Origin of the sequence: Nonomuraea sp. 3N208 (genome assembly GCF_052245935.1) — a bacterium.
Lineage (GTDB): Bacteria > Actinomycetota > Actinomycetes > Streptosporangiales > Streptosporangiaceae > Nonomuraea.
The window spans coordinates 1-218,880 of the sequence record NZ_JBQQBR010000019.1 but is presented as its reverse complement, the minus strand read 5'-3'; the positions used below and the strand labels follow the sequence as shown (position 1 = coordinate 218,880).

The 218,880-nt window shown below is 68.8% G+C and carries 213 protein-coding genes, 2 tRNA genes, 1 other RNA gene and 4 pseudogenes; 115 read left to right on the top strand and 105 right to left on the bottom strand.

The window, feature by feature from the left end:
* The first annotated feature begins 339 nt into the window (after positions 1-339).
* Entirely contained in the window at positions 340-1,218 is an 879-nt protein-coding gene (sigJ, locus tag ACTWPT_RS28685; protein WP_443180571.1) for an RNA polymerase sigma factor SigJ, read from the top strand.
* Positions 1,219-1,297: 79 nt separating this feature from the next.
* On the top strand, positions 1,298-1,756 hold the full coding sequence (locus ACTWPT_RS28680; protein WP_443180570.1) for a universal stress protein: 459 nt from the start codon (positions 1,298-1,300) through the stop codon (positions 1,754-1,756).
* A gap of 152 nt (positions 1,757-1,908) precedes the next feature.
* Here the strand turns inward: ACTWPT_RS28680 and soxR are convergent, their stop codons facing one another.
* Positions 1,909-2,427 carry a redox-sensitive transcriptional activator SoxR gene (soxR, locus tag ACTWPT_RS28675; protein WP_443180569.1) on the bottom strand — a complete coding sequence of 173 codons (519 nt, stop codon included), beginning with the start codon at positions 2,425-2,427 and terminating at the stop codon, positions 1,909-1,911.
* A 9-nt stretch (positions 2,428-2,436) separates the two neighbouring features.
* A complete protein-coding gene (locus ACTWPT_RS28670) occupies positions 2,437-2,868 on the bottom strand; it encodes an Lrp/AsnC family transcriptional regulator (RefSeq protein ID WP_443180568.1) in 432 nt (143 codons plus the stop codon).
* A 56-nt stretch (positions 2,869-2,924) separates the two neighbouring features.
* Between ACTWPT_RS28670 and ACTWPT_RS28665 the strand changes: the two genes are divergently transcribed.
* A complete protein-coding gene (locus ACTWPT_RS28665) occupies positions 2,925-3,839 on the top strand; it encodes an SMP-30/gluconolactonase/LRE family protein (protein WP_443180567.1) in 915 nt (304 codons plus the stop codon).
* A gap of 2 nt (positions 3,840-3,841) precedes the next feature.
* On the opposite strand, the gene ACTWPT_RS28660 is transcribed toward ACTWPT_RS28665, so the two are convergent.
* On the bottom strand, positions 3,842-4,573 hold the full coding sequence (locus tag ACTWPT_RS28660) for an ABC transporter permease (protein WP_443180566.1): 732 nt from the start codon (positions 4,571-4,573) through the stop codon (positions 3,842-3,844).
* The gene (locus tag ACTWPT_RS28655) at positions 4,570-5,475 is read right to left on the bottom strand and encodes an ABC transporter ATP-binding protein (RefSeq protein ID WP_443180565.1); all 906 of its coding nucleotides are present in this window, start codon (positions 5,473-5,475) and stop codon (positions 4,570-4,572) included. The genes ACTWPT_RS28660 and ACTWPT_RS28655 overlap by 4 nt, the downstream gene beginning before the upstream one ends.
* A gap of 109 nt (positions 5,476-5,584) precedes the next feature.
* Here ACTWPT_RS28655 and ACTWPT_RS28650 point away from each other — a divergent pair, with 109 nt between their 5' ends.
* The 3 genes from ACTWPT_RS28650 to dnaN all read left to right on the top strand — a co-directional run bounded on the left by ACTWPT_RS28650 (position 5,585) and on the right by dnaN (position 8,836).
* A complete protein-coding gene (locus tag ACTWPT_RS28650; RefSeq protein ID WP_443180564.1) occupies positions 5,585-7,015 on the top strand; it encodes a sensor histidine kinase in 1,431 nt (476 codons plus the stop codon).
* The gene (locus ACTWPT_RS28645; RefSeq protein ID WP_443180563.1) at positions 7,012-7,665 is read left to right on the top strand and encodes a LuxR C-terminal-related transcriptional regulator; all 654 of its coding nucleotides are present in this window, start codon (positions 7,012-7,014) and stop codon (positions 7,663-7,665) included. Before ACTWPT_RS28650 ends, ACTWPT_RS28645 begins: the two co-directional genes overlap by 4 nt.
* Positions 7,666-7,738: 73 nt before the next feature.
* Entirely contained in the window at positions 7,739-8,836 is a 1,098-nt protein-coding gene (gene dnaN / locus ACTWPT_RS28640) for a DNA polymerase III subunit beta (RefSeq protein WP_443180562.1), read from the top strand.
* A 238-nt stretch (positions 8,837-9,074) separates the two neighbouring features.
* Here dnaN and ACTWPT_RS28635 read toward each other — a convergent pair whose 3' ends face one another.
* Positions 9,075-9,545 (bottom strand): MarR family winged helix-turn-helix transcriptional regulator, encoded by a 471-nt coding sequence (locus ACTWPT_RS28635; RefSeq protein WP_443180561.1) that lies wholly within the window; start codon positions 9,543-9,545, stop codon positions 9,075-9,077.
* Positions 9,546-9,607: 62 nt separating this feature from the next.
* On the opposite strand from ACTWPT_RS28635, the gene ACTWPT_RS28630 reads away from it, so the two are divergent.
* Both ACTWPT_RS28630 and ACTWPT_RS28625 read left to right on the top strand, forming a co-directional pair.
* Positions 9,608-9,895, top strand: coding sequence for an antibiotic biosynthesis monooxygenase family protein (locus ACTWPT_RS28630; protein ID WP_443180560.1), 288 nt, complete (start codon positions 9,608-9,610; stop codon positions 9,893-9,895).
* Positions 9,892-10,740 carry an SDR family oxidoreductase gene (locus tag ACTWPT_RS28625; protein WP_443180559.1) on the top strand — a complete coding sequence of 283 codons (849 nt, stop codon included), beginning with the start codon at positions 9,892-9,894 and terminating at the stop codon, positions 10,738-10,740. Before ACTWPT_RS28630 ends, ACTWPT_RS28625 begins: the two co-directional genes overlap by 4 nt.
* On the opposite strand, the gene ACTWPT_RS28620 is transcribed toward ACTWPT_RS28625, so the two are convergent.
* The 5 genes from ACTWPT_RS28620 to upp form a co-directional block, all read right to left on the bottom strand.
* Entirely contained in the window at positions 10,727-11,401 is a 675-nt protein-coding gene (locus ACTWPT_RS28620) for a FadR/GntR family transcriptional regulator (protein ID WP_443180558.1), read from the bottom strand. The genes ACTWPT_RS28625 and ACTWPT_RS28620 overlap by 14 nt on opposite strands.
* 100 nt (positions 11,402-11,501) lie before the next feature.
* A complete protein-coding gene (locus tag ACTWPT_RS28615; RefSeq protein WP_443180557.1) occupies positions 11,502-12,845 on the bottom strand; it encodes a helix-turn-helix domain-containing protein in 1,344 nt (447 codons plus the stop codon).
* 96 nt (positions 12,846-12,941) lie between these two features.
* On the bottom strand, positions 12,942-13,475 hold the full coding sequence (locus ACTWPT_RS28610) for a PH domain-containing protein (protein ID WP_443180556.1): 534 nt from the start codon (positions 13,473-13,475) through the stop codon (positions 12,942-12,944).
* 251 nt (positions 13,476-13,726) lie between these two features.
* Positions 13,727-13,951 (bottom strand): hypothetical protein, encoded by a 225-nt coding sequence (locus tag ACTWPT_RS28605; RefSeq protein WP_443180555.1) that lies wholly within the window; start codon positions 13,949-13,951, stop codon positions 13,727-13,729.
* 138 nt (positions 13,952-14,089) lie between these two features.
* Complete coding sequence (upp, locus tag ACTWPT_RS28600; RefSeq protein ID WP_443180554.1) at positions 14,090-14,728, bottom strand: uracil phosphoribosyltransferase; 639 nt, start codon at positions 14,726-14,728, stop codon at positions 14,090-14,092.
* A 147-nt stretch (positions 14,729-14,875) separates the two neighbouring features.
* On the opposite strand from upp, the gene ACTWPT_RS28595 reads away from it, so the two are divergent.
* From ACTWPT_RS28595 to ACTWPT_RS28580, 4 genes are all read left to right on the top strand, one after another.
* Positions 14,876-15,391 (top strand): tRNA adenosine deaminase-associated protein, encoded by a 516-nt coding sequence (locus tag ACTWPT_RS28595; RefSeq protein ID WP_443180553.1) that lies wholly within the window; start codon positions 14,876-14,878, stop codon positions 15,389-15,391.
* A 17-nt stretch (positions 15,392-15,408) separates the two neighbouring features.
* Complete coding sequence (locus ACTWPT_RS28590; protein ID WP_443180552.1) at positions 15,409-15,885, top strand: tRNA adenosine deaminase-associated protein; 477 nt, start codon at positions 15,409-15,411, stop codon at positions 15,883-15,885.
* Positions 15,886-15,898: 13 nt separating this feature from the next.
* Positions 15,899-16,354 (top strand): tRNA adenosine(34) deaminase TadA, encoded by a 456-nt coding sequence (gene tadA, locus ACTWPT_RS28585; RefSeq protein ID WP_443180551.1) that lies wholly within the window; start codon positions 15,899-15,901, stop codon positions 16,352-16,354.
* 10 nt (positions 16,355-16,364) lie between these two features.
* Positions 16,365-16,451: transfer RNA gene (locus ACTWPT_RS28580), tRNA-Ser, on the top strand.
* A gap of 365 nt (positions 16,452-16,816) precedes the next feature.
* Here the strand turns inward: ACTWPT_RS28580 and ACTWPT_RS28575 are convergent.
* Both ACTWPT_RS28575 and ACTWPT_RS28570 read right to left on the bottom strand, forming a co-directional pair.
* The gene (locus ACTWPT_RS28575; protein WP_443180576.1) at positions 16,817-17,011 is read right to left on the bottom strand and encodes a hypothetical protein; all 195 of its coding nucleotides are present in this window, start codon (positions 17,009-17,011) and stop codon (positions 16,817-16,819) included.
* 629 nt (positions 17,012-17,640) lie between these two features.
* The gene (locus ACTWPT_RS28570; RefSeq protein WP_443180550.1) at positions 17,641-18,210 is read right to left on the bottom strand and encodes a ricin-type beta-trefoil lectin domain protein; all 570 of its coding nucleotides are present in this window, start codon (positions 18,208-18,210) and stop codon (positions 17,641-17,643) included.
* A gap of 274 nt (positions 18,211-18,484) precedes the next feature.
* On the opposite strand from ACTWPT_RS28570, the gene ACTWPT_RS28565 reads away from it, so the two are divergent.
* Complete coding sequence (locus ACTWPT_RS28565) at positions 18,485-18,811, top strand: hypothetical protein (RefSeq protein WP_443180549.1); 327 nt, start codon at positions 18,485-18,487, stop codon at positions 18,809-18,811.
* Positions 18,812-19,238: 427 nt separating this feature from the next.
* Here the strand turns inward: ACTWPT_RS28565 and ACTWPT_RS28560 are convergent, their stop codons facing one another.
* Positions 19,239-19,703, bottom strand: coding sequence for a nuclear transport factor 2 family protein (locus ACTWPT_RS28560; RefSeq protein WP_443180548.1), 465 nt, complete (start codon positions 19,701-19,703; stop codon positions 19,239-19,241).
* A gap of 102 nt (positions 19,704-19,805) precedes the next feature.
* On the bottom strand, positions 19,806-21,320 hold the full coding sequence (locus ACTWPT_RS28555; RefSeq protein WP_443180575.1) for an FAD-dependent monooxygenase: 1,515 nt from the start codon (positions 21,318-21,320) through the stop codon (positions 19,806-19,808).
* Positions 21,321-21,450: 130 nt separating this feature from the next.
* Between ACTWPT_RS28555 and ACTWPT_RS28550 the strand changes: the two genes are divergently transcribed.
* The 3 genes from ACTWPT_RS28550 (at position 21,451) to ACTWPT_RS28540 (ending at position 24,238) form a co-directional block, all read left to right on the top strand.
* Positions 21,451-22,245: a TetR/AcrR family transcriptional regulator gene (locus tag ACTWPT_RS28550; protein WP_443180547.1), complete on the top strand. Its 795-nt coding sequence runs from the start codon at positions 21,451-21,453 to the stop codon at positions 22,243-22,245.
* 345 nt (positions 22,246-22,590) lie between these two features.
* A complete protein-coding gene (locus tag ACTWPT_RS28545; RefSeq protein ID WP_443180546.1) occupies positions 22,591-23,121 on the top strand; it encodes an SDR family oxidoreductase in 531 nt (176 codons plus the stop codon).
* A gap of 79 nt (positions 23,122-23,200) precedes the next feature.
* The gene (locus ACTWPT_RS28540; protein WP_443180545.1) at positions 23,201-24,238 is read left to right on the top strand and encodes an amidohydrolase family protein; all 1,038 of its coding nucleotides are present in this window, start codon (positions 23,201-23,203) and stop codon (positions 24,236-24,238) included.
* A gap of 17 nt (positions 24,239-24,255) precedes the next feature.
* Here the strand turns inward: ACTWPT_RS28540 and ACTWPT_RS28535 are convergent, their stop codons facing one another.
* Positions 24,256-25,170: an alpha/beta fold hydrolase gene (locus ACTWPT_RS28535; protein WP_443180544.1), complete on the bottom strand. Its 915-nt coding sequence runs from the start codon at positions 25,168-25,170 to the stop codon at positions 24,256-24,258.
* A gap of 374 nt (positions 25,171-25,544) precedes the next feature.
* Here ACTWPT_RS28535 and ACTWPT_RS28530 point away from each other — a divergent pair, with 374 nt between their 5' ends.
* The 3 genes from ACTWPT_RS28530 to ACTWPT_RS28520 are packed head-to-tail and all read left to right on the top strand — an operon-like array spanning position 25,545 to position 28,173.
* Positions 25,545-26,366: a lysostaphin resistance A-like protein gene (locus ACTWPT_RS28530; RefSeq protein ID WP_443180543.1), complete on the top strand. Its 822-nt coding sequence runs from the start codon at positions 25,545-25,547 to the stop codon at positions 26,364-26,366.
* Positions 26,363-27,517: a sensor histidine kinase gene (locus ACTWPT_RS28525; RefSeq protein ID WP_443180542.1), complete on the top strand. Its 1,155-nt coding sequence runs from the start codon at positions 26,363-26,365 to the stop codon at positions 27,515-27,517. The genes ACTWPT_RS28530 and ACTWPT_RS28525 overlap by 4 nt, the downstream gene beginning before the upstream one ends.
* Positions 27,514-28,173, top strand: coding sequence for a response regulator (locus ACTWPT_RS28520; protein WP_138709945.1), 660 nt, complete (start codon positions 27,514-27,516; stop codon positions 28,171-28,173). Before ACTWPT_RS28525 ends, ACTWPT_RS28520 begins: the two co-directional genes overlap by 4 nt.
* A 182-nt stretch (positions 28,174-28,355) precedes the next feature.
* Here ACTWPT_RS28520 and ACTWPT_RS28515 read toward each other — a convergent pair whose 3' ends face one another.
* Complete coding sequence (locus ACTWPT_RS28515; RefSeq protein ID WP_443180541.1) at positions 28,356-28,709, bottom strand: hypothetical protein; 354 nt, start codon at positions 28,707-28,709, stop codon at positions 28,356-28,358.
* A gap of 87 nt (positions 28,710-28,796) precedes the next feature.
* On the opposite strand from ACTWPT_RS28515, the gene ACTWPT_RS28510 reads away from it, so the two are divergent.
* A complete protein-coding gene (locus ACTWPT_RS28510; RefSeq protein WP_443180540.1) occupies positions 28,797-29,531 on the top strand; it encodes a TetR/AcrR family transcriptional regulator in 735 nt (244 codons plus the stop codon).
* Between the two features lie 580 nt (positions 29,532-30,111).
* Here the strand turns inward: ACTWPT_RS28510 and ACTWPT_RS28505 are convergent.
* From ACTWPT_RS28505 to ypfJ (ACTWPT_RS28490), 4 genes are all read right to left on the bottom strand, one after another.
* Positions 30,112-30,333 (bottom strand): hypothetical protein, encoded by a 222-nt coding sequence (locus ACTWPT_RS28505; protein ID WP_443180539.1) that lies wholly within the window; start codon positions 30,331-30,333, stop codon positions 30,112-30,114.
* A gap of 107 nt (positions 30,334-30,440) precedes the next feature.
* Positions 30,441-30,737: a type II toxin-antitoxin system VapB family antitoxin gene (locus ACTWPT_RS28500; protein ID WP_127937745.1), complete on the bottom strand. Its 297-nt coding sequence runs from the start codon at positions 30,735-30,737 to the stop codon at positions 30,441-30,443.
* Positions 30,738-30,797: 60 nt separating this feature from the next.
* On the bottom strand, positions 30,798-31,625 hold the full coding sequence (gene ypfJ, locus ACTWPT_RS28495; protein ID WP_443180538.1) for a KPN_02809 family neutral zinc metallopeptidase: 828 nt from the start codon (positions 31,623-31,625) through the stop codon (positions 30,798-30,800).
* 54 nt (positions 31,626-31,679) lie between these two features.
* Positions 31,680-32,630: a KPN_02809 family neutral zinc metallopeptidase gene (ypfJ, locus tag ACTWPT_RS28490; protein ID WP_443180537.1), complete on the bottom strand. Its 951-nt coding sequence runs from the start codon at positions 32,628-32,630 to the stop codon at positions 31,680-31,682.
* Positions 32,631-32,827: 197 nt separating this feature from the next.
* Between ypfJ (ACTWPT_RS28490) and ACTWPT_RS28485 the strand changes: the two genes are divergently transcribed.
* Positions 32,828-33,469 (top strand): LysE family translocator, encoded by a 642-nt coding sequence (locus ACTWPT_RS28485; RefSeq protein ID WP_443180536.1) that lies wholly within the window; start codon positions 32,828-32,830, stop codon positions 33,467-33,469.
* 120 nt (positions 33,470-33,589) lie between these two features.
* Here ACTWPT_RS28485 and ACTWPT_RS28480 read toward each other — a convergent pair whose 3' ends face one another.
* Complete coding sequence (locus tag ACTWPT_RS28480; protein WP_443180535.1) at positions 33,590-35,128, bottom strand: ATP-binding protein; 1,539 nt, start codon at positions 35,126-35,128, stop codon at positions 33,590-33,592.
* Between ACTWPT_RS28480 and ACTWPT_RS28475 the strand changes: the two genes are divergently transcribed.
* A complete protein-coding gene (locus ACTWPT_RS28475; RefSeq protein ID WP_443180574.1) occupies positions 35,105-35,947 on the top strand; it encodes a PHP domain-containing protein in 843 nt (280 codons plus the stop codon). The two genes, ACTWPT_RS28480 and ACTWPT_RS28475, sit on opposite strands and share 24 nt — an antisense overlap.
* 128 nt (positions 35,948-36,075) lie before the next feature.
* On the opposite strand, the gene ACTWPT_RS28470 is transcribed toward ACTWPT_RS28475, so the two are convergent.
* Positions 36,076-37,092 (bottom strand): hypothetical protein, encoded by a 1,017-nt coding sequence (locus ACTWPT_RS28470; protein ID WP_443180534.1) that lies wholly within the window; start codon positions 37,090-37,092, stop codon positions 36,076-36,078.
* Between the two features lie 58 nt (positions 37,093-37,150).
* A tRNA-Ser gene (locus ACTWPT_RS28465) sits at positions 37,151-37,238 on the bottom strand.
* Positions 37,239-37,342: 104 nt separating this feature from the next.
* On the opposite strand from ACTWPT_RS28465, the gene ffs reads away from it, so the two are divergent.
* Positions 37,343-37,438, top strand: an RNA gene (ffs, locus tag ACTWPT_RS28460) — signal recognition particle sRNA small type.
* 31 nt (positions 37,439-37,469) lie between these two features.
* Positions 37,470-39,947: a DNA polymerase III subunit gamma and tau gene (locus ACTWPT_RS28455; RefSeq protein ID WP_443180533.1), complete on the top strand. Its 2,478-nt coding sequence runs from the start codon at positions 37,470-37,472 to the stop codon at positions 39,945-39,947.
* 317 nt (positions 39,948-40,264) lie between these two features.
* On the opposite strand, the gene ACTWPT_RS28450 is transcribed toward ACTWPT_RS28455, so the two are convergent.
* On the bottom strand, positions 40,265-41,764 hold the full coding sequence (locus tag ACTWPT_RS28450) for a GAF domain-containing protein (protein ID WP_443180532.1): 1,500 nt from the start codon (positions 41,762-41,764) through the stop codon (positions 40,265-40,267).
* Between the two features lie 399 nt (positions 41,765-42,163).
* On the opposite strand from ACTWPT_RS28450, the gene ACTWPT_RS28445 reads away from it, so the two are divergent.
* The 5 genes from ACTWPT_RS28445 (at position 42,164) to ACTWPT_RS28425 (ending at position 46,065) form a co-directional block, all read left to right on the top strand.
* Positions 42,164-42,514 (top strand): YbaB/EbfC family nucleoid-associated protein, encoded by a 351-nt coding sequence (locus ACTWPT_RS28445; RefSeq protein ID WP_127937722.1) that lies wholly within the window; start codon positions 42,164-42,166, stop codon positions 42,512-42,514.
* A gap of 2 nt (positions 42,515-42,516) precedes the next feature.
* A complete protein-coding gene (recR, locus tag ACTWPT_RS28440) occupies positions 42,517-43,116 on the top strand; it encodes a recombination mediator RecR (protein WP_443180531.1) in 600 nt (199 codons plus the stop codon).
* A complete protein-coding gene (locus tag ACTWPT_RS28435; protein WP_443180530.1) occupies positions 43,109-43,639 on the top strand; it encodes a DUF5063 domain-containing protein in 531 nt (176 codons plus the stop codon). Before recR ends, ACTWPT_RS28435 begins: the two co-directional genes overlap by 8 nt.
* 87 nt (positions 43,640-43,726) lie before the next feature.
* Positions 43,727-45,010: an aspartate kinase gene (locus ACTWPT_RS28430; protein ID WP_443180529.1), complete on the top strand. Its 1,284-nt coding sequence runs from the start codon at positions 43,727-43,729 to the stop codon at positions 45,008-45,010.
* Entirely contained in the window at positions 45,007-46,065 is a 1,059-nt protein-coding gene (locus tag ACTWPT_RS28425) for an aspartate-semialdehyde dehydrogenase (RefSeq protein ID WP_443180528.1), read from the top strand. Before ACTWPT_RS28430 ends, ACTWPT_RS28425 begins: the two co-directional genes overlap by 4 nt.
* 96 nt (positions 46,066-46,161) lie before the next feature.
* On the opposite strand, the gene ACTWPT_RS28420 is transcribed toward ACTWPT_RS28425, so the two are convergent.
* Positions 46,162-47,142, bottom strand: coding sequence for a hypothetical protein (locus ACTWPT_RS28420; RefSeq protein ID WP_443180527.1), 981 nt, complete (start codon positions 47,140-47,142; stop codon positions 46,162-46,164).
* A gap of 264 nt (positions 47,143-47,406) precedes the next feature.
* On the opposite strand from ACTWPT_RS28420, the gene ACTWPT_RS28415 reads away from it, so the two are divergent.
* Genes ACTWPT_RS28415 through ACTWPT_RS28400 form a run of 4 tightly spaced genes read left to right on the top strand, consistent with a single transcriptional unit; the run spans position 47,407 to position 50,916 of the window.
* A complete protein-coding gene (locus ACTWPT_RS28415; protein ID WP_443180526.1) occupies positions 47,407-48,075 on the top strand; it encodes a TetR family transcriptional regulator in 669 nt (222 codons plus the stop codon).
* Positions 48,076-48,128: 53 nt separating this feature from the next.
* Positions 48,129-49,088: an LLM class F420-dependent oxidoreductase gene (locus tag ACTWPT_RS28410; protein ID WP_443180525.1), complete on the top strand. Its 960-nt coding sequence runs from the start codon at positions 48,129-48,131 to the stop codon at positions 49,086-49,088.
* A gap of 3 nt (positions 49,089-49,091) precedes the next feature.
* On the top strand, positions 49,092-50,519 hold the full coding sequence (locus ACTWPT_RS28405) for an amidase (protein WP_443180524.1): 1,428 nt from the start codon (positions 49,092-49,094) through the stop codon (positions 50,517-50,519).
* 43 nt (positions 50,520-50,562) lie between these two features.
* The gene (locus ACTWPT_RS28400; protein ID WP_443180523.1) at positions 50,563-50,916 is read left to right on the top strand and encodes a YkvA family protein; all 354 of its coding nucleotides are present in this window, start codon (positions 50,563-50,565) and stop codon (positions 50,914-50,916) included.
* Here ACTWPT_RS28400 and ACTWPT_RS28395 read toward each other — a convergent pair.
* The 4 genes from ACTWPT_RS28395 to ACTWPT_RS28380 form a co-directional block, all read right to left on the bottom strand.
* Positions 50,913-52,109, bottom strand: a complete 1,197-nt coding sequence (locus ACTWPT_RS28395; protein ID WP_443180522.1) for an amidohydrolase family protein — start codon at positions 52,107-52,109, stop codon at positions 50,913-50,915. The genes ACTWPT_RS28400 and ACTWPT_RS28395 overlap by 4 nt on opposite strands.
* Before the next feature lie 163 nt (positions 52,110-52,272).
* Positions 52,273-53,016, bottom strand: coding sequence for a tyrosine-protein phosphatase (locus tag ACTWPT_RS28390; RefSeq protein ID WP_443180521.1), 744 nt, complete (start codon positions 53,014-53,016; stop codon positions 52,273-52,275).
* A gap of 10 nt (positions 53,017-53,026) precedes the next feature.
* Entirely contained in the window at positions 53,027-53,830 is an 804-nt protein-coding gene (locus ACTWPT_RS28385; RefSeq protein WP_443180520.1) for an SURF1 family cytochrome oxidase biogenesis protein, read from the bottom strand.
* Positions 53,831-53,881: 51 nt separating this feature from the next.
* Positions 53,882-54,424: a winged helix-turn-helix transcriptional regulator gene (locus ACTWPT_RS28380; protein ID WP_443180519.1), complete on the bottom strand. Its 543-nt coding sequence runs from the start codon at positions 54,422-54,424 to the stop codon at positions 53,882-53,884.
* Here ACTWPT_RS28380 and ACTWPT_RS28375 point away from each other — a divergent pair.
* The 3 genes from ACTWPT_RS28375 (at position 54,381) to ACTWPT_RS28365 (ending at position 56,685) form a co-directional block, all read left to right on the top strand.
* Positions 54,381-54,998, top strand: coding sequence for a GNAT family N-acetyltransferase (locus ACTWPT_RS28375; RefSeq protein ID WP_443180518.1), 618 nt, complete (start codon positions 54,381-54,383; stop codon positions 54,996-54,998). The two genes, ACTWPT_RS28380 and ACTWPT_RS28375, sit on opposite strands and share 44 nt — an antisense overlap.
* Positions 54,995-55,591, top strand: coding sequence for a TetR/AcrR family transcriptional regulator (locus tag ACTWPT_RS28370; protein WP_443180517.1), 597 nt, complete (start codon positions 54,995-54,997; stop codon positions 55,589-55,591). The genes ACTWPT_RS28375 and ACTWPT_RS28370 overlap by 4 nt, the downstream gene beginning before the upstream one ends.
* 140 nt (positions 55,592-55,731) lie before the next feature.
* Positions 55,732-56,685, top strand: a complete 954-nt coding sequence (locus ACTWPT_RS28365) for a 2-hydroxyacid dehydrogenase (RefSeq protein WP_443180516.1) — start codon at positions 55,732-55,734, stop codon at positions 56,683-56,685.
* Between the two features lie 44 nt (positions 56,686-56,729).
* Here ACTWPT_RS28365 and ACTWPT_RS28360 read toward each other — a convergent pair whose 3' ends face one another.
* Positions 56,730-57,032, bottom strand: coding sequence for a hypothetical protein (locus tag ACTWPT_RS28360; RefSeq protein WP_443180515.1), 303 nt, complete (start codon positions 57,030-57,032; stop codon positions 56,730-56,732).
* Between the two features lie 301 nt (positions 57,033-57,333).
* Here ACTWPT_RS28360 and ACTWPT_RS28355 point away from each other — a divergent pair, with 301 nt between their 5' ends.
* On the top strand, positions 57,334-58,737 hold the full coding sequence (locus ACTWPT_RS28355; RefSeq protein ID WP_443180514.1) for a DUF7059 domain-containing protein: 1,404 nt from the start codon (positions 57,334-57,336) through the stop codon (positions 58,735-58,737).
* 278 nt (positions 58,738-59,015) lie between these two features.
* Here ACTWPT_RS28355 and ACTWPT_RS28350 read toward each other — a convergent pair whose 3' ends face one another.
* The 3 genes from ACTWPT_RS28350 to ACTWPT_RS28340 all read right to left on the bottom strand — a co-directional run bounded on the left by ACTWPT_RS28350 (position 59,016) and on the right by ACTWPT_RS28340 (position 64,338).
* The gene (locus ACTWPT_RS28350) at positions 59,016-62,033 is read right to left on the bottom strand and encodes an AfsR/SARP family transcriptional regulator (protein ID WP_443180513.1); all 3,018 of its coding nucleotides are present in this window, start codon (positions 62,031-62,033) and stop codon (positions 59,016-59,018) included.
* A 254-nt stretch (positions 62,034-62,287) separates the two neighbouring features.
* Entirely contained in the window at positions 62,288-62,932 is a 645-nt protein-coding gene (locus ACTWPT_RS28345) for a GNAT family N-acetyltransferase (protein WP_443180512.1), read from the bottom strand.
* Between the two features lie 170 nt (positions 62,933-63,102).
* Complete coding sequence (locus ACTWPT_RS28340; RefSeq protein WP_443180511.1) at positions 63,103-64,338, bottom strand: pyridoxal phosphate-dependent aminotransferase; 1,236 nt, start codon at positions 64,336-64,338, stop codon at positions 63,103-63,105.
* A gap of 79 nt (positions 64,339-64,417) precedes the next feature.
* Between ACTWPT_RS28340 and ACTWPT_RS28335 the strand changes: the two genes are divergently transcribed.
* From ACTWPT_RS28335 to ACTWPT_RS28325, 3 genes are all read left to right on the top strand, one after another.
* Positions 64,418-65,374: a LysR family transcriptional regulator gene (locus tag ACTWPT_RS28335; RefSeq protein WP_443180510.1), complete on the top strand. Its 957-nt coding sequence runs from the start codon at positions 64,418-64,420 to the stop codon at positions 65,372-65,374.
* 87 nt (positions 65,375-65,461) lie between these two features.
* Positions 65,462-66,133: a ribonuclease HII gene (locus ACTWPT_RS28330; RefSeq protein ID WP_443180509.1), complete on the top strand. Its 672-nt coding sequence runs from the start codon at positions 65,462-65,464 to the stop codon at positions 66,131-66,133.
* A 34-nt stretch (positions 66,134-66,167) separates the two neighbouring features.
* Positions 66,168-67,193, top strand: a complete 1,026-nt coding sequence (locus ACTWPT_RS28325) for an LLM class flavin-dependent oxidoreductase (RefSeq protein ID WP_443180508.1) — start codon at positions 66,168-66,170, stop codon at positions 67,191-67,193.
* Here ACTWPT_RS28325 and ACTWPT_RS28320 read toward each other — a convergent pair.
* A complete protein-coding gene (locus ACTWPT_RS28320) occupies positions 67,162-67,548 on the bottom strand; it encodes an SCO5389 family protein (RefSeq protein WP_443180507.1) in 387 nt (128 codons plus the stop codon). The genes ACTWPT_RS28325 and ACTWPT_RS28320 overlap by 32 nt on opposite strands.
* Before the next feature lie 83 nt (positions 67,549-67,631).
* Positions 67,632-68,561 (bottom strand): nucleotide-binding protein, encoded by a 930-nt coding sequence (locus ACTWPT_RS28315; RefSeq protein ID WP_443180506.1) that lies wholly within the window; start codon positions 68,559-68,561, stop codon positions 67,632-67,634.
* 67 nt (positions 68,562-68,628) lie between these two features.
* Here ACTWPT_RS28315 and ACTWPT_RS28310 point away from each other — a divergent pair, with 67 nt between their 5' ends.
* Positions 68,629-69,108 (top strand): tetratricopeptide repeat protein, encoded by a 480-nt coding sequence (locus ACTWPT_RS28310; RefSeq protein ID WP_443180505.1) that lies wholly within the window; start codon positions 68,629-68,631, stop codon positions 69,106-69,108.
* A 73-nt stretch (positions 69,109-69,181) separates the two neighbouring features.
* Here ACTWPT_RS28310 and ACTWPT_RS28305 read toward each other — a convergent pair whose 3' ends face one another.
* Complete coding sequence (locus ACTWPT_RS28305; protein WP_443180504.1) at positions 69,182-70,558, bottom strand: LCP family protein; 1,377 nt, start codon at positions 70,556-70,558, stop codon at positions 69,182-69,184.
* Between the two features lie 180 nt (positions 70,559-70,738).
* On the opposite strand from ACTWPT_RS28305, the gene ACTWPT_RS28300 reads away from it, so the two are divergent.
* On the top strand, positions 70,739-71,419 hold the full coding sequence (locus ACTWPT_RS28300; RefSeq protein ID WP_443180503.1) for an SAM-dependent methyltransferase: 681 nt from the start codon (positions 70,739-70,741) through the stop codon (positions 71,417-71,419).
* Here ACTWPT_RS28300 and ACTWPT_RS28295 read toward each other — a convergent pair.
* The gene (locus ACTWPT_RS28295) at positions 71,309-72,397 is read right to left on the bottom strand and encodes a polyprenyl synthetase family protein (RefSeq protein WP_443180502.1); all 1,089 of its coding nucleotides are present in this window, start codon (positions 72,395-72,397) and stop codon (positions 71,309-71,311) included. The two genes, ACTWPT_RS28300 and ACTWPT_RS28295, sit on opposite strands and share 111 nt — an antisense overlap.
* A gap of 73 nt (positions 72,398-72,470) precedes the next feature.
* Between ACTWPT_RS28295 and ACTWPT_RS28290 the strand changes: the two genes are divergently transcribed.
* Positions 72,471-72,959, top strand: coding sequence for a flavoprotein (locus ACTWPT_RS28290; protein ID WP_443180501.1), 489 nt, complete (start codon positions 72,471-72,473; stop codon positions 72,957-72,959).
* On the opposite strand, the gene ACTWPT_RS28285 is transcribed toward ACTWPT_RS28290, so the two are convergent.
* Entirely contained in the window at positions 72,956-74,395 is a 1,440-nt protein-coding gene (locus ACTWPT_RS28285; protein ID WP_443180500.1) for an ATP-binding protein, read from the bottom strand. The genes ACTWPT_RS28290 and ACTWPT_RS28285 overlap by 4 nt on opposite strands.
* 130 nt (positions 74,396-74,525) lie before the next feature.
* On the opposite strand from ACTWPT_RS28285, the gene ACTWPT_RS28280 reads away from it, so the two are divergent.
* Complete coding sequence (locus ACTWPT_RS28280; protein ID WP_443180499.1) at positions 74,526-75,476, top strand: serine hydrolase domain-containing protein; 951 nt, start codon at positions 74,526-74,528, stop codon at positions 75,474-75,476.
* Here ACTWPT_RS28280 and ACTWPT_RS28275 read toward each other — a convergent pair.
* Positions 75,466-76,419 carry a quinone oxidoreductase family protein gene (locus tag ACTWPT_RS28275; protein WP_443180498.1) on the bottom strand — a complete coding sequence of 318 codons (954 nt, stop codon included), beginning with the start codon at positions 76,417-76,419 and terminating at the stop codon, positions 75,466-75,468. The two genes, ACTWPT_RS28280 and ACTWPT_RS28275, sit on opposite strands and share 11 nt — an antisense overlap.
* Positions 76,420-76,500: 81 nt before the next feature.
* On the opposite strand from ACTWPT_RS28275, the gene ACTWPT_RS28270 reads away from it, so the two are divergent.
* Entirely contained in the window at positions 76,501-77,091 is a 591-nt protein-coding gene (locus ACTWPT_RS28270; protein ID WP_305917483.1) for a TetR/AcrR family transcriptional regulator, read from the top strand.
* On the opposite strand, the gene ACTWPT_RS28265 is transcribed toward ACTWPT_RS28270, so the two are convergent.
* Positions 77,080-77,937 (bottom strand): LysR substrate-binding domain-containing protein, encoded by an 858-nt coding sequence (locus ACTWPT_RS28265; protein WP_443180497.1) that lies wholly within the window; start codon positions 77,935-77,937, stop codon positions 77,080-77,082. The two genes, ACTWPT_RS28270 and ACTWPT_RS28265, sit on opposite strands and share 12 nt — an antisense overlap.
* Before the next feature lie 71 nt (positions 77,938-78,008).
* Between ACTWPT_RS28265 and ACTWPT_RS28260 the strand changes: the two genes are divergently transcribed.
* Positions 78,009-78,887 (top strand): 4-hydroxy-tetrahydrodipicolinate synthase family protein, encoded by an 879-nt coding sequence (locus tag ACTWPT_RS28260; RefSeq protein ID WP_443180496.1) that lies wholly within the window; start codon positions 78,009-78,011, stop codon positions 78,885-78,887.
* Here the strand turns inward: ACTWPT_RS28260 and ACTWPT_RS28255 are convergent.
* Positions 78,849-79,994 carry an FAD-dependent oxidoreductase gene (locus ACTWPT_RS28255; RefSeq protein ID WP_443180495.1) on the bottom strand — a complete coding sequence of 382 codons (1,146 nt, stop codon included), beginning with the start codon at positions 79,992-79,994 and terminating at the stop codon, positions 78,849-78,851. The two genes, ACTWPT_RS28260 and ACTWPT_RS28255, sit on opposite strands and share 39 nt — an antisense overlap.
* 101 nt (positions 79,995-80,095) lie before the next feature.
* Between ACTWPT_RS28255 and ACTWPT_RS28250 the strand changes: the two genes are divergently transcribed.
* Complete coding sequence (locus ACTWPT_RS28250; protein ID WP_443180494.1) at positions 80,096-80,521, top strand: MarR family winged helix-turn-helix transcriptional regulator; 426 nt, start codon at positions 80,096-80,098, stop codon at positions 80,519-80,521.
* Here the strand turns inward: ACTWPT_RS28250 and ACTWPT_RS28245 are convergent.
* The 3 genes from ACTWPT_RS28245 to ACTWPT_RS28235 are packed head-to-tail and all read right to left on the bottom strand — an operon-like array spanning position 80,518 to position 88,060.
* Complete coding sequence (locus ACTWPT_RS28245) at positions 80,518-85,359, bottom strand: DNA repair ATPase (RefSeq protein ID WP_443180493.1); 4,842 nt, start codon at positions 85,357-85,359, stop codon at positions 80,518-80,520. The genes ACTWPT_RS28250 and ACTWPT_RS28245 overlap by 4 nt on opposite strands.
* Positions 85,360-85,415: 56 nt before the next feature.
* The gene (locus ACTWPT_RS28240) at positions 85,416-87,509 is read right to left on the bottom strand and encodes a flotillin family protein (protein ID WP_443180492.1); all 2,094 of its coding nucleotides are present in this window, start codon (positions 87,507-87,509) and stop codon (positions 85,416-85,418) included.
* Entirely contained in the window at positions 87,509-88,060 is a 552-nt protein-coding gene (locus ACTWPT_RS28235; protein WP_443180491.1) for a hypothetical protein, read from the bottom strand. The genes ACTWPT_RS28240 and ACTWPT_RS28235 overlap by 1 nt, the downstream gene beginning before the upstream one ends.
* 145 nt (positions 88,061-88,205) lie before the next feature.
* On the opposite strand from ACTWPT_RS28235, the gene ACTWPT_RS28230 reads away from it, so the two are divergent.
* Positions 88,206-89,117: an NADP-dependent oxidoreductase gene (locus ACTWPT_RS28230; protein WP_443180573.1), complete on the top strand. Its 912-nt coding sequence runs from the start codon at positions 88,206-88,208 to the stop codon at positions 89,115-89,117.
* On the opposite strand, the gene ACTWPT_RS28225 is transcribed toward ACTWPT_RS28230, so the two are convergent.
* The 3 genes from ACTWPT_RS28225 to ACTWPT_RS28215 all read right to left on the bottom strand — a co-directional run bounded on the left by ACTWPT_RS28225 (position 89,107) and on the right by ACTWPT_RS28215 (position 91,376).
* Positions 89,107-90,021 (bottom strand): aminoglycoside phosphotransferase family protein, encoded by a 915-nt coding sequence (locus tag ACTWPT_RS28225; protein ID WP_443180490.1) that lies wholly within the window; start codon positions 90,019-90,021, stop codon positions 89,107-89,109. The two genes, ACTWPT_RS28230 and ACTWPT_RS28225, sit on opposite strands and share 11 nt — an antisense overlap.
* Positions 90,021-90,899 (bottom strand): 1,4-dihydroxy-2-naphthoyl-CoA synthase, encoded by an 879-nt coding sequence (locus ACTWPT_RS28220; protein ID WP_443180489.1) that lies wholly within the window; start codon positions 90,897-90,899, stop codon positions 90,021-90,023. The genes ACTWPT_RS28225 and ACTWPT_RS28220 overlap by 1 nt, the downstream gene beginning before the upstream one ends.
* Positions 90,900-91,043: 144 nt before the next feature.
* The gene (locus tag ACTWPT_RS28215) at positions 91,044-91,376 is read right to left on the bottom strand and encodes an ArsR/SmtB family transcription factor (RefSeq protein WP_020542962.1); all 333 of its coding nucleotides are present in this window, start codon (positions 91,374-91,376) and stop codon (positions 91,044-91,046) included.
* 87 nt (positions 91,377-91,463) lie between these two features.
* Between ACTWPT_RS28215 and ACTWPT_RS28210 the strand changes: the two genes are divergently transcribed.
* Positions 91,464-91,634: a DUF3073 domain-containing protein gene (locus tag ACTWPT_RS28210; protein WP_443180488.1), complete on the top strand. Its 171-nt coding sequence runs from the start codon at positions 91,464-91,466 to the stop codon at positions 91,632-91,634.
* Here ACTWPT_RS28210 and ACTWPT_RS28205 read toward each other — a convergent pair.
* A complete protein-coding gene (locus tag ACTWPT_RS28205; protein WP_443180487.1) occupies positions 91,597-92,883 on the bottom strand; it encodes a cytochrome P450 in 1,287 nt (428 codons plus the stop codon). The genes ACTWPT_RS28210 and ACTWPT_RS28205 overlap by 38 nt on opposite strands.
* A 67-nt stretch (positions 92,884-92,950) precedes the next feature.
* Here ACTWPT_RS28205 and ACTWPT_RS28200 point away from each other — a divergent pair, with 67 nt between their 5' ends.
* The gene (locus tag ACTWPT_RS28200) at positions 92,951-93,547 is read left to right on the top strand and encodes a TetR/AcrR family transcriptional regulator (protein ID WP_443180486.1); all 597 of its coding nucleotides are present in this window, start codon (positions 92,951-92,953) and stop codon (positions 93,545-93,547) included.
* 6 nt (positions 93,548-93,553) lie between these two features.
* Here ACTWPT_RS28200 and ACTWPT_RS28195 read toward each other — a convergent pair whose 3' ends face one another.
* The 8 genes from ACTWPT_RS28195 to ACTWPT_RS28160 form a co-directional block, all read right to left on the bottom strand.
* Positions 93,554-94,444: an alpha/beta fold hydrolase gene (locus tag ACTWPT_RS28195; protein WP_443180485.1), complete on the bottom strand. Its 891-nt coding sequence runs from the start codon at positions 94,442-94,444 to the stop codon at positions 93,554-93,556.
* A 65-nt stretch (positions 94,445-94,509) separates the two neighbouring features.
* Positions 94,510-97,188 carry a LuxR C-terminal-related transcriptional regulator gene (locus ACTWPT_RS28190; protein ID WP_443180484.1) on the bottom strand — a complete coding sequence of 893 codons (2,679 nt, stop codon included), beginning with the start codon at positions 97,186-97,188 and terminating at the stop codon, positions 94,510-94,512.
* 36 nt (positions 97,189-97,224) lie between these two features.
* On the bottom strand, positions 97,225-98,634 hold the full coding sequence (locus tag ACTWPT_RS28185; RefSeq protein WP_443180483.1) for an LCP family protein: 1,410 nt from the start codon (positions 98,632-98,634) through the stop codon (positions 97,225-97,227).
* A 149-nt stretch (positions 98,635-98,783) separates the two neighbouring features.
* Complete coding sequence (locus ACTWPT_RS28180; RefSeq protein WP_443180482.1) at positions 98,784-99,053, bottom strand: DUF6510 family protein; 270 nt, start codon at positions 99,051-99,053, stop codon at positions 98,784-98,786.
* Position 99,054: 1 nt separating this feature from the next.
* Complete coding sequence (locus ACTWPT_RS28175) at positions 99,055-99,783, bottom strand: ferredoxin reductase (protein WP_443180481.1); 729 nt, start codon at positions 99,781-99,783, stop codon at positions 99,055-99,057.
* The gene (locus ACTWPT_RS28170) at positions 99,784-100,383 is read right to left on the bottom strand and encodes a sulfite oxidase-like oxidoreductase (protein ID WP_443180480.1); all 600 of its coding nucleotides are present in this window, start codon (positions 100,381-100,383) and stop codon (positions 99,784-99,786) included.
* Between the two features lie 19 nt (positions 100,384-100,402).
* On the bottom strand, positions 100,403-101,062 hold the full coding sequence (locus ACTWPT_RS28165) for a response regulator (RefSeq protein ID WP_443180479.1): 660 nt from the start codon (positions 101,060-101,062) through the stop codon (positions 100,403-100,405).
* Positions 101,059-102,210 carry a sensor histidine kinase gene (locus ACTWPT_RS28160; protein ID WP_443180478.1) on the bottom strand — a complete coding sequence of 384 codons (1,152 nt, stop codon included), beginning with the start codon at positions 102,208-102,210 and terminating at the stop codon, positions 101,059-101,061. Before ACTWPT_RS28160 ends, ACTWPT_RS28165 begins: the two co-directional genes overlap by 4 nt.
* A gap of 253 nt (positions 102,211-102,463) precedes the next feature.
* Here ACTWPT_RS28160 and ACTWPT_RS28155 point away from each other — a divergent pair, with 253 nt between their 5' ends.
* From ACTWPT_RS28155 to ACTWPT_RS28135, 5 genes are all read left to right on the top strand, one after another.
* Positions 102,464-102,856, top strand: coding sequence for a hypothetical protein (locus tag ACTWPT_RS28155; protein ID WP_443180477.1), 393 nt, complete (start codon positions 102,464-102,466; stop codon positions 102,854-102,856).
* Entirely contained in the window at positions 102,853-104,313 is a 1,461-nt protein-coding gene (locus ACTWPT_RS28150) for a multicopper oxidase family protein (protein ID WP_443180476.1), read from the top strand. Before ACTWPT_RS28155 ends, ACTWPT_RS28150 begins: the two co-directional genes overlap by 4 nt.
* An 11-nt stretch (positions 104,314-104,324) precedes the next feature.
* Positions 104,325-104,696 (top strand): nuclear transport factor 2 family protein, encoded by a 372-nt coding sequence (locus tag ACTWPT_RS28145; protein WP_443180475.1) that lies wholly within the window; start codon positions 104,325-104,327, stop codon positions 104,694-104,696.
* Positions 104,697-104,738: 42 nt separating this feature from the next.
* A complete protein-coding gene (locus ACTWPT_RS28140) occupies positions 104,739-107,048 on the top strand; it encodes a xanthine dehydrogenase family protein molybdopterin-binding subunit (RefSeq protein WP_443180474.1) in 2,310 nt (769 codons plus the stop codon).
* A 162-nt stretch (positions 107,049-107,210) separates the two neighbouring features.
* Positions 107,211-107,678: an ATP-binding protein gene (locus ACTWPT_RS28135; protein WP_443180473.1), complete on the top strand. Its 468-nt coding sequence runs from the start codon at positions 107,211-107,213 to the stop codon at positions 107,676-107,678.
* A 13-nt stretch (positions 107,679-107,691) separates the two neighbouring features.
* On the opposite strand, the gene ACTWPT_RS28130 is transcribed toward ACTWPT_RS28135, so the two are convergent.
* A complete protein-coding gene (locus ACTWPT_RS28130; protein WP_443180472.1) occupies positions 107,692-109,074 on the bottom strand; it encodes an MFS transporter in 1,383 nt (460 codons plus the stop codon).
* Between the two features lie 85 nt (positions 109,075-109,159).
* Here ACTWPT_RS28130 and ACTWPT_RS28125 point away from each other — a divergent pair, with 85 nt between their 5' ends.
* Together ACTWPT_RS28125 and ACTWPT_RS28120 are read left to right on the top strand one after the other, a co-directional pair.
* On the top strand, positions 109,160-110,140 hold the full coding sequence (locus ACTWPT_RS28125) for an Lrp/AsnC family transcriptional regulator (RefSeq protein ID WP_443180471.1): 981 nt from the start codon (positions 109,160-109,162) through the stop codon (positions 110,138-110,140).
* 17 nt (positions 110,141-110,157) lie between these two features.
* Entirely contained in the window at positions 110,158-112,368 is a 2,211-nt protein-coding gene (locus ACTWPT_RS28120; protein WP_443180470.1) for a polysaccharide lyase 8 family protein, read from the top strand.
* Here the strand turns inward: ACTWPT_RS28120 and ACTWPT_RS28115 are convergent.
* Genes ACTWPT_RS28115 through ACTWPT_RS28105 form a run of 3 tightly spaced genes read right to left on the bottom strand, consistent with a single transcriptional unit; the run spans position 112,358 to position 115,231 of the window.
* Positions 112,358-113,128 carry an ATP-binding cassette domain-containing protein gene (locus ACTWPT_RS28115; protein WP_443180469.1) on the bottom strand — a complete coding sequence of 257 codons (771 nt, stop codon included), beginning with the start codon at positions 113,126-113,128 and terminating at the stop codon, positions 112,358-112,360. The two genes, ACTWPT_RS28120 and ACTWPT_RS28115, sit on opposite strands and share 11 nt — an antisense overlap.
* Positions 113,125-114,093, bottom strand: coding sequence for an ABC transporter permease (locus ACTWPT_RS28110; RefSeq protein WP_443180468.1), 969 nt, complete (start codon positions 114,091-114,093; stop codon positions 113,125-113,127). Before ACTWPT_RS28110 ends, ACTWPT_RS28115 begins: the two co-directional genes overlap by 4 nt.
* Complete coding sequence (locus tag ACTWPT_RS28105) at positions 114,086-115,231, bottom strand: sugar ABC transporter substrate-binding protein (RefSeq protein WP_443180467.1); 1,146 nt, start codon at positions 115,229-115,231, stop codon at positions 114,086-114,088. The genes ACTWPT_RS28110 and ACTWPT_RS28105 overlap by 8 nt, the downstream gene beginning before the upstream one ends.
* A gap of 182 nt (positions 115,232-115,413) precedes the next feature.
* Here ACTWPT_RS28105 and ACTWPT_RS28100 point away from each other — a divergent pair, with 182 nt between their 5' ends.
* From ACTWPT_RS28100 to ACTWPT_RS28085, 4 genes are read left to right on the top strand one after another with little or no spacing between them, the layout of a single operon-like run.
* Positions 115,414-115,959, top strand: a complete 546-nt coding sequence (locus tag ACTWPT_RS28100) for a PadR family transcriptional regulator (protein ID WP_443180466.1) — start codon at positions 115,414-115,416, stop codon at positions 115,957-115,959.
* Positions 115,937-116,611, top strand: a complete 675-nt coding sequence (locus tag ACTWPT_RS28095; RefSeq protein WP_443180465.1) for an ABC transporter ATP-binding protein — start codon at positions 115,937-115,939, stop codon at positions 116,609-116,611. Before ACTWPT_RS28100 ends, ACTWPT_RS28095 begins: the two co-directional genes overlap by 23 nt.
* A gap of 17 nt (positions 116,612-116,628) precedes the next feature.
* Positions 116,629-118,167 carry an FtsX-like permease family protein gene (locus ACTWPT_RS28090; RefSeq protein ID WP_443180464.1) on the top strand — a complete coding sequence of 513 codons (1,539 nt, stop codon included), beginning with the start codon at positions 116,629-116,631 and terminating at the stop codon, positions 118,165-118,167.
* Positions 118,167-118,739 carry an FtsX-like permease family protein gene (locus ACTWPT_RS28085; RefSeq protein ID WP_443180463.1) on the top strand — a complete coding sequence of 191 codons (573 nt, stop codon included), beginning with the start codon at positions 118,167-118,169 and terminating at the stop codon, positions 118,737-118,739. The genes ACTWPT_RS28090 and ACTWPT_RS28085 overlap by 1 nt, the downstream gene beginning before the upstream one ends.
* Here ACTWPT_RS28085 and ACTWPT_RS28080 read toward each other — a convergent pair.
* A pseudogene (locus tag ACTWPT_RS28080) lies at positions 118,730-119,167 on the bottom strand (prolyl oligopeptidase family serine peptidase); the annotation flags it as partial. The gene ACTWPT_RS28085 and the pseudogene ACTWPT_RS28080 overlap by 10 nt on opposite strands.
* A gap of 183 nt (positions 119,168-119,350) precedes the next feature.
* On the opposite strand from ACTWPT_RS28080, the gene ACTWPT_RS28075 reads away from it, so the two are divergent.
* Positions 119,351-120,388, top strand: coding sequence for an endo-1,4-beta-xylanase (locus ACTWPT_RS28075; protein WP_443180462.1), 1,038 nt, complete (start codon positions 119,351-119,353; stop codon positions 120,386-120,388).
* Positions 120,389-120,605: 217 nt separating this feature from the next.
* Positions 120,606-121,076, top strand: coding sequence for a VOC family protein (locus ACTWPT_RS28070; protein ID WP_443180461.1), 471 nt, complete (start codon positions 120,606-120,608; stop codon positions 121,074-121,076).
* A gap of 40 nt (positions 121,077-121,116) precedes the next feature.
* On the opposite strand, the gene eno is transcribed toward ACTWPT_RS28070, so the two are convergent.
* Positions 121,117-122,391 (bottom strand): phosphopyruvate hydratase, encoded by a 1,275-nt coding sequence (eno, locus tag ACTWPT_RS28065; RefSeq protein WP_443180460.1) that lies wholly within the window; start codon positions 122,389-122,391, stop codon positions 121,117-121,119.
* Between the two features lie 123 nt (positions 122,392-122,514).
* Here eno and ACTWPT_RS28060 point away from each other — a divergent pair, with 123 nt between their 5' ends.
* Positions 122,515-122,637, top strand: a complete 123-nt coding sequence (locus ACTWPT_RS28060) for a hypothetical protein (RefSeq protein WP_443180459.1) — start codon at positions 122,515-122,517, stop codon at positions 122,635-122,637.
* A gap of 133 nt (positions 122,638-122,770) precedes the next feature.
* Here the strand turns inward: ACTWPT_RS28060 and ACTWPT_RS28055 are convergent, their stop codons facing one another.
* From ACTWPT_RS28055 to ACTWPT_RS28040, 4 genes are all read right to left on the bottom strand, one after another.
* A complete protein-coding gene (locus ACTWPT_RS28055) occupies positions 122,771-123,904 on the bottom strand; it encodes an amidohydrolase family protein (protein ID WP_443180458.1) in 1,134 nt (377 codons plus the stop codon).
* A gap of 54 nt (positions 123,905-123,958) precedes the next feature.
* Complete coding sequence (locus ACTWPT_RS28050; protein WP_443180457.1) at positions 123,959-125,704, bottom strand: hypothetical protein; 1,746 nt, start codon at positions 125,702-125,704, stop codon at positions 123,959-123,961.
* On the bottom strand, positions 125,701-126,912 hold the full coding sequence (locus tag ACTWPT_RS28045; RefSeq protein ID WP_443180456.1) for a glycoside hydrolase family 28 protein: 1,212 nt from the start codon (positions 126,910-126,912) through the stop codon (positions 125,701-125,703). Before ACTWPT_RS28045 ends, ACTWPT_RS28050 begins: the two co-directional genes overlap by 4 nt.
* A 260-nt stretch (positions 126,913-127,172) precedes the next feature.
* Complete coding sequence (locus tag ACTWPT_RS28040; RefSeq protein ID WP_443180455.1) at positions 127,173-127,808, bottom strand: DUF6292 family protein; 636 nt, start codon at positions 127,806-127,808, stop codon at positions 127,173-127,175.
* 225 nt (positions 127,809-128,033) lie between these two features.
* Here ACTWPT_RS28040 and ACTWPT_RS28035 point away from each other — a divergent pair, with 225 nt between their 5' ends.
* Positions 128,034-128,894: a helix-turn-helix domain-containing protein gene (locus ACTWPT_RS28035; RefSeq protein ID WP_443180454.1), complete on the top strand. Its 861-nt coding sequence runs from the start codon at positions 128,034-128,036 to the stop codon at positions 128,892-128,894.
* 26 nt (positions 128,895-128,920) lie between these two features.
* The gene (locus ACTWPT_RS28030) at positions 128,921-129,103 is read left to right on the top strand and encodes a DUF397 domain-containing protein (RefSeq protein ID WP_443180453.1); all 183 of its coding nucleotides are present in this window, start codon (positions 128,921-128,923) and stop codon (positions 129,101-129,103) included.
* Positions 129,104-129,161: 58 nt separating this feature from the next.
* Here ACTWPT_RS28030 and ACTWPT_RS28025 read toward each other — a convergent pair whose 3' ends face one another.
* Positions 129,162-130,460 (bottom strand): hypothetical protein, encoded by a 1,299-nt coding sequence (locus ACTWPT_RS28025; protein WP_443180452.1) that lies wholly within the window; start codon positions 130,458-130,460, stop codon positions 129,162-129,164.
* Positions 130,461-130,712: 252 nt separating this feature from the next.
* On the opposite strand from ACTWPT_RS28025, the gene ACTWPT_RS28020 reads away from it, so the two are divergent.
* From ACTWPT_RS28020 to ACTWPT_RS27985, 8 genes are all read left to right on the top strand, one after another.
* The gene (locus tag ACTWPT_RS28020; protein ID WP_443180451.1) at positions 130,713-131,108 is read left to right on the top strand and encodes an esterase-like activity of phytase family protein; all 396 of its coding nucleotides are present in this window, start codon (positions 130,713-130,715) and stop codon (positions 131,106-131,108) included.
* Positions 131,109-131,323: 215 nt separating this feature from the next.
* Positions 131,324-132,487 carry a DUF418 domain-containing protein gene (locus ACTWPT_RS28015; protein ID WP_443180450.1) on the top strand — a complete coding sequence of 388 codons (1,164 nt, stop codon included), beginning with the start codon at positions 131,324-131,326 and terminating at the stop codon, positions 132,485-132,487.
* Positions 132,488-132,599: 112 nt separating this feature from the next.
* Positions 132,600-132,962 carry a YciI family protein gene (locus ACTWPT_RS28010; RefSeq protein ID WP_443180449.1) on the top strand — a complete coding sequence of 121 codons (363 nt, stop codon included), beginning with the start codon at positions 132,600-132,602 and terminating at the stop codon, positions 132,960-132,962.
* Positions 132,959-134,149 (top strand): RNA polymerase sigma factor, encoded by a 1,191-nt coding sequence (locus ACTWPT_RS28005; RefSeq protein WP_443180448.1) that lies wholly within the window; start codon positions 132,959-132,961, stop codon positions 134,147-134,149. Before ACTWPT_RS28010 ends, ACTWPT_RS28005 begins: the two co-directional genes overlap by 4 nt.
* Before the next feature lie 58 nt (positions 134,150-134,207).
* Positions 134,208-134,945, top strand: coding sequence for a hypothetical protein (locus ACTWPT_RS28000; protein ID WP_443180447.1), 738 nt, complete (start codon positions 134,208-134,210; stop codon positions 134,943-134,945).
* A gap of 588 nt (positions 134,946-135,533) precedes the next feature.
* The gene (locus tag ACTWPT_RS27995) at positions 135,534-136,091 is read left to right on the top strand and encodes a CGNR zinc finger domain-containing protein (protein WP_443180446.1); all 558 of its coding nucleotides are present in this window, start codon (positions 135,534-135,536) and stop codon (positions 136,089-136,091) included.
* A gap of 385 nt (positions 136,092-136,476) precedes the next feature.
* The gene (locus tag ACTWPT_RS27990) at positions 136,477-136,899 is read left to right on the top strand and encodes an organic hydroperoxide resistance protein (protein WP_443180445.1); all 423 of its coding nucleotides are present in this window, start codon (positions 136,477-136,479) and stop codon (positions 136,897-136,899) included.
* Between the two features lies 1 nt (position 136,900).
* Positions 136,901-137,068: a hypothetical protein gene (locus tag ACTWPT_RS27985; protein WP_443180444.1), complete on the top strand. Its 168-nt coding sequence runs from the start codon at positions 136,901-136,903 to the stop codon at positions 137,066-137,068.
* A 252-nt stretch (positions 137,069-137,320) separates the two neighbouring features.
* Here the strand turns inward: ACTWPT_RS27985 and ACTWPT_RS27980 are convergent, their stop codons facing one another.
* Complete coding sequence (locus tag ACTWPT_RS27980) at positions 137,321-138,091, bottom strand: pirin family protein (protein WP_443180443.1); 771 nt, start codon at positions 138,089-138,091, stop codon at positions 137,321-137,323.
* Positions 138,092-138,520: 429 nt separating this feature from the next.
* On the opposite strand from ACTWPT_RS27980, the pseudogene ACTWPT_RS27975 reads away from it, so the two are divergent.
* Positions 138,521-138,961, top strand: a pseudogene (locus ACTWPT_RS27975) (AAA family ATPase); the annotation flags it as partial.
* Between the two features lie 1,434 nt (positions 138,962-140,395).
* On the opposite strand, the gene ACTWPT_RS27970 reads toward ACTWPT_RS27975, so the two are convergent.
* From ACTWPT_RS27970 to ACTWPT_RS27960, 3 genes are all read right to left on the bottom strand, one after another.
* The gene (locus tag ACTWPT_RS27970; RefSeq protein WP_443180442.1) at positions 140,396-141,595 is read right to left on the bottom strand and encodes a GNAT family N-acetyltransferase; all 1,200 of its coding nucleotides are present in this window, start codon (positions 141,593-141,595) and stop codon (positions 140,396-140,398) included.
* A gap of 57 nt (positions 141,596-141,652) precedes the next feature.
* Positions 141,653-143,074 (bottom strand): FAD-dependent oxidoreductase, encoded by a 1,422-nt coding sequence (locus ACTWPT_RS27965; RefSeq protein ID WP_443180441.1) that lies wholly within the window; start codon positions 143,072-143,074, stop codon positions 141,653-141,655.
* A 660-nt stretch (positions 143,075-143,734) separates the two neighbouring features.
* On the bottom strand, positions 143,735-144,187 hold the full coding sequence (locus ACTWPT_RS27960; RefSeq protein WP_443180440.1) for a MarR family winged helix-turn-helix transcriptional regulator: 453 nt from the start codon (positions 144,185-144,187) through the stop codon (positions 143,735-143,737).
* Positions 144,188-144,301: 114 nt separating this feature from the next.
* Between ACTWPT_RS27960 and ACTWPT_RS27955 the strand changes: the two genes are divergently transcribed.
* A complete protein-coding gene (locus ACTWPT_RS27955; RefSeq protein WP_443180439.1) occupies positions 144,302-145,162 on the top strand; it encodes an alpha/beta fold hydrolase in 861 nt (286 codons plus the stop codon).
* Positions 145,163-145,295: 133 nt separating this feature from the next.
* On the opposite strand, the gene ACTWPT_RS27950 is transcribed toward ACTWPT_RS27955, so the two are convergent.
* Positions 145,296-145,910: a TetR/AcrR family transcriptional regulator C-terminal domain-containing protein gene (locus tag ACTWPT_RS27950; RefSeq protein WP_443180438.1), complete on the bottom strand. Its 615-nt coding sequence runs from the start codon at positions 145,908-145,910 to the stop codon at positions 145,296-145,298.
* Between the two features lie 88 nt (positions 145,911-145,998).
* On the opposite strand from ACTWPT_RS27950, the gene ACTWPT_RS27945 reads away from it, so the two are divergent.
* The gene (locus ACTWPT_RS27945) at positions 145,999-146,385 is read left to right on the top strand and encodes a hypothetical protein (protein WP_443180437.1); all 387 of its coding nucleotides are present in this window, start codon (positions 145,999-146,001) and stop codon (positions 146,383-146,385) included.
* Positions 146,386-146,555: 170 nt separating this feature from the next.
* Here ACTWPT_RS27945 and ACTWPT_RS27940 read toward each other — a convergent pair whose 3' ends face one another.
* Both ACTWPT_RS27940 and ACTWPT_RS27935 read right to left on the bottom strand, forming a co-directional pair.
* Complete coding sequence (locus tag ACTWPT_RS27940; protein ID WP_443180436.1) at positions 146,556-146,804, bottom strand: FAD-dependent monooxygenase; 249 nt, start codon at positions 146,802-146,804, stop codon at positions 146,556-146,558.
* A gap of 598 nt (positions 146,805-147,402) precedes the next feature.
* Positions 147,403-148,134 (bottom strand): TetR/AcrR family transcriptional regulator, encoded by a 732-nt coding sequence (locus ACTWPT_RS27935; protein WP_443180435.1) that lies wholly within the window; start codon positions 148,132-148,134, stop codon positions 147,403-147,405.
* 36 nt (positions 148,135-148,170) lie between these two features.
* Between ACTWPT_RS27935 and ACTWPT_RS27930 the strand changes: the two genes are divergently transcribed.
* Positions 148,171-149,508 carry an FAD-dependent monooxygenase gene (locus tag ACTWPT_RS27930; protein ID WP_443180434.1) on the top strand — a complete coding sequence of 446 codons (1,338 nt, stop codon included), beginning with the start codon at positions 148,171-148,173 and terminating at the stop codon, positions 149,506-149,508.
* A 373-nt stretch (positions 149,509-149,881) separates the two neighbouring features.
* Here ACTWPT_RS27930 and ACTWPT_RS27925 read toward each other — a convergent pair whose 3' ends face one another.
* Both ACTWPT_RS27925 and ACTWPT_RS27920 read right to left on the bottom strand, forming a co-directional pair.
* Positions 149,882-150,019 carry a hypothetical protein gene (locus ACTWPT_RS27925; protein WP_443180433.1) on the bottom strand — a complete coding sequence of 46 codons (138 nt, stop codon included), beginning with the start codon at positions 150,017-150,019 and terminating at the stop codon, positions 149,882-149,884.
* Positions 150,010-151,011 (bottom strand): magnesium and cobalt transport protein CorA, encoded by a 1,002-nt coding sequence (locus ACTWPT_RS27920; RefSeq protein WP_443180432.1) that lies wholly within the window; start codon positions 151,009-151,011, stop codon positions 150,010-150,012. The genes ACTWPT_RS27925 and ACTWPT_RS27920 overlap by 10 nt, the downstream gene beginning before the upstream one ends.
* A gap of 95 nt (positions 151,012-151,106) precedes the next feature.
* Here ACTWPT_RS27920 and ACTWPT_RS27915 point away from each other — a divergent pair, with 95 nt between their 5' ends.
* Both ACTWPT_RS27915 and ACTWPT_RS27910 read left to right on the top strand, forming a co-directional pair.
* The gene (locus tag ACTWPT_RS27915; protein ID WP_443180431.1) at positions 151,107-151,538 is read left to right on the top strand and encodes a hypothetical protein; all 432 of its coding nucleotides are present in this window, start codon (positions 151,107-151,109) and stop codon (positions 151,536-151,538) included.
* The gene (locus ACTWPT_RS27910) at positions 151,535-152,152 is read left to right on the top strand and encodes a TetR/AcrR family transcriptional regulator (protein ID WP_443180430.1); all 618 of its coding nucleotides are present in this window, start codon (positions 151,535-151,537) and stop codon (positions 152,150-152,152) included. Before ACTWPT_RS27915 ends, ACTWPT_RS27910 begins: the two co-directional genes overlap by 4 nt.
* Before the next feature lie 165 nt (positions 152,153-152,317).
* Here the strand turns inward: ACTWPT_RS27910 and ACTWPT_RS27905 are convergent, their stop codons facing one another.
* On the bottom strand, positions 152,318-152,593 hold the full coding sequence (locus ACTWPT_RS27905) for a hypothetical protein (RefSeq protein WP_443180429.1): 276 nt from the start codon (positions 152,591-152,593) through the stop codon (positions 152,318-152,320).
* Positions 152,594-152,637: 44 nt separating this feature from the next.
* On the opposite strand from ACTWPT_RS27905, the gene ACTWPT_RS27900 reads away from it, so the two are divergent.
* Positions 152,638-152,937 (top strand): aromatic-ring hydroxylase C-terminal domain-containing protein, encoded by a 300-nt coding sequence (locus ACTWPT_RS27900; RefSeq protein WP_443180428.1) that lies wholly within the window; start codon positions 152,638-152,640, stop codon positions 152,935-152,937.
* 99 nt (positions 152,938-153,036) lie between these two features.
* The gene (locus ACTWPT_RS27895) at positions 153,037-156,174 is read left to right on the top strand and encodes a BTAD domain-containing putative transcriptional regulator (RefSeq protein WP_443180427.1); all 3,138 of its coding nucleotides are present in this window, start codon (positions 153,037-153,039) and stop codon (positions 156,172-156,174) included.
* Here the strand turns inward: ACTWPT_RS27895 and ACTWPT_RS27890 are convergent.
* Both ACTWPT_RS27890 and ACTWPT_RS27885 read right to left on the bottom strand, forming a co-directional pair.
* Positions 156,156-156,920: an ABC transporter permease gene (locus tag ACTWPT_RS27890; RefSeq protein ID WP_443180426.1), complete on the bottom strand. Its 765-nt coding sequence runs from the start codon at positions 156,918-156,920 to the stop codon at positions 156,156-156,158. The two genes, ACTWPT_RS27895 and ACTWPT_RS27890, sit on opposite strands and share 19 nt — an antisense overlap.
* Complete coding sequence (locus ACTWPT_RS27885; protein ID WP_443180425.1) at positions 156,917-157,855, bottom strand: ATP-binding cassette domain-containing protein; 939 nt, start codon at positions 157,853-157,855, stop codon at positions 156,917-156,919. The genes ACTWPT_RS27890 and ACTWPT_RS27885 overlap by 4 nt, the downstream gene beginning before the upstream one ends.
* Before the next feature lie 410 nt (positions 157,856-158,265).
* Here ACTWPT_RS27885 and ACTWPT_RS27880 point away from each other — a divergent pair, with 410 nt between their 5' ends.
* A complete protein-coding gene (locus ACTWPT_RS27880; RefSeq protein WP_443180424.1) occupies positions 158,266-158,604 on the top strand; it encodes a histone-like nucleoid-structuring protein Lsr2 in 339 nt (112 codons plus the stop codon).
* 52 nt (positions 158,605-158,656) lie between these two features.
* Here the strand turns inward: ACTWPT_RS27880 and ACTWPT_RS27875 are convergent, their stop codons facing one another.
* The 6 genes from ACTWPT_RS27875 to ACTWPT_RS27850 all read right to left on the bottom strand — a co-directional run bounded on the left by ACTWPT_RS27875 (position 158,657) and on the right by ACTWPT_RS27850 (position 163,893).
* Positions 158,657-158,860 carry a hypothetical protein gene (locus ACTWPT_RS27875; RefSeq protein WP_443180577.1) on the bottom strand — a complete coding sequence of 68 codons (204 nt, stop codon included), beginning with the start codon at positions 158,858-158,860 and terminating at the stop codon, positions 158,657-158,659.
* On the bottom strand, positions 158,842-159,102 hold the full coding sequence (locus ACTWPT_RS27870; protein WP_443180423.1) for a DUF397 domain-containing protein: 261 nt from the start codon (positions 159,100-159,102) through the stop codon (positions 158,842-158,844). The genes ACTWPT_RS27875 and ACTWPT_RS27870 overlap by 19 nt, the downstream gene beginning before the upstream one ends.
* A gap of 55 nt (positions 159,103-159,157) precedes the next feature.
* A complete protein-coding gene (locus ACTWPT_RS27865; RefSeq protein WP_443180422.1) occupies positions 159,158-159,364 on the bottom strand; it encodes a Scr1 family TA system antitoxin-like transcriptional regulator in 207 nt (68 codons plus the stop codon).
* A 1,189-nt stretch (positions 159,365-160,553) separates the two neighbouring features.
* A complete protein-coding gene (locus ACTWPT_RS27860; RefSeq protein ID WP_443180421.1) occupies positions 160,554-160,928 on the bottom strand; it encodes a hypothetical protein in 375 nt (124 codons plus the stop codon).
* Positions 160,918-162,201 carry an EamA family transporter gene (locus ACTWPT_RS27855; RefSeq protein ID WP_443180420.1) on the bottom strand — a complete coding sequence of 428 codons (1,284 nt, stop codon included), beginning with the start codon at positions 162,199-162,201 and terminating at the stop codon, positions 160,918-160,920. Before ACTWPT_RS27855 ends, ACTWPT_RS27860 begins: the two co-directional genes overlap by 11 nt.
* Before the next feature lie 201 nt (positions 162,202-162,402).
* A complete protein-coding gene (locus ACTWPT_RS27850) occupies positions 162,403-163,893 on the bottom strand; it encodes an aromatic amino acid ammonia-lyase (protein ID WP_443180419.1) in 1,491 nt (496 codons plus the stop codon).
* A gap of 61 nt (positions 163,894-163,954) precedes the next feature.
* Here ACTWPT_RS27850 and ACTWPT_RS27845 point away from each other — a divergent pair, with 61 nt between their 5' ends.
* Both ACTWPT_RS27845 and ACTWPT_RS27840 read left to right on the top strand, forming a co-directional pair.
* Entirely contained in the window at positions 163,955-165,508 is a 1,554-nt protein-coding gene (locus ACTWPT_RS27845) for an NAD(P)-binding domain-containing protein (protein WP_443180418.1), read from the top strand.
* Positions 165,498-166,976 carry a class I adenylate-forming enzyme family protein gene (locus tag ACTWPT_RS27840; RefSeq protein WP_443180417.1) on the top strand — a complete coding sequence of 493 codons (1,479 nt, stop codon included), beginning with the start codon at positions 165,498-165,500 and terminating at the stop codon, positions 166,974-166,976. Before ACTWPT_RS27845 ends, ACTWPT_RS27840 begins: the two co-directional genes overlap by 11 nt.
* 413 nt (positions 166,977-167,389) lie before the next feature.
* Here the strand turns inward: ACTWPT_RS27840 and ACTWPT_RS27835 are convergent, their stop codons facing one another.
* The 3 genes from ACTWPT_RS27835 to ACTWPT_RS27825 all read right to left on the bottom strand — a co-directional run bounded on the left by ACTWPT_RS27835 (position 167,390) and on the right by ACTWPT_RS27825 (position 169,033).
* Entirely contained in the window at positions 167,390-167,959 is a 570-nt protein-coding gene (locus ACTWPT_RS27835) for a ferritin-like domain-containing protein (RefSeq protein ID WP_443180416.1), read from the bottom strand.
* A gap of 16 nt (positions 167,960-167,975) precedes the next feature.
* The gene (locus tag ACTWPT_RS27830) at positions 167,976-168,629 is read right to left on the bottom strand and encodes an MIP/aquaporin family protein (RefSeq protein ID WP_443180415.1); all 654 of its coding nucleotides are present in this window, start codon (positions 168,627-168,629) and stop codon (positions 167,976-167,978) included.
* A 98-nt stretch (positions 168,630-168,727) separates the two neighbouring features.
* Positions 168,728-169,033: a hypothetical protein gene (locus ACTWPT_RS27825; RefSeq protein WP_443180414.1), complete on the bottom strand. Its 306-nt coding sequence runs from the start codon at positions 169,031-169,033 to the stop codon at positions 168,728-168,730.
* Between the two features lie 284 nt (positions 169,034-169,317).
* Here ACTWPT_RS27825 and ACTWPT_RS27820 point away from each other — a divergent pair, with 284 nt between their 5' ends.
* From ACTWPT_RS27820 to ACTWPT_RS27805, 4 genes are read left to right on the top strand one after another with little or no spacing between them, the layout of a single operon-like run.
* Positions 169,318-170,304, top strand: a complete 987-nt coding sequence (locus ACTWPT_RS27820; RefSeq protein ID WP_443180413.1) for an alpha/beta hydrolase — start codon at positions 169,318-169,320, stop codon at positions 170,302-170,304.
* The gene (locus ACTWPT_RS27815) at positions 170,301-171,506 is read left to right on the top strand and encodes an acyltransferase family protein (protein ID WP_443180412.1); all 1,206 of its coding nucleotides are present in this window, start codon (positions 170,301-170,303) and stop codon (positions 171,504-171,506) included. Before ACTWPT_RS27820 ends, ACTWPT_RS27815 begins: the two co-directional genes overlap by 4 nt.
* Positions 171,507-171,516: 10 nt before the next feature.
* A complete protein-coding gene (locus ACTWPT_RS27810; RefSeq protein ID WP_443180411.1) occupies positions 171,517-172,758 on the top strand; it encodes a sensor histidine kinase in 1,242 nt (413 codons plus the stop codon).
* Positions 172,755-173,429 carry a response regulator transcription factor gene (locus tag ACTWPT_RS27805; RefSeq protein ID WP_327587933.1) on the top strand — a complete coding sequence of 225 codons (675 nt, stop codon included), beginning with the start codon at positions 172,755-172,757 and terminating at the stop codon, positions 173,427-173,429. Before ACTWPT_RS27810 ends, ACTWPT_RS27805 begins: the two co-directional genes overlap by 4 nt.
* Positions 173,430-173,862: 433 nt before the next feature.
* Here the strand turns inward: ACTWPT_RS27805 and ACTWPT_RS27800 are convergent, their stop codons facing one another.
* The 4 genes from ACTWPT_RS27800 to ACTWPT_RS27785 all read right to left on the bottom strand — a co-directional run bounded on the left by ACTWPT_RS27800 (position 173,863) and on the right by ACTWPT_RS27785 (position 177,569).
* Positions 173,863-175,725, bottom strand: coding sequence for a RiPP maturation radical SAM C-methyltransferase (locus ACTWPT_RS27800; protein ID WP_443180410.1), 1,863 nt, complete (start codon positions 175,723-175,725; stop codon positions 173,863-173,865).
* A 130-nt stretch (positions 175,726-175,855) separates the two neighbouring features.
* Positions 175,856-175,999, bottom strand: coding sequence for a hypothetical protein (locus ACTWPT_RS27795; RefSeq protein WP_443180409.1), 144 nt, complete (start codon positions 175,997-175,999; stop codon positions 175,856-175,858).
* A complete protein-coding gene (locus ACTWPT_RS27790; protein ID WP_443180408.1) occupies positions 175,996-177,042 on the bottom strand; it encodes a methyltransferase in 1,047 nt (348 codons plus the stop codon). Before ACTWPT_RS27790 ends, ACTWPT_RS27795 begins: the two co-directional genes overlap by 4 nt.
* Positions 177,043-177,053: 11 nt before the next feature.
* Positions 177,054-177,569 (bottom strand): DUF5825 family protein, encoded by a 516-nt coding sequence (locus tag ACTWPT_RS27785; RefSeq protein ID WP_443180407.1) that lies wholly within the window; start codon positions 177,567-177,569, stop codon positions 177,054-177,056.
* 316 nt (positions 177,570-177,885) lie between these two features.
* Between ACTWPT_RS27785 and ACTWPT_RS27780 the strand changes: the two genes are divergently transcribed.
* From ACTWPT_RS27780 to ACTWPT_RS27765, 4 genes are all read left to right on the top strand, one after another.
* Positions 177,886-178,254: a tyrosine-type recombinase/integrase gene (locus ACTWPT_RS27780; protein WP_443180572.1), complete on the top strand. Its 369-nt coding sequence runs from the start codon at positions 177,886-177,888 to the stop codon at positions 178,252-178,254.
* Between the two features lie 30 nt (positions 178,255-178,284).
* A complete protein-coding gene (locus ACTWPT_RS27775; protein WP_443180406.1) occupies positions 178,285-178,842 on the top strand; it encodes a group II intron reverse transcriptase/maturase in 558 nt (185 codons plus the stop codon).
* A 593-nt stretch (positions 178,843-179,435) separates the two neighbouring features.
* Complete coding sequence (locus tag ACTWPT_RS27770; protein WP_443180405.1) at positions 179,436-179,621, top strand: hypothetical protein; 186 nt, start codon at positions 179,436-179,438, stop codon at positions 179,619-179,621.
* 160 nt (positions 179,622-179,781) lie between these two features.
* Positions 179,782-180,048, top strand: coding sequence for a hypothetical protein (locus tag ACTWPT_RS27765; protein WP_443180404.1), 267 nt, complete (start codon positions 179,782-179,784; stop codon positions 180,046-180,048).
* Here ACTWPT_RS27765 and ACTWPT_RS27760 read toward each other — a convergent pair.
* On the bottom strand, positions 180,035-180,898 hold the full coding sequence (locus tag ACTWPT_RS27760) for a hypothetical protein (RefSeq protein WP_443180403.1): 864 nt from the start codon (positions 180,896-180,898) through the stop codon (positions 180,035-180,037). The two genes, ACTWPT_RS27765 and ACTWPT_RS27760, sit on opposite strands and share 14 nt — an antisense overlap.
* A gap of 1,078 nt (positions 180,899-181,976) precedes the next feature.
* Here ACTWPT_RS27760 and ACTWPT_RS27755 point away from each other — a divergent pair.
* The 3 genes and pseudogenes from ACTWPT_RS27755 to ACTWPT_RS27745 form a co-directional block, all read left to right on the top strand.
* Positions 181,977-182,186: a hypothetical protein gene (locus tag ACTWPT_RS27755; protein ID WP_443180402.1), complete on the top strand. Its 210-nt coding sequence runs from the start codon at positions 181,977-181,979 to the stop codon at positions 182,184-182,186.
* Positions 182,187-182,478: 292 nt separating this feature from the next.
* The gene (locus ACTWPT_RS27750) at positions 182,479-183,579 is read left to right on the top strand and encodes a hypothetical protein (protein WP_443180401.1); all 1,101 of its coding nucleotides are present in this window, start codon (positions 182,479-182,481) and stop codon (positions 183,577-183,579) included.
* 25 nt (positions 183,580-183,604) lie between these two features.
* Positions 183,605-183,873, top strand: a pseudogene (locus ACTWPT_RS27745) (transposase); the annotation flags it as partial.
* 5 nt (positions 183,874-183,878) lie between these two features.
* On the opposite strand, the gene ACTWPT_RS27740 reads toward ACTWPT_RS27745, so the two are convergent.
* The 4 genes from ACTWPT_RS27740 to ACTWPT_RS27725 are packed head-to-tail and all read right to left on the bottom strand — an operon-like array spanning position 183,879 to position 187,874.
* A complete protein-coding gene (locus tag ACTWPT_RS27740; protein WP_443180400.1) occupies positions 183,879-184,727 on the bottom strand; it encodes a shikimate dehydrogenase family protein in 849 nt (282 codons plus the stop codon).
* Positions 184,728-184,772: 45 nt separating this feature from the next.
* Entirely contained in the window at positions 184,773-185,546 is a 774-nt protein-coding gene (locus ACTWPT_RS27735; protein WP_443180399.1) for an enoyl-CoA hydratase/isomerase family protein, read from the bottom strand.
* Between the two features lies 1 nt (position 185,547).
* On the bottom strand, positions 185,548-187,119 hold the full coding sequence (locus ACTWPT_RS27730; protein WP_443180398.1) for an acyl CoA:acetate/3-ketoacid CoA transferase: 1,572 nt from the start codon (positions 187,117-187,119) through the stop codon (positions 185,548-185,550).
* Positions 187,116-187,874, bottom strand: coding sequence for an SDR family NAD(P)-dependent oxidoreductase (locus tag ACTWPT_RS27725; protein WP_443180397.1), 759 nt, complete (start codon positions 187,872-187,874; stop codon positions 187,116-187,118). The genes ACTWPT_RS27730 and ACTWPT_RS27725 overlap by 4 nt, the downstream gene beginning before the upstream one ends.
* Before the next feature lie 65 nt (positions 187,875-187,939).
* Here ACTWPT_RS27725 and ACTWPT_RS27720 point away from each other — a divergent pair, with 65 nt between their 5' ends.
* Genes ACTWPT_RS27720 through ACTWPT_RS27710 form a run of 3 tightly spaced genes read left to right on the top strand, consistent with a single transcriptional unit; the run spans position 187,940 to position 191,044 of the window.
* On the top strand, positions 187,940-188,992 hold the full coding sequence (locus ACTWPT_RS27720) for an amidohydrolase family protein (protein WP_443180396.1): 1,053 nt from the start codon (positions 187,940-187,942) through the stop codon (positions 188,990-188,992).
* A gap of 37 nt (positions 188,993-189,029) precedes the next feature.
* Positions 189,030-190,187, top strand: a complete 1,158-nt coding sequence (locus ACTWPT_RS27715; RefSeq protein WP_443180395.1) for a Gfo/Idh/MocA family protein — start codon at positions 189,030-189,032, stop codon at positions 190,185-190,187.
* A 2-nt stretch (positions 190,188-190,189) separates the two neighbouring features.
* Positions 190,190-191,044: a sugar phosphate isomerase/epimerase family protein gene (locus ACTWPT_RS27710; RefSeq protein WP_443180394.1), complete on the top strand. Its 855-nt coding sequence runs from the start codon at positions 190,190-190,192 to the stop codon at positions 191,042-191,044.
* Positions 191,045-191,060: 16 nt separating this feature from the next.
* Here ACTWPT_RS27710 and ACTWPT_RS27705 read toward each other — a convergent pair whose 3' ends face one another.
* On the bottom strand, positions 191,061-192,095 hold the full coding sequence (locus tag ACTWPT_RS27705; RefSeq protein WP_443180393.1) for a LacI family DNA-binding transcriptional regulator: 1,035 nt from the start codon (positions 192,093-192,095) through the stop codon (positions 191,061-191,063).
* 192 nt (positions 192,096-192,287) lie between these two features.
* Positions 192,288-193,316 (bottom strand): LacI family DNA-binding transcriptional regulator, encoded by a 1,029-nt coding sequence (locus ACTWPT_RS27700; protein ID WP_443180392.1) that lies wholly within the window; start codon positions 193,314-193,316, stop codon positions 192,288-192,290.
* A gap of 195 nt (positions 193,317-193,511) precedes the next feature.
* Between ACTWPT_RS27700 and ACTWPT_RS27695 the strand changes: the two genes are divergently transcribed.
* The 5 genes from ACTWPT_RS27695 to ACTWPT_RS27675 are packed head-to-tail and all read left to right on the top strand — an operon-like array spanning position 193,512 to position 197,971.
* Positions 193,512-194,498, top strand: a complete 987-nt coding sequence (locus tag ACTWPT_RS27695; protein WP_443180391.1) for an ABC transporter substrate-binding protein — start codon at positions 193,512-193,514, stop codon at positions 194,496-194,498.
* Positions 194,495-195,352, top strand: a complete 858-nt coding sequence (locus ACTWPT_RS27690; protein WP_443180390.1) for an ABC transporter permease — start codon at positions 194,495-194,497, stop codon at positions 195,350-195,352. The genes ACTWPT_RS27695 and ACTWPT_RS27690 overlap by 4 nt, the downstream gene beginning before the upstream one ends.
* A complete protein-coding gene (locus ACTWPT_RS27685) occupies positions 195,352-196,146 on the top strand; it encodes an ABC transporter ATP-binding protein (protein WP_443180389.1) in 795 nt (264 codons plus the stop codon). The genes ACTWPT_RS27690 and ACTWPT_RS27685 overlap by 1 nt, the downstream gene beginning before the upstream one ends.
* The gene (locus ACTWPT_RS27680) at positions 196,143-196,961 is read left to right on the top strand and encodes an ABC transporter permease (RefSeq protein ID WP_443180388.1); all 819 of its coding nucleotides are present in this window, start codon (positions 196,143-196,145) and stop codon (positions 196,959-196,961) included. The genes ACTWPT_RS27685 and ACTWPT_RS27680 overlap by 4 nt, the downstream gene beginning before the upstream one ends.
* Complete coding sequence (locus ACTWPT_RS27675) at positions 196,958-197,971, top strand: amidohydrolase family protein (protein ID WP_443180387.1); 1,014 nt, start codon at positions 196,958-196,960, stop codon at positions 197,969-197,971. The genes ACTWPT_RS27680 and ACTWPT_RS27675 overlap by 4 nt, the downstream gene beginning before the upstream one ends.
* Before the next feature lie 751 nt (positions 197,972-198,722).
* Here the strand turns inward: ACTWPT_RS27675 and ACTWPT_RS27670 are convergent.
* Positions 198,723-199,205 carry a hypothetical protein gene (locus tag ACTWPT_RS27670; RefSeq protein WP_443180386.1) on the bottom strand — a complete coding sequence of 161 codons (483 nt, stop codon included), beginning with the start codon at positions 199,203-199,205 and terminating at the stop codon, positions 198,723-198,725.
* 93 nt (positions 199,206-199,298) lie between these two features.
* Between ACTWPT_RS27670 and ACTWPT_RS27665 the strand changes: the two genes are divergently transcribed.
* Complete coding sequence (locus tag ACTWPT_RS27665; protein ID WP_443180385.1) at positions 199,299-200,366, top strand: serine hydrolase domain-containing protein; 1,068 nt, start codon at positions 199,299-199,301, stop codon at positions 200,364-200,366.
* Between the two features lie 496 nt (positions 200,367-200,862).
* Here the strand turns inward: ACTWPT_RS27665 and ACTWPT_RS27660 are convergent, their stop codons facing one another.
* The 3 genes from ACTWPT_RS27660 to ACTWPT_RS27650 all read right to left on the bottom strand — a co-directional run bounded on the left by ACTWPT_RS27660 (position 200,863) and on the right by ACTWPT_RS27650 (position 203,014).
* On the bottom strand, positions 200,863-201,030 hold the full coding sequence (locus tag ACTWPT_RS27660; RefSeq protein ID WP_443180384.1) for a hypothetical protein: 168 nt from the start codon (positions 201,028-201,030) through the stop codon (positions 200,863-200,865).
* A gap of 30 nt (positions 201,031-201,060) precedes the next feature.
* Positions 201,061-201,993 carry an AraC family transcriptional regulator gene (locus tag ACTWPT_RS27655; RefSeq protein ID WP_443180383.1) on the bottom strand — a complete coding sequence of 311 codons (933 nt, stop codon included), beginning with the start codon at positions 201,991-201,993 and terminating at the stop codon, positions 201,061-201,063.
* A gap of 319 nt (positions 201,994-202,312) precedes the next feature.
* A complete protein-coding gene (locus ACTWPT_RS27650; protein ID WP_443180382.1) occupies positions 202,313-203,014 on the bottom strand; it encodes an LLM class flavin-dependent oxidoreductase in 702 nt (233 codons plus the stop codon).
* A 92-nt stretch (positions 203,015-203,106) separates the two neighbouring features.
* Between ACTWPT_RS27650 and ACTWPT_RS27645 the strand changes: the two genes are divergently transcribed.
* Positions 203,107-203,586, top strand: coding sequence for a MarR family winged helix-turn-helix transcriptional regulator (locus tag ACTWPT_RS27645; protein WP_443180381.1), 480 nt, complete (start codon positions 203,107-203,109; stop codon positions 203,584-203,586).
* A 386-nt stretch (positions 203,587-203,972) separates the two neighbouring features.
* Here ACTWPT_RS27645 and ACTWPT_RS27640 read toward each other — a convergent pair whose 3' ends face one another.
* Complete coding sequence (locus tag ACTWPT_RS27640) at positions 203,973-204,980, bottom strand: phosphotransferase enzyme family protein (RefSeq protein ID WP_443180380.1); 1,008 nt, start codon at positions 204,978-204,980, stop codon at positions 203,973-203,975.
* 506 nt (positions 204,981-205,486) lie between these two features.
* On the opposite strand from ACTWPT_RS27640, the gene ACTWPT_RS27635 reads away from it, so the two are divergent.
* The 5 genes and pseudogenes from ACTWPT_RS27635 to ACTWPT_RS27615 form a co-directional block, all read left to right on the top strand.
* Positions 205,487-205,633, top strand: coding sequence for a hypothetical protein (locus ACTWPT_RS27635; protein WP_443180379.1), 147 nt, complete (start codon positions 205,487-205,489; stop codon positions 205,631-205,633).
* A gap of 874 nt (positions 205,634-206,507) precedes the next feature.
* Complete coding sequence (locus ACTWPT_RS27630) at positions 206,508-207,653, top strand: epoxide hydrolase family protein (protein ID WP_443180378.1); 1,146 nt, start codon at positions 206,508-206,510, stop codon at positions 207,651-207,653.
* Positions 207,654-208,428: 775 nt separating this feature from the next.
* Positions 208,429-209,727 (top strand): hypothetical protein, encoded by a 1,299-nt coding sequence (locus ACTWPT_RS27625; RefSeq protein WP_443180377.1) that lies wholly within the window; start codon positions 208,429-208,431, stop codon positions 209,725-209,727.
* A 522-nt stretch (positions 209,728-210,249) separates the two neighbouring features.
* Positions 210,250-210,465 carry a hypothetical protein gene (locus tag ACTWPT_RS27620; RefSeq protein WP_443180376.1) on the top strand — a complete coding sequence of 72 codons (216 nt, stop codon included), beginning with the start codon at positions 210,250-210,252 and terminating at the stop codon, positions 210,463-210,465.
* 297 nt (positions 210,466-210,762) lie between these two features.
* A pseudogene (locus ACTWPT_RS27615) lies at positions 210,763-211,023 on the top strand (IS1634 family transposase); the annotation flags it as partial.
* A gap of 57 nt (positions 211,024-211,080) precedes the next feature.
* Here the strand turns inward: ACTWPT_RS27615 and ACTWPT_RS27610 are convergent.
* Positions 211,081-214,434 carry an AfsR/SARP family transcriptional regulator gene (locus tag ACTWPT_RS27610; protein ID WP_443180375.1) on the bottom strand — a complete coding sequence of 1,118 codons (3,354 nt, stop codon included), beginning with the start codon at positions 214,432-214,434 and terminating at the stop codon, positions 211,081-211,083.
* 562 nt (positions 214,435-214,996) lie between these two features.
* Here ACTWPT_RS27610 and ACTWPT_RS27605 point away from each other — a divergent pair.
* The 4 genes from ACTWPT_RS27605 to ACTWPT_RS27590 form a co-directional block, all read left to right on the top strand.
* Entirely contained in the window at positions 214,997-215,293 is a 297-nt protein-coding gene (locus tag ACTWPT_RS27605) for a hypothetical protein (RefSeq protein ID WP_443180374.1), read from the top strand.
* Between the two features lie 69 nt (positions 215,294-215,362).
* Complete coding sequence (locus tag ACTWPT_RS27600; protein ID WP_443180373.1) at positions 215,363-216,325, top strand: AraC family transcriptional regulator; 963 nt, start codon at positions 215,363-215,365, stop codon at positions 216,323-216,325.
* Between the two features lie 46 nt (positions 216,326-216,371).
* Entirely contained in the window at positions 216,372-217,367 is a 996-nt protein-coding gene (locus ACTWPT_RS27595; protein WP_443180372.1) for a thiopeptide-type bacteriocin biosynthesis protein, read from the top strand.
* Positions 217,364-218,880, top strand: a 1,517-nt coding sequence (locus ACTWPT_RS27590; protein ID WP_443180371.1) for a lanthionine synthetase C family protein, incomplete at its 3' end; no start/stop codon positions are given. The genes ACTWPT_RS27595 and ACTWPT_RS27590, both read left to right, overlap by 4 nt.

Sequence of the window (218,880 nt, the reverse complement as noted above, 5' to 3'; positions counted from 1 at the left end):
AACCAGCGGTACGCAGTACGCGGGGCGATCCCCTGTGCGCGTGCCCATTCCGTCAGGTTCATGCACAAGATCATACAGCACTCGTGACACCTAAAAGACACTCATGGACACTTATCCGAGAGCAGTTTCCAACCCCTGACGCGCCCCACGTCGGAGGCTACGAGCGCCGATGACAGCTCGCCCCCGTCACGCACCCTGACTGGGCGAGTGAGTTCTGGCGTGTGGAGATCCACACGATGGCGTTTCGGCGTGCGGGTCTGCCCCGCGGATCCTACAGCGCGTCACGTTTGCCGGGTCCGATACGTCAAGGACGTAGGAGCCCTGACGAAGGATGTGACCGTGGACGCTGACGACTTTCTGGCCGGCCAGTTCGAGGAGCACCGCCCGCATCTCAAGGCGGTGGCGTACCGGATGCTCGGTTCGCTCGCCGAGGCCGAGGACGCTGTGCAGGAGGCGTGGCTGAAGCTCAGCCGTACGGACTCCGGCGCTATCGGCAACCTGGCCGGCTGGCTCACCACGGTCGTCGGCCGGGTGTGCCTGGACATGCTCCGCGCCCGTACGGCGCGGCGCGAGGCGTCCCTTGAGCAGCACTTGCCGGACCCGGTCGTCAGCCGCGAGGACGGCGGCGACCCCGAGCAGCAGGCCTTGATCGCCGACGCCGTCGGGTTGGCGCTGCTGGTGGTGCTGGAGTCGCTCAGCCCGGCCGAGCGGCTGGCGTTCGTGTTGCACGACATGTTCGCGGTGCCGTTCGAGCAGATCGCCGCGATTGTGGACCGCTCGCCGGACGCGGCGAAGAAGCTGGCCAGCCGCGCACGCCAGCGCGTACGCGGCACCGTCCCGCCGCCGGACCCCGACCTGAGCCGCCAGCGGCAGGTCGTCGAGGCCTTCCTGGCCGCCGCGCGCGGTGGCGACTTCCAGGCGCTGCTCGAAATCCTCGACCCCGGCGTCGTGATGCGCGTTGACGCCGATGGCGGGCTGTGGACGATCCGCGGCGCCGAGGCCGTGGCCGGACAGGCTCTCAACTTCCAGCGGTACACGACCGCACGTCGCGTCGAGCCGGTGCTGGTGAACGGCGCCGTGGGGCTCGTCAGCCTGGAGAATGAGCAGCCGAAGGGGGTCCTGGCCTTCACCGTCAGCAACGGCAGGATCGCCGCCCTCGACATCCTGTCCGACCCCGACCGCCTCGACAGGCTCGACCTGGTCTTCGGAACGATGTGACAAACCAGACAAGGTCCTACGGAATTGGCGTGATCACTCCGGTGCTTTAGCGGATGACTGAAGCGAAGGGGAGCACGCCATGACCATCCTTGTCGCCTACGACGGCTCGGCCGACGCGCGGACCGCGATCGAGTTCGCCGCCAAACATCTCTCGGCCGAGCCGACCGTCGTTCTCACGGTGTGGGAGCCGCTGCTCGTGCAGTTGCGCAAGTACCCGCTTGCCGCGGCCGGGATCGACCCGGGCACCGAGGACGAGGCGCAGGTCCAGGCCGAGCAGCATGCGAAGGAAGGCGCCGAGCTGGCGATCGCGTCGGGGCTCGCCGACGTGACCTACAGGGCGGTCGCCGACAACGAGTCGATCTGGAAGACGATCGTGGACGTCGCCGACGAGATCGACGCCTCGCTGATCGTGACGGGCTCGCGTGGCCTGGCAGGGGTCAGGTCGGTGCTGCTGGGCAGCGTCTCGAACCACGTGCTGCACCACGCGCACCGGCCCACCCTCATCGTCCCGCCGGCCAAGGCGCCCCGTCAGCCCTGAAAGGCGGGGGTCAGGGCCGCGAGCTTCTCGCCAGTCCCACAGCCCTGAAAGGCGGGGCGAGGGCCGCGAGCTTCTCGCCAGTCCCACAGCCCTGAAAGGCGGGGCGAGGGCCGCGAGCTTCTCGCCAGTCCCAGCTCCGGCCGTGATGACGATCACGTGGTCGATCCCGAGCGTGGCGATGCCGGCGCCGTCGTGCAGCACACCTGCGGCGGGCACAGCTTGGTGTCGATGCGCCGGGCGCCCGGCCCTTCGTCGCCCAGCCGGTCGTAGGGGTTGGCCACCGGGCACCGGTCGAGCGACAGGCAGCCGCACCCGATGCAGTCCGTCAGGTCGTCCCGCAGCCGCTGCAACTGCAGGATGCGATCGTCCAGCTCGCTGCGCCACGCGGCCGACAGGCTCGCCCAGTCGTCACGCGTGGGCGTGCGCTCGTCCGGCAGCTCGGCCAGCGCGTCCTTGATGGTCTTGAGCGGGATCCCGATGCGCTGTGCCAGCCTGATGAACGCGACTCTGCGCAGGCTGTCGCGGCCGTAACGGCGCTGGTTGCCGGCTGTACGACGGCTCTTGATGAGCCCCTTGGCCTCGTAGAAGTGCAGGGCGGAGACGGCGACGCCGCTGCGCTCGGCCAGCTCCCCGACTGTGAGCTCCTTGGCGTTCCAGGCGACCTTGGTCATACCTGGAGTTTACTTGAGGATTCTTTCGAAGAACGTCTCCAGGACGACGACCGTCTGCGTCCCCGTCACGCCGTCCACCTCGAACACCCGCCGCAGCACGTCCTGCAGCTCCCGCGTGCCCGCCGTACGGACCTTGAGCAGCACCGACGCGGGCCCGGCGATGACGTGCGCCTCCTCGATCTCGCGGATCGCCGCCAGCCGGCTGGCGCTGTCGCCCATCCACGTGCTCCCCTCGACCAGCACGTACGCCGTCACGGCCCGCCCCAGTGCGGCCTGGTCGACCTCGATCGTGGTCCGCCTGATCACGCCCCGCTCGCGCAGCTTGCGCACCCGCTCATGGGCCGCCCCGCTGGACAGGCCCACCGCCCGGCCGAGGACGGCGTACGACTGCGTCGCGTCCTCCTGGAGCAGGCCGATCAGCATCCTGTCGATATCATCCACCACAGGATGATATCTCGTCATTTCTCTCACAAACCGAACGGCGTATGGTGGGAGCCATGACGAAGACGATCCCCACCGAGTTCGAGGTGCTCGACGAGCGGTTCGCCGCGGTCGCCGGAGACGACGTGATCGAGGTGCTCTACACCGGCACCCGCTGGTCGGAGGGCCCGGTGTACTTCCCGGCCGGCCGGTTCCTGGTGTGGAGCGACATCCCCAACGAGCGGATGTTGCGCTGGGACGAGATGACGGGCGCGGTCGGGCCGTTCCGCCGGTCGTCCGGCTACGTCAACGGCAACACGCTCGACCGCGAGGGCCGGCTGATCTCCTGCGAACATGGCAATCGCCGCGTCACCCGCACCGAGCACGACGGCTCGATCACGGTGATCGCGGACCGATGGGAGGGCAAGCGGCTCAACAGCCCCAACGACGTGGTCGTCCGCTCCGACGGCTCCATCTGGTTCACCGACCCGCCGTACGGGATCCTGAGCAACTACGAGGGCTTCGCCGCCGAGCAGGAGATCGACGGCTGCCACGTCTATCGGGTGGACCCGGTGGCGGGCGACGTGCGGGTCGTGGCCGACGACTTCGCCAGGCCCAACGGCCTGGCCTTCTCGCTGGAGGAGAGCCGGCTCTACGTGGCGGACACCAAGGAGCGGCACCTGCGCGTGTTCGACGTGCGGGAGGACGGCACCCTCGCGGGTGGCAAGGTCTTCGCCGAGGGCGGCGACGACGACAAGTTCGACGGCATGCGGCTGGACGACACCGGGCGGATCTGGGCCGCGGCCGGCAAGGCGGTGCTCTGCTACGACCCGGACGGCACGCTGATCGGCCGGCTCAAGCTGCCCGAGTTCACCGCCAACCTGGTGTTCGGCGGGCTCAAGCGCAACCGCATGTTCATCGCCGCCTCCACCTCGCTCTACTCCCTGATGACCAACGTGACCGGCGCGCGCCCGGTCTGGGCCGGGCGCTAGCCTCACTCCCACCGGAAGAAGCGCACGGCCAGGCCCCCGAACACCACCAGCCCGACGGCGATCACCGCTAGATGCAGCGGCTGCGGGGCCTGGCCCGCCCAGGCGGCCTTGAGCGCCTGCGTAACCGGTCCTGCCACGGAGAAGTCGCTGATCCTCCGCAGCATGTCCGGCATGACCTCGTGTGGCATCCACACACCCCCCAAGAGCATCAGCGGCTGCATCACCACCGCCCCGATCCCGGGCGCGGACTTTCCGTTGGGCGCCAGTGCGGCGATCACCAGCCCGATCGCCAGCAGCGCGGCGGTGCCGAGCAGGAACACCAGCACGAACCATCCCCAATGCCGCGGCGCCGCCGCGCCGAACACCAGCCGGGCCGACACGATGAGGATGGCCGTGGCGATGGCTGCCATGGCCAGGTTGATCAGCAGCTGCACGACCAGCAGCCGCGCGGGATGCACGGGTGTCGTCGACATCCGCCTGAGCACGCCCTGCTCCCGGTACGACGTCAGCACCGCCGGCACCACGCTGCAGGCCAGCACGAGCAGCGACAGCAACGTCATCATGGCCGGCAGGGTCGCGTCCACGCCCCGCAGCCCGAACGCGCCGATCTTGGACAGCCCCGGGATACTGAGCCCCAGCAGGACCAGTAGGGCGACCGGCAGGCCGACGGTGAACAACATGGTCGGCCAGTCGCGCAGGTGGAGCTTGGTCTCCACGATGAGGATCTTCCTCATGACAGCTTCCTTCCGGTGAGTGCGAGGAACGCGTCGTCGAGCGTGGCCTGCTCGGTGCGCAGGTTCCCGGGAACGACCTGGTGCTGGGCGAGGGCGAGGGTGACCGCGGGGGCGAGGTCGCCCGAGCCGCTGACCGTGATCTCGCCGCCGCTCCTGCTGATCTCGTGCACCTCGGGCAGGGCCAGCAGCACGGCGTCGTCGACCGGCGCCGAGGGCCGGAACCGCACCTTCCGCTCCCCGCCCACCTGCGCGACCAGCCCGGCGGGCGTGTCGGTGGCGACCGCCCTGCCCTCGTCGATGAGCGCGAGCCGGTCACAGAGCCGCTCGGCCTCCTCCATGAAGTGGGTGACCAGCACGATCGTCACCCCTGAGTTCCGTATCTGCTCGACCAGCTCCCAGGTGTCCCTGCGGGCCTGCGGGTCGAGCCCGGTCGTCAGCTCGTCCAGCACCGCCACGCGCGGCCGGCCGATCAGCGCCAGCGCGACGGACAGCCGCTGGCGCTGTCCGCCGGACAGCTTCTTGAACACGGTGTCGCGCTTGTCGCCGAGCCCGACCCGCTCCATCAGCTCGGTCCAGTCGGCCGGGTCGGGGTAGAAGGAGGCGTAGAGGTCCAGGGCCTCCCACACCTTGATCTTCTCCGGCAGGGCGGCGCTCTGCAGCTGCATGCCGAGCACCCGGCGCAACTCGGCCCGGTCCTGCCGCGGATCCAGCCCGGCCACCCGTACGGTGCCGCCGTCCGGCGCCCGCAGGCCCGCGACGCATTCCACGGTGGTGGTCTTGCCGGCGCCGTTCGGGCCGAGGATGCCGAAGATCTCACCCTCGGCGACCTCGAACGACACATCGTCGACCGCCAGATGGTTCGGATACTGCTTGCGCAGGTTCCTGACCTCGATGATTTTCATGACCTCGACGCTAGGAACACCGGATACATCGCGGAATCCGACTAGCTGCCTGGTAACGGTGTACCTAGGTGCAGTGACCGCAAACCGTCCGCTGTCGCACACTGAAGGCATGCTTCGGAGGTTCGGTCAGGTCACGGTGCTTCTCGCGTTGCTCGTCGTCGAGGTGCCGGTGATCTTTCTGTCGATCGTCATGCTGGTTCTGTCGGTGGCGATGGGCATGGTCTTCCTGTTCCCGCCGCAGGCCCGGATGGTCAGGAGGCTGACCGGGCTCAACAGGCGGCTGCTGGGCGCGTGGACGGACATCACGATCGAGCCCCCTTACCTGCCCAAGCCCCCGCCCCCGGTGCCGCAGGCGGACGGGCTGTACCGCTCGGACCGTACCCTCTACAGATCGCCGCGCATTCCGGCCTGGAACGATCGCTGGAAGTGGCTGATCAGCGATCCGGCCACCTGGCGCGACGATCTCTGGCTGTTGCTGGACCCCCTGGTGAAGGTGGCGCTGTTACCGCTGTTCATCCTGCTTCCCGCGCAGAGCCTGCGCCTTTACGCGCTCTGGAGCGACCTGCTGCTCGGCGCGACCGCCGCGAGCCGCCTGGCAGGCCAGGTGAGCCACCTCAAGCGCACGCGCAACCTGGCGACCGACTCCCAGGCGGCCGAGATGCGCAGGATCGAGCGCGACCTGCACGACGGCACGCAGGCCAGGCTGGTGGCGATCGGCATGACGCTCGGCGCGGTCGAGCAGCTCGTGGAGAAGGATCCCGCGTCCGCCAAGGCGCTGCTCTCCAAGGCCAGGGAGGCGTCCTCCGAGACGCTGACCGAGCTGCGCCGGGTCATCCGCGGCATCCATCCTCCGGTGCTGGCCGAGCGCGGGCTCGGCGACGCCGTACGCGCGCTCGCCATGGACAGCCCGATGCGGGTCACCGTGGACGTGGATATGCCGCACCGGCCCGAGCCGCCCGTGGAGGCGGCGGTGTACTTCGCCGTCAGCGAGCTGCTCTCCAACGCCGCCCGGCACGGCGACGCCCGGTCGGCGACGGTGGACATCAGCTCCAATGGCGGCGACCTGCGCATCACGGTCACCGACGACGGCATGGGCGGCGCCGACCCCGCCAAGGGCAGCGGCCTTGCCGGCATCGAGCGGCGGCTGGCCGCCTTCGACGGGGTACTGGCGCTGAACAGCCCGCCGGGCGGGCCCACCACCGTGATGATGGAGATGCCCAGGGCGCTGCCGCAGCACTGGTCGGGCGATCTGTCCAAGCTCCCCCGCCGGAAGATGATCCTGGTCACCTTCCTGTGGGCGACGGCCTGGTGCCCCACCTTCCCGCAGGGTTTCGTAGCGGCCATCTTCAAGATCATCGACTTCGACGAGAAAACCTGGTTCCTCGCACTGCACCTTCCCGAGGTCTGGCAGTGGCCGGTGATCATCGGCATGATCGCGCTCGGGCTTACCATGCACGCCATGGCCATCCGCATCCCCGCGACCCACAACCGCGAACGCTGGATGGCAGAAGCCACCCCGACCAAACCCTGGTGCACATGAACCGCGTGCTCATCGCCGAAGACCTCTACCTGCTCAGAGACGGGCTCGTCCACCTGTTGCAGGCCCACGGCTTCACGGTCGTGGGCGCCGTGGAGTCCGGCCCCGAGCTGTTGAAGGGCCTGCTCGAACTGCGCCCGGACGTCTCGATCGTGGACGTGCGGCTGCCGCCCACGTTCACCGACGAGGGCCTGCAGGCCGCTCTCGCGGCCAGGAAGTCGGTGCCCGGCCTACCGATCCTCGTGCTGTCCCAGCACGTCGAGCAGCTGTACGCCCGCGAGCTGCTGGCCGACGGCTCGGGCGGGATCGGCTACCTGCTCAAGGACCGGGTCTTCAACGCTGAGCAGTTCATCGACGCGGTACGCAGGGTCGCAAAGGGCGGCACCGCCATGGACCCCGAGGTCATCGCCAAGCTGCTGGCCAGCAACGCCAGGCACGAGCCGCTGGCCGCGCTCACGCCGAGGGAGCGGGAGGTGCTCGAGGCCATGGCGGAAGGGCGCTCCAACGCGGCGATCTCCCAGCGGCTCTATCTGAGCGAGAGCGCCGTCGCCAAGCACACCGCCAACATCTTCGCCAAGCTGGGCCTCGCGCCGTCGGATGACGACAACCGGCGCGTGCTGGCCGTGCTCGCGTACCTCAACAGCCGCGGCTGAACAACCTGGCCCTGTGTTGTCAGTCCTCTCGGCTATTTTCATAGAGGCACGGCGCGACGAAGGGGTGTAACAGGTGAAAATCCGGGTTAACCGCGATGTACTTGCGGAGGCGGTGGCATGGGCAGCCCGAGTCCTGCCCAGCCGCCCTGTGGTGCCCGTCCTGTCCGGGCTCCTGCTGGAGGCAGGCGAGGACCTGAGCCTGTCCGCATTCGACTACGACGTCTCCGCCCGGGCTGTGATCGACGCCGACGTGGCCGAGGAGGGCAGCGTGCTGATCCCCGGCCGACTGCTGGCCGAGATCAGCCGGAGCCTGCCCGCCGAGGATGTGGAGATCGTCACCGAGGGACCTGAGGCGGTGCTGACCTGCGGCAGTGCCGAGTTCGGGCTCGTCACGATGCCGGTCGAGGACTTTCCGACCCTGCCCACGATGCCGCCGGCCATCGGCGCCGTCGGTGGCGGCGTGTTCGCCTCGGCCGTTGGCCAGGTGGCGCCTGCCGCCAGTCGCGACGACACGCTGCCGATGCTCACCGGCATCAGGGTCGACATCGAGGGCGAGTCCGTGGCGATGGCGGCGACCGACCGATACCGCATCGCCGCCCGCGACTTCGCCTGGCGGCCGGCCAGTCCTGAGGCGGCCGTCTCCGCGATGGTGCCGGCGCGAGTGCTGGTCGAGGTGGCCAAGTCGCTGCGCGGTGGCGAGGTGTCGATCGCGATGGGCGACGGGGTGGCGGGGTTCGAGAGCGTGGGGCGCAGCACGACCGTGCGGCTGCTCGACGAGCAGTTCATCGACTACCGTGCCAGGCTGGCCACCGACTGGTCGATCAGGGCCGACGTGCCGGTGACGTCGTTCGTCAGCGCGATCAAGCGGGTGGCGCTGGTGGCCGAGCGCAACACCGCCATCCGGCTGTCGTTCACGCAGGGGCAGGTGCTGATCCAGGCGGGCGGCGGTGACATCGGGCGCGGGACCGAGGTGGTCGAGTGCGAGCTGCGGGGTGAGGACATCGAGATCGCCTTCCAGTCGCAGTTCCTGCTGGACGGGCTGGTGGGGATCGAGAGCGAGCTGGCCCGCATCAACATGGAGTCGCCGACCAGGCCCGCCCTTATCCAGGAGGTCCCCGGCGATGCCACCCCGACCTTCCGCTATCTGGTCATGTCCCTCCGCCAGCAGTAAGACACGGAGGCTTCCCGATGGGGTGACGGCTGAGCCTTCGCCGGCAACAAGGGCTTTCTTTTGTACGGCGGGGCCAAGGGGGCGCCATCCAGCGTGCGGGGCTGATGGCCTCCAGGGAGACGCCCTCTGACCCGCACAGGGTCGGCCGCCGCAACGGCGCACGGGCACCGATGCCTCCCTGTAAGCGCCGACCGGTCGCCTCGGCCGGTGGAGGGCGGGCGCCGGGGCGGCGGGCGGGTCAATCCGGGGCGTCGGTGCGGTCGTTCCCGGTTTGGCGGTCGGCGACCGTCTTGAAGACGCGCTTGAAGTCCGCGTATGCCTGCTCACCCACCGCCCGCGCATGCTCCGCCTCCATCGCGGCGAGAATCTCGTCCGACTTGGCCATGTGATCGCGCCCTATCTCGGTAGGCACGATCAGCTTGGCGCGGCGGTCGGCCGGGTCCGGCCGGCGTTCCACGTATCCCAGCTCCACCAGCTCGTCCACCAGGGTGCCGATCACCTGCTTGTGCTGCCCGGACTGTGCCGCCAGGTCGGTGGCCCTGCTGCCTTCCTCGTCCAGGTACGCCATAACCGCACCGTGCCGCGGGCGGACCCGCGGATGCCCCTGCTCGCTCAGCCGGGTGAACAGCTCCCGCTGCAGGCTGAAAAGGGTCCGGCTGGACAGGATGCCGAGATCGGGCTTCTCCTGCTTGCGCTGGCTCCTGCGCACCTCACACCCTCCAATTAGTCACTAATCTTGACCGTCACTAATTATTACTATATGGTCGTGGCATGACGACAACGGTGGAACTCACCAGGTTCCGAGTCGCACCCGACCGTGCCGACCGGCTCCTGGCGGCGCGCCCGGGGATGATCGCGGACTTCCAGGCCGATCGGGCGGGATTCCTGGACGCCAAGCTGGTCCGCGTGTCCGACGGCGAGTGGCTGGACATCGTGGAGTGGCGTACGCCGGAGGACTTCGCCGCCTCCCGCGCGAAAGGCGCCAACCTGCCTGGCATCCAGGCCTTTTTCGACCTGATCGACGAGCTCGTGTCCATGGAAGAGGGGACAATACGATGACCATTTTGATCACCGGTGCCACCGGCACCGTTTCCAGCGCAGTGCTGCGGTCCTTGGCGGGCACGGAGGACGTGCGGCTTCTGGTGCGCGACGCGGCGAAGGCGACATTGGATGTGCCTGATGTGCAGGTGGCGGTCGGGGATTTGGACGAACCGGCCACGCTCGACCAGGCGTTCAAGGGTGTGGACACGTTGTGGCTGCTGACCGCGATGGGCCCCCAGGCGCCCCATGCCAGCATGAACGCCGTCTGGGCGGCCAGGAAGGCCGGGGTGGGCCACGTCGTACGCATGTCGGCCATCGGCGCCGCCCATGACGCGCCGACCCGCAACGGCCGGCTGCACGCCCTGTCCGACGTCGAGCTCGCGGCCTCAGGCCTCGACTGGACCGTCATCCGCCCGGCCTTCTTCATGCAGAACCTTTTCGGCTCGGTGAACGGCGACACCCTCTACGGCGCGACGGGCGAGGGCAGACTCGGCCTGATCGACGTACGCGACATCGGCGACTTCGCCGCCGCGGTCCTGCGTGATCCAGCGCCGCACAAGGGCAAGACCTACACTCTCACGGGCCCGGCCAGCATCTCACTGGGGGACGCGGCCGCCGCCCTGGGTGAGGTGTATGGCACGCCCATCGCCTACCAGCAGGTCACGCCGGACGACGCACAACGTTCGATGCTCGCGGCGGGCCTGCCGGAGTGGATCGCCGCGGTCACCAAGGAATACCTCACGGCGTACGCGCAGGGCTGGGGCGACTACACGACGCCGACGTTCACGGACGTGATCGGCCGTCCCGGCCGGTCATTCACCGACTTCGCGAAAGATCACGCCGACCGGCTCAGGACTCAGTGAGCGCGATGAGGATGTGCTCCATGCAGGCGTGCCCGGCCCGCTCTGCCGCCGTCGCGTCCCCGGCCGAGATGGCCCGGGCGATCGCATCATGCGGGATGTAGCTCTTGTTCAGCGACGTGCCCGCCGCCGTGATGCTGGCGCGCAGGGCCGCGGAGAAGTCCTCGTACAGGTCGATCAGCACGAGGTTGTGCGTGGCGTGCGCGACCGCCATGTGGAAGGCCAGGTCGGCCTCGACGAAGGAGTCGGGGTCGTCCAGCTCCCACGCCCGGTCCCGCTCGGCCAGCGCCGCCTCGATGCGGACGATGTCCTCATCGGTGCGCCTGGTGGCCGCCAGGCGCGCCGACTCGACCTCGAGCGCGCGGCGTACCTCGAGGATCTCCAACTGCTCGGCCTGCTTCAGCCGCCTCAGCATGGCACCGGAGAGCTCGCTGGTCGCGCGGACGTAAGTGCCGTCCCCCTGACGGCACTCGAGCAGCCCGGCGTGCGTGAGCGCGCGTACGGCCTCGCGAACGGTGTTGCGACCCACTCCGAGCTGCTCGGCCAGCACGGTCTCGGTTGGGATCTTGCCGTTCATCTGCCACGAACCTGAGGTGATCTGCTCTTTGAGCTGGTCGATCACCTGGTCGACGAGCGAAGCTCGCTGCGCCGTACGCAGACTCACAGTCCGCCTCCTCCGGGGTAACCAATCATCCTATGAGTCAATGACTGGTTGACCCTAATTATTCCAGACTCAAAAGCCAAATCTGGAGCTCTCCGGAGGTTCAGCGAGAAACTATGGCGTCGACCGTAACTCCCGCCATGGCGGAGCGAACTCCGGCGGCTTCAAGGGCTTTACGATATGCCGCCGTCTGCTGCGTCACAGACCCGACCCTGCCGTAGAGGTCGCCCAGCTCACGCCAGCAGCGGGCGACCTGCCGGTCGGAGCCGAACACCGGCCGGTCCAGCGCGCTCAGCATCCGATGAGCGATGGCGAGGTCCGCCGCGGCGTCCTGGCCATGGTCGAGCGCCACGGTGGCGAGCACCAGGCGCGCCTCGGCAGGCGTGGTGCCCGCCTGGTCGGACGACGGCTCCAGCGCCGCATTGGCCAGCTCGGTGGCCCGCACGGGGTCGCCGCCCCGCAGTCTGACCCGCGCGTGCACGATCAGGCTCTCGCCGTGTTCGCGGGCGGCGGCCGGGAAGCCGGCGAAGACCTGGGAGGCGCCCGCCACGAGCCGCCCGGCCTCGTCGATCGGCGCGGTGGCCATCCTGGACCAGTGCATGGCGGCCCGGGCGAGCTGCAACGCGAGCCGGGAGGCGCGACCAGCCATGATCGCGTCGTCGGCAAGGCGCACGGCCAGCGCGGAGTCCTCGCCTGCCGCGGCGGCGGCACTCGCGTGCCACAACGCGCGAATCTCTCCGGAACGGTCCATAACCTGCGGAACGCCTGTCGTGTCCAGCACGCGCTTGACGTATTCCAGCTCGCGGGAGTCGCTCTCCTGCTCGCCGCGTGCCTCGATGATCGCGGTGGCCAGGTCGACGGCGATCTCGCCCTCGGTGATGGACAGCCGCTCGGCCTGCTCCAGCGCGTACGTGGCCAGGTCGCGAGCGCGCAGCCGGTCGCCGGCCCGCTGGTAGCAGCGGCTCAGCGAGATGGTGAGCGGGAGGTCGGCCAGCCGCTCGGGGTGAGCCGCAGCCTCCCTGCGCAGGCGCTCGAAGGCCTCCACCGCCTGGCCGAGTCGACCCTGGGCCTCGAGAGCGCGTGCCCGACCGAACCGGGCCTGCGCGGTCAGCATGGCGTTTTCCTCGTCGGCCGCCTTCACGATCTCCGTGAAGCGGTCGGCGGCGACGGCGGCGTCGCCGTGCTGCAGCTCGAGCTCGGCGTGCCGCAGTCCCAGCTCGGTGTCGATGCGCTGCCGAGGCTCGATCCCGTGGAGGAGGAACTCGGTCGTGCATCCGAGCCGCTCGGCCAGCAGCCGAGCCACGACAGGAGTCGGCGTGCGCTTGCCCGACTCAATGAGGGAGACATAACTGTCAGACAGGTCGGGTCCGGCCAGCTGGGCCTGCGACATCCGCCTGTTCAGCCGCAGTCCTCGGACGCGGTCACCGATGGTTCCCTGACTCGGCATCTCATCTCTCAAGGCGGGGAAGGGTCAACAACACGCAATGATTGCATGAAGTAGCCGAATCTGGTATCCCCGCGTGAAGAATTCTCCACGCAGAGATTAATCGTCGCCGTCGTCCTTGCTGGGGAAAAGCATCTGGCAGACCTCGAGGTACAGGGTCTCCGGATACGGAATGTACTCGACCGTTGACAGAGCCTGATCCTGGCCGGCCGATTCCAAGATGAACTCACCGTAACCGAGCATGCGCCCAAGGAGAGTCCTCTGGAAGCTCATGTCGGTGACCTTGGCCAAGGGCATCATCGCGACCTTGCGAGTAATGAGGCCCGTGGTGAGCAACATCCGTTTCGAGGTCACCACAAAGTAGTCGACTGACCACTCCGCGACTTTCCATACAAAACGGATCAGCAGCAGGAGCCACAGCCACCACACGACGACCAGCGCCGTGCCGCCTCCTTGGTTGTCGCCGAAGAACTTGCTGAGGAGGCCGGCGACGACCAAGCCGGCGAACACCTCGGCGACCGGGCGGAGCAGGATGGCAGGGTGGCGCCGCACCATGAGATGTTGTTGTTCGGTGGGGAGAAGGTAGCGACTGACCGACGCCGGGGCGGAGTCCCCGTGGGTCACAAGTCTCATGAGAGATTGTTCACGAATTGGGCCAGCGAGTCGGCCGCGTTGAACACCGTGTCGAACGCCCCCTTCACCGCGTTAGCGGCGTCAGCTGGTCGGGCCAAGAGGTAGTACGCCACAAACGCGATACCACCGTATGTGAGGACTTTTTTGACCTGCACCGTCGCCTCCGTGCCACTTACCCACTCCACCCGCCGTATACATTACCCACCCGGATGCCCGGGTAAAGGTGACTTGGCAGGTTGGTTCTGATCTTGTTAACCACGTTCGCTGGCCACCAGAGCCAGGACGTGAAGGTGCTTGCGCGCGATGCGTTCGACAAGACTGGGATGGGCGTAGCCGGTGACCTCCAGTGCACCGTAGTGCGCCGCCTCCACGCAGCGCGTTACGGTGCTCGTGGAGTGGACGCCGGCGAACTCCTCGCGGAGCACCGCCTCGACGTCCGCGTACGGAGTCGGATCCGCCTCGATGTGCTCGTTCACGAGGACACCTCGGCACCGGGCATGTAGCTCATCGTGCTCCCCCACGCGCATGCGGAAGTTGCCTTCCCGTCTCTTCGTACCCACCTAACCACATTATGTAACGAAGTGACGACAGGGAGTGACGAAATACCAAGAGCCTCAGACGACGCCGTAGAGGCGGTCGCCCGCGTCGCCGAGCCCGGGCACGATGTAGCCGTTCTCGTTGAGCCGCTCGTCGAGGGCGGCGGTCACCACGCGGATCGGCTTGCCGGAGTTGGCGAACACCTTGTCCATGTACGCGAGCCCCTCCGGGGCGACCAGCAGGCAGATGGCGGTGACGTCCACGGCTCCCCGGTCGAACAGGAACTGCACGGCCGCCGCCAGCGTCCCGCCGGTTGCCAGCATGGGGTCGACCACGAAGCACTGCCGTCCCGACAGGTCGTCGGGCAGACGGGTGGCGTACGTCTCCGCCTGCAGCGTGGACTCGTCGCGGATCATGCCGAGGAACCCCACCTCGGCCGTGGGCAACAGCCTCGTCATGCCGTCGAGCATGCCGAGCCCGGCTCGCAGGATCGGCACGACCAGCGGGTAGGGCTTGGCCAGGTGCACGCCCCTGGCGGGCGCGACAGGCGTCTCGACGGTGACGTCGGTGACCCGCACGTCACGGGTGGCCTCGTACGCCAGCAGCGTCACCAGCTCGTCCGCGAGCCTGCGGAAAGTGGGTGAATCGGTGCGGACATCGCGCAGCGTGGTGAGCTTGTGCGCCACGAGAGGATGGTCCACGACGAGGGTCTCCATAGAGGGCCACGCTATCTTGTGAGGCAAGTGACGGCACCTCGCGGTATTGGTTTTGATCACAATTTGGTCGGAGAGGCACACGCCTAGTGGTCGCTTCTGGAACGATTGGGTCCTGGTGATATCTGTCGGGTCAGAGGTCGGGTGGGAATGGCGATGACAGACGAAGACGCGCTCGACTTCGCCATCGTGGTCTATCGCGAGGATGATCGCTGGGATGCCGGGTTGCTGCCTGTCACGCTCACGTCCGATCTGAAGGGACTGATCCACGCACTTCGGCAGCAGCCCAGCGAGAGCGGGACGATCGGCCTGGTCGCCGTGGGGGACGAGTTCTTCGTGGCGCTGCGGGTGCTGGGCGATCGGGTCAGCGTCTTCCTGTCCGACATCGCCGCCTCATGGGACTTCCCGCTGGCGCGTCAGGCGCTCGACTACCTGGACGTTCCTGTGCCGGACGAGGAGGAGCTCGACGAGATCCTCCAGGACGAGGAGACCGTGCTCCCCGCAGGAGATCTGTCGATCTTCGCCGATCTCGGGTTGGACGAGATGGAGCTGGGCATCCTCTCCGGCGACATTGATCTGCTTCCCGAAGATGTGCTGTCCAGCATCGCCGCGCGGCTCGGCTTCTCGGAGCCGTTCGAGCGTGCCATCGAATCGGTCTTCGGCTAACCCCCTGGAGCGTGGACATGGCGTCCAACACCTTCTCTGCGGCCTTCGTCAGGACCTCTGGCGGCTGGAGCGGCGCCGAGGTCGATCTGAGTGACGCTGAGATCGTCGACGACCTCGGCGACGCGGTCATCGAGGCGCTCGGGCTGACCGGCGACGAGCTGGCCCTGCTGTGCGTCGAGGTCGAGGACGAGTGGTTCGCCATCGCCCGCTACCTGGGCGAGGAGGAGCCGCGCGTGTTCCTGTCCGATGCGCACGCCGTAGTCTCCAACAGCCTGGGCGAGCTGTTCGCCGAGTTCGCCGGGGTGGCGCCGGACAAAGAGGGCAACGGCCTCGGCGTACGCCCGGCCGGCGACTTCGAGCTGCTCAGCGACCTGGGCGTGAGCTCAGAAGAGCTGCTGGAGCTCAGCATGGAAGAGGGCATGTTGCCTGCCGACATCCTGTCGGTGATCGCCGAGCGGCTGTCGTTCGCCGACGAGCTCGACCGGCTGCGGTGACCCCGCCGGACCGGTGACCCACGAAGAGGCCATGCGCCTGGCCCTGGAGGAGGCTGTCGCGGCGGCCGCCAGGGAGGAGGTCCCCGTGGGCGCGGTGGTGCTCGGACCGGGCGGCGAGCTCCTGTCCGCGGCGGGCAACGACCGCGAGTCCACCTCCGACCCGACGGCCCACGCCGAGGTCCTCGCGCTCAGGCAGGCGGCCGCGGCGCGCGGCCAGTGGCGGTTGAGCGGCTGCACACTGGTGGTCACGCTGGAGCCGTGCACGATGTGCGCCGGGGCCGCGGTGCAGGCCAGGGTCGATCGGATCGTGTACGGGGCCGTCGACGAGAAGGGCGGAGCCGTGGGCTCGCTCTGGGACGTCGTACGTGATCGCCGGCTCAACCATCGACCCGAGGTCGTCATGGGGGTGCTGGCGGAGCAGTGCTCGGCCATCCTAAAGCAGTTCTTTGCCACTCGGCGGATCCGGTAAGCTCGTTCGCGGTGGTGTCGCCTAGTGGCCGAGGGCGCACGCCTCGAAAGCGTGTGATGGGGCAACTCATCCGTGGGTTCAAATCCCACCACCACCGCCGCTAAGAAGGGCCTCCGACCTAGACAAACAGGTTGGAGGCCCTTCGTCTGCCAAGATCATGGGGCCTTTTGGGGGCATCAGCCCTCAGCCATGATCACGCAGACGGTTTCCCGGTGGCGGCGGTCGCTCACCTTCCGACCCGGAAGGAACGCCAGAGACATGGCATCGATCGAACCGCGCAAGGGCGTCAAGGGGCGCATGAGTCCTTCGGGTTGGCGCACAGGTAGGCGGAGGCGGCGGGGCCGGACTTTCCCCCGTTCGGGATGGTGGGCGCTCCCTGTTGGAGCCCGCGGGAACGGGCAAAGTTCGCAGCCGGCCGGCCCTCGCCCCGACGAGGCGGAGTGGGGACGGCGACCTGTGAGATCAGAGCACCGCCCCGGTGCCCGTACGGTCACGCGGGGCGGTGCGCCCGGCCGGCGGGGTCGGTGGACGGCGGTCGAACCTGGCGAGCACGACGGCCGCAGGACCGGCCACGAACGCCGATGACAGCGTCTCCATGACGATCCCGGCCACCAGCGCCATGGCGAAGTCCCGCAGCGAGTCCCCGCCGAAGACCATCAACGCCACTGATCTCAGCCGTCAAGCTAGGCGCTACCGCACGGACGCGCCCACCCACACGTTTTCGAGCATCCGACGCCAGCGCAGCAACGGGCCCGCATAGCGGCGATCATCCGGAGGCGAACGTCGTGATCACCTTGGAGCAGTCGGACCTCGGGGTGCTGTTCTTCGTGTTGGTCACCAGCGGCGTCGCGTGCTTCCTCATCGGCTTATTCGCCGGCGCCGGGCAAGACGCCAACGGAAACCCACGGGCTACAGGCAGTCTGCACAAGCGGTTGCCGGCGCTGTTGTGGAAGCCCAAGCTCCGCCTGGTCCTGGACCATCATTGGCAGGTCGAGCAGTTGACTACCGAACGCGACGACGCCCGCCAGATCGTCTCGACGCAGCTGGCTGAGATCGGCAAGCTCTCGCTACAGCTCCAACGCCTCGGCTCCGAGCTGGCCATCGCCACGGACAAGAGAGCCGGCCGGGCCGAGCGGATCGCCCAGGACGCGCTGGCCGCCCTGCTCCGCTCGGAGGTCATACCCGCTACGCCACTGCGAGTGTTCAGCTGTTGTCGGCCGTGTGCGAGGACTCCGGCGACCACGCGTCAGCGGCTCGGCCTGGAGAGCGCTCGCAAGCTGCTCGGGTCACACAGTGTTGGCGAACCAGTTCTGGTTGCGCTCAGCCTTGCACTCCACGGCGGCGACCCGGGCGTTCCGCTGGGAATTGACGGCACCGATCTTGAGGCAGTCCTTGGTCTGGAAGTTCTGGATTCGGAACTGGTCGCCGGTGGGCACTTTGCCCTTGACGGCGAGCTTAAACGCCCACTTCTGGGATTTCTTGCCCGCGCACACGGCGATGAAGATGCTGCCGCCACTGCCAGCCTCCAGGCAGCGGCTGCGAGTCTTGTTGATCAGCCTGTCATCACTAAGGACCCACTGCTGCGTTTCGATCTGGTTGCCGAGGACGCTGGTGAACACTGCGCCGTTGCCCTTGGAATTGATGACTCCACCGGTCAGCGCCTGGTTAGTGTTGGTGATCCGGATCGTGCCGGACGGTGCCGCCGCGGTCGCCGTGGCAGTGGACGCCACGGCCGCGCCGGCTGTCGCCGCGGCAGCGGTCGCGGCCAGCGTCAGGGCGGCCGCACCCATCGCGGCGCGGCCCATCATGCGCCGCCACGTGGTGCCCATGGTGTCGATCTGTTTGGTGCTGCTCATCAGGATCCTGCCTCTACTCGAAGGTGACAGGCATGGCGTCCACCATGCCCCGCGCCCGCCGAGCGCCCGAGCGCCCGGTCCCGGCAACGGAAACCAGGGCCCGTACACCGCGGGAACGGTGGCGGCCTCGATTCACGAGGCCAAACCTGTCCCGATCAGATGTCCAAATCGAAGACCAATCCCTGCCCGGTTCCTGCTCATGCGCGGTCCTGTGGCATGGACGCGCGGGGCAATGGAAACCGCTGGTACGCCACGTCGGGCGACCGAAGCCGCTGTGGTTGGAGTCATCGAGCGCGAGTCCGGCTGTCAGCCAGTGGATCGCGGCTGGCCGGAGTACGCGCTGACCGATCTCGACTTCCGGCCGCTGGGCCGGTGCGATGCGGACCTGGCCGTCGCGGATAAGAATCAGGTGCACCCCACGTGGGGGCGGAAGGTCTCGGCGGGTGCGGCCATGGCCGTGCTCTCCGCGGTGACGATGCGCTCGATGCCCCAGCTCGATGCTCTGGGTCAGGTCACGCTATCGCACTGGGCGGGGAGCACAGAGGTGCTCGGCGCAGGCCGCCCGCAGGCCGCCCGCTGGAGGGCTCAGGCGCGGGGCTGATCCAGGAGAACAGCTCCAGACGCCGGCTGATCTTCGCGCTCACCTCGGCCGAGCGCACCCCGCGCACCGCGAGATCGAGGTAGCGCTCGATCCACACCCCGAGATCGTCATCGGCCGGGTCGAGCTCCTGCGGCAGGCCGACGACCTTTCGTGTAGTGATTTTGCGGCGATCCTGCCCCTCGGCCGAAACGGCCGAGCTAGGCGTTTATGGAGGCATGCCGCCAGGTTATTTCCCGGAAGGGCCATTTCCTGAAGAGAAACGGATCAGCGCGCGCGGATGACGCGGTGGCGTGGACATGGGCGTGGTAAGGCCGCTCGCGACCCACCTGCTCAAGTCCCGCAGCCCCCCTGATCATCTCCGTTTTGGGCTCATGACATACGGACACGTCTGCTTCGGCGGCGTGCGCGAAAGGGGCGTGTTGGGCGATCAGGCCTCTCCGGCCTTCTGCGCGAGTGCCGCCTCGCGTTGGAGTGAGATATCCCGTAGAAGCGCAGTGTCCTGGTAGAACGAACGCTTCTTGGTGATCTTGCCGTTCGTCACGTCGACCAGCTCGAGAACGGTCATCCTCCACGGGTTGCCGTGGATGTCGGCGCCACTGTTCGTGGCCACCACCACCACGCGCGTGGGACCGTCGGCAATGAGCTCGTCAATGCTGATGGCTGAGATGTCCAACCCGGTCAGCTCGTGCATCCGATGCCGCGCCGGACCGATGGCGGCTCCCCTGTGGACGCCGCTGTCGGGGTGGCCCCAGTTGAGCTCGATCTCCTGCTCGTCGGTCAGCTCTTTGATGGTCGCAAAGTCCGGGCCGCCGGATACTCGGAGAACGGCTTCGTAGAAGCGGCGGACCACTTCCTTGTTCAGCTCGGGCTGGGTCGGGTTTTCACTCGGCATGGAAATTCCCCTTCTTTTCGAAGGTGCCCCGGAATCGGTGTGGATCGGGGGCGCTTGGGGGCTGGTTGGCCGCCGCGTGCCGGCTGGCTTCGAGGCGTCGTGTCAGGGTGTCGGGTCGCCGAACCAGTGGGTCGCGGCGTGCCGGAACGCCTCGTGATCGGGGTCGTGGCCGTCGGTCCAGGCGACGATGCCGTCGGGCCGGATCAGCAGGGCGCCGAATCCGAGGTCGTTACTCACCGGTCCGGCCGCGTAGCGGATCCGGCCTTTCCAGGGCATCGCCGCGTCGTGCAGGCGCTGGTCGGGGGTGAAGTCGAGTGCGACGCCGTGTCCTTCTCGCAGCAGGTCGCCGAGGCGGGTGCCGTCGGCGAGACGGAAGTCCGGGGCGGTCCGGCCGACGAGTGGCTGGTCGCTGCCCAGGTCGTAGCGATGGGACAGTCCTGAGGTGCTGCGGAACACGTGGGTGGTCCCGTCGCGGGTGTCGAGCAGGTCGTGCACCAGCCCTCGCAGGGCCGGGGCGTTGGGGCCGGGGTTCATGGTCGCGACCTGGGCGCGTGACCAGTCGAGGATCGCCGCCCCGACGGGGTGGCGTTCGGCGGTGTAGGTGTCGAGCAGGCCCTCTGGCGCGGTGCCGTGGATGGTGGCGGCGAGTTTCCAGCCGAGGTTCATGGCGTCGCCGATGCCGAGGTTTAGTCCCTGGCCGCCGAGCGGGGAGTGGATGTGGGCGGCGTCGCCGGCGAGCAGGATGCGGCCGTTCCGGTAGGTCGTGGTCTGCATCGCGCGGTCGGTGAAGCTGGAGGCGAGGTGGACCTCGGTGAGTGTCGCGTCGGTGCCGGAGACCCGGCGCAGGACCGTCTGGAGGTGCTCGCGCGTCAGAGGCTGCGAGCGGTCGAAGGCGCCGCCGTCGAAGTCCATCATGCCCAGGTGTCCCTCGAAGGGCGTCCGCAGGTACATGCCGGTCGGCGTCAGGTTGAAGCCCAGGTCCAGCTTCTGCGGACCGGCGAAGGCGACGCGGGCGGCGTAGCCGGTGAACAGCGGTTCGGTGCCGACGAAGTCAAAGCCCGCCAGTTCGCGCACCGTGCTGCGTCCGCCGTCGCATCCCACGAGCCAGCGCGCCTGATAGTCGCGCCCGCCGGCTCGTGTGACCACGGTGGCACCGTCCTGGGTCACGGCCTCGACCGGAACGCCCCGCAGGATCTGCACGCCGAGACTGGCCGCCCGCTCGGCCAGTACCGTCCCGACCGCGTCGAGGCTGGTCATGATGCCCTCCATCGCCGGGCCGGGCAGCCGGAACGGGAGGGCGGCGACGTCGATGTCGGCCGGGTCGAGCCGCATGCCCGCGAAGTGGCTCACGTCACGAGGAGCCGGCGGCTCGTGCGCGCCGGGGTCCGCGCCGATCTGCTTCCCGTGGGCGCCTGAGGCTTTCAGCAGCTCTTCCAGCATCCCGCGGCGGTAGAACGTCTCGACCGATCCGGCGTTCAGGCCTCGCATCCCCAGCGGGAGCGTCTTCCACGGCGAGGTCTCCTCCTGGTCCCGCTCCAGCACCAGGACCGAGCAGTCCGCCAGCGCGAGCTCACCGGCAAGGAACAGGCCCACCGGGCCCGCACCCACGATCACCACGTCATACAACGTTGAGCCTCCTTCGATCAAGACCGCCCGGCGAGACCTGGGCGGCTTATGGAGCATCGCTCCAATGATGGAACAGTACTCCATATTGGATCGATGCTCCAGAACTGCCAGAATGTCAAGCATGGCCATACGGACACGTCAGTCACAGCGACGCAGGCAGGTGCTCACCCGGGAGCGCATCGTCGAGACCGCTGTCGAGCTGCTGGACGAGGTGGGGAAGGGTGCCTTGACGGTCCGGGCGCTGACCGGCCGCCTGGCCACCGGGTCCGGCGCGATCTACTGGCACATCGGCAACATGGACGAGTTGCTGGAGGCCGCGACCGACGCCGTCGTCGCCACCGCCCTGGCCACGCGACCCGCCCAGCCCACCCAGCCCGCTCAGCCCGCGGAAACCACCGACGCCGGCGGGGCTATAGGCGCGCCCCAGGACGAGATCCGCGCCGTCGCACTAGGCCTGTTCGACGCGGTCACCGAACACCCATGGCTCGCCGCCCAGCTCGCGGTGCAGCTCACCCGCAACCCCTGGGGACCGGTGACATTGCGGATCTTCGAAAGCATCGGCCGGCCAGTCCGCACGCTGGGCGTGCCGCAAGGCGACTGGTTCACCACGACCTCGACGCTGGTCCACTACATCCTCGGCGCCACCACCCAGACCTCCCAGAACACCGGCGACGACAGCGTCCCTGGCTCCGAAGCGGACCGCGCCGAGTTCCTCAACACCGCATCCAGGGCATGGCAAGACCTCGACCCCGACGACTACCCGTTCATCCGGGCCATCGCCGACCAGATGCGCGAGCACGACGACCGCGAACAATTCCTCACCGGCATCGACCTCGTCCTCGCCGGCATCACCACACTCCATTCACCCACCACATCAAGGCTCCCTGCTCCCGACTGCCTCCCCAGCCCCAAGTAGGTCTTCGTTGGGCACGCCACAAGCGTGTTGGGATTAGACGGTTTCCCGACAGGCAGTCCAGTGGCAGCCCGAGATCGGACGGCGAGGGATGAACACCGCGTCGGGTGGTCTGTTTCGGGCGCTGATCGACGACAGTATTTTCGACAGGCAAAACGGGGCTTCGTCCTTCTGGGGAGCACCGGCGCGGATCGTCTACTTACGCTCTTCCACCGCGACCCAGTTCCTGCTGCGGCAGCGGCACATCCTAACCAAGGCAGGGCTGCTGATCCCGGGCCGAGGGGATCACCACGGGGTTCCACTCTGCTGAGGGGTGCTGCGCTGCCGCTGCTCAACGACGGCGCCTCAATGATCCTGAACACCTCCACCGCCGCCGAGCACGGCGCACCGGCCTTCGGCGTCTTCTCAGCCTCCAAGGCTGCCGTCCGGTCTTTTGCGCGGACGTGGGCGAACGAACTCAAGGGCCGGGGCATCCGCGTCAACGCGATCTCGCCCGGGGCGATCGACACCTCCGGGATCATTGAACTCTTTACGTTCTGGTCGGGCAGTGCGGCGCGCAGGGCGCGGGCGGCGCCGGCCGGGCCCTGTTCCTGCACGGCCGGTTCCTGGGTGGTGGCGGCGGTGATCACCGCTTCGCGCAGCGCGGGGAGGGCGGGGTTGCGCTGGGGCTCGGGCAGAGACAGCCAGGTCAGGGCGGCGCCGCGTGCGGTGGCGTGGATGATCTGGGCCGCGAGGTCCTCCTCGACGCGCAGCAGGCCCGCGACGGCCAGGCGGTGGATGCGCTCCATGAGGAGTTCGAGGCTGATCCGGAAAACGGTGGTGGACCTGGCGGGTTCGCCGTACATCAGCGCATACAGCGCGGGCGGTGATGAGCGTTAACAGATTCATGTTAGCATCGTTATTATCAATGATAACGTTCTCATCGTTCCAATGGAAACGTCAGTGCAAGGAGCGTCGCATGTCCGATCGTTTGCGGATCATCGGAGTGGAAGAGACTGTCGTGGTGCCCGCCGTTTACGAGGCGTACCAGCGGGCCGGATCGCCGCAGATCCCCGCCCGCGGCTTCGGCGACAGCCCGATCGCCAAGAACCTGCGCGAGGTCGGTGAGCAGCGGCTGGCCCACATGGACGACCAGGGCATCGACGTCGCCGTGCTGTCCCTGTCGTCGCCGGGTGTGCAGGACCTGCCGGAGGCCGACGCGATCATCGTGGCCCGTGAGGCCAACGACCAGCTCGCGGAGATCGTCGCCTCGCGCCCCGACCGGTTCCAGGCGTTCGCCGCGATCCCCACTCAGTCGCCGGCCGCGGCCGCGGCCGAACTGGAGCGCGCGGTGGTCGAGCTGGGCTTTCCCGGCGCCATGCTGTACGGCCGCACTGGGGACAAACTGGCCGACCATCCGGACAACGACGAGCTGTACGCCACCGCCGAGCGGCTCGGTGTGCCGCTGCACTTCCACCCGCAGACGCCGGCCCAGCCGGTGATCGACGCCTACTACTCCGACCTCGGACCGATCGGCACACCGCTGGCCGGAGCGGCGATCGGCTGGTACTACGACCTGGGCGTGCAGTACCTACGGATGATCTTCTCGGGGGTCTTCGACCGGTTCCCCGACCTGCAGGTGATCGCTGGGCACTGGGGCGAGGTCGTCATGTTCTACCTCGACCACACCGGATTCTTCGCCGAGGCCGGCGGCCTTCAGCGGCCGCTCGCCGGCTACTTCAAGCAGAACTTCTGGGTCGCCGGCAGCGGCACCAACAGCCCCCGCTACCTGCGCTGGACCGCCGAGGTCATGGGCACCGACCGGATGCTGTACTCCACCGACTACCCCTTCACCTACGGCTTCCGTCCCGGCGGCTTCCCCTACGTCGACACCAGCAACGGCGCCGCCCGCTCCTTCCTGGAGGGCGCGCCCTTCACCGACGATCAGAAGGCCGACATCGCCCACCGCAACTGGGAACGCCTCACCGCCCGCGCGGCCGAGCGCCCGGCAGCCTGAAGCATCAAACCGGCGAGTTATCCACCCTGCGCTTGACGTGCGGCCTGCGCGGCGACGCGCTCGATGGCCTGGACGGCGACATCGGGCTGGTCGAGGTAGATGTAGTGGCCGCTGTTCGCGGCCGTGCTCAGCTTGCTACCGCTGGCCAGCGCGAGCCACTTGCGCTGGCCCGCGGTCCACGCCTGCTCCAGGCGCGGCCCGTACTCGGGGACGGCCGCGAGGTACGGCTTGCCGTGCTGGATCACCTCCACTGGGATGTTCCCGGCTGAGGTGACCTTGCTGTCGGTGATGACGAGCTTCTCCGGGTTCTGCCCCTTGAATATCGCGAGGTTCTGCGCGCGCACCTCGGCCGCCGGGCCCTTGGCGGATTCGGGGATCGACTTGGTGATATCGGCCAGCATCGTGGGCGGGGTGGCGTCCATCAGGACCAGCCCCTTGACCCGGTCCTGGTGGTCGGGTGTGTACCTGGCGGCGATGAGCCCGCCCAGGGAGTGCCCGGCCAGGACGACCGGACCGTCATCGGCGACGCGGGCGAGCACGCCGGTCAGGATCTTGCCCGTGCTGGAGAAGTCCTGTGGGCCGTCCGGCTGGTCGCTGGCGCCCGCTCCGAGCCGGTCGTAGGAACACACCCGGTTCTTCTTGCTCAGCGTCTGCTGGAGGGCGGCCAGCTTGTCCAGCCCATCGCCTGCTCCGTGCATCAGGATGATGACCGGCTGGCCTTTCTGCGGGTCGCCGGAACAGGACACGTTCACCGATCGGCCCGCGACATCGATCTTTTCGGTCCCGGAGATCGGGGCGGCATCGGCAGTCCGTGTGGCGGGGGCGAGGGGGTCCCAGTTCTCCATCGCGTCGCCGTCGCAGCCGGCGACCCCCATGCCGAGCGCGGTGCAGCACAGCGCGGCCGCAACGGATGTCTTGATCTTGCGGAGCATGAGGTCCTCCAGTGAGGGAGTCGACGCCGGGATGATGCGCACGGCGGTGTAGCGGGAAACGCAGACGGAGCGCCGTGGCCGCGCCGTAACGCTACGGATCGGGCGGTCCGAGATCGTCCCCGCACGGTGGACATTCGCCGGTAGCTCGTGCGAGGGACAAGTGCGGTCTGCCGGGCAGGGCCGCGATCGCCGCGCTCTAACGTCCGGTGCGGACGTCGCGGCGGCGTCGTACGACGAATCGCATGCGCGTCTGTCCCCCGTGCGAGCTACTCGCGAATGTCCACCGCGCGGGGACGATTCCAGGCCGCCGAATCCCTAATGTTTCCCGGCGTAGCGGCGACCCGCCGCGGAGTCCCCCACGTAAGAGAGTCGTCATGCGGTTGTTGAAACAGCTCGTCCCCGTCGCGGTAGTCGCCTTCGCCGGCGGCATGATCGTGGGCGCGGTGCAGGGAAGCCCGTTCCTCACCCTGCTCCTCGGCGTCGCGACGGCCGTGCTCGCCGTACTCGTGTACGCCCGGATGGTGCGCTGGTCCGAGCGCCGCGCACCGGTCGAGGTGGTCGCGAAGGGCGCCGTCGCCGCCACCGTCCGCGGGATGCTGATCGGTGTCGGGATGTTCGCGGCCGTCATCATGAACATCGCCTTCCTGGGCGGCTACCGGATCGACGGTATGGGCTCGGTACCGGGCGCGGTGGCGATGGTCGGGTTCATGGCCGCCGCCGCGGTGACGGAGGAACTGCTGTTTCGCGGCATCCTGTTCAGGATCGTCGAGGAACGCACCGGGACGTGGATCGCGCTGGTGCTGACCGGCCTGCTGTTCGGCCTGTCGCACCTGTTCAACCCGCACGCCAACCTGTGGGGTGCGATCGCCATTGCGATCGAGGCCGGCGGCATGCTCGCCGCCGCCTACGCCGCCACCCGCACCCTGTGGGTGCCGATCGGTGTGCACTTCGGCTGGAACTTCGCCGCGGCCGGCATCTTCGGCACCGAGGTCTCGGGCAACGGCGCGTCGCAGGGTCTGCTGCACGGTGTGACGTCGGGCCCCGCCCTGCTCACCGGCGGTGAGTTCGGACCGGAGGCGAGTCCGTACGCGGTGGTGTTCGGCCTACTGCTGACGGTCGGGTTCATGTGGCTGGCCCGCCGGCGCGGCAACGTGGTCCCGCTCCGAAGCGGCGCGACCGCTACGCTCGCCCAGTGATCGATCTACCGCGGGTCACGGGCCTGTGGCGGCGGTGCGACGTTGTGGTCCGGGATCTACCGTTCGGGCTGCTGATGGCCGTCGTATCGCTCCTGCCGGCGCTCCACGGCAAGGGGACGCAGGTCGGCGACCTGCCGGCCCGCCCCTTCGACGCGCTGGCCATCGTGGTGATCGCCCTGGAGTGCCTTCCGCTCGCCGTGCGGCGGCGGTGGCCGGCCGTCTGCCTCGTCCTGGTGTCGCTCGGCTTCGCCCTCGACCAGATCCGCGCCTACCACGTGTTCGCGAGCAACGCGATGCCCATTGCGCTCATCAGCGCGGGCGCCCACCTGGAGCGCGGCCGGCGCGTCACCGTGGTCCTCCTTTCCATGGCGTACGTGCCGCTGGCGCTCGCGCTCGGCCGGCTCGGCGCGCCCGAGAGGCCGGAAGGGTACGTGGTGTTCTACCTGGCACTGGCTCTCGCGTGGGGCATCGGCGCCTGGCTGCGCTCCACCCGCGCCGCCGAGGCCGAACGCCGCCACCACGTCGCCGAGGCCACTCGCGCCGCCGAACGCACCCGCATCGCCCGCGAGCTCCACGATGTCGTGACCCACCATGTGACGGCGATGGTCGTGCAGGCCGAGGCGGCACGCTATCTGATCGCCGCCCCCGACCGCCTCGACGCTACGCTGAGCGCCATCACCGATACCGGCCGACGGGCCATCGCCGACCTGCGGCACATGCTCGACCTGCTCAAAGCCGATCACGACACCGACGTCAGCATGCCCTCCGCCGGTGAGCTCCACACGCTCGTGGAGCAGACCCGCCGGGCCGGGCAGCCGGTGAAGCTCACCGAGGAGGGCAGCCCGGCGGACTCGACGGGCAGCGCCGAGTTCGTGACCTATAGGGTCGTGCAGGAATCCCTGACGAACGCCCTCAAATACGCCCACGGCAGCCCCACCGTGGTCCACGTGCGCTACGGCGAGAAGGAGATCAGCGTGGAGGTCAGCACCGACGGCCCCGGCTCCCGGGCCGCCTCTCCCGGCGGGAGCGGACGCGGCCTGGCCGGGCTCCGCGATCGGGTCGTAGCCCTCGGTGGCGAGTTCAGCGCCGACCGGCAGGCGGGCGGCGGCTTCCTCGTCCGAGCCCGCATCCCCGCCGAGAACCCGTCGTGACGACACCGATCCGGGTCCTGATCTCCGACGACCAGGCGCTGATTCGCACCGGCTTCGCCACCATCATCGACGCCCAGCCCGACCTGGAGGTGGTGGGCGAGTGCGGCGACGGCCGCGCCGCGGTCGACCTCGCCCGCCGGCTCGACCCCGACATGGTCGTCATGGACGTGCGCATGCCGGTCCTCGACGGCATCGAGGCGACCCGCCTGCTGGCCGGCGCCGGAGTGGCGGACCCTGTCAAAGTGCTCGTCGTCACCACCTTCAACCTGGACGAGTACGTCTACCAGGCGCTGCGGGCCGGCGCCAGCGGGTTCCTCCTCAAGGACGCCCCACCGGCGCAGCTCCTGCACGGCATCCGCACCGTCGCGGCCGGCGCCGCGCTGCTGGCCCCCGAGGTGACGCGGCAGCTCGTCGGAAGGTACGCCTCCCGGATCCGCCCCGCCCAGGCCACGCCCGGCGAGACCGCACTGACCCCGCGCGAGCTGGAGGTGCTGCGCCTGATCGCCGACGGCCGGTCCAACAGCGAGATCGCCGCCACGCTGGTGATCAGCCAGGAGACCGTCAAGACGTACGTGTCGCGCATCCTGACCAAGCTCGACCTGCGTGACCGGGTGCAGGCGGTGGTCTACGCCTACCGCAGGGGCCTGGTGACCTGAGCTGCACCACCCGGTGAACAACCCCAAAAGGGGCGAACTCACCATCGAGTAGAAGGCGTACAACCAGCTCATACGCGGCGTCCACGGTGTCGCCGAGCGAGCGAGCGAACTCCCTCCTCAAGACCACCTTCAAGGCGCTGCGCCGGGTCAGCCTCGACCCTGGCGGATCGGCGCCATCGTCATCACCCGTCCAGCCGGACGGTGACGGTGACCTGACCCGCTTCGTCACGTCTGGCGACCGCATGCCCGGTGCGGTCGATCCCATCCAGCTGCAGCGATATCGGACCACCCTCGGCCAAGAAGTTGCGCCACCACAGCTTGGCGTCGGGAAACTGAACGCCGATCGTGACGGTGCCGGCCGTGCGCCGGAAGGCGACGGGTGTGCTGAAGGTGCGTCCCGAGCGGCGCCCCACGTAGGTGACGACCGTGAGGCGTCTGCTGATCAGTCGGCCCCATCGAGGAGAGGAGCGCAACGTCAGGACACAGGAGTTGAAACGGCCGATCGCTCGCTTCGGAAGCGGCCCCCGGTATCGCACAGTACCTCCATCACGACGGGCATCTCTTGCCGGCCAACGTAACACCATAAGTGGAGAGCCTCGTCCGGTTGACCTAAAGTGAGAACCATGAGCGCTGAGACATCTCGGATGCCGACCGTCCCCGGCGCGGCCGTAGGGTTGCGCGCCGACGCGCGACAGAACCGCGACCGCATCGTGGAGGTCGCCCGCGAACTGTTCGCAGACCACGGACTCGACGTGCCGATGGCCGCGATCGCCCGGCATTCCCACGTGGGAGTCGCGACGCTCTACCGCCGTTTCCCCACGAAGGAATCGCTGGTCACCGAGGTGTTCGCCGATCAGTTCAAGGCATGCGTGTCGGTCGTCGACGACGCACTGGCCGATCCGGACCCGTGGCGCGGGTTCTGCACGGCCATCGAGAAGGTGTGCACCATGCAGGCCGCCGACCGTGGCTTCAGCACGGCCTTCATGGCAGCGTTCCCCGATGCGGTCGACGTCGAACAGGAACGGTATCGCGCCATACAGGGCTTCGCCGAGCTGACGCGCCGCGCCAAGGCGACCGGGCGGCTGCGCGCCGACTTCGCGCAGGACGACCTCGCCCTACTGCTCATGGCCAACAGCGGCATCATCACCGAATCCACCGAAGCGGCCCTGGCCGCGTCTCGACGACTCGTCGCCTACATGCTCAGCGCCTTCCGCGCCGAACAGGCCGAGCCCCTTCCACCACCCGCCCCACTCGACCTGCGTGACGTCCTGAACACACCGACCTCCAGTCCTCGTCCCGTACCACGGGCCAGCAGGGGACCGACAGGACGTCAAGGAACCAGCGACCGGATTCCCTGAGGCCAGAGCAGGCACGAAACTGCTGAGTGCTCGCTCATCGGCAGAGTCGCGCGGAAAGCGGCACATCCGTACGCCTCGATGCCATCTGCGGCGGGCGGCCTGCTCTCCCAGCACCTGGCGGCGATCATCATCCGTGATCTTCGGTTACGCGGAATGCCTCACTGTCCTCCAGTCGCACGACGCCTTCGTCCTTCATTTGCCGGACACCCTTGCCCCCTTCCTCCCACACGTGAGCGTGGCTGAGTCGATACCAGGGCGCGAGCGGCGCTTCCCTGGGTCCTGGGACGCTGATCCAGGCTCACGCTCCGCCGAGGAAGGTCACGCTGGACCAAACAAGGACTCCCGTCCGAAGCGCTGGAAGAGGTCGCCAAAGCCACGGTTTCCCGGGTTCTCCTCGGAGGTTGGGGGACCAGCGGCGAGATCGACTTGGAGCGCATCCCTGCCGAGGTGCTCGACATGCCGTTCGACCTGGTGCGCCATGACCTGCTCATGGACCTCAAACCCCCGAAGCCCGGGGCCTCCGAGAATTCGGGGCCCTCTCGCGTTGTGCTCAGCTCTCACTCGTCCGTGGTCAGCACACCTAGTTGGCTGTGAGGACGAAGAACACCGCGCCGCAGCCGCCGAGCACCAGCAGCGGCAGGCCGATCGCCAGCAGCAGGATCATGCCGAGGTTGCCGCCCCTCTCTGGCGGCGGCGGTGGAACTGGGGGCTGGTGGCCGTAGCCGGGCTGCGTCGGTGGACCGTAGCCGTTTCCGTATCCATGCGGTGGCTGCTGCCCAGGCGGCTGCTGCGGGTGGGACACGGCATTCTCCAAAACGATGTTGAAAGGTGCTGCTGTGACGCCCGAGTCCTCCCGACGGTTGACATAACAAAAGGGAGCCGCGAATCGCGGCTCCCTTTTTTCCTTTCTCAGTTGGGCAGTTCCAGGACCCTGGCGTGCAGGATCGATCGTTGGTGCAGGGCCGCGCGCAACGCGCGGTGCAGACCGTCCTCCAGATAGAGCTCGCCCTGCCACTGGACCACGTGCGGGAAAAGATCCCCGTAGAAGGTGGAGTCGGCGGCGAGCAGCGAGTGCAGGTCCAGCATGGCCTTCGTGGTGATCAATGAGTCGAGCCGGACCTGCCGTGGAGGAATCTGCGCCCACTCTCGGTTCGTCAGACCGTGTTCGGGATATGGGCGTCCGTCGCCGACAAGCTTGAAGATCACCCCACTGATTTTAGGAGAGAATCCGAATCCTTGCGCTATCCGGCGTCGTCAGGCCACGCGTCAGCCCAGGTCGGCTTGGGCGCACTCAGCGGGCGCGCCGTTTTTGTAGCCGCGCTGGAAGGCGGCGACGCGCTGCTCGGATGAGCCGTGGGTGAACGATTCAGGATCGATTCTGCCTCGGGTGCGCTGCTGGATTCTGTCGTCGCCGACCGCGGCCGCCGCATCGAGGGCTTCGGCGATTTCCGCCTCGGTGAAGGGCTTTTCGTAGAAGCCGGTGGTGACCGCGTTGCGGGCCCAGACTCCGGCGTAGCAGTCGGCCTGGAGCTCGACGGGGACCGAGCTGCCGGACTCGAGCTCGCCGAGGAGGTCCTGCACGTGGTGACCGTACTCGTGGGCGATCACGTACGCCTGGGCGAACGGGCCGCCCTTGGCGCCGAAGTTGCTCTGGAGCTGGTCGAAGAAGCTCAGGTCGAGATAGACGCGCTGGTCGCCGGGGCAGTAGAAGGGGCCAACGGCCGAGCTGGCGGCGCCGCAGCCGGTACGTAAGCTGCCCGAGTACAGCACGGTCTTGGACAGGCGATATTCGGAAATTTCACGCTTCCAGTAGTCCTGGATGCTGTTGACCACTCCGACCACGCGGCACCGTTCTGACTGGTCGGCGTCCTTGCCCGTCTGGCACTGGTCGGCCAGGTTCGACGGGGGCCGACGCTGAGCGGGCTCGGTGCCGCCGCCCACGTTGTTCAGCACGAAGACCAGCACGAGCATGATCAGGCTGACGATGCCGCCGCCTCCTATGACCATGCCGCCAGGAAAGCCGCCGCTGGAGGGCCGGCCGCCGGCGTCCTCCACCTGCGAGGGATCGAGGTCGACCTGGTCTCTGAAGTCCATGGCTGACGTTCCTTCCGGGGGGTGCCCGCATGGACCACTGCCCCGAAGGGCCGTCTAGATGCGCCCGGAGAACGTGTCGCACCGCGTGGGGTCGCCGGTCTCGTACCCGGTGCTGAACCACTTCTCGCGCTGCTGCGAGGTGCCGTGCGTGAAGCCGTCCGGGGTGACGCGGCCCTGGGAACGGCGCTGGATGCTGTCGTCGCCGACCGCCGCGGCCGCGCTGAGCGCCTGGTCGATGTCGGTCTGGGAGAACGGGGCCCGGTAGAAGCCGGTCTTGACCGCGTTGTTCGCCCAGACGCCGGCATAGCAGTCGGCCTGCAGTTCGAGCCGTACGGACGGGCTGTCGGCGCCGGGCCGGTTGTTCCTGCCGACCTTGTTCATGGTGCCAAGGAGGTTCTGCACGTGGTGGCCGTACTCGTGGGCCACCACGTACGCCTGGGCGAACGGGCCGCCCTCGGCGCCGAAGTCGCGTTGGAGCGTGCCGAAGAAGGTCAGGTCGAGGTAGACCCTGCGATCGCCGGGACAGTAGAAGGGCCCGACGGAGGAGTCGGCCGTGCCACAGCCGGTGTTGACCGCCTGCGAGAACAGCACGGTCTTGGCCGGGGCATACGGTTTCTGCCCGCGCTCCTTGAACTCCTGCCGCCAGTAGGCCTGGATGCTGTTGACCGTGCCCACGATGCGGCAGTCCTCAGATTGGTCGGCGTCGGCGCCGGTGCGGCAGCGCTCGGCCAGGTTGCCGCTCGGGGACAGCTGCGGCGGGGCGCTGGGCAGCCGGCCGCCTCCCTGCTGACCGCCCTCGTCGCCGGTGAACGGGGAAGGGACCACCCCGAACAGGAACAGCGCGGCCACCCCCAGGATCAGCAGCAGGCATCCGCCGCCCCGGCCGCCGATCGGCAGCATGCAGCCGCCCGGCATGCCGCCTCCGCCCCCGCCTCGCTGCGGGCCGCCGGCCCGCACGTCCTCGACCTGCGACGGGTCGAGTTGCGCATCGTCATCGAACTGCATGTATCCCCCCGAGGCACTTCCTCCCCCGTAGCGGATCCAATACGCACGGTATGGGACAAAGGGTCTATCGGGGACGGCTCTGTCGCGCTTGGGCACCTCAGCGCCCAATGGCAGGACATCCCTTCCAACCTGGGGCGGGATGTGGGCTGCTGGGGGCAGTGTGAGGCCATTTGGTACGTATCAGCTAATCTGCCGCCATGACGGGTGCCTTGATCGGAATCGCGCTGGTTTCGCTGGGAATGGTCCTTACCCCCGGCCCGAACATGATCTACCTGATCTCCCGCTCGATCGCCCAAGGCCGGAGGGCGGGCCTGATCTCCCTCACCGGCGTCTTCCTGGGCTTCACCGTCTACCTCGCCGCGACCTGCCTGGGCCTGACAGCCGTCTTCGCCTACGTGCCGGCCGCGTACACGGCGCTCAAACTGGCCGGCGCCGCCTACCTCCTCTGGCTGGCCTGGAACGCCGTCAAGCCCGGCGGCGCGTCAGCCTTTCAACCGCGTGAACTCCCCGCGGAGCGCCCGGCCAAGCTCTTCTCGATGGGTCTGCTGACCTGCCTGCTGAACCCCAAGATCGCCATCCTGTACCTGTCGCTGCTCCCGCAGTTCATCGACCCGGCCATGGGCCACGTGCTGCTGCAGAGCCTGGCGCTCGGGTCGGTGCAGATCGTCGTCGCCACCACGGTCAACGGCCTGATCGCGATCTCGGCGGGAAGCCTGGCGGCGTTCCTGGCCGGCCGCCCGCTCTGGCTGCGGATCCAGCGGTACGTCATGGGCACGGTGCTCGGCGGCTTCGCGATCCTCATGGCGACCGACCGCTCCAAGGCCGTGGTGAGCGCCTGAACAGGCTCCCGGCATTGCCAGCAGGATCAGCAGGAACTCGATGACCAGCCCCGCAGTACGCATCAGCCGCGGCGCGAGCCGATCCTGCTCGCCGGCACGGCCAGATGGGTGTCCGGCTGTTCAGTGTGCGCGCCAAGCTGTGAGCAGCTCTTCCGGTCCGTAGGCTGCCTGGAGCCCGGAACAGTTGACGCCGCTGCGGGAGACCGCGACCAGCGGTACGGGATCATCGGTGATCGCCGCCCGGTGCTTGTGCAGTGCGGCCAGATCGTGGCTGTCGAATGCCGACTTCTCCAGCCACTTGACCGATCCGAGGAAGAGCAGTCGCTTGGCCACCGGCTGGCGGTCGGCACCGACCAGGTCGATCTCGATGTCGTTGTTGCGGGTCCAGTAGCCACCGATGACTGGGGCGGCGGGGAGGCCGCGGTCGGGGAGGAGGCGGGCAAGGGATTCGCGGACGAGCGGTTCGATGGCCCGGCCGCGCCAACTCGTCCAGTTCTCTTTGATCCGGCTCAAGGTCAGGTCGCCTCGCATCCGTTCGATTTCCGCCATGTGCGGGTCGAGGAAGGCCAGCCAGAACCGCAGATACGGGTCGGCCACTCGGTAGCGGCGTTCCTTGGAGGGCCGCAGGGAGACCGGCAGTTCGGCGGCGACCACGCGTTTGCCAGCCAGAACGTCGGTTGCCCGAGTGAGGGTGGTATGTGCGATGCCGCCGGCGGCCCGGGCAATGTTGGTGAACGTACGCTCTCCGCTCCCGATTGCCCGCAATACCTCTCGGCTCATCGCCTGGGGCGGGAACTCGGCGGCCAGCGACCGCTCGGCCGATACCAGGAGCGCGGAGATGGAGTTGTCGAGCGAGTCGCGAAGGAACTCCCACAGCGAGGCATCCGGTCGCCACTCGGCGCAGATCAGCGGCAGTCCGCCGGTCACCAGGGCGGCATCGAAGGCCGCAGCCGGCTCCAGGCTGAGCATGTCGCCGATGTCAGCGGGATTCAGCGGCCCAAGGACCATCTCGGTCCCTCGCTGGTGGAAGGGCCGGTCGTAGCTGTTCAGGGCCTCCATCATCGATAGATCGGAACCGACCAGTAGCAGAAGCACCGGCTTGCGGCTGAGCAGGCGATCCCATGCCCGCTGCAGCATGCCCTCGAAGGCGTCGACCCTTCCCATGAGGTACGGGACTTCGTCGATCACGACCACGCTCGGGGTGTCGTCGGGCAAGATCTCAGCCAGCAGCCTGAAGGCTGCGTTCCACTGCCCAGGCGTCTCCTCGGCGAACAGGGACCGCTCCGGCAACGTGGAAGATGCGACGGCGTCGAGCAGCTCCGCCAACTCGTCCGAGGCAGATCCGCCTGCTGCGGTGAAGAAGAGATAGGGGACCTCGGCTCTGCTGAGGAACTCCTCGACAAGGCTCGATTTGCCGACCCGTCGTCGGCCGCGCAGCATGACGCACTGGCCGGGCTTCTGAGAGCCGACCCCCTCACGGATCTTCTCGAACGTCGCGCCCAATACGCGCAGTTCCCGTTCCCGCCCGATGAACCGACGCACTGCGCCACCTCCCGTTTCACCCCCACTCGATACTATCAAAGGCGATAGTATCGAGCGCGAAACTAACGTCCGGGGCAGGGAGGACTCGTGACGATGCCTCCAGACGGTCACGTGCACAGTGAGTGGTCCTGGGACGCACCGAAGGGCTCGATGGAGCGCTCTTGCGCGCAGGCGGTGGCCCATGGGCTGCCGGCGATCGTCTTCTCCGAACACCTCGACCACACGGTCTGGACGGTCGCGCTCGATGCCCTCGACCCAGATCACCATCTGGTGGCCTTGAGCACGCCGGAGGGGCAGCTGACTCCTCCAAAGTTCGACGCGGCCGGGTATTTGGAGGCGATCGAGCGTTGCCGCGAACAGTTTCCGGGTCTGCGGATCCTGAGCGGCCTGGAGATCGGAGAACCTCATTGGCATGCCGAGGCCGCAGCCAAGGTGTTGAGCGTGGGGAGATTCGATCGCGTGCTGGGGTCGCTGCACTGCCTGCCGGACGGGGAAGGGTTCGCCGAGCCGCCAGGCCTGTACGGGCACCGGGCTGCAGCCGAGGTGGTGCGGGAGTATCTCGCCGAAGTCGCCAGGCTCGTCACCCAAAGCGACGTATTCTCCGTCCTGGCCCACATCGACTACCCGGTCCGGTATTGGCCCAAGCACGAGGCCGGCCCATTCGATCTCTTGGCGTTCGAAGAGGAGTTCCGGCACGCACTGCGGGCGACTGCCCAGTCGGGTAGGGCGCTTGAGATCAACACGGTCGTGCCGCTGCACTCCACTCTCGTAAAGTGGTGGCGCGAGGAAGGCGGGGAAGCGGTCACCTTTGGAAGTGACGCCCACGAGCCGTCAGCCGTCGCCCGCAGATTCCGGGAGGCGGCGGACATGGCAGAGGCTCATGGGTTCCGCCCGGGGAAGGATCCGTACGACTTCTGGGGACGTTCGGAATCCTGATGGGTGCTGGTTGGGCAATGTGCTCGGCGTGCTGCTACCTGCGGTGGTGTTCGCGCAGTTGTGCAGGTTTTCGTCGAGGGTGTGGTTCGACCGGTGAGTGAGTGGGGCCTTGCCAGGGCAGGCAGGCTTCAGGCAGGCGGCGCCAGCCGACCTATCCGGTCAAGAAGAGCATCGTCCAGATTCCCCACAAGCAGCCCGTTGTTCACCGAGGGCCGGCAATGGGGAGTGATCCGCACCCAGGCTGGCGGTCCCTCCTCGTAACCGAAGTGCAGTATGAGCATCTCCCGTCGTCCACCACCGACTTCTCTGCACGTGTTCCCGCCCGGTTCGGCGTCCAGTGAGTTCAGCTCCGCAGCCAGCACACGCGCCTGCTGCTCCCCATGCTCCGGCCCGTGAGACGGGCGCGGTGTGGAGCTCCCGCTCTGTTCATTCCTGCAGATCAGCACCTTGATCGCGCCATCGGGCACCATCTGGTCGTTTTGGCCTCGCCGTCCGGTCGCCGGGTCGCAAGGGTTCTTCGGCTGGGGGCGTTGCCAGGTCCCGGTGCGGTAGGCAGCGGAGATGCTGCGCCCAACGTACGAGTTGCTGACGACCGTGCCGTTGGTGGTCGTGACGCAGGAGTTGATCTCTTCGGCGCTGCCCACCCACAGCGCCTGGCCATCGGGGTAGGCGAACCGGATGAGATAGTTCGTCATCTGCCCGCCCATCAACGTGCACGCCTTTCCGACGCGATCGGTGGTGACCGGAAGGTAGCCCAGGTCGTAGGCCATCGACCTGGCCTGATCGGTCAAGGTCCGTGATCCGGCGAGCGGCTCCCTGCCCGGATCCGAGTTCTGCCCGGGATAGGCGCAGATCAACGCGCTTATGGGCGTACCGGGCACGAGCGAGTCCTCAACCCCGTCGAGGTCGGCGGCATCCGGCACCCAGTGGCCGATCTCGTTGCTGTCCCATCGCTGCGGACACGAAGCCGGCACCGGCGGCGCAGGCTCACCGACCGTGCCCGGAGCCAGGACGACCGCGGCGAGCAGCAGGACAGCCGCCGCGACGACGCTGATCCAATGGATGGGCTTCACACCGCTATGACGTTGTCCGCCCCGCCATCGTTCACCGAAACGAGGTAACGCGCTGATGCCAACTGCGACCAAAACTGAGACTGGAACGCCAGAAGGGGTGCGCCGCGATCCCGGCGCACCCCTTCTGAACTGGCGGAGGATGGGGGATTTGAACCCCCGAAAGGTTGCCCTTTACACGCTTTCCAAGCGTGCGCCCTCGGCCACTAGGCGAATCCTCCGCCGTCGAGCTTACCGGACTTCCGGGCGTGCGCAGACCACGTTTTTTGCGTTCAACGGTGGCAAGAGCGTGGAGCGAGCACTGCCGTGTCCGGCTAGACTGTCCAAGGACCCCTCGCGCGGCGTCATCCTGTGAACCTCCCCAGGGCCGGAAGGCAGCAAGGATAAGCGGGCTCTGGCGGGTGTGCGGGGGGTCTCTTCGTTGGGAGCCCCCTCGCAGGCGGGATGGTCGCATGAGCCTTGCGCTTTACCGCAAGTATCGACCCGGGACCTTCGCCGAGGTCAAGGGTCAGGAGCACGTCACGGACCCGCTCCGGCAGGCGCTGCGAACGGGCCGCATCAACCACGCCTACCTGTTCAGCGGCCCCCGGGGGTGTGGCAAGACCTCCAGCGCCCGTATCCTGGCTCGCTCTCTCAACTGCGAGCAGGGCCCGACGCCCGATCCTTGTGGTGTCTGCGAGTCATGTGTCGCACTCGCCCCGACGGGGCCCGGTCACCTTGACGTCATCGAGATCGACGCCGCCTCGCATGGTGGTGTGGACGACGCGCGTGACCTGCGTGAGCGGGCGTTCTTCGCTCCCGTCTCCGCGCGCTACAAGATCTACATCATCGACGAGGCGCACATGGTGACCCGCGAAGGGTTCAACGCGCTGCTCAAGCTCGTCGAGGAGCCCCCGCCGCACCTGAAGTTCATCTTCGCGACGACCGAGCCGGAAAAGGTCATCGGCACGATCAAGTCGCGTACGCACCACTACCCGTTCAGGCTGATGCCGCCTACCACCCTCCGCGGGTTGCTGGAGGAAATCCTCACTTCCGAGAACGTGCCCTTCGAGCCGAACGCGCTGCCCCTCGTCGTACGCGCCGGCGCCGGCTCCGCGCGCGACTCACTGTCGATCCTGGACCAGCTGCTGGCAGGGGCGGAGGAGGACGGCATCACGTACGCCAAGGCCGTCTCCCTGCTCGGCTACACCGACGGCGACCTGCTCGACGAGGTCGTCCACGCGTTCGCCACCCACGATGGCGGCCAGGTGTTCCACACGGTCAACCGGGTGATCGAGGGCGGCCACGACCCCCGCCGCTTCGCCTCCGACCTGCTCGAGCGCTTCCGCGACCTGGTGATTCTCGCGAACGTCCCCGAGGCGGCCTCCAGCGGCCTGCTCGACCGGCCCGCCGACGAGCTGGAGCGGCTCGTCCAGCAGGCGTCCTCGATGGGGCCTGCCGAGCTGACGCGTGCGGCCGAGGTCTTCAACGCCGGCCTCACCGAGATGCGCGGTGCGACGTCGCCGCGGCTGCTGCTGGAGCTGATGTGCGCCCGGGTCCTGCTTCCCGGCGCCTCGCACGGTGAGGAGGCCCTGCTCGCGCGCCTCGAACGCCTCGAACGAGGCGGCGCCGTCGCCCAGATGGCCGCCCGAGCCTCTTCCGTCGCCCAGATGGCCGCTCCTCAAGCCTCTTCCGGCGCGCAGATGGCCGCCCGGGCCTCGTCGGGTACGTCGTCCGCCGGTCCTGCGGCCGAGCCGGCTCATGGTGGTGTCGGTCAGTCGTCTGCCGGTGCTCAATCGGCTCAGGGTTCTCCCGGTGGCGCGCAGGCGCCTGCCGGTGCTCAATCGGCTCAGGTTCAGGCTCAGGCTCATGCGGCCGCATCGGCGGGTGGGGATGACTGGCCCGAGCCTGTCCGTCCCGGTGCTGCGGCCGCGGGTGGCGGCATGCAGGCGCCTGCCAGTGGTGCTCAGGCTTCTCCCGGTGGCGCGCAGGCGCCGGCCGCTGGTGCGGCGGTTTCCGGTGGCGGGCAGGGCGGGAGCAGCGGCACTGGTGTGGGGGGCATGCAGCAGCAGTGGCCTTCCGTGCTGGCCGCGCTCAAGCAGCGCAGCATCGTGGTCTGGGCCAATGTGAGCACCAACGCCCAGGTCGTGGGCGTGGAAGGCAACCTGGTCACGCTCGGCTTCAGCCAGGTCGGCGCGATGAAGAACTTCACGGGCGGCGGCAAGGACGCCGTGGTGGCCAGCGCGCTCAGCGACGTACTCGGCGGCCCCTGGCGCGTCGAGGCCGTCGTCGGTAACGCACCTGCCCCGCAGCCGTCTCGAGGCCGTCCGCCGCAGTCACCCTCTCACGGTGCCCCCGCGTCGCCAGGCGGACAGGGGTCGGCCGGTCCCGCGGGCACAGGCCCGACGAACGGCCCTCAGAACACGCACCCAGGCCCCCAGGGCCTACCGGGTCCCCAGGGCATGTCCGGTGCGCAGGTTGTGTCGGGCACCCAGGGACGTACGGCGTCACATGGCTCCTCTCACGACGACCAGGGCGAGCAGGGCGATCAGGGGGAGCAGGGCGGCTCCGACCAGCCTCCGGCGGCGTCTCCAGGGCGGCAGACCACGGACGAGTCCTGGCCCGACGCCCCCGACGACCCCGGCCCGGGCGTCCCCCCGACCCCGGATCCCACCAGGACCGTGTCCGCAGCCGGATCCTCGCCGGGTGCGGGCCTGGCGGCCGCGCGGTCGGCGGCGAAGGCGGCGGCCCAGGCCGGTCCCCGTGCCTCGTCGTCCCGTAGTGGTGCCGCGGCCTGGCCGGAGACCGTCCCCGGCCGCAACAAGGGACCGGAGTCCGACGAGGTCGACCCCCTGAACGACGCGGACGCCGACGTGGACGCGGTCTCGGGCATGGCCTTGCTGGAGCGCGAACTCGGCGCCCGAGTGATCGGCGAAATCGACCACACCTGACCATAACCCGCCTGTCCGTCGTCCCCGGTGTCAGCATCACGCGGACGACGCGCTCGCGGCTGGAATCGCCGGGCCGGCAGCGCGCCTGTCGTACGTGGGTACGGCGTGGCCGCTCAGGCGGGCAACATCGCGACGTTGCGGTCCGCGCCCGAATGCCCGAGGAGCGTTGAGCGGACGGGCGGCCGTGACGACGGCGGGCGGCGGCCTCCTCGGCCCCGCCGTAAAAGAAATGAAACCCCCGCCCTCGCGCCCGGACGCGGTCAGGGCGCAGGCATCAGGGGGACGGAAAGAAGTCGAAAAGAAGAGAAAAAGAAAATTCAGGCAAGCCGGGTGCGGGCGGCGGCGGAGCGGGCGTCGGTGGGGGGAAGGGCGGCGAGGCGTTCCAGGATCTCGTAATCGTCGCGGCCGTTGGGGGTCTGGGCGTACGCCCACAGGTGCTCGGGAGAGCCGTACCGCAGCAGGCAAGCCCGCACCTGGGCCTCGAGCTCGTCCCGCTCCCGCCGGATCTCCGGGGACTCCGAACGCGGCAACAGCGGCCCCGTGTACGCGCGTGCCAGCGCGGCCGGGTCCTTGGCCGCGAGATGGCGGCGCACGGCGAGGAAGTCGGCCTCGATCGGACAGGCCAGCCGGTACGGCTTCGCGGCGATCGCGTTGCCCAGCTGCGCGCGCAGCCGGTGAATCTCGGCCCTGATCGTCACCGGGTTGCCGTAGTCGCCGTACACGTGGAACGAGAGCTGTTCGGCCGTCAGCCCGTGCTGGTGCAGCGCGAGGAGGGCGAGGATCTCCGCGTGCCGGAGCGACAGCGGTTGCTCACGATCTCCCATCGTGACGAAGGGCGGTCGCTCGCCGAGGAACGAGAGGGCGAGTGCCGGCGGCGTCGCGGTGGGGACGGTACGCAGCAGGTAGCCGTCGGAGAACGACTCCAGCAGCCCGACCGTCCCGTCGCGCAGGATCATGCGCTGCCCGGACACGCGCAGGTGCTCGCCGGGACGGGTGGGGAGGAGGAGGCGATCGCTGGGCGGATCGGGGTCGTCCGCGAGATGGCCGTCCAGCAGCGGAACACGTTCGCCGAGCCGGCCCGCCGGGTCGCCGGAGATGACGCGGCCGGTCGGGGAGAGCAGGACGCCGGGCCGGCCGCGCAGTGACTCGTAGCGGCGGCGCAGGCGGTCGTCGCGTTCGTGCATGTGCAGGGCGAGCTCGCTCTCGGCGAGCTTGGCCGCGGCCCCGACCAGGGCGACGGTGGAGGGGTGGAGGGTGCGGGCGGTGCCGCTGATGTCGACGCAGCCGATGACCCGGTCGGAGTCCGGGTCGATGATCGGCGCGGCGCTGCACGACCAGACGTGCAGCGCCCGCATCAGGTGCTCTTCCGAGTAGACGTGCATCGGGCGGCCCACCGCGAGGGCGGTGCCGATGCCGTTGGTGCCGACGTTGCGTTCCTCCCACTGGTGGCCGTCGGACAGGCCGATCTGGTCGGCGCGGCGCAGGATCGCGGTGCCGCCCTCGCGCCACAGCACCCGGCCATGGGCGTCCGTGACGATCATGACGTGGCCGATCTCGTCGGCCAGGCCGGCGAGAGTCTGCGCGAGAAGGGGCAGCAGAGGCTGCAGGGGATGAGCTTGGCGAATGTCGTCGATGTAGGCCAGGTCGTAGACTAGAGGCGCGCTCGTGATCTCCGGGCTGATCCCCGCCGCCAGCGAGCGGTGCCAGGACGCCTCGATCGGGCGGCGGGGCGCCACTGGCCACGGCCTGCTGGTCATCGCGGCTTCGTACGCGCCGCGCAGGAGGCGGGAATACGCGTCGAGATGGGCGTAACTCATCGGTCACTCCAAGTAGTCAGTTAGTAGCATCCGCCTTACTGTCAAACTTTGCAACCAGTTCTAGTGATTGCAGAGGGTGGTTGAACGAACGCAACCTGTATGCAACGTTGCTCTGGCTAACGTGCTCCCGACGCGTCGGCGTGGTGCGGCCGCTCCGTCGGCGTGATGGCCGGGTCTCGGACACTGGAGGGGGGCCGGGATCCGGCCAGAACACAAAATGAAGGCGGCGAAGCCAACCTGGGTCGGCGGAACATCGGCCCCACGTGGCGCATCAGGCATAAATGCCGGCGCCGGACGGTGGCCGGTGACGAAACAGGGGGACCTCCCCAGTGCATGTCGCGGCCCAAACACCGTAGGCTCGTGGCAGTCAAGAATCGGAGCCACGAGGAGCGCACGACGGTGAACCCAGGGGATGTCAACCTGCAGCAGCTGCTGGAGCAGGCACAGCTCATGCAGCAGCAGCTTGTGAGCGCCCAGCAGGAGCTCAACGACGCGCAGATCGAGGGCTCATCAGGCGGTGGCCTGGTCACGGCCGTCGTCAATGGCTCCGGCGAGCTGCTCGAGCTAAAGATCGATCCGAGCGTCATCGACGCCGGTGACCCGCAGGACACCGCGGACACGATCGCCGACCTGGTGATCGCGGCCGTCCGCGACGCCGTACGCGCGGCCGCCGACCTGCAGCAAGAGAAACTCGGCCCGCTGGCCCAGGGGCTGGGTGGCGGCGGCCTCGGACAGTTGCCAGGGTTCTAGGCATGTACGAAGGGGTCGTCCAGAATCTGATCGACGAGCTGGGGCTGCTGCCCGGCGTCGGTCCCAAGAGCGCGCAGCGGATCGCGTTCCACCTGCTGGCGGCCGATCCGGCCGACGTCAAACGGCTGGCGCACGCGTTGCTGGAGGTCAAGGAGAAGGTCCGCTTCTGCCGGGTTTGCGGCAACGTGGCCTCCGAGGAGCAGTGCCGCATCTGCCGCGACACCCGCCGCGACACGCATGTGATCTGCGTGGTCGAGGAGCCCAAGGACGTCGTGGCGATCGAGAAGACCCGCGAATTCCGCGGCACCTACCACGTGCTCGGCGGCGCGATCAGCCCGATCGACGGCATCGGCCCCGACGACCTGCGCATTCGCGAGCTCATGACGCGCCTGGCCGACGGCCGGGTCACCGAGCTCATCCTCGCCACCGACCCCAACCTCGAGGGCGAGGCGACGGCTACCTACCTCGCCCGTCTGGTCAAGCCGATGGGCATCAAAGTGACACGACTGGCCAGCGGTCTGCCTGTTGGCGGTGACCTCGAATACGCCGACGAGGTGACCTTGGGCCGCGCGTTCGAAGGACGGAGGCTGCTGGATGTCTGACCAGTGGAGCGCGCTGGCGGAAGAGATCTCCGTGCACGCGCAGGACTACGTGGACGGCCTGACCAGGGTCGCCGGCGGCGAGGGCGGCGACGCCATCTGGTCGTTGCTGCTGGTCGAGGTCGCACAGGTGAGCCTGGCCGGCGCCAAGCTCGGGGCGAACAGGGACGTGATCCTCGCCGGCAACAACGAGCCGGCGATGAGCGAGGACCCGGACATCGACGGCGTGCGCACCGCACTGGCCGAGCGGCTCGGGCCCGTCGACGACTACGCCGAGGTGTTCGACCCGTACAAGGACACCGGCGTCACGCCGTACCGGCTGTCCGACGATCTGACCGCGGTCGCCGCCGACCTCATCCACGGCCTGCGCCACTATCACGCCGGCCGCCCCCACGAGGCGCTGTGGTGGTGGCAATACTCCTACTTCAACACCTGGGGCAACCACGCGGGCGCCGCGATGCGGGCGCTGCAGGCGCTTGCCGCGCACTCGCGCCTCGACGTGGCGGAAGAGGCAACCACGGTCTGATGATCGTCCACATGGTGGTATGAACCATCAGGCACATGAGAGGGCCCCAGTAGACTGGCAGCTCACAGTCCAAACCGGGAGACTCTCGTGGCGCTCGTTGTGCAAAAGTACGGTGGTTCGTCCGTCGCCGACGCTTCCTGCATCAAGCGGGTGGCGCAGCGGATCGTCACGACGAAAAAAGCCGGCAACAACGTGGTCGTGATCGTCTCCGCCATGGGCGACACGACGGACGAGCTACTCGACCTGGCCGAGCAGGTGTCGCCGCTGCCGCCGGGACGCGAGCTCGACATGCTGCTGACCTCGGGCGAGCGCATCTCGATGGCCCTGCTGGCGATGGCGATCGCCAACCTGGGCCATGAGGCCCGCTCGTTCACCGGCTCGCAGGCAGGTGTGATCACCGACTCCACGCATGGCAAGGCACGCATCATCGACGTGACGCCGAGCCGTATCCAGGAGGCGATCGACCAGGGCCACATCGCGATCGTGGCCGGGTTCCAGGGTGTCTCGCAGGACACCAAGGACATCACGACCCTGGGCCGCGGCGGCTCCGACACCACGGCGGTGGCGCTGGCGGCCGCCCTCGATGCCGACGTGTGCGAGATCTACACCGACGTGGACGGCATCTTCACCGCCGACCCGCGCATCGTGCCGCCGGCCCGCAAGATCCCCAGGATCTCCTACGACGAGATGATGGAGATGGCCGCCTGCGGCGCCAAGATCCTTCATCTCCGCTGTGTCGAGTACGCGCGCCGGTTCGACCTGCCGATTCACGTGCGCAGCTCGTTCAGCACCAAGGAAGGCACCTGGGTCGTCTCCGACCCTTACACCGAAGACACCGAAGGAACCGAGATGGAGCAGCCGATCATCTCCGGCGTCGCGCACGACCGGAGCGAGGCCAAGATCACTGTTGTCGGGGTCCCCGACAAGGTCGGCGAGGCTGCCTCGATCTTCAAAACGCTGGCCGACGCCGAGATCAACATTGACATGATCGTGCAGAACGTCTCGGCCGCGGCCACCGGCCGCACGGACATCTCCTTCACGCTGCCCACGGCCGACGCGCAGACGGCGCTGACGGCGCTGAAGAAGATCCAGGCCCAGATCGGTTACGAGTCGCTGCTCTTCGACGACCAGATCGGGAAGGTGTCGCTGATCGGCGCGGGCATGCGCTCGCACCCCGGCGTCACGGCGACGTTCTTCGCGGCCCTCGCCGACGCGGGGGTCAACATCGAGATGATCTCCACTTCGGAGATCCGCATCTCTGTGATCGTCGAGCAGGACGCGATCGACGCGGCGGTGGCGGCCGCGCACCGCGCCTTCGATCTCGACGCCGACCAGGTCGAAGCCGTGGTGTATGGAGGTTCTGGACGATGAGTAGGCCTAATCTCGCCCTGATCGGGGCCACCGGAGCCGTGGGCTCCGTCATGCGGGACATTGTCTCGACGCGTGAGGACATCTGGGGCGAGATCCGTCTCGTCGCCTCGCCCCGCTCGGCGGGCAAGGTGCTCCAGGTACGCGGCGAGGACGTCGTCGTGCAGGCGCTGGCACCCGAGGTGTTCGACGGCATCGACATCGCCATCTTCGACGTGCCCGACGAGGTGTCGGCCGTGTGGGTTCCGATCGCGGCCGAGCGCGGTGCGATCGCGATCGACAAGTCCGGCACGTTCCGGATGGACCCGGACGTCCCGCTGGTCGTGCCCGAGGTCAACCCGCTCGACGCGCGCAACCGCCCACGGAGCATCATCTCCACGCCCAACTGCACGACGTTGTCGATGATGGCTGCCATGGGCGCGCTGCACGCCGAGTTCACGCTCACGGAGCTGGTCGTCGCGTCCTACCAGGCGGTGTCGGGCGCCGGCGTGGCCGGCTCGGCCCGGCTCTACGACGAGGTCGAGGCGCTGGCCGGCGACCGCACGATCGGCCAGGCGGCCGGCGACGTCCGCAAGGTGCTGGCCAACAAGCTGCCTGCGGAGTCGCCGTTCCCCGCGCCGATCGCGTTCAACGTGGTGCCGTGGGCCGGATCGCTCAAGGACGACGGCTGGGCTTCCGAGGAGCTCAAGCTCCGCAACGAGTCACGCAAGATCCTCGGCATCCCGGACCTGAAGGTCTCCGCGACCTGCGTACGCGTGCCGGTGGTGACGACGCATTCGCTGGCCGTGCACGCGCGCTTCGAGCGCGAGATCACGGTCGCGGACGCGCACCGGGTTCTCGAGGCGGCGCCGACGGTGGTCCTCATGGACGACCCGGCGAACGGGGTTTACCCGACGCCTCTCGACGTGGTGGGCACCGACCCGACCTACGTGGGCCGGATTCGCCAAGCGATCGACTTCCCCAACACGCTCGACCTGTTCGTGTGCGGTGACAACCTGCGCAAGGGCGCGGCGCTCAACGCGGCGGAGATCGCCGAGCTGGTCGCGACCGAGCTGTAACCCTCAGTGGTGGTGGGCGCCGCGCGTTTCGTGCGGCGTCCACGTTCTTTTTGAAAGCGCCCCTCACCACAAGGCGTTGTCACATGAAGGCGTCCGTCACTTGAAGAGGATGTCCCAGTGGTCGCTCTCGTCGGCGAACGTCGGGCCTGAGCCGGAGCGGTAGAGCGCGGCGCCGTCGCTGCGGGTGCCGACCCTCTCATGGTTCGCGGTGATATAGCGGTCGATGCAGGAGTTGTGGCCGATGTCCAGCTTGTAGCCGTTGCCGTGGCTGAACTGGCCCGGCGCGTGGCCTGCCTCCGTGCCGCCCGTGACCATGATGGGGCAGCCGCTCTGCTGCTTCAGTTCAATGGCGCGCACGATCGTGCCGGTCCGCACCTCGTCGAGAGAGGTGCAGTGGTGCAGGTGCTTGCTCGTGCAGTTGCCGGTGGACCTCGTCCGCAGTCCCGCGCTCTCCAGCCAGCCGGTCGCCGTGCCGTGGGACATGCGCACGGCCGCCTGCCTGGGCAGGGCGCGGTTCAGGTCGATGGTCAGTTGCTTGCGGCCCAGCGGGATGCGCACCACTCCGTTACGCACGGAGCTGCGCAGGGACTTGGCCTTGCTCGCGGCCTTCCGGGTCCGGGTCGCGTCCTCTTGTGTCCGCGTCTGATCGGTCTTCTTCGCGGGTGCCGCCGTAGGTGCCGGAGAGCGCTGCTGCGTCTCCCCCTGGGGCGTGTACGCCTCAGGGGGCTCCTGGGCCGCAGGAGGCCGTTTCTGGCTCTCCTGAGGGCCTCTCATGTCCTGCATGGTCCAGGAGAGGCCGTCGTCGTATGTCGGTTGCCAGTCCTGGACATCCTGAAGATCTCCTGTGGCCCTCATGAGGCGCTGGAGCGTCAAGGTTCCGTTCCGCGGGCCGAGTGCGTCGGAGAGCGCCCCGTTCGTGCCCGGATGTCCGGACCCCGGCGGCCCGTAGCGGAGCTCGGCCTCGTACGGGCTGCTCACCGCCGGCCCCCCATCGGATTGGGTGGCCGCGGAGGCGGCCGAGGCGAGCGCGATTATGGTGGTCTCTATGCCGAAGAGCGCGACTACGGTGAGGCGCACTGTTCCACGTATCCACATGTCGATGCCTTTTCGCGGAAATAGCCCTTCCGCCACAATCGACAATCCCACCATTCACACGAGATAACTCCTGCCCCGGAGGCAACTTTGCCTTGTGACGGTGATCACCGTGCGCCTTCATGACCAACGAGCAGGAAACCAGCGAAATCGGACTGCCGCTGCGGTCCTGACCGGTGTGGCGGTGGATCGTCAGTTTGATGAGCAGGTTTCCTGCTCGAGGGCGCATACCGACGTAAAGTGACGGACGTGTCCCAAACCCGAAACCGCGGATCGGAGAGCACCCGCGAGGTCATCGTCGAGACGGCGTTGCGACTGTTCAGGGAGCGTGGCTTCGACGCGACCACGATGCGCGCCATCGCCGCCGAGGCCGGGGTCTCCGTGGGCAACGCCTATTACTACTTCGACAGCAAGGAGGCGTTGATCCAGGCGTACTACGACCGCGCCCAGGCCGAGCACGAGGAGGCCTGCAGGGAGTTTCTGGCCACCGAGACGTTGTTCGCGGCCCGGCTGAGCGGCGTGTTGCGCGAGTGGGTACGCGTGTCCGAGCCCTACCACGAGTTCGCCGTGAAATTCTTCAAGCACGCGGCCGAGCCCACCAACCCCCTGAGCCCTTTCAGCGCGCAGTCGTCCCCGGCCCGCGAAGCCTCCATCGCCATTTACCGCCAGGTCGTGGAGGGGTCGCGCGACCGCATGAACGCCGAGCTGCGGGAGGAACTGCCCGAGTTGCTCTGGCTGCTGTCCATGGGCATGGTCCTGTTCTGGGTGCACGACACCTCGCCGGGCTGCGCGCGCACGTACCGGCTGATCGAGGTCACGGTGCCGCTGGTGGACCGGCTGGTCGGCCTGTCGCATCTGCCGGGGCTGCGGGGCATCACCAAGGACTTCATCGCGGCGGTCCACGAGTTGCGCGCCTAGGGGGACATACCGAGCGGTTGGTATGGTCGGCCTTAAAGATCTGGAGGCCGTGAATGACGCAGAACTGGGGCATGACGATCCCCTTCTACGACCGCTCCCTGTCGAGGTCCCAGGAACTCATCGCGGAACTGCCGGGGCTCGGCTACACCGACGCGTGGTCGGCCGAGGTCAACGGCGCCGACGGTTTCACGCCGCTGGCCCTGGCCGCCCAGTGGGCGCCGGGGATCAGGCTGGGCAGCGCCATCGTGCCCGTCTCCACCCGTGGCCCGGGCCTGCTCGCCATGTCCGCGGCCACGCTGGCCGACCTGGCGCCCGGGCGGTTCGTGCTGGGCATCGGCGCGTCCTCGCCGGCGATCGTCGAGCGATGGAACGCCGGCGAGTTCACCAAGCCGTACGCGCGTACCCGGGACACGCTCCGATTTCTGAAAGCGGCGCTGGCTGGGGAGAAGGTCTCGGAGGCGTACGAGACGTTCGAGATCAAGGGGTTCAAGCTGGAGCGGGCGCCCAAGGTCCAGCCGAAGATCGTGCTGGCCGCGCTGCGGCCGCGGATGCTCCACCTGGCCGCGGAGGAGGCCGACGGCGCGATCACGAACTGGCTCTCACCCGACGACGTGCGCCGGGTACGCGCCGAGATCGGCCCGGACACCGAGCTGATCGCCCGCCTGTTCGTGTGCGTGAGCGAGGACACCGACAAGGTCCGCGAAATGGCCAGATGGATGCTCGCCAGCTACCTGACCGTCCCCGTGTACGCCGCGTTCCACGATTGGCTGGGCCGGGGCGAGGTGCTACGGCCCATGCACGAGGCGTGGGCGGCCGGCGACCGTCAGGCGGCGCTCAAGGCCATCCCCGACGACGTGGTGGACGCGCTGATCGTGCACGGCGACGCGGCCACCTGCCGGGCCAGGATCCAGCAGTACGTGGACAACGGCCTCGACACTCCCGTCCTCGCCCCCATCCCGGGCGGGGAGATCCCCATCGAGCAGGCTGTACGGGACCTGGCCCCCAAGGAGTAGCACATGCGTGACGTACTGAAGCTGGACGCGGTCGGGCAGGCACTGGCGATCAAGAACGGCCAGGTGTCGGCGCGGGAGCTGGCCGAGGCCGCGATCGCGGCCATCGAGGCCCGCGACGGTGAGCTCAACGCCGTCATCTACCGTCGCTTCGAGCGGGCGCTGGCCGAGCTCGATTCCGTACCGGCGGGTGCCCCGTTCGCGGGCGTGCCGATCCTGCTGAAGGACCTCGGGTGGCGGCAGGCGGGTGAGCCGTACGCCGCAGGATCGAATGTGCGGGACGGTGTCGAGGCAGCCGAGGACGGCTACGGGGTCACGCGGCTGCGCGAGGCCGGGTTCGTGGTGCTCGGGCGGACGAACACACCCGAGTTCGGCAGCACGATCACCACGGAGCCGGTGGCGTTCGGGCCGACGCGGAACCCGTACGATCCGGCGTATTCGGCCGGCGGGTCCAGCGGCGGCTCGGCCGCGGCGGTGGCGGCGGGGATGGTGGCGCTGGCCACCGCCAGCGACGGCGGCGGGTCGATCCGCATCCCAGCGTCCCTGTGCGGGCTGGTGGGGCTCAAGCCGTCGCGCGGCCGGGTGAGTCTGGGGCCGGCCCTGGGGGAGGGCTGGAGCGGCTTCTCGTGCCCGGGTTTCGTCACCAGGACCGTCCGCGACACGGCCGCCGCGCTGGACGTCGTCTCCGGGTTCCACCCGGGCGACCCGTACGAGGCTCCCGCCCTGCCGGGGCCGCTGGCCGCCGAGGTCGGCAGGGACCCGGGGCGGCTGCGGATCGGGTACGTCACCACGCATCCGAGAGGCGACGTGCCCGAGGTGCCCGAGCTGACCGAGGCCGTTACCGGGGCGGCGGCGCTGCTGGAGTCGCTCGGCCACGACGTGGCGCCGGGCGGCCCCGAAGCGCTCGGCGACCGCGACTTCTCCGGGCACTTCGGCACAATCGTGGCCAACAACCTCGCCGCGCAGGTCGCGACTCTGGGTGAGCTCCGCGGCAAGACGGTCGAGCTGGACGAGCTGGAGCCACGTAACGCCGCCATGGTGAGCGTCGCGCGCACGCACAGCGCGGCCGAGCACATCCAGGCCACGCAGTGGATGGACGCCTTCCGCCGCCGCATGGCCGCGTGGTGGAGCGCGGGCCACGACCTGCTGCTGATGCCGTCGCTGGCGGTCGCGCCGTTCCCGCTGGGCTGGATCCCGCCCGATGATCTCAGCCTTGCCTTCGGCAGGACCGGGCACGCCGTGTCGTACACCTCGCCGGTCAACGCGACCGGCCAGCCCGCCATCTCATTGCCGCTGCACAGGACCGCGGCCGGCCTGCCGGTGGGCGTGCAACTCGTGGCGGCGACCGGCCGGGAGGACCTGCTGATCAGGGTGGCGGCGCAGATAGAGCAGGCCAGGCCGTTCGAGCACCCGGCCATGGAACCTCTCGCCTGAGCGACACGTTATGTCGTGAAAAGGCGGGGGTAGGGGGTCCGACATGATGGCGAAGGCAGCACGGGCAGCGGCGGCGTGGCGGACGTACCGCGAAGTGACCAAGCCTGGGTCGCCAGGCCTGATGACCAGGGTGCGGGCGATCCCGCGCCTGATCGGCGCGGTGATGCGCGGACAGTACGCGGGCATGGGCAAGAGCAAGCTCGCGCTGCTGGGCCTCGGCGTGGTCTACATCCTGTCCCCGGTCGACGTCCTGCCCGAATTCCTCCTGGTGATCGGCGTCGCCGACGATTTCGGTGTGTTCCTGTGGCTGCTGGCCTCGCTGCTCGGCGAGAGCGGGCGCTACGTCGAGCACGAGCGCCGCGTCATCCAGGGCAGGCTCGCCGAGCAGGAAGGTTAGATCTCCTCCATCCGCAACCAGGCGCGGGACGGCAGCGGGTGCCCGAACAGCCGGGCCGCGTTGCCGTACGCGACCCTGGCGATGTCGGCGGGCGGTAGCGCGCCGAGGTTGCGGGCCACGGACTTCTGCGTGTCGGGCCAGGTCGAGTCGGAGTGCGGGTAACCGCTCTCCTGCAGCACGTGGTCGAGCCCGACGGCGAGGCGCACCCCCGACAGCGCGTGGTCGTCGAGCGTGCCGAAGAAGAAGTTGCGGCGTAGCACCTCGCTGGGCTTGAGCCCGCCGTCCCAGGACGCCTCACCGGCGACCGGGTGGTCGAGGGCGTAGTCGGCGCGCTCGGCCAGCATCGGCAGCCAGCCCACGCCGCCCTCCACGATGAGGATGCGCAGCGAGGGGAAACGCAGCGGGACGCCCGACCAGAGCCAGTCGGCGCAGGCGAACATGGCGCTGGTGGGCATCAGCGTGGTGATCGCCTCGATGGGCGTGTCCGGCGACGGCACAGGAGACCAGGACGAGTCGCCGGTGTGCAGGCACACCACGGTGCCGGTCTCCTCGCAGGCGGCGAAGAACGGGTCCCAGTGGCCGGTGTGGATCGACGGCAACCGCAGGCGGGTCGGGAACTCGGGGAAGACGACGGCCTTGAAACCCCGCGCGGCGTTGGCCCTGATCTCCTTGGCCGCCACGTCGGGATCGGGCAGCCACGGCAGTTGCAGGCCGATGATCCGCTCGGGATAGGTGCCCGCCCAGACGTCGATGTGCCAGTCGTTCCACGCCCTGACGAGGGCGAGGCCGAGCTCCTGGTCGCGGGTCCTGGCGAACGGCATGCCGGACTGTCCGGCCAGCATGCCGGGGAAGCACAGCGCCGCCCAGATGCCGGCCACGTCCATGTCGTTGATGCGGGCCTCGATGTCGTGGCAGCCGGGGCGCATCTGCTCGAACCTCACCGGGTCCAGCGTCCACTGCTCGCGGGGCAGCCCGGCGCCGACGTCGATCCCGGCGCACGGGTAGGTGGCCCCGCCGTAGCGCCAGACCTGGTGACCCGCCTCCGTCTCCACGACCTTGGGCGCGACCTCGGCATATTTCTCCGGCAGCCTGCCCTCGAAGAGGTCAGGAGGCTCGATCAAGTGATCGTCGGCGGAGATGATCACGTAGTCGCGCCGCCTCGGGTCAGGGTCGGGAAGCAGCGGCGTAGTCACGCACGTAACCGTACGACGAGCGGATAACGTCGAACAAGCTGCGACGTATCCGTTGGATATCCGAGTGGCGGCACCCGGGACCGCCGGGAGGGGGAATGCGGGCGATCCCGGGCGTTGAGGGTCCGCTGAGAGAGGGTGCTGCTCATGCGAACCCCGGCACCCCCTACCCCTCCGATGTTCCTTCAGTCAGGAGATGCTCGCGTAGGTCGCTGATCGCGGCGTGGGAGACCTGGAGGACCTGGGTGACGTACGCCTCCACGGAGCCGTGCCGGCTCGCCAGATCAGCCAGGAACAAGCGCATGGTCTCGGCGGGCGCCAGCCCGAATCCCGGCCACAGGGGCGCGTCGGGACGCCGCTTGCGCCAGTCGGCGATGAAACGTTCGGTGGCCAGGCCGGTGAGCGCATAGTCCGCCACGATGTCGTCCTCGTCCACGCCGGCCAGCGACAGGACCAGCGCGGCCAGCACGCCGGTGCGGTCCTTGCCCGCCGCACAATGAATCACCACAGGCGCGTTGTCCGACTTCGCGATCGTCTCCAAGGCCGTCCTGAGGTTCTCGACGCCGTCCTCGGTCACCTCCAGATACCGGTCGGCCAGGTATCGGGCGACGTCGATCACCTCGCGGTAGGGGGTCGTATCCCAGCGGCGGCCCTCGATGGGCAGATTGTGGTAGCTCTGCCCCTCGGTCTCGGGCACCCGTCCGGCCTTCTCGACCTCGAACGGGTGCCGCAGGTCGATGACGGTACGCACGCGCAGCGCGCGGAAGGCCTGGAGATCATCCCCGGCCAGCCAGCCCAGGGAATCGGCACGGTAGAGCCGCTGCCACTGGACGGTGCGGCCGTCATTGGTGGCATATCCACCCACGTCACGGAAATTGCAGAGATTGCTGAATTCAATGTGGCGGATCACCCCCACCACCTTACGTGGCAGGCGTTCCCGCCTCCTGGGCCGGCGACGCCTCGCCGGACCGCTCCTTGACTCGGCGCTCGGCGAGCTCACGCCGGATGAGCAGGATCCATCCGCCGATCGCGATCCCGATGAACAACCACCACTGCACCCCGTACGCCAGGTTCAGCCCGCCTCCGGAGCCCACGTCGGGCTCGGGCACCGGCGCGGGCGCCGGGGAGGTCGCGGGCTGCTGTGCGGTCAATTCCACGTACCCGCCCACCAGCCGGTATGGCAGCCCTTTCCCGATCTTGTCGGCGTTGATCAGCAGCACCTGGCCGGGCGGCAGCCCGGGCAGATCACGGATCCCGCTGGACTTCTCGGTCTCGCTGAGCCGTAGCCGCCCGGTGACAGTTACCTGACCGGTGGGCGGAGGGGGCACGTCGGGCGGGGTGTCGGCGGTTGCGCCCGCCTGGACCCAGCCTCTGTTTATGAGGACGGCCGCGCCGTTGCCCGTGACGAGCGGAGTCAGGACGTAGAAGCCGTTGCGGCCCTCCTGGGGGCGGCGGCGTACCACGAGGGCGTGGGACGGGTCGTACGTGCCGGCGGCGGTCACGGACCTGAACCGGTCTGTCTCCTCGACCTGCTGCCCGGGCGCCGCGAGCCGCTCCAGCGGCACCGGGGCGGCCTCGATGTTGGCGGTGACCCGCTCGCTGTTGGCGGACCGCTCCTCGAAACGCCCGAACTGCCACCGCCCGAGGAACACGAAGGCGGGGATGACCAGCAGCACCACTAGGTGCAGCGCCAGCCATCGGGGCGTCAGAAGGAACCGGTACACGCTTTCAAGGTTAGGCACCGGCACCGGTGCCCCTGTACGCGCCTTGCCTGCTTAGGCGCTCTGCGTCCATGGTCGCGCTTGCAAGGGGCTCCGCTGGTCACGCAAGCTGCCGCTCTCCGCCCCAGGCTCGCCGCTCAGGCGCTCGGCGCCAGCCCCGGGCACCGGGCTCACCTCGCGCGGCCCGGCGACCTCATGGCCCTCGGCGCAGCGGAAATGCTGCTCGATGGGGGCGCCGCAGTCGCGGTGCGTGAGTAGCACGGGCGGGCCCTCCTCGTCGGCCAGGTATTTGTCGCCCCAGTGCATGAGCGCGACCAGCAGCGGATAGAGATCGCGACCTTTCTCGGTGAGCCGGTATTCGTCGCGCTGCCGCTGCCCGGGCTCCTGGTAGGGCACCTTGCGGAGCAGGCCCTCGTCGACCAGCCGGGCCAGGCGCGCGCTGAGCACCTGGCGGGGGGCGCCCGTGATGGCCTGCATGTCGGCGAACCTTCGCACGCCGCTGAACGCCTCGCGTAGCACCAGGAAGGTCCACTTCTCCCCGACGATGTCCAGGGTGCGCTCGATCGAGCAGTTGTTCACCCGGAAGGGAACGTTCATTTTTGCATTATACCTGAGTTCAATTGACAGACTCAGATCGAGCGGGCAGGCTGAGTCTATGCATGGAACTCAGATCCGGCCGGCTCGTCCAGACGACGAGGAACGGATCAGACGCTTCCTGACCGGGTTGTCGCTGCACACCCAGACGCTGCGGTTCTTCACCGGCATCACCACGCCGGCCACCGGTCTCGTGCGCAAGCTGATCGCGGTGGACGAGCGCAGGGACGCGCTCGTGGCGACCATCGACGGGGATGAGATCGTCGGCCACGCCATGAGCTACAAGGGCGACTGCGCCGACGTGGAGATCGCGGTGGTGGTGACCGATCAGTGGCAGGGGTTCGGGCTCGGGCCGAGGCTGATCCAGACGCTGCTGCTCAGGGCCGCCGTACGGGGTGCGAGAACCGTCGGCATGGACGTGATGGGGGAGAACCGGCGGGTGCTGAGGCTCATCCGCAGGTTGTGGCCGGAGGCCGAGATGAAGGTCACTTCCGGATCGGTTGAGGTGACCGCTATGATTGATCAAGCCGCATTATTTGCGGAACAAGGTTCTGGTGCCACACCATTGACAGTGTGAAGAGTGTCAAGAACGGACGCGACGGCCGGACCCGCATCATCGAGGGTGCCCTTCGCCGTTTCAGCCAGGACGGGGTGTCGGCCACGACGCTGGCCAGCCTCCGCGAGGAGAGTGGCGTAAGCGTCGGCAGCTTCTACCACCACTTCGCCAGCAAAGAACATGTCTTCGGCGTGCTGTACGGCGAGATCCTCACCGCCTACCAGGGCGCCTTCCTCGCCGAGCTGGTCAGCCACCAGGAGGCGCGCGACGGTATCGAGGCCGTCGTGGCCTTCCATATGCGGTGGGCGGGAGAGCACCCGGAGCGGGCCCGGCTCCTGATCAGCGAGCGGCCGCCGCGCAAGCAGGAGCCGGGCGGGGCCGAGGTGGCCGAGCAGCGGCGGACGTTCTTCCGCCAGGTCTCTGACTGGTGGCGGCCGCACATGAAGAACGGCCTGCTCCAGCCCGTCCACCCGACCATGTGCTACGTGCTGTGGCTGGGGCCTGCGCAGGAGATGTGCCGGCTGTGGTTCGCCGGTGCGCACACGCCGACGGAGGAGGAGATCAAGGGCCTGGGCGAGGCCGCCTGGCACAGCCTCCGCCAGCGTCCGGAGTAACATGCGCGCGTCCGGGGCCCAATGCCCTAGCCGGCATCGGAGGGGTGCCGGCGGCGGCGACGCGCGCACCCGACGGGGATGGCCGGACCAGTGCGGGGAGCGATGATCTGAGTACGGTCTGTGGTGTTATTGTCCTCAATGTGAGACGACCTCGGGCGCTCGTACTGCCCGCCTTGCCGGAGCGCGCGCTCGCCCGCCTGGGCGAGGTGACCGATCTGATCGAGGTTCCCGCACGCCCGAGCCTCGGTTTCACTGATGAGCAACTGGCCGATCTGGTCGTCGAGACCGGTGCGACCGTGCTCGTCACCGACGGGGACCAGGTCCGCGCGTCGGTGCTCAGCCTGCAGTTGGACGTCGTGGCCGTCATGGGCCTGCCCACGAGCGTCGACCTGGCCCTGGCCGCCGAGTACGGCGTCAGCGTGTTGCACGCCCGCGACCGCGACCCCGATGCGATCGCCGAGCTGACGCTGGCGCTGATGTTCGCGGTCAGCAGGCACATCGTGACGGCCGACAGAGAGGTACGCCGTGGGCGCGTCTACCGGAGCAAGGTGCCGCCGGCGCAGCGCCACCGCGGCCGCCGGCTCACCGGCAGGACGCTCGGCATCGTCGGGCTCGGGCGCGTCGGCAGGGCGATGCGCTGGCGCTGCGAGGGCCTCGGGATGCGGGTGATCGCGTGCGATCCGCACGTGCCCGAGGCCACCCACACGCTGCCCGCGCTTTTGGCGGAGGCGGACGTGGTGTCGCTGCACGTGCCGCTCACCGCCGAGACGAGGGGCCTGTTCGGGTACGCCGAATTCCGCGCGATGCGGCCGGGGGCGATCTACCTCAACACCTCGCGTGGCGCGCTGCACGACCTGACGGCGCTGGTCGACGCGTTGCGCTGGGGTCAAGTGGGCGGCGCGGGGCTGGACCACTTCGAAGGCGAGTGGCTCGACCCGTCACATCCTCTGATCGGCCTGCCGAACGTGGTGCTGACGCCCCGCCTGGGCGAGGCGACGGGGGAGACCAGGGAGGAGCTGGCGGAGGCTCTGGTGGCGGACATCACCCGGCTGTTGCGCGGAGAGGACCCCGAGCCCGCCGCTGCGCCCGCATAGCCCCTGTTCGATCAGGTGGGCACGCTTGCCCAGCCTCAGTCCGGTCAAGCGGGTTGCCGGATGCGCGTGGGCACGCGCCAGCTGGCTCGGTCGAGTGAGATGTCCAGGCGCAGATCCCAGCGCTGCCTGCGCAGGCCGGGCACGCGGACCCGGTCGTGCACGGCGAACCTGCCACGGTGCGGATAGCCGAACCCCAGCTCCCCGGGCAACACCCGCAGATCGTCGCGGTTCCCGCAGCGTGGGCACGTCCACGAGACCAGGTCCAAGCCGCGGTTGTAGTCGGAGCATGCGCTGAAGTACTCGTCAGGCCCGAACCGGGACTCGCAGGCCAAGCAAGGGATCAGCATGGGGTCCACTCCTCGGGGTGACGTGCTGGCATCCATAGAGATACCGCGCCCCACTTGTGCCCCGCTTGCAGAACGCTTGGCGACGTAAGTAACAGTATGGGCACTGAGCGGAGCGGCGAGCCTGGGGCGGAGAGCGGCAGCTTGCGTGACCAGCGGAGCCCCGTGCGAGCGCGACCATGAGCACAGTGCGGCGAGCCTGGGGCGGAGAGCGGCAGCTTGCGTAACCAGCGGAGCCCCGTGCGAGCGCGAATCGGTTCAGTATCGGATCATGCGGGGGCGCCCGTGGTGAAAAGATGGACTTGTGGAACGACTGCGCCATCATCTCCTGGAGACCGGCTACACCATCGACGGCGTACGCGATCGACTAGGGAGCATGGCCGCGTCGGCCCTGGCCCGCGAGGAGCTGGTCCCGGCCCTACGCGCGACCGCGGACGGTGACCCGCTGGCGACGTTGATCAGGTTGTGGTGGCTGGGCGTCCCCGTCCCCGCCGCGGACGTGGTGCCGGAGGTCCTCGACTCCGGGCTGGTCACGGCCGACGGCGACCAGGTCCGCGCGAACGTCCACCTCCAGCCCTGGGAGACCGGCGGCTACCTGGTCTCCGACCGCAAGGTGCGGCCCGGCGACCCCGCGCTGCGTCCCGACCACGTCGTGGGCGCCGGCGGAGCGTCGGCGAACCTGGCGCAGCTGGTCACCCGCCGCCCGGTCCAGCGTGCGCTCGATCTGGGCACCGGGTGCGGCGTGCAGGTGCTGCACCTGGCTGGGAGGGCGGAGGAGATCGTGGCCACCGATCTCAACCCGCGAGCCCTGGAGCTGGCCAGGCTGAGCTGGGCGTTGTCCGGCGTCGAGGGTGTGCGGACGCGGGCGGGCTCGATGTACGAGCCGATCGAGGACGAGGGATTCGACCTGATCGTGAGCAACCCGCCGTTCGTCATCGCTCCCGCGCTGGAGCGGACGCTGACCTATCGTGAGTCGGGCGCCGACGGCGACGGCTTCTGCCGCGACCTCGTACGCCGGACGCCCCGCCACCTCAATCCCGGCGGCCAGGCCCACTTCCTGGCCAACTGGCTGCACGTCGAGGGCGAGGACTGGCACGACCGGGTGGGCGGCTGGTTGCGCGAGACCGGCTGCGACGCCTGGGTCGTCCAGAGGGACGTGCAGGATCCGGCCGAATACGTCGAGCTGTGGCTCAGGGACGCGGCCGAGCAGGGCACGGCACGCTACGCGGAGCTGTACGACCGCTGGCTGGCCTGGTTCGACGAGCGCAAGGTCGAGGGCATCGGCTTCGGCTGGATCACCATGCGCAACTCCGGCACGCTCGACCCGGTCGTCCGCGTCGAGCATCTTGCCCACCAGGTCGTGCTCCCGGTCGGCGACTACGTGGACTCCGTGCTCGACTCGATCGCCACCGCGCACCGGGCCAGGGGGCTCGACGCCGCGCGGCTGCGTACCGTCGACGGCCTGCTCGACGAGCGGATCGGGTTGCCGGGCGCGGAGGACCCGATCCGCATCGTGCTGCGTCAGACGCAGGGGTTGCGGCGCAGCCGGGAGGTCGGCACGGTGGAGGCCGCGCTGGCCGGCGTGTGCGACGGCGAGCTGGCGCTCGGCCCGCTGCTCAACGTCATCGCCGAGCTGGTGGGTGACGGCGAGATCGCCGATTCCGACGCGGTCCGGCCCCTCATCGCCGAGGGTTACTTCGTGCTTTAATCCGCCGTTGATTAGACGTTGACCCCTTGGGTGGAGGCTCTTGTCAGGACACGGACCTGGGGGGTTCGAGGGCCGTGTCAGGTCCGGCCGGTCGTCTGTGTGAGGCGGCTAGCCGCCACGCGGAGCATCCGGATAACCGGGCCCCCTAGCGACGCGTGGTGGTGAAGATGACCGGCCGGGCTGAATCGTTTGGCGCCGATCACGAGCGCCATCGTGACTCCCTAAGGACAGTCTTGATCAACCATGTGTGGATGACACGTCTGGACGATGAGCTGTACTCAGGACTCGACGACCTTCCCGGCGGGGTCGGGGATGTTGTCGAGCAGCACTTTGAGATCCCCGGCCTCCGGAGCGCCGAGCCTGGAGAAGATCTCGAAGGCCTGCCGTAGGCAGTCCGAGCTCCTCGTCACGCTGCCGAGGCCGCGTAGCGCCTTGCCCAGCACGGTCAGCGAGAGCGCCTCGCCGTAGGGGTGGCCGATCTCGCGGGAGACCACCAGAGCCTGCTCCGCGTGGCGTACGGCGTCGGAGTGACGCTCGGCCGCGATGAACGTCTCGGCCAGCCGGGAGCACACGCGCTGCTCCCAGACGCGCTGCTTGCTGGCCCGGAAGAAGGCCAGGCACTCGGCGTGGTGGTGCACGGCCTCGGTGAGCCGGCCGACCCGGGACAGGACGATGCCGAGGTGGTAGCGGGCCCGGGCGGTGCCGGCGCCGCTGCCGATCTCGGTGAAGATGGCCAGGCCCTTCTCCGCCGCCGCGATGGCGTCCTCGGCCTGCCCCAGGCCCAGGTGGTCACGGGCCGAATAGCTGAGGACCAGGGCCTCGCCGGCCGGCACGCCGTTCTCGCGGTAGAAGCCCATCGCCGCGTCGAACAGCGCCAGGGCCTCGGTGTGGCGGCGCTGCCTGCCGACGACGACGGCCAGGGCATTGAGCACCTCGCCCATGACGATCTTCTCGCCCCGCTCGGCCGACAACTTGTGTACGCGCCTGAACTGCTCCTCGGCCTCCCGCAGCCGGTTGCCGGCGAACAGGACCCGGCCCAGCACGTAGCGGGCGCGCAGTTCGCCCGCCTGATCGCCGATGCTCTGCGCGGTGGCCAGCACAGCGCGGGTGCCCTGGTCGAACTCGCGCGTGTGGGTGCCGGACTCGAGCAGCGGCTCCATCGCGACCAGCAGGTCGGCGGCCGGCAGCAGCTGCTCTCCGGTACGCGCGGCCGCGGCGGCCTGGTTGATGGCCGCGAACAACGAGTCGCCCTCGGAGATCAGCCACGCCACGGCCTCGTCGGCGGAGTCGAACGCCCGCCCGCTGCCGACCACCACCAGGTTGGCCGGGATCATGCTGCCCTCGTACGCCAGCCGGTGCGCGGACTGGGCCGAGGCCAGGTAGAAGCCGAGCAGCCGGCGCAGCGCCAGGGCACGGGCCTGGGGCGGCTCGCTCTTGTCGAGCTCGCGGCGGGCGAACAGCTTGAGCAGGCCGTGGAAGCGGTAGCGGCCGGGCGCGGGCGCCTCCAGCAGGCTCGCGTCCACGAGCGACTCCAGCACTTCCTCGGCCTCGAACGCACTCATGGCCAACACGGCCGCCGCGGCCCCGCAGGAGATACCAGGTCCGTTGGGCAGCGACAGCAGGCGGAACGCCCGCGCCGCGCGGGATCCCATCTGCCCATACCCCAGCGCGAACGTAGCCTCCACGGCCAGGTTGCCCACCCGCATCTCGTCCAGGCGGCGCTGCTCGTCGGCCAGCCTGGGCACCAGCGAGGCGACCGTCCACGACGGGCGCGCGGCCAGCCTGGCGGCCACGATCCGCACGGCCAGCGGCAGGAAGCCGCAGGCGGCCACCACGTCCATGGCCGCGCCGTGCTCGGCCGCCACCCGCTCGGGCCCGGCCACCGCCGCGAACAGCGACAGCGCCTCGTCCGGCTCCATCACGTCCAGGTCGATGAGCCTGGCCGACGGCAGGTCGGCCAGCTTGCCGCGGCTGGTCACGATGGCCGCGCACCCGGGCGAGCCCGGCAGCAGCGAGGCGACCTGCCGGGCGTCACGGGCATTGTCCAGCAGCACGAGGATGCGGCGGTCGGCCAGGATCGACCGGAACAGGGCCGACCGCTCCGCGAGCCCGTCGGGGATCACGTCCGGCGGGATGCCGAGCGCACGCAGGAACCCGCCCAGTGCCGACTCGGGCGCGGTCGCCTCGTCGGTATAGCCCTGTAGATCGGCATAGAGCTGGCCGTCGGGGAACAGGTCGTCCGCCGCGTGCGCCACGTGCACGGCCAGCGTGGTCTTGCCGACACCGCCGATGCCGGAGATCGCTGCGACCGGTACGCCCTCGGCTGAAGGCGACTGGGCCGACAGCAGCGAGCGCAGGCGTCCGGCCAGCTCCCTTCGGCCGGTGAAGTCGTTGACGGCGGCGGGCAGCTGGGCAGGCCGGGGCAGCTCGTGAGCGTGCGGCGGTTCCTCCTCGGCGGCGGGCTCGCCCTGCTGCCGGCGCTGGGGCGCCTCGGCGGGGACCGGCGCGGCGGCCAGCGCCGGGTCGGCGGCCAGGATGCGCTGGTGCAGCGCCGTCAGCTCGGGCCCCGGCTCGATGCCGAGCTCGTCGATCAGCGCCTCGCGCGTCTCGGTGAAGACGTTGAGCGCGTCGCCCTGCCGCCCGCACCGGTAGAGGGCCAGCATGAGCTGGGCCCGCAGCCGCTCGCGCAGCGGGTGGTCGGCGGTCAGCGCGATCAGCTCGGAGACGATCTTCGCGTGGTTGCCCAGCTCCAGGTCCATGTCCATGAGCGTCTCGACGACGCTGATGCGCCGCTCGATCAGCCGGTCGCGCTGGTGCTCGGCGTACGGTCCCACGGCGCCGGCCAGCGGCTCGCCCTCGAACAACGCGAGCGCGGCCCGCAGCCCGTCGGCGGCCTCGGCTAACCGGCCGCTCTTGCGCGCGGTCTCGGCGCCGGCGATGCCGCGCTCGAACCTGGTCAGGTCCAGCCCGTCCTCGGGCAGCCGCAGCGCGTAGCCCCGGCCTATGGAGGTCAGCAGCTCCGGCCGGGAGCGGGCCGGCCGCTCCGGCTCCAGCACCGTACGCAGCCTGGAGACGTAGGTGCGGAGCGCTCCCAGGGCGCGTGGCGGCGCGTCCTCGCCCCAGACCGCGTCGATCATCTCGTTGGGTGTGACCGCGCGGCCTTCCCGCAGGAGCAGCATGCCGAGAATGGAACGCTGCAGCGGGGTGCCCAGGTCGAGTTCCTGGCCATCACGCCACGCGCGGACAGGACCGAGCACGGCGAACCGCAGCCCGCCCTCAATGCTCTGACCAGCCATGCCGTCTGTCTCCAAGCCAATGGAACGATTTGTTACCAAATGATAGGTCTATCCTTGCCCGTCACCTAGATCCAGGTTGATCGTTAACCGAGCTGTTGATCCGCCTTTAATCAGGTGTTGAGCGCGCCCCTGGATGCTGATCGTGTCGGCTAGGCATGACGCACCGCGGGGGCGTGTCATGTAGAGCGAATGTAGGCAGCGAAAAATACCGGCCCCGCCCAAGAAATTGGGGCGGGGCCGTGGTGGACGGGTTCTCAGGCTGCCTCGACCAGTCCCAGCCGCATGGCCAGACGCTCCCGTACGAGCGGCCATTCGGAGTTCAGGATCGAGTAGAACGCGGTATCTCGGACCGTGTTGTCGGCGCCTCGGCTTTCCGCTCGCCGCACCCCGTCGAAGTGTGCGCCGAGGGCCTCGATGGCGGCCCGGGATCTGGTGTTACGTACGTCTGCCTTCAGAGTGATGCGGTGGACGTTCCATGTCTCGAAGGCGTGCGAGAGCATCAGGAACTTGCTCTCCCGGTTGACCCCCGTGCCCTGGGCGCAGGCGCCCAGCCAGGTGTAACCGATGTCGGCCACGGACGGGATCTCGCCCACCGCACTGCGTGCACCCGGAGGCCATGGCATGGGGCCCTGCCAGTACTCCAGGTGCATGAGACGGGTGGCACCGACCACGCGGTCGGTGTTCAGCCACCGGATGGCGAAGGGCAATGTGCGGCCCTCCGCCTGCTCAGCCATAGCGGCCTCCACGTAGGAGGCCATCTCGTCCCGGCCATTCGGGACACGAGTGAAGGCGTATGTGGAACGGTCTTCACCCGCCGCCGCGACAAGGTCATCGACCGCCGCGAGGCTGAGAGGTTCCAGGCGCACGGAGCGCCCGGACAGGGTGACAAGAGCGGGCATGTGCACATGATGGGGGGTGCGCACGGTGCACGTAACCATGCAGTTAGGAAGATCTTTTGCAGGTTTCTGCAGACAGGGTGTTTCTGCAGGTCAGGGCCCCCTTTTGGGGGATAGTAAACCGGTTCTTGGGGAAAGATTCGCCTAACTGTGACATGACGTCCGTGCGACGGTCAGTGCCGTACCAGTGCGACCTCCTTCAGGCCCATCGACAGATGGTCGAGACTGTCCGCGATCCACGGCAGCTGGAGCGGGTCTTGGCTGGTCAGAGCGGCCATACGTTGCTCGGTCGTCTCGCCGTAGAGGAGGCTGACCGCCACCCGCGTCCTGGCCGCGGCCGGGTCGTCGCCGAACGCGTGCCCGGGCAGGACGCCGATGCCGTGCTCCTCCAGCAGGATCTTGGTGATTTCTGCCGAGCCGCCGAGTCGCAGGTGGCTCAGGTCCGGGTAGAGGTAGAAACCGCCCTGCGGGACCGGCACGGCGGCCCCCACCTCGGTGAACCTCTCGTACACCGCCCGCGCCATCGTGCCGTGCAGCCGGCGGCTGAGCGCGACGCGCGCGGTCAACTCCATGGGCTCGTCGAAGGCGTAGGCCGCGGCCTCCTGGACGGGAGCGGCGGGCGACGACCAGATCTCGCTGGCCACCGCCAGCAGTTGCCTGCGCAACGCGTGCGCGCCCGCGGGCAGTCTGGCCACACCGATCCGCCAGCCGCCCAGCGCCAGGCTCTTGCTCAGCCCGGTGGTGATGATCGTGCGCTCGGGCGCGAGATCGGCGGGCGAGGTGTACGGCAGGGCCGGGTCGTGCATCAGGTCCCGGTAGATCTCGTCCGAGATGATCATCAGGTCGAGCTCGCGGGCGAGGTCCGCCAGGCGGCGGATGCTCTCCGGCGAGGCCAGCCGTCCCGTCGGGTTGTCGGGCAGCGTGACCAGCACGGATCGCACGGTCCTGCCTTGGGCCCTGGCCAGATGCACTTCGGCGGCGACGAGGTCGGGGTCCGGAACTCCGCCCTCTCCTGGTGGTGCGGGCACCAGGATGGGGCGCGAGCCCACAAGGTCGGCCTGTGCGGCGTAGCTGACCCAGCTGGGCATGGGCAGGACGATGTCTCCGCCGATCGCCAGGAGCAGGCCGTACAGCAGCGACTTGCTGCCCGGTCCGCAGACGACCAGCTCGGGGTCGGTGATGAGCCCCCGTCGTTCCCAGTAGCCCGCTGCCGCGGCCCGCAACCCGGCCGCCCCCGCGACCGGCCCGTAGCCGTTGCGTTCTGATGCGGCGGCCAGCTTGTCGCGCAGCGCCGGGTGGACGGGCAGCCCCGCCTCACCGAAGGCCAGGTTCAGCACACGTTCCCCGGCGCGTCGTCTTCGTTCGATGTCCTCATTGGCCGCCAGAGTGGCAGAGAGGGTAACGCTCATAGTTGTCACGTTCCCAGGGTGGTTGGATGAAGGCATCACCACAAGCGAGGCTTTTAGTGGGTAGGCATAAGGAAGTCTGATGCTCGAATTGCGGCGTTTGGTCCTGATCTGCGAATTCGCCCGTCGCGGCAGCATCGCCGCGACCGCCGCTTCGCTCGGCTACAGCCCGTCGGCGGTTTCCCAGCAACTCGTGGCGCTGGAACGGGAGGCCGGCACGGTCCTCATCGACCGCACCGCGCGGAGCGCCGAGCTGACCGACGCGGGTCGCCGGCTGGTCGCGCACGCCGAGCGCATCCTGTCCATGGTCGAGGAGGCCGAGTCCGACCTGTCGGCGCACGCGGGCACCCCCGCGGGGCGGGTGGTGCTCACCGCCTTCCCGACGGCGGCGGTGGCCTTCGCGCCTGCGCTGGCGCGCACGCTGCGCCGGCACACCGATCTGACGCTGCGGCTGAGGCAGAGCAGGTCGGGGCGGGGCATGCGGGAGGTGCAGTCGGGCGAGGTGGACATCGCGCTGGTCGACGACTGGTACGGGCGGGTACGCGACAGTGAGAGCCTGCGGGTCTTCCCGCTGCTGCGCGATCCCCTGGTGCTGGTCGTGCCGCGCAAACACCGCCTTGCCGATCCAGAGGCGCCGCTCGACCTGCGCGAGCTGCGCGACGAGCCGTGGATGGCCACGCCTGACGGCGAGCCATCGCGGCTGGCGGTGGACCGGCTGCTGGTGGACGTGGGCGGCACCCGGCCGACGCCGTGGGAGTTCGAGGGGCTGGGAACGATCCTCTCGCTCGTTGCCAAGGGCATCGGCATCGCCGCCGTGCCCGCGCTCGCACTGGCGGCAGGGATCCGCGGGCTGGCCGTACGCCATTTCCCCGGCAATCCGGTCGGGCGCGACGTGCATGCCGTGGCCCGGGGCTCCAGCGTGCACCGCCCCTCGGTGTCGGTCACGCTGCGGGCCATCCACGTGGCCGCCCGGTACATCGCCGCCGATCTGGAGCCGTTGCGTCTGGCGGACCGGCACAAGACCGACGACGACGACTAGCCTCCTCACGGCGACTCCCTTTTAGGGAGATGGCCGGTGACGAAGTGGCGCACGTGAAAGACGCGGCTGCCGGTAGCGTCTGCTGTCATGGCGCCGACGTACGAGATCGAGCAGTTGCTGCTCTCCCAGGCGAGCGTCCGCACCGTGGCGGGCGTCGACGAGGTGGGCCGGGGCGCCTGGGCCGGCCCTGTCACGGTGTGCGCGGTCGTCACCGACCTGTCGGAGCCGCCGCCGGGACTGACGGACTCCAAGCAGGTCACCGCCGCCAGGCGCGGGCCGCTGGCGACCGAGCTGGCCGGGTGGGCGGCCGGCGTCGGGTACGGCGAGGCCACGCACACGGAGATCGACACGCTCGGCATGACGGAGGCCCTGCGCCGGGCCGCCAGGCGCGCCCTGGAGGCGCTCCCCGCGCGCCCGGACGCGGTGATCCTGGACGGCAAGCACGACTACATCGGCGCCCCCTGGCCGGTGCGCCTGGAGGTCAAGGGGGACGCGGCCAGCGTCTCGGTAGCCGCCGCGTCCGTCCTGGCCAAGGTCCGGCGCGACGCCTACATGGGCACGATCGGGTGCGAGGAGTACGGCTTCGCCGACAACGCCGGCTACCCCTCACCTGTCCATCAGGAGGCCCTGGCCCGGCTGGGGCCCACCCCGCACCACCGGCTCTCGTGGTCGTACCTGGACGATCTCCCGCAGTGGCGGCACTTGAAGCTGCACCGGGACCCGCTCGCCTGCGAGGGCCAGGTCACCCTGTTCGGCTGACGGTCAGGCATCGACGGCTGGCATCATCGGGTGGGTGCGCATCGGGGTCTTTCTCATCGCGGCGCAGTACCCCGGCCAGGAGCCCGGGCGGGTGCTGGCCGACGCCGTGGAGCTCATCGTGGCGGCCGAGGAGGCGGGATTCGACGACGCGTGGATCGCCGAGCACCACTTCATGTCCTACGGCGTCTGCCCGTCCGCGATCACGCTGGCGGCCGTCGCCGCCGGTCGGACGGCGCGGATCAGGCTCGGCACCGCCGTGAGCGTGTTGTCCACGCAGCATCCCGTGGCGCTGGCCGAGCAGGCGGCCATGCTGCACCACCTGTCGGGCGGGCGGTTCACGCTCGGCGTCGGCCGGGGCGGGCCGTGGGTGGACCTGGAGGTGTTCGGGACCGGTCTCGAACGGTTCGAGCGGGGGTTCGGGGAGTCACTCGACCTCTTGCTCGACGCGCTTTCCGGGGAGCGGATCGCCGCCGGCGGCGAGTTCTTCCGCTTCCGTGAGGTGCAGATGGTGCCGGATGCTCGCATGCGGCCGGTGGTCGCGTGCACCTCGGAGCCGACCGTGGCGATGGCGGCGGAGCGCGGGCTGCCGATGTTGCTGGGAATGCACATCGGCGACGCGGAGAAGGCGTCCATGGTGGCGCGCCACGGATCCGCCGACGGGCACATCGCGGCGGCCGTCGGCTACGTGGCCGACTCCACGGCCCAGGCGGTGCGCGAGCTCAAAGAGTCGATGCCGAAGTGGCTGGGGCCGGGGCTGGCGGGATACACGCCGGTGGACGGCCGGCCGCGGCCCGCACGCGACGTCGGCGAATACGTGGACCTGCTGACCCGCATCCACCCGGTCGGGTCGGCCGAGCACTGCGCCGAGACCATCCTGCGTACCGCGTCGAACACCGGGATCGAGCACGTCATCCTGATGGTCGAGGGCCTCGGAGAGCACCGGCGCACGCTGGAGAACGTGCGTCGGCTCGGGCACGAGGTGCTGCCGATGGTGCGGCGAGCCGGCCGGGCCGGCCCGCCGGAAGAGCTCAGCAGTCCACGAGCTCCGGTTTCTGGTTGAGGATCTGGGCTCGTGGGGTGACGAAGTCGGACAAGGCCTTGGTCGCCGCAGGGTCGAAGACCGCGACCCGGTGGCAGTTCTGGAAGGCCAGCCGCACCCCGAAGTGGCGCTCCAGCGCGCCGCGCATCGAGTCGCTCGCCAGGCAGCGCAGGAGCTCGCCGCGGGCCTCCTCGGACGGCGGCGGCACCTGGTTGTCGGCGAACTCGGCCCCGGTGTGCTCACGCTGCTTGACCAGCTCGCTGATCAGCGACCAGGCGTAGGGAAGTGAGTCGCGTACGCAGGCGAGGAACGCCGCGTCGTCGACGTCACCGGCCCTGGCTTGGTCGAGCAGATCGTTCGGAACGGTCAGCGACATGCTGTCTCCTCTCGAAAGGGTCGGAACTGACGCTAGGTGAGCGAGGGGAAATCTCCAGATGCCTGACGGGCACAGTCGTGTGGTCAGGGGCCGTAGACGAAGTCCGGGTCCACCTGCTCGGCGAGGTCGGTCCCGGTCCGCTCGTTGGCCCACGCGCGGGCGTTGCGCAAGTGGAACTCGACGGTCTGCCGGCCGAAGCGCTCCCAGTCCTTGTCCTGCTCGTCGAGGGTCTTACGGAGCAGGGCCAGCGCGTCGGCGTTGACCGGCTCCAGGTCGTCGAGCGTGAAGTGGCGGCCCTGCTCCATGGCCCGCACGGCGGCCGAGTGCTCCATCCAGGTGAGCAGGTCGTCGCCCACGTGCTCGCGCAGGAAGTCGACGTCGGACTGGTCGTGGACCTTGTTGCCGATCACGGCGAGCGCGACGTCGTACTTCGCGGCGTACTCGCGATATTGCCGGTAGACGCTCACGCCCTGCCGGGTGGGCTCGGCGACGAGGAACGTCAGGTCGAAGCGGGTGAACAGGCCCGAGGCGAAGGAGTCGGCCCCGGCCGTCATGTCCACCACGACGTACTCGCCGGGCCCGTCGATCAGGTGGTTGAGCAGCAGCTCCACCGCGCCGACCTTGGAGTGGTAGCAGGCCACGCCGAGGTCTTCCTCGGTGAACGGGCCGGTGGCCAGCAGGCGCAGGCCGTCGGGTGTGGTGAGGCCGTACGGGTCGGCGGCCAGGTCGTTGAAGCTCAGCAGCGTGGAGCCGCGCCCCGGCGGAGTGGTCTTGACCATGGCCGCGGCGGAGGGGATGCGGGGGTTGGCGCCGCGGAGGCGGTCCTTGATCTCGGTGAGGTGGGCGCCGAGCGGCTCGGGCTGCCGGTCGAGGCCGAGGACCAGGGCCAGGTGCTGGTTGATGTCGGCGTCCATGGCGACCACCGGCGCGCCCTGGCTCGCCACGTGCCGCGCGAACAGCGCCGACATCGTGGTCTTGCCGCTGCCGCCCTTGCCGACGAAGGCCACTCTCACGGGAACTCCATGGTGAGGATGAAAATCGTTTCCGAATCGGTCGACACCATCATGCCACACTCGGATCATGCATAACGAGGAATTGGCGCGGGCGGTGCGCCTGCGAGAAGAGGGCAAAAAGGACGAAGCCCGGCAATTGTTGGTTGAATTGGCGCAGCGGTATCCCGACGACGTCGACGTGGCCTATCAGACGGCGTGGGTGCACGACTCGCTCGGGCTGGAGGCCGAGGCGGTGCCGCACTACGAGCGGGCGCTGGCGGGCCGAGGGCTGAGCGCCGAGGATCGGCTCGGGGCCTACACGGGGTACGGGAGCACGTTGCGGGTGCTCGGGCGGTTCGAGGAGGCGCTGGAGGCGTTCGGGCGCGGGCTGGCGGAGTTTCCCGGGGATCCGGCGTTGCGCACGTTCATGGCGATGGCGCTGCACAATGCCGGACGGTCGGGCGAGGCGGTCTCCACACTGCTCAAGGTCGTCGCCGAGTCGGACAAGACCGGCGGCTATCGGCGGGCCATCGAGTACTACGCGGACAACCTGGACGAGACGGTGTGAAGGACCGAGGGTCGGGGGTGCTGGGCCCCAGAGCGGCTGACGTGCGACGACGGAGCGGGCACGGAGTTCGAGGCTAGCCGCAGGTGGCGTCCAGATTGACCGGGTCGTCCATGTCCCGCTCGGGTGACGGGGTCCGGGCCGCGGTGGCCGCCTTGGTCGAGCGGCGGTCGTTCAGAGCTTCGGTGACCTTGCGGCGGATGAAGGACCAGTCGGGGTAGGCGGTGTTGATCAGCGGTGGCACGAAGTTGAGGCTGCGCATCCTGGCGCCCTTCACCTTTTGAGCCAGGTCCACGATGGCCGGAAGCAGGTCCTGGGGGATGTCGGTGGAGATGGCGCGCTTGGTGGCGGCGGCCAGGCGCTCGAAGCTGTTGAGCACGGTCATCGGTTCGGCCTGCTTGGCCACGGCGTTGAGCAGGCACTTCTGGCGGCCCATGCGGACGTAGTCGTCGCTGTCGGTACGCGAGCGGCCGAACCACAACGCCTGCTCGCCGGAGAGTTTGCGGGTGCCGGCGGGGATGAGGCCTTCGCGGTGGCGGCCGTACACGATGGAGTCCTTGATCGTGACCTGCACGCCGCCCATGGCATCGACGATCTCCGCGAAGCCCTTCATGTCGATCATGGCGTAATAGTTCACGGGGATGCCGAGGATGTCACCGATCGTCTGCTTGATCAGGGCCGGTCCGCGCTTGCCGCGTCCCACGCCGGGCACCATGTCCGGGTTGTCCTCGGCGTACTGGAAGACCTCGTTGAGCAGGCCGGGAGCCTGGGGGTCGCTGCCGGTGAAGCCCCAGGGGAAGCGGTCCCTGGCCGGGCCCCGGGGCAACCGCACTCGCTGGAGGTTGCGTGGCAGGCCGAACAGGGTGGCCGCGCCGGTCACGACGTCGACGCTGGCCACGGTCATGCTGTCGGTACGCACGCCGGGCCTGCTGGGAGCCGAGTCCGCCCCGAGCAGCAGAAAGTTGACGCGCCGTGCGCCGTTCCAGGGGTCGTCGGCCATGACCGGGGAATTGCCCGTGGCGGTGAAGAGGCTGTTCACGACATCGCGCGACAGGTAGGCCACGCGGGCGGCGTAGACGGTCGGCGCCAGCACGAGCGCGCAGAGCGCGATGGTCAGCGCCGTGGTCAGGAAGCGGCCGACCTTGTCGGGGCGCGGGGGGCGTACCAGTACGAAGGACCAGACGATCACGCCGGTCCAGGCCAGGGCGATCGCCACCAGGCCCACGGTGAGCCAGGCGAGCCAGCGGGGCTGGACCGCGAGCGACAGGAGGTTCGTGCTGAACGCGGTGAACACGGTGAGGACCCCGGCCAGCAGCAGGACATGGAGCGCCATGAGCCCCACGCCGGTCTTGCGGCGCTCCGCGGCCAGATGCGCCACCCCCCACAACATCGCCGACGCCAGCGTCAGTGCGATGCTCGCCCCCAGTCCAAATCCTCGCTCTTTCTCCGTCATGCCTGGTCAAACCCCCATTGCGTGCCAATCCCAGCAACCTTAGGAATGGGATGTGCGTGATTGACGGTGCGAAGGGGAAGGTGTCGGTCAAGTCACCGTCAAGACCTCATTGAGATAAACGTGAGAGTGCGCAAACGACACGGTAGCTATGGGTTCGACGCAGTGTGGGCCATTGCCGGTTTGCTTTTCGGAGCGATCGTGCTGGTGGCCCTGGCCGCGATCTCGTTCGCTCTGGACATCCTGGCGGCGGGCGTCGCGTTCCTGTTCGGCGGGCTCTACACCTTGGCCAGTGCGGCCAGTTACCTGTACACGACGCGACGCGGCAAGTTCGCCGTCTGGGCCGAGGAGCTCCAGCGGCTGGACGGCGACGAGCGGCTGCTCGACCTCGGCTGCGGGCGGGGCGCGGTGCTGCTCATGGCGGCCGAGCGCCTGGACACGGGCCGGGCGACGGGCGTCGACTTGTGGCGGAGCTCCGGCGGTCAGGACCACTCCGGCAACGGGGATTCGACGACCAGGTCGAACGCCGCGGCCGAAGGCGTCGAGGACCGCGTCGAACTGGTCACGGGCGACCTGCGCGACCTGCCGTTCGGCGACGATGCCTTCGACGTGGTCGTATCCAGCCTCGCCATCCACAAGATCCACGGCGCGGAGGGGCGCGAGCGGGCCATCCGCGAGGCGCACCGCGTGTTACGGCCCGGCGGGCTGATGCTGATCGCCGATTTCCGGCACACGCCCGCGTACGAGGCCGCGTTACGCGGGCTCGGCGTCGTGGACGTACGTCAGCGCGACGTCGGCTGGCGCTTCTGGTACGGCGGCCCGTGGTTCCGCACGGACATCCTTGAAGCCCGCAAACCTTCCTGACAGAACGTTTGCCGCGGACCGATGGGCGATGCCGGCCACCCGGTCGATGTACGCGGTCGGCAGGCCGTACAGAAGGGAGGCCATCTCCGGGTCGTGGATTACCGGCAGGGCCGCCACCGCGTCCGAGGCCAGGCCGCGGCAGTACGCGATCGTGCTGTCCGCCATGCGGCTCGCCCGCAGCCTGCGCAGCACCTCATCGACCATCTCGGGCCTCCCGAGCAGATCCCTGACGTCGCCGTCGTCGGCCATGAGGACAGGCAGGCTGTAGACGCCCTGCCGCAGATCGTTCCCGGCCGGCTTGCCGAGTTGCTCGCTTGTGGCGGTCAGGTCGAGCAGATCGTCGAGGATCTGGAAGATCAGCCCGAATTTCTCCCCGTACGCCGCCATCCGCGCCCGGTCCTCCGGCGAGGCGTGCGCGCACACCGCCGCCACCAGGCACCCAGCCCGGAACAAGGCGGCGGTCTTGCCGGTGATGGACTGCAGGGCGCTCTCCTGCGTCCGGTCCGCGTTGAACAGGTCAGTGGTCTCCAGGAACTGCCCCTCGGCCAGCTCGACGACGGTCGCCGCCAGCACCTCGGCGACCGGCCTGGACACGGCCGTGATCGCCGCCAGCCCTGCCCTGGCCAGCATGAAGTCCCCGATCACCAGCGCCCTGCCGTCGCCCAGCTCGGCGTTGAGCGTCCGCGTGCCGCGCCGCTCGGTCGCCCGGTCCATGAGGTCGTCGTGTACGAGCGATCCGGCGTGAATGAGCTCCACGCAGGCCGCTGCCGTGATCACCCGCCGATCGGGCGCCTTGCCGAGCGCGATCGAGGTGGCCAGGGCCAGGGCCGGCCGCAGCCGCTTCCCGCCGGCGGCGACGATGCGCTCGGCCCCGGCGTTGATGCCGGGCAGGGTGGAGGACCCGCTGAGGCGCCGGATCCTGGCCTCGACCTTCCGTAGACCTTGGACGATGGCAGGGCTGCTCAGAAGTTGATCCATGCCTCCATCCTGCGTCCCGACCGCTGTGTGACGGCTGAGAAATCCTGAGCGGCCTCTCAGTACGCTGGCCACCGTGACCGAATCGCGGGGCAAGGAGCTGTACGTCATCGTGTGCGCGGCAGAGCCGGCCACGGAAGTCGGCCGCCTCGTCGCCATGGCGCAGGAGGAGGGCTGGATCGTCCAGATCGTCGCCACCCCGTCGGCCCTGGACTTCATCGACGTGCCGGCACTGGAGCGGCAGACCGGCCGCCAGGTCCGCAGCCGCTACCGCAAGCCGTCCGAGCCCAAACCGCCCCGCGCCGACGCAATCATCGTGGCTCCGGCCACGTACAACACGATCAACAAGTTCGCCCAGGGCGTGGCGGACACGTACGCCTTGGGCGTGCTGGCCGAGGCGCCCGGCCTCGGCATCCCCGTCGTCATGCTGCCGTGTGTCAACGACGCCCTTGCCGGCCGGATCCCGTACCGGCGTAGCGTTGAGGAGCTGCGGGCGGACGGAGTGCGTGTGCTGTCTGGCCTGGACTGGAAGCGGGCCCTGGCGGAGCTCAGCTCGCGAGCCTAATAGGCCCATCCAGCGAGAAGGTCTTCTGGGCCCCAGACCTGGTCGAGAGGAAGGCCGGGCTCCGCACGCGCCCTTGATACGGCGATGAGCGGCGTGTCGGCAGCGGCCCCAGGTATGGATTGCGCGTTTCTGGTCAGCTCGTCGTAGTCGTGCCGGTCGAAGGGGCGGTTGTCGAGCCACTTGATGGATCCGACGAAATGAATGTGGTCGGCGATCGGCCCCTTATCGGCGCCGACGAGGTCGATTTCCGGGTTGTTCTGCCGATTCCACCAGCCTCCGACCTCCTCCGTGTCGGGCCAGGCATCGTTGGGCAGCGCCCTGGCGAGGGTCTGGCGGATCACGGGCTCGACCGCTCGCCCTCGCCAACTCGTCCACGACCTCTCAATGCGTCGCAGGGCGACGTCGGGTCGGCCCCGCTCGCTGTCGGCGATCGCGCGCTGGAGGAACGCTAGCCAGAAACGCAGGTAGTGGTCGGCGACGCGATAGCGCTTGTTCTTGGTGTCCTGCTTCGTGGACAGCGGAAGATCGGCGGCGATGACCCGCTTAGCGGTCAGTGTGGCGAGGATCGGCGCAAGCGTTCCTGATGGGAGAGGCGACGCCCCTCCCGTCTTGGCGGCGATGTTGGAGAAGGTACGCTCGCCCGTTCCGATCGCCTCAAGTACCGTTCGAGCGTAGCCGCCGGCAGGAAATTCCCCGAGAAGGGTGAGCTCCCCGGCGGCGAGGAGTGGGGACAGGGGGGAGTCGACACTCCGGCTGAGGAAATCGGAGCGGGACGACCCCGGCTCCCAGGAGTGGACGATCTCGGGGAACCCGCCGGTGATGAGGAGCGCGTCGATGGCATCAGCCGCCGGCAACTGTGTCATCTCGGCGACATCGCCAAGGTGCAGCGGCTTGACAGTCATCCGAGCGGCTCGTCCGAAGAACGGCCGGCCGTACTCCTGCAACGCCTCCATCATCGTGAGATCACTGCCCACAAGAATCAGGAGGATCGGCTTGGCGGACAGAAATCTGTCCCAGACTGTTTGAAGCGCTCCCTCGAATTCGCTGTCCTGCTCTACGAGCCAGGGCACCTCGTCGAGGACGACTATGCAAGGGGTGTCACCCACGGCCGTGGCCAGTGCTCTGAAAGCTTCGTTCCAGTCCTGAGGGCGAGTGCCTTGGATCAGGTCCGCCTGGGGCAACCCGGCGCAGGCCATGCCCTGAACCAGATCATGCCGTTCGGCCGCGGGTGTCCGGCCGCGTGACGCCTGGAAGATGAGGTAGGGGAGCCCCGAACGATCGCAGAACTCTTGCACCAGCCGAGACTTTCCGACACGTCGCCGACCAGTCATGATCAGTGCTCGCCCCCTGGTCGCGAGCTGCTGGCCGACGACCAAGGTGAGCTGCTCGTCGAGCAACCGGAGATCGTTTGCTCGTCCGGAGAACTCCACCACCATACGGCCGCTCCTGTACTCGGCATCTAAGTAAGAATCTATCTTACTTAGATGCCATCTTACTTTGTGCGGGGTGGTTGAGCCTGACACGGTGTGAGGCGGTATGCCGGTACTGACTTCTAGGAGGAACATCATGGCAATGGCGGAGCGGATCGACGCGGTCCTGCGGGCGGGCGCGGCGCCTGGGTTCCACGGGCTCGTGGTGATGCGGAGCGGGGACGTCGTGCTCGAGCGTTATGGGGCCGGGGTGGATTATCGGCTGGGCGATTCGCTGGGGCATGTCGACTTCGAGCGAGACACCCTGCACGACATCCGGTCCGTTTCCAAGAGTGTCGTGGCGCTGCTGTATGGCATTGCGCTGGGCGAAGGGCTGGTGCCGGAGCCGGACGCGAAGCTGGTGGAGCAGTTCCCGCAATATCCGGATTTGTTGGGGGATCCGGGGAGGGCTCATCTCACCATTGAGCATGCGCTCACCATGACGCTCGGGGTCGACTGGAACGAGGACGCCCCCTATACGAGCACGGCCAACAGCGAGATCGCGATGGAGTTCGCCCCCGACCGCTACCGCTATGTGCTGGAGCGGCCGGTCGTCGAGGAGGCGGGAAAGTTCTGGCACTATTGCGGGGGCGCGACCGCGCTGCTCGGTGGGATCATCGCGCGCGGGACGGGGCGGCCCTTGGAGGAGTACGCCGCCACGGCGCTCTTCCGGCCGCTCGGGATCACCGACTTCGACTGGTCCAAGGGGATGCACGGGGTGGTGTCGGCTGCGGCCGGGATACGGCTGCGGCCGGTCGACCTGGCCGCCATCGGGCAGCTCGTGCTCGACGGCGGCCGCGGGATCGTGCCGGGCGAATGGCTCCAGGAGATGCTCCGGCCGCGGGTGAACATCGCCGAGGGGTTCGAGTACGGCTACCAGTGGTATTTGGTCACCGGCGACCGTCCCCACGTCAAGGGCATCGGGAACGGCGGGCAGGAGCTGCTCGTCTTCCCCCGGGAAGAGCTGGTCGTGGCGGTGACGGCGGGCGAGTACGACGGTGACTCGGCCAGTTCCAGAGCCGTGCTCGGGGCCATGCTCACGGAATGAGCAGGATCCGGCCCGTGGCCGCGCGGCCCTCCAGGATGCGGTGCGCCTGCGCGGCGTCCTCGAGCGGCAGCGTGCGGTCGATGAAGGCCTGGCTGCGTCCCGACGCCAGCCGGGCCAGCATCTCCGGATAGTGGGTGCCGAGCGCCGCCGCGGCCCAGGCCGGACCGCTGCAGCCGGTGAGCGTCACGCCGCGTTCCATGAGGTCGGCGGCCGTGATGGCGGGAGGCTCCCCGCTCAGCAGCCCGTAGTAGAGCATGCGGCCCGAGCCCGGGGTGAGGCGGTCGAGCACTTGTCTGGCCGTCGTCCCGGCGATGGACTCGAAGACCACGTCCACGTCCGGCAGCTCCGCGGGCCAGCCGGCTGTGCTGTGGTCGATGGCGATGTCGGCGCCCAGCGTGACGGCTCGTTCCCGCCTGGCGGCCGAGCCGGCCGTAGCGATCACCCGCCCAGCCCCGAACTCCTTCGCGTGCTGCACCAGATAGGTGCCCACCGCGCTGGTCCCCGCCTCCACCAGCACGGTCTCTTCGCCTGCGAGGCGCGCCCGGTGGAGGAGGGCGAGGGCGATCGAGCCGGGCGCCGCCACCGCCAGCGCCTCGATGGGTGACACGCCGTCGGGCACCGGGCACGCCATGGCGGCTGGAAGCGCCACATACTCCGCGTACGCCCCGACGCCGCCGGTCACCCCCACCAGGGTGGCCCCGAGCAGCTTTTCGTCGACACCCGTGCCCACCTCGACCACCTCGCCGACCGCCTCCGCGCCGATCACGGCGGGCAGGGCGAGCGGGAACGGCAGCGTGCCGGCCCTGATCTGGGTCTCGGCGTAGCTCACGCCGATGGCATGGGCGCGGATGAGCACCTGGCCTTCCCCTGGTCGGGGACGCGGCAGGTCGGCTATCTGGAGACGCTCCGGACCGCCTGTCTCGGACAGGACAACAGCACGCATGGCTTCTCTCCTAAACTGAACCAGTGGTCCAGTTAATATATGGACCGCTGGTCAAGTTTGTCCATACGAAAGAATGACCGGATGGAACGTCGGGAGCGGGCCGATGCCGCGCGCAACAGGCAGGCGATCCTGCGGGCGGCCGAGGAACTGCTTCGGCGGCACCCGCCCGAGCAGGTCTCCGTCGAGCGTGTGGCGGCCGCCGCCGGTGTCGGCAAGGGGACGGTTTTCCACCGGTTCGGGAGCCGTACGGGGCTCTTGCTGGAGCTCATGGGTGAGCGGGCACGCGAGCTGGAGCAGGCCGTCACTGACGGGCCGCCGCCGCTCGGCCCGGGGGCGCCGCCGGTGGTGCGGCTGGTGGCGTTCTTCGAGGCGGTGGCGGTGCTGGCGGCACGCAACGGGAACCTCATGGCGGCGCACGAGCACGCCCAGGTCACCGGTAAGACTGCCAGGGAGGACAACCCGATCTACGTGTTCTGGCACCGGCACGTTTCGGAGCTGATCGCGGCGGGGCGGCCCGACGTGGACGCCGAGCAGATCGCACACATGTTGCTCGGTGTGCTGCACATGGAGCCGATCGCGAGCCGGCTGCGGGCGGGAGAGCATGAGAGGCTCGCCGCCAGCTACGCCGACCTCGTCAAAGGGCTGATGGGCGGCGGCTCGTCAGAGGGCTGACTGGCGGAGAGCGGCCACAGCCGCTCTGATCGCGGGGTGCTCGCCATACCCCCTCCGGAAGGCCGCCAGCGTGCGGCGGCTCAGCGGCAGACGGGTGAGTGTGACCCCAGGCGGGGGCGAGGTCGCGGCCAGGCGCGGTACGAGCGCCACCCCCTGTCCCGCCGCCGCGAAGGCGAGGATGGTGTCGAAGTCGTCGATGTGGTGCCTGACGCGCGGCTCGAAGCCGGCCGCCTGACACGCCCTGATCGCCATGGTGTGGCAGAGGGTGCCCGGCTTGTTAACGATCCAAGCGTCGTCGCGGGCGTCGGCGATCGAGGGCCGGTCGGTCAGGTACATCGGCTCGCTGAACAGCGGTTCGGTCTCGATGGCGGCGTCGGTGACCGGCGGGACGAAGTCGTAGTCGTGCACGAGCGCCACGTCCAGCTCCCCGGCCCGCAGCGCGGCCGAGACGTCGGCGGGGTCGATCTCGGCGACCATCGGCTCCAGCCCCGGGTGTGCCGCCGTGAGGGCGGCGAGGGCGCCGGGCAGGAGCACGCGGGCCGCCGTCGGGAACGCGCCGATCCGCAGCGGGCCCGACGGCCCGCCACGCACGGCGGCGAGTGCGGCCGAGGCACGCTCGAGCTGTTCGAGCACTGCCTGCGCGTGCTCGACGAGCAGGTGGCCCGCCGGGGTCAGTGTCACGGTGCGTCCTGTGCGTTCGAGCAGCGGCACGCCGGCCTCCCGCTCCAGCGCGCTGAGCTGCTGGGAGACGGCGGACGGCGTAAAGGTGACCGCCTCCGCGACCGCGGCGATCGTGCCGCGCCTGGCCAGTTCGCGGAGTAGGAGGAGCTTACGCGGGTCGAGCATAAGCTCAGCTTACGCTTGAACTTAGGAATCCGAACTGGACCTAACGGGTTGCGCCGGGTCAGGCTCAAAGCATGTTGAGAGGAATCCATGTGCCGCTGGTCACCCCGTTCAACGCGGCGGGTGAGGTGGCTGTAGACGCGATCGAGAAGCTCGCTCACCAGGCGCTCGACGACGGCGCGGCCGGGTTGGTCGCGCTGGGCACCACCGGTGAGGTGGCCGCGCTCGACCCCGAGGAGCAGGCCCGGGTGATCGAGGTGTGCGTCCAGGTCTGCGGGCAGCGGCAGGCGCTGCTGACGGTCGGGGTAACGGGGAACGACGTACGCTCGACGGCTCGAGCGTTGGCGGGCCTGCCGGAAGGGGTCGGAGCCGCCCTGGTGACCGTCCCCTACTTCCTGCGGCCCGGCGAACGCGGCGTCGTCGCGTACTTCGAGGCGCTGGCCGAGGCGTCGCCGGTGCCGCTGGTGATCTACCACATCCCGTACCGGACCGGGCAGACCGTGAGCGCCGCGACGCTGCGCCGGCTGGGGGAGCACCCGATGGTCGCCGGCGTGAAGTACGCGGCAGGCGGGATCGATCAGGATGCCGTCGACCTGCTGGGGCATTTGCCCCAGGGATTCGAGGTGGTCGGCGGCGACGACCCGTTCATCTCGCCGCTGCTCGCGCTCGGCGCCGCGGGCGGGATCGTGGCCTCGGCGCATCTGCGTACCAGGGACTTTGTCGAGCTGGCCGGCGCCTGGCAGGCGGGGGACGTGCCCCGGGCGCGGGCGCTCGGGCACCGGCTGGCCAGGCTCTCCGCAGCGCTCTTCGCCGAGCCCAACCCGACCGTGCTCAAGGGCGTGCTGCACGCCCAGGGCCTGATCCCGACCCCGGACGTGCGGTTGCCGCTGGTGCCCGCCAGCGCCGCGGCGGTGTCACAGGCTCGCCTGGTAGCGGTACATCCAGGCGAGTGATTCCTGGCTCGCGCTCTTCTTGAGGAAGATCGGCAGCATCAGGTCGCGGAAGACCCGGGCGACCGGGCCCGCGGCCTTGCTGTTGCTGATCGTCCGGGAGTACGCCACCACCCGCTCCACCCTGGGCCGCCGCTCGGCTTCGTAGCGCGCGAACGCCTCACGATGATCCCGGTTGTCACGCAAGCACCTAGCAAGCACGATCGCGTCCTCGATGGCCAGCGAGGCGCCCTGGCCGGAACTGGGCGAGGTGGCGTGCGCGGCATCCCCGAGGAGCAGAACCCGGCCGCGGTGCCACACGGGCACCGGTGGCAGGTCGTGGATGGGCAGGCCCGGCTCGACTTCGCCGCGCCCGATGAGCTCGGCGGAGGCGTTCGCGTCATCCTCGAACGCCCTGACCAGCTCCGCCCGCCAGCTCTCTGGTACGTCGCCGAGCCGCCGGGGCAGGTTCGCGAACCACCAGGTCTCACCGGACTCGGCCACCGAATAGCCGAAGAACGCGCGCTTGCCGAACACCATGTTGTACACGCCGGGCTCCCCAGCGAGGCCGCTGTCCTTCGCGATGCCGCCGAAGCTGTACAGGCCGCTGTAGCGGGGCGCGGGGGCTTGCGGGTCGAGGATCGCACGGGTGCGCGAATGCACGCCGTCGCAGGCGATCAGCAGGTTGCCGGTGGCCTCCGAGCCGTCCTCGAATCTCGCCGTGACCTCGCCGCCGTGGTCTTCGAAGGCGGTCAGGCGCTTGCCGTAGTGCACCTGGATCCCGCGCTCGACGGCCTCGTCGCGGATGGTGCGGTAGAGGTCGGAACGCTGGACCGTGTGGCTGACCGTGCCGTCGTCGAGCCGCAGGCCGTTGGCCACCTCACCGAGGCGCTTGCCCGAGCCGCTCCACATGACCATCCGCGGGGTGGGTATGGCCGTGTCCAGCACCTGGCGGTGGGCGCCCAGCACCCGCAGGGCGGCCAGGCCGTTCGAGGCGATGTTGAGGAAGGAGCCCACGTTCTCCGCGCCCTGCCCGTACGCCTCGAAGATCTCGGCCTCGATGCCCACCTCGCGGAGGGCCATGGCGGTGACTGGGCCTGCAATGCCACAACCTATGACAAGAGCCTTCATTATGGTACCTTTCGTTCGGTCGAACGAAATATATGACGAAGGCGGGGCCCGTGTCGAGAGGTATTTCGGAGCACCGAAAGAAATTGTTCGAGGAGCTTGCCATGGCGGGGCGGGACAGCAGCAACGCCGCCGTGATGTACCACAGCGCCATGGGCGAGCGGCTGGGCCTCGGCATGACCGAGGAGAAGACCCTCGACCTGCTGCAACGCCTCGGCCCGCTGACGGCCGGCGAGATCGCGCAGCACACCGGTCTGGCGCCGGCGTCGGTCAGCGGCCTGATCGACCGGCTGGAGAGCAAGTGGCTGGTGCGGCGGATACGCGACACCAAGGACCGGCGGCGGGTCATCGTCGAGATCAACCATGAGCGGCTGGCCGGGTTCGGCGAGCTGTTCGAGCCGTTCGTGGCCGCGCTCGCCGAGCTGTACGAGCGCTACACGGACGAGCAGCTCGAAATCATCCTCGACTACCTCACGCGGTCGACCGCCCTGCAACGCGAAGCCACGGCAGGGCTGGTCGACGGTGCTTAGTGGTCGGCCTCTCTGATGGCCGTGCCGACCTCGCCCACCCGGTCGGCCAGCAGGCCGATCGCGCCCACTGCCCGGACCATCGGGTCGTCGTCCGCGCCACCGAGCGCCTTGGCCCTGAGGTAGGCCCGCTTGATCTCCGCCCAGCGCTGGGCCTGGACAGGGGACAGGCGGCCGCGCAACTCGGCCAGCTTCAGCAGGTTGGCCTCGGCGTCCGTGGTGAGCGTCTGCGCCTCGCCCACGTAGTGGTCGTCGATCACCGCTTCCAGCTCGGCGTCGTTCATCGCGGGCACGATGCGCTCGGCCAGCTTGTTCATGTTCCGGTACGAGCCCTGCAGCCGGTACGGCGGCTCGGTGCGGGCCGCGTCCGACTGGGCGGCCGAGGCGATGTACGCCTGGTTGTTGGCCAGGACGACCTCCTGCACCCGGACCAGCTTCGCCAGGACGCTGAGGATCTGGTCCAGCTCCGGCTTGGTGTACGGATGCTTGAGCTGGTCCGGCTGGACCGTCGGGTCACCCTTCGCGAGGCGGACGAGCAGCTCCACGTCCGCGCGGTCGCGGCCGGACAGCGGGGCGAGCACCGGGTTGGAGGTGAGGGCGTTATCGATGTAGCTCAGCGCGAACAGCTCGTCCCTGCCCGACAGGACGTCACCCAGGTTCCACACGTCGGCCCGGTTGGCGAGCATGTCGGGGATGCGAAAGCGCTGGCCGGACTCGGTGTACGGGTTGCCCGCCATGCACACCGCGAACCGCTTCCCGCGCAGGTCATAGGTGCGGGTACGGCCGTTCCACACACCCTCGATGCGGCGCTGGGCGTCGCAGAGCGAGATGAACTTCTGCAGGAGCTCGGGGGACGTGTGCTGGATGTCGTCCAGGTAGAGCAGGGTGTTGTTGCCCGTTTCCAGGGCGAACGAGATCTTCTCCACTTCCTGCCTGGCGGTCGCGTCGGGGGCGTCCTCCGGGTCGAGTGAGGTCACCTCGTGGCCCAGCGCCGGGCCGTTCACCTTGACGAAGACCAGGCCGAGGCGGCTGGCCACGTACTCCATCAAGGTCGTCTTGCCGTATCCGGGGGGTGAGATGAGCAGCAGGAGGCCCATCTGGTCGGTGCGTTTGCCCGCCCCGGCCGCGCCCAGTTGTTTGGCCAGGTTGTCGCCGATCAGCGGCAGGTACACCTCGTCGAGGAGGCGGTTGCGGACGAAGGCGCTCATGACCTTGGGCTTGTACTCGTCCAGGCGGAGGCGGCTTCTTTCGGCCTCGACGAGCTCGTGCCTGCTGCGCTGGTAGGCGCGGTAGGCCGGGACCCGGGCCTGTCTGAAGTCGCGGGTTCTGGTGAGGAGCTCGTCCAGCTGGATGTGCAGCTTGCGGTCTTGGATACGGGGGTGGGTGCCCAGGAGGCCGTCCACGGTTTCGGCGGTGGTCGCGCTGGAGTCGTGGCGGGGGAGGCCGGCGCCGCACAGCTCGATGGCGATGGCCTCGGCGGTCTCCGGGGCCTGGTGGTAGGCGCTCAGCCAGGCGTGGGCGAGTTGCAGGCGTTCGGGGAGTGGGAGCGCCTTGAGGTCTTCCTCGAACTCGCGCATCTTGACCGGGCCCAGGGATTGGCGGAAGCCGTCCAGGAGGTCGCGTGCCGCCTTACTGGTCACGAACCCTACGGGGCTGCCGGCCAACTCCTCAACGAGATACTCACCGGCCAACTCCGCCGCGTGGTGCGCCGCGTCGGTGGTGGCCGGCGCATTTGTGGTGAGGCCGGCCATGAAGGCGCCGATTCGGGCCCCAAGCTCGGAGGCGAGGGAGCCCAGGGCGGGGGTGAGGCCGAAGACCGTGCGAGCGCGGACCAGCGACACCGCCCGGGTGGCGAATGTTTTACGTGAAACCTCGTCGACCGCGAACGCCCAGAAGAGCTGGGCCATGGCGCGGACCTCGGCGGGATAGCGGAGCAGTCCGGCACCCTCGCGGAGCCGCACCAGCGTGTCCAGGATGGCGGTGGCGTCGTGGTCGTGGACGCCGCGTTCGTACCCCTCGTCGTACCGGGACTCTGCGGCCTGACGCACCAGGTCGGCCAGGGGTGCGCCGGACGTGACGGAGTCCAGGAGCGAGGCGGCCAGGTGTTCGGCGCGGTAGACGTCGGGCGTCTCCGAGACCAGGAGCTGGTCCCAGAAAGGACGGGTGTTCTCAAAGGAAGGCGGCACAGGGGAGCGGTAGTCGGTGCCTGTGATCGCGAAGTACATGGACCCGTCGTGCGGCACCAGCGTCAGGTCGATGGGCTGGGTGTTGACGGCGAAGCGATGGTGGCCGAGGCGAAGGGTCTCGCCGCCGTCGGAGAACAGGTCCAGGCGGTCCCGGAGCGCCCGCGCCGCCTCCTGCTGCGCCGACTTGACCCGCCCGTCCAGCTCCTCGGCCCGTACGGCGTCCCCGAGCGAGCGCAGCTCCCCGGCGGCGGAGCGGACCTTGGCCACCATCGGGTCGGTCGCGAAATACGTGTTGACCTCGTCCAGCGAGCCCAGCGACGCGAGCCGGCGGGTGATGCTGCCGAGGACGCGCTCGGCCGAGGTGAAGAGCCGGTCCGCACGGCGGGCCAGCTCGTCCAGCTGAGTCTGCTTGCGGGCGGAGAACGCCTCGTAGAGGTCGTCCCGCTTGGCCGACAGCTGCGCGGCGAAGTCGTCGAATTCGCCGAAGCGCGACTCCAGGTTCTCCAGCTGGAGCATGAGCCGCCCGAGCTGCTCGTCGCACTTCTCGGGGGTGTCGGCCACCGCCAGCGCACCGGTGATGGCCTGCCCGAGCAGGGCGAACTCGGCGGCGAACGCGGCCCGGCCCTCCGTGCCGAGCAGCTCGCGCCGCCGCCCGCCGAGTACGGCGCGGGCCCGGTTCACGCCGCCGAGGACCTCGGCGATCCGGCCCAGGATGGACGTGCGCACGGTGGCGTCGGCGATGTCCAGCGAGCCGACGACCTCCGTGACCACCTCCAGGCCTTCCGCCTGCTCGGCCAGCCGCTCGGCGACGGGAGCGGCCTCGGCGACCGTGGCGATCGCGGCGGCGTCGGCGGCGAGCTGCTCGACGGCCGCGTGGTAGGAGGTGAACGCGTCCTCACCGGACAGGAACGCGACCGCGCGGCGACCGGTCGCGGACACCTCCTCGGTCACGGAGGTGGACAGCGTGTCCAGCGCGGCCAGGTCGATGTAGCGGGTCTCGCGCAGCGTCACCAGGTGGCCCTGGGCGCGGCGGAGCGTGGCCAGCATGGTCACCCAGGCGTCGGCGGTGGCGGGGCTGTCGGCACGCGCCTGGCGTACCAGCTGGGTGGTCTCCTCCATGGCCTTGGCGAGCGTGTCGGCGGCCAGCCTGGTGAGGTGTTCGACGTTCTCGTACTCGTCGAGGACCTGCTCGGCGGTGGCGCGGACGTCGGCGAGCGGCCCGCGCAGGCCGTGCTCGCCGAGCCAGTGGTAGGAGTCGAAGGCGCGCGTGCAGGCGGCGATCAGCCCTTCGAACGTGCCGGCCGACGGCGCCATCTCCTCGACCATGCGGGACACGGACAGGCAGTCGGAGATGCCGCGCACCAGCTCGGCGTTGCCGATGCGCTCCAGGGGGCCGGTTCCGGCGGGCTGGGCCGCGGCGTAGGTGTCGGAGACGTACGGGGTCTGCCAGACCTGCATCGGGTGGACCCGGGTGGGCTCCTCGGAGGTGGCGCGGAAGACCACCATCGTGCCGTCGTCGAACAGCGAGTACCCGTGGCAGACGATGGGGTTGGCCACCTCCTTCCTGATCACGTTGTACGGCAGCAACAGCGAGCGTCCGTCGCCCCTGGAGTGGAAGACGTACAGCACGTCCTCGCCGTTGGGCGAGCGGACCATCCGCTCGAACTCCAGGTCCGTCACGTCCGTGTCGAACGTCTTGCTGAGCCCGGTCGTCAGGTAGTAGCCGCCGGGGAAGATCAGGCCCTGGTCCTCGGGGAGGCGCTGGCAGGCCTGACCGATCCCGTCCAGCCTGATCACGGCCTTGGTGCGGGTGTTGAAGACCAGGTGCCGCCACTCGGTCTCCTTGTACGGCCTGATCCGCATGAGGATCAGCGGCCCCACCCTCGCGTACTCGACATCGGCGTCGGCCAGGCTCTGCAGCGGCTGGGCGACCGGCTCGGCGTAGATGCCGGCGCCGGTCTCCGTGTTGTCCTCGATCTTGATGGTGAGGTCGCCGCCGACGGTCTCGACGAACACCTCCCCTTGGATCGAGATGTGCGGGTGGCGGCCGAGCACGTGGTCGTCGCGGGTGGTGACCGTCCACTCGAAGTCGTGCGACGGCGGGAAGACGTGATCCCGCTCGCCCCTGTTGTCCAGATATTTCGGGACGCCGGCGTTGTCGACCGTCCAGCGCAGCACCCGCAGGTCCGCCGGACCGGTCTGGAACACCGCGAGCAGCTTGCCCTCCACCCGCCTGAGCTGCTGGAGTCTTGTCTCCTTGTAGTACCGGTAGAGCTCGGCGAAGTCCTTCTTGAACGTGGGGTCCTCCAGCGGCTCCAGCTTGTCGGCGTCGAACCTGAAGGCGTCCCCGTCCCTGGAGAACCGGTGCACCGCGAACACGTCGGACACCGCCGTCTCCGGCTTGAGCCCGATGAAGACGTTGTAGCCGAACAACATCACGTCACCCAGGGAGACGATGTCCCTGGGGACGCAGTTGTTCTCGGTGCGGATCCGCTCGGTGCCCAGCAGGCGCAGCTCCGCGCCGCCGAAGACCTTCAGCCGCGCCCCGTTGAGCGCCTCGGCCGCCGCCGCGAGGCTCTTGGCCTGGGCCAGGAGGCGGTTCCTGAGGACCTCGTAGGTTCCCGCCTCCAGCTGAGCTCCGACCACCGTGCTCATTTCTCCAAGGCTCCTGTCGCCAAGGTTCCTGTCGCCAAGGCTCCTGTCGCTAAGGCTCATTTCGCTGCGGCCAGCGCGGCCACCGGCGAGTCGGCCACGCCGAGGCGGCGGGCCGTCTCGAGCAGCTCGCCGAGCGCCGACGACTGCGGGCCGCCGTCCTGGATGAGCCTCATGAGCAGGGCGGACACGGTCAGGTTCTTGATGTCCTCAGTACGCACGCCGCTGATCACGTTCGCGAGGTCGGCCGTCAGGCTGGCCTCCCCGTTGACGTACGGCCTGACGAGCGCCCCGGCCACCTGCGAGTGGTCCACGAAGCCGTCGACCACCTTGCCCGCGGTGATCGAGCCGACCATCTTGTCGAAGAACATCGTGTCGCCGCCGACGATGTCGATGTTGGCCTTGGAGAGCCCGGCGGCCAGCACGCTCGCCTGCGACTCGGCCACCTGCCGCGACACATCGATTTGCTTGAGCCGGATCTCCTTGTCGGCCTCCAGGCGCAGGCGGTACTCCTCGTGCTCCCTGCTGGCATCGTCCAGCGCCGCCAGCGCGGCGGCCTTCTCGGTGAGACCTTCGGCCTCGGCCTTGAGCTTCTCGCCCACGGCGGCCGCACCGGCCAGCGCCATCGCCTGCTCGCCTTCGGCCCGAGCCTTGAGCCGATCACCTTCGACCAGCGCCATGGCCTTGGCGCCCTCGGCTTCGGCGGCGAGCCTCTCCTTCAGCACCGCGGCCTCCGCGCGGCCGACCTTCTCGATGGCTTCGGCGTCGCGCTCCTTGACCTGGATCTGCGCCAGGCCGGCCGCGGCGGACTCGGCCTGGACACCTTCGGCCAGCCGGATCTTGGCCCGGGTCTCCAGCTCGGCGGCCTGCTGCCGGGCCTCTGCGAGCACGAGCTCCTCGCGGGCCTTGAACTTCGACGCGGCCTCCGCGGCCTCGGCCGCCTTGATGTCCTTGACCAGGTTCTCCTGGGCCTCGGCCTCGGCGGCGATGATGACCTGCTGGCGGGTGCGCTCGGCCTCCTCGACGACGCGCAGCCGCTTAATGGCCTCCTCCTGCTCGGCCACGGTCTTGTCGACCACGATGCGCTCGCGGATGACCTCGGCGATCGTCCGCTTCTCGGTCTCGACTTCCTTGTCCTTGGCGATGCGCGACAGCTCGGTCTCCCGCTCGCGGGCGATGACCTCCAGGACGCGGTCCTTCTCGATGCGCTCGCTCTCGATGGCAATCACGCGCTCGCGGTTCTTCATGGCGACCGCGATCTCGCGGTCCTTGTTCTCGTGCTGGACGCCGAGCTGCTCGTCGGTCTTGATGTGGGCGGCCTGGGCGCGCAGCCGCTCCTCGGCCGCCACGCGGGCGATCTCCGCCTCCTCGCGGGACTTGACGGTCTCGATCTCGCGCTTCTGCTTCATCTCGGCGTCGGCCTGGCGGCGCTGCAGCTCGAGGATGGCCTCGCGGGCGTCCACGTTCTGGCGGGTGATCTCTTTTTCCTCGTGGCGCTGGAACTCGTTGGTACGCACGTGCTCGATGGCCGTCAGCTCGGTGATCTTGCGGATGCCCTGCGCGTCGAGGATGTTGTTCTTGTCGAGCTGGAGCAGCGAGGTCTGCTCCAGGTAGTCGATGGCGGCGTCTTCCAGGCTGTAGCCGTTGAGGTCGGTGCCGATGAGCCGGACGATCTCGTCGCGGAACTCGTCGCGCTTGGTGTAGAGATCGACGAAGTCGAGGTGCTTGCCGGCCGTCTTGAGCGCCTCGGAGAACTTGGCGTTGAACAGTGCCTGCAGCGTGCCCTCGTCGCTGGCCCTGGCAGTGCCGATGGCTTGGGCGACCTTGATGACGTCCTCGGCGGTCTTGTTCACGCGGACGAAGAACGTGATCTTGATGTCGGCCCTGATGTTGTCCCGGCAGATCAGGCCCTCGCGGCCGGTGCGCTCGATCTCAATGGTCTTCACCGAGATGTCCATGATCTCGGCCTTGTGGACGACCGGCAGCACCACGGCGCCGGTGAACGTCACGTCTACCTTGTTGACCTTCGACACGATCAGCGCCTTGCCCTGCTCGACCTTGCGGAAAAGCCGGGCGATGAGGAAGAGCATGCCGATCACGATGATCAGGATGACGGCGAGGAAAACGCCGAAGCCGGTTGAGATGACGTCCATCAGAGCTCGCTTTCGTAGGGCATGACCCAGAAGAATTCGCCGTCTGCGTCGTATTCGAAGATGAGTGCTTTGTCGCCGCGCGCGAGGCGGTCCTGTCCGGTCGTGCGAACCTGCACGACCGCGGACGAGCCGTCTGCGGCGGTGACCTCGGCCTGGCCGAAGTCGTGCGTGGCCGAGCCGGTGCGGATGACGCACATCTGGCCGACGAAGTCGCCGCGCGAGTGCTTGTCCCCGTCGGGGAAGAGCCTGCGCAGCGGAACCACCAGGCCACGGGTGGCGAGCCAGGCTCCGCCCGCGGCGGCGAAGGGGACGGCGATCAGCAGGCCGCCAGTGGCGAACTGGCTGCCGATCAGGCACAGCAGCCAGGCCAGGGCGATCAGCAGCGAGAGCGTGACGCCGGCCGGGACTCCCCCAAGGCCCAGCCAGGCGGCGTCGTCGTCCAGCTCGAAGAGGCCGGTGATGACGACCAGCCAATAACCGGCGACCACCACGAGCAGAAAACTGAAAATGACCGTCGGAAAGCTCAGCGCGGTGCTTAAGAACTCGCCCATCCCGCCTCGGTGCCCATCCCCCGTGTGATGTCCGTGTCGGACTATATCGAGATAAAGAGCGAGTAAAGGTAAAAGTTCCCGAACGGTCTGAGCACTTGACCTCAAGCATGGTTGAGGAAGCAGGCTGGGGTGCATGAGCGAAGTGATGAGGGCGGCGGCCTTGGCCGAGCCCGGTGGTCCCGAGGTACTGAAGGTGATGGAGCTCCCGGCGCCCCAGGCGGGTCCGGGGCAGGTACGCGTGCGGGTGCGGGCGGCCGGCGTGCAGCCCTTCGACGCGGCCGTACGGGCGGGCTGGTTGCCGCCTTACCTGGACGAGGTCCCTTACCCGCGCATTCCGGGCAACGAGTTCGCGGGTGTGGTCGACCAGGTGGGCGAAGGCGTGACCGGGGTGTCGGCCGGGGACGAGGTGCTGGGGTTCTCGGCGCTCTATGCCTACGCCGAGTACATCGTGGTGAACGGGGCGAACGTGGCGCCCAAGCCCGCAGGGGTGCCGTGGGAGGTGGCCGGCGGGCTGACCGCGGGCGTGCAGACGGCCGAGCTGGCCCTGGACGGGCTCGACGTCAAGGAGGGCGAGACGCTGCTCGTGCACGGCGCGGCCGGGTCCGTGGGGACGGCCGCCGTGCAGATCGCCAGGATGCGGGGAGCGACCGTGATCGGCACCGCCCGCGAGGTCAACCACGACTACCTGCGCGACCTCGGCGCCATCCCGGTCGTCTACGGGGACGGGCTGGCGGATCGGGTCCGCGCGCTCGCGCCGGGCGGGATCGACGCCGCGCTGGACGGGGCCGGGGGCCACGCCCTGGAGGTCTCCTTGGAGCTGGTGCCCGACCGGGGGCGGATCGTCACCCTGGTCGAGCACGGCAAGGCGGCCGAGTTGGGGGTCAAGCTCGTCCGGGGCGAACGGACGGCCGAGCGGCTCGGGCGCTACGCCGCGTTGTACGCCGAGGGGCGCTTCAGCTTCCCGGTGCGGCGGGCGTACCGGCTGGAGGAGGCCGCGGACGCGCACCGGGAGATCGAGACCGGGCACGGCCAGGGCAAGATCGTCCTCACGATCTGAGGCGTACGGCCTCGGCGACGGCGAGGCCGATCTCGTTGAGCTCGTTCTCGCCGTCCTCGACGTCCCACAGGGCGTTCTGGAGGACTCGGCCGAGCGTCCAGCCGGCCGCTCGCCGCGGGTCGAGGCCGAGCGCGTCCACCATCAGGTCGAAGCGGCGGAGCACCGCCCGCGTGACGTCGCCGGTGGCGACCACGTCGTCCCACCGGTTCCACAGGGCGGGACAGAGGTCGAATCCCGGGTCGCCGGCCAGCGGCTTGGGGTCGATGGCCAGCCACGGCTCCCGGTCGGCGGCCAGCACGTTGTCGTAGTGCAGGTCCCAGTGCAGCAGCCGGTCGCCGGGCTCGGAGACGAGCTCGGCGACCGCGTCCGCGCACCACCGCAGCCAGCGGCGGTCCTGCTCGCGCGGCAGTTTCGTGAGGGCCTCGCCCACGTCATCGAGCATGGCCTGCGCGATGTCGCCGAGGCGGCGCATGCCCTCGGGCGGGGGGTGGGTGACGAGCCGGGCGAGCAGCTCGGTCAGGATCTTCAGCGCCTCGATGTCGTCGGGCAGGGCCGAAAGAGGGCGGTCGGCGTGCAGCCTTTCCAGCAGCAGGGTGCCGGTGTCCGGGTCGGAGTCGAGCAGTCGTACCGACGCGTCCCCGTCCCAGGCGCGCAGCCCCATCGCCTCGGTGGCGTTCTCGTCGGTGACCGGCTGCAGCTTCAGAGCGGCCTTCGTGCCGTCCGCGCGGATCACCGGCAACACCAGCGACACCACGCCGTGCCCAGGGTCGCCGTCGAGCCGCAGCTCCCATTCCTCCAGGTAGCGCTCGGCCAGCGCGGGCAGCCCGGTGGACCAGGCGCGCCCTGCCTCCCCGTCGTACTTGATGTGGGAGGCGGTCAGGGCCGCCGGGACCTCGATCCGCATCAGTAGTGCCAGGGGAAGGGCGACCAGTCGGGGGCGCGCTTCTCCAGGAACGAGTCGCGGCCCTCGGCCGCCTCGTCCGTCATGTACGCCAGCCGCGTCGCCTCGCCCGCGAACACCTGCTGCCCCACCAGACCGTCGTCGATCATGTTGAAGGCGAACTTCAGCATGCGCTGCGCCGTGGGCGACTTGCCGTTGATCTTGCGGCCCCACTCCAGGGCCGTGGCCTCCAGCTCCGCGTGCGGCACCACGGCGTTGACCATGCCCATGCGGTGGGCATCGGCCGCGGTGTAGGTGTCACCGAGGAAGAAGATCTCACGGGCGAACTTCTGGCCGACCTGCCGTGCCAGATAGGCCGAGCCGAAGCCGCCGTCGAAGCTCGCCACGTCGGCGTCGGTCTGCTTGAAGCGGGCGTGCTCCTCGCTGGCCAGTGTGAGGTCCGCCACGACGTGGAGGCTGTGGCCGCCGCCGGCCGCCCAGCCCGGCACCACGCAGATCACGACCTTGGGCATGAAGCGGATCAGGCGCTGCACCTCCAGGATGTGCAGGCGCCCGGTCGAGGCCGAGCCGTCGGCGTACTGATAGCCGTCCTTGCCTCTGATGCGCTGGTCGCCGCCAGAGCAGAAGGCCCAGCCGCCGTCCTTCGGTGATGGGCCGTTGCCGGTGAGCAGCACGCAGCCGACGTCGGTGGTCTGCCGCGCGTGGTCGAGCGCGCGGTAGAGCTCGTCCACGGTCTGGGGGCGGAATGCGTTGCGCACCTCGGGGCGGTTGAAGGCGATCCGCACCGTGCCCTGGTCCACCGCACGGTGGTAGGTGATGTCGGTGAAGTCGAATCCCTCGACCAGCTGCCATGCCTTGGGGTCGAACAGCTCGGAGACCATGGATGAGAGCCTAATGGATCTGGTCTTCGGCCCACTCCCGCGCGATGACGCCGCCGGAGGTCTGGGAGACCCCGCAGGTGCTCACGTGCGCCGTGCCCGCCGTCTTCACGGCGTGGTGTCCCAAGCACGTGCGGCGGAAGTTCGCTATGTGACCTCCGCGCGCAATTCGGCGAGCAGCTCGCCTTGGTCGGCGAGCATGTCGGTGAGGATGCGGCGGGCGGCGCCGAGCAGATCCGCCAGTTCCGGTGTGGCCAGTGTGTAGACCACCGTGCTGCCCTCGCGGATCGCGCTCACGATGCCCGCCCTGCGCAGGACCGCGAGTTGCTGGGAGAGGCTCGACGGCTCGATGTCGATCTGAGCCAGTAGGTCCCTGACGGGTAGCGGCCCTTCCTGGAGTAGCTCCAACACTCTGATGCGAGCGGGGTGGCCGAGCGTTCGAAAGAAGTCGGCCTTGGCCTGATAGACCTCCACGTGCATATAGCCCAGACTAATCCAGCGCAGTTGCATAATTCTTCAAGTCGCTATGTTGTTGGATAGCATGACAGCGGGGACTAGGGAGTAGCCATGGGCCGAGGAAGAGCCAAGGCGAAGCAGACGAAGGTCGCTCGCCAGCTGAAGTACACCAACCACAACATCGACTACGACCGGCTCCGCGAGGAGCTCGGTGCCGACTCGCCGCGCGAGGAGAGCTACCCGTCTACGGGGTCCGAGCAGGAGTCCGAGCGCGCGCAATGACGCGGGTCAGCTTCGCGGGTGCGAGGGTGGCGTTCTTCAGCCGCCTGGCCTCCGGCGCCTGATCTGGCGCCGAGAGCTCCAGGCGGTGCAGCACTTCTCGGATGATGACACGCATCTCCAGGAGCGCCAGCTGCGCGCCGACGCAGAAGCGCCGGCCGCCGCCGAACGGCATCCAGGCCCTGCTCTGGTGCCCGTCCATGAAGCGTTCCGGGCGGAACTCCTCAGGAGAGGGGAACGCTTCGGGGTCGCGGTGCACGAGAGGGATGTACGGTCCGGCGTACCAGCCGGCCGGGATCTCGTGGTCGCCCAGCCGGAGCGGGGCGTCGAGCAGGCGGGGCGCCTCATAGACGACGGGCCGGACGCGTAGCACCTCCTTGACCACCGCGTCGAGGTAGGGCCCGTCGTCCGGCAGCCGTTCCATGATCTCGGGCATGCGCAGGAGCCGCTCGAAGGCCCAGGCCAAGCCGGTGGCGGTGGTCTCGTGGCCGGCGATCAGCATGGTGATCAGCTCGTCGCGGATCTCCTGGTCGCCCAGCCCGGTCTCGAGCAGCCGGCCGAGCACGTCCGTTCCGCCGGCTCCGGCGGCCGAGCGCCGGCGGCGGATCTCGTCGAACAGGATCGTGTCCACCTCTGCCCGGATCCGGACGAACCGCCCGTAGGCCAGGAACGGCGCCAGAGCTGCGAGCGCCCGCGCCCGCTCCGGCATCATGATGGTCTGCATCGACCCGCCGGTCTCGATCAGCTCGGGCAGCAGCGTACGCAGCCTGCCCACTCGCCCGGCGTCCCTGATGCCGAAGATCAGTCTGATGATGATCTCCAGCGTGATGTCCTGCATGCGTTCGCGGAGCGCCAACGGCCTGCCCAGCGGCCAGGTCGCGATCTTCTCGGCCGCGATCGCGGCGATCTCGTCGCGGTAACCGGCGACCTGCTTGGCCCGCAGCGGCGGGTTGAGCAGCTTGCGGTGCCGCCACCAGTCGTCGCCGTCCAGTGTCAGCACCGAGTGCGCGCCGACCATGTGCTCCAGGAAGTCGCGCCGCGCCGCACCGGCACGGCCGCCACCCTGGTCGGTCTGGTAGACCTGCGCCGCCAACTCTCCGGTGGCCACGTAGACCTCCGGCGGATATCCCGTGAACCGCACCGCGAAGACGGGCCCGTACCTGCGGTGCAGGCTTTCCATCATGCCGGGCGAGTCCCGCATGAACCACGCGGTCTGCACCAGCGACGGAAGCTTCGGTCCTGGAGGGAGCATGGCTTGCGCCTCCTAAGTAGATGTACGTATGTCATAGACGCTTGTATACATCTGTAGCATGGATTCCGTGGCGAGAACAGAGGCCGGTGGATACCGGGACAAGTTGCTGGCGGGCGCGGTGGCATGCCTGCAGGAGAAGGGCTATGCCCGCACCACCGCACGAGACCTGGTCGCCGCCTCCGGCACCAACCTGGCCTCCATCGGCTACCACTTCGGCGGCAAGGAAGCGCTGCTCAACGAGGCCATAGCCGGCGTGTTCGACCAGTGGACCGCGCACGTCGAGCAGTCGTTGTTCGGCGCCGAGCTCGGCAGCCCCAGGGAGATGCTGGAGCGCGCGATGATCGCGCTGGTCGACGTGTTCGAGGAGCTGCGGCCGCAGCTCATCCTGTGCGTCGAGGGTTACCCGGCGGCGCTGCGCGAGCCCGTGCTGCGGGAGAAGCTGGCCGAGGCCTACGCCCGGTCGCGGCAGACGGGCGCCGACATGATGAGGCGGGCCGCCGCGCAGCTCGGCGTCGAGCCGCCGATGTCGCCCGAGATCCTGGTGTCGGTGCTGGTGGCGATCGCGGACGGGCTCATGCTGCAGTGGCTGCTCGACCCGGCGAGCACGCCCGACGCCCGCCAGGTCGTGGACGCGCTCGCCGCCCTCTCGCAGTTCATCGCCTAGCCCGGCCTACCGTGCTGTGTGGCGGAGGATGGCCGTGGCCAGCTCCTCGTACGCCTGGGGCGGCAGCATGTGCCCCATCCCGTCTATCATCAGCAGCTCAGCCCCCGGGATCCGCTCGGCGATGATCGCGCCGTGGCCGGGCTTGACCGGCTCGTGCGTGCCCTCGACGACCAGTGTCGGCGCCTTCACCCCGCCCAGCACGTCGTCCGCCGGCTCGAAGTCAGGGCAGGCGGCATGCGCCAGGCGGTGATTGACCAGGGCCGACAGGTCGCGGGCCCGCTCCAGCACCCGCTCCTGCAGCCGCCGCTCCGCGTCCTCGTCGAACGGCAGCGCGGTGCCGTGCAGCACCCGCGCCTCCTCGATCATGCGCGCCACCTGCTCGCGCCGGTCGGCCGGCGGCGGTGTGGCGATCATCTTCGTGAAGAACTCCACGAACTCCGGCCGGGGCGGCGGCAGGCTCCCCTCGGGCTGCGGCTGCCCGGTGAGCGCCCGCATGAGCACCTCGCCCTCGCGCCCGCCCAGCGGCGAGGAGCCGATCACGGTGAGCGTGCGCACCCGCTCCGGGTGCTCGACGGCGATCAACTGACCGAGCAGCCCGCCTGCCGAGTGGCAGACGAGGTGCGCGCTGTCCAGCCCATAGGCGTCCATCACGCGCAGCACGTCGTCCTTGATGTCGTGCCACGTGTACGGCTGCTGCTCGAAGTCGAAGGTGGCCGATTTGCCGGTGTCGCGGTGGTCGTACCTGATGACCCGGCGACCGGCCGCGGCCAGCCGCCCGACGAACTCGTCCGGCCACAGGATCCCCTGCGTCATCGACCCCATCACCAGCAGGATCGGCGGGTGCGTGACGTCTCCGAACTCCTCGGTCCAGAGCTCCACGCCGTCAATGTTGATCATGTTCGTTTGCATGGCTCAAGCCTGCCCTGGCCGGCTACGGATGCCTTCAGTAGTACTACTGGCCTTCAGAGCAGCCGGGCCAGTTCAGTACGGCTCGTGATGCCGAGCTTGGGATAGATCTTGTAGAGGTGGTACTCGACGGTGCGAGGGCTGAGGAACAGCCGGGCCGCGACCTCCTTGCTGGACACCCCCTCCGCCACCAGCCGCGCGATCCGCAGCTCCTGCGGGGTCAGCACGGCCGGCGCGTCGCTCTCTGGCTGGGCCGCGGCCTCGCCCGCGGCCCGCAGCTCGCCCTGCGCCCGCCGGGCCCACGGTGCGGCGCCCAACCGTTCGAACGTCTCCAACGCCGAGCGGAGGTGCTGCCGCGCCTGGCCGAGGGCCTGCGTGCGGCGCAGGCGCTCGCCGTATAGCAGCGCGGTACGCGCCTGCTCGAACGGCTCCCCATGCCGCCGCAGCGCCTCCTCGAACAGGCCGCTCTCGCCGCCGAGCAGGGCACGGCAGCGGGCCAGCAGCGCCATCGACTCGTCCGTGGTGGCGTGGGCGGCCCATCTCTCGTACGCGGCCAGCGCCTCCCGGGCTGCCTCGTGCTCGCCGGCCGCCACGGCGGCCTCCACCCGGTCGGGCGTCGAGCGCCAGACCACCGTCGGGTTACCTGCCCCAGGACCGGCCGTGGTGATCGCCGTGAACCGGGCGTGCGCCGCCGCGTACCGTCCTAGGCCCAGGTCCAGCATCGCCAGCGCGTACGCGGCCACGCCCGCGCGCAGGCCGATGCGGTGCGGGATCGCGATGGCCAGCGCCTCCTCGGCCTGGCGGCGGCACTGCTCCTCCTCGCCCCGCAGGGCCGACACCACGGCCAGGTTCGCCAGGTGGGCGGCTACCGAGTTGGTGTACCCGGCCTCGCGTGCCAGCTCCAGGCCCTCCTCCGCGATGGCCGCGCTCTCGGCGAGCCTGCCCTTGATCCGCTCGGCCGTCGCGACGAACTCCAGCACGACCGGCAGCTGCCCCACCATCCCCGACACCCTGGCGGCGCGCCCGGCCCGCTCGACGAGCTCCGCGGACACATCGGCCTCCCCGAGGTAGCTGGCCGCCGCGGATGCCCACAGCAGCTCCGCCGCCACGGTCAGCTCGCCGGCCCGGGCCAGCGCCCCGCGCAGCAGCTCCCCGCCGGTGCCGTCGTCCAGCATGGCGCCGATCCCGGCCACCACGTCTCTCAGGAAGCCGGGCGGGTGTGCCCTGGCCCGCCGTCCCAGCTCCACGATGGCCCGCACGTCGCCCACGTAGCTCGCGGCCTCGGAGGCGTCGGCCAGCATCCCGATGCTCTCGCCCGCCGCCAGGATCCGGACCGCCTCAGCGGCATCGCCGGAGTTCAACTCGAAGCGTCCACGCAGCTGCGCGATCTCCTCCAGCAGCCGGCCACCCGGCCGATGGGCTGCGGCGAGTTCGCGGGCCTCGGCGAGGTGGGTTTGGGCCTGGCCGGGGCGGCCGCCGAGCCAGGCGGCGGTGGCGGCATCCTTCAGGCGTTCCGCTCTGAGGAGCGGGTCGGGGGTGAGCTCGGCCGCTCGGGCGAGGGTCGTCGCGGCGTCGCCGTACCCGCCCCTGGCCCGTGCCCGCTCGGCGGTGGCCGCCAGCTCGGCGGCCACCGTCTCGTCCCTGCCGACCGTCGCGGCGGCCAAGTGCAGGGCGCGCCGGTCGTCGTCCACGAGCTCGGCCAGGGCGGCGTGCGCGGAGCGGACCTGTACGGAGGTGGCGGCGGCGTGCACGGCAGACCTGACGAGCGGATGCCGGAACCTGACCAGTCCGCCGGACACCGTCACCAGCCCAGCCGCCTCCACCTCGTGCAGCACCCCATCGGCTCCCGGCTCCTCGGCCGTGTCCGGCCAGGAGGCGGCGGGGTGGGTGGCGGCACGCAGAACCAGGGCGAGCTCGCTCTCCAACGAGGCCAGCAGCAGGAGGCGGCGTGCCCGCGCGGACACCCGGGCCACCTGCTCGCCGAACAGCTGCTCCCCGCCCGGTAGCGGATCCGGCAACGGCGCGCGCCCGGCGAGCTGCTCAGGCGACAGTGAGGCGGCGGTCTCGCCGAGAATGAGCGGGTTGCCGCCGGTCAGGGCCGCCAGCCGCGTCCTGACCTCGGGAGCGACGGTGACGGCGGCGTCGAGGAGCCGCCCGGAGCTCTCCTCGTCGAGCCCGCCGACCCGCAGTTCTGGCACGCCCTTCATGACGGAGTCCCCGCGTACGGCCAGGAGCATCGCGACGCCCTCGGTCCGCAGCCGCCTCGCCGCGAACAGCAGCGCATCCGCCGAGGCCCGATCGAACCATTGCACGTCGTCGACCAGGCACAGCAGCCCGTCCGGCGCCGCGGCCTCGGCCAGGAGCGACAGCACGCCCGCCGACACCAGGAAACGGTCCCCGGCAGGCGCGGCGGCCAGGCCCAGCGCACCGGAGAGCGCGTCGCGCTGTGGCCCCGGGAGCTCGTCCAGCAGCCCCGTCACCGGATGGAGCAGCTGGTGCAGCGCGGCGAAGGCCAGGTCGGACTCCGACTCGATCCCGCTCACCCGCAACACCCGCATCGGTCTGGCATCCGCCTGGCCGTGCTGGTGGGCGGCCAGGGACGCGGCCAAGTCCAGGAGGGCCGACTTGCCGACGCCGGCCTCACCGCGAAGTGCCAGGGCGCGCCCTTCGCCGGCGCGGGCCGAAGCGAGCAGGGTCTCGATGGCGGCGATCTCCGCAACTCTCCCGTACAGCACGAAAGGTGACTGTATAGGGAGACGTACGGGACGCCGTCAGGCAGCGCAGGAGTCGTGGGTGGCGTCGAAGCCCTTGATCGACTCGGTGTCGTCGGAGCGGAGCGGCTTCAGACCTTTCCAGTCGTCGCCGATCACGAGCACCAGCCGGTTCGTCTGCGCCCTCGCGACCTGCCTGGGCGCGGCGGTGAGCAGGTCGCCGGTCAGGGTGGGTACGCGGGTCTCGCCGTTCGGCCCGTACAGGATCGTGGTCTTCTGCTGTGGTTTGCTGGCTGAATCCCCGATCTTGGTGATGTGGTAGCCGCGCTGTTCCAGGAAGGCCGCCACCTCGGTGCCGAGCCCGCTGCGCCAGGTGCCGTTGCGGAGCTCGATCTGGATCTTGGAGCGGCCCACCTTGGCCTGGCCGCCCTTGATGCCTTCGACGCTCTCGTCCCTGGCCACGATCTGGAACAGCCGCCCCGCCTGCGACTTCACCCACTCGACCCGGCCGGGCTGGGTGAGTGAGTAATGCCACGGCGTGGTGATGAAGCGGATCTTCCCGGCGTCCAGGCCCTGGAGGCTGGTGGCCAGGTCCTTCATGACGCCCGGGGACAGGCCGCGGTCGGTGGTCACCGCCTTCGTGGCGGCATCGAGGATGGCCAGGAGCTTGGCCGGGTCGGTGAGCGTCTCGCCGCTCATCGCCTTCTTGACCATGGAGGCGATGAACATCTGCTGCCGCTGGATGCGCCCGATGTCGGAGCCGTCGCCCAGGCTGTAGCGGGCGCGTACGTACCCCAGTGCCTGCTCGCCGTTGAGCGTCTGCCGCCCGGCCGGCAGGTGCAGCAGCGCCTTCTTGTCGTCCACACGCTGCGGCAGGCAGACCTCTACGCCGCCCACGGCGTCCACCATGCTCTTGAAGCCGGTGAAGTCCACCTTGACGAAGTGGTCGATGTGGATGTGGGTCAGCGTCTCGATCGTCTTCCAGGTGCAGGCGATGCCGCCGTAGTTGAACGACTCGTTGATCATGCCGAGGTGCGGCCGCTGCCCTGGGTGGCCGCCGACGGCCCGGCAGGCGGGCAACTGGACCAGCGAGTCGCGCGGGAAGCTGATCACCATGGCGTTGTCGCGCCGGGACGAGACGTGCACCAGCATGATCGTGTCGGTGCGCTCGCCCGTGACGCGGCGGCCGTATTTGGCGTTCTTGCCGGTGCGCTGGTCGGAGCCGACCACCAGGATGTTCATCGCGGTGCCCGCGACCTTGGGCGGGCGGGTCGCGCCGAGATCCTCGGCGGTGACGTCCTCGTGCTTGATGTTGCCGTTCAGCTTGACGAGGACGCCTACCACGACGCCCGCGACCAGGAGGACGAGGGTCACCGCGACCGCGACCACCCAGCGCAGCCAGGGCCGCTTCCGACGTCGTGGCGGCGCGCCAGGATCGGAGGGTGGGGCGTCGACAAGCCCGCCGCTCACGTGCCTCCCAAAGGACGGGGCCGAAGGGCCGCCGCCCCTGGCCAAGAGCCTCGCCGTAACAGATCTCGGCCGTGGAACGAGCCCGAGTGTACTCAGTCGGGCATGCTCATGCTGAGCGATGGGTCAGTCGTGAACGTCCAGGTGGAGGTTCATGACGGTCCGTCAGGGACGTCCAGGCGGAGCGAGACGGCGCCGCGCACGTCCAGCCAGGCCGTGCCGGGGCCGCGTACCAGTCTCAGCACCACCTCCTCGCAGCCCGGGCAGCGGGCGACCAGGCCGGGCTCGGGGCCGTACACGTGGAGCGCGGCGATGGGGCCGGCCAGTCCGCAGTTCGCGCAGCGGCCGGTGGCGGCGGTGACGTCCACGGCGAAGATCTCGCCGAGCGGCCCGGCCAGGGCATTGCCATCCAAGTGAGTCATGTCAGTCTCCGGTCGGGCCGAATCGTTCGGTTCTGATCCGCTCCGGCGGGTGCCCGAGCGTCAGCAGCAGGTCGGCGGCCGCTTCCACGAAGCCGGTCGGCCCGCACACGTAGCAGTCCGGCTCGAAGTCGGCCGGCCAGCCGCCCTCGGCCAGGTCGGCCAGGGTGATCCGCCCGGCCGGGCGGGCCGCGCCGGGTGGCGTGGCCCTGGTGTAGAGGTAGGCGACGTCCAGCCCGGGCTCGGGCTGCCGCAACTCGGGGGCGTAGTAGCGGCGGTCCTGGTCGCGGAGCGAGTAGAGCAGGCGGAACGGCACGCTGCTGCCTGCCTGCCGGCGCGCCCTGATCATCGCCATCAACGGCACGATCCCGGACCCGCCGCCGACCAGCACCACCGGCGCCTTGCTCGCCGGCTGCCACACGAACCAGCCGCCCACCGGGCCGCGGATCTCGATTTGGTCGCCAGGCTCGACCACCTCGGTCAGGTATGGCGAGACCTCACCGTCGGGCACGGCCTCCACGGTCAGCTCGATGCGGTCGCCGTCGGCGGGCGCGGCCAGCGAGTAGCTGCGTTGCGCGGTGTAGCCGTCGTCGGCCGTCAGCCGCACGTCCACGTGCTGCCCCGCCAGGTGCCCCGGCCAGCCGGGCACGTCGAACACCAGCGTGCGGGCGGTGGCGGTCTCGTCGCGGACCTCGCGCAGGCGGGCGGCCTGCCAGGTCAGGCGGCGGCGCACCTAGTCGCCCTCGTAGCGCTGCTCGCGCCACGGATCGCCGTAGTTGTGGTATCCGGCGGTCTCCCAGAAGCCGGGCCAGTCCTCGTTGAGCAGCCGGATGCCGCGCACCCACTTGGCGGACTTCCAGAAGTACAGGTGCGGCACGATCAGCCGGGCCGGGCCGCCGTGCTGTGGCGCCAGCTCCTCGCCGTCGAAGCTGTGCACGATCCACGCCTTGCCGTCGAGCAGGTCCTCAAGCGGCAGGTTCGTGGTGTAGCCGCCATAGGAGTAGACCAGCGCGTATTCGGCGGCGGTCTCGACATCCTCGAAGAACACGTCCAGGGAGACGCCCTCCCAGGTGGTGCCGAGCTTGGTCCACTTGGTGACGCAGTGGATGTCGGCTGTCGGCGTCTGCCTGGGCAGCGCCATGAACTCCTGCCACGACCAGCGGTGGGTCTGCTCGGCCTCGGTGTCGATGGCGAACTCCCACCGGTCGAGCGGGACCCGAGGCGTCGGCCCGGCCGACAACACCGGGAAGTCCTCGACCAGGTATTGGCCGGGCGGCAGCCGGTCGCCGCCCTCTCTGCGCCTTCCGCGGAAGCCGCGCGAAACGATGCTCACGCCTCATTCCATCATGTGATCAGCTCCGCCGGGGAGCGACGAGGCCCGACTCGTACGCGAACACCACGAGTTGTGCCCGATCGCGTGCCCGTAGCTTGATCATCGCCCTGCTGACGTGCGTCTTCGCGGTCGTCGGGCTGATCACCATGTGGGCGGCGATCTCGTCGTTGGACAGGCCGCGGGCCACCAGCGCGGTGACCTCGCGCTCGCGGTTGGTGAGCACGTCCAGGCCCTCGGGCGCCGGCTCGGGGCGGCGGGCGACGTACTCGCCGATCAGCCTGCGGGTGATCGCGGGGGAGAGCAGCGCGTCGCCGCGGGCCGCGACCCGGACGCCTTGCAGCAGGTCGGCGGGCTCGGTGTCCTTGACCAGGAAGCCGCAGGCCCCGGCGCGGAGCGCGTTGAAGACGTACTCGTCGAGGCCGTAGTTGGTGAGGATCACGACGTGGACGTCGGCCAGCCGCTCATCGGCGGCGATGCGCCGGGTGGCCTCGATGCCGTCCATCACCGGCATCTGAATGTCGAGGAGGGCCACGTCGGGCCGGTGTTCCAGGGCGAGGGCGACGGCCTGCTCGCCGTTCCCCGCCTCGGCCACCACCTCGATGTCGTCCTCGACCTCCAGCAGGGCTCGGAAGCCGCCGCGGATGAGCGCCTGGTCGTCCACGAGCAGCACGCGGATCACGATGCCTCTTCCAACTTTGACGTCTCCTTCAGCGGAAGCTCGGCGCGTACGGTGAAGCCGCCCTCGGGGCGGGGCTCGGCCCGCAGCCGGCCGCCGAGTGCCGTGACCCGCTCGCGCATGCCGAGCAGGCCCACGCCGGGCACGGGCGGGGCATCCGGGTCAGCCTGGCCGTCGTCGTCCACCTGCACGACCAGCTCCGCATCCGCGTAGTCGATGCGGACCGCGGCCGTGGCGCCGCCGGCGTGCCTGGAGACATTGGTGAGCGCCTCCTGGACGATGCGGTACGCGGCCCGGTCCACTTCGGCAGGCAGCTCCCGGCGTACCCCAGAGATCGTCACCGTGGCCTGAAGCCCGGTCGAGCAGGCCCGCTCCACCAGGTCGTCCAGCCGGTCGAGGCCGCTGGCCGAGGGCTCGCCGGCGGAGTCGCGCAGCACCTCCAGCGTGGCACGCAGCTCCCGCATTGCGTCGCCGCTGGCCTCCTGGATGGCCAGCAGCGACGCGGGCACCTCCTCGCCGCGTTTGCGCGCCAAGTGGACGGCGACCCCCGCCTGGACCTTGATGACCGAGATGCTGTGGGTGAGCGAGTCGTGCAGCTCCCTGGCGATGCGCAGGCGCTCCTCGCCCGCGCGGCGCCGGGCCGCCTCCTCGCGGGTGCGCTCGGCCTCGGCGGCGCGCTGCTCGGCCTGCTCCAGGTACGCCTGCCGGTGCCTGGTCACCGTCCCCGCCACGCCGGCCGCCAGGAACCAGCCGACGAACATGGACGTGCTCTGGAGGTTCTCGCCGCTCCCATCGGCGTTGGGCAGGTTCACCGCCAGGGTGACGCCCAGGAACACCACGCTCGCCAGCACTGCGGGCAGCCGATGGCCGGCCCTGACCGCGCCGAACACCGACACCAGCACGGCAAAGCCGGCCGGCGGGCCCGGCTGCGCGTGCACCGCGACGACGAGCATGCAGGCTGTGCTGACGACCAGGGGCACGAGCGGCGCCCGGCGCCAGGCGACGAGCGAGAACGACCCGATGAGTGCGGCCGCGAAGTCGAGCGCGCCCGCGTGCGGCGTACCGGCCACGACGACCGACAGCAGGGCGGCCACCACCGCGGCGAGCGCGCCGTCCATGGCGAGCGGCCGCCATCGGTCCAGAGAGCTCATTCCTGCAGATTAGGGCCTTTTCTCCGGACGATCCTCCCTTGGAGGGCGTATTCCGTCACTACTCCCGGCGAAGTAGTCACGAAGATGCTGATCCGGTGGGCGTACGGCAGAAGCATCCCCGTGCACGACGACCGCTGACCGGCCGGAACACCACCATGTGCGGATATGGACACGAAGGCTGTTCGCCTTCGGTGCGATCACCGCCACGGAACAAGCCGAGACCCATCACCCGAGCACCCACAGGAGAAAGATCATGACCGTACAGCAGCACGTCGCCGCCCCTTCCTGGACCATGCAGGCGCTGCGGGCCGTGGTGGTCCTGCACGTCGTCGCGCTGCTGTTCCAGGCGGTGACGGCCGGAATGTTGTTGTCCACGCCCGGCGGCCGGGCCTTGCATATGCTCTCCGGGGTCGTCCTGGTCGTCATCGGCCTCCTCCACCTGATCATGGCGATCCTGGTCTGGAGGCCAGGCGGCGCGTCGGCGCGGTTCATCGCCCCGGCCGCGGGGCTTCTGGTGTTCACGATCGTGGCGGCGATCCTCGGTATCGCGCACGTGAAGACCGTTCACCTGCCGCTCGGCGTGCTGCTGTTCGGCGGCGGCGTGATGCAGCTCAGCAGGGTCCTGGCCAGGCCGGGCCGGGCATGAACCCGACCAGACGTGACGCGCTGCGCCTGCTCGGGCTCGGCGCGGTGGCGGTGGCCGCGGTGCCGGGCTGCTCGCTGCTCGCCGGCACCCCGCAGCCGCAGCTCCTGGTCGGCGCGGCGCCGCTGCCCAAGCCGTACGTGGTGCCGCTGCCGGTCCCCGAAGTCGCCAAGCCGGTACGCAGCGCCGGCGGGGCCGACTTCTACGAGCTGGCCGAGCAGGCGGCCGACGTGGAGGTGCTACCCGGGCTGCGTACCCAGATATGGGGATATGGCGGCCAGTTCCCCGGGCCGACCATCGTGGCGCGCAGCGGCCGCAAAACGGTCGTGAAGCTGATCAACCAGCTCGGCGCCCCGACCGTCCTGCATCTGCACGGCGGGCACACGCCGCCCGAGTCCGACGGCTTCCCGACGGACCTGGTGGCGCCGGGGGCCGCGCGCGAGTACGTGTTCCCGCTGGAGCAGCGGGCCGCCACGCTCTGGTACCACGACCACCGCATGGACTACACCGGGCCGCAGGTCTGGCGCGGGCTGGCTGGCATGTTCCTGGTACGCGACGCCGAGGAGGAGGCGCTGCCGCTGCCCGCCGGGGAACGCGACCTGCCGCTGCTGATCTGCGACCGGTCGTTCGCCGCCGACGGCAACCTGCTGTACCCGGCGCTGGGCGACCGGCCGGGGGTTCAGGAGGGGTACATGGGCGGCGTGCTCGGCGACGTGATCCTGGTGAACGGGGCGCCGTGGCCGGAGCTGCGGGTGGCCAGGGCCCGTTACCGGCTGCGATTGTGCAACGGCTCCAACGCGCGGGCGTACGAACTGGCCACCGGCGGGCCGATGATCCAGATCGGCAGCGACGGCGGGCTGCTGAGCGCGCCGCGTACGGTGCGGCAGATCCGCCTGTCGCCGGGAGAGCGCGCGGACGTGGTCGTCGACTTCTCCGCCTACAAGCTCGGCCAATACGTCGAGCTGCGGAACCTGGCGGGGGAGGGCGCGCAGGCGCGGGTGATGCGGTTCGCGGTGGACCGCGACGAGGCCGACGACTCGGCCGTGCCGCAGCGGCTGTCCACCGTCGAAGCGCTCGACCCGGGCAAGGCCACGGTGACGCGGGACTTCGAGTTCAGCAGTGGCAGCATGCACGGCGGCACCGGCTGGCTGATCAACGGCCGGCCGTTCGACCCGAAGCGCATGGAGGCCAGGCCCAAGCTCGGCGACGTCGAGATCTGGCGGCTGACCAGCGACGTGGCGCACCCGGTGCACCTGCACCTCGACCACTTCCAGGTCTTGTCGGTCAACGGTGAGCGACCAGCCGGACCGCCGGAGTGGAAGGACACCGTCGAGCTGCGCGACGCGCAGACGGTCGAGATCGTCACCCGGTTCACCGGCTACCGGGGCCGTTACGTCCTGCACTGCCACAACCTCGAGCACGAGGACATGGCGATGATGGCCAGTTTCGAAGTCGTATGAAGGGGATCAGCATGCCCATCGACCTGGCGGAGCGTTTTCACGCCTTCCTCACCGAGATGCCTCACGAACTGGGCTTGGGGAACGAGGACGCCGCCGCCATCATCGACCGCTACTACGTGCCCGAGATCGAGTACTGGAACGACGGCATCTGCCTCGACCGCCAGCGCCTGATCGACCATGTGAAGCCGGCCCGCAAGAACGCGGCAAGCCTGCGGATCGAGGTGCACGACAGCCTCGTGGGCGAGGACGTGGCCGCGGCCCGCTACACGTTGCACGCGGTCCTGCGCAAAGGCAACACGATCACGACGGAGATCTGCCTGTTCGCCCGCTATGCCCCCGATGGGCGCGTCCTCCGGGTCGACTCGATCACCCGGACGTTGTGACCCGTATGGACCGTCCAGCGGACGGCGCTCACAATCGGGGCCATGGGAGACGCGTATGTCGGCGCCAGGACGCCGCGAAGGGAAGACGCCAGGCTGCTGACCGGCCGTGGCAGGTACGTCGGCAACGTCCGCCTGCCGGGCGCCGCCCACGCGTACGTGGTCCGCAGCCCCATCGCCCACGGACGGCTGTACGGCTGTGACGCCAAGGCGGCCTGGGCGGCCGAGGGCGTGCTCGACGTGATCGTCCCGGCCGACGCGGCCGGCATGCGCCTGCCCTGCGTCAGCGTGGCGCCGGGCCAGCCGATCACGGAGTACCCGGTGCTGGACGAGGCGATCAGGTACGCCGGCCAGCCCCTCGCCGTCGTCGTCGCCCGCACGCCCGAGGCCGCCAGGGACGCCGCCGACCTGGTCGAGCTGGAGCTCGAGGAGCTGCCTGCCGTGACCGGGATGGAGCGGGCGCTGGAGGGCGACGCCCCGCTGCTCTACCCGGACTGGGGCACGAACGTGCTCACCGACTTCACGCTCGGCGACACCGACTGCGCGGCCGCCATTGAGGCCGCCGAGCACGTGGTGGAGATGACGTTCCGGATGGGCCGCGTCTCGCCGTACCCCATGGAGCCGCGCGGTGTGGTGGCCTCCTACGCCGACGACGAGCTGACCGTGCACACCTCCACCCAGGCGCCGCACCACGCCCGCGAGCAACTGGCGGACGCGCTCGGGCTGGCCCACGATCGGATACGCGTCATCGGCGGCGACATCGGCGGCGGATTCGGCGGCAAGGAGCACGTCTACCCCGACGAGGCGCTCATCTGCCTGGCCGCCATGCGCCTGGGCCGGCCCGTGTCCTGGGTCGAGTCGCCCGGCGACCGCCTGCTGGCCACGCTTCCCGCGCGGGCGGCCGTGCACCGGGGGCGGCTGGCGCTCGACGGCGACGGGCGGTTCGTGGCTTTGCAGGTGGACGTGCTCGGCGACATCGGCGCTCACCCGTCGAACGTCGGTGCCTCGACCGCCGCGGTGACGGCGACGTTGCTGCCCGGGCCGTACCGGTTCGACCGGGTCGCGGTACGCGTGCGCGGCGTCGTCACCACCACCACGCCGACCGGCTCCTACCGGGGCTTCGGCCAGCCTGAGGGCACGCTGACCAGAGAGCGGCTGATCGACGAGGCGGCACGCAGGCTGGGTGTCGACCGGATCGAGCTGCGGCTGCGTAACATGCTCGAGCCTGACGAGCTGCCGTACACGACGCGCGTCTACACGCCCTACGACTCGGGCGACTACCCGCGCGCCCTGCGTACCCTCCACCACCTGGCCATGCTGCCGGAGAAGAACGATGGGCGCCGGCGGGGGATCGGCTACTCCTGCCACGTCGAGACCACCGGCATGGGGCCCTCGATGGACCTCAAGGCCACCGGTTTCCTGGCCGGCGGGTACGAGACCGCGGTTCTGCGTATGGAGCAGGACGGTTCCGTGGTCGTGTCGTCAGGGGTGGTGTCGCTCGGACAGGGCATCGAGACGGCGCTGGCCCAGCTGGCCGCCGACCGGATGGCGGTGCCCATCGAACGGGTGCGGGTCGTGATGGGGGACACGGACAGGACGCCGTACTCGGGGATCGGGTCGATCGCCAGCCGGGCGCTGGCGGTGGGCGGTGGAGCGGTGATCCAGGCCGCCGCCCAGCTGCGCGACAAGCTCGTGGCCATCGCCGCGCACCGGCTGGAGGCCGCGCCCGCCGATCTGGAGATCGCAGACGGGGCCGTGCGCGTGAAGGGCGATCCTCAGGCGTCGGTGACGCTCCGCGCGCTGGCCACGTCCGCGTGGCGCGGCTGGGACCTGCCGGAAGGGGTCTCGCCCGGGCTCGAGGAGCGGGCCAGCTACGACCCCGCCGCCTACACCTACGCGTATGGGGCACACGCGGCCGCCGTGGCCGTCGACCCGGAGACCGGGGCTGTCGAAGTGGAGCGCTACTGGGTGGTCAACGACGCCGGCGTGCTGGTGAACCCGGCGGTGGTGGAGGGCCAGATCCACGGCGGCGTGGCTCAAGGCATCGGCGAGGCGCTGACCGAGGAGATCGTCTACACCGAGGACGGCCAGCCGATCACCGACTACTTCCTGCCCACCGCAAGGGAGATCCCGGACATCCAGGTGGTGATGCTGGAGACGCCCTCGCCGATCACGCCGGGCGGCATGAAGGGCGTCGGCGAGGCCGGCACGATCGGCCCGCCCGCCGCCATCGCCAACGCGGTCGCCGCCGCACTCCCCGAGATCGCCGACAAGATCACCGACGTGCCGCTGACCCCGTCGGCCCTGTGGTCACTGCTGGAGGTGTCGAGATCCCAAAGCCGGGCACGCCGATGACGCCATGATCGCGCGCAAAGAATGGCGATTTTCTTGCCGAAGATTCGACCCAAACGGCTTTCTCGTGCGTACAAGTTTCGACAGCCGCGTACGGCAACCGAGAGGCAGGCACTCTTGTTGAACCAGACGCGTATTCGCTGCCCCGCACCGGAGAGAGAAGCCATGACCACGCTGCGATCAGCTCCTCAGAGCAGGATGCAGTACGTATGGCCGCTGCGCGAGGACGCCCGGACGGTCGGTCACGCACGAGCGATCATTCGTACGGAATTGTCGGCCCTCGCCCTTTCCGCCGATGTCGTCGATGACGCCGTGCTCATGGTGAGCGAATTGGTGACAAATGCCTTCATGTACGGTGACGCTCCCTACGAACTGATGCTGCACGTGGACGCCAAAGAGATCATGTGCGTCGTCGTGGACAGCAGCCCGGCCCTGCCCGTCCCGTCGCCTCCCGACGTGAGCGCCGAGCACGGGCGCGGCCTGCACCTCATCGCCCGGCTCTCCGACGGTTTCTACGGGTGTCACCCCCAGCGCTACGCCACCCGCCCCGACCTCGTCGGCAAGGCCACCTGGTTCGCCCTGCCCCGCCAGGGCGTCCAGGGCAACGTGGTGCCGATCAGGCCGGGGACCTGACCCCGCGCCGCCCTCAGCGGCGGGCGGGGTTCTGAGCGGCGCGGACGGTGGCCAGGACGAGCAGGCCGGCGGCCAGGCCGATGAGCGCGCTCACCCGGTAGACGCCGTTCAGCGCCGCGTACGGTGCCGCGTCGTCCCGATACAGCAGGCCGAGGACGGCGATGCCGAGCGCGTACCCGAGCTGCCTGACCGTGTTGACGGCGCCCGCGGCCATGCCGGCCCGCCGCGGCGGGGCGAAGGCCATGGCGGCGGAGCTGAGCGACGGCACGGCCAGGCCCACGCCGACCCCGGTCACGACCAGGCCCGGGGCCAGCGCGGTCCAGGCCGCGCCCGGGTCCAGCGTGCCCTGCAGGAACGCGCCCGCCCCGATCAACAGCAGCCCGCCACCGACGGCGGCACGAGGGGACAACCCAGGGAAGAGCCGTGCGGTGGCGACAGAGACCACCAGGGACGTGGCGGCCATCGGGGACAGCGCCACCCCCACCAGCACCGGCCCGAGCCCGAGGTCCTGCTGCAGCCAGAGCGAGGTGAACGCCAGGCAGGCGAACGCGGCAGGCATGAGCAGCCCTGCCCCGGCCAAGATCCCGCTGAACGACCGATCGGCGAACAACCGCAGGTCCAACATGGGCCGGTCGCTGCGCGTCTCGACCACGAGGAAGGCCGCCAGCGCCACGGCCGCCACGCCCAGCGGCGCCAGCGCCCGCGCCGCCGTCCACCCGTACTCGCCGGCCTCGATCAGCCCGTACGTGAGCGCGCCCGCCGCCACCGTGAACGTGACCATCCCCGCCCAGTCGGGCCGCCCGTCGCCGGACAGGCGTGACTCGTTGACGGCCCGCAGCGTGAGCCAGGCGGCGACCAGGCTGATGGGCAGGTTCACCAGGAAGATGGCCCGCCAGTGCACGTGTTCGGTGAGCAGGCCGCCGAGCACTGGCGCGATGGCGGCGGCGGCCCCGTTGACGCCGCCCCACACGCCGAACGCGATGCCGCGCTGCCTGCCGTGGTAGGTGGAGCTGATGAGGGCGAGCGTGGTGGCCATCATGGCCGCACCGCCCGCCCCCTGCACCACGCGGGCCGCCAGCAGCACGCCCCCGCTGGGAGCCAGCCCGCAGGCGAGCGAGGCCAGCGCGAACACGGCCAGCGCCCCCAGGTAGACCTTGCGCCGTCCGGCGTGGTCGGCGAATGACCCGGCGGCCAGCAGCAGGGCGGCCAGCGCGAGCGCGTAGCCGTCAAGCAGCCATTGCGTGCCGGTGAACGACATGTGGAGGTCGGCCGCGATCGGGGGCAGGGCGACCATGACGATGGTCACGTCCACGAGCAGCATGAAAGCGCCCAGGCAGGCGGCCACCAGCGGCTGCCAGCTCGTGGTCGTCTCTGAGGTCTGCATTGTTTCCGTCATGGTGACCACGGTCGGGGTGGAGCGTGGGTATTCGCCGGAAGAGTCGCCATATATGGCGCTTTTCCGTACTGGATAACCTGTGCTGGTGGAAATCATCACGCTCGACGAGGTGGACCGTGGGCTGATGCACGCCCTGCAAGTGGACGGGCGGGCCTCGTTCAGCCGCATCGGCGAGGTGCTCGGCGTGTCCGACCAGCGGGTGGCGCGCCGCTACCGGCGGCTGCGCTCCACCGGCATGCTGCGCGTGGTCGGCGTCGTGGACGGGCGGCGGCTCGGGTACGAGTCGTGGTCGATCCGGCTGCGCTGCACCCCCGACGCCGCCGTCTCCATCGCTCAGGCGCTCGCGCGGCGCTCCGACACGTTCTGGGTGCACCTGCTGTCCGGCGGCACGGAGATCTCCTGCGGCGCGCTCCAGCGCACGGCGAGCGAGCGCGAATCGCTGCTGCTCAACAAGCTCGCCAGGACCAACCGCGTGTTGTCGGTGACGGCCCACCGGACCCTGCACATGTTCGTCGGCGGGCGGATCGGCTGGACCGGCCTGGCCGCGCTCACCGCCGACCAGGTCGCGCACTTGGCCGCCGGGCGCGTCTACACCAGGCGGGGCGACGGCGAGCCGGTCACGATCGGCCCAGGTGACGAGGCGTTGTTCGAGGCGCTGTCGCGGGACGGCAGGGCGGGCTACGCCGACCTGGCGGCGGTGACCGGCTGGTCGGAGTCAACGGTCAAGCGCCGCATGGAGCACCTGTGCGCGGCCGGCGCGCTGTTCTTCGACATGGACGTGCTGCCCACGCTGCTGGACTACCAGGTGGAGGCGCAGCTGTGGATGTCGGTGCCGCCGGCCGAACTCGACGCGACCGGGCGGGCCCTGGCCAGGCATCCGGAGGTCGCGTACGCGGGCGCGACCACGGGTCCCAACAACCTGACGGCCAGCATCGTGTGCCGCGACGACGCGGCCTTCTACCGCTACCTCACCGAGGGCCTGGGCGCGCTCCCCGCGATCAGGCACCTCGAGACCGCGCCGATCATCAGGACCATCAAGCGGGCGGGCGCACTGCTGCCCATCTGAGCCGCGATAATCGAGGCGTGCGGCGGCCGTCCAGGCGATCCATCCTCCAGCTCGGCGGCGTGGCCGCGGCCGGGATCATCGGGGCGCTGGCCCAGGCGGAGGCCGCGCACACGCCCGACGACTCGTTCGTGCGATTACGCCGGCGGTGGCGCGCGGTCAGCGCGGGCGCCGGGCACGACCCGGCCGCGGAGCCGTACCGGACTCGGCTGGCCGAGTTGGGCGGTAAAGCCGCCCGTTACCGCGACAGGATGGCCCCGGCTCGCACGTGGCTCTGGCCCGACCAGGCGTTCCCCTCCTTCATGGCGACGCCGCGGCGGCTGCGGACGATGGCGCACGCGTACGTGCTGGAGGGCACCGGACTGACCGGCGACGCGGGCCTGGCCGCGGCCGTCGCCGCCGGGGTGGACCACTACCGGCGGCACGTGTACGCGGCCGGCGCCGACCCGGCGGGCAACTGGTGGCACTGGCAGATCGGCGTGCCGAAGGCGCTGCTCGACGCGGCCGTGCTCATCGGGCCGCACCTGGACGAACGGCGGAGCCTGGCGTTGCGGGACGCCGTGGACCACTTCGTGCCCGAATCCCGCCTCGGCTCCTACAGCGGCACCAGCACCGCCGCCAACCGCGTGGACCTGTGCCTGGTGATGTTGTTGCGGGCCATGCTCAGGTCCGACCCGGGCAAGGCGGCGCTGGCGGTCTCGGCGCTGTCCCCGGTCTTCCGCTACGTCAGGGACGGCGATGGGTTCTACCGCGACGGGTCGTTCATCCAGCACAGTTACGTCCCCTACCAGGGCGCCTACGGCGTGACGCTGCTGTCCGGGCTGGCCATGATGTTCGCGGTGCTGCGCGGCTCGCCATGGGAGGTGGCGGACCCGATCGTGGTCGACGCGGTGGAGCGGTCGTTCGCGCCGTTCGTCCGTGACGGGGCCTGCATGGACCTGGTACGCGGGCGCGGCGTCGGCAGGCGGCCCTTCGGCGACCACGAGAAGGGACAGGAGATCGCGGCGGCGATCCTGCTGCTCGGCGACGTGGCCCCGGCCGCGGTGCGGGCCCGCTGGCACGCCATGGTGAAGGGCTGGGCGGTGCGGAACACGTACCGGCCGATGCTGGAGCACGCCGAGCCCGCCGTCCACGCCCGGCTGACGGCGATCATGGCGGACGAGTCGGTCCCGGCCGCGCCCGAGCCGGTCGGGCACCGGCTGCTGCCGATGAGCGCCAGGGCCGTGCACCGCCGGCCGGGCTGGTGCGCGGCGCTCAGCATGGCCTCGCACCGGATCGGCCACTACGAGCACGGCAACGGCGAGAACCTGCGCGGCTGGCACACCGGCTCCGGAATGCTCTACTGGTGGGCCGGCGGCCACGGCGACCAGTACTCCGACGCGTTCTGGCCCACCGTGGACCCCTACCGCCTGCCCGGCACGACCGTCTCCACCCGGCGGCTGCCCGACGGCGCGGGCGAGGGCTGGGGCGACACGCGAACGCCCTGGCGCTGGGTGGGCGGGGCCACGGACGGCGAATACGCGGCCGTCGGCCAGCACCTCACCGGGCTGGAGAGCACGATGGAGGCGTTCAAGTCGTGGTTCTTCCTCGACGACGCCGTCGTCTGCCTGGGGGCGGGCATCACCTGCGCGGACGGGGCGCGGGTCGAGACGATCGTCGACAATCGCAGGACCGACGCCCTGCTCGCCGCCGAACCGGGCTGGGCCCACATCGAGGGCCACGGCGGTTACCTGGTGCCAGGATCGCTGCGCACGCTGCGGGAACGCCGGCTGACCCGCGACTATGCGACGCTCTGGCTGGACCACGGCGTCGATCCCCGCTCGGCCGGCTACGTCTACACGTTGCTGCCCGGCGCGAGCCGGTCGGAGACCCGTGCCAGGGCCGCCGACCCAGGCTGGCTACGCGTGCTGGCCAACTCCACCCGGCTGCAGGCCGTCCACGTCCCGTCACTGGGGCTGAAGGCGGCGAACTTCTGGACCGCAGGAGCCGCCGGCGACCTGTCCGCCACCGCCCCGTGCGCGGTGCTGGCCCGTGAGCAGGGCGACGGCACGGCCACGCTCACCGTGTCGGACCCCCGATGCGACCTGGACGAGCTGACCGTGACCTGGTCCCGGCCGGTGGCCGAACTGCTTAGGGGGGACGCCCTCCTGACCGGCTCCGCCTTCACGTTCCGGCGGCTCGCCGAGAGGGAGGGCGCCTCCGTCACGGTCACCGTGCGGCTCAGCCCTTAGGCCGCTCGCCAGGCCTTTCCCGTGATCTCCGGTACTCCTCCACCACCAGATCCGTGAGCTCCTGGAGCGAGGTCTCCGCCGTGGGCTTGTCGAACGTGATCGTGCCGTGCTGCAGCAGGTTGACCCGATCGCACACCTCCAGGATCTGGGCGTAGTTGTGCGCGATGATCACGATGGACACCTCGCCACGCGCCTTCAGGTCACTCACCAGGTCGAGGATCAGCGCGCCCTCCTTGGCCCCCATCGCGGCCAGCGGCTCGTCGAGCAACAGGATCCGCGATCGCGAATAAACCGAGCGGGCCACGGCGATGGCCTGGCGCTGCCCGCCGGACAACTTGGCGACCTCGACGTCGACCGACGGGATGCGTACCCCCATCGTTTCGAGGTGCTCGATGGCCAGCTTGCGCATGCGCCGGTTGCTCAGCAGCCGGGCGAACCCGACGTGTTCGCGGCCGAGGAACATGTTGTGGTACACGCTGAGCTCGTTGATCAGCGCGAGGTCCTGGTAGACGATGTCGATGCCCAGGGAGCGGGCCTGCTGCACCGACTTGAGCGTCACCTCCGCGCCGTCGAGCAGGATGCGGCCCGAGTCCGGTTGGTGGAACCCGCAAAGGAGCTTGACCAGCGTGGACTTGCCGGCGCCGTTGTCGCCGATGAGCCCGAGCACCTCGCCTTTGGCCAGGGTCAGGCTGACGTCGCGCAGCGCCGTGACGGCGCCGAACCGCTTGGAGAGCGATTCGGCGCGCAGGACTTCGGTCATGTCCTTCCCGCCCTTCGCAGCCGGGTCAGCGTGACGTTCGCGATCATGGAGAGCAGGATCGCGGCGCCCAGGATGAGGAAGTACGGGTTGGCGGAGATGCCGATGAGGTTCATCCCGTTCTGCAGCACCGCCAGCACGAGCGCGCCGAGCGCGCCGCCCACGATCGTCCCTGAGCCGCCGGCCAGTGCCGTGCCGCCGATCACCGCCGCCGACACGGCGGTGAACATGAGCCCGGTGCCGCCGCCGATGTTGGGGTCGATCGTGTGGATCCGGAATGCCTCGATCAGACCGGCGAACGCCCCAAGAGTCCCGCCGATCATGAAATTTCCCATCTTGACCCTGCCAGTGCGTACGCCTGCCTCCGACGCGCCCAAGGGGTTGCCCCCGGCCGCGATCGTGTGCAGCCCCCACCTGGTACGTGTCAGCACCACGTGGAGAAAGGCCACGATCCCCAGTGCCCACCAGAGATGCGCCCACGGTGCGGCCCCGAGCCACGAGCCGATCGTCCCGTCGACCGGCTCGGGGATCTCGGCGGGATAGGCGTGCGACGTGGTGAGCACGATCCCGGTCACCGCGTAGAACGTGCCCAGCGTGGTCACGAACGACGGCACCCGCAGCACCACGGTCACGAACCCGTTCACGAACCCGATGGCCGTCCCCGTCAGCAGCGCCAGCACGATCGCCGGGATCGCCGGGAAGCCCCAGAAGTCGATCGCGTAGTGCATCATGAACGGCGCCAGAGCCGCCACCACCCCGACCGACAGGTCGATCTCCCCGCTGACCAGCAGTAACACGGTGCCGCACGCCACTATGGCGGCCGGCGCGGCGGCCTGGGTGATGTTGACCAGGTTGTCCCCGGTCAGGAACACGTCCGTGGCCGAGACGAAGTACAACCCCAGGGCGATCGCGACCACCAGGACGCCTGCCTCCCGGTGCTTCAGGAACGCCTCCCGCAGGCTACGCATGGGGAATGGGGCCGGAGCGGGACACGAGCTTCTGCGCCGTGTCGGAGCCCTCGAAGCGGGTTTTGGTCGTCTGGTACGGCCCCACGTTGTCCTTCGTCACGAAGAGCAGTCCCGTGTTCGTCTCGGACGGGAACAGGAGCCCGCCGGACAGCTTGTACAGGTACAGATAGAGCACCGGCAGGAATCCCTGCAGGTACGGCTGCTGGTCGATGGTGTAGTCCAGGTCGCCGCTCTTGATCGCGGCCAGCGTCTCGGGCACCAGGTCGAAGCCGCCGGCCACCTTGAGCCCTTTCGAGCGCATGGTGTACTTCTTGACGACCTGCCCGATCGACTGCGTGGAACCGGCGTCCACGGCCAGCATGCCCGCCAGGTTCGGGTGGCCCTGGGCGTAGGCGTCGATGATGGACAAGCCTCTGGTGACGTCGGCGTTGGTGCCGACCGCGGTGAAGGTGATGGACCTGCCCGAGTCCTTGATCGCCTGTTCCGCCCCGTCGATCCTGGGCTGAATGTTCAGCGCTCCCGGCGTGGCGATGAAGCCCACGATGTCGCCGGATTCGACCTGCTGGAGCGCCCGCTGGCCGAGCGCGTACCCGGACTCGTAGAGCCCCTGCCCGATGTACGCCAGCCGGCTGGTCCCCTTGTCGTCGCGGGCCCCGTCGGCGTTGTACGACACCACCGGGATGCCCGCGTCGAGCGCCCGGTTGACCGGGTCGCGGAAGGCCGCCTTGTCCACCACGGCCACCGCTAACCCGTCCGCCTTGGCGGAGATGGCGGCGTTGGTCGCATTGACCATTTCGGCCACGATCGAGTCCTTCGAGCCCGTCCACTGGAACTCGGTGCCGAGCAGCGCGCACGCGTCCTGGGCGCCGTACTGGGCGGGAGTGAAGAACGGGTTCGTCGTGACGTGGCAGACGAAGACGAACTTCCACTTGGGCGTGGCGGGGAAGTCTCCGGGGGCCGCCGCCGCGCCGCCGGTCGCGGCCGGCTGATTCTGGCTGGACGTGCAGGCCGACAGCAGCGCCGCGGCCGCGGCCGAGGCGCTGGCGAGCCCGGCGCCGGTGAGCAGCCGCCGCCTCGCGATCGGGGTGAGTTGAAGGGTGTCGACCGCTTCCTCGACCTTGGGGTGGATCTTCTTCATGTGCTCGACCTCGTATTCCCTACGAATCGGTCCAGCCGCAGGGGCCGGACCCGTATGGGTGCCCCCGATAGCCCCGCCGGGCTTCCTTTTCCGCCAGTGAACCCCTTACGGGCGCGCGTGTCAGCAACCAGTTCGCTGACAGGTCTACTCATCGTGTATACCCGGTGTGTATAGTCGGCGGCATGACGGTGTCGTACACGCTGCTGGGCCTCCTGGAGGAGGCCGATCGTCACGGTTATGACCTGAAGCAGGCTTACGATCGCCGCTTCGGCGCGGCCAAGCCGATCAGGTTCGGGCAGGTCTACCGCACGCTGGCCCAACTCGTTCGCGACGGGCTGGTCGAGATCGCCGGCGTGGAGCCGGGCGCCGGGCCGGAGCGCAAGCGGTACGCCATCACCCCGGAGGGAGTGACCGACTTGGACCGCTGGCTCGCCGAACCGGAGGATCCCCAGCCCCAGCTCCAGACGGTGCTGTTCACCAAGGTGACGCTGGCGCTCATGTCCGGCCGGCCCGCCGAGGAGTTCCTGGACGCGCAGCGCACGCGGCACCTGGCTGCGATGCGCACGCTGACCGTCGCGCGGCGCGAGGCGGAGTCGGCGCAGGACGCCCTGCTGGCCGACTACCAGCTGTTCCATGTCGAGGCGGATCTGCGCTGGATCGAGCACGCGGCCGGCCGGCTGGCCACCCTGGCGGAGGAGGTCCGGGATGACGGTCCTAAGCGGTCGTGACCTGCACAAAAGCTTCGGCCGCACGCCGGCGCTGCGCGGCGCCGCGCTGACCCTGGCCGACGGCGAGGTGCTGGCCGTCATGGGGCCAAGCGGGTCCGGCAAGTCCACGCTCCTGCACTGCCTGGCCGGCGTGCTGCGGCCGGACGCGGGCGAGGTGCTCTTCCGCGACGTGCGGATCGACCGGCTGCGCGACCGTGAGTGCGCCAGGTTGCGCCGCACGAGCTTCGGGTTCGTGTTCCAGTTCGGACAACTGGTCCCCGAGCTGCCGATGGTGGAGAACATCGCGCTGCCGCTGCTCCTGGAGGGCCGCCGGCGCGGGTCCGCCCTCGCCGAGGCGTCGGAATGGGTCTCCCGGCTGGGCCTGGACAGCGTGTGGGACCACCTGCCCGGGGAGGTGTCCGGCGGGCAGGCCCAGCGGGCAGCTGTCGCGCGCGCTCTGATCGCCCGCCCGGAGGTGGTGTTCGCCGACGAGCCGACCGGCGCGCTCGACTCCGTCGCCGCCGACCAGGTGATGGAGCTCCTTGTGGACACGGTTCGGGCCCAGGACGCGTCGATGGTGGTCGTGACCCACGAGCCGCGGGTGGCGGCCTTCGCCGACCGCACGGTAATCGTGCGCGACGGGCTCGTCGCCCAGTCGGTGGGTGCCCGATGAACGCCGTCCTGATCGGCATGAGACTAGCCGTCGCCGGCGGCCGCACGGGATGGGTCAGGCTGGCGCTGACGGCGCTGGGCGTCAGCGTCGGGGTCGCGCTGTTGCTGCTCTGCCTCACCGGGCAGTCCGCGCTGCAGGGGCGGGCGGAAAGGTCGGTGTGGCGGGACACCTCGTCGTCCACTCCGGCCACGGCGCCGGACCCGATGTTGTGGCTGGCCGTCAGCGACCACTTCGCGGGCGAGCCGCTGCACCGGGTGCACGTCGCGGCGCTCGGGCCGCGCCCGCCGGTGCCTCCCGGCCTCGACCGGCTGCCGGCGGCGGGTGAGGTCGCCGTCTCACCCGGGCTGCGCTTGCTGATCGCGACGACCCCGCGCGACCAGCTCGGCGACCGTTTCCCCGGCCGGATCGCCACGACGATCGGCCCTGCGGCACTGGAGTATCCCGGCCAGCTCGTCGCCGTCGTCGGCTACACCCCGGAGCAGTTGCGCACGCTCACCGGCGCGCAGAGGGTGCTCGGGATCCAGACGGGGTTGCCTGGCGACTACTTCTACACCGTGGGGGCGCGGCTGCTGATCGGAATCGTGGCGGTTCTGCTGCTCGTGCCCGTCGCCGTCTACATCGTCATGGTCACCAGGATCGCCGCCGTGCGCCGGGAGCAACGCTTCGCCGCGATGCGCCTGGCCGGCGCCACCCGGGCGCAGCTCGCGGTCACGGCCGCCACCGAGACCGGGATCGGCGCCGCCGCCGGGGCGATGCTCGGCTTCCTCGGCTACACCGCGCTTCGCCCTGTGGTGGCCGGGCACCTGACCCACGGCGGGGCCCGCTTTTTCGACTCCGATCTCACCGTGGCGCCTGCCGCGCTGATCGCGGTGCTGGTGGGAGTGTCGCTGTTGGCGATCGGCGCCGCGATGACCTCGATCATCGGGATCCGGATCACGCCACTGGGCATCGGCGTCCGCGCGTCGGACCGGCGGCCGCCGACGGCCTGGCGGATGTCGCTGCTCGGCGTGGGCATCGTTGGCATGCTCGCCATCGTGACGCTGCCCGGCATACCGTGGCTGGTCGAAGGCGCACCGCCGGAGCAGCCCTATATGATCTTCCTGCTCTGCGTGCTCGTGGGTGTCGTGCTCGCCGGGCCGTACGTCTGCCTGGTCACCGCCCGGGCCATGGTCCGCCTCGGCCGCCGTGCCACCACGCTGATGGCCGCCCGGCGCATCGCCGCGAACCCCCGCACGTTTAGAGGGGTCACCGGAGTGGTGCTGGCCGTCTTCGCCGCCACGTTCATGGCCTGCATGCTCAGCGCCGCGGGCAGCGCGCCGGGGGCCGCGTTCTACGGCGGCCTGCGCCCCGGCGTGGTCGAGATCTACGTCGGCAACCAGCCGGCCTCTAGACTCGCGCCGTTGATGGGCGCGCGAACAGTGGTGGTCCGGGTGCACCCGGACGACTGGGGCTCGGTCGTGTCCTGTGCCGACCTGACCCGGATCGTGGTCGCCTCCTGCCCGCTCCCGGAGTCCGTACGGGCCCGCGGCCTGGGGCGGGACCCACCATCGGGGTGATGTCGGGGGCCATCCACGAGTCCGTCCCGAACGCCGTGGGCCGTCCGATCCGTGCCCTCTATGTGCTGACTGACGGCACCCTCGCGGCGGAGGAGCGCGTCCGCACCCGGGCCGCGCTCCTCCTGCCACGCGCGATACTCAACACCCAGCGCGACACCGTTCTGCAGGAGTCGCGGCTGTGGGCCGAGCTGACCACGCTCGCCCGGCTGACGACCTGGTTCGTCGTCGTGGTGGCCGGGTGCAGCCTGACGGCCGGGGTGGTGGCCGGGCTGATCGAGCGGCGGCGCCCGTTCGCGTTGTTGCGGGCCTCGGGCGTGCGGCTCGGAGAGCTGCGCAGGATCGTGCTGCTGGAGTCCGCCGTGCCTCTGGTGCTGGCGGTCGTGCTCGGCGCCGGCCTCGGCGCGGGGGCCTCGTACGTGATGGCCGTCTCGAACGGGGACCGGTGGTTCCCGCCCGGTCTGGACTTCGCCGGCGGCCTGGTTGCCGGGGTGCTGACCGCCCTGGCCGTCACGATGACCGCACTCCCGCTGATGAACGCCGCGACCAGGTACGACGCCGTCCGCTACGAGTAGAGCCCGAGCTCACGCATGACGAAGGCGAGCCAGTCGGTCTGCTGCCGGACGATCGTGCTCCAGTTCGCGCCGCCGTGCCCCGCGTCCGGCCAGACCCGCAGCAGGACCGGATGGGACGAGGTGGTGGCGGCCTGGACGCGGGCCGCGAACTTGCGGGCGTGCCAGGCCGGGCAACGCGGATCGTTCTCGCCCGCCTCCAGCAGGATCGCCGGGTACGCCGTCCCCGGCCGCACGTTGTGGTACGGCGAGTAGGCCATGAGCACGGGCGCGTCCGCCGGGTCGTTCGGGTTGCCGTACTCCGGGATCGTCGCGGCCGTGCCCACCGGGTCCCGGGCCACGCGCATCAGGTCCAGCTTCGGCATGGCGCAGACCACCGCCCGCCACAGGTCGGGCCGCTGGGTCACGGCCACGCCCCCGAGCAGGCCGCCGTTGGAGGCGCCCTGGTCCGATGGTCCACCGGCGCTCGCCGCCGTCGCTCGTGCTCACGCCTCCGACCGTAGGACCTCCCGCCACGGGAGGTTCAAGGCCCTTGACGAACAAGCCCGCAGCGCCTAAGTTCCCGGCCACGGCGAAACATATCGTTACGCTCCCGAAACTTTCGGAGGTCTTCGGTGAAGTCCCTGATCATCGCCCTGGCGCTCGTCGCCGCCGTCCCGCTCCCCGCCCACGCCGACCACCGAACGGCGCGTGACTTGCGCGAACTCGCGTTCCAGAACGGCATCAGAATCGGCAGCGCCGTCGACATCCCCACCCTGCGCAGTGAGGACGACTACCGCAAGGTGCTCAACCGCGAGTTCTCCCACGTCACCGCGGAGAACGCGATGAAGTGGGAGTCGGTCGAGCCGGAGCGTGGCGTCTTCACCTGGGCCGACGCCGATGCGCTGGTCGACAACGCCCGCCGCAACAACCAGAAGGTACGCGGCCACACCCTGCTCTGGCACAACCAGCTGCCGTCCTGGCTGACCAGCGGCGTCGAGAACGGCACCATCGACGCCACCGAGCTCAGGGAGATCCTGCGCGACCACATCACCACCCAGGTACGCCGCTACAAGGGCAAGATCAGGGCCTGGGACGTCGTCAACGAGGTGGTCAACGACGACGGCACGATGCGGCAGAGCATCTGGCTCACCCACCTCGGCCCCGGCTACATCGCCGATGCCTTCCGCTGGGCCCACCGCGCGGACCCGCACGTCAAGCTCTACATCAACGACTACAACCTGGAGTGGAACGCCGCCAAGATCGAGACCACGCTGTCGATCGTCAAGGACCTCCAGGCGCAGGGCGCGCCGATCCACGGCATCGGCTTCCAGGGCCACCTCGGCATCCAGTACGACTACCCCGGCGACTGGGCGAACGTCATGCGCCGCTTCGCCGACTTGGGCCTGGAGGTCGCGGTCACCGAGCTGGACGTGCGCATGGAGCTGCCGGTGACAGCCGAGAAGCTGACCACCCAGGCCGACTACTACCGCCGGGCGCTGACCGACTGCCTCAGCGTCAAGGCCTGCCGCGAGTTCACCGTCTGGGGCTTCACCGACCGGCACTCGTGGGTGCCCGGCTGGTTCGAAGGCCAGGGCGCGGCCTGCCTGTTCGACGAGAACCTGGCGCCCAAGCCCGCCTACCACGCCCTGCTGGGGGTGAAGAAGGCCTAGCTCACGCCCACGCCGGCTCGCCCAGATCGCGCTCGGGCCACTGGTGCACGGGCAGCCGGGCCTCGATCAACGCCCGCCCACTGCCGCCCCCGACCACCAGCGCTCGCTTGACCATCAATCCTTCAAAAAACTTCTCCGTGGCCATGTCGATCCGGCAGGGACGCGTTCGACGCGCTTGATGAGAGAGCAGATTCACGCAAGTGGAAGGGCCCGCGTCATGCAGAAGATCACCACGTACCTCTGGTTCGACAACCAGGCCGAGGAGGCCGCGCAGTTCTACACCTCGCTCTTCGACGACTCCCGCATCCTGGAGGTCCAGCGCTACCCCGAGGGCGCGCCGGGCCCGGCAGGGAAGGCGATGATCGTCACGTTCGAGCTGGCCGGCCAGCGGTTCATCGCGCTGAACGGCGGCCCGCAGTTCAAGTTCAACGAGTCCGTCTCGCTGTTCGTCGACTGCGAGTCGCAGGAGGAGGTCGACGAGCTGTGGGCGAAGCTGACGGATGGTGGTGAGGAGTCGCGGTGCGGCTGGCTGAAGGACAGGTGGGGCCTGTCCTGGCAGATCATCCCGCACCGCCTCAACGAGCTGCTGAGCGACCCCGATCCGGCCAGGGCGCAGCGTGCCATGCAGGCCATGCTGGGCATGGCGAAGATCGACGTCCAGGTGCTGGAGAAGGCCGCGACGGGCTGAACGCTCGGGGTGGCCGGTGAGCGATCACCGGCCACCTGCCTCATCCTTCGGCCAGCCCGTACGGCAGATCGGGCCGCTGGGCGGCGATGTGCGTGAGCCGGTTGTACTTGATCACCCGCTCGCCGCGCGCAGGCGCTCCCGACTTGAACTGCCCGCACCCGCTGGCCACCGCCAGCTCGGCGATGAAGTCGTCCACGGTCTCGCCGGCGCGGTGCGAGACCATCCGCGCGTAGTCGTGCTTGCGGCACACCTCCATCGCCTGCAACGTCTCCGTCACGGTGCCGACCTGGTCGACCTTGATGAGCGCGGCGTTGGCGATCCGCGCGGCGATGCCCTGCTGGATGACGGTGGGGTTGGTGACGAACACGTCGTCGCCGACCAGCTGGACCCGCTCGCCGAGCCGGTCGGTCAGCTGCCGCCAGCCCTCGATGTCGTCCTCGGCCAGGCCGTCCTCGATGCTCCAGATCGGGTAGTCGGTGGCAAGCTGCGCGTAGAGCTCGATCAGCTCCAGACTGGACAGGCGCTCGCCCGCCACCTGGTACGCGCCGTCGCCGCGGCGGAATCGGGAGGCGGCCGGGTCCAGCGCGATGGCCACCTGGTCGCGGGCGGGCGTGTAGCCGGCGTCGTCGATGGCCTCCACCAGCGCGGCCAGCACCTCGCGCGGGTGCGTGAAGTCGGGCGCGAGACCGCCGTCGTCGCCCTGACCGGTCGGCCGTCCCGCCGCGGCCAGGTTCCTGTGCAGGACGGCGTAGATCTCCGCCCCGGCACGTACGGCCTCGGCCATGGAGGGCGCACCGATCGGGGCGATCATGAATTCCTGGAAGTCGAGCTGATTGGAGGCGTGCAGGCCGCCGCTGACCAGGTTGAAGTGCGGCACCGGCAACCGCGGCCGCACGGTGTACGGGGTGAGGAACTCCCACAACTGCTGCCCCTGGGAGGCGGCCACGGCGCGCGCGGTGGCCATCGACACCCCCACGGTGGCGTTGCCGCCCAGCCTGCTCTTGGCCGCGGTGCCGTCCAGCTCGATCAGGGCCTGATCGACGTCGGCCAGCGAATGCCAGGGCCGGCCCTTCAGCCGGTGGAAGATCGAGCCGGTGATGAGGGCCGCCGCCCGGGTCACGCCCGCGCCGCCGTACCGGCTCATGTCACCGTCGCGTAGCTCGATCGCCTCCTTCGAGCCGATGGAAGCGCCGGAGGGCACCCCGGCCCAGCCGGTCGCGCCGCCCGCCAGGGTCAGCGTGACCGACAGGGTGGGGCGGCCGCGCGAGTCCAGGATCTGCGTGGCGCGCAGGTCGATGATGTGGAACGCGCACAAGGCTCCTCCTGAGGGGTGCGTCTCCGTCGTTTTCGACGGTGTCATGGCCGTTCCCGTACACAAAGGGCAAATCGACCTCACTTGGCGACGGATTGTCGAAGGGGCGGCCTATGGTCCGGGGACATGACGAACCCCTGGGACACGGTTCGCGCGGCGATCGACGCCGAGGACACCACCGCCGTCGTGACGCTGCTGACCGCCTACGACGACGCGCAGCGCCGGGAGGTGGTGCGCGAGTTGCCCTGATGCCTGCCGATCGCGCGCCGGGCCGGGCGCAAGCGGGACTGGGAGCACGAGAAGGAGCACCAGGCACAGATCACCGCTGGCCGCAAAAGCTGCTGCGGTCCGCCAGGCCGGCGAGACCTGCATGCCTGGCTTACTAGACGACCTGGGTGACGAGACGCCCCATCCGGTAGACCGCCTGCGGACGCCGCAGCGCGGTGATGTCGGCCAGTGGGTCCCCCTCCACGGCCACCAGGTCGGCGTCGAACCCCGGCGCGATCATGCCCTTGCGCTCGTCCACCCGGCAGGCACGCGCCGCCACCGACGTGATCGACCGCAGCACGTCGATGGCCGCGTACCCCTGCTCGACCAGCATCTCCGCCCCGTATGGCAGCACCCCGTGCGGTTTGGGCGGCCCGATCCCCGCGTCCGTCCCGATGACGAAATCCACCCCGGCGGCGTAGAAGGCCCGCAACGCCTCCGTCATGCCGGCGATCCGCTGCTGGATGCGCGGTGGCGGCGGCACCGGGCTCGGTGCTATCCCCGCCGTGAGGGACACGACGATGTCGGCGGCGGCCAGCCGGGCGATCAGCCCGTAGTCCACCTCGAAGGAGTCCTCGGTGAAGAACGAGCAGTGCTCGATCGAGTCGAACCCGGCCTCCAGCGCCTGTGTGACCCCCTCCGCGCAGTGGGCGTGTCCGGTGATCGGCAGGCCGTGCGCGTGCGCCTCGTCGGCGGCCGCCTTCAGCTCGGCGGGGCCGTACTGGAGCAGGTGCGAGTGGGAGCCGGCGGTCATCTCACCGCCGGTCACCATCATCTTGATCACATGCGCGCCATGCGTCGCCCGCTCCCGCACGGCCTCGCGCACCCCTTGTTCGCCCGCCGCCTCGCCGCCCAGGAACCAGCAATGCCCCTTGGGCGTGGTGATCGGCGCCCCGGCCGAAAGGATCTCGGGCCCGTCGAGACCCAGCCCGAGTCCCAACGCCAGATAGTCCCGGTCGCCCAGGTCGCGCACCGTGGTCACGCCGGCCGCCAGGTGTTGCCGCGCCGCCGACCGCATACGGTCGGCGAGACCCGGCTGCTCCAGCATTCCCAGGACGTCGAGGCCGGCGTCGAAGGCCAGGTGGACGTGGCAGTCGATGAGCCCGGGCAGCAGCGTGGCGTCACCCAGGTCGATCGTGGCGGTCGCGTCGCCGGTGACGTCGGCGACGCGCCCGTTCTCGACGACCACCACGCGGTCGTGGTGCATTTCCCGGCCGTCGAAGAGACGGCGAGCACGTAACGCGAGCATGCCGCCACCGTCGCACGGCCCCGCCGGAAACGCCTGAGTATGCCCTACTCAATCTCAGGGGTGGGGGACAGCTATGCCGCCGTAGCGGTCCCAGCCTTTGGAGATACGGTCGTAGTACTTGGCCGCCTCGGCCGCGTCCCTGACCCAGTCCCACTCGCCGCTCGCCGCCGGCACCGGATAAGTCCGGATCTGCTCGGCGATGCGCTGGGCGTCATCGAGCCCGTCCCAGATGAGCCGCCGCATCTTCGGCGTCCGCTGCTCCTCGTCCCGCACGTAGATGCGGTATCCGAAGTACGCCGCCGCGACCGCCCGGTGCAGCCTGGCGGTCAGCACCGTCCGCTCGAAGTACGCCTCGAGTTGTTCGAAGTGCTCGGGCTCGAGGTCGCGCCTGGCCACGACGACGTCCCGCAGCGCGCTCTCGGCCACCCGCACCCCGTGGTCCTTCTCGGTGAGCACGTACTCCAGGTATCGGGGCGTCATGTGGTCGCCCATGGTCACCCAGCCCCTGTCCAGCACGTACTGCGCCTCCCTGGCCAGGGTGGGGTCGGACTTGCAGGCGGCCGGCGACAGATGGTCGACCAAGTCGATCCAGAAGTGGAACCGCTTGTTCACGTTGTGGCGCACATAGGTGACGGGCGGGTCGATCCACTTGCCTGACACGCTGCGGTGATAGCTCGAACAGTACGGCTCGTAGTCGAGTCTGGAGTGGTTGGCGGTGTTCGTGCCCAGGGTGTAGAGCACCGAGGTGACGATCTCGTACGACTTCGACAGCGCCGAGGCGACGTTCCGCGCGGCCCGCGGCCCGTACGTCCTGGCCGCGAACTCGCGGTAGATCGTCTCCACGCTCACCCGGGGATCCTCCGTGGCCCGGGCCAGCGCGTACAGGTTGATCTCGGTGGGCGTGCCGATGATGCGGGACTCGTCGTAGCGGTCGGTCCTGGCCACGTAGCCGATCACGTTCGGCAGGGTCTGGTAGTGGCGCAGCCGGTTGACGTGCTCTTCCGGCCACGCGTTCGCGATCTTCCCCTGGCCGTTGTACTCGCCTGCCGCGTCGTACTCGACGAGCACGGGCCGGTCGATCCGCGAGATCGTGGCGTCGTTCGGGTGGGTGAGGAAGAAGTCGTGGGGCGTGGCCTTGGCCATCACCTTGACGTGCGGGTTGCGGACCAGCGCGATCGCGCCGATCGTCCGCTCCATCTCCTCGGGGAAATACCCGAACGTGCGCAAGTAGAGCCCCAGCCCGCGTTCGTTGACCAGGACCTCGGCGACCTGATCCACCAGGTAGGCCAGCTTCTGCTCGGCCGTGGTGAGCCTCGTCGAGTGTTGCCGCTCCACCCGGGCGCCGGTCTCGATGAAGGTCAGCACCACCGAGTCGATGTCCGGCACCAGGTCGAGCATTTCCCGGTAGTCCTGCTTGAACCACTCCCAGAAGGCCGGATCGTCCAGGTCGATCGTGCCGCCGGGGCCGGTGCGGAACTCGGCAGGGTAGTAGTCCAGGTCGTAGAGCGAGTGGTCCCAGATCGCCACCTCGGCGATCCCGGCGTCGTGCGCCGCCTTGGTGAGCCGGTTGGCCTGCGCTTGCTTGGCCGGCTCGCGTACCTCGCGCAGGTCGTGCACGATCTCATGGCTCAGTTGCAAATGATTGATCTTGTACGGCTTCGCGGCGGCGATGACGGCGTCGGCCCCGGCGTCGCTGTCGGACAGGATCGTCCACCCGCGCACCTGCCCGGCCGCCGCCTCCGCGGGTAGCGCCACCCCGGCTGTCACCAGCAGGATCAGGGCGGCGATGACGCGGCTCATTGCTCCACCCCGTTCACGAACACCTTCCGCATGGTCAGGTCGTCGGTGAAGGCGATCTTGTCCGGTCCTGTGACGTTCGTGAACGTGCACTTCTCCAGGTGCACCCCGACCAGGTGGTCCGTCTCCAGGCCGACGAGGTTGAGCACGGCGTCGGCGCCGTCGACCTCGGTCCGCTCCATCCGGATGTCGCGGACGGACACCGGCTCCGTGCCGCCCTCGTTGCTGTTGTAGGCCATGTTGACGAAGATGACCTCGCGGTCCACGTTCTGGCCGGTGAAGTCGCGTACGTACACGCCCTCGATGAAGGCGCCGCGCTTCTTGCTGGCCTTGATGTAGACGGGATACTTCACCGGGTAGTTGCCGGGGAAGTCCGGGGAGTTGATCACACACCGTTCGGCGAAGACGTTGCGGACGCCGCCGGACATCTCGCTCCCCACCGTGATGCCGCCCCAGCGGCCGGAGAAGTAGCAGTCCTGGACGACGATGTTCTCGCTGGGCACGCCCACCCTGCGGCCGTCGGCGTCACGTCCCGACTTGACCGCGACGCAGTCGTCGTTGGTGTTGAAGCGGCAGCCGTGGATGTGCACGTACGACGACGCCTCGGGGTCACAGCCGTCGGTGTTGTAGAGCGTGCTGACGACGGTGACGCCGCGGATGGTGACGTTCGTGCAGAGGACGGGGTTGACGGTCCACATGGGCGGCTCGAGGATCGTGACCTCACTGACGAGGATGTCCTGACATTTCACGAACTGGACCATGGCTGGGCGCAGGTAATGCCCCGCCCCGAACACCCGCTGCCCGACCGGCACGCCGTCGTCGCCCATCTTCCGCAGCGTCCGCTGGTCGGCGCCCTGGGGCCCGCCATTGGCGTACCAGCTCTCCCACGGCCCCTGCCTGGCCTGGCCGTCCAGCGTGCCCTTGCCCGTGATCGCAATGTTCCGCTGGCCGTGGGTGTAGACGAAGGGGCTGTAGTTGTAGCACTCCGTGCCCTCCCACCGGGTGAAGACCACCGGCAGGTACGCGTTGGGATCGGGGCTGAAGGCGATCACGCCGCCCTCGGAAACATGTAACTCGACGTTGCTGAGCAGGTGAACGGCTCCGGTGAGGAAACGGCCTGGCGGAACCAGGACCCGCCCGCCACCGTTGCGGTGGCACTCAGCGATTGCTGCCTTGAACGCGGCCGTACAGTCGGTGGTCCCGTCGCCCACCGCTCCAAAAGCGGTGACATCCCACCTTCGCCGCGGGAATCGAGGAGGCCGGATCCTCCGCAGGATGTGCGGCACCTTGTGCCAGGGATCCGGTGATCGAGCTTCGGCCTGTGCCAACGCGGTTCCTGGAGTGATCGTGGCGGCCGCGAGGACTCCGCCGGCCTTCAGTAGAGATCGTCGAGAGTGCATGGTCACCACCGGGGGACGTGGAGACATCGGATCTCTGGAGCGTAAATCGCGCCGTGCCGGAATTCAAATCCTTACGAAGTTAATTGTGAAGGCTGGACCGGCGGGGTCGGGGTCGGGTCGTCCGGCGGCAGGTGGGCTCGCAGGCGATCGTCGAAGCCGTCGCGCACGTCGCGATAGGAACGATAGGACGGTGGATACGGCCAGCCCCAGCGCCGCTCGGACTCTCGTGCCTGCCACCACCGACGCGGACGCCGCAGCTCCTCGACGACGGCCAGCACCGTGTCGCCCACGTCGGCGGGGTCGGGCAGCACATCGCCGCAGATGTAGCGCTGCTGCCTGAGGAGGGTCGGGCAGTGCACGTCCCCTTGCGCGAACATGCCGAAGCGCCAGCCGCTCTCCTCGTCCCACGCCAGGGCGAGAACGGAATCCTCGGCGAGGCCGGGCTCGTCGAGGACGATCGTGGCGGAGCGCGGGAGGAACGCCGTGATCCAGTGCGCGCTCGGCTGGATTTCCCGGCGAACCAGTCCCAGATAGACATCGTGCAGGTAGCCGACGTGTAGTTCCTGCCAATCCACGCGCCAGATGCCGCGGGAGGTCACCACGTCCGAGCCAGTCGGCCGGCTGCTCCATCCGATGAGCCGGGAAGGGCAGGTGTAGACGCTTGCGTCGGCGTGCTCATGCTGATCGGGCGCATGCCAGGCTCCCACCGACGTTGCACAAGCCCGACGGAGGGCTCCTGGTGATGACCGGCCCGAGAGCTTCTCGTCCAAGCCCTGGGTGTGCGCTGCCTGCTCGACCATTCGACGCCTCCCCTCACAATGGTGAAGTACCGTAAGGCTGCATGCAATCTTGCACGGAGCCTTACTTCTGTGGCTCAATGGCGGGAGTGATCAAGGCAAGAGCAGGGCATCAGAGACATTTGGGATATATACGTGAGCGATGCATCTTCTCCCCCCGTGCAACGTCGCATTCTGGCGCGAGAGCTTCGCTACCTGAGAGAGCGAGCATCTCTCACGGGTGACGACATCAAAAATCGTCTGGGCTGGTCACCGTCCAAGATCAGTCGGATTGAGAACGCCCGGATCAGTGTGTCGGAAGACGACATCCAACTCCTGCTCGATCTCTACGAGGCCACGCCGGGTCGACGTGAGCGCCTCCTCGCGCTGGCCAGGCAGACCCAGACGCCGCACTCCTGGAGGGCTTACACCGCTGGGGCGCGGGAGTTCCTGACGTTCATGAGTGTGGAGGCGGTGGCCGAGTCCGTCAGGGAGTGGTCGATCAACGTCGTGCCCGGCATCGTGCAGACGGAGGCGTACGCGCGGCGTCTCATCACGAGCTGGCGCGAGGTCGATCCGACGTTGACGCCACGCCAGGTCGAAGAGCGCCTCTCCATTCGGATGAATCGCCAAAAACGGTTCTTCCCCCCTGAATCATCTCAAATATGGATAATCTTGGACGAATCTGTATTGTTGCGGACGGTCGGCAGTCCCGCTATCATGTCCGAACAAATGAGGAAGCTGGTCGACTTTTCTGATTTGCCTAATGTAACGCTTCAGGTCGTCCCCTTGGCGCACTCTCGCGGAATGGTCGAAGAGTCTTTTACCCTGCTGAATCTAGATAAAAGCGATCCGCTGGAACAGTCCCTGGTCTATGTCGATCGCAATGTCATCAGCCAATTCTTGCTGGACGAGCAGCAATCAATTTATTTTGAAAAAATGTTCGAGCTGCTCGCCGATTATGCGCTGTCTCCCGCCGCCACACGTGAATTTATCGCCAACCTGGCTCATTCTTGATCCGGAGTCCACTACGCTGTCCACACATGGAACATCAGTGGAAGCGCTCCAGCTTCTGTAGCCATAATGGCAACTGTCTCGAAGTCCGCCTGCTCGACAGCGGCGACGTTGCCATCAGAGACTCCAAAGACGTCAGTCTCCAGCCGCTCGTGATATCGGCCTCCTCCTACCGCCACCTGCTCGACAAGATCAAACGCGGCGACGTCTGATCGATCAGCGCCGCACGGGATGTGATCGCACGCCCGACCACCAGCGCTGCTCGACGTGTCAGCGCACGTGCCGTACCCGGATGCCGTGCGCGTCGGCGCGTTCGGTGCCCGCCGCGTCGACGTTGGTGATGGGGATCAGACCCAGGACCTGGCCGGTGCGGCCCTCGTCCGTCATGCGGATGATCAGCATGCCGGGGTTGGTGCCGTGCGAGGAGTGCGGGTCGCCGGAGAGCGGGTTCGGACCGCGTGCCGACGCGAACAGCCACGCCCGGTCGGGGGAGCCGGCGAACAGGTCCACCGTCGGATCGGCGCTGAACGGCGACGTCAGTGGCACCGTGTTGACACGGGAGCCGGTGCGGCCGTCGAAGACCTCCGCCACGTTGCCGTCGCGGTCGCCCACCCAGACATGGCGTTCCCAGGCGCTGACGGCGGTGCCGTGCGCGTCACGGTCCGGCGCGTCGTCGTCGAAGAGCCGCTCCACGGGAGGCGTGTTCGGTGGGTTGGCGGCGGAGTAGCCGCTGCGCGGCACCCGGAAAACGCTGAACTGGTCGAGGTTGGCGGGGGTGCCGCCGCCCCCGTCGCCGAAGACGGCGCCCTTCGCTTCGATGAAGCCGCAGCCGTTCGCCGGCACGTGTGCCGCGTCGTACTCTCCCACGATGGCCATCGGCGTGGTGCGCCAGTCCACGACGAACATGCCGCCGCCCCGCAGGCTGACGAAGACCGGGCCGTTGTCGGAGGCGATGAACGGGCAGATCGGCGCGTTGTCGGGGCGTGCCTCAGGAGACTGGCACGGCGCGCCGCTCGGGGTGGTGCAGCCCGCCAGGTCGAGCGTCGCCGCGGGCTCCTGCCTGAACGCGCCGGCGGCATAATCGGTGCGGATCCGCTCCAGCTTCTTGCCGTTCTGGTTGGCGATGATGAGGTATCGGTCGTCCTCGGTCGGCCACAGGGCGTGGGCCTGCCGGGCGCCGCCCGCTCCGGTCTCGGTGGAGAAACAGGCGAGCGGCCGCCGGGAAGCGGCATCGAAGATCACCACGTGGCCGCTGGCGACGAAGGCGAGCGCCGCGTGGGTGTCGGCCTTGTTGAACACGATCATGTGAGGCCGGACCGGGTTCCGCCCGGTGCTCGACAGGCACAGGGACGATGTGGCGCCGCCGAGGTCGATCACCCCGGTCGGCCGGGCGGCGGACAGACGCCTGGTGACGTCGCCGCCGTCGTACACGTGCACGGTGCCGCCATGGGTGAGGCCGTTCGTGTCGGACTGGTCGACCAGCCATATCTCGTAGGAGTCCCTGGGGGCTTCGCCCGCCCCTAAGGCGAACGTCATCAGCAGCATGATGATCACGGCACGCCATCTCATGGCGACTCCCCCTGTCTCCAGCACGGCTCCGCCCGCAGTGTCTCCGCGATCTCCAACCATGACAAGAGTTTGAATTTCTTGATATTTCTTGATATTTCGTGATGCTGCTGCGTGGTGAGATGGAGCTCGAGCGGCACGACGCGACAGGCGGGCACCGCACCTGATCGGCACAGATACAACTTCCGTTCACGATGTGTTTCATGTCCGGTTCTGCGCTGGCGAGCTGCGGGGACTTCGATCAGCCTCGTGCGGGTGGCCTTCACCCGCGACGCGGCGGTGCTCGACGACCGGCGGCTGCTGTTGATCGAGCGGGACAACGACATGGGCCCGAGCGCCCGGATCAAGCGTCTGGTCGTCACCGACCTCGACGCCGCGGCGCCGGACGGCGCCCTGCCCCGCCGCACTGCCGTGGACCTGCTGCGCATCGCCGACCCCAAGGGCGTCTCTTCGCCGGCCCGCCCAGGCGAGTACGGGGTCGGGCCGCTGTTCTCGTTCCCGCTGCAGTCGGTCGAGTCGGTGCTGCCGCTGCGCGGTGACCGGGTCGTGGTCGCCAACGACAACAACTTCCCCGGGAACGACGGACGCATCGCGGGCCGGCCCGACGACACCGAGGTGATCGTCATCGACGTGCCGGGGCTGCGCGACTGACGGCGGTTCGCGGACGTTCCATACGGCCGGGCCAGGGAGCGGAGTGCTGCCGGGCCGGGTCGGCAGGGGTGCACTTACGTGCACCCCTGTTCTGCGTCCAGCCACATTCCGCGTCGATGTCCTGGCTCGTTACGTTCGTGCTCGGGACGTTGACGCCGCGTTCACCAAGGCTCGCGGCGATGGGGAACGGTTCCCGGACACCGGAAGGCTCGATCATGAATACGTCAGGCTTGGCGCCGGCCGCTCCGCACGGCTCACCGGAGACGGCCACGCGGGTGCCGGCCCCGGACCTGGCACGGGGTCTCATGCTGCTGGCCATTGCCTTCGCGCACGCGCCGCTGTTCGTGGTCGACATCGACCACGGCCCTGCCTTACTCAACGACCTCACACACGGCTTCCACAATCTCTTCGTCAACAACCACGCCCGGCCGATGTTCGCGTTCCTGTTCGGCTACTCGCTGGTCCAGCTGCTGGACCGGCGGACGCGGCGGGGCAGCGATTGGGTGGCCGTACGCAAGCTGCTGCGCCGGAGGGGATGGTGGCTGGTCCTGATCGGGTTCGTCCACATGGCGGTGCTGGTCCCCATCGACATCCTGGCCGCGTACGGGATCAGCGCCGTCCTGCTCGTCGGCCTGCTGCGGGCCAAGGACTCGACTCTGCTGTGGACGGCGGGGCTCAGCCTGGTGCCGGCGACCGTCTTGGTCGGGTTCGCCATGTGGTATCCGCTGTCGCAGGGCCGTTCTCCTATCGCGGCCGGTATCGTCGCGGCCGGGATGAAGGACCCATGGCAGTTGTTCGCCGAGCGGCTCCAGGCCTGGCCGTTCGGCCTGGTGGCCGGAGTGATCCTGGTTGTTCCTGGCGTGATCATCGGAGTGTGGGCAGCGCGGCGGCGGCTGCTGGACGAGCCCGCGCGGCATCGCCGCTTCCTGATCAAAGCCGCGATCGTCACCATCACCCTGTCCGTCATCGGCGCCGTGCCTGTCGGTCTTGTCCAGGCCGGCGTATGGGCCGAGCCGCCGGGCGCCGCCTTGTGGGCGGCGGCGCTCACGCAACCGTTCACCGGATACTTCGGCGGGATCGGCATGGCCGCGGTCATCGGCTTGATCGCGATCCCGATCACCAGGCGACCGAACGGCCTGGCCACTGCCGTTCAGGCGCTCGGTCAGCGCTCGATGAGCTTGTACCTCTTCCAGTCCTTCGTGTTCGTCGGGGTCTTCTACCCGTACGGACTCGAGCTGCAGGACGATCTTGGGCTTGCCGGTGCCACAGGCGTGGCCATGGCGACCTGGCTGGTGTCGGTGGTCATCGCCGATTTCATGCGGCGTGTCGGGTACAGAGGTCCTGCGGAGATCCTGTTGCGCCGCCTGGCCTACCGATGAGGTGGCTCCGACCTCAAACTAGCGTGGATGTGGGTGTCGATTCCGGCCAGGCCCGTTCGTAGTCAGATGAACGGGCGGGACGGACCCCGCCTCTGACGAGAGGAACACCGCCGTGCCCCACTACATGCTGTCCGTGCACAGCTCCGAGAGCCAGGTCCATGAACCGATGACGGAGGAGGAGATGCGGCAGTCCCACGAGCGGCTCGGCGCCGTGGAGCAGGAGATGAAGTCGTCCGGAATGTGGGTGTTCTCCGGCCGCCTGCACGACGCCGACACCGCCACCGTGGTGCGCGTGCGCGACGGCCAAGTCCTGACCACCGACGGCCCCTTCACCGAGTCGAAAGACCACCTCGGCGGCTTCTACATCATCCAGGCCGACGATCTCGACGCCGCACTAGCCCTGGCCTCGAAGGCCACCGCGGCCATCGACACGCCGATCGAGGTACGTCCATTCGCCGGCACCTCACAGGAGTGAACATCGGACAGGCCGCGATCGGCCGGATCTTCCGCGAGGAGTACGGCCGGTCGCTGGCCACGCTGATCGGCGTCTTCGACGACATCGACGCCGCCGAGGACGCGGTGCAGGAGGCGTTCGCCCTGGCCCTGATCAAGTGGCCGGCCGAAGGACTGCCGCCCAACCCGGGCGGCTGGATCACCGTCACCGCCCGCAACCGCGCGATCGACCGCCTGCGCCGCCGGACGCGCGAAAGGCGCCTGCTGGGTGACGTGACGCTTCTCGCGCCCGACCGCGAACCGGAGGAGCAGGACCTAGTGCCCGACGACCGGCTCAAGCTGATCTTCACCTGCTGTCACCCCGCCCTGTCCGCCGAGGCGCAGGTAGCGCTCACGCTGCGACTGCTCGGCGGTCTGTCCACCGACGAGGTCGCCCGGTCCTTCCTGGTCGCCGAGCCGGCCATGGCACAGCGCCTGGTCCGCGCCAAACGCAAGATCAAAGCCGCGCGCATCCCATACCGGATCCCCGCCGACCATGAGCTGCCCGGCCGCCTGCCCCCCGTGCTGGCCGTCGTCTACCTCATCTACAACACCGGCCTGTCCGGCCCGGAGGAGCGGGGCCTGTGCGCCGAGGCGATCCGGCTGGTCCGCCTCCTTGCCACGCTCATGCCCGGCGCGGCGGAGGTCGCCGGACTGCTGGCCCTGCTGCTGCTCATCGAATCCCGGCGCGCCGCACGCACCCGGCCCGACGGCTCCCTGGTCCTGCTTGGCGACCAGGACCGCCGGCAGTGGGACCGGTCCCTGATCACAGAAGGCCAGGCGATCGTCCGCCGCTGCCTCCTGCACGACCGGCCGGGACCGTACCAGCTACAGGCCGCCATCAACGCCGTGCACGCCGACGCCCCCACCGCCGCCCACACCGACTGGCCACAGATCATCGCCCTGTACGACCATCTGTACGCCCTCGCGCCCACTCCGGTCGTCGCACTCAACCGCGCCATCGCCGTCGCCGAAGTCCACGGCCCTGCCGCCGCCCTGGCCCTGATCGACCAGCTCGACCTCGACCACTACTACCCCTTCCACGCCGCCCGCGCGGACTTGCTCCGGCGCCTCGACCGTCACAGCGAGGCCGCCGCCGCCTACCAGCGCGCCGCTGACCTGGCGCCGGTCGGACCCGAGCGAGACTTCCTCACCCGCGGCGGCCGCTGAACCACCTTCATGTCATGAGCCGAGGCGGAGCCGTCACCATTCCACCGGAGATCATCCGATGCCCACTCAGCATCCCCTCACCTACCACGCGTTCGTTGAACTCGCCGCCGCCGACCCCGCCGTCGTCGGACTCGTACTCAAGGGCTCCCGCGCCCACGACGACATGATCACCGAGCACTCGGACTACGACCTGTACGTCGTCTTCGCCGACAGTGCGACAACGGATCTCACCCGGTTCGCCGGCCACCGCACCCCCGAACTCGACCTCGTCATCATCTCCCTCGCCGAGTTCCACGCGGTCGGAATGCCCGGCTTCGAGCGCTACGCCCTCGCCCGCGCCAGGATCGTGCTCGACCGGCTCGACGGAGGCATCGCCGAGATCCTCGCCGCCAAGGCACGGCTCGATGCCGATGAAGCATTCCGGGACTCCGGTGAATGGCTCGACGCCTATGCCAACTCCCTCTACCGGTCCATCAAGAACGACCGTGACGGACATTCACTTGCCGCCCGCCTCGACGCCGCCGACAGCATCCGGTTTCTGCTGGAGCTGCTCTTCGCTCTCGACCGTCGCCCTCGCCCTTACAACAAATACCTGGAATGGGAACTCGCCCGATACCCGCTGCCCGGCTGGGACACCGGCAGGTTGCTGGACGCCGCGCACCGCATCTCGGGAACGGGCGACGTGCCCTTGCAACGGCGCCTCTTCGCCCATGTCGAGGCAGTGGCCCGGCGCGCCGGGCACGGCGCGGTGCTGGACGCCTGGGGCGAGGACCTCGACCTGATGCGACCGCAATAGGGGGATATCCCTGCTTTCGACGCAATGGCGCTCATGCCCTTCCCTGCAATTTGCCGTCCCATGGCGCTGCAGTGAAAGGCCTGGGGAAGCCCCTGTTCAGGTTGGGTTCGGCGGTGCAAATGTGCACTCGAAGGCTCGCGCCCGCTCGCTGGTGCGTGATGCCGTATTTCTTTAGGCGTGCTGATAATTACGTGCATGTGGCGACGTGCCAGAAATGAGAATTTACCTCTGGCCGGGCGTCCACGCTCGTCATCTCCGGATCCGTCGTCACCGCCGCGCAGGCCTCCGACGCCAGCAATTGCGCGGCGGCCCAGCAGGTCACCAACGCCTCCAATGCAGCCCGGAGGTGTGAGTGGAAAGGTAAGTGCTACTACTGCTACAGGGACGGACGCTGGGAGCGCCAGTACTGCAGGGGCGGCTCCCACAACTAGCCGCATCGGCGGCTGACCTCAACGAACAACTGCAGCCCCGCGAGGCGCCGGCCTTGCGGGGCTGCCCGTGCATGCAGGTCACTACGCCACCATGATGGTCGCGGTCCGAGCGGTGACGACGATTGCACGGCTGGAAGTCACCTGTCAAACTGGTGATGTGAAGCACGTGTTCCTGTGTGGCAACCCCGCGCTCGACCTCGCTTGCACGCTCCGCGCGCGCCGCACGGAGCGCTTCGAGACACTCGACTCCCCCGACCGGCTCGACGCTTGGTACTTGGGGTCCGGCATCGTCGATGCCGTCTCTCCCTGCCAGGAAGAGGACCTGGCCCAGGCGGTGGTGGTGCGCGAGGCCATCTACGCGCTAGTAACCGCCCGGCTCGCTGGTGACGGCTACGACGACGAGGCGCTCGCCCTGGTGAACGACACCGCGCGCCAACCCCCGGCGGCGCCCCAGCTCAGGGCCGAGGGGCGGTGGGTCGAGGCGACCCCGGCGCAGGCGCTGTCCACCGTGGCCCGGCACGCCATCGAGCTGCTCAGCGGGCCGGAGGTGCCGCTGATGAAGGAATGCGCCAACCCCGAGTGCACCAAGATCTTCATCGATCGGTCGCGCGGCGGGCGTCGGGAGTGGTGCGGCATGGAGTCCTGCGGCAACAAGATCAAGGCCGCGGCGTACCGGGCACGCAAGAAGGAGGCCCAGGCGGCCGGCACGTACTGATCCCGGCTGCTCCACCCTGTCCTTTCCCGGCCTGACGACACACACCTTTCCAGGCCTGACGACACACCCGTCTTGACCGGCGGCGGCCTGCTGGTGGCCGATCCACGCGAGGCGCTCCTGCTCGACGAGCTCACCAACCACCTTTTCGCCTCGCCTCTCCGGCGACCTGGACAAGGCCCTGGGGCGCCGATGGGCCCCGGCGCGATCCTGATCGCCAGCCACGACCGATGGTTACGCGCCCGCTGGCACGGCCGCCACTTCCGCCTGCCGAGAATGCATCACCGTCTTGACAGGTGACGCATGGCTTGCCAGTATCGTCACCAGTTGAACCGGTGACGCTGGATGCGTTCCCGGCGTATCTCCACCTGCCCAGAAGGGAAAAGCCATGGCTGTCAGCTACACCGGGGTCGTCACCGTCACGGGAGAGGGCCGCAACGGAGGCCGGGTCCAAGCCAACGACGGCCTCCTCGACACCACGCTCGCCGTCCCGAAGCAGCTCGGCGGAGCGGGCGGGGCCACCAACCCCGAGCAGCTGTTCGCCGCGGGCTGGGGCTCCTGCTTCCTCGGCGCGGTCAGAAGGGCGGCGGCGCAGCGCAAGATCACGTTGAAGAGCACGGCCATCACGGCGGAGGTGACCCTGCACGGTGACGACGGCGAGTTCAGCCTCAGCGCCGTGCTCAACCTGGAACTCGCAGGCGTGGACCAGCAGACGGCCGACGAGCTCGGCGCCGCGGCCCACCAGCTCTGCCCCTACTCCAAGGCGACCCGCGGCAACATCCCGGTCACCATCAACGCGAAAGCCGCCTGAGGTGCGGCCGGCGCAGGACGCCACCGAGACCGCGCGCCGTGTCCGCTTCGGCCGGCTGCCCGAGCGGGTCCGGCTCGAGGACACGGTCGAAGAGCGCGCAGCCACCACGCCGGATCCCGCGCAGCGGGCCTACGACGCGGACGAATGGCTCGTGCGGTACTGCCTATGAAACCTGGAGGGACATCGTGATGCGCATCCCCAAATCCGTGAGAGTGCTGACGGTGGCCACGATCGTGGTGGCCGTCGCCCTGGGGTGCCTGGCCCAGGTGTTCTGAACCGACGGCACCAAGCCGGCCCCAAAGCCCGGCGACGTGCTGAGCCATTGGTCGGTTCCTGCTGGGGCGGGGCGCCGGCGCCGCCGGGGCGGGCGCGGTCACCCTGGCGACCCTGCCGGGGTTCATCCTGCAACTGATCGTCGGCGTCAGGCCGCGACAGTGGCGTGCATCTCCCACACCAGGATCTCGGCCGGCTCCGTGGCGATCACCCGCTGCCCGCCGGTGGCGGTGAACCGGACCGCGTCGCCGGCCGCCAGCTCCCCCGCTCCCTCCAGGCCGACCGCGCCGCGCGCCACGAACAGGTGCAGGTAAGGGGCCTCGGGAAGCTGGACGGCCTGACCGGGCTGGAGCCGGGCGGCGTACAGGGCCGCATACTTGTTCCTGATGTGGATCGCCGCCTCGCCGTCGTGCTTGCTCATGCCCGAGGCGACCGGGATCAGCCCGCCGGAGAGCAGCTCGTGCGCGATCTCTAGCTGCTCGTAGCCGGGCGTGATGTTGTTCTCATCAGGTACGACCCACATCTGGATGAAGTGCACCGGGTCGCGGTGGACGTCCCCGCCCAGCCGCCAGGAGTCGTTCTTCTCGGAGTGCAGGATGCCGCGGCCGGCGCTCATCCGCTGCGCCAGACCGGGATAGATGACGCCGTTGTGGCCGGTGGAGTCCTGGTGAACCAGCGAGCCCTCCAGCACCCAGGTGACGATCTCCATGTCCCGGTGCGGGTGGGTGTCGAAACCGGTACCGGCGTCGACGATGTCGTCGTTGTTGACCAGCAGCAGACCGTGGTGCGTGTTGCGGTGGTCGTGGTGATGGCCGAAGGAGAAGGAGTGTTTGGAGTCCAGCCAGCCGAAGCTGCTCGTGAAGCGCTCTCCGGCGCGGCGGATGTCCACCCCGGCCGGGGGAACGATGTCGCTCATCATGCCCTACCTCTCTGTACGGGCGGCCTTGATCGCCGACCTGCTCCTGGTGGTCTACCACCACCCATTCAGGTGACGCGTCACGCAGGCAATGCGCCTAACCCGGGTGACGTGTCATCTATTCCGGTAAGGCTTGCCGTCCGTGGAGACACCGAGCCCGTGGCTGACTGAGAATCAGCAGCGCATCCGGCGCGCGTCCGGATGCGGGCGCACGGCCATCGAGCAGGCGGCACCGGCCCATGCGGACACCGGGCGGAAACTCGTCTTCGACTCGCTCTCCGATAAGGAGTGCGGCGGTTCCCGCGCCCGTGGTGACGAGCGTGGCACAGGCGCCGAGCACAGCAGTCGCCGTCACGGTCGCGCGCCGGACGGGTCGCAAGCGGGCATAGCGGAACATCAAGTCTCCAGAGAGGTGAGCGTGGTGCAAGGGCCATGACCTTTCGCCGCCCGATCGCCGGGGCCGTTGGGCCTGGTCGGCGAGGATCCGCGACGACGGCAGACCGTGATCTTCCTGCGGCACTTTGCGCTGAAGACTGCTCATCCATTAGTGCGTTTCATGACCATTCAGTGCTCACGCGGAGGATTCTCGCCGCCAGCCAGAGCGTCCAGAAAGCTACAGTTATCCCTATGCGTTCGGGGGATGACCAGAATTTCGCGCTGCTTGGGGGGCGGCTGCAGGCAGCCAGGGAGCAGGCCTTCGTCGGGCGGAAGGAGGAGCTCACCGCCTTCGGCTCGGCGTTGCACGACGGTGGCCGCGTCCTGTACGTACACGGTCCCGGCGGGGTCGGGAAGTCGGCGCTGGTGCGGCGCTTCGCAGAGGAGGCGGCGACCGCCGGACGGCCGGTGACGGTGCTGGACGGGCGCACGCTCGAGCCGTCACCGGCGGCGTTCGAGGCCGCGGCCGGACCGGCGCTGCTCTACGAGCGCGCGGTGCTGCTTGTCGACACCTTCGAGCGCGTCCAGGGGCTGGAGGGCTGGCTCCGCGAGCGGTTCCTGCCCCGCCTGCCGCTCGGCGCGACGGTCGTGGTGGCCGGCCGGAACCCTCCGGACATGTTGTGGCGGGCCGACCCCGGCTGGGCGGACGCGCTGCAGGTCATATCGCTGCGCGACCTCCGTCCTGAGGACGCCGCGGCACTGCTGGACGCCCGAGGCGTGGCCGCCGAGCTGCGCGAACCGCTGCTCTCCTTCGCCGGCGGCCACCCTCTCGCGCTGTCGCTCGGCGCCGCAGTCGCGATCAAGGATCGTGCGGCGAGCTCCCGCTGGACACCCACTCAGGACGTGGTCGCCACCCTGCTCGACCAACTCGTCGGCGACGTGCCCAGCGACGCGCACCGGCACGCGCTGGAAGTCTGCGCGCACGCCTATATGACCACCGAAGACCTGCTGCGTGCGGTCCTGCCGGACGACGCCGCGGCCTTGTTCGCCTGGCTGCGGCGGCTGCCGTTCGTCGAATCCAGCAGTCTCGGCCTGTTCCCGCACGACGTGGCGCGGACGGTGCTGGAGGCCGATCTGCGCTGGCGCGACACGCAAGGGTACGCGGACATGCACCACCGCATCCACGCCCACCTTGCCGCCCAGATCCGCATCGCGGCGGACTCCGATGTTCTGGCGGCCGTCGGCTCGCTGTTCTTCCTGCACCGCGACATCGGATCGACGGCGGAGTTCCACACCTGGCGCGGCGAGGGCGAGGTCTACGAGGACGCATTCCGGCCCGAGGACACCGAAGCCCTGGTGCGGCTGGCCGCCGAGGTGGACGGCGAGGAGTCGGCGGCCGGCGTCGCTTTCTGGACCGGCCGCCAGCCCGCGGCGTTCCGCCTTTACCGGCGTACGGAGACCGGCGAGCTGGTGGGCATGTGCTCCTGGGTTCGCCTGGACAAGCCCAGGAACGAGGAGGCGGCGGCTGACCCGATCATCGCGGCGGCCTGGGCGAACGCCCGCGCGCTCGCACCGCTGCGGCCAGATGAGCACCTGGCCGTCGGCCGGACCTGGGTGCGCGAGCGTTACCAAGGCATGTCACCGGTGATGGACCTGATCCAATGGCGGGCCATCGGCTACTGCCTGCGTGCCGACCGCATGGCCTGGTCTTTCATGGCCATGCCGAGCGAGGGCCCCATGCGTGACTATCTCCGGCATTACGACATGCACGACGTCGGAGAGCACGCGTGGCTGGGTGACACGGAGTACGCCCTGTTCGCTCACGACTGGCGGGCAGCGCCCGTTCAGGCCTGGCTGGACCGGTTGGACCGGCTCCTGCTGGTCGGCACGCAGGACGTCCCCGACGCCCGGCCGGCCGAGCTGGTGGTGTTGTCACAAGCGGAATTCGCCGACGCCGTACGCAAGGCCCTGCGGCACCTCTCCCGGCCCGCCGAGCTGACCGCCAGCCCCCTCGCCCGCAGCAGGCTCGTCGTCGAACACCCCGACTCCGATCCGGCCGAGGCCCTGCGGCTGCTCCTCGACCAAGCCATCGACGACCTGGGCCGAGACCCGCGCGCGAGCAAATTTCAGAGAGCCGTCGACGTCACCTACCGCCGCGGCGCCCCCACGCAGGAAGCCGCCGCCGAACGCCTCGATCTCCCCTTCACCACCTACCGCCGCCACCTGCTCACCGGCATAGACCGCATCAGCGAAGACCTCTGGCACCGCGAACTCTACGGAACGAACCAGAGCTGAGGACAAGCCCACGCGAAGCTGCTGCGCGGCGCGGCGATCAGGGCGTTGGCCGGTCAGCGGACGAGAGGAAGTCGAGGAGCAGTCTGTTGACCTCTCCCGCTGTTCCAGGCCGGCCGACCCCACGGAGCCGGGATGGCCGACGGACAGGCAGGCGAGACTAGTGACCCTGGCGGGCGCGGCGATGGCGGTCAGCTGTGCCAGTGCGGCACTCATCGGCCAGAGATCGGCCCGTGAATGATCAGCGCCGAAGGCCACCAGCCAGCGACAGCCCGCGTTCGCCGCCTGCTTGGCGCGTACGGCCAGAAGAGCCGACTGCGCGCCCTGGTTACGGTGATCCGGCAGCGTCCCCGCGGCGTTCAACGAGCCGACCTCCCCGAGGACGAACAGGTTGGCGGTGCCGATCATCTTGTCGCCCTCCCAGGCCGCGAACGGGTGGAAGTCCGGGTCGTCGATGGTGGCCGCCATCATCTCGGCGAACCCTTCCGGCGGCAGCACCGACGGCGCGAGCTGGATGACGGCGCCCCGACTGTCCTGCGTAAGGTAGAAGTCCACCAGACGGCCGATGAGGTCGGCCGTGACCGGCTCCTCGAAGCCGAAACCCAGCGCCTTGCTCCAGAACCCGGTCGGGTCGTTGTGCACCGACAACGCCACACCGCCTCCCACGCGCGTGGTGGCGATCGCCAGCCGTGACTTGATCGCCGACGGCGCCATCGACACGAACCGGTACATGAGCTCCGCCTCAATGCCTTCGGCGAGCGCGGCCGGCAGCTGTTCCATGGAAATACCCCCTACAGGTGAATCGTCGGCTGTTGTAGAAAGTGCTGATCGGGGGGTCATGTCACTGCCCGTCTGGCGGCACGCCGCTCCGGGGGCGCAGCCCCTTGGCGCATGCCGTCAGCCGATGGCGGTCAGTAGCTCGCGGCGGAACAGCCCGGGTGCGGGATAGCGGGAGGCTTCGGCGCCCAGCGTCATGATCAGATCGATGAGGCCGGGTCTGGCCAGCACCTGCTCGGCGGGCTCCAGCATCGAGCCCACGTCCGCGAGGGCACGCAGCAGGTCGGGGTGGGAAAGCTTGGTCGCGTCCAGCGCTCTGATGACCTGCCAAGCCGGGTCGTCCGTCTCGTAGCGCTCGCCCTTGAGCACGGAGCCGGTCTCCGTGAGCCGGTGCGTGTCCCAGTCGCGCAGCGCCTGGTAATAGGGCGCGACCGTGGTCTCCAGCGCCTCGGTGAAGGAGAGGGCCAGTTTGACGTGATCGTGCGCGTCCACGGCGTCGATCGAGTCCCGCAGCAGTGCGCTGTGCACCAGCCCCATCGACAGTCCCAGCCCGAACGTGGGGTTCGTCGTCGCCCAGGCGTCGCCCACGGGGAGCAGGCCCGTCACCACCGGAAGTCCGTCGGCGACCAGGTCGCGCCGCCTGGTTTGGCCGGCCGACATGACCTGTACACCGGTGAGCGGCTCGCCATGTCGTGCCCAGCGAGCGTACTCGGGGAACAGCTCGATCGCGCGGTCCCAGGCGTCCGCGTCTCGCAAGGCCCGCAGGTCGCGGTCGTGGCTGGAGGCCACGAGGATCAGGGACCAGGCGCCGTTGTCGCCGGGCAGGGTGCCCGCGGTGATGGTCTCCTGGTGGATGAGCGGCCACTGCACCGCCTCCGGCAGCCCGTTACCGCTGTCACGGTAGTGCCGGGCGTAGTAGATGAACCCGGCGTCGGCTCGCTCCTCGGTGCCGCGGATCGGGCCGAGTTCGGCCAGCATCCTGGCGGCCTGCGAGTTGCGGCCGCCCGCGTCCACGACCAGGTCGGCGTGGAGCACCTGTCCATCGCGGGTCTCCACCCCGGCGATGTGCGGCACGCCGGGCAGCCGCGCGCTTCCGGCCACCAGCCGTACGATGCCGTCGCCCCGCCGTACGGTGACACCTGGGGTGCGTGCGGCAATGGTGGCCAGCGCGAACTCCAGGACCGGCCGGCGGGCGGCGATGGTCTCGTAACGCTCATCGCCCGGCAGCCGGCCTCCCACGGCCGGCACGCTCCATGCCCCGCCGATCATGTTGTGCCGCCTGGCGCCCGCCGCTTCCAGCTCGGCAACCACTTCGGGCAGTTCCCGCTCCAGCAGGGCCAGCCCGCGGGGCATGATCAGATGGGGCAGGCGGAACTGGCTCACTCCGGGCCGTTCCCAGGACTCCCATGCCTGCGCGGCTGTCGAGGGTGGTTCGGCGGGGTCGCGTTCCAGCACGGTGACCTGGTGGCCTCGTCCGGCGAGCAGCATCGCGGCGGCGAGGCCGGCCGGTCCGGCTCCTATGACGATTATGTTCATGCTCATGCCGGTTACGGTCGGCCCGGGCGCCGCCCGTTCACCAGGTCGGACCGTGTCCACTTTCTGCCCATTCGAGATCCGGAGCATGAGCGAAGCCGACCGCGGCTTCCGCGTGCACCCGCGCGCTCTGGAACACCGGGATGCCGCTGCCCTGGATCCTTCAGAACCCCGCGTCGCGGTGGCCGAGCCGACACTGATCGGCCGGGTAATCGCGGCGTGGCCGAGTTTCGCGTTGATCGGGGCGTACGAGATGCTGATGAGCCAGATCCGCCGGGTCAGCCGGACAACGAGCACAAACCCAGCAGGCCGCAGAGGCGGCAGGCGAGGGCTCCTCCGCCTACTCCAGTGCCGTTGATGACGAGGAGCCCGAAGGCGTCCCGGATGGGGACGCTGCGCCTGCTGTTGATCGCAATGGCGAGGGTCGCGCGTTGCAGCGGGCGGCGTGGCGATGGGCGCTGGAGCATCGTGGACCAGATGGTGATCTGCCCAGCAGAGTCAAGATTGGTTTTCGCGTAGTCCTCGCTGGGCCGTCTGGTGAAGAACGCTGGGCTTGCCGGCGAACTGGCCGATGAGCAGAGGATCGAGGGTGAGTCGGAAGAGCCGCCGGACGTGATCGGGAGGCTGCCTGCTTACTGCGGCGACTCGCCGGAGGTCCACACGCTGTAGTCAGTCGCGTAGACGGGTGAGTGCCTGTGGAGTCAGGTGTCGTGTGAGTTTCTCCAAGAGTGCGGTGACTTCGGCGACCCGTTGGGGGTCGTCGGTGTCCAGGACTTTGGCCAGCGTGGCGTCGATGGAGGTCGAGCGGATCTGCTCCACCCGGCCGGAGATCGCGGGGGCGGGCTGGATGAGGAGCCGGCGGCGGTCGCGGGGGTCAGGTTCGGTGATGATGGCGCCGGCTTCGCGGAGTCGGGCCACCGCGGCCGACACGGCGCTCTGTGGGAGGCCGGTGCGAGATGCGATCTCGCCGATCGCCGAGCCTGGGTGCGCGCGCACGTCGCTGACCACGATCAGCACCGTCCGGACGTTGGTCGGCTGGTCTCCGAGGCCCTCGGTTGGCAGCGCCTCCTCGCCGATCTTCATCAGCGTGCGGCCGAGCAGGAACAGTTCGACTCCGTTCATGTGACCCAAGATACATCAGAAGAGATGCATCTATATTGATGTATCAGCTTTGATGTTTTAGTGTCTGACGCAGACCACGGCCCTTTGAGGCCACTGGAGAAAGAGGACCCCGAAATGACCAACGCGCGCACCCTGGCGACCGGCCGCCTGCCCGTTCCCGGCGCGAGCCTCTACTACGAGGTACGCGGCACCGGCCCGATGCTGCTGATCTCCCAAAGCGGCGAGGGTGACGCCGGCCGCAGCATCGACCTGGTCGACCAGCTCACCGCCGACTACACCGTTGTCACCTACGACCGGCGCGGGCTGTCCCGAAGCACCCTCGACGACCCCGCCCGGGGAGTGACACTGGCCGAGCACGCCGACGACGTGCACCGCCTGCTGGCCACCCTCACCGACGAACCGGCGCTCATGCTCGGCTGCAGCCTCGGCGCCTCCATCGGCTTCCACCTGGTCACCGGCCATCCCGACCAGATCAGCACGCTCATCGCCCACGAGCCCGTCACCCCCCGGCTGCTTCCCGCCGACCGGCGCGCCCACCACGAGAGGGAACTGGAGGAGATCCAGCACATCCACCGCCGAGACGGCCTGCAGGCGACCTTCAAGATGGTCGCGGAGGTGCTCGGCATCGACCCCGCCAACCCCGACGTCGAACCCGACCTCACCCCGCAGCCGATGACCCCGCAGCGCGTCAGCAACTTCGACTTCTTCGTAGAGCACGACTTCACCGCCGTCATCCGCGACACCCTCGACGTCGCCGCGCTCACGACCGCCCCCACCCGCATCGTCCCGGTTGCGGGCCGCACCACGCCGCACACCGTCTTCGACCGCCAGTGCGCCACGGCGCTAGCCGACCTGCTCGGCGCGCAGTTGCACGTGTTCCCTGGCGGTCACAACGGCAACACCACCCACCCCAGGGCCTACGCCGCCGCCCTCCGCAAGGCCGGGATTGAACAGCGGTACAGCCGTTGGCGCTGAGAATGATCTTGCTCTCGGGGTGGGTGCTGAGCTGGGCGTAGCCCGCTGGGCCAGTGCCCGTGAACAAACTGATCGTTGAGTGCCTGTCCTGAACTTCTGACCACGGGCTGAGGGACGGTTGACAATTCCGGGGCTACCGCATGTCGCGGTCTCCGATGATCAGGGATACCCCCGCGTTGAAGATGTCGTCGGGGGTGAGTCCGGTGCGGCGGGTTTCTGCCAGGGCGCGGGCGATGGTGGGGAATGCCTGCGTGAACTCTTTTGCGGTCTGGCTGTCCATGGTATGGGCGCCTGCCGAGTCCTGCTCTTCGATGACGTGGCCGAAGGTGTAGTGGATGCTGGTGAAGACGACGTTCGCCGCCTCGGCCAGGGGCAGGCCGCGGTCTTCGAGGGTGCGGAGTGCGTGTTCGGCGATGCGGGCGAGGGTGGGGGTGCCGGGCGGTCGGGCGCCGGCCACGACTCGGGCGCCGTCGGGGTAGGCCAGCAGTGCCTGGCGCAGGCGGTGGAGGACGGCGGTCAGCCAGGGCTGCCAGGGCTGGCCTAGGGGCAGTGGCGTGAGTTCGGCGAACTGTTCTTGCAGGATGGCTTCGGCCATCGCTTCCAGGAGTTCTTGCTTGTCGTTGAAGCGCCAGTAGATGGCAGGGGCCTTGACCTGCAGGCTGGTGGTGAGCCTGCGGAAGGTCACCCCGGTCAGCCCTTCCTGTTTCAGCAGCGTCAGGGCTTGCTTCACGATCGTCTCGACATCCACGGCAACCACTCTATAACTGTGTTACATTGGCCTCGCTGTAACGTCGTTATAGAAGGGTGTGGTCATGAACCAAGCACTCGTGGACAGCATGTGGAACTACATCAAGGCCGGACTGGCCATGGACGTGGATACGCTGGACCAGCTGTATGACCCGGCGTTTGAGAACGTGCGGGTGGATGAGTCCGGCCAGACGGTCACCCTGACCAAGGCCCAGTTCATGGCACGCTTCCGCGCGCTGCGCGAACAAGGCCAGTCGGTGGGGGACTCCGTCGACGACGTCACCTTCCCGGCCACCACCGACTTCGGCGACCACGCGGCGATCATCATGCGCCGGGTCAAAGACAACGCGCCGGTGCTGTATGCCTTCATCTGGCGAATGGACGAGGGGCAGCCGACCACCATCCTGCGCGAGATCACCTTCGACAAGGACATCAGCTACCTGGTGAAGATGGTGCAGGCCGCGAAGGACGCATAGCGGTATCGGAGGGGCGCGCCCCTCGTAAGAGGCGTTCGGCCGGTAGACAGTGGGGCGGGAGACGGAGAACACTTCGGCCAGCCAGGGAAGAGGGTGCCGGTGCCCCTCTGCCCATCACGGCTGGGTCGCGCGGCCAGTGTGTCCGGGCGCGTGACCGACTACCTCTCGATCTAGCCGGCGGGAAGCGGATCTTGACCGAGGATGTGTGCCCCGTTGGCGGCGGAGGCGCGGACCGCGGCGAAGCCCGCGTCGATCATCTGGTGCTCGTGGGAGCGCAGCGCCGGGATCAGCAGACCGCCTCGGGTGAGTGCTGCGGTGAGTGCCGCCGCGTCGCTCAGGGCCAGGTTGGCCCCGGCCCCGCCCGCCGGGCTCATGGCGTGGGCGGCGTCGCCGAGGAGCGTGACGCGGTGGTCGTCCACGCCGGATCGGGACGCTGGTGCGCAGGGGCATCGGGAAGATCTCCGTCCAGGTGATCGCGGTGAACATGTTGCCCATGCCCTCGGCCAGGCCGGAGGGGATCTTGCCGTAGAGCTGGACGAGGCCAGTGCCGACGACGCGGGCGTGCGGCAGCTACTGTCGGCGGACGGCGGAGTTGATGCCGTCGGCGCCGATGAGCACCTCACCCCGTGACCGTGGAGCCGTCCGCGAAGCGCGTCGTCACCTGCTCGGCTGCCATCTGGAAGCCGACCAGCCGCCTGCCGTACGTGACCGTCTCGTTCACGTCTGCCAGGAGGGCGTCGCGCAGCACCTGCCGGTCGACTGCTAGGCCTGTCGCACAGGTAGCTGCCGCCAGCCACAAACGAGTGTTTCCCTCGTGGATGAGGTTTGCGGAGCAGTGATGTCTGTCTTGCCGGGTCCCGGCCGATGGTGCCGCCGGCTATGGCGAGGTGACAGATCTCCGGCGAGGTTTAGCGGTGAGGGCCTGTTACCGGCTGCCCGACTTGACGTCTTTCGGGCGTAGCGTCGGGCTGCAGCGTGGAAGGCGGGTGGCTGGGCCTTTCTTCTTGACCCTGACCTCTATGCGGGGCGCCTGCGGTCGAGTGCGTCCACGCCGTCGAGGACGCGCTCGAGACCGAAGGTGAACTCGGCGTCTCCGTCATCCCTGTCGTCGTCTACGGCTCCAGCGGCGATGGCCGCGCTGAGTGCGGGGAAACGTTGCTCATCGATCAATTTCGTGAGGGTGGTGCCGTAGCGGATCTGGGTGCGTTGATCGCCCGTCTGAAGGCCGACAGTCAGGCTCGCCCAGTTGCGGACGAAACCTGACAGCAGCATGATCACCGAGATCTTCTCGCTTTCGGTGATGCCGGTGCCGTGCAGGCGGGAGAGTCCCCGTTCCAGCCAGGCGATCTGGTTCGGTGTGATCGGGGGTGCGGTGATGGGGATCTGCAGCATCCATGGGTTTCTGCGCAGCGCGGCAAGGTAGTCCCAAGCCCAGCGGCAAAGGCCGGTGCGCCAGTCCGTGTCCTCTTGGTCGGTGGTCGGTGGACCGATGCCTGCGTCCAGCATCAGATCGAGGAGTTCGTCCTTGGCGGCGACATATCGGTAGAGGGCCATCGTGGAGACGCCGAGTTCCTTTGCAACCCGCACCATGGACACCGCTGCCAGGCCGTCGGTGGAGGCGACTTGAACGGCGGCCTCGACGATCCGCCTCAGGCTCAATCCGGGCCTGGGCCCGGGACCTGGGCGGCTGCGCACGCCCCACGCCGCTTCGATGCTCGCCGGCAGCCCGGTGCCGCTGTCCTCGTCCATCCCCTGGCCTCCACGGTTGACCGTCATCCCAGAGATGTGTATACCATACGCATCGAGTTTAAGACTTACGCAGTCTCGTGTAAGTCTTACGCAGTAGAAACACTGCATTCACGACCTAACCAGGAGAGCCACGTGCGCAACACCAACGTCCTGATTTCCGGCGCGAGCATCGCCGGCCCAGCGCTCGCATACTGGCTGCGCCGGTACGGATTCACCCCCACCGTGGTGGAACGGGCACCGAGGTTGCGGCCCGGCGGCTACAAGGTCGACCTGCGCGGCGTGGCGGTGGATGTCATCGACCAGATGGGGATCGGCGCCGAAGTGCGCAGCCGGGCAACCGACATCCGTGGCGGAACCTGGCTGACCGTCTCCGGAAAGGCCGTGGCGACTCTGGGCCCCGACGTGGTCGGGTTCCGCGATCCCGGCGATCTGGAAATCCTGCGCGGCGACCTAGGCGAAATCCTCCACGAGGCGACGCGTGGAGAGGTGGAGTACCTCTTCGATGATGCCATCACCGCAATCAGCGAGGACGTCTCCGGCGCGCACGTCACCTTCGAAAAGGGACCATCGCGCACCTTCGATCTGGTGGTGGGCGCCGATGGGCTGCACTCCGGCGTCCGCGCGCTGGCGTTCGGCCCTGAGTCACAGTTCGCCCATCGGCTCGGACTGAGCGTCGCGGTCTTCAGCGTCCCCAACCATCTGAGCCTCGACCGTTGGGAACTGGCCTGCACAACCGCGGGTCACATCGTCAACCTGTACGGTCTGCGGCAATCCACCGATGCCACGGTCCAGTTCTTCTTTCCCACCCCCGACCCGCACCCTGACCGCCACGATCTGGGCGCCCAGCAGCAGGCCCTGGCCGATGCGTTCGCCGGCCGCGGATGGGAGGTGCCCCGGCTGCTGGGCGCCATGGCGACCGCACCCGACTTCTACTTCGACTCGCTGGCCCAGATACGTATGCCCTGCTGGTCGAACGGGCGGACGGTGCTGCTGGGCGATGCGGCCTACTGTCCCTCTCCGGCGTCCGGTCAAGGGACCAGCCTCGCCCTGGTGGGCGCCTACGTGCTGGCGGGGGAACTTGCCGCGGCCCATGGCGACCACCGCACCGCGTTCACACGGTTCGAGCAGGAGATGCACGCGTTCGTGGAGCTGAACCAAGAGCTCGGACGTGACGTGGCCGAGCAACTGGTGCCCGCCACCCGGTTCCGCGCCTGGCTGCAGTTGACGATGATGCGGATGATGCCGTACATGCCCGGAAAGGCCAGGGTCATGGAGAAGATGATGAAGCCGATCCGCGAAGCGGCCAACGCCATCACCCTTAAGACCTACACGGCCGCACCATCGCCACTACCGGATCACCCGGCGCCGCGATGAAGCTGGGGCCTCATCCGAACTCGGCGACGAGATGGCGTACCAGCCCGAAACGGAAGCCGAACGCGGCAGATGGCTGCCTCCATCCGATGCTTGCCTCACGTGGGCGCGGGCCTGAGTTTGGGCCAGGCGGTAGGAGTGAGTACCGGTCTCGATGATGTTGCCGCCGAAGGTGAGTCGATCGACGATGGCACAGGCGGGGATCGGTGAAGATCTTGGTCCAGGAATCTGGGGGTGGCACATGTTCCTGTCGGAGGATCCTAGGCTCCTAGCTGGGGCTCCTGAGTTCTTCCAACCACGCACGTTTCCGCAGGGCAGATCTGTAACGCTTCCCGGGTACCTCGCGCTTCAAGCCCTCCTGGCCACCTGCTGGTTATCACTGCGTGGAGCCGGCGGCACGGGGGTCGAGCAGGATGAGGACGGTTAGCAGGACGATCCAGGCGATGACGGCAGCCAGCAGGATCCGGCTGGAGGAAAGCCCGCGGGGCGGGAACTTCGGCGTCTTCACAGCCACCCGCTCTTGCGTAGCAGCCGGTAGACGATGATCACGGCGATGACCATGACGGTCAGGCTGAGGGGGTAGCCGAGTAGCCAGTGCAACTCGGGCATGTAGTCGAAGTTCATGCCGTAGATCCCGGCGATCATGGTGGGCACGGCGATGAGGGCGGCCCAGGAGGAGATCTTGCGCATGTCGGCGTTCTGCTGCATGGCCGCCGCGCTGTGCTCCCGGCTCACCAGGGCCAGGTGCGCGCTCAATGCGCTGGTCAGTAACTCGTTGTGCTCGTCGACCTGGGCATCCACCCGAAGCAGGTGGTCCAGCACGTCGCGGAAGTGCTCGCGGGCGACGGTGCACAGCTCCACCCGGCCCTTGACGATCTCCTCCAGGACCGGCACCAGCGGGTCCTGGGCTGCGCGGAACTCCAGCACCTCCCGTTTGAGGGAGTAGATGTCCTCGGTGACGTCGGCGAATTCGCCGCTGAAGACCCGTCGCTCCAACGCGATGAGGTCGTGCTCGACCTCGTGGGAGATCTGGGAGTAGGTGTCGACGACCTGGTCGCAGATCGCGTACAGCACTCCGGCGGGGCCGGCGGCCAGCAGGTCGGGATCGGATTCAATGCGTCGGCGTACGCCGGCCAGCGGGTTGGCCTGGCCGTGGCGGACGCTGATGACGAAGTCACCGCTCAGGAACAGGTTGATCTCGCCGACCTCGATGTCGGAGGTCTCCTCCACGTACTGCAGCGGTTTGAGCACCACGAACAGCGTGTCGTCGTAGCGTTCGAGCTTGGGCCGCTGGTGGGCGTGGATGGCGTCCTCGATCGCGAGCGGGTGCAGGTCGACCTCACTGGTGATCAGGTCGAACTCGTCCTGGGTGGGGTCGTGCAGGCCGATCCATAGGAAGCAGTCGCCTTTGGCGCGGGCGGCGGTGAAGGCGTCGCTGATGTCGCCCGTGATGGTCTCCCGTATGCCGTTGCAGTAGATCGCCTTGTCCACAATCACATCAGGCATTGTGACGGATCCGGCAATCCTCCAAATTCCTCTCTTGCGCCCGAGTTTGCGTACAACGTAAACTTACGACGTACACAAACAATGAGGAGAGCATCATGATCACGATCGCGATCATCGTCCCGTTCGTGTGGCTGGCCTGGCTGGTCCTCACCGAGTGGGTGCCGATGTTCCCGCTCAACGACCTGTCCCCGGGCAATGTGCGCGACCGATTACTGGCCGCGGCCATCAACTACCCGTTCCCCCTGCTCATTGCGGCGGGCATCGCCATCCAGCAGACCTGGTCGCTTGTCGCGGCCGCCGCCCTGTGCGGCCTGATCATCACCGGGCACGTGCTGAGCTGGTGGCTGCCGTACTTCGGCGTCAGCTCGGCCGCCCAGCGCGAGTCCTATCGGCGCGACTACGCCCGCACCTTGAAGATCCTCCCCACCAAGGGCCACGACGTCGTCATCGACGTCCAGCACATGGTGGTCGGGGCGCTGTCCCTGCTGATGCTGGCGACTACGCTGACCGCTACCTTGAGCGGATGACCCATCCAGGCCGTCCCCGGCGCGGTGGGCGGCCGCCCGTGCTCAGCCTCGAACGCATCGTGGCCGCCGCCATCGAGGTCCTGGACGCCGAAGGGCTGGACGCGTTGACCATGCGCCGCCTGGGCTCCCAGCTCGGCGTCTCGGCGATGTCCCTCTACCGGCACGTCCCCAACCGCGACGCCCTGCTGGCCGCGCTCGTCGACCACCTGTTCGCCGAGGCCGTCGTGGAGTTCGAGCCGGGAACGCCGTGGCCGGACGCGCTGGCCCGGTTCGGCGCGGCGTACCGGCGGATGTTGCTCGCCCACCCGCACGCCGTGCCGCTGCTGGCCACCCATCCCGTGGACACCCGCACTGGGCTGGCGCTGCTGGGCGGGCTGCTGGACCGGTTCGTGGCCTCGGGGGTGGCGCGCCAGGACGCGCTGACCGCCGTGCAATCCGTCGGCGTGTACGTCCTGGGCCACGCCCTGGCCCAGGTCGGCACACCGCCCGGCGCGGAGGCCGCGGCGGCGCCGGTCACCGACCCCACCGCCCTGGCGTTCTACGACCAGTGGTTCGACGCTGGGCTGCACGCCATGATCTCCGGCTTCGAACGGCGACTCTGCGCCTGCCGATAATGACATCCGCCCGGGTCATGCCTCTGTGAGGGCTTCGTACGGCGTGCGCGGGCAGCGGCCACCCAGGCGACGGAAATCTGTGCGGCGGGATGGTCGGGCGTGCTCCTCGCCTGGCCTACCTGACCGTCGCGAATACTTCCGTCGCGCTGCGGTTTGCTCCTTCCGTCAGATGCTCGCCGACATCCTCACCGTCAACGCCACCCTGGTCAGCCAGGCGCAGAACGAGGAGATGAAGAAGATCTCCTCCTGGGCCGCCATCCTACGGACAGGGTCTATCTCGCGGATGTACGCGCTGACGTTCCGCTCGCCCGCGTGGGCCATCGGGTCGCCGGTGAATCCTCCGGTGGACAGCAGCAGCGACCCGAACACCGGGCCGTTCACCGCCCCCAGTGCACGCCACGTGCCGAGCTCGTCGAACCCCGCCTGAAACAGCGCCCCCACCAGCGCATCGAGCGGCTCCAGCGCCCGCGCGGAGGTCGCTGATCTTGGCGGACTCGCCCGCCGAGCAGCGCAAGACGGGTTTGGAGGCGACGCGGCCGCTCGCCGAGCTGCTGCGAGACGGGCGCGGGCTCGTGGCGGACCTGTCAGGGGCGCCCATGCGGCCGAGCTCCAGGCAGCCGTCGTCGGTCATCGCGACCGCGTGCGCCCGGCCCGCACCGCCGCATCCGCCGCGCCGGATCTTGATGCTGGTACCCCCCGATGGCTACGTCGCCTGGACGGGCGAACGAGACGGGCTTGGCCAGGCGCTCACCTCCTGGTTCGGCCAGGCCGCGCCGGCCAAGTGAGGGCGCGGGTGCCGAATCCCAGGTCCTTCGGCACCCGCTGGATGCTTGCGAAGAGTTGAACGATGTCTCGATCGTTCACAGGGATGGCATCCTGGCGATGTGTGGATCGGTTTGCTCGGGCCCCTGGAGGTGCGAGCCGATGACGGCGAGACCGTCGAGGTGGTGGGCCTGCGGCTGCGTCGCCTGCTGGCACGCCTGGCGCTGAGCTCTGCGCGGCCGGTGAGCGTGGAGGCCCTGGTCGAGGCGGTTTGGGGCCACGAGCCCCCAGGAAACGCTGCCAATTCGCTGCAGTCGCTGATCACCCGGCTTCGTCGCGCTGTTGGGTCATCGCGCTTGTCATTGGTGTCAGGTGGATACCGGCTGGCGCTCGCCAACGACCGTGTGGATGTCGGGCGCTTCGAGGACCTGATCGCCGAGGGTCGAGCGGCGATGGCGGCCGGAGAGCTGGAACACGCGCGCGACCGGCTCGGGGAAGCGTGCCTCTTATGGCGCGGCCAACCCTTCGCCGACCTGGGCACGGACTTCGCTACCGGATTCGCGGCGCGCCTGCACGAGCTGCGGCTGAGTGCGATCGAAGATCGTGCTGAGGCAAGGCTGCGGCTCGGTGAGCCCGTCGAGCTGGAACAGGTGGCGGCCGAGCATCCGCTGCGTGAGCGGTTGCAGGCCCTGCACATGCGGGCCCTGGTCGCCGCGGGCAGGCCGGCTGACGCCCTGAGCGCCTTTGAAGATCTGCGCCGCCGGCTCGCCGAGGAGCTCGGGACCGACCCATCCGCTGAGGTACGGGAAGTGCATCTATCCGTTTTGCGCGCCGAGCGACCTGCCGCACGGACCAATCTGCGCACGCCGTTGACCAGCTTCGTCGGCAGGACGGAGGAGGTGGAGCGGCTGGGCAAGCTGCTGGCCGGCTCTCGGCTGGTGACGCTGGTGGGTCCCGGTGGCGCGGGGAAGACCCGGCTGGCCACCGAGATGGCCATCAGGGTTGCTGGCCGGTTCCCCGGCGGGGCGTGGCTGGTGGAGCTGGCCGGGATCCGTGATCCTGCGGAGGTTCCATCGGCGGTGCTGGCCGCGCTCGGCCGGCGTGAGGGCGGCCTGTTCCACCTCGGCTCAGGGATGTCCGTCGATCCGCTGGAGCGTGTGGCCGAGGTGCTGCGCGAGCAACAGCTGCTGCTGCTGTTGGACAATTGCGAGCACCTCATCGAGGCCTGCGCTCGCGTGGCGGAGGTCCTGGCCGGCACATGTCCGCGGCTCAGCGTGCTGGTCACCTCGCGAGAGCCGATGGCGATCACCGGTGAGGTGCTGTTTCCCGTGGGTCCGCTGCGCACCCCTACGCAGGCGGACGATGCGCTCGATTCCCCAGCGGTGCGGCTATTCGTCGATCGGGCCGGCGCCGTGCGTTCGGGGTTTGCGCTCAGCGAGGAGAACACGGCGGCTGTCGTGGAGATCTGCCGGCGTCTGGACGGACTGCCGCTGGCGATCGAGCTGGCCTGTGCGCGGCTGCGGACGCTGCCGGTGGCCGAGGTCGCCGCCCGGCTGGGCGACCGGTTCCGGTTGCTGACCGGCGGCAGTCGTACGGCACTGCCGCGGCACCAGACGCTGGCGGCCGTGGTGGAGTGGAGCTGGGAGCTGTTCAGCGAGACGGAACGGATCGCCGCGCGGCGGCTGGCGGTGTTCGCCGATGGGGCGACCCTCGACGCGGCCCAGGCTGTGTGCGCGGGGGACGGTGTGCCGGGTGAAGACGTGCTCGACCTGCTGGGCGCGCTGGTCGACAAGTCGTTCCTGGAGCTGATCGAAACGCCTGAGCCGCGCTATCGCATGCTGGACACCATCCGGGCCTACGCCGCGGCGGCGTTGGCCCAGTCGGGAGAGGCCGCCCGGATCCGGCGAGCGCACGCTGCCCACTTTCTGACCATGGCCGAGACAGCCGATCCCGCACTGCGCTCGTCGCAGCAGTTGCGCTGGATGGCGCGCCTCGAACCTGAGCGGGCCAATTTCCATACCGCTCTCCGCTGGGCGGCGGATGACGCGGATCCTCAGACCGCGGTCCGGCTCCTTGTGGCACTCGGCTGGTTCTGGGTGCTGCGGGGCGAGCATGCCGAGGCGGCCGCATTGTCACGCGACATCCTCTCGGCCACCGGCAACATCGCCCGGGATATCCTCGCAGCCGCCTATGCCTACGACGCGATGAACCACTACGCCGTGGACGACCGCGAGCGCGCGAACGCGTCGAAGGCGACGGCACAGGAGCTGGCGGCGGGTATCGGGTCGCCGCATCCGGCGACATCGATGATCGCAATGATCGACTTGCTGGAGGGATCGACGATCGACGCAGCACGTGCTCAGCTCGCCAAGCTGGCCAGGCATGACGATCCGTGGGTCGTCGCCATGGCCGACCTGATGAGCGGGCACGCCGCCGCGGCCGCCGGTGACGCCGCGAACGCCGCAGCGTACCTGGCCGCTGCCCGTGACCGGTTCTCCGCCATCGGCGACCGGTGGGGCGTGGCGGGCGCGGTCAGCTCGTTGGGGACAGGCAGCAGCCTCACCGGGGACCACGCGACGTCAATCGCCGCGCTCAGTGAAACGATCAGTGTTCACGACGCGCTGGGTGCGTTGGATGACGCCACCGTGACGCGGGTGGAGTTGGCGCTGGAGCGGCTGCGTGGGGGAGACCTCGAGAACGCTCGCACCGATCTGATCCGCGCCGCGGCGGACGCCTCAGCCCGGCGCTCGGCCGACCTGCGCGCCTTTATCGAGGTCGGCCTGGGCGAACTCGCCCGCCGCGCCGACGATCCAGAGCAATCGCGAACGCTGTTCGAAGGCGCACTGCAGACGTTGCGCGACACCCAAGGCCCCGCCGTGCGATTCCGCACCCTCGCGCTAATCGGGCTGGCCCGCCTTCGGGCGAACGGGGGAGATCTGCGTGGCACGCGCTCGCACCTTGAGCAGGCCCTCGCCGTCAGCATGGCCCCGGCTGGCGACCGGCCACTGATCGCCACGGTCGCCGAGGCCTGCGCCGAACTGAAGATCGCGCGCGGGGACGCCGCGGCGGCGGCCCGGCTGCTGGGACTGGCCGCCGCGATCCGTGGTCAACCGGACCTCGGCGACGCGCAGGTCCGCAAGGCCGGGAACACGGCCCGGGCCGCGCTCGGTGACCAGACGTACGAGAGCACGTACGAGGCCGCCGTTCGCCTCGGGGCGGAGGCCGCGGTGGCCGCACTGGCTCAGGATTGGCGGCGATAGGCCCATACGGCCAGCGGCGCGAACACCGCGATCACTCCGGCCGTCCACAGCACGGCATGGAACACGGCGTTGCCCACGGGCAGGCCGAGCATCAGGCCGCGGGCCGCGTCCGACAGCTGCGACACAGGATTGATCTTCACCCAGGCCTGCAACCAGCCTGGCAGCTGACCGGTGGGGACGAAGATGTTGCTGCCGAAGGTGAGGGGCAGCACCATCACGAAGGCTACCCCCTGGATGCCCTCCGGGTTCTTCACCACCATGCCGACGAGGGCGGCGATCCAGCACACCGCGAACGCGAAGGCCAGCAGCAACGCCAGGGCGGCCACCACCGGCAACGGCCCGGCATGAACCCGAAAGCCGAGGATCGCGCCGAACCCGAACACCACCCCCAGGCACATCATGTACTTGACCAGGTCGCCGAGAACATGGCCGACCAGCGGGGCCGACCGGGCGATGGGCAGACTGCGGAATCGGTCGAACACCCCGGTGCGCACGTCGGTGTGCAAGGACAGCGAGGTGCCCATCGAGGCGAACATCAACGCCTGCACCGCGATCCCGGGTAACACGTACTGCAGGTAGGAGTGCCAGTCACCGGACACCGAGTTGCCGAACAGGAACACGAACATCAACACGAACGTGATCGGCATCAGCAGTACGTCCAGCAGCTGGTCCGGCGAGTGCCTGATCTTCAGCAGGGTCCTCCCGGCCAAGATCAGGCCATGCCGCGTCGCTCGGACAGGGTTCATTTCCGCTCTCCCGTCAGGGCCAGGAAGACTTCGTCCAGGTTGGCCAGCCGTACCCCCAGCTCGGCGACCGCAATGCCGTCCCGCTCCAGCCGGGCGGCCACGGCGGTCAGCGCCTGGACGCCTTCGACGGGCACGGAAACCAGCCCGTCCACGCGGTCAGAGTCGGGGGCGGCGCCGGTCACATCCGCCACGACGGTGGCCACCGTGTCCAGCTGGGTTGGGTCCATCGGGCGCACGTCCAGGGTCTGGCCACCGACCTTTGCCTTGAGCTGTGCCGGGGTGCCGGTCTCGATGACCGTGCCGTGGTCGATGACGGCGATGTTGTGGGCGAGCTGGTCGGCCTCGTCCAGGTACTGGGTGGTGAGCAGGACGGTGGTGCCGTCGGCGACCAGGCTGCGGACCAGGTCCCAGACGTCGCCGCGGGCGCGCGGGTCCAGTCCGGTGGTGGGCTCGTCCAGGAACAGCACCCGGGGGCGGCCGATCAAGCTCACGGCCACGTCCAGGCGCCTCCGCATGCCGCCGGAGTACGTTTTGACCAGCCGATTGCCGGCGTCGGCGAGGTCGAAGCGATCCAGCAGCTCCGTCGCTCGGTTTCGGGCATCGCGCCGGGCCAGGTCCGACAGCCGGGCGATGATGAAGAGGTTCTCATAGCCGGTGAGCCCTTCGTCCACGGCGGCGTACTGGCCCGTCAGTCCGATGAGGTCGCGGACCTTGCCCGGCTCGCGGGCCACGTCGAAGCCGCCTACCTGGGCGACGCCCGCGTCGGGGCGGAGCAGCGTGGCGAGGATGCGCACGACGGTGGTCTTGCCGGCGCCATTGGGGCCGAGCAGCCCCAGCACGGTGCCCGGCCGTACCGATAGGTCGACTCCAGCCAGCGCGACCGTCTTTCCGTAGCGTTTCTCCAGGCCCTCGACCTGGATCGCCGGTTGTCTCATGGTTCCAGGCTCGCCGGGTGCACTGTCATGGCACGCACACAGCGCTGAGCTCTGGTCGATGGCCAATGTCAGGGTCTACGGCGGCGGTTGCCAACCCCAAGGAGATTCCTGCCTGCCGCCTAACTCATGCGCCGATATGCTACGTTCCCGTGGCTGAATTGGAATCTGAATGACAAGCGAGTTTCGTGAGATTGCTGAAGGCATCGCGCATGAACTGGGCGAGCGGGAGATCGTCGAGGGTTATCACCCGGCCCAATTCATCATCCAGAGGGATGATGGCTCCCTGTATCTTAGTTTCGGCGGTTGGAAGAGTGGGGCACGGTCAACGTCAGCCCGAACGACCCGGACAGGGCATCGACCCATGACGCGATACAGTACCGCAGAACACCTGACCCAATTGGAGTGCCAACATGGCTAGGCAGATCGTTGAGTCCTTTATCGACGACATCGACGGCAGCGGTGCTGAGGGAACCAGCCGGTTCGCTCTCGACGGCACGCACTACGAGATCGACCTGTCAGGCGCGAACAGGGACAAGCTGGAGAAGGCGCTTGCTCCCTTCATCACCAAGGCTCGTGCGGTGAAGGCTGAGCGTGATGGCCGTGGCGGACGTGGAGCTGGTGCAGCTCGGGCGATGAGCCGTGAGAAGAGCTCCGAGATCCGGCAGTGGGCCAAGGCTAACGGCCTGCCCGTCAGCGAGCGCGGCCGTATCGCCTCCACCGTCGTCGAGAATTACGAAGCCGCACATTAGGACAGCCCTCGCAAGAGCCTCGGCGGCACTCTCGCCGAGGCTCTCTGCGTGTTCATGACTCAGGTCCCCCGGTTTCATGCCCACTACTGACGCCTTGAGTGCCCTCTGCCTTCAGCTTGAGACTGCCGAGGACCTTATTGATCCATTCAATGGAGATCGAGCTCTTGCCCCGCGTGACCACTATGATCATGGTCGCCACTGTGATGATCGCCATCAGCCCAAGACAGGCGAAGATGACTACAAGACTTGAGTCCATGCCGCTTCCTCGGGGGTTGTCCGTACTGTCATCAGCGTCGCCAGGTCGAACTTGCCGTCACAAACCCCGGCTGTGAAGGCGGCCCACTCCGCAGGAGTGAACGCGAGAACAGGACTGTCCTGCTCCTTGCTGTCTCGCGGCGCGACGTTGCTGTCGGAGAGCGGGGCGACCTCGACACAGGCGTCTGCGTCATTGCAGAAGATGCTCTTCCGCCAAGCCGCCTTCGAAGGGTGGTTGTGCATTCTCTCCCCCCAATGGCTAAAGGGAATCCACTGTCCCTTGTTGAGGTGATCGACTCTAACGTCGCCACAACATGGCTTTGCGCTGGATGAAGACACGTGATTCGTCCTCGTCTAAAGCCGTCGACCGGATACGGTCGAACGCCACTTCGTATCCGGCCACTCGTTCGCGATCTTCGACGAAGTGAGCAGTATAAAGCTGTTCCAGGTAGACAACATCGTCGAATGCCGCAAACTGCAGATGAATAAAGGTGCCGGTGTTCACCGCAAGTGAGTCCAGGGCGAGAACTTGGACACTGACGTGCGGGGAATGACTTCCTGCGCGTAGTCCTCGGGTTGCCGGCTCGACCGGAGACGCCCAGCTAGCTGGGGAAGCAGCCTCCGCCTCCCCAGACGTCTTGTGAACATCTCAGGGAGTTCTTTACCGTAAGTTTCCCACCACCCTCGCTGCTCGGCATCCCGCAACAGGCCGAAGAGCTCGTCAAGTTTGTCTCCATCCAAGCGATAGAGCTTCGCCACGGCCTTGTATCTTCATTGCTGGGCATGGTCCCTGCGGCCTCGAGGCTGATCTTGCTCGGCGACCAGCCGGGTTCCACGGCCGCCCTGACCATGGTGTTTCGCCGCTCAGGCAGCTCCTGGCCGAGCCGGAGCCTGCGTGCCGTCGGGCTGCCCTGCCGCGTAGGCACCGTCCGCTCTCCTCGTCGGGAAGGAAGCTGTAGCCGGATTTTGGAACCCAGCATTCGGGGCCGCTCGCTCAGCCTTTTTTCACTGCAAGTTGCATATGGCGTGCCACGAAGACCTTTAGAGGGCGAGAGGAGGCGCGCAAGAGGGACGTCGCCCAGATGAGGGGCATTTCTCCCGCACCCCGTCTAGGTTGACGGCGCTATGCAAGATGCATACAATTGCCAGGACAGCTGACTCTTCCCTTGCTCAAGTATTGCGGCAGCGCTCTGGAGAAGAGACCGCCTCCAGTAGAGCCGCGAAAGGGGTCTTCTGTGTACTCACAAGAGACCAAGGGACTCAGCCGAATCAAGTCCCGAATCTGGGAACTCGTCGCATGGGCCGACCGCGAAATCTGCATGGAGCCCGATGAATTCGCGCACCACGTCGGCTGACCGCGACCAGGTCGGCTTCGGCTCCCGCCACTACCGCGGCCCACGCTCCGACCAGCTCAGCGTTCCACCACGTGGACAGAAGAGGTGTCCCTGACCAGCGTGTAGAACGCCAAAAGCCCTCTCCCGAAGGAGGGGGCTTCATGCTGTCCGGGAAGTGGAGCCGGACAAGATCTGGTCAATCGCAAGGCAAGGCCTAGCACTCCAGGCGGGGAAGACTGTTGGAATCGGACGATGTTGGGCGGGTAGGCCGCGTTGCATGACCAGACAGTCGCTCCCCGCCGCTCGCCCGGTGCTGTGGCCTCTACGGCCTGCGGAATCGGCGATCTTCGACCCGCTGCTTCACCCTCTGACACCACACCGCGTCGGCTCTTGCGCGGCCACATAGTCCAGCGCACGGGCACTTCGCCGCAGGCATCCGGCAAGGCCGTGGTGCGAATGCTCGGTCTTTGCCCGCCGCAAGTCCCTGAGCTGCGGAAGATGGGTGAAATCGGTGCTGAAGAAATGGCAAGAGAAGCAGCGGCAGAACACCGGGCTGCCCTTGCCGTTCGCGCGGACGTTGTTCATCTCATGGTAGGAGCCGCCGAGCACGGGGACTGAGCCGACCCCGGCCCGGTGGCGGGCATCTCGTCGGCCGAAGTTTTGGCGATCACGGGGGTGGGCCCAGCGCTCGCTGGTATGTGGGGCCAAAGAGTCACCCGTGGAATCAGTGATCATCGGCGATCCTGACGGGGCCGTCCGGGAGCGGTTTCGGGCCGGCCAGTTGCACCAGCACCGCGCCACTGAGCAATATCACCGCCCCGGCCAGCTGCGTCAGGCCGAGCGCCTGGCCGAGTAGCAGCCAGGCCAGCACGGCGGCGACCAGCGGCTCCACCAGCGCCAGCACGCTGGCCAGCGCCGAAGGCAGATCACGCAGCGCCCGCAGCCCGGCCAGGTAGGGCAGCACAGTGCCGACCACGGCCAGCACCAGCAGCACCAACCACACGGGGGCCCGCAGGCCGCCGAGTGCCGATGGGGCGGTGAGCAGGCCAGCGGGCAGCGTCCACGGCGGGCTGACCGCGACCGCCACCACCGCGCCGATCGCCAGCCCGGCCGCGGTCAGCCCGAACGAGTCGTGCCTGCTCGCGCCGTGCTCGCCGAGCAGGAAGTACCCGGCTGAGCAGATCGCCGCGGCCAGCCCGGCGGCGACGCCGAGCAGGTCCAGCCGGGCGTCCTGCCAGATCTCCGCGACCAGGGCCAATCCGGCCACGGCCAGCCCGATACCCAGCCACACCAGCCCGGGCAGCCGGGCGCGCCGGACCACCCGCACCCACAGTGCGACCAGCGCGGGCGCCAGGTTGACCAGCACCATCGCCACCCCGACCGGAACCCTGGCCACGGCCAGGAAGAAGAACAGCTGAACCCCGGCGACGCCGAGCAGGCCGTAGCTGAGGAGCAGCCACAGGTCGGCGCGGCGGAACCGCAGTGCTTGCGGCCGCAGCACCGCGACCACCGGCGCCAGCAGTACCGCGGCCAGCGAGATCCGCACCGAGGTCACCGCGGCCGGGGACCAGCCCGCCGTCATCACCGCCTTGGCCAGGGGGCCGGAACTCGCGAACAGCACCCACGAGGTCAGGCTCAGCCCACTCGCCCGGCCCGGCCCGGCGCACGCGCGGTCTCCAGTACGGCCACGCCTGTAGTGTTCCTGCGGGATCAACATCCTGACCAATGATTTTCCGGAGGCCGGACTCCAGGGCAGCAGGGCGAGACGCTGTCCGTGGGCTGGGTCGAGGGTTGGGCACGGCGTTGCGGTTGGCACGACGGTGGCGCGCATTGAGTCTTCGGCATAGTTGCCGTCGGGCACGGCCACGGAGTCGGTGAAGGTGGAGCCTGGCAGCGGCGTGCCGACCGCCCGCAGGTCGATCACGTGGTGCTCGGCCCAGCCCCTCGGGCTCGATCGGCGGTGCGAGAGCCGGCTGACGGCCACGGGACGGGGCCCGAAGCTGGCCATTCTCCGCTCGGCTACTCTCGGTGCCACTGACGTTCACTCTGCGATCCGGGCAAACGGCAACCGAATCGTCACTCGGGAGACGCCAGCGCATGAATATGCCACCATCGCCACCTGGAGCGGAGCGGACTGACGGATCATCCGTCCAGATCGGAGCTCTCGTTCCGCTGACTCGGCCTGGCTGGGTCAAGGCAGGCCAACACTTCAGGGGAGTATCGCGGTGAGCAGCTCGACGGCCTTGCGGACATCAGCGTCCAACGGGCGATCGGGGTCGACCGGAGGGATCGCCTCGACCAGGGCGTCAAGGAGCGCCGCACAGCCCGGGGCCGTGGGGCGGCGGGCGCCGACGTGTGCTGCCTGCCGCAGTCCCACCGCCAGCGAGCCGCAGAGCAGGCGCAGCAGGGCGGCCGTGTCGTAGGCGCGAAGGGCGGCCTGGGTGCCGAAGGGCACCACGTCTTGGTTGTGCAGGTTGGTCGGCAGGCTCTGCATGCCGGCCGGCACGGCGGCGCGGCGGATCTCGGCGACGAACGCGGTGGTGGCGAGTTGTACCCCCTGCATCCCGTGTTGGCGGCCAGGTCCAGCGGCGAGCATCGGGGGCAGGCCACCATTGCGGGCCGGGTCGACGAGGAGGTCCAGCTGCCGCTCGGCGAGGTTGCCGAGCTGAGCGGCGACCATCGCCAGGACATCGGAGGCGAACGCGGCCGGCTGTCCGAAGAAGTTGCCGCCATGTACGACCAGGTCGTCATCGGGAAAGAACAACGGGTTGTCGCTGACGCTGGACAGGTCAGCCTCGACGACATTGTCGACGTACCGCAGTGCGTCCTCGGCGGCGCCGAGCAGTTGTGGGGAGCAGCGGATGCTGTACGGCTCTTGCAGCGCACGTGTGCCGGTCGGGCTGATCCCGGCGAGCGTCTTACGCATGCCGTCGGCGACGTCGGCCGCGCCACGATGGCCGTACGCGTTGAGGAGGAGCGGGTTGAGGAAGCCCGGGTCGCAGCCGAGCAGATCGACGAGCAGACAGGTGAGCGCCTGTATCGCGCGGTGGGAGGCCCGGATGCTGTCCAGGGCCAGGGCGGTGGCGGCGGTGGTGAGGGAAGTGCCGTTGACGAGCGCGAGGGCGTCCCGGCCGTCGAGCGTCAACGGGGTGAGCCCGGCCTGGCGGAGCGCCTCGGCCGCGGGCATCCGGCGTCCGTCGACATACGCCTGTCCCCGGCCACGCAGTGCCTGGGTGGCGTAGGCGAGCGGGATCAGGTCTCCGCTCGCGCCGACCGAACCGTAGCGTGGGATCGCTGGGACGAACGTCGTCGCCAACATCGCGGCAAGCCCGTCGACCACGTGTGCGGAAACCCCGGACACGCCCTGGGCGAGAGACCACACACGCACGAGAAGCGCGGCCCTGCCCACGTCATGGGGGAGATCCGGCCCTTGCCCGGCACCGAGGTGGGCCAGGGTGTTGTCGCACTGGTCCGCCTCCTCGTCCCGGCCGGGAAACCCGACCAGGGCGCCGAAGCCGGTGGTCGCGCCGTAGACCGGACGTTCCTCCTCCTTCAGCACGTCACGGAGGAAGTCACGGCCGCGCTCGACGCGGCTGCGGACGACCTCGTCGACTAGGACGGACACCGGCGTCGCGGCGCGGTGCAGGTCGGCGGGGCGCAGCGGTGCGCTGAGGTTGATGGAGCCTTCGCCGGAGGGCATACCTGGACCATAGAGACGAATTCTCAGAAATCTCTGAGAATTCCTCCATAGCTTCCAGATCATGGCGCATGACTATGTGATCATCGGAGCCGGGCCGGCCGGGCTGCAGGTCGCCGCATTCCTGGAAGGCAATGGTCATGACTATGTCGTCCTGGAACGCGGAGCCGGGCCGGGCACCTTCTTCACCCGGTTCCCGCGGCACCGTCAGCTGATCTCCATCAACAAGGTTCACACCGGGTACGAGGATCCGGAGCTGCGGCTGCGGATGGACTGGAACTCGTTGCTGAGCGACGATCCCGAGCTGCTGTTCACCCGGTACAGCGAGCGGTACTTCCCGCAGGCCGACGATCTCGTGCGTTACCTGTCCGACTTCGCGTCGGCGACCGGTGTCCGGGTGCACTACGACACCGACGTCGTCCGGATCAGCCGGGACGACGACGGGTTCACCGCCACCGACCGCGGCGGACGCTCATGGCGGAGCCGGCGACTGGTCGTGGCCACCGGCGTCTCCCAGCTGTACGTCCCGCCGATTCCCGGCATCGAGACCGCGGAACGCTATGACACGTTCGAGACCGACCCGGCGTCCTTCGTCGACCAGCAGGTTCTGGTGATCGGCAAGGGCAACTCGGGGTTCGAGACCGCCGACGCGCTCATGGAGAAGGCCGCTGTCATCCACGTCGCCGGGCCGCACTCCGTCAAGATGGCCTGGCAGTCGCATTTCGTCGGGCACCTGCGTGCGGTGAACAACAATTTCCTGGACACCTACCAGCTGAAGTCCCAGAACTCGGTGCTCGACGGCACGGTGGAGAGCATCGAACGCCGTGACGACGGCCGCTACCGGGTGATGTTCCGCTACGCCCGCACCGTGGAAGCGCTGCGCGAACTGTTCTACGACCGGGTGATCGTGTGCACTGGTTTCCGGTTCGACGCCTCGGCGTTCGACGACGGTTGCCGGCCCGCGCTGGTCATCAACGACCGTTTCCCCGAGCAGACGCCGGCGTACGAGTCGACCACCGTGCCTGGTTTGTACTTCGCCGGTACGCTCACCCAGCAACGCGATTTCAAGAAGTCCACCAGCGGGTTCATCCACGGGTTCCGCTATGGGGCGCGTGCGCTTTACCGGATCTTGGCCACCCGCTACCACGGCGAGACCTGGCCGGCCGAGAAGGTAGATCCGTCGCCGGACGCGATCAGCGACGCGATCATCGCCAGGGTCAACCGCTCGTCGGCGCTGTGGCAGCAGTTCGGCGTGCTCGGCGATGTGGTCACCATGAACGGCGCCACCGCGCTGTACCAGCAGGAAGTCCCGGTTGCGTACGCCGCCGACGGTGGGCTCGGCCACGCCCGGCACAGGTTCGTCATCACCCTGGAGTACGGGCCGGATCATGACGCCGTCGACCCGTTCGACATCTCGGTCCCGCGGGTCGTCGAGAACGACGCTGCCCACGCTCACGACGCGAGCTACCTGCACCCGGTGGTGCGGTACTACCGCGACGGCGCGGTGGCCGGCGCCCACCACCTTGCGGAGAACCTGGATAACCGGTGGGATCTGCCGGCGGTGCATCAGCAGCCGCTGGCCGTCTTCGTCAAGGAATGCCTTGCCGATGCCGGCTGAGCCGTACCCGCGGTCCGTTCTGGACCTCCTTGTCGCGGCCGGGAACCGGCCCGTCTTCGAGCACGGCGCCCGTACGGTCACCGGCGCGCAGATGCTCGGCCTCGTCCGGCGGTTCGCGGCCGGGCTGCGCGCCGCGGCCATCGGGCCCGGGGACGGCCTCGCCATGATGCTCGGCGTCACCCCGGAAGCGTTCGCCGCGATGATCGCCGGTTACGCCGTGGGAGCCCGGGTCGTCGGCGTGCGGCCCGGGCTGTCCGACAGCCAGCTGCGCCACATGCTCCACCAGGACGTCGCCGCGGTCGTCACCGAGGCGGCCACCGGGCCAGAGCACGCGCCGCACACGCTGACCGTCTCCGAGCTGCTGGCCGCACCGGACGAGGGCGGCCCGCTGCACCTGTCCGGCCGGCCGCACGACGTCGCCCGGCTCGTCTACACCAGCGGCAGCACCGGCACGCCGAAGGCATGCGCGCAGACCTACGCCGCTATGAACGCGGCCTGGACCGCCCGGCCGGCGGCGTGGCCACCGGCGATCCGGGAACTGGCGTCCCGGCTGGAGCGCTACCTCGTGTTCGGGTCGCTGAGCAGCCAGGTGATGATGGAGTACGGCGTCCTCACGCTCGCCGCGGGTGGCACCATGGTCGTCGCCGACCCGCCTGCGTTCCCCGACGCGATCACCAAATATCGGGCGACCGCCAGCGTCATCACCGTGCCCCGCCTGTACAAACTCGTCGCCGCCCAGCGCAACGCCCCGGGCGACCTGAGCAGCCTCCGGGCGCTCATGGTGTCCGGGTCGCCGCTGGAGGCGTCCCGGCTGCGCGAGGCGCTCGACGTCCTCGGTCCGGTCGTGTTCCAGGGCTACGGGCAGACCGAGACCGGCACGATCTCCATGGCCACACCGTCGGATGTCCCGCCGTCGGTCGGGTTCCCGCCTGACGTCATCGACGTCGTGATCCGGGACGCGGGCGGCAAGCAGGTCCCGGCCGGTGTCGACGGCGAACTCTACGTCCGCACACCCGCACAGGCCATCGGCTACTGGGCCGAGCCGGCGCAGACTGCGGAGGTGTTCATCGACGGATGGGTGCGCACCCGTGACCTGGGCCACTTCGACGAAGACGGGCGACTGTATCTGGTCGGGCGGACGCGGGACGTCATCATCGTCAACGCGAACCTCTACTACGCCGGCCCGATCGAGCGGGCCCTGGCCACCTCCCCTGACATCGCGGAGGCGTACGTGGTCGGCGCCCCGGACGAGGACACCGGCGAGGCGGTGCACGCATTCGTGGTACCAGTGGCGGGCCGGGCCCTCGACCTCGGTTCGCTGCGGACGCTGGTCAGTGAGCAGCTCGGTGACGCATGCATGCCGGCGACCATCACCGTCATCGACGAGGCGCCGCTGACGTCGAACGGCAAACCGGACAAGCGCCTTCTGATGGCCGCAGTACCACGAGTCGCGGACGGCACTGCGTGATCAGCTGCGCGGTAACGGGATCCGGGTGGCAAGCAGTCCGCTGATGGCCGGGCCCATGGGCCGTGCTTCAGGCGAGTTCCAGGCCACCGTCAATGGTGAGGACCAGGCCGGTGATCCAGGTGGCGGCAGGGTCGGCGAGGTGGACGATCCAAGCGGCCACTTCCTCGGGTGGTGCCGCGGCGGCCGAGCGGGATGCGGGCGATCTCGTCTTGCTTGATCTGCTCGACGACGGCGTCGGGCAGGCCGGCGGCGGTCAGGGCCTCGCTCTCTGTGGGGCCGGGAGCCAGGCGCTGACGTGGATACCGTCGGCGGCAAGCTCAAGCGCCCAGCTGCGGGTCAGCTGTTCCAGGGCGGCTTTGGAGGATGCGGCGGCGCACGCCACCCACTTCGGACGACAACTTGGCCGCCGAGGGTCACGCTGGTGGTTCGGTGCCTTTGGGCGTACTGGTCAGACGGGTGAGGAAGGGGGAGCGGCCGCGGAAGCCGCGGTGGAAGCGCCCAGGTGGCCCTGCGCCGAGGAACTCTTCCAGCCACGCCTGGTGTTCGATCTTTTCGTTGAGGATCGCCTGGGCCAAGAGATAGGTGCGTTGGTCTTTGCCTTCGGTGAGGTCACGCAGACCGCCATAAGGGTGGACGGCGCGTCGTACGTCTTCGATGAGTGTCGTGACCGGATCCTGCGCGTCGGCGGCACGGTCCTCCGGCGGTGCATGCCTGCTTTCCAGGAACTGCCGGATGTCGTCGGGGAGCCCTCCGTCCAGTTCGTAGATTCGGCTGACGAGCGCGTCGAAATGGTGTCGATCCTCATCGCGGATGTCCTTGAGGATCTGGCGTAGCTCCTCATCGGCGAAACCGAGCGGATAAGCGGTCAGGATCGTGTAGCGGTAGACGGCGCTCAGCTCCGCTCTGGCGGCGGAGGTGAGCCGGTTGATCAGGATGTTCACATCGACGCCCGCTCGCTCGACGACTTCGCGCGCGCTGATCATGTCGGCTCCCGGGCGGTCAGGTTGCGGAGGGTTCCAGAGGGGCGCGTTCCTTCGGGTTGAGCGCGAGGAAGGCCACCCCGGCCAGGGCACCGCCCGCCAAGTCGGCCAGGAGCCAGATCCAGATCTTGGACCAGGCGAACAGTCCCATGGAGGCGGCGCCGACGGCGACCGCCGGGTTGAAGGCCCCGCCGGAGATGCCGCCGACGGCGAACGCGCCGGCGGCCACGGTGAAGCCGATGGCTAGGCCGTAGAAGCTGTTGCCCGGATGGTCCCTGCTGGTGGCCGCGTTCAGCACCACGTACGCGAGCGCGAACGTGAACAGCGCCTCGGCCAGCAGCGCGACTCCCAGCCCTCGCCCTGAGGGCGATAGCGCCGGCACGCTGCCGGGATTTACGATGTAGGAAGCGGTGAGCGCGGCGAGAATGCCTCCGGCCAGTTGGGCGATCCAGTACGGGACGGCGTCGGCCAGGCTGATCCGGCCGCGGAGCAGCACGGCCAAGGTCACGGCGGGGTTGTAGTGGGCGCCGGAGACGTGTCCTCCGGCGTACACCATGACCATCAGGATCGCGCCGATGGCCACAGGCGCCAGGGGTGTCTTCGTCAAGACCGTGGTGCCGATCGTGAGGACCAGGAAGAACGTTCCGATGAACTCCGTGATGTAGCGGCGCATGGATTGCCCTCTCCGCTTGTGGACCGAGACCGATCACGCTCCGCGGCAGCGCATCCAGATCGTGCCATGAGCCTCGGACTCAGGAGATTGCGAGCTCCTTACGGACGCTTACGGCTCCTTACGGCTCGCCAACTGGACATGAGGGCCCTTGCAACATCGTCCGCCATCTGCTGAAGCTTGGGCAGCGCGGTGTTGAGCGCGTCCAGTTCGGCGCGCATCTCGGCCTTCAACTCGGCGATGAAGTCGTGGGGGTCCCCCGGTTTGCGCAGCTCGGCGTAGTTCTCGACGCGGCGGGTGGCGCAGTCCTTGGGCAAGGCGTTCGCTGGGGCGGCGGTGACACCGACTCCCACGGCGGCCGCGGCAGCGGCGGCGAGCACGCCCGCGGCGATGCGACGGATCGACATGATGGTGTCCTTAGGCGGAAGTGACGGGATACACCCCCGAAGGCGTTTCACCTGTGTGCCATCCGCCGTGCCCTGGTGTGCCGCGCCGAGGTGCCCGGATCCACGTCGCCTTCACTCTCGGCGGAGAGGGGACGCACGGCGCTGCGGGCATCGACGCGGTGGGACCGATACCCGCAGTACCTGAGAGCTACATCCGGAAGTGGGCTCCACAGCGGGACGCTGATTACCTGCGCCTCTTCGTAACTTCCTGACCAGGTCAAAACCTCTGGAAGGGAAGGTGCGACATGTGGATCCCAGGCCGCGGTACCCGGCTGTGGCGGGGTGCGCTGGCCGGGCTGGTGATCGCCGCGCTGTCCGCACCGGTTTCGGCCGCGGCCCGGGCGGGCGTCCCGGCCCCCGACCCGGCGATGCTGCCCGTCCTGTCGACCGGCACCCTCGAGACCCGGTACGCGGCCAACCGGGCCAACATCATCCAGGCCGCGCGCATGGCCGAGAAGGGCGGGGACCACCGGCGGGCTGAGGCCCTGCGGGCCATGGCCCGCTCCGCCCGGACGTTCCTGTCCTTCGACGCCCGCGGCGAGGGCCGGGCCGTCGAGGTCCTGGGCGACCTGGCGACCGCCCGGCGGATATCGGTCCTGGTGCCCGGTTCGGACACCACCCTAGACACCTACGACGCCCGTACCCCGAAGCCGCACGCCAGGCTCGGCTGGGCGGCCCGCTCGCTGGAGGAGCAGATCCGCCGCCTGGACCCGGCCGCCAAGGTCGCCGTCGTGGCCTGGCTCGGCTACACACCACCCCGGCTGATCAGCACTGACGCGGTCACGACGGGCCGGGCAGAAGACGGCGCGCGTGCGCTGCGTGCGTTCGTCGTCTCGGTGCGCCGGGCGAACCCGGCCGCGCAGGTCTCGCTGCTGTGCCACTCCTACGGCTCGGTGGTGTGCGGCCGCGCCGCCGCCGGCCTGGCGGTCACCGACATCGCCATGTTCGGCAGCCCCGGCACCGGTGCGGACACGGCGGCGGGATTGGGCACCGCCGCGCGGGTGTGGGCGGGACGGGGAGCGCGGGACTGGATCGGCGGCGTGCCGCACCTGAGCCTGCCCGTTTTCGGCACGACCATCGGCTTCGGCGCCGATCCGGTCTCGGGCGGCTTCGGCGCCCGGCTGTTCGCCGCGGGCGACGGCGGCCACGGCGACTATCTCGCGCCCGGCTCGGCATCGGTGGCGAACCTGGCGCGTATCGCCCTGGGGCACGACCGGGAGGCGACCCGGTGACCGCCCAGTCGTATCGTCCCGTCCGAGCCGGTCACCGCTCGATGCCGGGGTTGCGGGAACTGGCGCGGCGCGTCGACGCCCGGACCCCACCTGATCGCGACCGGGCCGTCGATGCTCTGCGAGCCCTGGCGATCCTCGGCGTGATATTCGGCCACTGGCTGGTCAGCGCCGTGGTCGAGGCCGGTCGGGGTTCGCTGCAGGGGGCGAGCCCGCTGCAGTACATGCCCTGGCTCGCCCCGCTCTCCTGGATCTTCCAGACCCTCGCCGTGTTCTTCCTGGTCGGCGGGCACGTCGCCGCGAAGGGCTACCAGGCCGCCCGTCGGCGCGGAGTCGGGTACGGCCGGTGGCTCGGCGGGCGGCTGGCCCGGTTGTTCCGGCCTGTCGTCGTGATCCTCGGTGCGTGGGCGGTGACGGCCGTCGTCATGCTCTTGTGCGGCACACCCCTTGAGACGGTGCGCACGCTGCTGACCCTGGTCCTGTCGCCCCTGTGGTTCCTGGTGGTGTTCGCGCTGCTCACGGCTTTGACTCCGATGGTCTTACGGGTCGGCCCGCTGTGGCCGCTCGCCGTGGTGGCCGCTGTTGACCTGGTCCGCTTCGGTCTTGGGGGTCCGGCCTGGCTCGGCTGGGTGAACGTGGTGGCCGGCTGGCTGGTGCCGTACGCGCTGGGCGCGGCGTGGGCGCGGGGCCGGCTCGACACCCGCCGCTCGGGTCCGCTGCTGATCATCGGCGGGGTCGCCGCCGCAGGCCTCGTCATCTGGGGCGGATACCCGGCGTCCATGGTCGGGGTGCCCGGCACGCCGGTCTCCAATCTCAACCCGCCCACCCTGGCGGCCGTCGCCTTCGGCCTGGCCCAATGCGGACTGGCTCTGCTGCTGCGCGAGCCGTTGCGCCGGATGATGACCCGGCCGATGGTCTGGGCGGCGGTGGCCGCGGCCAACCTCTCCGCCATGACGATCTTCCTCTGGCACCAGACGGCGATGCTCGCGGTCACCGCCATGGGGCTGTTGTCCGGCCCGCTCCCGGGCCTGCACACCAGGCCGGACGATCTCGGCTGGGTCCTGGCCCGGCTCGGCTGGCTGCCGGTCTTCGCGATCGCGCTGGCCGTATGCCAGACCGCGTTCGGCGCGGTCGAGCGCGGCCGGGCCGGCCGTCCGTCGAAGGGCGGAGCGCGAAACGCCTGCGAAGAGCCGCCCCGTGTCTAGGATCGTCCACGTGGACAGGGCCGACGCGATGGGTGCCGTGCTGCGGGGCGTACGAGCGGATCTGCTCACATCGGCCCGGCAGCCGCTGCCGCCCATGGCCGGGCCGCGGCCGCTGAAATGGCTGCCACACGTGCTGATCGTGCTGGCCGCCGTCCTCCTCGCCGCGACGGCCGAGGGCAGCGCGGCCGCGCCGTTCGCGATCGCCCACGCGGTGATCCTGGTGTCGGCACTGCGCTGGCCGGTGCCGGCGTGGTGGCTGTCGATGGCGTTCCTGGCCGGCACCGCCGCGACGCCCTACTCGCCCACGTTCATCGGCGAGCCGTGGCCATGGTTCGTCCATGCCGGGGTGCTGTTCCTGGTGGCGCTGCGCAACCGGCCCCGGGTCGCCGTCGAGACGCTGCTGCTCAGCGGCTTGCTGGCCGGCGGCATACAATGGCCGGGCGGAGACCTGCTCTGGGAAAACCCGCTGACTCCCGCGATGATTTTCGCGGTCGCCGTGTTCCTCGGCACCTCGGCACGCAGCCTCCGGGAGACACGGCAGCGGCTCCAGGTGCAGCAGGCGGCCACCATCGCGGAGAGGGGGCGCCGGGCCTTGCTGGAGGAGCGTGCCCGGATCGCGCGCGAACTGCATGATGTGGTAGCCCACCACATGTCCGTCATCTCCATCCAGGCCGACGCCGCGCCCTACCGCGTCGAGGATCCGCCCGAAGAACTGGTCAACGCCTTCGCCGTCATCCGCCAGAACGCCCTCGAAGCCCTCACCGAGCTGCGCCATGTCCTGGGGGTCCTGCGCGCGGAGACCACCGATGACTCCCCGGCGCCCGGCGGCCCTCAGCCCACCCTGGACCAGCTCGGCAGCGTCGTCGCCAACGTGCGCTCCGCCGGCCTGCGCGTTGAGCTGGACGTCTCGGGTACGGCCCGCCCACTGCCACCGGGTGTGGAACTGTCGGCCTTCCGCATCGTCCAGGAGGCCCTGAGCAATGCGCTGCGCCACGCGCCCGGCTCCACGGTCCGCGTCGAGATCGTCTACGCGCTCTCCACGCTGCGGCTGCGTGTGCTCAACGGCCCTTCGCGTGACAAGACCAGGCCCTCGCCCGGCGCCGGTCACGGCATCATGGGCATGCGTGAACGTGCCGCGATGCTCGGCGGCGAACTTGCCGCAGGTGCCACGCCCGGCGGTGGCTACGAGATTTCCATCCTGCTCCCGGTGCTCGTGGACACCGCCACGACCGCGAAGGAAGGCCACACGTGACGATCCGCGTGCTGATCGCCGATGACCAGGCCATGGTCCGCGAGGGTTTCTCCGTCCTTCTCAACGCCCAGCCCGGCATCCAGGTCGTGGGCCTGGCCGAGGACGGCGCCGACGCCGTCGCCAAGGCCGCCGACCTGCACCCCGACGTGATCGTGATGGACATCCGGATGCCCGGGCTGAACGGCATCGAGGCCGCTCGCCGCATCACCGCGGATCCCGGCCTCGCCACCAAGGTCCTCATCCTGACGACCTTCGACCTCGACGAATACGTGTACGAGGCGCTGCGGGCGGGCGCCAGCGGATTCCTGCTCAAGGACGCCTCGGGTGTCCAGCTCGCCGAGGCCGTACGCGTCGTGGCCGCGGGCGAGGCCCTGCTCTCCCCGAACATCACCAGGCGACTCATCGCGGAGTTCTCCCGGCTGGGCGGCACCCCGCGGCCCCCGGCCCAGGCCCGTGCCGGCGACCTCACCGAACGCGAGACCGAGGTGGTCGCCCTCATCGCCCACGGCCTGTCGAACGCGGAGATCGCGGGCCGGCTCGTCCTGGCGGAACAGACCGTCAAGACTCACGTGGGCCGCATTCTGAACAAGCTCCAGCTGCGCGACCGCACCCAAGTCGCCGTCTTCGCCTACGAGACGGGCCTGGTCAGACCGGGACACGCAAACGCGTGATCCCAGAGCCGCGTGCGTCGGGGGCATGGAAGAAGCCCGGCCCGCCCCGGCCGGACGGGCCGAGCGCTAGTTCGGTATGACGATGTCGTGTGCGGTGACGGCGGCCGGCGTGCCGTTGCACAGAAACCCCTGGCCGACGGAGATCATCTTTATTGAGCACCCCTCGTTGTCGGTGACGACGAGGGTCGCCCCGAACGTGCCAGCCCGCGGGTAGAGGTGCGTGGTGCGGGGGATCGGTGGTGGTCTGGGTGATGCCGTCGCCGAAGCTCCAGGCATAGCGGGCGACGCGTCTGCGCCGCCGAGGCCATCCTGGTCGGCCTGCCCTGCCTCATCCAGGCGATCGCTGGCCGTGGCCGGAGCTCGCGCGCGCCAGGCGAAGCCGTCACATGGTCATGACCTGGGCGGATGTAATTATCGGCAGGCGCAGGGACGGCTACCGGGCCGCAGCGGCCTCGTCCATGATCACCTTCTGCGGGACTCGGGCTGTCGCGAGCGCGACCCAGGCGGTGTCGTCGACGAACACCAGGCCGTCCCGGAGCGCGTCGCGCAGCCACGCCTGGACGGCGGCGGCGCCGACGTCATGGCCCAGCTCCCCCAGGTGGGAGCACAGCCCGTTGACCGTGCGGCGTCGGCGCAGCCCCCGGTAGGCGTCGGCCCGCCAGCCGGTCAACCGGTGTCGGGCCCCCGGCCATTCCGCGCGGCGGTCGATGATCAAGATTTCGGCGCTGTCGTCCTCGGCGACCAGCGAGGAGTGCGGGTAGCCGCGCCGCCACCGGTGGAGCGCGGCCATGAGGTCCGCCGCGACGTCCTCGCCGATCCCGGCGTCGTCGCAGTCGAAGAAGTAGACGAGGTCGGCGAGCTCACTCTCGGGGAGGTCGTAGATGTCGCGGTAGAAGGCGGCGGGCTCGCGGCGGGCGAAGCCCAGCTCGGGACGCTCGAAGTAGGGGCTGTAGCGTTCGAGGATGATGCGCTGGGAGTACGAGGGCGGCTGCAGGTGGACCAGCGCCGGGATCTGGTCGATCACGTTGAGGTAGTCCTCGGGCCGCTCCCCGGGGAAGCCGTACAGGTAGTTCCACTCGCAGGTGACGTGGTTGTCCTCGCAGTCGCGGAGGAGCCGGACGTTGGTCACGCCGTCCACCCCCTTGTCCATGAGGCCGAGCACCCTGCCGCTCAGGCTCTCGATCCCGGGCTGGAGCAGGACGATCCCGGCGTCGGCGAGCGCCGCGATCTGATCGCCGCGCAGGTTGGACTTGATCTCGTAGAAGACTCGCAGGTCCCAGTCGGCCTCCGCCATGCGGGGGAGCAGGGTCTTCAGGTAACCCATGTCGAGGATGTTGTCGACGGTGATCACGTCGAGGATCTGGTGGCGTGCCACCAGGGTGCTCAGCTCCGTCCAGAACTGTTCGGGGGACTTGCTGCGGAACCGCATGAGCGATCCGTTGAGGCCGCAGAACGTGCAGTGGTGCTTCTCGCCCCACCAGCAGCCGCGCGAGCTCTCGACGACCAGTTCCGGCGTGAGGTACTCGCGCAGCGGCGAGCGTTCGAACGCGTCCTGCCAGGCGGTGTAGTCCGGGATGGGGATCAGGCCGGGAGGCACGCTGTGCGCCGGCTGGACGTTGGCCACGGAGCGGTCGCCGTCCCACCAGCAGACGCCGGGGATGTCGGCGAAGTCTCCGCGCAGGGCGTCCTCGCCGAGCCGGGAGAGCAGCTTCGGGAACACCTGTTCCGCCTCGCCGCGGACGACCAGGTCGACGAACCGGTGGTTGCGGTGCAGGGCGGCGCCCATCGGCCCGTCGCAGTTGGCGCCGCCGAACACGACGATCACTTCTGGCCGCAGACCCTTGATCCGGCGGGCGAGCGCGAGGCTGGCCGCGTTCTGCATGAAGGTGGTGGAGAACCCGACCACGTCAGGGCCGGACGCCAGGATCTCGGCCGCCACCTTGTCGACGAACCCGGCGGAGAGCTCGCGCATCCGCAGGATGCCCGCGGCGTCGAAGCCGTACGTCGCAGCGACGCGCTCCAGCGCGTCCGCGCCCCGGCCCGGGTCGTCGTACAGGCATCCGGCGAAGATCAGGTCTCCCAGGCCGTGGAAGACCCCGGTGTCGGCGATCTCGGTGTAGTCCGACGGCGGCGTCGCGTCGGCCGCGAACAGGTGCTCCGCCCAGCGCACGCCGCCGTGGTATTCGGTGACCTCGACCTCCGGGCATTCCCGCGCGACCAGGCCGTGGAGCAGCCCGAGGGGCAGCGAGGGCCGGTTGATCGCCTGCCAGGGCATGGCCGCGAGTGTCAGCCGCATGATGCGTCCGCTCCGTTCGACGCGAAGGTGGTCCGGTGGCGCGCCGGGCGCCGGTCAGCCGGGGAAACCGGTCGAGAGGGTGAGAAGGCCGGTCCGTGCCTCGGCGGCCTTCTCGCTGTCACCTCGTCGTTCAGTCGGTACCGCGCGCCCGCCGTTCCAGGACGGCCTCACCCGCGGGGGCCGAGTCCTTCCGGGCCTGACCCACGGTGATCCGCACTGAACGGCAGTACTTGGACGGCCGGATGCGGGTCTTCTTCAGAGTGGTGGCAATCATGTTCTCACCTCCTTCGCCTCGATCACCTTGAAATGGGCCTCGTCCGGCAGCGCCCGCACCGAGGCGGGTTCGAGACCCGCCGACCGTAGGAGCGCCTCGAACTCCGCTTCGGTGCGCTCCCTGCCGCCCGTGGTCACCAGCAGGTCGAGGTCTCCCACGGCCGTCCAGGGGTCCGGGGGATCGGGCCGCATGAGCTCGACGACGATGAGGGACGCGTGCTCCGGCATGGCGCGGCGGCAGTTGGCGAGGATCGTCCGGGCGCCGTCGTCGTCCCAGTCGAGCAGGACGTACTTGAGCACGTAGGCGTCACCGCCCTTGGGAACCTCCTCCATGAAGTCTCCCGCGATGATCTCGCATCGCTCCGCGACGCCCGCCTCGGCCAGGACGCGCGGCGCGGACACGAGACCGGCGGGGGTGTCGAAGAGGACGCCGCGCACGCCGGGTTCGCGGCGCAGGATCTCGGCGAGCAGCGCGCCCGCACCGCCGCCCACGTCCACGACCTTCTTGAACCGCGAGAAGTCCACGTGGGCGGCCAGCGCCGGAGCGAGGCCGGCGGTGTCCCGCCGCACGGCCTCGTGGTAGGCCGCCGCCAGCTCCGGACGGCCGGCCATGTACGCGAAGTTGTTCATTCCGGCGAGGTGGTCGAAGGCGGGCTCACCCGTACGGATGCTGTGCGTGAGCTCCCCCCAGGCTCGCCACGCCATGTCGTCCCCGGCCATCAGCGTCAGGGCCGTCACCGAGTTCTCCGCTCCGAAGCGCAGGGGCCGTCCGAGCGCGCCGAGCCGGTACGAATCGGCGGCCGTCTCGATGACGATGTCCAAGGCCGCGAGTGCGCGCAGCAGCCGGTGCAGGGTCGGCGGGTGCGTCCCGGTCGCCTGGGCGAGCCGCGCGACCGTCTTCTCGCCGTCCGCGAGGTGGTCGGCGATCCCGAGCCGGACCGCGGTGTGGACCACCTGGGAGAAGCGGAACCCGAAGATGATCTCGAGTAGCTCGGTCCAGGCTCGCGCCTCGGCCGCGCCCTGGGTCTCGTCGTTGGTGCTCATCCGCTCGCCCCTCACAGCCCCATCGCGGGCACCGGCCAGCGCCGCATACGGTAGGGGAGGACAACCGCCTGGTCGGCGGCGCGCAGCAGGAGCCGTTCGTCGAGCAACGCCTCAGCCGCGTCGCGTTCAAGGGCGTCCAGGTCGGTGAGCGCGGTCGGCCGGAGGCACCGGAGGAATGCCCTCAGGACGTACGGCTTGTCGATGGTGAAGCTCCCCGCCTCCTCCGGGTCCCGCACGTCCTTGACCTGGACGAACCCGGGCCCGCGCCGGTAGTAGCACAACCCCGGCCGGAAGACCGAGCGCCATTCCGCGAAGTCCTGTGCCGCGTTCTCGGGAGGCGGGAGATGCCACAGGAGCGGGACGACGGTCCGCGGCATCGCCTCGGCGCGCCAGTTCAGCACGCGGCCTGTGCCGAACGCGTCGCGCAGCGCGGCGACAGCGCCGAGCGTGGCAGATGCGTCATCCCACCGGACGGCCAGGTCCGGGGGGAGGCCGTCCTCCAGGGAAAGCGGCTGGGCCCTTGTCACGCGACCTCCACGCGGGTGATTGCACGAGTGATGAGAAGTCTGACCCGATCATCATTCGAGGTCTATCCGTAAAGTGCGGAGCCTGCCACGCAAAACGGACATCCCTGCCTTGGTCAACGCGCGCTCTTGAGCGTGGCCGAGGGAGATCGGCCGTACGCCGCGCGGTACAGGTTCGAGAACCGACCCAGATGTGGAGGTGGTAGCTCTCGGCCACCGTCACCCAGCCCGGTGACGGCTTCAGGTGGCGGGTGCCAGCGGTCGCCCGCCCCATCGGATGCCTTTCTCGCTGCGGATACGGCGCGTTCACGGCGTTGCTCTGCTCCGGCTCGCTGTCCAGACCGGCCTGCGGGTATCGGAGCTCACCGCACTCACCTGCCAGGACGCGCACCTGGGCGTCAGCCCGCACGTCCGCTGCCACGGCAAGGGACGCAACGACAGGGCGACCCCGCTGACCAGCCAGGTTGTCAGGGTGCTGAAAATCTGGCTCGCCGAGCTCGGCCCCGGGCCCGGCATGCCGCTCTTCCCGACCCGGGCAGGCGCCCGAACAGGCGCGGCGAGATTCCTCGGCTACGAAATCACCGTCCAGCACGGCGACCAGACGCTCAAGCGCGGGCGTCGCGCGGTCAACTGCATCATCCGACTGCGCGTGCCTACGACGGTGATCAAGGCCAAGAACGCCCTCTAGCACGGCAAACTCGAGCGGCGCACCGCACTGATGAACTTCGACGACCACACGATCATCAGCACGTACGGCGCGGAGTACCGGGGCATCGACCAGTATTACCTGCTGGCCGGCGACGTCTATCGACTCAACCGGCTGCACTGGGTCATGCAGACCTCACTGCTGAAAACGCTGGCCGCCAAACACCGATCCATGGTGTCGGCGATGGCCCGCAAGTACAAGGACAAGACCAAGCGCGCTGTCGTCCTCTTCCGCCGATGTCAGTGCGCTGAGGATGCCTGCTGGCTGTGCAAGGAAGAGCTACGCGAGATCCAACAGGTGCATCTCGCCGCCGCGGATCATCCAGTCGTCCCAGTAGCCGAGACGCCCGCACGCGACACAGCGACTCGTGATGGCGATCGCACGGATCCCGTCACCATCGGCGTAGAGAGAGTAGCCCACGGCGACGTTGAAGTCCTCTTCGTCGCCGTCACCGTCGCACTCGCAGACCATGATGCCGGACGTGGCGTCATCCCAGTATTGGCCGCTGTCCGCGATGAAATGCTCCGCACCGCAGCCGCGGCATATGCGCTTCGCTGCGTGCTCCTCTAGATCACCATGAACGCCGAAGATATGTCCGCCGCACGCCGCGCACCTGCACAGCCTTACCTCGTGAACATCGTATCCCTCAGCGCCTTGCGCCATCGCGTACTCGGTGAGGTCCTCAAGGGTCTCGCCCACCGGCCAGCCGCCGACTTCGCTGATCACCACAGCCGCCATCTCACCATACTGGGGCGCTGCCGACGCACACGCTCATGCCACTGACCGCTCGGCCCACTGCATGAGCCAAGGTCCGCCCGCGTACGCCGGCGCCGTGGTCAGGGCCAGAGCGGTTAACGTCCCGCCAATGACCTTGAGGATTTTCGTGCGCATGGTGCCTCCCTGGAATAGGAGATGGATGAGTTGGCGCTGGCTTTGTCGATAAAGCCAGAGCAATGGCCATGTTTGCTTTTCCTTGCTCAGTCGCGTCGCCGCCTTTGGGTGTGAACGTAGGCGGTGAATGCGACAGCGGCTATCCAGATAACGTCGTCCGGAGTGCATGTTTCGGACAGTGATCTGTACGAGCTGACGCAGGACTCTTTCGTGGGGGCTACGGATCGGCCGGAGCAGGGCCTGGCCCAGCGCTACGCCGCTGCTCGAACGGCATGAGTGGTCTCATCAAAGTGGCCTTCTTCATCATGGCCACGGCGTCCGCCTGCACGGCGGCGGCCGTCGGCGGCGCCCTGACGGTGTGGATCGGTTACCTGACCGCCATGCCGATCGCTACGACTGTCACCGCAGCCGCGACCATCGGCATCGCCGCATCCGGCACCACCGTGAGCCCCTGTTAACTGCACCTCATCGAGATCATCGACCAGGCATGTGCCTTGGTCTGTTGAGAGGGTGAGGCGTGGTCGAAGACATACGGCGTGCGTTGGAGGAAGGGCGGGCGACGGTGCATACCGATGTTGCCCTCGTACAGCTCCTTGTAGCGGCCGCCGGCACCTGGTCATGCCGGTGCTGTTCCGGACGATCTACGCCTGCGGCCTGCGCGCTTCCGAAGCCCGGCTGCTGCGCCCGGGCGACGTCGACACCGGTGCCGGGGTCCTGCAGATCCGCGACGCCAAGGGCGGCAAGGACGGGCCCCGGCCGCGGGGAGGTGCCCGATATGGAGGGCACAATTACCTTTTCGAGATTCCGGATAGATACCGCATCGGACGCGCGGTGACACAGAACGCGGTGAATCACGCGTCCGATGCGCTGGTTAAGGTGCGGTGACGGCACGGCCCTTGTTGCCGGCCTGGGCGGGATCGTTGATGTAGTTGTCCCGCCACTCACTCCAGCCGTAGCTCAGGCTCTTGCGTTCCACGTAGCGGGCGCCCCAGCCGGTGCCGGAGAAGCGATTGTTGACGGCTCGCATGTGCTTGCCGTACACGTGTCCGAAGCCCGCTTCCAGGCCGAGCTGATAGCCGCCGCCCTCGAGCAGGTTCTGCTCGATGGTCACCTGGTCGATGTCAGCGCCGAGAGTCTGGATGAACAGCGCGCCGGTGTCGTTTCCCGATGAGCAGTCGATGCGGTTGCCGCGGAAGACGGCCCTGCGGTCGGGCGTGCTCGTCGTCACGAAGTCCCGGATGGTGGCGCCGTCATTGTGCGACTCACCGTCCGATCGGAGGTGGTGGATGTAATTGCCTTCCGCGATGGCATCCAGGCGCTTTCCCGTATTGTAGAAGCAGATGCCCGAACCCATGCCATGCATGCGGTTACGCTGCAGAATTCCAACGCCGAGGAACGCGCATGAGCCCGCAATGGTCTTGGCGCTCAGCTTTGATCCGTCGAATTCGGAGTCACGAATCGTCACCTTCCCCGGAGTCACCACACAACTGTTACCGGTGCATTCGCCCGTGGTGGTCACCAACGGCTGCGTGATCCCGAGCTTCTTCGGGCGGATGCATGAGCGTTCGACGAGGATGTCCCCGGCCGACAGGTCCAGCCCGGTCTCTATGCGCTTGCCGGAGATCGTGGTCCCCGCGGCCGGCTTGCTGCTGCCCGTATAGACCGGGAGGGCGTCACAGGACATGCCGATCGCCGTGAGGCCGGTATTCGCCGCGGTGAGTTCCCAGCCAAGCAATCCCTTCGCCGGCGCAGTCGGGGTAGCGGTGGAAGTCGGAGTCGCGGTGGGTTTCGGGGTCGCGGTGGGTTTGGGGCTCGGACTGACGGTGGGGCTCGCACTGACGGTGGGTTTCGGGCTGCTCGTGGGGCTCGGAGTGGGCGTGGGCGTGGGGCCACATATCAGGCGAACCATGCTCGAGCGCTGCCTGTGCCCGTCTCCGTCCAGCCCAATCATGTAGAGGGGACGGCTAGTGCAACGGATGCTCACCGCGACGTCACCGTTCGTCACGGTACGAGACGCGCTCTTGAGCACCCGGTCTGAGCCCGGCCGGGACTGCACGATGCGCACGTGGAGAGCCGCGGGGTTCTCGCAGCCGATCCTGGTGGCCGTTGCGCGGATGACACCTCCCACGCCAAGAGTAGGTGCCGTCGCCACCAGGCGGCACGCGTCCTCGGTCGTGGACTCGGACATGGCGTTTGCTTGAGTCCCGGGCACTATCAGAGCCGTGAGACACGCTAATACCGTCAGATATCTTCGCAAGGCTTCTCCTGTGGCGTGTCTGCGCAGGATGACTCCGTCAATCGATGCCTTTTATCGAGGTCGACATGAGACGTCGCCATGCACAGCTCTGCGAGCTGCCGAGCCGCTGAATCCGGCGATGGCAGCAACGGATGCGGTCTCGTTCGCACGCGGGCGCCGTGCACATCCTGCGTCGATCTAGGGGGCTGGATGAGCCTAGCCGCACCCAGCGGCAGGTAATATCCGCGTTACGTCTGATCCACTCCGCATTCGGGATAGTGGAGGCATCACCGGCAACGCTTTAAGACCTCGAGTTCGGCCATCTGAGCGATCTTGAGGATGGCGGAGGTAGATGCCGGTTCCTGCGCCGAGGCGACGGGCTGAGGGAATTGTCAACAGCGGACCCTGATGATTTCTTGCCCTTAATAGGCTCCAGACATGCGGAAACACCGGCGGTCCTTATCACACCGTCTCGCAAGGAGGGGCGTCCGCCGATGTCTCCGGGCTCGACGTAAGCATTCAGCAGCTCGTGATCACACCGGTTTGAGCACGGGTCGCATCGTGGAATGATCTTTATGTGTCGAAGCCTGCGAGCCGCCGCTCGTCGTATGACGATCTGGCCGCGCTGGTGGTCCGGCAGATGCATACGATCGAAGCGCAGCGGCAGCCGATCGCGCACCTGGAGGCGACGGTCGGGCAACTGAGCGCGCGGGTGGCCGAGCTGGAACGTCGGCAGGGCCGCAACTCCGGCAACTCCTCGTTGCCGCCCGTCGCACTCGAGGCTTGATCAGCGCCTTTCACCCAGCGTCACAGAACCTTCTGATTGGCTTACGACCAGATTGCGCAGGCAGGCGAGCACATGGGGCAGGTGGCCAGGGGCCGTGCGGGCTACGCCTGATGGCGCGAAGCGGAGAGCGGCTGATTCTCTGAAGGCCCAGAGCTGCCGGGCTGTTCGCCTGGTTGTACTTGAGAGTGGAGTGGAGATTATGAGGGTTCACGACGTCGGCTATCCATATAGCGCAGCACCAGCTGCGCGTTGGAGATAGCGCTCTGCGGGCGATCTCCCCTTCAATTCGATCATGAGATTCATCCGACAGGGGGCCGTACTGGCCGCGGTCACGCTCATGACAGCCGCGATCGCCCCGGTGGCAGCGACAGCCGCGCAGGGCGCGTGCGAGGCGCCGCCACGGGACAGCCCGTCCTACAACGACTTCGTGCTCACGTACAAGTCCAAGTGCGCCACGAAGAAGAACTATGACCGGACGTTCCCGGACGTCACGGCGACCATCGTGGTCGACAAGCGCAACACGCTGGCGGTCACGACGTCCACGGCGCTGGCCGGCGCGATCGCGTCGGTCAAGGTGAACAACAAGGAGTTCATCTCCAGCGGCGGCCACGGCGCCGCCTTCCAGTACGCCTTCCACGCCTGGCAGAAGGGTGAGGCGGCGAGCGAGTGCTACAACCCCACGCAGGCCGGCACTCGCAAGGACGACGAGGGCAAGAAGCCTCCCTACCACGAACCCAGCACGAGCGCGCTCTACACCATGGCCAAGTCCGGCTGGACCATCCGCACGGAGTCGAGACCCGCGATGTTCGTGACCCTCGAGGACACGAAACCGGGCTGGGGCGACTGCCTCAGCGCCGACTACCAGGACAAGCGCGTCCCGTTCACCATGGGGCTGTCGCCGTACTGGCTGAAGACCGCGATCGAGCTCGCGCCAGATCACGACGCCCCCGCGCTGGAGAACGTCTTCCGCGCCACCGCCACGATCACCTCGGAGGACGAACGACACGACCACTTCAGTGGCGTCCTCGTCGCCTACCTGCAGCCGGACTTCACGAAGGTCTACTCCTACAGCCCCGCCACCCGTCGCCTGTCGCCCAAGCCCGTGGCCTCCCACGCGAGCAAGGACCCCATGGTCCGTTGCACGGACGACGGCAACTACTGCCTCGGCATGTACGTCAAGCCCGAGGTTCTCGGCGGCAAGGCCTACTACTACACGATGACCCGCGAGCCCATGGACTACAACGGCCACTTCGGCGAGAACACCATCCAGGTCACCAGCCCCAGTGGAGCCATGGACAAGGGCGACAAGGTCAACTACGAGACCTACGTGGTCGTCGGCAACAAGAGCCGCGTCGAGAGCACTATGACCCAGCTCCACCGCGCCTTCGAGTAACTGGCCCTTGGTCGGGGGCTCCGTCTGGGGTGGTGAGTACCCGGCGATCGTGAAGTTGTGGGAGGACGCCTGGGGCCGAGTTCGTGCCCTTCCTCAACTTCGACACCGAGATCCGCCGCGTCATCCGCTCGATCAACGCTCGAGTCGGTCAACGCGCGGATCCGGCGGGCGGTCAAGGCCCGCGGCCACTTCCCGAACGAGCAGGCCGCTCTCAAGTGCGTCTACATGGCGATCATGAGCTTGGATCCGAGGGGCAAGGGCCGCAAACGCTGGGTCACCCAGCCCGCTCCCTCAGCGCATCAGGGAACGAGGTCATCGCGAAGGAGTAACGGTTCGAGTGCTTCTCGCATGACGCTCGTGGGATCGTCCGTGCCGGTCCAGCGGACGAAGGCCGTGGCCGCCTGGGCCACCAGCATGTCGGTGCCGCCCGCCGCGCGCATGCCGCGGGCCTTCGCCCGGCGCACGAGCTCGGTCTCTCTGGGGATGTACACGACGTCAAACACCGCGGCCGCTGATGAGATGTGGTCGACGTCCACCACGGGACCCGAGCTCAGCATGCCGACCGACGTGGCATTGACGAACAGATCCGCCTCGGCGAGCCGGTCGCGTGCCTGCGGATCGTCAAGGGCCATCGGCTCGATCCGGGCGAATGCGCTGAACTCATCGGCGAGCCTGCGCGAGTCGGCCGCATCGAGGTCGAGGACGGTGAGGCGGCCGACTCCCGCCCCGGCCAGGCCGTACGTCGCGGCGTGGCTCACCCCGCCCGAGCCGGCGACGACGACCCGCGCGCCCGTCAAGTCCTCGCCCACGCAGGCCCGCACTCCCGTCATGAAGCCGGTCACGTCGGTGTTGAAGCCGACCAGCCGGCCCTCCTCGTCGATGTCCACGCTGTTGACGGCGCCGATGCGCCGGGCGCCGAGCTCGACCTCGTCGAGCAGGGGCATGATCGCCTGCTTGTACGGCGCGGTGACCTGAAAGCCGAGCCACTTCTCTCTCTTGGCCTGCCGCACCTGACCGGCCAGTTGTGACTCCTGCACCTCGCGCAGTTCATAACGGGCGTCGATGCCGAAGGCGGCGAACGCGGTGTTGTGCATGACGACGGAATGGGCACGGCGCAGCGGGTTTCCGAACAGAACGACTGTACGCATCACGATTCCCCTGAAGATTGTCGAAGACTCCATGCAGATCATCGGTCAGCGACCGGTGAAGGTCGGCGGACGCTTCGACAGGAAGGCCCGCGCGCCTTCGAGGGCGTCCTGTGTGGAGAAGATCTTCTCTGACGCGTCGAGTTCGAGGGCCAGCCCGTCGTCCAGGGCCCGCTCGGTCGCCTGGTCGATGAGTGATTTCGCGGTCTGTACCGCGACCGGCCCGCGGGCGGCGATCGTCTCCGCCATCTCGCGCGCCGCGGCCAGGGCTGAGCCCGCCTGCACCACGCGGTTGACCAGGCCGATCGATAAAGCGGTCGAGGCGTCGAGAATCTCCCCTAGCAGTATGATCTCTTTGGCACGGGCGGGCCCGACGATGCGCGGGAGCCGTTGGGTGCCGCCGCTTCCCGGGACGACCCCGAGCTTCAGCTCAGGCAGGCCAAGTCTGGCACGCTTCCCCGCGATCCGTAGGTCGCAGCACAGGGCGAGTTCGAGGCCCCCGCCGAGCGCGTACCCCTCGATGGCCGCGATGGACGGCACCCGCAGCTTGGCCACTTGCCGGTAGACCAGCTTCTCCAGCAGGAGCTTGCCCTCGGCCACCCGGCCGTGCAGGTCTTCGAACTCGGCGATGTCCGATCCCGCGCAGAACGCCCGATCGCCGGCGCCGTGGAGCACGACGACACGGGTGCGCTCATCGGCTTCGACGGCGCGCAACGTCTCGCGGAGCCGGGCGGTCATCTCGTGTGAGACCACATTCATCGGCGGGTTGTCCAGCTCGATCTCCGCGCACACCCCATATGTCACGTTGACCAGCGCGGCCATGTCAGCTCCTCTCGTCGGCGGCGAAGTCGGCGGCGATCCCCATGCGAGCGGGGAGGAACAGGCGTGCGTCCATGCGGCGGAGGCGCCCGCTGACCTTTGGCCGGAACTCCATGTGCGCGAGCACGTCCTTTTCCACGTCCAGCCCGTCGGCGATCTCGATCAACTCCAGGCCCTCCGCCGTCAGGGCAAAGACAGCGCGTTCGGTGATGTACCGGACCGTCTGCCCCTTGCTCAGCGCCATCCGGCCGTTGAAGCTGATCTCTCTGACAGCCTTGACGAACTTGAGCTGGACCCCCTCGCGTTCGATCTTGGGAGCCCCGTCAGTCAGCGCGACGCGCACGCCGTCGGCCGTGAACGTCCCGACGAAGCAGAGGCGCCTGGTCAGAGCGCTGATGTTGACGAATCCGCCCGGGCCTCTCATGCGCTCGTCGAACGCGTGGACGTTGACGTTCCCGTGCTGGTCCACCTGCGCGAACGAGAGACTCGCGATGTCGAGGCCACCCCCGTCGTAGAAGTCGAACATCGAGGGCTGGTCCAGGCGCGCCTGGTAGTTCACCCCCGCACCGCCGTCCGGGCCGTGCGCGGGGATGCCCCCGAAGATCCCCTGCTCGACCGTGAGGGTCAAGCGTTCGGACACGCCCTCCTCAGCGGCCACGGCGCCGATCTGCTGGGAGATGCCGAAGCCCAGGTTGCAGATGTCGCCCGGGCGGAATTCGAGGAGGGCTCGGCGCGCGATCACCTTGCGGACGTTCAGCGGCGTCGGGACGCCGCCGCCGGATGGCATGCGCAGTTCTCCTGAGTAGAAGGGGGAGTAGCCGGTGCTGTAGGTCTGCCTCTGCTCCTGGTCGACGTAGACGTGGTCGACGATCGCGCCGGGGATCCGCACCTCGTTCGGGCGCAGCGCGCCCCGCGCCGCCAGGCGCTCGACCTGGGCGATGACGAGACCACCGCTGTTGCGGGCGGCCATGGCCAACGCGAGGGAGTCCCCGAGAATCGGCTCGCGTTCGAACGTCAGGTTGCCGTCCTCGTCGGCGGTGGTCGCGCGGATCACCGCGACGTCGACCGGCAGTGCGGGGTAGAAGAGCCACTCCCTCCCCGCCAGCTCGACGACTTGGACCAGCTCCTCGGTGGTGCGCCCGTTCTGACGCCCGCCGGTCTGGCGTGGGTCCACGTAGGTGCCCAGGCCCACATGGGTGAGGTGGCCCGGGCGGCCCGCCGCAATGTCACGGCACAACGCCGAGAGCACACCCTGGGGGAACGAATAGGACTCGATCGCACCCTCGGCCACCAGCGCGCCCAGGCGCGGCTCGTTGCCGATGTTGCTCCCGATGGTGCACCGGGTGAGCCCCGGCAGCGCGAGCTGGGAGAGGCCCCGGTCGCCGAAGTCGCCGATTCCGACGACGCGCACGGTCGTTAGGTCGCGCGGCGACGTCGAACGGGCGAACTTCGCGGCGAGTTCGTCGATGAACAACTGCGGGACGCCGTGGCCCGCGCCCGACCCGCCGATCCACAGGGCGTCGCCGTCGCGGACCGAATCCACGGCCTGTTCGACGCCGATGAGCTTGCCACTCATGGCATCAGCCCGCCGCCGTTGGGACTCAGCGTTTGGCCGAGAAGAAGACTGGAGGCGTCCGAGAGGAGGAAGACCACACACTCGGCCACTTCCTCGGGCTCCCCGAACCGGCCGAGAGGCAGCTCCCGCATACGCTGGCGCCCGACCTCGCCCACCATCACGGTGCGCCCCATGGCGGTGTTGGTGACGCCGGGCGCCACGGCGTTCGCCCGGATTCCGCGCTGCCCGAACTCCCGCGAGATCGACTTGGCGAGCGCTATCGCTCCGGCTTTCGCGCTCGCGTAGTGCGCGACCCTCGGCCAGCCGGTCAGGCCGAGCCTGGAAGCGATGTTGACGATGACGCCTCCGCCTTGCTCCAGCATCCCGGGAATCACCGCCTGGCTGGCATGGAACATGCCCGACAGATTGGTCTTCAGGACGAGGTCCCAGTCCTCCGGGGGCATCTCGAGGAACGGGGACTCCGGCATGATGCCGGCGTTGTTCACGAGGCCGTCTATCCGCCCGAAGCGTTTCTCGGCCCAGGCCGTGACAGCGAACACCTCGCCGCGGTCCGACACGTCGCACGGGTGGATGTCGGCGTCGCGGCCGAGGGCCTGGATCTCCTCGGAGACCTCACGGGCCCCGGCCTCACTCGAGTGGTACGCGATGGCGACGTGGGCTCCGCCACGAGCGGCGGCCATCGCGATGGATCTCCCTATCCCGCGACCGGCCCCCGTGACGAGGACGACCCGGTCGAGCAGGGGTTGCAAGCGCATCCGATCAGCCTTCTCTACTAGAAAGCGCTTTCAATTTTCATGTACGTTCTCACAGCATGACGACAATGGCAACAGAAGGCCGCAGGAGGACCCCGGTCATCGACGTGCACGCGCACGCCGTGCCGCACACCCTGATCGAGCACCTGCGAGCCGATCGCCTCGGCGTGGACCTGCTGGAGGACGGGGACGGGACCCACCTCGACATCGGCGGCCGCGTGACGCCGGTGATCGACGAGCGGCTGACCGATCCGTCCCGTCGGCTGAGCGCGATGGATGAGATGGGAGTAGACGTCCAGGTCGTCTCGCCATGGATGGAGCTGACACCTGACGAGCTCGGCCCTCGCGACGGCGCCCGGTTCGTCCGGATGGTCAACGATTCCCTCGGAGAGCTGGTCGACCACGCGCCCGCCCGGCTTCGCGGCCTGGCGCTGGTGGACCGGCGGGATCCGCGCTCCGCCGCCGCCGAGATGGCCCGCTGCCTGGACACCGGCCGTTTCCACGGCGCCGAGATCGGTCTCGGAGGCTCCGGGCCCGCCCTCCACGAGCCCGACTGGGATCCGTTCTGGCACGCGGCGAGCCGCGCAGGCGCCCTTGTTCTCCTCCATCCCTGGCGGCCGGCCTCACCTGCCGGGATCGCTTTCTCCCGCCTGACCGACATCGTGGACAATCCCGCACAGTCGACGGCGGCCGTCGGCGCCATGGCGCTGGCCGGAACGCTCCAGCGCTTCCCCGAGCTGTGCCTTTGCGTCGTACACGGGGGCGGCTTCCTGCCCTACGTCGCCGGGCGCTTCGACGCGATCGCCGCCCTGGAACGGGCGCCAGGCATGGCCGCGCCGAGCGAATGCTTGCGGCGGCTCTACTTCGACTCGCTGACCCACTCCGCTCAGGCCCTGTCATGGCTGATCGGCTTCGCCGACGCCGGCCAGGTGATGCTCGGCAGCGACTACCCGTTCCCGACGGGGTGCGCCGATCCCGTCGAGGCCGTCACCAGGGCCGCCGTTCAAGGGGAACGCCTGTCCGCCGAGCAGGTCGCGGCCGTCCTGGGAGCCACCGCACACCGGCTGCTGGCCGGCTCCCGCCGCCCGGCGGCCTTGACAGGGGAATCGTGGCAAATATAGAAAGCGCTTGCAGTTTATCCTCAAGAAAAGAGTGAGCATGGATCAGATCCGGGTGGGCATCATCATGAACGGCGTCACCGGGCGGATGGGGACTCGCCAGCACCTCGACCGGTCGATCATCGCCATCAGGGACCAGGGCGGGCTGACCCTCGCCGATGGACGAAAACTCCTCGTCGACCCGATCCTCGTCGGCCGCAACGCCGCCAAGCTCAAGGAACTCGCGAGCCGCTACGGCGTCGATCGCTGGACGACCAGCCTCGACGAGGCCCTCGCCGATCCGAACGACACGATCTACTTCGACGCCCAGCTCACCGACCTGCGCGCCGCGGCCGTCAAGAAGGCCATCGCGGCCGGCAAGCACGTCTTCTGCGAGAAGCCGACCGCGGGCGACCTCGATGAGGCGATCGAACTCGTCCGGCTGGCCAACGCGGCCGGTGTCAAGCACGGAGTCGTCCAAGACAAGCTGTTCCTGCCGGGAATCCGCAAGCTGAAGCGGCTGATCGACGGCGGATTCTTCGGAGACCTCCTCAGCTTCCGGCTCAACTTCGGGTACTGGGTCTTCGAAGGCGACTGGCAGCAGCCCAACCGGCCATCGTGGAACTACCGCGCGGAGGAAGGGGGCGGCCTGATCCTGGACATGTACCCGCACTGGCGGTACGTGCTCGACAACATCATCGGACCGGTCAAGTCCGTGCTCTGCCACGGCCAGGTTCACGTCCCCCGCCGCTGGGACGAGAACGGCGACGAATACCGGGCGACGGCCGAGGACGCGGCGTATGGCATGTTCCAGTTCGACAACGGTGTGCTGGCGCAGTTCACCACCTCGTGGGTGACCCGCCCGTACCGCGACGAGATCGGCGAATGGCAGCTCGACGGCACGCTGGGCAGCGCCGTCGCCGGGCTGCGTGACTGCCGCGTGCAGTCGCGCGCCAACACCCCGATGCCGGTCTGGAATCCTGACATCCCCAACCCGATCGACTTCCGGGCCGGCTGGTCGGAGGTTCCGGACAACCAGGAGTTCGGCAACGCGTTCCGCATTCAGTGGGAGATGTTCCTCCGCCACGTCGTCGAGGACGCCGAGTTCCCCTGGGACCTGCTGGAAGGGGCCAAAGGCGTTCAGCTCGCCGAGCTCGCGATGCGATCGTGGCACGAGCGCCGTTGGATCGACATCCCCGACCTGGAGATTCCGGCGTAGTGATGGACATTCATCCCTCCACCGAGGAGGACGCGCCGATGGACACGGACCGCCTCAGCATCAACCAGATCACGGTGAAGAGCTGGACCTTCGAGGAGACCGTACGGGGATGCGCGCGCCACGGCATCAGATACGTGGGCGCGTGGCTGGATCGCGTCGCGGAGATCGGCGTGGAGAAGGCCGTCAAGATCCTCGGCGACCACGGCGTCGCGGTCTCCAGCGTCTGCCGTGCCGGCTTCTTCACCGACAACAGCCCCGACGGACCATGGTCCGGCCGGGCTGACAACGAGCGGGCGATCGACATGACCGCGCAGCTGGGCGCCGACGTCCTGTACCTCGTTTGCGGCGGGGTAGCGGCCGATCGCGACCTTCCGGCCGCCCGCGACGCCGTGCGCGATGGTCTGGCCGAGCTCGTGCCCTACGCGGTGGAGCGCGGTGTGCGGCTCGCCGTGGAACCGCTGCATCCGATGATGTGCGCGGAGCGGTCGGTCATCGTGACCATGGCCCAAGCAGTCGAGCTGGCGGCGCAGTTCCGGCCGGACGAAGTGGGCGTCGCGGTCGACACGTACAACGTGTGGTGGGATCCCCGACTCGCCGAGGACATCCGGCGCGCCGGCGATCGGATCATCGGCTACCAGGTGTGCGACTGGCTGGTGCCACAGCCGCACCCGGTCTTCGGCCGGGGCGTGCCCGGCGACGGTGTGATCGACCTGCGGTCGATCACCCGCGCGGTCGACGCCACCGGCTACCGCGGACCGATCGAGGTCGAGATCTTCAATGAGAAGGTCTGGTCGTCTCCTCCGGACGAGGTGATTCGTATGATCAAGAAACGGTTCGCGGCGCGGGTGCTCGGCTGATCGTTTCGGCCGGGAGTCACGATTGTGGCGGCGCCGTGCTGTCCCGCATCAGCACGGTGCCCCCAATCGCCACGGTGTGAGGTGGCTCCTCCCTGGGCAGCAGCGCGAGCTCCATCGCGACCTGGCCGATGCGCTCAAGCGGGAGTTGGACCGTGGTCAGGCCCGGGACGGCGTCGGAGGCCAGCGGCGTGCCGCCGAACCCCGCCACCGAGATGTCCGCCGGGATACGCAGACCGGCGGACCTCATCCACGCCATCGCGCCGACCGCCACGACGTCGGCGATCCCGAAGATGCACGTCGGCTGGTCCGGACGGTCGAGCAGCAGACGGGCGCCCCGGGCCCCGCCGTCTCGGGAGATGTCCACGCGGACGATCGAGTCGGAGGAGAGCTCGATGCCTCGATCCTGGAGGCCGAGCCGCAACCCGCGCATGCGGTCGCGCACCGCCATGAGCTTGGCCGGCCCCGAGATCACGCCGAACGAGGTGTGCCCGAGATCGACGAGCCGGTGGGCGAGTTGACGGGTGGCCTCGACATTGCCCACGTCGACGACGTGCCCGATCTTGCGTCCCCGCGTCACCGACACGATCGCTCCCCCGGAGGCCTGATATGCAGAAAGCTGCTCCATCAGCGCGGCGGAATGAGCCCGGTCGGAGAACGAGCTGCCGGCCAGGATGATCGCGCGGGGGCGCTGCGCGCTGAGCAGGCTGACGTAGTTGAGCTCCTGCTGCGGGTCGCGATAAGTGCATACCATGGTCACGAGCAGCTTGTGCGCCTCGGCGACCTTGATCACTCCTCCTGCGATCATGGCGAAGTACGAGTCACGCACGTCGTGCACGACGAGCCCCACACTCGTCGAGGTCGAGCTGGCGAGGGCCCGTGCGTGCAGGTTGGGCAGGTATCCGAGCTCGGCCGCGGACGAGAAGACCCGGTTGCGCAGGGAGGCCCGTCCCTTGTAATCCGCGTCGCTCAACATGCGGGACGCGGTGGCGAGCGAGACCCCGGCGTGCTCCGCGACGTCCTGCAGACGGACCGGGCGGCCTTCCGGCAACATCGGCACTCCCCTACCACACCCCTGTTGCGACTCGCAGTGTAGCGTTTGCGAGATCGATCATCACAACTGAAAGCGCTGACACCAGATGATTGATGATAGGAGAAGCCTAGGACGTGGAATAGCCGAACCTAGGTGAAAGCGCTTGCGGCCCACGGCCGGCACGCCGACCGGATCCGGCTCACCACGAGCCGGTCACGGGTGAGTGCTGCCGGTGGAGCGCCATGCGGTGGTCTCCCTGGGGATGACCCGATGGCTCAGGACGGTGGTCGTGGCATTGTCGGCGCCGGGCGGAGCGTCGATGATGTGCCGGGCGGCCATGGCGCCCATCTCGTACAGCGGCAGGCTCACGGTGGTCAGGCCGACGAACTGGGCGACTCTGAAGTCGTCCATGCCGGCGACCGAGATCTGGCCCGGCACGTCGATGCCGGCCTGCCGAAGAGCGCTGAGCGCGCCGACGGCTGCTTCGTCGTTGGCGGCGAGGATGGCGTCGGGCAGGGGCGGGCGGGCGATGAGCCGCATGGTCGCGGCGTGTCCGGCCTCATAGTCGAAGCCGCCGGGGTGGCATTCCGCGGTCTCGGCGAGATCGGCATCACGCATGCAGGCGAGGAAACCGTCACGCCGCTGCTGTGAGGCGATCATGCCTGCGGGGCCTTCGATGAACGCGATCCGGCGATGGCCGAGCGAGACGAGGTGGTCGGTGATGTCGTACGCGGCGGTCCGGCTGTCCGCGGTGATGGTCGGGCATCCGAGCTCGCGCACGGTGAGCGAGACGACCTTGATGCCTTGTTCTTGTGCTTGGCGGACGGCCTTGGCCAGCTCCGGCGCCTGGGGGTCGTCGATGTAGCCGCTGCCCGCGAAGATCATTCCGGCGGCTCGGTAGTCCCGCATGGTCTGCACGCGGTTGATCTCCGTGGCGGTACGCCTGTCGACGTTGGACAGCATGGTGACATAGCCGGCTCGGCTGGCCACGTCGTCCACGCCGCGAGCGATGACGGAGAAGTATGGGTTGACGATGTCGCTCACGAGGACGCCCAGCAGGCGACTGTTGCGGGAGACCAGTGCACGCGCCAACGCGCTGGGCGAGTAGCCCAGTTGCTCGGCGACGGCGATGACCCTGGCACGGGTCTTGGCCGAGATGGGGTGACTGGAACCGGTCAGCACCCGTGACGCGGTGGACACGGACACGCCGGCCGCCCGCGCGACCTCCACCAGTGAACTCACGGCTCGCTCCTTAGGACAACGTTTGCCTAATCATGCCCGACTCCGCCCCAGGTCGGCAAACGAACAGGACGATTCGCCTGTGTCTCACCCATGATGAGCTCTTGACGACTCTGTGTCTCGCCCTATTAGCTTGCCCGTAAGGCATACGTTTGCCTAGCCAATGAGCTCTACTGAGTGAGGCTTGAAGGAGGAGCTATGCACGCCCGGACCTGGGTGAAACGGATCGCCGTGCTCGCGGCCGTGTCCTGCGCGGCCGCGTGTGGCGGCGGGGGCGGGGGCGCCGCCACGAACACGGACGGAACGGTCTCGATCACCGTGGCGGTCAACGAGCCGGACATCACGACGGTGCCGATCCTGGCGGCCGTCGACGCCGTCCGCCAGGCGGGTCACAAGGTCAAGGTGATCGAGCTCGCGGAGCCGGAACTGGCGATCGAGGGACTGGCCAAGGGGGACTATGCGATCTCGGCCGAGGCGACGAGCCCGGCGCTGATCGCCATCGAGCAGGACGCTCCCATCAAGATCATCGCCGATGTGGTCGGCAACCAGTGGGCGATCTACGGCAAGCCCGGCATCTCCTCCTGCGCCGACTTGAACGGGCGTCCGTTCGGAATCTTCAGTGAAGGCGCGGTGGCGACCGCCATGGCCAAGCAGTGGGTGAGCGCCGAGTGCGGCGGCAAGAAGCCCGAATACCTGACGATCGGCGGGTCGGACGTACGTGCCCAGGCCCTCGTCGCCGGCCAGATCGACGCGACCCCGCTGGAGATCTCCGATGTGGTCACCCTGGAGTCGAAGGGCAAGTCCGGATTCACCCAGGTCGTCGACTTCGCCAAGAGCCTGCCCGATGTCCATCCGCAAACCGTGTACGCCAACACCGAATTCCTTACCGAGCACAAGGACGTGGCTCAGGCGTTCGTGACGGCCCTGGTACGGGAGCACGAGAAGATCAACGCCGATCCGGAGTACCTGGTCGGGCAGGTGACCAAGTACCTGCCCGACGAGGACGCCGCCAACGTTGCCAAGATCGCCGAACGGTACGTCAAGGCGAAACTGTTCAACGCGGCAGGCCTGACCGAGCAGAACGTCCAGAGCACCATCAGCTTCTTCGTCCGGGCCGGCGTGATCAAGCAGGGCATGACCGCGAAGGACGCGGCCGATCTGACCTTCGTCCGGTCGGCCGCATGACCGCCGCCATCACGCCCCGAGAGCGACGCCGGACCTCCGGCTTCCGCACCGGTCCCCAGCCCGGGCGGCGCCCCTCGCTGTGGCGGCGGATCGCCAACGCGAGCCTGCCGTACCAGCTGCTGACGTTCGCCGTCTTCGCCGCCGCCTGGGAGCTGTACGCCCTCGAGTGGGGCGGTCTGCTCATCCCCACCTTCACCGAGACGGTCCAGGCAACGGCGGAGTTGCTGGGCAGCGCGGAGCTGTGGCAGGCCATGTACGTCAGCAACCAGGCGCTGGTCCTCGGCTTCGGGATCGCAGTGGTCGTCGGCGTGCCGGCGGGCATCGTGCTCGGCCGCTTCCGGACGCTGGAGCGCTTCGCCGACGTCTATCTCAACATCCTGCTGGTCACCCCGATGGCGGCGATCATCCCGCTGCTGGTCATGTCGGTCGGGTTCGGGCTGACCTCGCGGGTCATCCTCGTCACGATCTTCTCGATCGTGATGGTGGTGGTCAACAGCCGCGCCGGCGTACGGCAGGTCGACCCGTCGCTGATCGAGATGGCCCGCTCGTTCGGCGCCACCGAGCGGCAGATCTGGTCGCGGATCCTGCTGCCAGGCGCGCTGCCCGCGATCATGACCGGCATCCGACTGGGCGTCGGGCGCGCGGTCACCGGGATGGTGCTCGTCGAACTCCTCATGGTGTCCACCGCGATGGGTGGGCTGATCCTCGAGTACCGCGGCCTGTTCAAGGCCCCGCTGCTCTACGGCACCATCGTGATCATCCTGGCGGAGGCGCTCCTGCTGATCTCCGTCGCGCGATGGTGCGAACGCAAACTGACCCGCTGGGCTCAGACGACTACCGCAAGGAGCGCCTGATGATCGAAATCCGTGGATTGAGCAAGAGCTTCGTCGGCCAGGACGGCGGCAGGGTGGAGGCATTGCGGGACGTCGACCTCGACGTGGGCGAGAACGAATTCCTGACCGTGCTGGGGCCCAGCGGGTGCGGGAAGACGACGCTACTCAAGGCCATCGCGGGGCTCATCCCCTGGCAGGATGGCGACATCCTCATCGACGGCACACCGGTGCGCGGGCCAGGCGCCGACCGCAGCATGGTGTTCCAGAACTTCGCGCTGCTGCCCTGGGCGACCGTGCTGGACAACGTCGCCTTCGGGCTCAGGATGCGCGGTGTCGGCCGCGCCGAGCGCGAGGAGCGTGCCCGATCGCTGATCGCGATGGTGGGGCTGTCCGGGTTCGAGACCAAGCGGCCTGGCGAACTGTCCGGCGGCATGCAGCAACGGGTCGGCATCGCCCGCGCGCTCGCCGTACAACCGCGGGTCCTGCTCATGGACGAGCCGTTCGGCGCCGTGGACGAGCAGACCCGCCGCCTTCTGCAAGAAGAGCTTCTGGCGATCTGGGAGGAACACCGGTTGACCGTCGTGTTCATCACGCACAGCATGGAGGAGGCGGTCCTGCTGGGCGACCGCGTCGTACTGATGAGCGCGCGCCCCGGGCGCATCGCCGAGATCGTCCCGGTACCGCTGCAACGGCCGCGGTCCAGCGACGTCAGCGCACTCGAACGCTCCGGCAAGTATGTCGAGATCACCGCCTATCTGTGGGACCGGCTCCGTGACATGCACGAAGAGCACCGCCCCGCCACGGTGGCCCGATGAGCACGCTGGCCGGACAACGCAGAGCGCGGACGGCGCACCCGCGCCGGCCGCTGTCCTGGCGGAGACTGCCGGCCGCCCCCCTCAGCCTGGCCGCCGGCGCAGTGGCATGGGAGCTCATCGGACACCTCGCCGGCGTCTCGTTCTTCCCTCCGCTGAGCACGGTGCTGGTCCGCCTCGCGGACATGGCCTCCAGTGGGGTGATCTTGAGCAGCCTGGGCGACAGCCTGCTCAACCTCGCACTCGGATTCGCCTTCTCCCTGGCGGCCGGCCTGGTCACCGGCGTCGCCATGGGCCGCTACCGCAGGGTCGAGGCCGCCCTCGGCGTCTACGTCTACGCGTTGCTCACCGCCCCGTCGCTGGTCTTCGCGCCGATCTTCTTCTCCGTGCTCGGAGAGGGCCGCGGCTCGATCATCGCCGTGGTGGTCATGTACGCGATGTTCGTCATCATCATCAACACCGCCTCGGCGATCCAGTCCGTGCCCGGGCATCTGGTGGAGATGGCCCGCTCCTACGGCGCGAGCGAACGCCAGGTGCTGCTGCGCATCATGCTGCCGGCCGCCGCCCCCATGATCATGGCCGGCGTCCGGCTCGGCATCGGCCGCGCCGTCACCGGCATGATCAACGGCGAGATGTTCATCGCCGTCGTGGGCCTGGGCCGCATCGTCACCGAGGCTGGCGGGCGGTTCGACAGCGCCAGTGTGCTCGCCGTGCTCCTGGTCATCATCGCCGTCGCACTCGGCGGCGTCGCCCTGGTCCAGGTCGTCGACCGCAGGATCACCCGCTGGATTCCGAAGACGTCAAGAGGAGATCGATGAAAGTCGACGCATACAGCCATATCCTGCCCGCCCGATACTTCGAGCGCATGCGCGAACTCGCCGTCGACCCGGACGCGCTCAAACGTTGGCTGGAGCTGTCCGCACTGCACGACCTCGACGAGCGGCTGCGGATCATGGACGAGTTCGGCGACGGCTACCAGCAGATCCTCACGCTCTCCTCACCGCCGATCGAACTGCTCGCCGGGCCCGGCGAATCCGCGGCCCTCGCCCGGCTGGCCAACGAATCGATGCTCGAGCTGTGCGAGAAGCACCCCGACCGGTTCCCGGCCTTCGTCGCCTCCCTGCCGATGAACAATCCGGATGCCGCCCTGGACGAGCTCGCCTTCGCCATCGACGACCTCGGCGCCCGCGGCGTGCAGGTGTTCACCAACGTCAACGGCAGGCCGCTGGACGATCCGGCGTTCCAGGCCGTGTTCGACGAGATGGCCAGGCGGGACCTCCCCATCTGGATGCACCCTGCCCGCGGCCCGGCCTTCACCGACTACGCCACCGAGGACACCTCCAAGTACGAGATCTGGTGGGCGCTCGGCTGGCCGTACGAGACCAGTGTCGCCATGGCCCGGATGGTCTTCTCCGGCCTGTTCGAACGGCATCCCAACATCAAGATCATCACACATCACATGGGCGCCATGATCCCCTACCTGGAAGGCCGGATCGGACTGGGCTGGAGCGACCAACTCGGCAGCCGCACCGCCGGTGAAGACTATGCGAACCTGCTGCAGCGGCGGCCGCTGGACTACTTCCGCCGCTTCTACGCGGACACCTCCCTGTCGGGCTCCGACATCGGCACCCGCTGCGGCCTGGACTTCTTCGGTGCCGACCATGTCGTGTTCGGCACCGACTGCCCCTTCGACCCCGAGGGCGGGCCGATGTACATCCGTGAGACGATCCGCGTCATCGACGCACTCGACCTCACCGACGCCGCCCGCGAGCAGATCTACCATCTCAACATCAGACGCCTGATGCGGCTGACCGACGAGGGCGTGTGACGACGCCCTGCTGAAGCGGGCCCGCCACGGTATCGGTGAGGTGCCACAGCGAAACGCTTGTCTAGCATGGCGGTGACGAACCCGGTCCGGCTCCTTCCGGTCCGCGAGTCCGCGCGGCCGCCCGTGGCGATTCGATGCCGGCGACCACAGCATGATCGCCAGAGGCCGACCATAGGCCCGCGTTCCGCGTAATTCGGCGGGCTACAGATGTGAATCTGGGCTTTGAGCTGGACTGACATGGCTGTGGCCGCCTGGAGGGCGTTTCTCTAGCCGGTGAGGTTCGGGCTGGTCACGCCTCCTTGGTCAAGGCGCCGAGCTGTCCAGGCCTGCCCCGGTCGGAACACGGACCGGCCATGCACGCGGGTTCACCGCGCCTTCTGGGAGAATCGGCCTGAGTCCGACGAGGACCGCCCGTTCTTCGCCGCGCTTCTTGGGCGTCTCCAACACGGCCACCTCCAACACGGCCACGCGCTGGCAGGGCGGCGTTCTCGGCCAGAAGCGCACGCGTTAGAGCGATCAGCTCCTCGTGGGACATCTCCTCCTGGCCAGACCTCCGGTTCGCAGGCGAAGATGAGACGGTGGCCGCGCCCTGTCACGGCGACACGCCGCGTCCTCAAAGCCACAATCCGCTATGCACGGATAGCGCCATAAGTCCTGATCAGGGCATATGCGCAGCAATCGTGGGGTCTCGACAGTGGTCATCACGGAACGTCACTATCTGGACCGCTCGGGTATCTCCCGCACGCAGCCCTCAGTCGAGCACCCGTGCGTGAACGTCTGACTGGACAACGACGTCTTCGGTCTGGTCGACGTTGGCGACGATCACCAGAGCGGCTGCCATCGTGGCTACCGCCGCGACGGCGGCCGCCCGCCAGCGGCGTCGCGGCCGCGGTCGAGCTGAATCCAGTTCCGGTTCCGGTTCTGATTCGGGTGGCACGCCCATGTCCAGTCGCTTGCGGGCGGCGCTCCACGCCGCGGCCGCCTGCTCGTCAAGACCACAACCGAGGACGAACGCGGTAACGGTCTCCTCCCGGGGCAACGTCCGGCGCTTGAGCATCCCGGCCGCGGTCGAGTACGGCAGATGGTGGCCGACCCGCTGCGCATGGGACTGAATGTCGCGGTAGCTGCGCCCGGACCAGGCCTTGAGCCGTCGGAGCGCGGCCACGAACTCGGCGTCGGTGTGCGCGGCAGCTGGGTCGGGACATCCTGCCAGGCCGTCTGATCTAGTGCTCATAACCTGGCAGTACAGCCGAGTCGCACGGATCCGCACAAGCCGGAACAGCACATTCCTTGCCCGCGGGCCGGCGGATCGGCCAGCGTCGATGGCATGACCTCCACTTGGTTCCACGCCGTTCTCGCCGGCGTCCTGTTGTCCTCTGCTCCGGTCCATCCGCGGATCGAGTCGTTTCTTGATCGAACGGTGCCGCCGGGGCCCGGCGGCACCGTGGCGGTGGCCCGCCATGGCAAGCTCGTGCACTGCGCCGGATTCGGCCTGGCCGACCGTGAGACCAAGACCCCGGCTCGATGTGACACGGCCTACGACATCATGTCGATCACCAAGCAGTTCACCGCAGCCGCGATCATGAAGCTGCAGATGATGGGCAAGCTGCGTACCACTGACCGGATCGATGTTCACCTCGGTCCGGTACCGGCCGACAAGCGTCTGATCACCGTGCGTCATCTGCTGGCCCACACCTCCGGGCTGCGTGACCTCGGCGACGACTACGTCCCCGTCTCCCGCGACACCATGACGCGACGCGCCCTGGCGTCACCGCTGCGGTCAGCGCCGGGAGCCCGCTTCCACTACTCCAACACGGGCTACAGCCTGCTGGCCGCCCTCATCGAGCGCGTGTCCGGCAGCTCGTACGAAAGGTTCCTGGCTGAGCACCTTTTCGCCCCCGCCGGCATGACCAGCACGGGATACGTGCTGCCCCGGTGGGCGGCAGGCCAGGTCGCGATCGAATACGACAAGCGGGGCGTGAGACGAGGGCGGCCCACCGAGCATCCTTGGGCGGCCGATGGCCCCTACTGGTACCTGCGGGGTAACGGCGGCATGCTCTCCACTGCCCGCGACATGTACCGCTGGCACCGGGCTCTGGAGGGAGACCAGGTCTTGTCCCGCCGGGCCAAGGCGGAATTGTTCACCCCGCGAATGCTCGTCGACCGGAAGGCGAAGGCGTACTACGGCTACGGCTGGGGCGTGTTTCCGCACACCGAGCACGGTCGGGTCGTTGAACATGACGGCGGTAACGACTGGTCCTTCGGTGAGTTCGTCCGGTTCCTCGACAAGGGCGTGATGGTGTTCTGGATCACCAACCAGGCATATCGGGCGGGGAAATGGAACTTCGAGGACATGAACAGCAAGCTCACACTGGGTCTCCTCCGCGCATTGTGACACCGCTACCGAGCGGGACGCCCAGTTGGTCGGCCAGTCGGGCCACCACTGCCGGGGGAGCCGCGCTCGCGGAGACTGTACGGTTTTCGGCTCTGCAAGATTCCGGTGGTAACTATCCGTGGTGCTTTTGGGTGAGGAGCGTCCGTTTTCGGAGTGTTGATAACCCGGCCTTGCCGTACGTCTGCCGTTTGAGGATCTGATCTTGGTGACGACGCCCTCGGCGGGCCCGTTGTAGGGCAGGGCGAGCGCGGCGGTGAGCAGGGCGGCGAAGGGACCTTGCTGGCTAACTCGTCTTCAGGCGGTTAATGCGAGTTCTGCCAGTTCACGATGGGCGGGATGGCTGGTTCGCCCTCGATCGAGGGAGTGGCCGTTCCACCAGGCGTCCAAGCGGATCAGGTTAAGGGCGACGGCGGGCAACTGCCGCAGCCACGCGGAGAAAACGGCGTAGACCGCTGCCAGGAGCGCATATCCGTCGCCGCCATAGGCGCGGGCGAGCTTAAAGGCTGTGCCGGGGGATCTGTGCGATCAACTGCTCGATCCGGGTGGTGAGGGTGTCGATCTGCCGATTCAGGCCGTCGATCTGGTCCAGCAGCATCCGGGCCAGTGCGGCGCGATGGTCGTCGAAGCGTCCGATGAGGGCTTCGATCAGACGGGCGTACGCCAACTACCTGGCCTTTGGGAAAGCTCGGGTTCACTATCGTCCTCGCCGTGTGACGGAGGGGACGTGACCGTAGGTCTGGCGGTAGAGGGCGGCGAACCGGCCCAGATGCACAAAACCCCAGCGGAGCGCCACCTCTGTAACGGTTGTCCGGCTGCCTGTCACTGCGATGTGGAGAAGATCGGCATGAGCCCGCGCCAGCCGTACCTTGCGCAGATAGGCCATGGGCGTTGTCTGCAGGTGTTCGCGGAAGCCCGATTGAAGGGTACGGACGCTCACCCTGGCCGCGGCGGCGATGTCTCCTGGGGTGATCGGTTCGGCGGCGTGTTCTTCGCAGAAGCGGCGCGCGCGTCGAATGGCTGCGGAGGTCAACGGGGCACTGGGCTCACCAAGGTCGGCAGAGTAGGTGTGGGGCTGTGAGTCGAGCAGAGTGTGCAGCAAAAATTGCTCGAAATGGTGTTCTGCCAGAGATGAGGCGGCAAAGGGAAACGTTGTGCCTGCCGTGGCCGGGAGGGAAAGTGCGGTGAGTACTCGACTCAGGGGGCTATCGTTGATGACTTGCGGCTCGAAGTCCATATCCCTTTTCGGGGCATCACCGAGCTGATGCTCAAGGAACCGATGGATGAGCACCTCAGGAACCTGGATGATCATCACATCGTGATCGACGCTCCAGTTCATGTCGATGCGCCGGCGAGGGCCGATGATGGTAAGCGGCGTAGCGACATCCTGGCGCCCGACCGTTAGTCGTCCACCACCGGTCAACGGCACGTGAATGTTGTAGAAGTCGGGCAGCTCCGGGACGTCGACACGGATTTCTGCCCCGTACGCCAGCGTGTGCAAGACGATGTTCCCGCGATGCAAAAGCCTGTACCGGCCACCGTTTGGATGGGCGTTGATAACCTTGAGGCCGTGCGGCGAGAAGTTCTGCGAGACCTGCGCTCGCATTTCCTCTACGTCGCCTTTGAACATCGGGGCCGGCGCACATAATCTCGGGAGATTCCCCACGCTCTGCGACCTCCGTTCACTCATAGCCTGAATCCTCCTGCTCTCGTAGACTGGACCTAGCTAATTGGCCGAACAGTTGACCTTGGTGTGCGGCCGACAGGCTGGCCGAGCTAGCCCCGTTATCCGCACGTGCCGCGTCGTGACATATCAGCCCTTAAGGTCCCTGGCGACCCTCAGTCTTTCCTCTCAAAGGACCTCCGCCAAAGTGCGAGGAGTGTGGAGTGCAGGGCACTCGCTATGACGAGCGGAAAGCAGGCCCTGGCTGCCGTGCCGTGCCCTTGAGCTATACCGCCCGGACAATGGGGACGACGTCTGACGCCAGGCGCTCCGTCTGCTGCCTGAAGTCTCCCACAGGCGTGAGGTTCATCGAGGAAAATCCCAGCCCGGAGAGCGTGAGCAGCCGCTCGGCCACCTCCTCGGCGCTCCCTGATACCACTCCTTCCGACGCCTGGGGCTCTCCCACGTGAACCGGAACGTTGTAGACGCAGGTCACTGTCCTTCCGCTCGTCTCGGCAGCGGCTAGGACCCGCTCTCGCAGAACTGTGGCCTGCTCCGGCGGCGCGAATCCGTACGACGGGATCCATCCGTCGGCGAGTCGCCCGGTGGCCTCCAAAGCGCGCTTGCCGTACGTCCCGAGCCAGATGGGGATCGGCCGGTCGGGTTTGGGCTCCAGGTCGGCACGCTCAGTGCGATATCGGCTGCCGTGGAAGGTGAAGGCGGGCTCCGACCATAGCCCGCGGATGATGTGGATGCCCTCCACCATGCCGTCGACCTTCTCCCTGGGCGAGGGCACGCCGAGCCCGAAGGCCCGGAATTCGTTGGCCGCGACCCAGGTCAGCAGGGTCCACACTTCGTATGTCGGCTCGGCGGCGCAGGGATGGTCGGAAGCCGATACGAAATCGAACTCGAGTTCCTCGGTCACCCTGGCGTCTCCCACCGGATCCGCGCCTGGCGCGGCCGTAGTGGACAGGCCCAGCCCGAACATGCGCATATCCGTCGACCCTCCGTCCTAGATGTTTACATGTAAACCCTATGCCTGGTTGGTTACATGTCAACCAAACCTTCTAAGGTAGAGGCATGGCTGAGCCGAGATGGCTGGACGACGCCGAGTTCCGTGCCTGGATCGGCTACCGGCGGATGCGATTGCTGCTGGACGCCGAGGTCGGCCGCGACCTGCTGGCCGACTCGGGACTGTCCATGCCCGACTACGACGTGCTGTCCGCGCTGACCTCGTCAGAGGGGCACCGGCGACGACTCACCGAGTTGGCCGACCGGATGCTCTGGTCCAAGAGCCGACTCTCGCGCCACATCAGCAGGATGGAGCAGCGCGGGCTGGTCACCCGCGAGGAGTGCGAGAACGACGCCAGGGGCGCCGTCGTCGTGCTGACCAGGGCCGGGCTGCGCACGATCCAGGAGGCCGCACCCTTGCACGCGGAGTCCGTCCGGCGGCGTTTCATCGACCTGCTGTCCCCCGAGCAGCTCGATGCCCTCGGCACCATAGCCGAGAGCGTGCTGGCCCACCTGGTCCCTGACGGCGCGTCGGGGATGGAGCGGTAGCGACGCATACCGCGCTGTGCGTGGCGGCAACCTTCCCGCTAACCCCGTTTCGCACATGGGCGATCTTCAGCGAAGCTCTCTTGGATCGACGTCGAGGAGATCCAGGAGATGGAGCTGGAGGTCGGTGGTGTTGGAGTGAGCAGTCAAGATCACGTCGAATGTGTCCATGATGCCGTTGTACGCCGCAGTGCCGACAGGATCGGGGGCCTGAGACTGGAACGAGCGGACAGCCGCAGTCTGTCGGGGCTGCGAGCGCTGGCGCCGTGTGGCCGGCTCAGGCGAAATAACAGGAATTCCGGACACGAGTGGATCCTGAACTCTCTGACCTGCGAAAATATCGAGGTACCGAACTCCGTCGTGGGGCTCGAGGCAGCCGTACTTCCGAGTCACCCGTGCCCGCCGGGGGCGGCGAGTGACCGGAGCTTTCCGCCGTTGGCGTCGAGCCAGTGGGTCGTGTCCTCCAGCTTGCGGATTCGGTCGGCGACCTCGCCGAGCTGTGCCTTCCCGTTCAGCCAGCGGCCCGCCCGCGACAGGGCGCTGCCGACCGCCCGGGCGAGGAGCAGCCGGGGCAGCGCGTCGGCCTCGGCAGCGTCCAGGGGGCGGACCGAGGCGTATCCCCGGAGGAAGGCCGCCGTGCGGGGCTGCCAGTCGCGCGTCTCCAGGGCCCCGCTGTAGAACAGCGCCGCCATCATGTCCTGGACCAGGAAGCCGACCCCGGCGAACTCGAAGTCAAGCAGCCCGCTCACCTCTCCGGTGTCCTCGTCGACCAGCACGTTCCCGGCCGCCAGGTCACCGTGGATGACCTGGGTCGGCAGCGCGCCGCCGCCCGCAGGCCACTCCTGCCCGACGCGGCGGGCCACGGCGTCGAGGAGGGCGACCCGCTCCGCGCTGATCTCGGCGGCGCGCAGCTGACGGCAAAGGGCGCCGACGTGCGGCACGGCGGGGTGCGCCAGAGGATTAACGCGCCAGTCCCCCAACCCGTCTTCTGGCGGCACGCCCAGCATCGCCTCGCCGAGCAGCCCGGCCGCCTGGCCGAAGCGCTCGAGTGCCGTCTGGCCCTTGAGGTCGGGCCGCACGCCGGGGATCCACCGGCAGACTGTGGCAGGCCCGGCGGCGGTCTCGATCACCGTGTCTCCGCTGGGCGCGGCGACTGGTTCAGGCACCTGGAAGGGAAGTCCGGCCTGCCGTAGCCGCCGCAGGATCCGGTGCTCGGCGCCGGCCTGGGCCGCGGACTGGGTCTGGCTGACCCGGAGCACGAATCGGAGGCCCCCCTGGCGGAGCATGAACGTCTGGTTGTTGGTCCCCTGCTCGGCTTGGGTGATCGTGGTGCCCGGGGGGAAACCCCACGCTGCCGTCAGCGTGGCCAGGAACTCCAGGTCGGCGGGCGCGGTCACGCGCCAATTTTGGCAGCATGCCGAGGCTGGCGCGCAACCGGTTATAGGCGCCCTCAGCGCAAGAGTCGGCAGAGGGTTCAATTCTGGGCGACCAGCCGGGGCCGTGCTTTCCTGCTCGGGTCGAGCTGCGGTATGACCAGAAGCGGCCATCAGTCGATCATGTTCGCGATCTCGGAAGTGGATTCGAGGTTTCTGAGCCTGAGTGCCTGTTCAAAGCTGGTGATCTTCCCTAGTAACCGCCGTGGCATGGTTGGAGCGGCCTGAAGCATCATGTGAGGTGGCCCCGGAGAAGGCTGCGCTTCCCGCTGTGTTCGGATCGAGCAGACCAGGGGTTGCGCAACTTGCCAGGTACCGGTAGCGGTGGAGCCGCGATATCGATACACACACGGGTCTGACCGATCGGCGTCCTGAAGAGGATTGTGACAGGTCCGTCGCAGATCCCGCATTCAACAGTTCGGCCTCCGGAGCCGTCTATCCCGTGACGGAACGAGGAAAGGCAGAAGTCATTGGAGGACGAGCCTCACTTCGAGGAGTTCGTGGCGGAACGAGCCGACGCTCTGCTGCGCTACGGCTACCTGCTCAGCGGCAACCCGGATACCACGCTCCAGCAGCACCTTCCACCCCACCGGATTCGCCGCGAACCCACGTCCTGACTTTGAAAGACCACCCGCTGTGCTCGTCCAGCGAAACAGATGTGGGTGACTGGCTCGCCGAGATCGCTCGCCGCGACGAAGACCCCGTTCATCGTGCCCCGGATGGCCCGCCAGGCCCGATGAGGGTCTGCCAGGCCGTCGGCACGTTGCCGACCTTGTGCAGGAGCGCGAGCAGGCGCATCTCCGATTGCCCAGGCCGCCGTCCACCGCAGCGACGAAGTCGATATCGCTGCTTCCTCCCCGTTAGGCGCCCGGCGGTGCGGTCGAGCCGACGACATGGAAACCGTAGATTCGCCGCGGCACCAGTCGGTCGGCCAGGTCAGGCGCTTCGTTCGTGACCGCAGGAGGTGAGATCTCCCGCGCACGCCCATCCGAAAAGCGCACTTGGCGCTGCGCTATATGGATAGCCGAGGTCGTGGAATCCTCATAATCTCCACTCTCAGGCACAAACAGGCGAACAGCCCGAAAGCTCTCGGCCTCCAAAGACTCAGCCGCTCTCCGCTTTCGGGCCATCAGGTGTCGCCCGCACGGGAAGGGGTCTGCGACGAGACTGATCGTGGAAGTGCGTGCGTGCAGTGCGGCATGTAGACCGATCTTATCGCCAGGCCAGTGAATAGAAATTTTCTGGCCACTTGAACTGCACGATGATCTTTTTGTTACCTGACCCATGCGGGAACGGCTCGCGCCGCACTCAGGACGGGGGCATCGGGCTGTCGATCTAGCTCGGCTTGGGTCTTGGTGTCGACCTGCACGAGACGACCGATGCCTCGCAGCCCAAAAGGTCAGCTCGTCCTCTGAGACGGGCGGTGAACCGCAAACAAACGGACCGCTACCTTCTTCGCACAAATATTCCGCTTCTGGAAGGAATAGTTCGATGATCAACCCGTTCCACATAGACATCCCGCAGGACGAGCTGGATGACCTACGAGACCGGCTCGCCCGTACCCGCTGGAGCGGCGAGATCGGCGGCCAGGGATGGAGCCGCGGCGTCCCGACCGGCTACCTGCGGCAGCTCGCCGCCTACTGGGCCGACGGCTACGACTGGCGCAAGCACGAGGCCCGGCTGAACGAGCTGCCCCAGTTCACCACCGACATCGACGGGCAGACCATCTACTTCGCGCACATTCGCTCTCCCGAGGCCGAGGCGACCCCGCTGATGCTCATCCACGGCTGGCCCGGCTCGTTCGCCGAGTTCCTGGACGTCATCGGGCCGCTGACCGACCCGCGCTCCTATGGCGGCGACCCTGCCGACGCCTTCCACCTGGTGATCCCCTCTCTGCCCGGATTCGGCTTCTCCGCCCCGCTGCGCGATGTGGGCTGGACGCAGGGCCGCATCGCCGACGCTTTCGCCGAGCTGATGCACCGGCTCGGCTACTCCCGCTACGGCGTGCAGGGCGGCGACGTCGGAGCCTTCGTCGCCCCGGCCATGGCCCGCCAGGATTCCGAGCACGTGTTCGGCGTGCACGTCAACGCCCTGGTCACCTTCCCGATCGGGGCCGACGGTGAGATGGACGGCCTGACCGAGTCCGAACAGGAGCGGCTGGCGCGCCTGGAGCACTGGCAGCAGGAACAGAGCGGCTACGACAAGCTTCAAGGCACCCGCCCGCAGACCCTGGGACACGGCCTGAACGACTCCCCGGCCGGCCAACTCGCCTGGATCGTCGAGAAGTTCAAGGAATGGACCGACAGCACCGCCGACCTGCCCGAAGACGCCGTCGACCGCGACGCCATCCTCACCAACGTCAGCATCTACTGGTTCACACAGACCGGCGCCTCCTCGGCCCACAACTACTACGAGTCCCACCACGACCCCTCGGCCTGGGCGCCACGCGAACCCGGGACCGTGCCCACCGGCGTAGCGGTCTCCCTCACCCAGGATGTCGCCATCCGTCGCTTCGCCGAACGCGATCACACCATCGTGCACTGGACCGAATTCGAGCGCGGCGGACACTTCCTGGCCCTGGAACAGCCCGGCCCGTTCATCGCCGACGTACGCGAGTTCTTCCGCTCCCTGCGCTGACCGTCCGCACCGCCGCCACACACCGACGGCGCCAGTCCGCGACAACTCCGGCTAGTCAGGCGATCCAGGCATCATCCGGGCCTGAAACGCCGGAAGAGGAGATCGGCTACATCCGCGTCCTGGACAATTGTCGCACCCGAGCTCGGGGTTGGCGTTGGCGGCTGGTCCGGCCCTCGGAGAGACGGGTGGAGGAACGCGTGGCTGGCCCGCAGCTCGATACCGATACCCGCACCGACCGCTCCTGCCGGCCGGTGCCGGGCTGGCTGGCGGCCGAGCGCGGTGCATGAGGCCCCGCCGGCGAGCGGGCCGGAGCGACATTGTGCCTGCCGAATATCCCATCCGCGCAGCTCAAGTGGTGTGTGAGTATTCGTGGAGGACTCCGCCGAGGCGGTCTCGTCGGCGTACGTTTGGGTCAACGATTCTGGCTGGATCGTTGATCGGATCCGGGACGGCGCGTAGTGGAGCCGCCTGTGCCAGGGCTTGATGGGGTTGGTGCACGTTGTAGAAGTTGGCGATCACGAACGGGGGCATCGTGGCACAACCGCCCTATCAGGCCGGGCCCGGTGCGTGGCAACCACAGGGCCAACCGGGGTATCCGCAAGGATGGCCGCAGTGTGGCCAAGGAAATCCGCAAGGGTGGCCCCAAGGCGGCGGCTACGGGAATCCGCAGGGCCCGCCGCAGTCGCCCCAGCCGCCGTATCCGCCGTATCCAAGGGGCGGCCCGCCACCCGGCGGGCCGCCGGGCCCGCCGAGGCGGAAGAAGCGCGGATGGATCGTGGCGCTGCTGGCCGCCGCGGCCCTCGTGCTCGTGCTGGTCGTCGCCATTGGTGTCGTGATCCTGCCGAAGCTTCGCGGCGGTGGCGGGCCGGGCGCGGAGGACACGCAGACCACCGGGCCGAACGCGAGCGGCAGCGTCAAGCTGAAGAACGTCCCGCGTCCAGGCTACGAGAAGTTGGCGGAGGACGAGGGGGTCGTCGACCCAGCGGCGCTCGTGGAGAAGCCCGGCGAGCCGCCGTACAAGCACGCCGGCTCGACGGTCATCCCAGCCTGCAACCTCATGACGTTCGCCGACCTGAAGAAGCACGGCTTGGTCCTGAACGTCAACCCTCTGGTTCCGGCGTACAAGCGCTCCTACTTCGATGGCCAGGGCAAGGGGCCGATGGAGGACGGCAGCGATCTATTTCTCCCGATGACGCCGCCCAACTCCTGCGACATGGCGCTGTGGCCGGAGGGCATGCTCACGATCTCGGTCTTCCAGGAGAGCTACACCAAGGCCTCCGCCCTGGACTACGAGTTCAAGGACTACGTCAAGAGACCGGCGATCGGCGGAGTGACCGTGGTGGAGAAGAAGCGCGGCACGAGCGTGGTGGACAAGACCACGCGGTACCTGACCTTCGCCCTGCGGCTGGAGAAGACGGTGGCGCAAGTGCAGCTGTCGGTGAAGGCAGGGTCGCAGCTGGAGGCACAGAAGCAGGCGGTGCTGAAGACGATCGCCGGCAACCTGGAGGAGCAGACGGCGCGTCCCGGAGGCGTCACGTCCATCTCCTACGACAGCCCGCTGATCACCGCGAAGCCGGGAATGGCCTGCGAGGTGCTCAACGCCGACGACTTCCGCACGCTGTTCCGCAGGCACTCCGCGCCGTTCGTCACGGAGGAGATCGGCAGTGCGGTCGGCAGGACGGACTTCAGCATCGGCACGGACATCCGCGATCCCAACGAGTACGCCTACGTCGACACCCTGTGCGAGCGGAACACCGGAGAGGGCCACCGGGCCGACGGGCACAGGTTGAGGCTGCAGATCACCAGCTACATGGCCGCCCCGGCACCCGCGCACAACATGAAGTTTGGCGGGCCGTATGACGGCGCGCAGCCGCTGAGCCGTCCCGTGGGCGAGGAGGCGTACTGCGTGACCAAGCAGTACGCCCGATCCGCCGGCGCGGTGGTGTTCCGGAAGGGGCGGTTCCTGGTCACGCTGACCATGACCGAGCCCAACCAGCAGCCGAACAGAGATCCCGCCCAGCACTGCGGGCGCCTGAGCCCTATCGCGGAGCGGGTGGCCGGACGGCTGAAGTGACCGCTCCGGCCTCTCGCCTCGCGTCAACCGGGAGGCCTGAGGTGGGCTCAGCGCTGCAGAGCGAGGCTCAGCACCGCCCTGCGCTGGACAGCGACCTCACCTCCACGCCGATGCCGTTGACCGACCCCGACGTGCCCGCGCCGAGCGTCGCTGGGACATCACGCCGGGGCCGGTGGCCACCACGCGCACGCGGTCGGCGGTGAAGGTGATCCGGAGCCGGGTGACGCCGAACCTGCGGCTGTGCGCCTGCCGAAACCCCATCCGCGCTGTTCAAGCGGCATGTAAGTATTCGTGGAGGACTCCGCCGAGCCGGTCTCGTCGGCGTACGTCGAGGTCAACAATTCTGGCCGGATTGGTGATGGGATCCGGGACGGCGCGAAGTGGAGCAGCCGCAGCGCGGCGAAAGTGTTGGTGATGGTCAGGTACGCCAGGCGAAGGAGCACTGCCGATCATCATGCCGCACTTGGTTCCGTCTCCGGGTGGCCGGAGCTCGCGCGCGCCACGCGAAGCCGTCACATGGTCATGACCTGGGCGGATGTAATTATCGGCAGGCGCAGGGACGGCTACCGGGCCGCAGCGGCCTCGTCCATGATCACCTTCTGCGGGACTCGGGCTGTCGACTCAGGCGGTGTCGTCGACGAACACCAGGCCGTCCCGGAGCGCGTCGCGCAGCCACGCCTGGACGGCGGCGGCGCCGACGTCATGGCCCAGCTCCTTAACTCACCGGCATTGCCCTGAGCTAGGAAAATCAAGGCGACCAAGCTCTTGCTTCCACCCGCACGAGGAGCACTTTTCAGGTGTCCGACCTTACCGCGTGGTCGCGGGTGTGCAACTTGTCGTCCGACCGGTGATCTCACGGCCGTGTGTGAGGTCACTCGCCACCGTGGCGGAGCTTCCACGCGTTCCGCCGTGTTGACGCAGTTCCAACGGAGGTCGGAGATGGCGTCTCAATTACCGGCCGCGGCGAGGGCCGGCAGTCCACCCGCTCGACAAAGTCAGGCGCCTTCTCGCCCGAGTTCCGCAGTTCGTGGGCACATGAGGCCACGCCGGTTCCGCACCGACATCGAACGGATCATCTTCGCCCTGGTGGCCAACCGGGCCATCGCCCCGTCCTCCAAGCTGGCGGCCACGCACTGGGGGAGCCACATGGTGGCCGTTCCCGGCCTGCCGACAATGGATACCGACCAGGCCTATCGGGCGATGGATCTGCTGGTGAGCGCCGACGCCCGCGGCGAGGCCTCCCACAGCGCGTTCTTCGCAGTGGCCAATCTACTGAACCTGGACGTGGACTTGATCCGCTCCGGGCGATGATGGCCATCGATATGCCCGCCACTCCCATCGGTCTGGCTCGTCTCATCCGCGCGCACTGTGCCGAGTGCCGAGAGTCACCCCGTCGATGAGGGAGCTGACTTCGGCAGCTTCGGGGCTGCCAACCGCGGAGAAGAGGGTGACCGCTTCCCGCCAGTACGGCACCGCGGCATCGGCTCTCTCCTCTTCGTACAGGGCGTCGCCGAGCACCCGCAGAGCCCTTGCTTCACCGAGGCGGTGGCCGGTCGCGCGGTGTAGTTCGAGAGCCCGCTTGGCCTGAGTTGCGGCTTCGGACGGTGCTGCGCGGGCGGTGCTGGTCTCTGCGAGCGCGGTCAGTGCGAGCCCTTGGAGCATGCGGAATGAGCGGTCGTGGGCGATCGCGTAGGCACGTTCGGCGTATGTGGCGGCATCGAGATAGCGGCCAAGGCCTCTGGCGGCGTTGGCCAGACCGATCAGGCTCACGACTTCGGAATGGCGGTTGCCACCCTGCATCGCCGCGTCGAGCGCCTGCTGGTGGAGTTCGAGTGCCTCGCAGTAGCGGCCGAGATCGTGATGAAGCGTGCCGACGACATTCAAGGCACCCGCTCGCAGGAGATGATCGCCCAAGTCATGACTCATCACCAGGGCCTTGCCGCCGAGCTCGAGCGCCTCGGCGTGGTGCCCGAGATCCCGGCGCGCGGCTGCCAGCACGACCAGGCCTTCCAGCTCGACGCCGTGGTCACCGCGCTGGCGGCTGAGAAGAACACCTTCGTTGAGATACTGGACCGCCTCGTCGAGCCGTCCCAGGCTGTGGTGGACCGCACCCACGGTGCAGATCAAGGCGGTGGAATGGTTGGTGGTGAGCTCTAGGGCCTGATTGAGGTGGTCAAGGGCCAGCTCCAGCCGTCCGAGCAGGTGGTGGGCGTTCGCCAAGTTATTCAGGTAGGCCTCTTGACCGCGCTTGCGACCGGTCTGCCGGGACAGCTCGAGAGCTCTGTCGAGGTGTTCGACCGCTTTAAGAAGATGTCCCAGGCGCAAGTACGCGTTGGAAAGCCCGCCGAGGGCGGAAGCCTGGCAGTCCAGCCATCCGATCTCCTCGGTGAGAGAGAGTGCACGGGCGTACCCCTCCATCGCCTCCCCGGGCCGGTCCTGATGCGTGTAGACGTCGGCCAGGCTCAGCTGGATCACTGCTTGGGCCGTGCGGGTGCCTTCGGCCTCGGCGACGGTAAGGGCGGCTTGAGCGCAGGCGAGCCAATCGTCAAGGTGCCTACTAACCCAGAAGTGGCCGCGCAGCGCGTCCGTCAGCCGCCATACCATATCGGCGGGACCGTGCTGATGCGCGTGGCGGATCATTGCGACGAGGTTGGCGTGTTCAGCCTCCAGCCAGGCAGCAGCGGATTCCTGACTGTCGAAAGCCGTGGGCTGGACGGTACTGGGGAGCGGTGGCGGCGGCAGCCGTACCCAATGGGGGTGGAGCAATTGAGCGGCGGCGAGCACGCTGTGCAGATACCAGTCGTACAAGCGCCGCTGGGCCTCCAGCAGCTCGCCGGGGGGTTCGTCGGAGTGGGCGTGCTCGGCGGCGTAGAGGCGTAGGAGGTCATGGAAGGTGTAGCGGCCGGGGCTATGCGGGCGGATCAAGTGGTAGGTGGCGAGCCTGTCCAACTCTCGTCTCGCCTCGGCTGTGGAGCAGCCGGCCACCGCGGCCGTGGCGGCTGCGGTGAAGTCCGTGCCGGGCAGCAGGCCGAGCAGACGAAACAACCTGCGCTGTGAATCGGGAAGGGCGGTGTAGGACAGGTCGAAGGTCGCACGCACGGCGGCTGCTTGATCACTGCCGGTTTCCAGGGCGGCCAGCCGGTTGCCCTCGCGTAGCTCGCTCACGTAGTCGGTCAAGCTCAGGTGTGGGTTGGCACCGAGGTTGGCCGCCGCGATGCTCAGTGCCAGTGGGAGACGGGAGCATAGTTCGCCGAGTTCCGTCTCCGCCTGCGGAGCGGCGCGGAGGCAGTCTTCGTTCAGGAGTGCGAGGAGGAGGGAATGGGTTTCATCTGGCGAGAAGGCATCGAGGGTGATGCGGAAAGCGCCTTCTCGTGCGGCCAGTCCGCGCAGTTGATTGCGGCTGGTGATCAGGACCAGCGACTGTGCGCCGGGCAGTAGAGGGCGTACCTGCGCCTCGTCGCGGGCGTTGTCGAGGAGGATCAGCGTTCGCCGGTCGGCCAGCAACGTCCGCAGAAGTGCCGAGCGCGCGTCCAGCTCTGTCGGGAGCCGTTCGGGCGCGACATCCAACGCACGTAGCAGCATCTCCAGAGCGGCGGCGGGCTCGACCGGCGCACCGGGCCCGAAACCGCGTAGATCGAGGTACAGCTGGCCGTCCGGGAACCGGCCTTGGATCATGTGCGCCCAATGAACTGCCAGCGCAGTTTTTCCCATTCCGCCAGTGCCGCCGATCAACACCGGCCGCAACGCGTGACCGTCGGAGGCGGCCATCAGCTCGCGCAGCTTCTCCAACTGGGCACGCCGACCCGTGAAGTGCACGATGTCGGCGGGCAGCTGTCGAGGAGGCGCGGCCGAGGGGGAGACGGACACGGCTGCTCGCGACGGTTGTGCGGTGACGATCTCCAGCCGTTCCGGGGTGGTGGCCACACTGCTCAAGGCGGGCGGAACCAGCAGGGCGGGATCGCTGGTGAGGATGTCGTGATGCAGTTTCCGTAGCTCGCCACCGGGATCGACGCCCAGCTCCTGACGGAGCAGGTTGCCGACCGTGTGGTAAACCTGGAGCGCTTCGGCCTGATGGCCGGACCTATGCAGTGCGAGCATGAGCTGAGCCCACAAGCGCTCGCGCAACGGGTGCGCCGCCGTGGCCCCTTTGAGCTCCACGATCATCTCGTAATGACGGCCTGTCCGAAGTCCGAGGTCGAACCAGCGCTCCAGCACTTGTACCCGCTGCTCGTTGAGCACGAGCACGTGATCACGATGCAGCGACGCCGACGGCACATCGACCAGGGCGGGACCTCGCCACAATGCCAGCGACCGCTGGAGCAGATCGGCCTCACCCCTGTCGTCTCCGGCGTGACCTGCTCGCCTGGCACGGCCGACGAGATCAAGGAAGACGGCGACGTCAAGGTCCTCCACCGCGAGCTTGAGGACATATCCCTCCTCCCGGGTGTGGATCAGCTGCTGGTCGTCGCTGCGGTCGAGCAAAGTACGCCGCAATCTGCCGATGTGTGTCTGAACGGCCCCGCGCGCATCGTCCGGAGCCTCCCGGCCGTCCCACATCCGTTCGGCGAGCTGATCGAGCGATACATGCTGGTTCGCCTGCAGGAGCAAGGTTGCCAGGGCAATTCGCTGTTTGAGCGCCGGCACGGCCACCGGAACCCCGTCGCGCACCACCTCAAGCGCGCCCAGAACACCAAACCGTGTCCCCATGCCGAAACGATTTCACATTTCCGCGACGGGGACGCGGAGTTCGAGGTACTTGAAGGTCGCCTGTGAAGGGGGTCGCCAGAGCCTGCCTTGGTCTGCGCCCCCACCGCTCGCGGACGTCATGGTGGCCGCGTCCCGCGAGAGGACCCGCTGGTGAAGGATGCCTGGGGCTGTAAGTCAACCAGACGACAGCGAAACAACGCCAGAACGACAACGAGTGGCAGAAATATGAGTCACCCGGAGGGACCTTGAAGCGATCAGCCTCACCCAGGTCCCCTTAGATGCGAACAAGGGTTCTGAGATTGAGGTACTCATAGTGGAACTGCGGCGGCTATATGTTCTCCCGGTGCATCGGGCGCATCGCCGCATCAGGCGCATGGGAACCCGACAAAACACCTCGCCCAGCCTGCGTGCCGACGAGATCCACGTCGAGCCGTTTACACCGCCGTCGTCGGCTGAGCTCGACGCCGTGGAGCCGAGGCCGGGATGCTGCGCAGATTCCTCGACATCCGGACTGGGTGAAGGGGCGGTGCCAACACATCGACCGTAGCTCGTCGCAATCCCGATGATCGTCCCGTCCGTCCTCATCGGCTGCGGCGAGAATGACCCCTCCAACGCCCGGCCGGAGGACTGCCTGGAAGCGCTGCGGCAAGTTCTCAAAACGACTGGCTTCCACATCGTCGACGGTGGCGCCGGTAAGGCCGCCTGCGAGGCGGCCTTACGGCTGGACCCTTTCGGGTCCTGCGAGAGCAACACCTGGTTCGTCACTCGCGAAGCCCCCGTTGAGAAGGCGCTCCGCCGCTTCACAACGCAGGCCCGCACTTCTCTTTTGCCGGGCAGCGCAGGATTCTTTGAACTTTGACGAAACGTCCGAAGCCTGGCCTTCGCATTCATAACACTTGTGTCGACGAAACGTCAGGGGATCATATTCATGACATCCGATGGTCATTTTACGGGCGATTTCCAAAAAATACGAGACTTCGTGTCTCGCATCTCATGGCCGTACACCGTCGAGGTCATCAAGGAACATCCGGCAGGAGGCTGCTACAAGGAGTTGTACGAGGGCAACATCGGCGTGCGCATCCTGTCGTACGGAGCCGAGATCCGTGTCGCCGTCCCGGAGGCCCCGGACTTCTACAATATCTACTTTCCGCTGAGAGGCGCGGGACAGATGAAAGTCGAAGGCGAGTATATCGACGCGCCGTCGGTCATCGTGGGGCCCCAAGAGAAGTCCGACATGTGGTGGAGCGTCGACCACGAGCTATTGATCATCCAGGTTCCCTCGGCGCTGGTCGAGCGGACACTCGCCGACTATCTGGGCGATCCTCCGAAGCAAGCCCCCTGTTTCCGGCCAGCTATTACCTGTGACAGTGCTTTCGGCGGAGTCCTCACCATGTTGTCGCTGGTGATCGCGGACGACAGGCTACCGTTCATGGCCTCGCCCTTGGCCGGGCATCACTTCGAGCAATTTCTGTTGCACACCCTTGTGGACTCGCAGCCGCACGACTACTCGCCCATCCTCGGCGATCCTGACGCCGCCTCCAGGCCAGCGGCATTGCGCCGAGCGCAGCGATACTGCGAGGAACACGCGGATGAATACATCTCCTTGCGAGACATCGCCGCAGCGGCCAGGGTCAGCGTCCGCACTCTGCAACACGATTTTCGCAATCACCTGCAAACTACGCCTCTCGCCTACCTGCGCCAGGTACGACTGGCGCATGCCCATGCCGACCTGATACGCATCGCCCAGACAGGCGCTCTGACCACTGTCACAGAAGTGGCCACCCGTTGGGGTTTCATGCATCTGGGCCGCTTTGCCTGCCTCTACAGGAGGACCTACGGCCGAGCGCCCTCCAGCACCTTGTACGGGTCCTCGAAGGAGCCGAGGTCATAGTGATGGAGCAAGGCTTGACGCCCAGGTCACGGCGTTAACTCAGGTGTTGTCACCGGCGTACTATTCGGACCTGGACGCCCCGCTGCACCGCGAGGTGTTCCGGCACGAGCTGGCCCGCAGGCCGAGCACGCTGCTGGTGGAGGCGCCGGGCGGTGACGGGTTCGGTACGGGCTGGCTGGGCGGCCGCGCCAACGAGCTGACCGTGACGCTTCGCTCGACCGCGCCGGAGCCGCCGGTCCGCACGGCGGCCAGGGTGACCGCGCCGCCGCCGCGGCACCACCCGGGCGGGGAATGGGTGTACGCGAAGCTGTACGCGTCGGCGGACCGGCACACGGATCTGATCAGGCAGCGGCTGCCGGTGTTGCGGGCGGCGCTGCCCGAGTCGGTGGATCGCTGGTTCTTCATCCGGTACTTCGATCCGGGACCTCATCTGCGCATCCGGTTCCACGGGGAGCCTGGGGCGCTGAATCGGGAGGTGGTTCCGCTGGTGCACGATTGGGCGGCGGACCTGTGCCGGGCCGGGCTCGCGCGTTCGCTGGTGCTGGACACGTACGAGCCGGAGGTCGATCGGTACGGCGGCACCGAGGCGCTGGAGACGGCCGAGCGGCTGTTCGCCGCGGACAGCGACGCCGTGCTCGCGCAGCTGGGCGTGGGGCTGGACATGACGCCTGAGCTGCTGGCCGCCGCGAACTACGCCGACCTGGCGCAGTCCTTCCACGGTCCTGGCTGGGAGGAGTGGCTGCTGGCCGCCTATCCCTTGGACGAGCACCATCGTGCGTTCCAATCGGTCCGGCGTGCTGCGGTGGAGACGCTCGCGGAGCCCGATCCTCGGCTGCTGGAGATCTGGGGGCCGCGGAGGCGGGTCGCCGCCGAGTACGGCGAGCTGATCAGGTCCCTGCGCCGCAGGACGCCGCTGCCGGCACTCCTGCACATGCACCACAACCGGCTGATCGGCGTGTCCAAGCCGTCCGAGGGCGCCTCGTACGCGATCGCCCGCGGCGTCGTCCAGGCGCTGCGTGACCGGGCGAGGCACCGGGCATGACGGGGCCGGAAACGATCCGGGTCGCCGAGATCGTCGAGGAGGTGGCGCGGCGGCTGGCCGACCCGGTCGAGGTGTCACGGGTGGCCTCGGCCAACACCGACCGGCTCCTGGACGGCCGGCAGCCACTGGTGTGTCATGCGATGTCGCTCAACGAGGGGTTCCTCGGGGTGGCGTTGCTGCACAGTGAGCTCGGGTGGCGCGAACACGCCCACGCGTTCCTGGCGGCCGCGGCCGGTGCGCAGGCCGGGAGGCACGCGTTGTTCGACGGGTTGCCGGCACTGCTGTTCGCGACGCGGGCGGCCGTCGCCCAGCCGGGCGACTACGCGTCCCTTCTGGGGCGGGCGGAGTCGATCGTGCGGAAGATGGCGCGGCAGCGGGCCGAGGCGGAGCTGTCCCGGCTGGAACCCGGCCGGGCGGGGGTGGCGTTCAGCGCGTACGACGTCATCGAGGGGCTCACGGGGCTGGGCCGCGTGGTGCTGTCGTACGGGGACACCGAGCCGCTGTCCTACCTGATCGCGCTGACCGAGCCCATCGAGGTGACGGGCACGCCGGTGCCGGGCTGGCTGGTGCCGCACGCGCCGTTCAGCGGGGCGCCGGCCGGTGACGGGCATTTCAACCTGGGGCTCGCGCACGGCATCCCGGGGCCGCTGGCGCTGCTGGCGGTCGCGTACTTGCAGGGACTCCGGCTGCCCGGCCACGAGCAGGCCATGGAACGCGTGGCGGGCTGGCTGCTGGCCTGGGAAGACGGCGGGTCGTGGCCGCGCACGGTGACGTTGCGGCAGCAACTCTGCCGGGCCGGCGTGCGGACGCACAGCCACGCGCAACCGGAGACGCACGGCCACACGGAGCCGGAAGCGCACGATCGCACGGTTCCGACCGCGTACAGCCGCACGCTCCCGGCGGCGCCGCCCATCCGCCCCGCCTGGTGTTACGGCACGCCAGGTGTCGCACGGGCGCTCTTCCTCGCGGGGCAGGCCGTCGACCGGCCCGAATGGCGGCAGGCGGCGGTCCGAGCCCTGCACGAGACCCTGGCCCGTCCCTGGGACGAGTGGGGGATGGTGGACGCGGGGTTGTGTCACGGCTGGGCCGGGATGCTTCATGTCACCTGCCGCGCCGACGCCGATGACGAAGAACGCCGGGGCCAGCGCCCAGAGGCTGACGTTCGTCCCGGAGTAAGCGACGAGGACCAGAACCCAACCGCAACCGACGAGGTCGACGGCCAGGCCGATGAAGACGAGGGTGCGACCGAGCTTGGCGACCAGGCCGCCCATGGCGGCGAACCCGGCGGCGACGAGCCCCAGGGTGAGCGGCACCAGGCCGAGCGAGGTGTCCCGCGGGCTGGCGTGCAGCCCCTCCTGCAGGAACAGCGACAGCACGAAGAGCAGGCCGGTGCCGGCGGCGACGGCGACCAGGCACACGAGCAATCCGGAAGTGAAACCCCGGTTCTTCATGAGCGAGGGCTTGATGAGCGGGTGGGTCGCGGTGCGCTGACGGTAGGCGAAGGCAGCGAAGA

What these genes read in the sequence shown, in the direction of transcription:
- ACTWPT_RS28680 (WP_443180570.1), top strand. Translation starts at nt 1,298, where the DNA reads ATGACCATCCTTGTCGCCTACGACGGCTCGGCCGACGCGCGGACCGCG.
- soxR (WP_443180569.1), bottom strand. Translation starts at nt 2,427, where the DNA reads ATGACCAAGGTCGCCTGGAACGCCAAGGAGCTCACAGTCGGGGAGCTG.
- ACTWPT_RS28665 (WP_443180567.1), top strand. Translation starts at nt 2,925, where the DNA reads ATGACGAAGACGATCCCCACCGAGTTCGAGGTGCTCGACGAGCGGTTC.
- ACTWPT_RS28660 (WP_443180566.1), bottom strand. Translation starts at nt 4,573, where the DNA reads ATGAGGAAGATCCTCATCGTGGAGACCAAGCTCCACCTGCGCGACTGG.
- ACTWPT_RS28655 (WP_443180565.1), bottom strand. Translation starts at nt 5,475, where the DNA reads ATGAAAATCATCGAGGTCAGGAACCTGCGCAAGCAGTATCCGAACCAT.
- ACTWPT_RS28650 (WP_443180564.1), top strand. Translation starts at nt 5,585, where the DNA reads ATGCTTCGGAGGTTCGGTCAGGTCACGGTGCTTCTCGCGTTGCTCGTC.
- ACTWPT_RS28645 (WP_443180563.1), top strand. Translation starts at nt 7,012, where the DNA reads ATGAACCGCGTGCTCATCGCCGAAGACCTCTACCTGCTCAGAGACGGG.
- ACTWPT_RS28630 (WP_443180560.1), top strand. Translation starts at nt 9,608, where the DNA reads ATGACGACAACGGTGGAACTCACCAGGTTCCGAGTCGCACCCGACCGT.
- ACTWPT_RS28625 (WP_443180559.1), top strand. Translation starts at nt 9,892, where the DNA reads ATGACCATTTTGATCACCGGTGCCACCGGCACCGTTTCCAGCGCAGTG.
- ACTWPT_RS28615 (WP_443180557.1), bottom strand. Translation starts at nt 12,845, where the DNA reads ATGCCGAGTCAGGGAACCATCGGTGACCGCGTCCGAGGACTGCGGCTG.
- ACTWPT_RS28610 (WP_443180556.1), bottom strand. Translation starts at nt 13,475, where the DNA reads ATGAGACTTGTGACCCACGGGGACTCCGCCCCGGCGTCGGTCAGTCGC.
- upp (WP_443180554.1), bottom strand. Translation starts at nt 14,728, where the DNA reads ATGGAGACCCTCGTCGTGGACCATCCTCTCGTGGCGCACAAGCTCACC.
- ACTWPT_RS28595 (WP_443180553.1), top strand. Translation starts at nt 14,876, where the DNA reads ATGGCGATGACAGACGAAGACGCGCTCGACTTCGCCATCGTGGTCTAT.
- ACTWPT_RS28590 (WP_443180552.1), top strand. Translation starts at nt 15,409, where the DNA reads ATGGCGTCCAACACCTTCTCTGCGGCCTTCGTCAGGACCTCTGGCGGC.
- ACTWPT_RS28575 (WP_443180576.1), bottom strand. Translation starts at nt 17,011, where the DNA reads ATGGTCTTCGGCGGGGACTCGCTGCGGGACTTCGCCATGGCGCTGGTG.
- ACTWPT_RS28570 (WP_443180550.1), bottom strand. Translation starts at nt 18,210, where the DNA reads ATGAGCAGCACCAAACAGATCGACACCATGGGCACCACGTGGCGGCGC.
- ACTWPT_RS28560 (WP_443180548.1), bottom strand. Translation starts at nt 19,703, where the DNA reads ATGCCGAGTGAAAACCCGACCCAGCCCGAGCTGAACAAGGAAGTGGTC.
- ACTWPT_RS28550 (WP_443180547.1), top strand. Translation starts at nt 21,451, where the DNA reads ATGGCCATACGGACACGTCAGTCACAGCGACGCAGGCAGGTGCTCACC.
- ACTWPT_RS28545 (WP_443180546.1), top strand. Translation starts at nt 22,591, where the DNA reads ATGATCCTGAACACCTCCACCGCCGCCGAGCACGGCGCACCGGCCTTC.
- ACTWPT_RS28540 (WP_443180545.1), top strand. Translation starts at nt 23,201, where the DNA reads ATGTCCGATCGTTTGCGGATCATCGGAGTGGAAGAGACTGTCGTGGTG.
- ACTWPT_RS28535 (WP_443180544.1), bottom strand. Translation starts at nt 25,170, where the DNA reads ATGCTCCGCAAGATCAAGACATCCGTTGCGGCCGCGCTGTGCTGCACC.
- ACTWPT_RS28530 (WP_443180543.1), top strand. Translation starts at nt 25,545, where the DNA reads ATGCGGTTGTTGAAACAGCTCGTCCCCGTCGCGGTAGTCGCCTTCGCC.
- ACTWPT_RS28510 (WP_443180540.1), top strand. Translation starts at nt 28,797, where the DNA reads ATGAGCGCTGAGACATCTCGGATGCCGACCGTCCCCGGCGCGGCCGTA.
- ypfJ (WP_443180538.1), bottom strand. Translation starts at nt 31,625, where the DNA reads ATGGACTTCAGAGACCAGGTCGACCTCGATCCCTCGCAGGTGGAGGAC.
- ypfJ (WP_443180537.1), bottom strand. Translation starts at nt 32,630, where the DNA reads ATGCAGTTCGATGACGATGCGCAACTCGACCCGTCGCAGGTCGAGGAC.
- ACTWPT_RS28485 (WP_443180536.1), top strand. Translation starts at nt 32,828, where the DNA reads ATGACGGGTGCCTTGATCGGAATCGCGCTGGTTTCGCTGGGAATGGTC.
- ACTWPT_RS28475 (WP_443180574.1), top strand. Translation starts at nt 35,105, where the DNA reads ATGCCTCCAGACGGTCACGTGCACAGTGAGTGGTCCTGGGACGCACCG.
- ACTWPT_RS28455 (WP_443180533.1), top strand. Translation starts at nt 37,470, where the DNA reads ATGAGCCTTGCGCTTTACCGCAAGTATCGACCCGGGACCTTCGCCGAG.
- ACTWPT_RS28450 (WP_443180532.1), bottom strand. Translation starts at nt 41,764, where the DNA reads ATGAGTTACGCCCATCTCGACGCGTATTCCCGCCTCCTGCGCGGCGCG.
- recR (WP_443180531.1), top strand. Translation starts at nt 42,517, where the DNA reads ATGTACGAAGGGGTCGTCCAGAATCTGATCGACGAGCTGGGGCTGCTG.
- ACTWPT_RS28435 (WP_443180530.1), top strand. Translation starts at nt 43,109, where the DNA reads ATGTCTGACCAGTGGAGCGCGCTGGCGGAAGAGATCTCCGTGCACGCG.
- ACTWPT_RS28425 (WP_443180528.1), top strand. Translation starts at nt 45,007, where the DNA reads ATGAGTAGGCCTAATCTCGCCCTGATCGGGGCCACCGGAGCCGTGGGC.
- ACTWPT_RS28410 (WP_443180525.1), top strand. Translation starts at nt 48,129, where the DNA reads ATGACGCAGAACTGGGGCATGACGATCCCCTTCTACGACCGCTCCCTG.
- ACTWPT_RS28405 (WP_443180524.1), top strand. Translation starts at nt 49,092, where the DNA reads ATGCGTGACGTACTGAAGCTGGACGCGGTCGGGCAGGCACTGGCGATC.
- ACTWPT_RS28400 (WP_443180523.1), top strand. Translation starts at nt 50,563, where the DNA reads ATGATGGCGAAGGCAGCACGGGCAGCGGCGGCGTGGCGGACGTACCGC.
- ACTWPT_RS28380 (WP_443180519.1), bottom strand. Translation starts at nt 54,424, where the DNA reads ATGAACGTTCCCTTCCGGGTGAACAACTGCTCGATCGAGCGCACCCTG.
- ACTWPT_RS28360 (WP_443180515.1), bottom strand. Translation starts at nt 57,032, where the DNA reads ATGCTGATCCCTTGCTTGGCCTGCGAGTCCCGGTTCGGGCCTGACGAG.
- ACTWPT_RS28350 (WP_443180513.1), bottom strand. Translation starts at nt 62,033, where the DNA reads ATGGCTGGTCAGAGCATTGAGGGCGGGCTGCGGTTCGCCGTGCTCGGT.
- ACTWPT_RS28345 (WP_443180512.1), bottom strand. Translation starts at nt 62,932, where the DNA reads ATGCCCGCTCTTGTCACCCTGTCCGGGCGCTCCGTGCGCCTGGAACCT.
- ACTWPT_RS28340 (WP_443180511.1), bottom strand. Translation starts at nt 64,338, where the DNA reads ATGAGCGTTACCCTCTCTGCCACTCTGGCGGCCAATGAGGACATCGAA.
- ACTWPT_RS28335 (WP_443180510.1), top strand. Translation starts at nt 64,418, where the DNA reads ATGCTCGAATTGCGGCGTTTGGTCCTGATCTGCGAATTCGCCCGTCGC.
- ACTWPT_RS28330 (WP_443180509.1), top strand. Translation starts at nt 65,462, where the DNA reads ATGGCGCCGACGTACGAGATCGAGCAGTTGCTGCTCTCCCAGGCGAGC.
- ACTWPT_RS28320 (WP_443180507.1), bottom strand. Translation starts at nt 67,548, where the DNA reads ATGTCGCTGACCGTTCCGAACGATCTGCTCGACCAAGCCAGGGCCGGT.
- ACTWPT_RS28310 (WP_443180505.1), top strand. Translation starts at nt 68,629, where the DNA reads ATGCATAACGAGGAATTGGCGCGGGCGGTGCGCCTGCGAGAAGAGGGC.
- ACTWPT_RS28305 (WP_443180504.1), bottom strand. Translation starts at nt 70,558, where the DNA reads ATGACGGAGAAAGAGCGAGGATTTGGACTGGGGGCGAGCATCGCACTG.
- ACTWPT_RS28295 (WP_443180502.1), bottom strand. Translation starts at nt 72,397, where the DNA reads ATGGATCAACTTCTGAGCAGCCCTGCCATCGTCCAAGGTCTACGGAAG.
- ACTWPT_RS28285 (WP_443180500.1), bottom strand. Translation starts at nt 74,395, where the DNA reads ATGGTGGTGGAGTTCTCCGGACGAGCAAACGATCTCCGGTTGCTCGAC.
- ACTWPT_RS28280 (WP_443180499.1), top strand. Translation starts at nt 74,526, where the DNA reads ATGGCAATGGCGGAGCGGATCGACGCGGTCCTGCGGGCGGGCGCGGCG.
- ACTWPT_RS28275 (WP_443180498.1), bottom strand. Translation starts at nt 76,419, where the DNA reads ATGCGTGCTGTTGTCCTGTCCGAGACAGGCGGTCCGGAGCGTCTCCAG.
- ACTWPT_RS28270 (WP_305917483.1), top strand. Translation starts at nt 76,501, where the DNA reads ATGGAACGTCGGGAGCGGGCCGATGCCGCGCGCAACAGGCAGGCGATC.
- ACTWPT_RS28265 (WP_443180497.1), bottom strand. Translation starts at nt 77,937, where the DNA reads ATGCTCGACCCGCGTAAGCTCCTCCTACTCCGCGAACTGGCCAGGCGC.
- ACTWPT_RS28260 (WP_443180496.1), top strand. Translation starts at nt 78,009, where the DNA reads ATGTTGAGAGGAATCCATGTGCCGCTGGTCACCCCGTTCAACGCGGCG.
- ACTWPT_RS28255 (WP_443180495.1), bottom strand. Translation starts at nt 79,994, where the DNA reads ATGAAGGCTCTTGTCATAGGTTGTGGCATTGCAGGCCCAGTCACCGCC.
- ACTWPT_RS28250 (WP_443180494.1), top strand. Translation starts at nt 80,096, where the DNA reads ATGGCGGGGCGGGACAGCAGCAACGCCGCCGTGATGTACCACAGCGCC.
- ACTWPT_RS28245 (WP_443180493.1), bottom strand. Translation starts at nt 85,359, where the DNA reads ATGAGCACGGTGGTCGGAGCTCAGCTGGAGGCGGGAACCTACGAGGTC.
- ACTWPT_RS28240 (WP_443180492.1), bottom strand. Translation starts at nt 87,509, where the DNA reads ATGGACGTCATCTCAACCGGCTTCGGCGTTTTCCTCGCCGTCATCCTG.
- ACTWPT_RS28235 (WP_443180491.1), bottom strand. Translation starts at nt 88,060, where the DNA reads ATGGGCGAGTTCTTAAGCACCGCGCTGAGCTTTCCGACGGTCATTTTC.
- ACTWPT_RS28230 (WP_443180573.1), top strand. Translation starts at nt 88,206, where the DNA reads ATGAGGGCGGCGGCCTTGGCCGAGCCCGGTGGTCCCGAGGTACTGAAG.
- ACTWPT_RS28225 (WP_443180490.1), bottom strand. Translation starts at nt 90,021, where the DNA reads ATGCGGATCGAGGTCCCGGCGGCCCTGACCGCCTCCCACATCAAGTAC.
- ACTWPT_RS28220 (WP_443180489.1), bottom strand. Translation starts at nt 90,899, where the DNA reads ATGGTCTCCGAGCTGTTCGACCCCAAGGCATGGCAGCTGGTCGAGGGA.
- ACTWPT_RS28215 (WP_020542962.1), bottom strand. Translation starts at nt 91,376, where the DNA reads ATGCACGTGGAGGTCTATCAGGCCAAGGCCGACTTCTTTCGAACGCTC.
- ACTWPT_RS28210 (WP_443180488.1), top strand. Translation starts at nt 91,464, where the DNA reads ATGGGCCGAGGAAGAGCCAAGGCGAAGCAGACGAAGGTCGCTCGCCAG.
- ACTWPT_RS28205 (WP_443180487.1), bottom strand. Translation starts at nt 92,883, where the DNA reads ATGCTCCCTCCAGGACCGAAGCTTCCGTCGCTGGTGCAGACCGCGTGG.
- ACTWPT_RS28195 (WP_443180485.1), bottom strand. Translation starts at nt 94,444, where the DNA reads ATGATCAACATTGACGGCGTGGAGCTCTGGACCGAGGAGTTCGGAGAC.
- ACTWPT_RS28180 (WP_443180482.1), bottom strand. Translation starts at nt 99,053, where the DNA reads ATGACTCACTTGGATGGCAATGCCCTGGCCGGGCCGCTCGGCGAGATC.
- ACTWPT_RS28160 (WP_443180478.1), bottom strand. Translation starts at nt 102,210, where the DNA reads ATGAGCTCTCTGGACCGATGGCGGCCGCTCGCCATGGACGGCGCGCTC.
- ACTWPT_RS28155 (WP_443180477.1), top strand. Translation starts at nt 102,464, where the DNA reads ATGACCGTACAGCAGCACGTCGCCGCCCCTTCCTGGACCATGCAGGCG.
- ACTWPT_RS28150 (WP_443180476.1), top strand. Translation starts at nt 102,853, where the DNA reads ATGAACCCGACCAGACGTGACGCGCTGCGCCTGCTCGGGCTCGGCGCG.
- ACTWPT_RS28145 (WP_443180475.1), top strand. Translation starts at nt 104,325, where the DNA reads ATGCCCATCGACCTGGCGGAGCGTTTTCACGCCTTCCTCACCGAGATG.
- ACTWPT_RS28140 (WP_443180474.1), top strand. Translation starts at nt 104,739, where the DNA reads ATGGGAGACGCGTATGTCGGCGCCAGGACGCCGCGAAGGGAAGACGCC.
- ACTWPT_RS28135 (WP_443180473.1), top strand. Translation starts at nt 107,211, where the DNA reads ATGACCACGCTGCGATCAGCTCCTCAGAGCAGGATGCAGTACGTATGG.
- ACTWPT_RS28130 (WP_443180472.1), bottom strand. Translation starts at nt 109,074, where the DNA reads ATGACGGAAACAATGCAGACCTCAGAGACGACCACGAGCTGGCAGCCG.
- ACTWPT_RS28115 (WP_443180469.1), bottom strand. Translation starts at nt 113,128, where the DNA reads ATGACCGAAGTCCTGCGCGCCGAATCGCTCTCCAAGCGGTTCGGCGCC.
- ACTWPT_RS28110 (WP_443180468.1), bottom strand. Translation starts at nt 114,093, where the DNA reads ATGCGTAGCCTGCGGGAGGCGTTCCTGAAGCACCGGGAGGCAGGCGTC.
- ACTWPT_RS28105 (WP_443180467.1), bottom strand. Translation starts at nt 115,231, where the DNA reads ATGAAGAAGATCCACCCCAAGGTCGAGGAAGCGGTCGACACCCTTCAA.
- ACTWPT_RS28100 (WP_443180466.1), top strand. Translation starts at nt 115,414, where the DNA reads ATGACGGTGTCGTACACGCTGCTGGGCCTCCTGGAGGAGGCCGATCGT.
- ACTWPT_RS28095 (WP_443180465.1), top strand. Translation starts at nt 115,937, where the DNA reads ATGACGGTCCTAAGCGGTCGTGACCTGCACAAAAGCTTCGGCCGCACG.
- ACTWPT_RS28090 (WP_443180464.1), top strand. Translation starts at nt 116,629, where the DNA reads ATGAGACTAGCCGTCGCCGGCGGCCGCACGGGATGGGTCAGGCTGGCG.
- ACTWPT_RS28085 (WP_443180463.1), top strand. Translation starts at nt 118,167, where the DNA reads ATGTCGGGGGCCATCCACGAGTCCGTCCCGAACGCCGTGGGCCGTCCG.
- ACTWPT_RS28070 (WP_443180461.1), top strand. Translation starts at nt 120,606, where the DNA reads ATGCAGAAGATCACCACGTACCTCTGGTTCGACAACCAGGCCGAGGAG.
- ACTWPT_RS28060 (WP_443180459.1), top strand. Translation starts at nt 122,515, where the DNA reads ATGACGAACCCCTGGGACACGGTTCGCGCGGCGATCGACGCCGAGGAC.
- ACTWPT_RS28055 (WP_443180458.1), bottom strand. Translation starts at nt 123,904, where the DNA reads ATGCTCGCGTTACGTGCTCGCCGTCTCTTCGACGGCCGGGAAATGCAC.
- ACTWPT_RS28050 (WP_443180457.1), bottom strand. Translation starts at nt 125,704, where the DNA reads ATGAGCCGCGTCATCGCCGCCCTGATCCTGCTGGTGACAGCCGGGGTG.
- ACTWPT_RS28030 (WP_443180453.1), top strand. Translation starts at nt 128,921, where the DNA reads ATGGAACATCAGTGGAAGCGCTCCAGCTTCTGTAGCCATAATGGCAAC.
- ACTWPT_RS28025 (WP_443180452.1), bottom strand. Translation starts at nt 130,460, where the DNA reads ATGAGATGGCGTGCCGTGATCATCATGCTGCTGATGACGTTCGCCTTA.
- ACTWPT_RS28015 (WP_443180450.1), top strand. Translation starts at nt 131,324, where the DNA reads ATGAATACGTCAGGCTTGGCGCCGGCCGCTCCGCACGGCTCACCGGAG.
- ACTWPT_RS28000 (WP_443180447.1), top strand. Translation starts at nt 134,208, where the DNA reads ATGCCCACTCAGCATCCCCTCACCTACCACGCGTTCGTTGAACTCGCC.
- ACTWPT_RS27990 (WP_443180445.1), top strand. Translation starts at nt 136,477, where the DNA reads ATGGCTGTCAGCTACACCGGGGTCGTCACCGTCACGGGAGAGGGCCGC.
- ACTWPT_RS27980 (WP_443180443.1), bottom strand. Translation starts at nt 138,091, where the DNA reads ATGATGAGCGACATCGTTCCCCCGGCCGGGGTGGACATCCGCCGCGCC.
- ACTWPT_RS27970 (WP_443180442.1), bottom strand. Translation starts at nt 141,595, where the DNA reads ATGACCCCCCGATCAGCACTTTCTACAACAGCCGACGATTCACCTGTA.
- ACTWPT_RS27965 (WP_443180441.1), bottom strand. Translation starts at nt 143,074, where the DNA reads ATGAGCATGAACATAATCGTCATAGGAGCCGGACCGGCCGGCCTCGCC.
- ACTWPT_RS27960 (WP_443180440.1), bottom strand. Translation starts at nt 144,187, where the DNA reads ATGAACGGAGTCGAACTGTTCCTGCTCGGCCGCACGCTGATGAAGATC.
- ACTWPT_RS27955 (WP_443180439.1), top strand. Translation starts at nt 144,302, where the DNA reads ATGACCAACGCGCGCACCCTGGCGACCGGCCGCCTGCCCGTTCCCGGC.
- ACTWPT_RS27945 (WP_443180437.1), top strand. Translation starts at nt 145,999, where the DNA reads ATGTGGAACTACATCAAGGCCGGACTGGCCATGGACGTGGATACGCTG.
- ACTWPT_RS27935 (WP_443180435.1), bottom strand. Translation starts at nt 148,134, where the DNA reads ATGGACGAGGACAGCGGCACCGGGCTGCCGGCGAGCATCGAAGCGGCG.
- ACTWPT_RS27920 (WP_443180432.1), bottom strand. Translation starts at nt 151,011, where the DNA reads ATGCCTGATGTGATTGTGGACAAGGCGATCTACTGCAACGGCATACGG.
- ACTWPT_RS27915 (WP_443180431.1), top strand. Translation starts at nt 151,107, where the DNA reads ATGATCACGATCGCGATCATCGTCCCGTTCGTGTGGCTGGCCTGGCTG.
- ACTWPT_RS27910 (WP_443180430.1), top strand. Translation starts at nt 151,535, where the DNA reads ATGACCCATCCAGGCCGTCCCCGGCGCGGTGGGCGGCCGCCCGTGCTC.
- ACTWPT_RS27890 (WP_443180426.1), bottom strand. Translation starts at nt 156,920, where the DNA reads ATGAACCCTGTCCGAGCGACGCGGCATGGCCTGATCTTGGCCGGGAGG.
- ACTWPT_RS27885 (WP_443180425.1), bottom strand. Translation starts at nt 157,855, where the DNA reads ATGAGACAACCGGCGATCCAGGTCGAGGGCCTGGAGAAACGCTACGGA.
- ACTWPT_RS27880 (WP_443180424.1), top strand. Translation starts at nt 158,266, where the DNA reads ATGGCTAGGCAGATCGTTGAGTCCTTTATCGACGACATCGACGGCAGC.
- ACTWPT_RS27875 (WP_443180577.1), bottom strand. Translation starts at nt 158,860, where the DNA reads ATGGACTCAAGTCTTGTAGTCATCTTCGCCTGTCTTGGGCTGATGGCG.
- ACTWPT_RS27870 (WP_443180423.1), bottom strand. Translation starts at nt 159,102, where the DNA reads ATGCACAACCACCCTTCGAAGGCGGCTTGGCGGAAGAGCATCTTCTGC.
- ACTWPT_RS27860 (WP_443180421.1), bottom strand. Translation starts at nt 160,928, where the DNA reads ATGATCACTGATTCCACGGGTGACTCTTTGGCCCCACATACCAGCGAG.
- ACTWPT_RS27855 (WP_443180420.1), bottom strand. Translation starts at nt 162,201, where the DNA reads ATGGCCAGCTTCGGGCCCCGTCCCGTGGCCGTCAGCCGGCTCTCGCAC.
- ACTWPT_RS27850 (WP_443180419.1), bottom strand. Translation starts at nt 163,893, where the DNA reads ATGCCCTCCGGCGAAGGCTCCATCAACCTCAGCGCACCGCTGCGCCCC.
- ACTWPT_RS27845 (WP_443180418.1), top strand. Translation starts at nt 163,955, where the DNA reads ATGGCGCATGACTATGTGATCATCGGAGCCGGGCCGGCCGGGCTGCAG.
- ACTWPT_RS27840 (WP_443180417.1), top strand. Translation starts at nt 165,498, where the DNA reads ATGCCGGCTGAGCCGTACCCGCGGTCCGTTCTGGACCTCCTTGTCGCG.
- ACTWPT_RS27835 (WP_443180416.1), bottom strand. Translation starts at nt 167,959, where the DNA reads ATGATCAGCGCGCGCGAAGTCGTCGAGCGAGCGGGCGTCGATGTGAAC.
- ACTWPT_RS27830 (WP_443180415.1), bottom strand. Translation starts at nt 168,629, where the DNA reads ATGCGCCGCTACATCACGGAGTTCATCGGAACGTTCTTCCTGGTCCTC.
- ACTWPT_RS27825 (WP_443180414.1), bottom strand. Translation starts at nt 169,033, where the DNA reads ATGTCGATCCGTCGCATCGCCGCGGGCGTGCTCGCCGCCGCTGCCGCG.
- ACTWPT_RS27820 (WP_443180413.1), top strand. Translation starts at nt 169,318, where the DNA reads ATGTGGATCCCAGGCCGCGGTACCCGGCTGTGGCGGGGTGCGCTGGCC.
- ACTWPT_RS27800 (WP_443180410.1), bottom strand. Translation starts at nt 175,725, where the DNA reads ATGCGGCTGACACTCGCGGCCATGCCCTGGCAGGCGATCAACCGGCCC.
- ACTWPT_RS27795 (WP_443180409.1), bottom strand. Translation starts at nt 175,999, where the DNA reads ATGATTGCCACCACTCTGAAGAAGACCCGCATCCGGCCGTCCAAGTAC.
- ACTWPT_RS27790 (WP_443180408.1), bottom strand. Translation starts at nt 177,042, where the DNA reads ATGAGCACCAACGACGAGACCCAGGGCGCGGCCGAGGCGCGAGCCTGG.
- ACTWPT_RS27775 (WP_443180406.1), top strand. Translation starts at nt 178,285, where the DNA reads ATGAACTTCGACGACCACACGATCATCAGCACGTACGGCGCGGAGTAC.
- ACTWPT_RS27770 (WP_443180405.1), top strand. Translation starts at nt 179,436, where the DNA reads ATGAGTGGTCTCATCAAAGTGGCCTTCTTCATCATGGCCACGGCGTCC.
- ACTWPT_RS27765 (WP_443180404.1), top strand. Translation starts at nt 179,782, where the DNA reads ATGCCGGTGCTGTTCCGGACGATCTACGCCTGCGGCCTGCGCGCTTCC.
- ACTWPT_RS27750 (WP_443180401.1), top strand. Translation starts at nt 182,479, where the DNA reads ATGAGATTCATCCGACAGGGGGCCGTACTGGCCGCGGTCACGCTCATG.
- ACTWPT_RS27740 (WP_443180400.1), bottom strand. Translation starts at nt 184,727, where the DNA reads ATGCGTACAGTCGTTCTGTTCGGAAACCCGCTGCGCCGTGCCCATTCC.
- ACTWPT_RS27735 (WP_443180399.1), bottom strand. Translation starts at nt 185,546, where the DNA reads ATGGCCGCGCTGGTCAACGTGACATATGGGGTGTGCGCGGAGATCGAG.
- ACTWPT_RS27730 (WP_443180398.1), bottom strand. Translation starts at nt 187,119, where the DNA reads ATGAGTGGCAAGCTCATCGGCGTCGAACAGGCCGTGGATTCGGTCCGC.
- ACTWPT_RS27725 (WP_443180397.1), bottom strand. Translation starts at nt 187,874, where the DNA reads ATGCGCTTGCAACCCCTGCTCGACCGGGTCGTCCTCGTCACGGGGGCC.
- ACTWPT_RS27720 (WP_443180396.1), top strand. Translation starts at nt 187,940, where the DNA reads ATGGCAACAGAAGGCCGCAGGAGGACCCCGGTCATCGACGTGCACGCG.
- ACTWPT_RS27715 (WP_443180395.1), top strand. Translation starts at nt 189,030, where the DNA reads ATGGATCAGATCCGGGTGGGCATCATCATGAACGGCGTCACCGGGCGG.
- ACTWPT_RS27710 (WP_443180394.1), top strand. Translation starts at nt 190,190, where the DNA reads ATGGACATTCATCCCTCCACCGAGGAGGACGCGCCGATGGACACGGAC.
- ACTWPT_RS27705 (WP_443180393.1), bottom strand. Translation starts at nt 192,095, where the DNA reads ATGTTGCCGGAAGGCCGCCCGGTCCGTCTGCAGGACGTCGCGGAGCAC.
- ACTWPT_RS27695 (WP_443180391.1), top strand. Translation starts at nt 193,512, where the DNA reads ATGCACGCCCGGACCTGGGTGAAACGGATCGCCGTGCTCGCGGCCGTG.
- ACTWPT_RS27690 (WP_443180390.1), top strand. Translation starts at nt 194,495, where the DNA reads ATGACCGCCGCCATCACGCCCCGAGAGCGACGCCGGACCTCCGGCTTC.
- ACTWPT_RS27685 (WP_443180389.1), top strand. Translation starts at nt 195,352, where the DNA reads ATGATCGAAATCCGTGGATTGAGCAAGAGCTTCGTCGGCCAGGACGGC.
- ACTWPT_RS27680 (WP_443180388.1), top strand. Translation starts at nt 196,143, where the DNA reads ATGAGCACGCTGGCCGGACAACGCAGAGCGCGGACGGCGCACCCGCGC.
- ACTWPT_RS27675 (WP_443180387.1), top strand. Translation starts at nt 196,958, where the DNA reads ATGAAAGTCGACGCATACAGCCATATCCTGCCCGCCCGATACTTCGAG.
- ACTWPT_RS27670 (WP_443180386.1), bottom strand. Translation starts at nt 199,205, where the DNA reads ATGAGCACTAGATCAGACGGCCTGGCAGGATGTCCCGACCCAGCTGCC.
- ACTWPT_RS27665 (WP_443180385.1), top strand. Translation starts at nt 199,299, where the DNA reads ATGACCTCCACTTGGTTCCACGCCGTTCTCGCCGGCGTCCTGTTGTCC.
- ACTWPT_RS27655 (WP_443180383.1), bottom strand. Translation starts at nt 201,993, where the DNA reads ATGTTCAAAGGCGACGTAGAGGAAATGCGAGCGCAGGTCTCGCAGAAC.
- ACTWPT_RS27650 (WP_443180382.1), bottom strand. Translation starts at nt 203,014, where the DNA reads ATGTTCGGGCTGGGCCTGTCCACTACGGCCGCGCCAGGCGCGGATCCG.
- ACTWPT_RS27645 (WP_443180381.1), top strand. Translation starts at nt 203,107, where the DNA reads ATGGCTGAGCCGAGATGGCTGGACGACGCCGAGTTCCGTGCCTGGATC.
- ACTWPT_RS27630 (WP_443180378.1), top strand. Translation starts at nt 206,508, where the DNA reads ATGATCAACCCGTTCCACATAGACATCCCGCAGGACGAGCTGGATGAC.
- ACTWPT_RS27620 (WP_443180376.1), top strand. Translation starts at nt 210,250, where the DNA reads ATGACCTGGGCGGATGTAATTATCGGCAGGCGCAGGGACGGCTACCGG.
- ACTWPT_RS27610 (WP_443180375.1), bottom strand. Translation starts at nt 214,434, where the DNA reads ATGGGGACACGGTTTGGTGTTCTGGGCGCGCTTGAGGTGGTGCGCGAC.
- ACTWPT_RS27605 (WP_443180374.1), top strand. Translation starts at nt 214,997, where the DNA reads ATGATCGTCCCGTCCGTCCTCATCGGCTGCGGCGAGAATGACCCCTCC.
- ACTWPT_RS27600 (WP_443180373.1), top strand. Translation starts at nt 215,363, where the DNA reads ATGACATCCGATGGTCATTTTACGGGCGATTTCCAAAAAATACGAGAC.